Origin of the sequence: Paractinoplanes pyxinae (assembly GCF_026626335.1) — a bacterium.
In the GTDB taxonomy this organism is placed as follows: domain Bacteria; phylum Actinomycetota; class Actinomycetes; order Mycobacteriales; family Micromonosporaceae; genus Actinoplanes; species Actinoplanes pyxinae.
On sequence record NZ_JAPNTZ010000015.1, the window covers coordinates 54574 to 257150 of the forward strand.

The window sequence follows — 202577 nt, forward strand, 5'->3', positions numbered from 1 at the left end:
GCCTGCTGCCGATCTGCTCCCGGTTGCCGGTGTACCGGTCGTACGTAATGATTTCGGCCCCGTAACCGGCGACGGCGTCGAGCTTGGAGCGCGGCGTGTCCTCCGGCATCACGATGACGGCCGTCGTGCTCAGCTCTTTCGCGGACAGCGCCACGGCCTGGGCGTGATTGCCCGACGAGTACGCGGCGATCCCGCGCGCCAGCTGCTCGGGGCTCAGCTTGCGGATGGCGTTGTAGGCGCCACGGAACTTGAACGCGCCGATGCGCTGCAGGTTCTCGCACTTCAGGAACACCTCGCAGCCGGCCCGCTCGTCCAGCGTCCGCGAGCGGATCACCGGCGTGCGGTGGGCGACCCCCTCGATGCGCTTGGCCGCCTCCCGGACGTCCTGCAAGGTGACCACCATAAGTCGTTTCCCTCCTGAGCGCGGTGCCGCTAGCCTCCGCTTCGATGACGCTATCCCATGATTCCGACGGTTCCGGCTCACCCGTTCTGCTGCTGCACTCGACGGTCTGCGACCGCCGCATGTGGGACCCGCAGATGGTGGCCCTGGCTTCGGCCGGCTTCCGGGCCGTGCGTTGCGACCTTCCCGGGTACGGCGACTCGCCCGTCCCGGTCGAGCGGTTCAACACGGCTGACCAGGTGATGGAGCTGCTGGACGGCGTGGACCAGTTCGCCGTCGTCGGCTCGTCGGGCGGTGGCCTGGTGGCGCTGGAGATCGCCGCCCGCTGGCCGGCACGGGTGACCGCCCTGGCACTCCTGTGCACGGCCGCTCCCGGGATGAACCCGTCGCCCCAGCTGCAGGAAGTGTGGTCCCAGGAGAACGCCTTCATCGACGCAGGCGACGTGGCCGGCGCGACCGAGCTCATGGTGAACACGTGGGTCGGCCCGCTCGCCGACGACGCGACCCGTTCCCTGGTCCGGGACATGCAGCGCCGCGCCTACGAAGTGCAGCTGGCCGCGCCCGACACCGAAGAGTTCGAAGTCCCGTACGGGCTGGAAGCCATCACCGCCCCGGCGCTCCTGGTGTCGGGGGCGCACGACCTGCCCGACTTCCGCGGCATCGCCGAAGGCCTGGCCACGCGCCTGCACCACGCCGTGCACGTCCCGCTCGACTGGGCCGGCCACCTGCCCAGCCTGGAGGACCCGGCGGCGCTCAACGACCTGCTCCTGCCGTTCCTGTCCGAGCGGTGACCAGCCCTCTCTGAGCTCGGGGAGCACCGATGCCGCACGTGACGCTGTACGCCCTCGAACCCCAACTAGCGGGCAGTGAAACGATGCTGATCGGCGCGCTGACCGACGCCGTCGTTTCCGTGTACGGCGAATGGGCGCGCGCCTCGGTCGACGTCCGCCTCATCGGCATCCCGCCCGGCCGGTGGGCCCGCGGCGGCACAGCGGTCGACACCGCGGCGCCCGTGGTCAGCTTCGGCATGCGCGAGGAAGTGTTCGCCCGCCCCGACGCCGCCGAGGTCGTCGCCCGCCTGGTGTCCGCCTTCACCGACGCCGTCACAGCAGTGTTCGGCGACGAGCACCGCGACGACATCCTCGTCGAACTGGTCGGCCAGCCGACTTCCCGCTCGGGCCTAGGCGGCCGAGTGATCAGCGCCCAGCAGTAGAGAGCGCCGGCCGGTTGGTGCACAACTGGATGGCGTAAATATTGACGTCAATATTGATTCAGTCAACATGAGCGCTGACCGGGATGCCGCCCGACAGTGAGCGGTGCTCGGCTCCAGGGACGCTTGAGGCCCGCTCCGCAGGCGCGGATGCTCGTCGGCGGCGGACGCCACTGGCACACGCGTGCCACCGGCCGCCGCCCTCTTCCCTGAGGGGGCACCGGCGTCTTGTCAGGCGTGGCTGGCTGACCGCTGACCGAGATGCCGGTGACAGCGAGCGTTGCTCAGACGTGTGTGTTGCGATCCGCTCGGGCAGGTGCGGGTGCTTGTCGGCGGCGGACGCACCTGGCACACGCGTGCATCGGCGGCCGCCTGAATGCGGAGCCGGCACCGGCGTCTCGTCAGGCGTGGCTGGTGACGGCCTCGGTGGGCTCGGTTGTGGTGGGGGTGGCGTTGCGGGTGCGGAGCATGGCCCAGGTGACCAGGGCGGCGGCCAGCACGGTTAGCAGGAGGCCGGCCAGGGTTACGGCCTGGTGGAACTCGGTGTGCTGGTGGGTGGTCCAGGTGGTGGTGGCGATCGAGCCGGTGAACAGGGCGGCCAGCATGGTGCCGGCGATGGCGATGCCGGCGCCCGAGGTTACTTCGCTGGCGGTGTCGACCAGGGCGGCGCCGATCGAGGTGCGGTTCTTGGGGAGGCCGCGCAAGACGTTGACGCCGGCCACGGCGCCTACCACTCGGATGGCGGCGGCTACCAAGGAGAGGGACAGGGCTACCCAGACGTAGTTGAAGCGGCCGAGCAGGGCGTAGACGGCCAGGCCGGCGACCACGGCGGCGGAGCTGAGCCAGGCGGCGCGGTCCAGGCCCACGCGTTCGACGAAGCGGTTGACGAACGGGCCGGCGAAGACGAGGACGACCACCTGGGGCAGCATGCCGGCGGCGGCCAGCGCTGGCGGCCAGCCCCAGTCGAGCTGGAACTGCAGGGTTACCAGGTAGCCCATGCCGGCCACGGCCAAGCCGGTCGCGGCCTTGTAGGCGAGGCCGGCCGACACGAGCGGGCGGGCCACCAAGCGCAGGTCTAGCAGCGGGTGCCGGGCTGAGCGCTCGCGCACCACGAACAAGACGGCGGCGACTACGGCGGCGCCGGTGGCTGTCCAGGGCGCCCAGGAGTGGGTGCCCTCCTCGACGAACAGGGTGGGAGCGACCAGAGCCAGGACGATCGTTGCCGTGCCGAGGACGGCGCCGGGGATGTCGATGGGGTCGCGGTGCAGGTCGGCCGGGTCGTCGGCGTCGATGCCGGAGCGGATGCCGGCTATGGCCAGGGCGGCGATCGGCACGTTGACCAGCAGCAGGGCCTGCCAGGGGGCGACGGCCAGGACGAAGCCGCCGGCGGTCGGGCCGACGGCCAGGCCGACCAGGCCGACGGTCGAGATGAGCGTCATCGCGCGTACGCGCAAGGTGTCGTCGTCGAACAGGCGGAACGCGAGCGCGATGGAGCCGGGCGTGGTCATCGCGGCGGCGACGCCCATGACCGCGCGGACGGCGATCAGCTGCTCGGCTGTGGTGACAGAAGCCGTGGCCAAGGAGGCCAGGCCCAGCAGGGTGAGGCCGACGAGCATGACGCGGCGGCGGCCGGCCCGGTCGGCGACGGCGCCGAACACCAGCATCAGGCCGCCGAACACGACCGAATAGGCGCCGGTCACCCACTGCAGCGCGGTGGTGGAGGCGTGCAGCTCGCGGCCGATGGTGGGGAGGGCGACGTTCAGGATCGAGTTGTCGAGCATCTCGAACAGGAACACCGCCGACAGGCCGGCCAGGGCTACCCAGGCCGAGCGCAGGGAGGTCTTCATGCCTCCGACGATAACGCTAACGGTTAGGAATTTGCAACGGATATGAGTTCGATACTGATAGGGTGAACGGGTGAGCGAGCAGCAGACGAGCCGCCGGGAACGGAAGAAGGCGGCCACCCGCCAGGCCATCGCCAACACGGCGCTGAGCATGTTTCTCGAGCGCGGCTACGACGCAGTCGGCATCCGCGAGGTGGCCCAAGCAGCCGACGTCGCTGTCACGACTGTGTTCGCGCATTTCCCGTCGAAAGAAGCGCTCGTCTTCGACCGTGACCAGGGCCTGCAGGACAGGCTGGTGCAAGCCGTCACCGGCCGCGGCGCCCGATGGAGTGCCGCGGAGGCTCTGCGCGACGAGCTGCACGCGATGGTCCATGACCTCACCGGCGAACAGTCCGTCGCGTTCTGGCGCCTGGTCGACAGCTCGGAAGACCTGCGGGAGTACGAGACGAGGATGTGGCAGCGCCACGCCGACGCTTTGGCCGTGGCCATCGCCGCCGACCGCGGCCACACCGAGCCCGTCACCACCGACAAGGCCCTGGCCCGCTACGCGCTCGGCGTGTTCCCCCTGGCCCGCGACGCCCCCGACCCCGCGGCCGCGGTCGACGAGATCATGGACCTGGTCGCCGCCGCCTGGGCCGCCGCCCGATAAGCCGACGCCCGTGGCCGCGCGACGGTAAAAAGGCCCGGTCACTGCCACCCGATATCGCCCGTGGCGCACGGCGACGCAGGAACTTGGTCACCGCCGCCTGAGCCGGCGCCCGATAAAGCGCGACGCCCTTGGCCGCGCGGCAGCGAAGGGGCCGGATCACCGGGGCCCGGCAGGGCGCGACAACTATGGGCGTGCGGCGGCGACCAGAAGCGGGCGCGCTCAGTTCGCCGATGGCCTGAGGCGGCCGGCGTGTGTCAGGCGGCTACGGCGAGGCCCTGGACGTCGGTGGCGCCGAGGCGGGACGCCATCGTGGTGCGGGCGGCGATCTTGGCGGTGTAGAGGGCGCGGCGGCGGGCCACGCAGCCGTCCTTCGCCGGGGCGGACTGCTGCTGGTCCAGGTGGGTGGTCAGGCCGTCCTTGAGCAGGGCCAGGGCCTCGGTGCGCAGCTGCGACACGCGGGACTCGGTCACCTCCAGGGCGGCGGCCACCTCGGCCAGGGGACGCTCGCGCAGGTAGGACTCCTCGACCACGAACCGCAGGCGCTCGGGCAGCACGGCCACGGCGTCGTGCAGGTAGCCGATGCGCTCGCGGTGCAGCAGCATCTCCTCCGGGTTGAGGGCGGGCTCGGCCACCATCTCCTCGGCCGCGCCGGCCTGGAAGCCCTGCAGCGACAGCACGGCCGCGCGCTGCACGTCGTCCTGCACCGAGGCCAGCTCGCCGACGGCCACGCCCAGCAGCTCGGCCAGTTCGGTGTCGGTGGGGGTGCGGCCCAGCTGGGCGGTCAGCTCCTGGCGGGCCTGCTCGGCGCGGCGGGCGCGGGCCCGCACCGACCGGCTGGCCCAGTCGAGGCCGCGCAGCTCGTCGAGCAGGGCGCCGCGCACCCGCATGGCGGCGAACTTGCCGAACGGGATGCCCCGGGTCGGGTCGAACGCCTTCGCGGCGGTGACCAGCGCGGCGTAGCCGGCCGAGGCCAGGTCGTCGCGGTGCACGTGCGGCGGAACCTTGAACAGCATCTCGCGCACCATGTGGCCGACCAGCGCCATGTTCTCGCGGACCAGAGTCTCGATCATGGTGGTTCCCCCTCCGTCGTTGCTGACAGGAGGGAACTTTTCTGGGCGCCGGGTGCAGGATCCGGTTACACAGGGTTGCCGCTCGGTTGCACTGTCAGGGGAATTCTCAAGTGAGCAGCCAGCCGTTCTCCACGGCCAGCCGTACGGCCTCCGCGCGCGTCCGAGCCCCGGTCTTCCCGATCGCCGACGACAGATGGTTGCGCACAGTGCCTTCCGACAGGTGCAGCTTCCGGGCGATGTCCGCGACCGTCCCGCCGTCCCGGGCCGCCCGCAGCACGTCGGTCTCGCGCTCGGTCAATGGCGAATCCCCCTGCGCCAGAGACTGCGCCGCCAGTCCGGGGTCCACCACTCGAAGGCCTTCATGCACCCTTCGTACGGCGTCCGCGAGCTGCCGGGCCGGGGTGTCCTTGACGATGAAGCCACCGGCCCCCGCCGCCATCGCCTGCCGCAAATAGCCGGCCCGCCCGAACGTCGTCACCATCAGCACCCGTACGCCGGGCATGGCCTGCTGCAGCGCCCGGGCCGCAGCCACGCCGTCGAGCCCGGGCATCTCCACGTCGAGCAGCGCCACGTCGGGCTCGGTGGCTTGCGCGGCCGCGACCACCTCGTCGCCCCGCCCGACCTCGGCCACCACCTTCAGGTCAGGCTCCATGTCGAGCAACGCGGCCATCGCCCCGCGCACCAGCGCCTGGTCATCCGCGAGCAACAACTTGATCATCTCAGCCCCTCCCAGCCGCGCCGGAAGGCGGGCAACGACCAGCCGCGCCGGAAGGCGGGCAACGACCAGCCGCGCCGGAAGGCGAGCAGCGACCAGGCGCGCCGGAAGGCGAGCAGCAACTCGATCACGCCCGCACCCAAGGCCATCTGCTTCCTCACGCCGGCACCTCCACTCGTACCCGGAAACCCGGCGCATCCTCACGGGCGCCCGCGATCAGGCGGCCACCCAGCCCCTCGGCCCGCCGCCGCAGACCCGGCAACCCCTGCCCGCCGCTGCACGAACCACCGACGCCGTCGTCGACGATCTCGACGCAGTCCGGCGTCAGCTGCACCCGCACATGCCGCGCCCCGCTGTGCCGGACCACGTTGGTCACCGCCTCCCGGATCGTCCAGGCGAACAGCTCCCGGTTACGGGTAGGCACCTCGTCGGCCGCCCCCGGCAGCTCGGCCTCGATGTTGGCCGCCGTCAGCGCTTCGCGGGCGACCGCGATCTCACCCGGCAGCGAGATCCCGCGTACGCCCATGGCCGTCGTCCGTACGTCGCTGAGGGCGTCGCGGGCCAGGGCCTCCAGATCCGACAGTTCCTTGCGGGCCTTCTCGATGTCGAAGTCGAGCAGCCGCTGCGCCAGCTCGGCCTTCACGGTGACCACGGTCAGCGAGTGCCCGAGGATGTCGTGCAGGTCGGCCGCGATCCGGGCCCGTTCGTCGGCCACCGCCCGGTCGGAGAGCTCCTGCTGCGCGGCCATCAGACGCCTCTGCCTTTCCCCGGCCATCCGGATCCCGTACGTCGCCAGCGACCCCAGCAGCACGGCCAGCCCGTACCCGCCGTCGGCCCAGCCGTCGACCACCCGCGGCGCGATCTCGGCCCCCGCGAACAGCACCACGGCCAGCGGCGCGGCCTGGGCCAGGGGCAGGTTCACCATGGCCAGCGCGGCGATGTAGACCAGGCAGGTCAGCGAGTGGTCGCCCGCCCCGGGCACCTGCAACGCGAACAGGGCCAGCAGCAGCGCGATGCCGAGCCAGGTGCGCACGACGTGCCGGGGCGGGCGCACACCGCGGCGGATGTGCCGGACCCGGGCCACCAGGAACAGGTAGCCGGCGGCGAACGCGGCCACCGAGGTCAGCCCGGCCACCCGCCAGTACATGTCGGGCTGATCCAGCAACGCCTGCACGTTGCCGCCGAGGTAGAACAGCCAGACGGCGGCGAACACCCACCCGTAGCGCGGTGGCCTGCCCGTCGCCGTCTGCGTCATACCGAGCAACTTACGGTTCATACGCGCGCGGTGTCCCGCCGGAACCGCCACATCGCGCCCCACGCGAACAGGGCCGTCCACACCACCACGTTCAGCACGGCCAGCCACAGGTTGCCGTCGTGGGTCAGCGGATACCGCGCGATCTCACCCACCCCGTACACCGGAGTGAATTTCGCGATCGTGGCGAACGGCTCGCCGAACTGGTCGAGCGGCACGAACAACCCGCCGGCGAACGAGAGCACGGCCAGCACCGGCCCGAGGATCTGCATCACGTTCTCGCTCGGCAGCAGGTAGCCCATGAACAGCCCGAACGCGGCGAACACGAGCGCGCAGACCCAGGCCAGCAGCCCGCAGAACACCCACGCCGTGGCCGGCAGCTCCGCCCCCGCGACCGCGCCGACCACGAACGCGACCGCCACCGACACGGCGCCGATGATCATGGCCAGGACCAGTTTCACGGCGACGTAGGCGGCCGGGCGCAGCGGGGTCAGCCGCAGCTGCCGGCTCCACCCGGCGGCCCGCTCGACGGACACCATGGCGCCGCCGGACGTGGTGGCCAGCATCGCCCCGTACACGGCCATGCTGATCAGGATGTAGCCGGTGAGATTGCCCCCGCCGATGCGCTCGGTCTTGTACGAGCTGCTGGTGCCGAACAGCAGGAAGAACACCGCCGGCATGATGAAGGTGAACACCACCGTGCGGCGGTTGCGCAGCATGCGGCGCAGCTCGAGCGCGATCATCCCGGGGTTGAACCCGCCGAACTTCGGCAGGCTTCTCGATTCCAGTGCGACGGTCATCGGTCAGTTCTCCTCGTCGGCCGTCAGGGCCAGGAACGCGTCCTCCAGGTTCCGGGAGGTGATCTCCAGGTCCCGGGCCGCGGTGCGGGTGAGCAGGTAGCGGGCGATCTCGTCGGAGTCGTTGCCGTGCACGAACACGGTGTCGCCGCGCACTTCGACCCGGTCGGCGCCCGGGACATCACGAAGCGAGGTCTCGGAGGCGCCGGGCAGGGTGGCCCGGACCGTACGCCCCGAAGCCAGGGCCTTGACCTCGGCCGACGTGCCGTCGGCGACGATGCGCCCCCGGCGGACGAACACGACCCGGTCGGCGTACGCGTCGGCCTCTTCCAGGTAGTGGGTGGCGAAGATGACCGTACGGCCGCGGCGCGCGTCGTCGCGGATGGCCGACCAGAACTCGTGGCGCCCGGCCACGTCCATGCCGGTCGTGGGTTCGTCCAGGATCAGCAGTTCGGGGTCGGGCAGCAGGGCCATCGCGAACCGCAGGCGCTGCTGCTGCCCGCCCGAGCACTTGCCGACCAGCCGGCCCGCCACGTCGGCGAGCCCGGCCCGGTCGATGGCCTCGCCGACGGCCGAGCGCGGCTTGCCGAACAGCACCGCGGTCAGCCGGACGGTCTCCTCGACGGTGTAGTCCTTGAGCAGCCCGCCGGTCTGCATGACGGCCGAGACGAGGCCGAGCGCGACCGCGTCGTGCGGCGCCTGCCCGTACACCTCGACCCGGCCTTCGTCGGGTTTCTGCAGTCCCAGCAGCATGTCGACGGTGGTGGTCTTGCCGGCCCCGTTGGGGCCGAGCAGCGCGACCACCTCGCCCGGGCGGATGTTCAGCGTGATCCCGTCGACGGCGGTCACCGCGCCGTAGCGCTTGACGACGCCGGACAGGTCGACCGCGGCGGTTTCGAGTGCGGTGGTGAGGGTCATGCGTTCATCGTGGGCCGCCGCCCGGCGGGGTGAGGCTGCTACGCGTCACGGCCCGGGCATGACATTCGTCAGTGTCAGGCTCTGGCGCCGGGCGGCCCGGGCCACCACAATGCGGCGATGGAACCCACGCACAGCGCGCTGATCGTCGCCGTCGCCGAGGCCGAGCCGGCCGTGGCCGCCCACCGCGACCGCCTCGATCAGGCCGCCGCGTGGGGAGTGCCCGCGCACATCACCGTCTGCTACCCGTTCCTGCCGCCGCAGCAGATCGACGAGCACGTCCTGGCCGGGCTGCGGCAGGCCGCCGCCGGCGTGCCCGCGTTCTTCTGCGCCCTGAACGAGGTCGGCTGGTTCGGTGAGCGGGTGGTGTGGCTGGCCCCCGACCCGGCGCACCCGTTCCAGGCGCTGACCGCGGCGGTCACCACCCGCTTCCCGGCCGCCCGGCCCTACGACGGCCTGTACGACGAGGTCGTGCCCCACCTGACGATCGGGCACGACCATTCCCCGGCCGACCTGAAGGCGGCCGCGGGCGCGGTGGCCGAACATCTGCCCATCCACGCCCGCGTCACCTCGATGCGCCTGGCCGTCGGATGCCCCCAACCGGGAGCGACCTGGTCGACGCTGGAGGAGTTCGCCCTCGGTTAGGCCGCGATGGCCGGTTCCTTCTCCACGGGAGCGTCGTCGAGGCGCCGGGAGAGCGAAGCTCCTTCGATGTCGACGTCGGGCAGCACCCGGTCGAGCCAGCGCGGCAGCCACCACGCCGACCGGCCGAGCAGCACCATCACCGCCGGCACCAGGATCATCCGCACCACCACGGCGTCGAACAGGATGGCCATGCCCAAGCCGAACCCGACCGACTTGATGATCGCCTCGGGGCCGAGCATGAACCCGAAGAACACGCTCATCATGATCAGCGCGGCCGCGGTGACGACCCGGGCGCCGTGGCCGAAGCCGCTGATCACCGCGTCGCGCGGGCTCGCGCCGTGCACGAAGTCCTCGCGCATGCGGGTCACCAGGAACACCTGGTAGTCCATGGCCAGACCGAACACGATGCCGATGAGCAGGATCGGCAGGAAGCTGATGATCGGCCCGGTCTGGTTGATCCCGAACATGGCGGCCAGCCAGCCCCACTGGAACACCGCGACCAGCGCGCCGAACGTGGCCGCCACCGACAGCAGGAACCCGAGCGTGGCCTTGAGCGGCACCAGCAGCGACCGGAACACCAGCGCCAGCAGCACGAACGCCAGCCCGACGACCAGGGCCAGGTAGGGCAGCAGCGCGTCGGCCAGCTTCTCGCTGATGTCCGAGTTGAGCGCGGTGGTTCCGGTGACACCGAGGACGCCGGCCGTGGCGCGCAGCCGGTGTACCAGGTCTTCGGTGGCCGCGTCCTCGGGGCCGGTCGTCGGGATGATGGTCATGATCGCCGTGTCGCCGCGCTCGTTGGTGACGGTGTTGGCGACCATGGCCACCCCCTCGATCGCGTCCAGCGACGTGCCGGGATCGGCGACGACGGTCAACGGCCCGTTGAAGCCCGGCCCGAACCCGTCGGAGAGCAGGTCGTACGCGTGCCGCTGGGTGGTGTCGGAGGCGGCGCTGCCGTCGGTCGGCAGTCCGAGCCGCAGATCGGTGGCCGGCAGGGCGATCACGCCGAGACCGAGGACGGCGGCCACCAGCGCCACGACCGGACGGCGGGCGATGGCCCGGACCCAGCGGTCACCGAGCGCGGGCTTGTCCTGCTCATCGCGTACGCGGGAAGCAGTAATCCTTTGACCGGCGAACCCGAGCAGCGCCGGCAGCAGGGTCAGCGCGATCACCACGGCCACCGCGACCGTGCCCGCGGCGGCCACGCCCATCTGGGTCAGGAACGGGATCCCGACCACCGACAGACCGGCCAGCGCGATGATCACAGTGAGACCGGCGAACACGACGGCGTTGCCCGCGGTGCCCACCGCACGCCCGGCCGCCTCCTGCCGGTCGTGGCCGGCGGCCAGCTCACCGCGGTAGCGCGACACGATGAACAGCGCGTAGTCGATGGCCACGGCCAGGCCCAGCATCATGGCCAGCGTCGAGGTGGTGCCGGACAGCTCGGTGAAGTGGGTGGCGATGCCGATCCCGGCGAAGCCCAGCGCCACCCCGATGATCGCGGTCAGCAGCGGCAACCCGGCCGCCACCAGCGACCCGAACGTCACGATCAGGACCAGCGCGGCGACGATCAGGCCGATCACCTCGCCGACCGGGGCGTGCCCGGAGGCCTGCACGGCGTCGCCGCCCGCCTCCACGGTCAGCCCCTCGGACCGGGCCTGCTGGATGATGTCGTACAGGCTCTCGCGGGCGTCGTCCGACAGGTCGGTCGCCGGGACGGTGAAGGTGACCTGCGCGTACGCGACCGTGCCGTCAGCGTTGGGGCTGGGATCGGTGACGGCGGCGACCTGCGGCGCGTTCTTGAGCGCGAGCATCGTCTTGTCCATCGAGGCCTTGTTCAGCTTCTGCGCGCCCGGGTCGGCGAACACGATCCGGGCCGTGGCCGCCGACGTCTGCCCCGCGGCCTGCGGGAACCGCTCGGCCAGCAGGTCGATGGTCTGCTGGGCGGGGGTGCCCGGGATGCTGAATGACGTCGTCGTGGGCTTCTGCAGCAGCGCCATGCCCGCCACGGCGGCGACCAGCACGGCCACCCAGGCGAGCAGCACCGTCCAGCGGCGTCGGAACGAGAACCGGCCGAGCCGGTAGAGGAACGTAGCCATGCCCTTCACGGTCCTCGCGATCACGGCTGCCCACGTCGTCTTTGCGCAGACCGGGCGTACCGCGGACGCGGTAACCGGCCCTACTGCGCCCGGATGACGTGGCCGGCCCGCGCGGCCGCATACGGTCGTGGTGTGCGCGTGAAGAGGTGGCTGAGCGATCTGGTGCCGGTCGGGCTGGTCGTGGCCGTCGCGGCCTCGGCCGAGTTCCCGTACGGCTGGGTCCGGTTCGTCGCCGTCGTCGCGTCCGGCATCGTGGCCGTGCTGGTCCGCCACCGCTGGCCGGTGCCGGCGCTGGCCGTCGTCACGGCCGGGTTCATGGTGACCGTCGTGCTCAAGGCCCCGTCGCAGGTGCTGCTGTTGCTGACGGGCTTCCTGATGTACGAGGTCACGCTGCGCACCACCCATAAAAGGCCCTGGCTGTACGGGCTGGGCTGCGCCACGCTCCTGTTCGCCGTGGGCATGATCGCCGACCCGGCCGAGTGGTGGTCGCTCAACTCGCTCGGCCTGTACGCGTGGACGTGCGGTGGCGGCGCGGTCGGCGAGGCAGTGCGCAACCGCCGCGCGTACGACGCCGAGATGAAGCAACGGCTGCGCATGGCCGAGCAGACCCGCGAGGAGGAGGCCCGCCGCCGCGTCATGGACGAACGGCTGCGCATCGCCCGCGAGCTGCACGACGTCGTGGCCCACCACATCGCCGTCATCACCGTGCAGGCCGGCGCGGCCGCGCACGTCATCGAGCAGCGCCCCGAGCAGGCCGGCCCGGTGCTGGAGGTGATCCGGCAGGCCTCCGACAACGTGCTCCGCGAAATCAAGTCGGTGATCGGGGTGCTGCGCGAACCCGGCGACACCGGCCGCACCACGCCCAGCCCGGGCCTGTCGCGGCTGCCCGAGCTGCTCGACGGCCTCACCGGCTTCCAGGTGCGGCACACTCAGACCGACGACGCGCGCGAGCTGCCGGCCATCGCCGACCTGGCCGCCTACCGGATCGCGCAGGAAGCCCTGACCAACGCCCACCGCTACGGCGACGGCCACGCCGACCTGGCCGTCACCTACGAACCCGGCGCCGTCACCATCGAGGTGGTCAACCGCATCGCCGGCCGCGGCGGCGACGGCGGGTTCGGCCTGCTCGGCATGCGCGAACGCGCCGCCGCGGCCGGCGGCGCCGTCACCGCCGGGCCCACCGCCGACGGCCGGTTCCGCCTGCTCGCCACCCTGCCCACCGCCACCCACGACGCCCTGGAGCCCACGCCGTGACCATCCGGGTCCTGCTCGCCGACGACCAGGCGCTCATCCGCGCCGGCTTCAAGATGATCATCGACGCCGAGCCGGGCATGCAGGTGGTGGCCGAGGCCGCCGACGGCCGCGAGGCGATCGAGCAGGCCCGGGCGCTGCGGGCCGACGTCGTGCTCATGGACATCCGCATGCCGGTGCTGGACGGCCTGGAGGCCACCCGCCGGATCAGCGCCGACGACGCCCTGGCCGGCGTGCGCGTCCTGGTCGTCACCACCTTCGAGGACGACGACAACGTGGTGCTGGCCCTGCAGGCCGGGGCCAGCGGCTTCGTCGGCAAGAACGTCGCCCCGGCCGACCTGCTGGCCGCCATCCGGGTCGTCGCCGCCGGCGAGGCGCTGCTCTCCCCGGCGGCCACCCGGGCCCTGGTCGGCCGGTTCCTGACCAGCCTGCCCGCCCAGCCCGCGGCCACCTCGGCCGCTCTGGACGTGCTGACCGACCGCGAACGCGAGATCTTCGTGCTGGTCGCGCACGGCCTGTCGAACGAGGAGATCGCGGCCCGGCTGTTCCTGTCCCCGCTGACCGCCAAGACCCACGTCAACCGGGCCATGGCCAAGCTGCGGGTGCGCGACCGGGCCCAGCTGGTGGTGCTGGCCTACCAGAGCGGCCTGGTCAGTCCGGGTGACCGGTTGAGCGCCGGATAGGGTCGGGGGCATGACCGAGTGGCTGACCGAACGTGTCGCGGCGGCCGAGCGGGAAGCCGGCACCACCTTCGACCTGACGGCCTGCGTCCGTGAGCCCATTCACCGGCTGGGCGGGATCCAGTCGTACGGGGCCCTGCTGGCCGTCGCCGAAGGCCGGGTGGCGGTGGTCAGCGAGAACGCGGAGGACGTGCTCGGCCTGGACGACCTGGACGGCGCGCCGATCGAGCGGGTGATCGGGGCCCAGCACCGCGACTCGCTGTGGTCGCTGGCGGACACCGACGCCGGGCAGACCGCGATGATGCCGCTCGAGCTCGGCCCGCGCCGCTTCGACGTCACCGTGCACCGCTCCGGCGACCACGTCGTGCTCGAATTCGAACCGGCCCCGGACACCCCCGACTTCGGCACCCTGTACGCGCCGGTGCGCCAAGCCCTGGCCCGGCTGCAGCGGGCGGGCACGGTCGTCGAGGCATGCCAGGCCGCCGTCCGCGAGATCCGCGAGCTGACCGGCTACGACCGGGTCGTCGCGTACCGGTTCGAAGAGACCGACGGCCCCGGCGAGGTCATCGCCGAACAGGTCGCCGACGACCGCGAACCGTGGCTGGGGCTGTGGTTCCCCGCCACCGACATCCCGCCGCAGGCCCGCCGGCTGTACGAGCGCAACTGGATCCGGGTCATCGCCGACGTCGACGACGCCACGGCTCGTCTGCACCCCGACGGCGAAGCGCTCGACCTGTCGCTGTCGGTGCTGCGCACGGTGTCGCCGTTCCACCTGGAATACCTGCGCAACATCGGGGTCACCTCGTCGATGTCGGTGTCGCTGCTCGACGAGGGCCGGCTGTGGGGGCTGATCGCCTGCCACGGCCGCGAGGCCAAGGTGCTCAGTCCGCAGACCCGCGCCGCCTGCGAGTTCTTCGGTGTGGCGCTGTCGCTGCACCTGGCCGCGCTGCGGGAACGCGACGAGGCGGCGGCCCGCGAGAGCTCCCGCACGGTGATAGCGCGACTGCTCGAGCGGTACTCGCTCGACGTGCCGGTGCGCTGGTCGCTCGACCCGGCCGGGCTCGAGCAGGTCATCGACTGCGACGCCGTCCTGGTGCGCACCGGCGACGCGGTCATCTCCTCGGCCGGCGACACCGCTGAGGTGCCCGCCCAGGTGACCGTCCCGCCGGCCGGGGAGATCTGGTACACCGAGAAGATGTCCGGGCTGTACCCGGGCGCGCTGGTGCTGCCCTTCGGCACGGGCGGCGACTGCATCGTGTGGCTGCGCCGCGAGCGCACCGTGCCGCGGCGGTGGGCGGCCGACCCCCGGACGCCGGTGATGCTGGGACCGCACGGCGAACGCCTGACCCCGCGCGGCTCCACCGCCGTCTACCTGGCCTCCGTCCGCGGCCGCGGCATGCCCTGGTCGACCACCGACCTGGCGATGGCGGTCGAACTCGGCCGCGCGGTCACCGGCGTGGCGGTGGTCCACGCCCGGCAGCTGGCCGAGCTCAACGTCGACCTGGACGCGTTCGCCCACGCCGCCGCCCACGACCTCAAGGAACCGCTGCGGGGCATCGCCAACACCTCGACCTTCATCGCCGAGGACGCCGCCGGGCGGCTCGACGACGTGACGCTGCGCCGGCTGAAATCCATCCAGCGGCTCGCCACACGGATGGATTCCCTGCTCAACGCCCTGCTGTCCTACGCCCGGCTGGGGCGGGCGGCGCTCAGCGCGACGTCGGTTCCGGTGGCCGAGGCGGTGGAGCGGGCGCTGGACGTGGCCGGCCCCCGCCTGGCCGAGGCGTCGGTGACCGTCACCGCCAAGCCGGACTTCCTGCACGCCGACCCGCTGCTGCTCGATCAGGTGCTGGTCAATCTGCTGGTCAACGCGGCCAAGTACTCCCGGCCCGAAGGCGGGCAGGTCGAGGTGGGGGTGGCCGACGGCGGCCTGTACGTGCGTGACGACGGCATCGGCATGCCGGCCCACCTGCGCGAGCAGGCGTTCCAGCTGTTCCGGCGGCTGCACCCCGACGCGGCGCGGGACGGCTCCGGGGCCGGGCTGGCGATCGTGCGGCGGATCGCGGAGCGCCACGGCGGTCAGGCCTGGGCCGAGGACTCCCCCGGCGGCGGCACCACGATCTGGGTCACGTTCGGTTCCCGGGAGCGCCAGTAGTCCAGAGTCTGTGCGAGCACGCTCTGGAACAACGCGAAGTTGATCGGCTTGTAGATGTAGCTGTCGGCGCCGGCCGCGTAGCAGGCCTCCGCCTCGGCCTGATTCTCCGAGGAAGTGAACACCACCAGACGCAGACCGTCGTACTCGCCGCGCGCCCGGACCTGCCGGACCACGTCGAGGCCGCCCTCGCCGGGCATGTTGAGATCGAGCAGCACCAGGCCGGGCGGTTCGTGACCGCCCGCGGTCAGCCGGGGCAGCACCCCGGAACCGGAGCGCAGGAACTCCAGCCGCACGTCGGGGTGCGAGCGGCCGATCGCCCGGGCGATGGCCTCGATGTCCTCGTCGGAGTCCTCCACGACCAGCACCAGGTCAGTCTCCACTGCTCTCCTTCACCCTCATCGCCAGCAGGGCGATGTCGTCGGATGCAGCGGCGCTGCTGCTCAGGTCGTCCACCAGCGTCTGCACCGGCGCGTCGCGCAGCCGGTCGAGGGCCCGGGCCAGCCCGTCCTGCTCGAACATGAGCCCGTCGCCGTCGCGGCTCTCGGTCAGCCCGTCGGTGAACATCACCAGCGTGTCGCCTTGTTCCATGCGAAGGGTCGAGGAGCCCAGCTGCGGAAGATCGAGAATTCCCAGGGGTACGCCGCCCCCGGCGCCCCTTGCGGCGTCCGACCCGCCTCGCATGATCACCGGGGCCGGATGGCCGGCCGACGTCCACTCCACGGCCCAGCCGTTGTCGTGCGGTGTCAGCAGGGCCACCGCGGCGGTGATGAACCGCCACGAGCCGTTCAGCCGCAGCCGCGAGTTGAGCCGGGTCAGGGCCCGCCGCGGCGACGACCCCTCCTGCAGCAGCGCGGCCAGGGTGTGCCGGGCCATGCCGGTCAGCGCGGCCGCGTCAACGCCACGCCCGCACACATCACCGATCAGCGCGGCCACCGTGCCGTCGTCGCGCACCACCACGTCGTAGAAGTCGCCGCCGACTTCGAGCACCCGGTCGCCGACGGTGTACGAGGCGGCCAGTTCGAGGCCGGCGGGGCGGGGCAGCCGGGTCGGCAGCAGGTGCTGCTGCATCCGCATGACCTCCTGCCGGCGCTGCTCGTACTGGGTGCTGTTGTCGATGGCCAGGGCGGCCCGGGCGGCCAGGTCGCGCAGGAACGACAGCGGGGGGATCCGCTCGGCGGGCCGGTCGAACAGGAACACCAGCCGCCCGATGACCCGGCCCCGGGCGCGCAGCTCCAGGGCGTACTCGGCCGGCTCGGCCAGCTGCCGCACCGCGTCCGGGTCGCGCAGCAGCGCGCCCAGCCGCCGCATGTCGACGTGCACGGCGCCGCGCAGCACCGGCTTGCCGTCCTCGTACACGAAAACCAGACAGCCCTCGGCGATCGCGGGCACGGCCATGCGCGGCACCCGGTACATCGTCTGCTCGGTGTCCAGGACGGCGTCCATCTGCAGCGACGCCTCGGCCAGCAGCGCGTCGCGCACCTGCTGCTCCTGGTCGCCGCGCACCTCGGACAGCCGCCGCACGGCCTCGTGCGTGACCTCGACGACCTGGGCCAGGCACTGGCCGACGAACGTGACATCGGCCGTGTCGTCCACCGCGACCAGGATGGTTCCGCCGGCCTCGCCCGGCTGCTCGAACCGGGCCGCCACGACCCGTGTGGCGCCGCACTCGCGCAGTTCGCCGGTCGCGTCGATCACCTGCACCGGGCCGGCCTGGCCGGGCGCCAGCCGCTCGGCCAGCTCCTGCAGGTCACTCGTGAGGGGCAGACCCTTCCACCGGTACGCGAGGACACCGTCACCGCGTGGGGCGTGGCGCAGCCCCCATACCGCCCGGACGCCCGGCAACTCCTGCAACGGGGGCAGCACCAGCTCGGCCAGCTGCTCGCGCGAGCCGATCGTCACGGCCGCGCCCCAGAGACGGTGCAGCGCCGCCGCCCACTCCACCGCCCCACCCCCATCGCTTGCCTGCCTGCAACTATCGCTCGCCGGGGATGATCCTGTCAGCCAGCCAATGGGCCACTTCGGCGGGGTACGGGGCGGGCGGGCTGAGCACGAAATGGCGGAACCCGGCGTCCAGCGAGCGGGCGATCGCGTCCCGGGTCGCCTGCGGGCGCTCGTAGTCGACACCGAAGTGCACCGAGCGCACGATCTGCGCCGGGTCGCGGCCGATCTCGGCGCAGTAGCGGTCGAGCAGCGCGCTGCGGCTCACCACGTCGTCGTGGTCGCCGCCCGGGATGTTCCAGATGTCGGCGTGCCGGGCCGCCACGCGCAGGGTGGCGGCGGAACGCCCGCCGATCAGCACGGGCGGCACGCGTACGGGCTTGGGGTTGCCGAACGCCCCGGTGAGCCCCTTGTAGTCGAACGGCGCCGGCTCGGTCCAGAGCTTTCTGATGACCGTGCACGCCTCGTCCAGGGCGGCCACGGCGTCGGCGGTGGCCACGAACGGCAGGCCGTGCGCGTCGTACTCGCGCCGCCCGAGCGGATGGTCCGGCCGCGATCCGACGCCGATGCCGAACTGCAGCCGCCCACCCGCGATCACGTCGACGGTGGTGGCGATCTTGGCGAGCATCGCCGGTGGCCGGAACCGGTTGCTGGTCACCAGCACGCCCAGCTCGAGCCGCGTCGTCTGCGCGGCCAGGGCGGCCAGCAGGGTCCAGCCCTCCAGGACCGGCCCGTCGAGGTCCCCGCCGATGGGCATGAGGTGGTCGAACACCCAGGCGTGGTCGATCGCCTCCACCGCATCGGCCTCCCGCCACACCCGCAGAACGTCGTCGTAGCTGACGTTCATGGGCGCCGTCATGATCCCGAAGGTGGGTTTCACTTCGATTCCCCCGGTACGGGCTTCCCGTTCAGGAAGTCGACGGTGATCCGCTGGATGAGCGCGACCCGCTCCGGGTCCTCGTCGGTGGTCTCGGCGACACCGGCGCCGACGATGCCCCCGAGGGAGTGCTCGGCGCCGGGCAGGGTGACCAGCGTCTTCGGGCCTGGGCTGTCGTGGAAGGCGTCGGTGAACCAGTCCGGTCCCCGCGTGGTGAGCAGCGACTGGTCGCGGTCGCCGGCGACGATCAGGGCCGGGGTGGTCATGGTGCTGAAGTCGGGGTTCATGAAGTCGAAGTGCTCGACGGCGAACGGGCTGAGGTCGGCCCCGCCCCGGCCCGGGACGGCCAGCAGGACGCCGGCGGTGACGCGAGGGTCGGGCTTCCCGGGGCCGTTGACGCCGGCGCCGAGCAGCATGCTGGCCGTCTGGGCGCCCCACGAGTGCCCGGCGACGGCGATGCGGGTGTGGTCGAGCGGGCGGTCGGTGAGCTCGTCGAGGCGGTCGAGGATCCGGGTCAGGTCCTCGGCGCGGCTGCGCCAGATGAGCGGCGTACGCGGGTCGTCCGGCGCGAGGCCGACGGTGCGCGAGTCGAGGTGGGTCGGCTGCACGACGAGGAAGCCGGCGGACGCCCAGTGGTCGGCGAGCGGCGCGTAGCCGTCCATCGACCAGCCGAAGCCGTGCGAGAACACGACGACGGGCAGGGCGGTGGCGCTCTGAGCCGGCGCCGTGACGCGCACCTGCAGCTCACCGAGGCGAAGGGGTTTGACGGAGACAATCGTATTCACTTGCTGCTCCCGCACTTAATCGGAACGTTGCTCCGCAAACATACGGAGCACTGTTCCGATTGACAAGGTTTTCCGCTGTGAGGCAGACGACCATGACGTACGCGCCGGCGTCGCCGCTTCAGCGCTCGCGTCCGCACTCGAAGCCGGCGCCGCCTGCAGGGCGGACGCGCTGACGATGGGCTGCGGCGCTCGCCAGTTCCGGGGCGCGTTCGTCGGGCGATGCGAACTGGGCGTCGATCTGCCGCAGCCGGGCGATGTTCAGGTCGAGCACGGTGACGTCGGCCCCCAGCCCGATGGGGCGCTGGATCCCCCTAGTTGCACCCCTACCGGGTGCGATGCGCTCGGCTCATTTCTGACGCAGTGTCGGCGCCGACCCAGGCGAAGGGGCCCGCGACGCGTCGCCTTGCGCATGGCATGCTGGTAAGCGGAGCGTCGTTCTAAGACCTGGCGGTGGTCTTTCATGAGGAGGAGCGCAGGTGGCGGGCAAGCGGGCGGATGCCCGGCGCAACGAGGAGTCGCTGCTGGACGCGGCGGCGGCCGTGTTCGTGGCGGCCGGGGTCGAGGCGCCGGTGCGCGACATCGCGGCCAAAGCGGGCGTCGGCATGGGCACGATCTACCGGCACTTCCCCACCCGGGCCGACCTGATCATCGCCGTGTACCGGCATCAGGTGGAAGCCTGCGCGGCGGCCGGCCCCGCTCTGCTCGAGTCGAGCTCCACCCCGTACGCCGCCCTGGGCCGGTGGATCGGCCTGTTCGTCGACTTCCTGGTCACCAAGCACGGCCTGGCCGCCGTCCTGCAGTCCGACCAGGCCGGCTTCGAGGCCCTTCATAGCTACTTCATCGACCGCCTGGTGCCGGTGTGCGCCCAGCTGATCGACGCCGCCGCCACAGCCGGCCAGATCCGTACCGACGTCGAAGCGCTCACCCTGATGCGCGGTGTCGGCAACTTGTGCATCGGCGCCGAACACGACGTGCGCTACGACGCCCGCAAGATGGTCGAGGTGCTGATCGCCGGCCTGCGCGTCCAGCCGTGACGGCCGTTGCGCGCACGATCGCGGACGTTCGCGAATCCGGGGCTCCGGGGCTCCGCGGGAATCGAGTCATGGCCGTCAAGCAATGGCTCGGCCGGCGTCAGCGGCCAACTGCTCACCGGAGTCGGCCCGGTGAGGATGCTCAGGCGGCGGCGGTGATCAGGCGCAAAGCGCCCTCGCGTTCGGCCTGCCGGCGCAGGTACCCGTACGCCCGATCCCAGGCCCCGCTGCTCAGGTCCCGCTCGAGACGGGCAAGGCCCCGCTGAACCGCGCCCGGGTCGGTCAGAACCAGACCGGACGTGGCGGCGCGTACCTCCGGGCGCAGGAAAGCTTCGGGGCGGGCGTAGAACGCTTCACCGAACCCGTCGGTGCAGTCGCGGGGCACGGGCACCACGTCGACGCGGACCTCGGCGCTGCCGTCGGCGAGGGCGCCTGTCACCTGATCCAGCGTCGGGAACCGCGCCTGCTCAACGGCGACGATTTCGGGGATGTAGTCGGCCAGCCAGAATTGCCGCAATGCCGGGGCGTCGAGGGTAAGCACGATGACCGGCCCGCGGCTCACCCGCCGCATCTCGCGCAGCCCTCGATCCACGTCACCCCACTGGTGCACGGTCAGCACTGCCATGGCTGCGTCGAAGCTGTCGTCGTCGAACGGCAGGTGCTCCGCCGCAGCGTCAATCGCCGGCGCCGCTGCGGCCGGACGCTGAGCACGCATGGCCGCCGACGGTTCGACGGCCGACACGTAACGGTCAGCCGGCTCGTACGACCCGGTGCCCGCCCCGACGTTGAGCACAGTTCGGCTGACACCGAGCGCCCCATGCACCTGAGCCGCGATCCGCCGGTCCGGCCGGCGTACGGATGCGTAGCGCGCGCCGTGCCGCTCGTAGTCGAAATCGCCGGCCGGGCGTTCTCGAGCTGTCACGAACCAATTGAATCCGCTGCGCTTCGACCTACCGGACGGCCACCCCAGGAGCCCTCAGCGTCGCCGATCGACTGGCCGGACGCATCGCCGCCACCGTCGCTCCAGGAGGAACGGCTACCGAAGCTGATCACATAGTCCGCGTCAGAATCGATTTCGGGGGGCCGGATGCTCGCGATTCCGGGCCCCACGCTGCCGGGGCCGCAATGGTGTGAGCAGCGGTGGCGCGAGTGGGTTGACCACCCGCTGGTACCGGCGGCTGTTCGCGCGTCGCCCTGCTTGAGGGAACCGGGCGAGTAGCCGCCCGGTGTCCGGGGTAACGATGACTCGTGCCTTTGGACAGATTCCCGCTGAGAGCGTCGATCGCCGTCTCCGACATCGCGACGGCAGTCGAGTTCTACGAAGGGAAGCTGGGGTTGCGGGCGCTGCAGTCCGGCCCGAGCGCCACCATCCCCGACGGCGGCCGCGTCTACGGCTCGGCCGGCCGGCCGGCTCTGAACGTCTACCAGTCGGCGACGGCGGGCAGATCTCCGGCAACCCTCGTCACTTGGTACGTCGACGACCTGGATCAGCTGGTCGACGAGCTCACCGCAGCGGGCGTCGAGATCGTCCGTTACGACGGGCTCGAGCACGACGCGAGGGGCATCACCCCACGCGCCGGCGGCGGCCGCCTCGCGTGGTTGCGGGACCCGGACGGCAACATCCTGGCCCTGGAATCCGACGTCTGAGCCGAACTCGACCGCTGGTCCGCACGCCGACGATCGCATAAGACGGTCGTTCGACGAGAACGTCCGACGCGCTCGAGTGGCGCCTTCGGGCATCAAGGTGGCGCGTTCCTGCTCCTCGGTGCTGAGGCGCCAGGGTGTGCACGTTCGCTCCTGCTGTAAATGCACGGTTCTGCTCGCGGTTGCGCGATCGCTCAATCGGCCGGGCGCGAAGGTGCGCGAACTTCAACTGCTCGGGGTTGCGCGATCGCTCGATCGGCCGGGCGCGAAGGTGCGCGAACTTGAACTGCGCGGTTCTGTTCGGGGTTGCGCGATCGCTCAATCGGCCGGGCGCGAAGGTGCGCGAATCGGCATCGCGGGGGGTGTGCGATCAGTCAAGATGTGCCACGTTGACGATCAGGGCGGCCACCACGGTCGCGAAGAAGACGACGGGGCCGATCAGGTTGCGGGAGCCGACGCGCAGGTGAGCGATCAGGGCGCCGATGAAGTACAGGACCACGCCGGCGGCGGCCAGCACGCCGAGCAGGGGCACGGCGAAACCGGCCAGGAGGCCGATTGTGCCGGCGGCCAGCAGCAGGCCCAGCACCGGAACCCACGTGCGCGGGATGCGTTTGATGTCGGCCTGTTTCTTCGGGTACTCGTGGCCGATCAGGTAGGTGACGGCGGCGCTGCCGGTGAAGACCGCGGCGATGATCGTGATGGCGGCGTACATGCCGTCTGGACGAGACGGCGCTCGTTTATGTGACGGCCAGCTGGAACTGTTCGAAGCGGGTCAGCTCTTGCTCGATGGCGTCTTTGTGCTGAGCGCCGTCGTCCACCCACGTCCATTGCTGCACGAGCAGCCGGCCGGCGGCGCGGTCGGTCTTGAGGTCGATCACGGCGGCGATCCGGTCACCCACGAGCACCGGCAGCGCGAAGTAGCCGTACTGGCGCTTGGCCTTCGGCAGGTACGCCTCGAACACGTGCTTGTAGCCGAACAGCAGCTCGAGCCGGTCCCGCTGGATGATCAACGGGTCGAACGGCGACAACACATGCACGTTTTCCGTCGCTTGATGCGCGTTGTCGAGCGTTTCCGGCGTCGCCCAGTGCTCGACCCCGGCCACCGTCAGAGGCTTCAACTGCCGACGCCGTACGCGCTGGCTGACCAGCGCCAGGACGGCGGGCTTCAGCTTCGGCGCGTGGAAACACACCGACGCCAGGCTGACCACCCCCTGCGCGCGTAGCGCCCGGTCGAGCCGGTACGCGAGTGCCTGCCGCGCGGTGGCCGGCCGCGGCGGTGTGGCCCAGCCGAAGTGCCGCTCCATCAGCTCGTACGTCTTGAGCATGCCGGCCCGTTCGCTGACGGTGAGCAACCCCCACTCGAAGGCGATCTCCAGGGCCAGCTTGGACGGTTTCCGGCTGGCCCACAGCCAGTCCTTGTCGACCAGCACGTCGTCGGTGATGTCGCGGATCGTCAGCGGCCCCGACTCGCGCACCCGGGCCACCACCCGCCGCACGTCCTGCGGCGTGGCACTGCGGTGCCAGCTGCGCCACGGCCCGGTCCGCAACTCCTTCATGCGTGGCAGGAAAAACCGCATATCCTCCGACGGCGCGTACGACAGGGCATGGGTCCACACCTCGAAGACGCTCTTGTCCACGCTCTGCGCCTGCCGCAGGTCGGCCCGGCGATACCCCGGGATCCGGCTGAACAGGATGTGGTGGTGCGCGCGTTCGATCACGTGAATGGTGTCGATCTGCACGTACCCCAGATGCCGCACGGCCGCCGCCACCGCCTGCGGTCCCGCCCCGAACGGCTCCGACGTGTCGAGCCGCTGCGCGCGCAGCCAGATCCGTCTCGCGTCCTCGATCGATAGATGCACGCCACGAACATAGGCGCTCAGATCTGCCGCGAAGCGCGCGACGCGACGGGCGGTTGCTGGAACGCCACGAACATGAGCGCTCAGAACTGCCCGGTGGGCGATCAATGGATGCACGCCACGCATGTGCGCGGCCAGGCTGTGCCGGGAAACGGCCCGCGCGACTGGCGGTTGATGCACGCCACGAACATGAGCGCTCAGTTCTGCTGAGGAGCCCGCGGCGTAACTGGCGGCGGTGCACGCCTCGGACGTGAGCGGCCAAGTTCTGCCGGGAAACGCGCGGCGCGACTGGCGGTTGATGCGCGCCGCGAATAGGAGCGGTCAAAGTCCGCTGGGGAGCGGGCGACGGATCCGGCGGTTGGTGCACGCCTCAGACGTGAGCGGCCACGTTACGCCGGGAAACGCGCGGTGCGACTGGCGGTTTATGCACGCCGCGAACATGAGCGCTCAGTTCTGCCACAGAGCGCGCGGCGCGGCTGGCGGTTGGTGCGCGTCGCGAACATGAGCGCTCAGTTTCTGTCGCTCGGCGCGTGAGGGAATCCGGCGATTGCTGCACGCCGGGGACATGAGCGGTCAATTGCTGCGGGAAACTGCGCGGCGTAGGCGTCCACTGGGCGGCGCTAGGGCGGGGATCTCTAAGATGGCGCGCTGTGGACCAGCCTGTCGTCTCGCCTCGCCGCCGTCGTGCTCTGATCGCCCTGATGGCCGTGGTGGGTGTGGTGGCCGTCGTCTTCAGCGCCTACCTGCTGGGCTTGTTTGACGACGAGGGGCGCTTCCGTACGGAACCTGAGGCCTGCGCCAGTGTCACGCCCAGCCTGCCCCGGCTGGGCGCCGCCTATGTGGCCAAGCCGGACGGCGAGAGCAGCTGCGGCCTGTACCTCCCGGAGGCCGGCCAACCCGAGATCACCATCTCGTACGCCGTAGTGACCCCCAGCCGCGGCGATGCGCCCACTGCCGCGAGCACCAAGCTGCGTGAGTTCGCGCCGCTCGGGTTCACCGAACTGCCCAACCTGGCCGACGAGGCGTACATCCGCGACACCAGCCTCTACTTCCGAGTGAGCAACCTGCTGGTCGGCATCACCCTGCAGCCGGGCGCGACCGCCACCCAGGCCGCCGTGCACACCTTCGCCCGTGAGTTGGCCGCGCATTTGCAGGCCTGACTGCGTTCTGTAACCGGGCGCGACCGCCACTCAGGCCGCCGTGCACACCTTCGCCCGTGAGTTGGCCGCGCATTTGCAGGCCTGACTGCGGTCTGCAGCCGGGCGCGACCGCCACTCAGGCCGCCGTGCACACCTTCGCCCGGGATATGGCCGCGCATTTGCAGGCCTGACTGCGGTAGCACTCCCCCAGTAGCGTGGGGCGCATGCCTATTGTGGACTCGGCCAGTGGACTTTCGCTGCAGGCGGCCGGCCTGGGTCAGGTGGTCCGCGGCGGCCGGCGCACGCTGGACGGCGTCTCGCTCAGCGTGCGGGCCGGCGAGCTGGTGGCGATCATCGGGGCCAGCGGAGCGGGAAAGACCACGCTGCTCGACGCGTTGTCCGGCGTACGGCCGGCGGCCGAGGGCCAGGTGCGGTTCGGCGGGGGCGGCGGTCCCGTCGGCTATGTGCCGCAGGACGACATCATCCACCAGCAGTTGCCGCTGCAGCGGACGCTTCAGTACGCGGCCCGGCTGCGCCTGCCCGCCGCCGAGGCGGATCGCCGGGTCGCCGAAGTGCTGGACGTGCTGGGTTTGGCCGGGCGGGCCGACACTCGGGTCGGTGATCTCAGCGGCGGCGAGCGCAAGCGGGCCAGCGTGGCCGTGGAGCTGCTGGCCCGGCCAGGGGCGTTGTTCCTGGACGAGCCGACGTCGGGGCTGGATCCGGCGGCGGCCACCGAACTGCTCGCTGTGCTGCGCCGGCTGGCCTCCGACGGGGTGCCCGTCGTGCTGACCACGCACAACCCGGCCGACGTGGACCGCTGCGACACCGTGGTCGTGCTGGCACCGGGTGGGCGGCTGGTGTTCGCGGGGCGGCCGGCCGACGCGCCCGGCCACTTCGGCGCGGACGACGTGGCAGGCATCTACGGGCGGCTGGCCGACGCGCCCGCGTGGGTGGACCCGCCCGAGGCTGTTCCTGTCACGCGTACACGGGAAACAGCGACGCACGCACCCGGCGTACTCCATCAGATCTTGCTTTTGACTTCGAGGAATCTCGCTCTGTTGCGGGCCAACCCGCTGACGCTGGCGATTCTCGTCGGGTCGCCGCTGGTCATCCTGGCCATGTTCCTGATGCTGTTCAAGGCCGGCTCGTTCGACCCGGCCCGGCCCGAACCCGCCACCACCGTGATGATCCTGTTCTGGATCGCGTTCGGCGTGTTCTTCTTCGGGCTCAGCTACGGGCTGCTGCAGATCTGCACGGAGATGGCGATCCTGCGCCGGGAAGTGTTCGCCGGCCTGCGCCGCGGGCCGTACCTGACCGCGAAGTTTCTGCTGCTCATGCCGATGCTGGCCGTGGTCGACCTGCTGCTGCTCGGCGTGCTGCGCTGGCTCGACCGGCTCCCCGCGTTCGACGCCGGCCTCTACCTGACCACCCTGCTGGCGTCGGCGTGCGCGCTCACCCTGGGACTTCTGTGCTCGGCCGCCGTGTCGGACGTGGCCCAGGTCGGCCTGCTGCTGCCCATGCTGTGTTTTCCGCAGGTGCTGTTCGTCGGGGCGATCCTGCCGGTGCCGGTGATGGCGCCGGTCGGCCGGTGGATCAGCTACGCGATGTCGAACCGGTGGTCGTTCGAAGCGCTCGGGCACTCCGCCGGCGTCGAACAGCTGTGGGGATCCGGCGCGTCCCCACTCGGGCCACCGCTGCTCGCCACCTACGGCGACACGTTCAGCCGGGCGCTGTGGGTCGACTGGACCATCCTGGCCGGCATGACGCTGGTGTTCGCCGCCACGACCTGGGGAGTGCTGCGCCGCCGTGTCTGACCAGTTCGAGCAGCTCCGCGCGGGCGAGTACGCCCACCTGGACGCCGGCGGTGAGGTGTACCTCGACTACACCGGGGCCGGGGTCTACTCCCAGTCGCAGCTGCGGCACCACCACGAACGGCTGACTGCCCGCGCGTACGGGAATCCGCACTCGGAGAATCCGGCCTCAGCCGCCTCCACCGACCTGGTCGAGCAGGCCCGCCGCGACGTGCTGCGGTTCCTCAACGCCGACCCGGCCGAGTACGCGGCGATCTTCACCGCCAACGCGTCAGGCGCCTGCCGGCTCGTGGGTGAGGCGTACCCGTTCGGACGCGGCCGCGACCTGGTCATGACTTTCGACAACCACAACTCGGTGAACGGGATCCGCGAGTTCGCCCGCCGCGCCGGGGCCCGCCGCCGCTATGTGCCGCTGACCCCGCCGTCATTGCGGATCGCCGACGACGACGTACGCAAGGCACTCCGGCGGCGGCGCGGGCTGTTCGCCTTTCCGGCGCAGAGCAACTTCACCGGGGTGCAGCATCCCCTCGACTGGGTCGGGCTGGCCCACGACGCCGGCTACGACGTGCTGCTCGACGTGGCCGCGTACCTGCCGACCAACCCGCTCGACCTGAGCGTCGTGAAGCCCGACTTCGTGCCGATCAGCTGGTACAAGGTAATGGGCTTCCCCACCGGCGTCGGCTGCCTGGTCGCCCGGCGCGACGCCCTGGCCCGGCTGCGGCGCCCCTGGTTCGCCGGCGGCACGATCGCCGCGGTCAGCGTCGGCGCGGAATGGCACCAACTGGCGCCCGACGAGACCGCCTTCGAGGACGGCACCCTCAACTTCCTCGACATCCCCGACGTCTCATACGGCCTGCAATGGCTCACCGGCATCGGGCGCGAAGCGGTCCGTACGCAGGTGGCGTCCCTGACCGGCGAGGTGCTGACCGGTCTGTCGTCGCTGACCCACGCCAACGGGCGGCCATTAATTCGCCTGTACGGACCACCCGACACAGCCGGCCGCGGCGGAACCGTGGCGTTCAACCTGCTCGACCCGTCCGGCGTGGTGGTCGACGAACGCCTGGTCGCCGCCGAAGCCCTGACCGCGGGCCTGTCCCTGCGCACCGGCTGCTTCTGCAACCCGGGCGCCGGCGAGGGCGCGTTCGACATCCGCCAGCGAGTGCTACGGGGAATGCGCGGCTGGGGCGTGCGCACAGTGGACGACTACCTGAAGGTGATGGGAGTCCCCACCGGCGGCGCGATCCGCGTGTCCTTCGGGGTGGCCTCCACCAGCAGCGACGTGACCCGGCTGCTCGAGTTCGTCGCCAAGACCTACCTCGACCGCACAGCATCGTCGGACGGGCTCGCCCCACGCCTGCGCTGCTGAGTCGAGGCTGAGATCTCCTCCAGGACACCTCGTTGGAACGTTCTCGCCTGCGGCCCTGACGGAGACGGCTTTCCGGACCGTGCGGCAATCGACTGCTCGATCACGTCGGTCGGCTTGTAGCCGGTCGAGATGAGGTGGCGGCCGTCCTCGATCTTGGACAGCCAGATCCCGTCGCGACAGCGGACCAGCGCTCGGCAGGCCCGTTGTGTCGAAGTCGAGCGATCAACTCCCGCTTGAGGGCATCGCTCAACGGATCACGGCACAACAGGGCGATGTCAACGTCGCTCCGGTCCGCTTGGAAGGCGTCCAGGGCCAGCGAGCCGGCTGCGTACGCCCCGACGAAGTTCGTGGCGAGCACCGACCGCGCAGTCCCGGCAACCGCGGCGAGATACCTCTCGACCTCTTCAGACATCACCACATTCTCCCTGAGCCCGCGGCCTCATAAGTTACCTACCAGTAGCACATAAGAGTCATTATGGTGCGTCTGGTATACACCTGTTTTTGGATTAATGGATTGCCGGTATTGGTAATCCGATAAACATCCCAGTGGGCGGCGACGCACGGTTCCCACGAAGGATCGGCAGGCCTCCTCGCGAAACCGTGAGAGAAGGCTTCCTGGAGAACCTGGTTCAGGGCTGGCGCTGCGCGCTGGTCCGGTTGAGGCGTTGCCGCAGGTGCTGGCGTTCCGGGTCGGTGCCGGCCAGGTCCAAGGCTTTCGCGTACGCCGTGGCGGCCTCCGGCAGTCGGCCGAGGCGCTCGAGTACATCGCCCCGGGCGACGTGGAACGGCGCATAGTCCTGTAAGCGCTCCTCGCCGCTCAGGGCGTCCAGCACCACTAGGCCGGCCGCCGGGCCGTCTCGCATCGCGACGGCGGCGGCTCGGTTGAGGGCGACCACGGGTGACGGCGTCAGGGACAGCAGCACGTCGTACAGCGCCACCACCTGCGGCCAGTCGGTGGTCGAGACCGACGCCGCCTCGTCGTGCAGCGCTGCGATGGCTGCCTGTACCGCGTACGGGCCCGCAGGACCGCCGGTCAGTGCCAGCCGGACCAGCGTCAGCCCCTCGGTGATCATCGGCGCGTCCCAGCGAGCCCGGTCCTGGTCCTCCAGCAGCACCAGGGAACCGTCGGGGGCCGTACGCGCGTCGCGGCGGGCGTGTATGAGGAGCATCAGCGCGAGGAGCCCGGTCACCTCGCGCTCCGACGGCAGCAGCGCGCGCAGGATCCGTACGAGCCGAATTGCCTCCGCCGCCAGGTCGGTTCGCTGCAGGCTCGGGCCGGAGCTGGCCACATACCCCTCGGTGAAGATCGAGTACAGCACCTGCAGCACGCCGGGCAGACGCTCCGGCAGTTCGTCGCCGCCGGGCACGCGGAACGGGATCCGCGCCTCACGGATCTTCTTCTTCGCCCGGACGATCCGCTTCGCCATCGTCGCCGGCGGCACCAGATACGCCCGCGCCACCTCCGGCGTGGTCAACCCGGCCAGGCAGCGCAACGTCAGCGCGCCACGAGCGTCCTCCGGCAACGCCGGGTGCGCACATGTGAAGAACAACTGCAGCCGGTCGTCCGGGAACTCGGGCCCCTCCGGCATCTCGGTGACCGTGTCCACCTGCATCAAGGCCAACTTCGCCGCGTACGTCTGATCCCGGCGCAGCCGGTCCACGGCCTTACGCCGCGCGGTCGCCAGGAGCCACGCCCCGGGCCTGGCCGGCACACCCTGCACCGGCCAGTGCACCAGAGCCGCTTCGAGCGCCGCCGAGGTGGCTTCCTCGGCCAGATCCAGATCCCCGAAACCGCGTACGAGGGTCGCCAGCAGCCGCCCGTGCTCCTCCCGGAAGACAGCCTCGACGGCCCCGCCGGCCGAAGCCGCGGACGGCGAAGCCATCAGGCGCCGAAGTCGGCGACCGGGCGCACCACGACCGAACCGCCACCCAGCGCGCCCGGGCAACGAGCCGCCCACTCCAGCGCCGCGTCAAGGTCGGGCACGTCGATGACGTAGAAACCGCCCAGCACCTCCCGCGTCTCGGCGAAGGGGCCGTCCACCACCGTGCGAGTTCCGTCCGCCGCCACCCGCACCGTCGTCGCCGTCACCAGGTCGGCCAGCGACTCACCCGAGACGTAGATGCCCGCATCCTGCACGGCCTTGTCGTAGTTCACCCAGTCCTGCACGTCGCAGCCTTCGGCCGCACCATCCTCGGTCACCGATCCGGCGTTGATGAGCAGCATGTACTTCACGGTCGTCCTCCTTCGTCGCCGAGCGGCCACTCCGGCCGCTCACCATCACGACGTTCGGGATCCGCAGCTGTGGACAACACCCCACCAGAAATCTTTCCGGACGTCACTCTTCGGGGCCGGCGCCCCGCACGTACGCGTCGACGGCCGGCTTCGTGACGCCGAGGCGCACCAACAGGCCGGTCTCGGGGTGCTCTTCCTCCAGCAGGGCCAGCAGGATGTGCCCGGTGCTGACGGAGTTCTGCTGCAGACGCAACGCCTCACGGAACGTCAGGTCCAGGGCTTTGCGGGAGCGCGCGTCGAACGGGATCAGCACCGGTTCGGGCGTGTCCGCACCGGCCGCCGGAGGCAGCGACGCGACCGCGGCCGCACGTAGAGCGTCATCCGACACCCCGGCTTCAGCTAGGGCCCGCGCGCCGATCGCGTCGGAGACGTTCACCAAACCGATGAGCAGATGCTCGGGCCGGATCTCGTGATGCCCCAGCTCCTTGGCGGCGGCCATCGACCCGACGACCACCTTGCGCGCCGTGGAGGTGTAGCGGCCGAAACCCTGGGACGGGTCGTCCGGCACGAAGCGCTTCTGGGCTGCCTGCTTCGACACGCCCATGCTGCGGCCGATGTCCGTCCAGGACGCGCCCGAGCGGCGCGCCTGGTCGACGAAGTGGCCGATCAGATGGTCGGCCACTTCGCCCAGATGGTCGGCGAGAACCACCGCGTCGGTCAGGCGGTCCAGCGGGTCGTCGGGGCGGTTCTTCGTGATGGCGGTGATCAGGTCGTCGAGTCGCACGGATTGCGTCATGCCGTCAACCCTAGGTTGACGGCACGACTATCGTCAACCGTGAGTTGACGCTACGCGTGGCGTTCAGCCTCCCGGCGGCCGCGCTTGCCCAGCGGCACCTCGGCCATGTCCACCGTCTGCGTCGTCACGTTCTTGATCGGATAGCCGTGCTCGGCCATCCACGCCTCGGCCTTCGCCTGCGAGCGCACAGCCACACCGGGCACATCCTCGGCGGACTCGACCTCCTCGGCGAAGCGGAAGGTGAAGAACGGCCGCGGCAGGTCGTACGCCAGATAACCCTCAGCCGTGTACTGGGTGTTCATGAAGTCATGCGCGGCCGACTCCGCCCGCAACTCCCCCAGCTGCGCCTCGCTCAAACCGTCGAAACTGCCACGCACGGTCACCCGCACCGTCCGGCCCATGACCCCACACCCTCCGCGCAAAAAGGCCAGTATCAGCCGATCCCCCGGCGCGGCGAAACCGGATTACGTCACGGCCACCCGATGTCGTCCAGGAACTCCTCCACCGCCACGACGATGCGCGCCAGCACCGCGATCGTGTCGGTCAACGGCCCCGGCACATACATCCCGTGGTTGGCTGCCGGCACCTCCACCACGTACGGCGACAACCGCCGCGCCGCGGCCCGATCCCACACCGGGTCGGCCGAGCCACCCACCAGCAGAAACGGCGCCGTCGCCCGCTCCAACGCGGCCGTCAACCAGGGCGCCGTCAACACCGGCGTCAACCACACCGCCGGCAAACTACGGTCCGCGGCCAGCCCGGCCGAGAAACACCCCAGCGACTTCCCGATCAGCAACGGCTGCCCCGGCAAACCGTCGAGCACCGGCGCAACCTGGCCCTGCACCCAGGCCTCACGCCCCGGCCCGGGCGCCGGCGGGTCCTCAGTCCACATGTGCCGATGCACCATGGCACCACGCTGCCCAGCCACGTCACCGGCATACATCGGCAGCGGCGCACCGGGCCCGAACTTAGCTCCAGGGATCACCACCGCATCGGCCATGCCGTGACGCTAGCCGGGCTGGAACCGGAACGCGATGCCCCGCGGATCATCAACCGCCACCAAACCCGCCGTAGCGGTGAAACCGGCCAGCCGCTCCAGCGCTTCAGCCGCCGACGACACCTCACTGAGCTGCACCGTCACACCCTGGAAAGCCAGCCACGTGTCCACACCGATCTCATCCGGACCGAGCTTGTCGATGTCACCGGCCACCGAAGCCACCACCCGGATCCGCTCACCCTGCTGCTCGGCCACCCGCGCCGCCACTCGGTCGTACCGGTGATGACCCCGGAAGAAAACACTCGCCTCAGCCGGCTCCGCGAACGAATCACACGAAATCTCGACCCCGGCCATCGCCCGCCAATCAGCCACCACCCACGGCAACCAATCCAGATCGAGCCCGGCCCGCTCACCCTCCACCGGCGCCAACGGAACCGAACACGTCCACGTCAACGCCGGCGGCAACCCGATCACCGCATTGTCGAACAACAACCCGCCCCAGCTGCCACCCTCGGCGGCGATCAGCGCGCGAGCCTCCAGCCCGCCCTTGTCGTCGTCAGCCACGAGCCGGAGTTTGTCACAACCCCCCGACACTTTCTCGCGCTGCCACCGTCAACAGGTGACTGCTCGCACCCAGCAGACTTGGCTCCTCCTCGACCTCACGCAGCACATCCAGCAACAACGCCGGATCATCGAGAAAGTCGGCCAGCGCCGCCGGACTCATCCACAACGGACTCTCCACCGACACCAGGCGCCGCAACACCAGGCCGGCGTCGGCCACCTCACCCGGCAACTCCTCCGGCCGATGGAAATAGGCACTCGTGAACCAGCGCGGCACATCATCCGGATTGCCGTGCCGGCCGTGCGCCAGATCCTGCTCGACCAACGGCCGGAACGCCGGATCCCGGAAGAAACCCTTCACGAACCCGTCGAACAGAGACGCGAACCGGCTGATCGTCGCCGCCACCACCAAACCACCCGGCCGTACGACTCGAGCCGCCTCCCGCCAAGCCGCCACCCGATCCGGCCGCTCCTGCAAGTGATAGAGCGGACCCAACAGCAGTACGGCGTCGACGCTCGCATCCTCGGCCGGCAGCTCACGAGCGTCGCCCACCACGGCCTCGACGCCGGGCAGGCCGGCCGCCGCTGACACGTGTTCGGGCACCGGGTCGACGACGGTCACCCGATATCCCGCCTCGGCCAGCGGTCCGGCGTACACACCGGTCGCGCCACCCACATCGAGCACGTCCGCCGGCGCCGCCGGCAGCGTGCGGGTCAACACATCCCACGTACGCAGGAACTCGAGCCGCCCAGCCCCGGCCCGCAGCCGATCCCGTTCGCCCCCGCGCAGGTAATAGTCCAGAACTTCGGGTCGCAGCATGCCCTCGATCGTCCGACCAACGACGGCCCGAGCCAAATGGTTTTGGTCGGAGTGCGGGCGGCCCGAAGGGTCGCTCGTCCTTTGTGTTGTTGATCTCTGCGCGTAAGCCATCCTAGGATGGAAGGGCAGCCACCGTACGGACGGGATGCAGGCCCTCGGGCAGAGCTCGGCCGGTCCGGTTGACGAACACCGACGGAATGCCGAGTGCCGCCGCGCCCACCAGATCGGAGGCCGGCGAGTCCCCGATGTGGATAACTTCGGCCGCAGGGAGCCCCAACAGGCGCAAAGCCATCTTGAAAGGCTCAGGGCGAGGCTTGTACGCCCGCGCGTCCTCACTAGTGACGACATGCTCGACCCTGATGTCGTGCAGGTGCAGCACGGCGTCGAGGTGCGCCGTGTCCGCATCCGAGACCAGGCAGACCGGCACCCGCACCGACTCCAGAAACGGCAAAGCATCCGGAAACAGCGCCGGCGCCGGGTCCACAGCCTCCCGGCAGAGGCCAACTGCATCAACCTGTACGCCGAAGTGGCCCGCCGTGGCGGCCAGGCTGGCCGCGTTAAGGTCGGCCAAATTCAGAAAGTTCTCTCCGTACGCCCCATCAGCCATGGCCCACAGCCGGCGGTCCCACTCCGCAGCGACGTCGGCCGCAGGCACACCCGCCAGCCCCGCGACCTCAGCAGCGATCCGAGCCTCACCCGCACCGTCGTCCCGAACGAGCGTGCCGAACACATCCAATAGAATCGCCTCAGCCACGCCCCACCGTAGCGGCAGCGGGTCGCGGAGCACTCAAGCGCGCGTTCGGGCTCGTACGGCCACGACGCTGGGCCCTCCCCGCAGCCTCATGTTGACTGAATCAATATTGACGTCAACATGTACGCCATCCAGTCGAGCAACACGTCAACACGTGCCTTCGCGGCGTCGACAAGAGGGACGTGCACGCCTGGCCGCGCAGCGTCACCCCCGAGGACGCCCGCAACTCGCCTCGACGTCCTGGCCGCCCACGACATGGGCTGAGCGCGCGCGCAGGCCGAACTGCGCGGGCAGGCCCGAATCCAGCCGCCGTCCGCGCCGCTGTCCACGCCCCTGGCCCGCAGAGGCATCAGATCGCCCAGATGGCTGCCGACAAGCTGGCGGGAGTGGCTGCCTCCGAGGACGCATGACTCGCTTCGGCGTCCTGGCCGCCACCCCCAAGCTGGAGACGATGGGCAGCACCGACTCGGCACCCAGGAGCGTTCACGGATTGCGCTGGACGATGGCCAGTACCGACTCCGACACATGGCGACGTCGCGGACTGCAGTGGGCGATGGCCAGAACCGGCTCGGACACGTGGCGACGTCGCGGACTGCAGTGGGCGATGGCCAGAACCGGCTCGGACACGTGGCGACGTCGCGGACTGCAGTGGGCGATGAGCAGCACCGACTCGGACACGCAGGGACAGTCACGGGCGGGCCGGCGACGGACTAGCGGCCGTGATCGCCTCCGAGTACGCCACGACTCGCCTCGACGCCCTTGCCGCCGTGCCCGAGCGGCGATCGACGGGCAGCACCGACCCGCACACGTAGGAACGGTCGCGGGCTGCGGCGATCGGCAGCGCCATCTCGAGCACGTGGGGACTGTCACGGGCGGGCCAGCGGCGGGCTGGCGGGCGTGGTCGCCTGTGAGGACACCAGGATCCGCCTTGGCGTCCTGGCCGCAACGTCCGAGCTGCGGGCCACGGGCAGCACCGACCCGCGCATGTGGGAACGGTCGCGGGCTGCGGGCGACGGGCAGCGCCATCTCGGGCGCGCGGCGACGTCGCGGACTGCGGTGGGCGATCGGCAGCGCCATCTCGGGCGCGCGGGGACGGTCACGGGCGGGCCGGCGGCCGTGGTCGCCTCCGAGGACACCAGGACCCGCCTCAACGTTCTGGCCGCCACGCCCGAGCTGCGGGCGATGAGCAGCGCCGACTCGGTCGGATGGGGACGTTGGCAGGCTGCGGCAGGCGATTGGCAGCTCCCGACTCGGTCACGAGGGAACGCTCGCGGATTGCGGCGGGCGACCGGCGGCACCGACTCGCGCACATGGCGACGGTCGCTGCGGCGGGTGTTGGGCGGCACCGGCTCGCGCACGTCAGAGCGTCCGTCGGCGGGTGTTGGGCGGCACCGGCTCGCGCACGTCAGAGCGTTCGTCGGCGGCTGTCGGTAGCGCCGGGTTGGCCAAGTGGGGGCGGCTGGGCTGTGGGGGGTGGGTGGATCTTGGTGGTCGTTGGGCGATCGTAGAGTGGCGGGATGAAGAGCTTTCGTGAGGCCAGCGCTGTTGATGAGGAGTTGCGGGGTGAGTTGGACCCGCAGTGGACTATCGGGGACAAGCTGCACGGGGGTTACCTCATGGCGGTCATCGGGCGGGCGGTGGCGGCTCGGGCTCCGCTCCCCCACCTCGTGGCTATGACCACTACGTTTCTGCGGCCGCCGGTTCCGGGGGCGGTTCAGGTGGAAGTGGAGACGCTTCGGGCTGGGCGTACGGCGGGGCAGTATCGGGCTCGGCTGATGCAGGACGGGGAGTCTTGCGCGGAGGCGCTGGTCACGCAGGGGACACTGGAGAATGCTGCGCCCTGGTGGAGTCGGGCCAAGGCGCCTCAGTTGCCGGCTGAGGAGGACTGCTTTCGGTTGCCGTCGGAAGCGCCGGGGTCGCCGTTTCCGGTGGCGTTGCTCGACGTGGTGGAACATCGGCTTGACCCGGCCGGTCTGGGGTTCGCCATGGGGCAGCCGTCGCCGGAGGGGCGGGTCGCGGGGTGGCTGCGGCTGGCCGACGGGGACGACTGGGATCCGCTGAGTCTGCTGCTCGCCACGGATCCGGCGCCGCCGGTGTCGCTCACGCTGGGGGTGACGGGCTGGGCGCCGACGCTGAGCCTGACCGCGTACGTGCGTCGGCTGCCCGCGCCGGGGCCGGTGCGCGTGGTCATGCACTCCAGCGAGATCACGTCGGGGCGGATGGACGAGATCGTCGAGGTGTGGGACTCCGGCGACAACCTGGTGGCCCAGGCGACCCAGCTGGCGGCGGTCCGGGTGTGAGGTCGGACCGTGATCTGACAGCCTGAGCGTTCGGCCGGGCGTAACTTCCATCCATGGCAGCGCCAGCGAAAACCGGCGGCGAGGACACGACCCGGCACTCGAACGACGATCGGCCGGGCTACATGGGCCGGGCGGAACGCCTGCTCGGCGCCACGGCTATTTTGGGTGCGGCGATCTACGCCCTGCTCAACGTCCTGTACGTCGAGTTCTACGACGATTTCGGCGTCCGGCCGGAAGAGGTCGGCTGGGACAGGCTGACCATGCTGAGCCGTACTGCCTGGGTCGCCCTCTCCGTGCTCATCGCCACCGCGGTCTTCCTGCTCGGCAAGGCTGTTCTGGGGCGCTTCCTCGAAGGTCGGGTCGGCAAGTGGCGGGTGTTCGAGGGACAACCGATCTTCGCCTGGTTCGCGCCCGCGCTTCTCGCCGTGCTCGGCGGCTACTGGTACCTCACTTTCATCATGGAGGCCGAAGCGGACCGCGTCGCCCGCGGCGAAACGGTCAACGGCATGGGTCTGTTCGTTCCGTTCATCGACGTCCGGGCGCATCGGGCCGAGGTGACCTGGCTCGGCGAGACGGCGATCCCGCCCGGGCTCCAGTCGCCGCACCTCAGCTATCTCGGACGCAGCCGCGACGCCACCGTGCTCGTCGCGTGCGGCACGACGACCATCGTCGTCCCGTCCGACCAGGTGATCATCAACATCAAGAACCAGGGGCATTCCTTCGTCGACCGGCGGACGCAGCGTGCGGAGTTCGCCCGGCTGTGCCGATGACGGCCCCGGCCCGGCAGCGGCGCGGGTCTTAGACGCTCGTGCGGGCTCCGACGATCAGCTCGGGTGTGTTCACCGACGGAGGCCGGCGGTCCCAATCTCCGTACAGGAAAAGGAGCTGGAAGCCGGCCGCCTGCAGTGACCGGCTCAGGGTTTCGGCGTCGCGGAACGCGAGGACGTCGCGCGTCGATGTGCGTTCGCCGGTGCGTGGGTCGAGCGTGAACGTGTCGTAGGTGACCAGCGGCAGCTGCACGTCGACGGTTTCGTGCCAGAACTCGAAGGGGCCGGTTGTGCGCAGGGTGTCGGCTCGGGTCCAGCGGTCCCAGGCTCGGGCGGCGGGGTCGCGGGATTCGAAGGCGAGCGTGCCGCCGGGGACGAGCGCGCGGTGCACGTCGTGCAGGGCGCGCTCCCAGGCGGCGTCGTCGAGGAACACCTGGGCGACGTGGCCGGACATCACGGCCAGGCCGGCGGATGCGGTGCCGGCGACGTCGCTGTAACCGAGCCGCCAGTCCACACGGTCGGCGCCCGGGCCGCGGCTGGCCACCCGCAACATCTCGGGATCGGGATCGATGCCAACGACAGAAATGCCGCGAGCGGCCAGGGCCCGGGCGAGAACGCCGGTGCCGCAGCCCAGATCGAGGGCGCTGGTGACGCCCAGTTCGGCGGCGAGTTCGAGGTAGAAGCGGTGGTCGCGGTGGTCGGGGTTGAGTTCGTCGTACGCGGCGGCGAAGTCCAGGGCCATCCGGTCAGTCAGCCCGTCCCGACCCGGACACGCAACGCGATTACGCCGGATAGGCTGCGATCCTGTGATCACTGTTGCCGAGCCGGGCGACCGCCAGGGCGTCGTCGAAGCGCTCGTGGCCGCGTTCGTCAAAGACCCCGTGCTGCGGCACCTGTTTCCCGATGACGAGACATACGCGCGGTATGCGGAGGCGTTCTTCGGCGCGTGCTTCGACAAGCGGGTCGACCGGCGGTCCATCTGGACGATCCAGGGCGGCGCGGCCACCGCCATCTGGGAGCCGCCGGGCGTCGTGCACAGCGGCGACCCGCTCGCCGCGGTGCTGCCGGGTGACGTGCTCGAGCGGGTCCAGGCGTACGACCATGCTGTTCACAACGCCCTGCCGCAGGAGCCCTTCTGGTATCTCGGTGTGCTCGGCACCCACCCCGACCACACGGGACGCCGCTGGGCGCAGGCGGTGATGCACGCGGGGCTCGACCGGGCGGCCGCGGACGGGCTGCCGGCCGTGCTCGAGACCAGCAACCCGGCCAACGTCGGGTTCTACCAGCGCGCGGGCTGGCAAGTGATCGGCGAGGTCGAAGCCCCGCTCCCCATCTGGATCATGCAGCGCTGAGCACGTACGCGCGCGGCTTCAGCCAGCCGAGCATGCGGTAGACGTGCCACAGGCTGTCGCCCAGAGCTATTTCGTACGTCGCCCGGCCGAAGCGCTCCACATAGCGCTCCGGTTCGCGGAGCAGGCGGGCCGCGTGCAGCAGATGCCGGCTCGGGGCGCGCTCCTCGGCGTGCTCGCCCCACTCGCTGCCCAGGTCGATGCGCTGGTCGACGCGCAGCCCGGCCGCGGCGATCGATTCCTCGGTCAGCGCCGGATCGGCGTTGGCGGGCACCACACCCATCGTCGCGAACAGCCAGTCGGGGTCGGGCGGCGCGCCGAACATCTGGTAGACGACGGCCCGGCCGCCCGGGCGCAGGACGCGGCGGAACTCGGCGTACGCGCGCGGCAGCGGCGTCACGTGGACGAGCACGTCCCGGCACCAGATCAGATCGACCGACCCGGTGGCGATCGGCAGCTCGGTCGCCCGGGCCGCCACGTGCACGCCGGGCGCGTCGACCGGGTCGAGCCCGAGCACGTCGAAGCCGAAGCGGGCGGCCAGCCGGGCCGTGTGCCGCCCTTCGCCGCAGCCCACGTCGAGCATCCGCGCTCCCGGTGGCAGTCCGAGCTCGGCCACCAGGTCGTACAGCAGCTCGGGGCCGCGCGGCGACAGGCTCTCGTCGAGGGCTTCCTGCACCTCCGACTCGACCGACGGGTAGTGGCGGTAGAAGATGTCGAGGTCCATGCCGGGTCACGTTGCCAGGAGGCCGCCGATCTCCGCCACGACAAATCGCGTCGCCGGGCTCGTCCCGCCGGGGGCGGCCCGCGTGGCCGTCGACGGGGTGGACGGCGTCGGCAAGACGACGTTCGCGGCCGAACTGGCCCAAGCGCTGCGGGAGCGCGGGCGCGACGTGGTACAGGTGTCGGCCGACGACTTCCACCAGCCGCGGGCGGTTCGCCACCGCCGGGGCCGGGATTCGCCCGAGGGGTTCTGGCTCGACAGCTACGACTATCCGGCCCTGCTGCGCGACGTGTTGCGGCCGTTGGGTCCGGGCGGTGATCGCCGCTTCCGGCGCGCCGCGCACGACCTTCGTACGGACGCAATTCTGGATCTTGACTGGGAGATCGCGCCGCCGGAGGCCGTGCTGATCGTGGACGGGCTCTTCCTGCACCGCGACGAGCTGCGCGGATGCTGGGAGCTCACGATCTTCCTGGACGCGCCGTTCGAGCTGACCGTGGCCCGCATGGCCGAGCGCGACGGCTCGCACCCGGACCCCGAGCACCCGAGCCTGGCCCGCTACGTCGGCGGGCAGCGGTTGTACTTCGCGGCCTGCCACCCGCAAGATCGGGCGGACGTGCTGATCGACCACTCGGATCCAACTGCTCCGAAAATTGTTCGGCCTTGAGGTAGAAATCCGGGCGACGGCTCCGTTCCAAAGGCAACAGATGGGAGACAGCAATGCCGAAGTACCTGCTGATCGTGGACTACCGGCCGGGCGCGGAGCCGACGCCGATGGACGAGTGGAAGCCGGACGACGTCAAGGCGCACATGGACTACTACGGGGCGCTGCGCCAGGAGCTGCTGGACAGCGGCGAACTGGTCGACCAGCACGCGCTGACCGGGCCCGAGTTCGCCAAGGAGGTGACCAGCGACGGCGGCCCGCCCGTGGTCACCGACGGCGTCTTCCCGGAGTCGAAAGAGATGCTGGCCGGCTTCCAGGTCGTCGAGGTGGCCGACGAGCAGCGCGCCTTCGAGATCGCCGCGCGCGTCTCGGCCGTGCCCGGGCCGGGTGGGGTGCCTCTGCAACAACCCATCGGCGTACGCCGGGTGATGGAGGCCGCCGACTTCGAAGCGCTCACCTCCGAGCGGTGATCGACACCCTGCGCGAGCTGACGCCCCAGGTTGTCGGCGTGCTCACCCACCGGTACGGGGACTTCGAGGCGGCCGAGGACGCGGTCCAGGAGGCACTGCTGATCGCGGCCAGCCGCTGGCCGGTGGACGGGACGCCGGAGCATCCGCGCGGCTGGCTGATCCAGACCGCGCAGCGCAAACTGCTCGACCAGGTGCGCGGCGACCAGGCCCGGCGCCGCCGTGAGGTGCTGGCCGCCGCGCACGAGCCGGGCGGGGCGGCCGTCGACCGCGACGACACGCTCGACGTGCTGTTCCTGTGCTGCCATCCGGCGCTCAGCGACACGTCGGCGGTCGCGCTCACGTTGCGGGCGGTCGGCGGGCTGAGCACCGGGGAGATCGCGCGGGCGTTCCTCGTACCGGAGAAGACCATGGGCCAGCGGATCAGCCGGGCCAAGCAGCAGATCCGAGCTTCGGGTACGCCGTTCGGGGGCGAGCCGCGGCTGGGCGCGGCGCTGCGGGTGCTCTACCTGATCTTCAACGAGGGGTACACGACCGTGCACCGGGTCGATCTGGCGGCGGAGGCGATCCGGCTGACCCGCATGGTGCACGAGCGGCGGCCGGACGACGCCGAGGTGGCCGGCCTGCTGGCGTTGATGCTGCTCACCGACGCCCGCCGGCCCGCCCGTACGGCGTCCGGGGGCGACCTGGTTCCGCTGGCCGAGCAGGACCGGTCGCTCTGGGACCCGTACGCGATCAAGGAAGGCACGGCCATCCTGGACGCGGCGTTCCGGCGGGGCCAGGTCGGCGAGTACCAGCTGCTGGCGGCGATCGCGGCGCTGCACGACCGGGCCGCCTCGGTCGCCGAGACCGACTGGCCGCAGATCGCCGCCCTGTACGGGGTCCTCGAACGCGTCACCGGAAGTCCGATCGTGACCCTCAACCGGGCCATAGCGGTGGCCATGGTCGACGGTCCGGAGGCGGGTTTAGCGCTTGTCGCCGCCCTTTCCCTGGAGGGTCACCGGGTCGCCGCAACCCGCGGCCACCTGCTCGAGCTAGCCGGTGACCATGCCGGGGCGGTGGCGCAGTACCGGCTCGCCGCCTCGGCCACGGCCAGCGAACCCGAGAAGCGATACCTGCTGGTCCGCGCGGCCACCTTGACCTTGACCCTTGGGGAAGGCCGAGGGTGAGTCGTGCCGGTCGCGGTGACCGGCACGAGGAGGATGTCGCTGTGGGTCTGCTGACGATCGGGGCGTTCGCGCGGGCGGTGGGGCTGACGCCGAAGGCGCTGCGGCTCTACGACGAGCTGGGCGTGCTGACGCCGGCCGCCGTCGATGCGGAGTCGGGCTACCGGTTCTACGAGCCGTCGCAGGTGGCGCACGCCCGGCTGGTCTCCCGGCTGCGGGAGATCGGGATGCCGCTGGCCGAGATCCGCGACGTGTGCGCGCTGCCGCCTGCGGAGGCGGCAGCGGCCGTCGAAGGGTTCTGGCAGCGGGTCAGCGCGGACACGGCGGCCCGGGCCCAGCTGACGTCCGACCTCGTCACGCATCTGTCGGGGAAGGACCACAAGATGAGCGAGTTCCGTTTCGCGGCGGGCATCGACCCGGGCACCACGCGCGAGGAGAACGAGGACCAGGCGTACGCGGACGAGAACCTGATCGCCGTGGCCGACGGCGTCCGCGGGCCGTTCGGGGCGGCGGCCGCGGCGGCGGCGATCGAGGCGCTGAAGGCGGGGCCGGGCGCGGATCCGCTGACTGCGCTGGCCACGTCGGTGGCCGAGGCCGACCGGGCGATCCGGGCGCTGAGCCCGGACGAGGAGCCGGTGACGACGCTGACCGCACTGTTGCGGCGCGGCTCGAAGCTGGCCCTCGTACACATCGGCGACACGCGGGCCTACCTGCTGCGCAATGGCGAGTTGTCGCTGCTGACCCAGGACCACACGTGGGTGCAGGGGCAGGTCGATCAGGGCAAACTGGCCGCGTCCGAGGTGGCCGGGCATCCGCAGCGGGCGCTGCTGGTGCGGGCCCTGGGCTGGGGCGACGGCGTCGAGGCCGACCTTGCGCTGCGTACGGTGGCGCCGGGCGACCGCTACCTGCTGTGTTCGGACGGGCTGCACACTGTGGTGCCTCGCGAGACGCTGCAGTCGGTGCTCACGTCGGCCTCCGCTCCAGACGAGGCCGTGGAGCAGCTGATCGCCGCCGCTCGCGAGGCCGGCGCGCCGGACAACATCGCGTGCGCCGCATACTTCAGCGCTGCTTAAGTGTCGCCGAGAAGAATTAAATAGACCTTACGCGTACGCGTTGACAGCGTGGCGGCATGACTTTGAGTGGCCTCTACGTCCCGTTGATCACCCCGTTCGCCGCCGACGGTTCCGTCGACCTGCCCGCTCTGGAACGCCTGGCGGCCGACGTGCTCGCCGCCGGGGCGACCGGGGTGGTCGCGCTCGGCACCACCGGCGAGCCGTCGTCGCTGACCCCGGCCGAGCGCGCGTCCATCCTCGACCTGCTCACCGGCGTGTGCCGCGGCCACCAGCTGATCGTCGGCGCTCCGGCTCCGCCGACGGCCACGGCCGCGCTCACACTGGTCCCGCCGTTCGTGCGACCGGGCGAGGACGGCGTGATCGCCCACCTGACCGCCGCGGCCGCCGCCAGCCCCGTGCCGCTGGTGATCTACCACGTGCCGTACCGCACCGCCCAGCCGTTGTCGGCCCGGGCCATTCGCCGCCTGGCGGCCATCCCGAACGTGGCCGGCATGAAGCTGGCCGTCGGCGGCATCGACGCCGATACCATCGAGCTGATGGCCGACCCACCCTTCGCCGTCCTCGGCGGCGACGACGTCTTCATCTCGCCGCTGCTGGCGCTCGGCGCCGCCGGCGGCATCCTGGCCTCGGCCCACATCGCCACCGCCGAGTACGCCTCGCTGGTCACCTCGTGGCAGCCCGCCCTCGGCCACCGCCTGGCCCGGTTGTCGGCCGCGCTGTTCGCCGAACCCAACCCGACCGTCACGAAGGCCGTCCTGCACGCGCAGGGCCGCATCGCCACTCCTGACGTCCGCCTGCCCCTGCTTCCCGCATCGCCGGAGTCCGTCCGAGCCGCTCTGCAGCTCATCACCCCGGCACCAGTGGCGTGACGTTCACTCCCCGGACGGCCTGGGCCGACACGCCGGAACCGGTGCGGACGGCGGTCGCCGAGGCACTCGGCACGACGATCGTCGCTCACTCGGATCTGCACGGCGGCATGTCGCCCGGGCCCGCGGTGGCCCTGCGGCTGGCCGACGGCCGGAAGGTGTTCGTCAAGGCCGTGTCGGCCGAGGTCCGGGCGCACAACCACCGCATGATCACGCAGGAGGCGGCGATTCTGGACGTTCTGCCGGCATCGGTGCGGGCGCCGCGTCGCCTGGCCACCGTGGAGCACGGGCCTTGGGTTGCCCTGGCCACCACGTGGGCCGCCGGCGCAACGACCAAGACGTGGACCGGTACGTCGATCGCCGCGGTCGCCGAGGCTTGCCGGCGCACGAGCGGGCATCGGGCGCCGGCCTCCCTGCCGCCCGTCGCCGAGCGCATCTTCCACTTCGACGGCTGGGCGCGGCTGCTCGAGATCGGCGCCGGCGACGACTGGGAGGCGGCTCACGCCGGGCCGGCCGCCGAGGTGGTGGCCGGGTGGGAACGCTGGACCGCCGGCGACGCCCTGGTCCACCGGGACCTCCGCCTCGACAACACGACGGTCGGCGCCGAGCGGGATTCGGCGGTGCTGCTCGACTGGGCGTACGCGGCGGCCGGCGCCCCGTGGATCGACCTCGCCCAGATGGCGGCGGACGTGGTCGCCACCGGACACGTCGACGGCGAGCCGGCGGCGACGGAAAGCGCGTACGAGCTGTTGCGGACGCTGCCGCCCGAGGCGTCGCGCTTCGTCGTGGGCCTGGCCGGCATGTGGTCCATCCGCGCCGCCACGGTCCCGGACACCTTTCATCCGGGCCTGTCCGCGTGGCGGCGCGCCCGGTCGGTCGCGTTGCGCCCGCTGGTGACCCGCCTGATCGCGGACCTGCGCGCTGGATGACGCCGCGGCGGTCAGCGGCGGACGCGGTACCAGATCGTCGGGGTCGGGCCGGCGGTTGAGGAGATCTCTTCGAGGGCCGCGGCGTGGTGGCGGAACAGCGGGGTGCCGTCGCCCAGCAGCACAGGGGCGATGAAGACCAAGATCTCGTCCAGCAGGCCGGCGGCCAGGCACTGGCCGGCCACGTCAGCGCCAAGGACGTTGACGTACCGGTCGCCCGCGGCGGCCAGGGCAGCCGTCACCGCCGAAGGCAGGTCCGCCAGGAAGGTGGTGTCGGAGACCTGGTGAGCGGGCGGGTTGTGGGTCAGCACGAACTGCGGGCCCGACCACAGACCGCCGAAGGCCCCCTCCTGCTCGGTGCCCGCGTTGGGATCGTCGCCGAAGAAGGTGCGGGCGCCGGTGAGCAGAGCGCCGACCTGCGGCCACAGGTTATCGGCGACCTCGTGCGGGCCTGTGTCAGGCAGATCGGCCATCCAGCTCATGTCGCCGCCCGGCCCGGCGATGAAGCCGTCCAGCGACATCGTCGCCGAGTACAGAAGCTTGGCCATGAGGTCAGGCTCGGCGGCGGCGGGCCACGAGCACGGCGGCCGCGCCGGCCAGCAGCAGACCCAGACCGGTGACAGCAACCGGAAGCGTGGCGGAACCGGTGATCGGCAGGCCGCCGCCACCGCCCTCGCCGGGGGCCGGGGCCGCGGTGCCGCCCGGGGAGGACGGCGATACGGACGGCGTAGGCGACGGAGTCGTGGGCGGGGCCAGAGCCGTCAGGTCGGCCACGTAGCTGGTCTTGTCGTTGTCCGGATTGATGGTGTTCACGAACCACTCGCTGCCGGCGAAGTTGGCCGGCGAGTCGTAGACGTACACCTCGACCGGGACCTTCGTGCCGCGCCACTTGGAGTTGGCCGGGATGGGCACGGTGCGCTTGATCTCGGACTCCTGGCCGGGCGCGAGCGCCTGGCGGACCGTGCACTGGTTCTTGCCGGCGGTGAAGCGGCAGGTGGCGCCCGGGCCCACCCCGGTGCCGTGCCAGTTCGTGACCGAGTACGTCTCGTGGTACGTGTACTTGGTGGTCGTCTGCGGGCCGTAGTTGTGCAATACCACGGTGTACGTGACAGCGTCCTCGGCCACGACCAGGTCTTTCACCGCCACGCCCATGTCCGCCGAGCCGGCCACGGTGCTGGTCCACGTACGGGTGTTGTCGTTCGGGAACGTGTCCTGGCCGTCCTCGACGTCGAGGTTCAGGCGGAACGGCAGCCTCGTGCCGAGAGGCGTGTCCTCGCCGACCCGCAGCTCGACCGGGAAGATGTACCAGCCGAACTGGTCGACCGGGCCGTCCTCTGACGGGCGGCACGTCAGCAGGCCGTCGGCGAGGTCGCACGGCCCGGAGGTCGTGCCCTCGCCGGGCGCGTAGGTGACGCCGTCCGGGATCGTGAGCGTGATGCTGACCCGCGACCGGTCGACCGGCTGCGGATCGGCGCCCGTGCCCCCGGCGCCGCCGCGCAGGTTGATCTTCCACAGGTAGCCCTGCGGGAACTCGGCCGGGGCGATGATCTCACCCAGGCCGGAGTGGACGGGCTCGGCGTGGGCGGGCGTGGCGGCGACACCGGCCAGGACGAGCGAGAGGCCGAGCACGCTGGCAAAACGGCGGAGGATCACCGCGGGAGAGTAACAAGCGTTTCCCGCGTACGCTGCACCTGCTCAGATCTTGCGACGGCGAGCGGCCAGCAAGGCCCCCGCCCCGGCCACCAGCAGGCCCAATCCGGTGAGTGCCACAGCCACGGTCGGCGCACCCGTGATCGGCAACCCGCCGCCCTCACCCGGCGCAGGCGCGGCAGTGCCGCCGCCGGTCGGTGTGGGCGCGGCTGTGCCGCCGGTCGGTGTGGGCGACGCGCTCGGTGCGGGCGTGGCCGGGCCGCCGGTGAAGTCGATCTCGAAGGCGACCTCGTCGTTGTCCGCTTCGCCGCCACCGCGGGGCTGGTCGAACACGCGCGCCTGAACCTTCACCACGTGACCCCAGACCGGGCTGTCGGCCGGCACCGCGGCTTTGCGAGTAACCCGGAACTCCCGCCCGGGAGCCAGCTTCACGTCCACGGCGCACTCGATCAGCGGCGACACCTCGGAGATGCAGCCGGCGCTGGGCGGCTCGAAGTCACCCGTGCCGAACGCCCGTGGCTCGGACAGCTCGTTGAACTGGATGACGCCGGTTGGGAACCGCCCGTTGTTCCTGATCACGTAGGTGTAGGTGACGACGTTGGCCGGGCCGGTCGGACCGGAGATCTTCTCGACCTTGAGGCCCAGGTCGAGGCCGTCGACCACCTTCGTCGTGGCCGTTGACGTGTTGTCGGCCGGGGTCTGCTCCTCGCCGTCCGAGGTGATGGTGGCGCTGATCGGCAGGCTGGTCCCGGTCGGCGCGTCGAACTGCAGCCGCAGCTGATATCCGTACTGCCGCCGCTCGATGGCCCCCGGATCGGTCACGTCGCAGGTGACTATGGCGCCGTCGGCCTCGCAGGCTCCCGCCGACGGCTGCCCCGCCGACAAGAAGGTGACGCCCTCGGGCAGGGTGACCGCGATGCGCACCGAGGCAGGGTCGACAGAGGAGTTGGCAAACGCGGTGACGCCGACGAACGCGACCTGACCCTCGACGACCTCGGCCGGGGCGTCGACCGAGATGTTCAGTTCAACGGGCGCCGCGAGAGCCGCCGCAGCGAGAGCGGGCGCTGAGAGGGCGGGGGCGGCCAAAGCACCCAGCGAGAGCGCAGCGGCCAGGGTGGTGAGTCGCCTGAGGACCATGACGCCGGAGGCTAGCAGCGTCACCCGGCGAGGGCGGCCCCCATCCGATTTGACGCTAATTCCGGATCGTGAATCGGCTTCGCTCCCAAGTTTCGGCCTTGTTTCCTCAGCGATACGTTCCGGCAATGGCGATGAAAGCGCTTTCAAAGGCGACGATCTATCAGGTCGCTCAGCTCGCGGGCGTCTCCATCGCCACCGTCTCGCGGGCCCTGCGCGACTCCGACCTAGTCACCCGCGAGACGCGGGAACGGGTTCAGGCGGCCGCGCAAGAGCTGCAGTTCACCCCGAGCCGGCCGGCCCGGTCGCTGGCCGAGGGGCGGCACGCGGCCAACGGCATCGTCTTCCCCGACCTGGTCGGGCCCTACTACGCCGAGGTGGTGCTGGGCTACGAGGCGGCCGCGGCCGCGCTGGGCAGCAGCGTGCTGATCCTGGCCACCAACGGGCGCCGCGACCCGGCGGCCGCCGTGCGGGAGCTGGCCGGACGGGTCGACGGGCTCACCGTCATGGGCCGCACGATCGGTGACGACGTGGTGGCCGGGATCGCGAGCACCGGCCTGCCGGTCGTGCTGCTGGCCCGAGACCCGGTCGAGGGCGTCGACACCGTACGGGCGGGGAACTCCAACACCGCGCGGGCGCTCGCCGAGCATCTGGTCGGGCACGGGCACCGCACGATCACTTTCCTGGGCGATCCCGACGGCTCCCCCGACGTGGCCGGACGCTACGCCGGTGTGCGGGCCGGGTCGAAGGGCGCGCACCTGACCCTCGTACGCGGGAAGGGTCTTGACCTGGAATCGGGGCGCCGGGCCGCGAAGTCCCTGCTGAAGGACAAGCCCGACGCCGTTGTCTGCGCGAACGACGAGGTGGCGCTGGGCGTGTTGCTGGCCGCCCAGGAGGCCGGCCTGCGCGTGCCCGAGGACCTGGCCGTGACCGGCTGGGACGACCTGCTCGCGGCCCGGTTCGCCGGACTGACCACCGTGCGGCAGCCCATGCGCGAACTCGGCGCGACGGCCGCCCGCTGGCTCAACAAACGCATCAACGAGAGCGCGACGGCCACCCGCCGCGCGGACAAACGCATCAACGAAGGCCCGCCGGTCGCGCGCCGCCCGGACGAGCGAGACGAAAGCCATGAAGAGAACAGGACAGCCGCCCGCCGCCGGATCCTCGCCACCGAGGTGGTGATCCGGGGCAGCTGCGGCGCGCACGAGGAGGTGCATCCATGAGGAAACGATGGCTGGCCGTGGCGACCTGCACGGCCTTGATGGCAGTGACCGCGGGCTGCGGCCGCGACGACAGCGGCGGCGGCGAGACCGCCCAGGCCGTGGGGGAAGGCAAGGCGACCGGCGAGATCACGGTGTGGGCGATGGGCACCGAGGGCGAGAAGCTGGCCGCGTTCGCGAAAGCCTTCACCGCCGAGAACCCGGACGCCAAGGTCAGCGTGACCGCGGTGCCGTGGGACTCGGCCCAGCAGAAGATCTCGAGCGCGATCGCGGCCAAGCAGACCCCGGACGTCTCGATGATCGGCACGACCATGCAGGGCGAGTTCGCCAAGACCGGCGCGCTCGACCCGACGCCGACCGACCTGTTCCAGAAGGACTCGTTCTTCCCGGGCGCCTGGGACACTACGGTCGTCGACGACACGGCGTACGGTATTCCCTGGTACGTCGAGACGCGCGGCCTGTTCTACCGGACCGACCTCGCCCAGAAGGCCGGCTTCCCGGACGGCCCCAAGACGTGGGACGACCTGACCGCGTTCGCCCAGGCCATGAAGGACAAGGCCGGCGCCAAGTGGGGCATCAACCTGCAGCCCGGCAAGACCGGCAGCTGGCAGACGATCCTGCCGTTCGGCTGGTCCAACGGCGCCGAGATCGAGGCCGACGGCAAGTGGACGTTCGACACGCCGCAGATGACCGAGGCGCTCACCTACTACCAGTCGTTCTTCAAGAACAAGCTGTCCCCGGACGACCTGCCGCAGGGCGCGCTCGAGCCCGCCTTCGCCAAGGGTGAGATCGCCTCGTTCATCTCCGGCCCGTGGCACGTGGGCATCCTCAACGAGCAGGGCGCCAAGGGGAAGTTCGCCGTGGCCCCGCTGCCCACCAAGCAGTCGTCGACCTCGTTCATCGGCGGCAGCAACATGGCCGTGTTCAAGGACGCCAAGAACCGCGACGCCGCCTGGAAGTTCCTGGCCTGGTTGAGCAAGCCCGACGTGCAGGCCAAGTGGTACCAGACGGTCAACGACCTGCCGGCCGTGCAGTCGGCCTGGGACGACCCGGCGCTGAGCAGCGACCCGATGCTGAAGGTGTTCGGCACGGCGCTCGAGTCGGCCCAGGCGCCGCCGTCGTTCCCGACCTGGACCCAGCTGGCCGCGACCTTCGACGTCGAGGCCGAGAAGGTGTGCGTCGGCGGGGCCGATCCGGCGGCCGCGCTCAAGGCGGTGCAGAGCCAGGCCGAATCCATCGGCACCGGCTCGTGACCGCGGTTGTCTCCGCGCCGCCTTCCGCCGAGCCGGCGGTCGCCGGGCCTCGCCGTCGCCGCCGCCGCTACACCGGCTGGGCCTTCGCGGCGCCGTTCACCGTGCTGTTCCTCGTGTTCGCGCTGCTGCCGGTGGTCGCCTCGCTGGTGATGAGCGTGACCGACATGCGGGCGACGGACCTGCGGACGCCGTTCGCGGTGAACTTCGTCGGGCTGGACAACTACACCCGACTGTTCTCCGACGACCTGTTCGTGCGCTCGGCCGTCAACACGCTCGTGTTCGTGGTCGTCGGTGTGCCGCTGACCATCGTGGCGGCGATGGCGGCGGCCAACGGGCTCAACTCGGGGCTGATCCGGTTCCGCACGATGTTCCGGGTCGGGTTCTATCTGCCGGTGGTCACCAGCATCGTGGCCATCGCGGTGATCTGGCGGTTCCTGCTCGATCCGGAGGCCGGCCTCGTCAACAACCTGCTCGCGCAGATCGGGATCACCGGCCCGAACTGGCTGGGTGACACCCGTACGTCGCTGGCCTCGATCATCGTGATGGCGGCTTGGCGCAACTTCGGCTCGCTGATGGTCATCTTCCTGGCCGCTCTGCAGGGCATTCCCAACGACCTGTACGAGGCGGCGCGGCTCGACGGGGCCGGTCGGTGGGCGCAGTTCCGGCGGATCACGCTGCCGCTGATGCGCCCGGCCCTGCTGTTCGGCGCGGTCATCACCGGCATCGGCTACCTGCAGCTGTTCGAGGAGCCGCTGGTCATGACCCAGGGCGGGCCGCTCAGCTCGACCCTGTCGGTCAGCTACCACATCTACAACCAGTTCGGATTCGGCAACTACGGCTACGCCGCGGCCGCCTCGTACGTGCTGTTCGTGGCCATCGTCGCCCTGTCCGTGCTGCAGTTCCGGCTGCTGGGGAACCGAGATGACTAGAGACCGCATAGCTCGTACGTCGTTGTACGTGATCCTGGTGGCCGGGCTGCTGGTCGTGGTCGGGCCGTTCCTGTGGATGCTGCTGTCGTCGTTCAAGACCGAGGCCGAGATCCGCTCGGTCCCGCCGACCTGGTGGCCGTCCACGTGGTCGCTCGCCAACTACCGCGACCTGTTCGACCGGCTCGACTTCCCGCAGTACTTCGCCAACTCGGCCATCGTGGCCGTGCTGGTGACCCTGGGGAACCTGCTGTTCTGCTCGCTGCTCGGCTATGCGCTGGCCAAGCTGGACTTCCCGGGGCGGCGGGCGCTGTTCCTCACGGTGCTGGGCATGCTCATGGTGCCGGGCATGGTGACGTTCGTGCCGCAGTTCGTGCTCGTGTCGAACATGGGACTGGCCAACTCGTACGCGGGACTGGTTCTGCCCTTCCTGGCCGGCCCGTTCGGGGTGTTCCTGATGCGGCAGTTCCTGCTGGCCATCCCGGACGACCTGATCGAGGCGGCCCGCGTCGACGGGGCCGGCGAGTGGCGCATCTTCTGGCGGGTCGTGCTGCCGCTGTGCAAGCCGGCCCTGGCCACGCTGGGCATCCTGACGTTCCTGAGCTCGTGGAACAACTTCCTGTGGCCGCTCGTCGTGGCCACCACCGACGACAAGTACACGCTGCCGGTGGCGCTGGCTCTCTACGCCATCGGGCAGAACCGCATCTACTACGGGCTGCTGCTCGCGGGGGCGGTCGTGGTCGTCGTGCCCGTCCTGATCGTGTTCCTGGCGCTGCAGCGGCACTTCATGCGCGGCATCGCCACCACCGGACTCAAGTGACTCCCTCCGTCTCCCCCTGAGGTGATCTTGATGAGACGTCTGATCGCACCGCTGGCAGCGCTGATCCTCGTCCTCGGCGGCGCTTCCGTCGCGCACGCCGCGCCGGACCCGCTGCGCACCTACGCCAAGGACACCTGGAAGTCGCTGGTCGCCATGACCGACCCGGCGACCGGGCTCGTCGCCGATAACATTCCGGGCGATCTGTCGGCTCCGGACGCGTACACCTCGCCCACCAACATCGGCGGCTACATGTGGTCGGCCGTGGCCGCGCGCGAGCTTGGCCTGATCTCGTCGCGCGAAGCCACCGCACGCGTTTCGAGAACGCTGGAGACCCTGGCCACGCTGAAGCACCACGACAAATCGGGCATGTTCTACAACTGGTACAACCCGCACACCGGCGCAGTGCTGACGGTCCTGCCCGACGGCACTGCGGTCACGCCGTTCCTGTCCAGCGTCGACAACGGCTGGCTGGCCGCCGCGCTGCACGTCGTCCAGGGCGCCTTCCCGTCGCTGCGGGCCAAGGCGGCGAAGGTGCTCGACCGGATGGACTTCGGCTTCTACTTCAACCCGGCCGCCGTCTCCCCCATCGGCACGCGCGGGCTGATCCGCGGCGGCTTCTGGGACACCCAGCCAACCGGTTGTTCCGTCGCCGCCCCGGATGACGGCGTCTGGTTCACCTGCAACCACTACGACATCACGGTGACCGAGCCCCGCATGGCCACCTACCTGGGCATCGGCTCCGGGCAGATCCCGGCCACGGCGTACTTCGACACCATGCGCACCCTGCCCGACAACTGCGACTACTCGTGGCAGGAGATGCAGCCGCACGGCTTCACCACCACCCACCTCGGCCGCACGGTCTACGAGGGCTCGTACCGCTACCGGGGCATCACCTTCGTGCCGTCGTGGGGCGGCGACATGTTCGAGGCGCTGATGCCCGACCTGTTCGTGCCCGAGGCCAAGTGGGGTCCGCGCAGCTGGGGCCGCAACCACCCGGCCACCGTGGCCGCGCAGATCGAGCACGGGCTGAACGACGCGCGCTACGGCTACTGGGGCTTCTCGCCGGCGTCGAACCCGTTCGGCGGGTACGGGGTGTACGGCGTGGACGCCATGGGCATGGACACCGACGGCTATCCGTCCGACGTGCAGGGCGGCAAGTACGACGCCGGCTTCGGTGACTGCCGTCCGGCCGGGCCGCCTGCCGTCTACGGCGATGGCGTGGTCACCCCGCATGCGGCTTTCCTCGCATTGCCGTACGCGCCCAAGCCCGTGACGAAGAACCTCGCGAAGATCAAGAGCGACTTCGACGCGTACGGGCCGGGTGGGTTCTACGACGCGGTCGCGGTGCGCTCGGGCACGGTGGCCAAGCGGTATCTGTCCCTCGACCAGTCAATGATCATGGGCGCGCTGGGTAACTACCTGGGCCACGACGTGATCAAGAAGGCGTTCGTGACGCCGCGGTTCGAGCGGGCGGTCCGGCCGCTGCTCGCCCGCGAGACGTTCAACGTGCCGGCCGGGCAGAGGCTGCCGCAACTGGGAGGTCGATGAATGACGATCGAGGACCAGGCCCGCTCCAACTGGGCGTCGCTCATGGGCGGCGGCGGGGCCCAGGACCGTACGACGGGAAAGCCGCAGCCGTCGTCGCTGCCCGCACCGACCGGGGTTTTCGCGGTCAGCGGCCGCGGCCAGGTGACCGTGTCCTGGGATCCGGTTCCGGGGGCGATCGGGTACGCGGTGCACCGCGCCGACTCGGCCGACGGACCGTTCGAGGTGGTCGACCACGGCGGCGGTGACGTGCTCGCCGTGCCGCACGGACCCTACGCGGACACCACCTCGGGGCGTGGCGGCTGGTACGCGGTGGCCGCGCTCGAGACGGTGACGTCGATCGGTCCGGTGTCGACGCCGGTGCCAGCCGTGGACATCTCCATGCCCGAGACGGTGACGGTGAACGTGGGCTCGGATCCGACGCCGCTGCCCCGGATCTGGGAGGCCATGGTCGGCTCGGAGCATTTGTCGCACCTGCTGTCGACCGAGGTCACGGGCGGGCGGCTGATCGGCGAGGAACTGACCGAGGCGCTGCGCCGGGTCCACGACGAATTGGGCGTGCGGTCGGTGCGCGCCCACCACATCCTGGGCGACGACGTCGGCGTGTACCGGGAGGTCGACGGCGATCCGGTGTACGACTTCAGCCGGGTCGACCGGATCTACGACGCCGTCCGGGCGGCCGGGATGACGCCGGTCGTCGAGTTCGGCTACATGCCGCGTGACCTGGCCCGCGACCCGTCCCGCACGGTGTTCGCCTACCGCGGCGGCATCTCGCCGCCGCGCGACTGGGACCGGTGGGCCGACCTGGTCCGGGCGTTCACGGCCCACGTGGCCGACCGCTACGGGCTCGACGAGGTGCGTACGACGTGGTGGTTCGAGGCGTGGAACGAGCCCAACCTGTCGGTGTTCTGGTCGGGTACGCCCGAGGAGTACTGGAAGCTGTACGAGCTCACGGCGCGGGCGGTCCGCGATGTGGATCCTGACCTGCGGGTCGGCGGGCCGGCCACCGCGGCTGTGGGCTGGATCGAGGACACACCGCAGACGGCCGACTTCGTGTCGACCCACGTGTACGGGACGGTGCCGCTCGACCTGCGCCCGCTGACCGGCGACCGCCCGCTGCTGTGGACCGAGTGGGGGGTCACGGCGACCCACGGCCACCCGATCAACGACTCCGTGTTCGCGGCCGGGTTCCTGCTCAAGGGCATGCACTCGGCCGCCGGGCGGATCGACGCGCTGGCGCCGTGGGTGGTCAGCGACCACTTCGAGGAGCTGGGCCGGCCGCAGCGGCTGCTGCACGGCGGGTTCGGGCTGCTCACCGTGGGCAACCTGGCCAAGCCGAAGTTCTGGGCCCTGGCCCTGGCGGCCAAGCTGGGGCCAGAGGAGCTGCCGGTGTCGCTGTCCGGGGACGGAGCGAACAGCCTGATCTCGGCGTGGGCGTCGCGCTACGACGACGGCGGTCTGGGCGTGCTGCTGTGGAACAGCACCCTCGATCAGAGCCGGGCCGCCGGTGAACCCCATTTGTTCCGTACGGTGATCTTGCGGCCGGGTCTGGCCGGGCCGCACCGGCTGCGGGTGTGGCGCGTCGACAAGCACCACGGCAACATCGCCGCCCGCTTCGACGGCGAATGGCCGTCGCCCGCGCAGTGGGAGGAGCTGGCCGAGGCGGATCGGCTGGACGAATCGGAGCCGCCGCGCCGGATAGCGCCCGGTCAGGACGTGACGCTGGAGCTGCCCAACCCGGGCATCGCGTTCCTGGAGTTCCGCCCTATTCCGTCCACGAAAGCGTGATCGACAGGTTCTCCTGCCACCGGCGGCGGGCGGCGGCCGGCCCGGATCGGAAGCGCTCCACGAAGCTTTCGCACCGGGCGGCTGCGGCCTGCTGCCGGCGCGCCCACGACGGCCGTACGCCATAACCGGAGAACAAATCGTCAAGGTCCTCGACCGCGCGGGGATGGTGCCGCCGGACGATCCACTCGCACCAGGCCAGGTCCTCGATGCGGTCGCCCGGGTGCGCCCATTCCCAGTCGACCAGCCCGGTCACCTTGAACGTGTCCTGGTCGAACAGCATGTTGTTGGGCCCGAAGTCGCCGTGCACCACAACCCACCCGGTGCCGGCCGCCGTGTCCGGAAAGACCCGGCTCACATCCACCTGCTGCAGGCGCCGCAACAACTCGCCGCAGGAGCGGAGGACGGGCCGCCCCAGCCCCTCGTCGATCAGATCTTGCCCGTGCATGCCCGGCAACTGCTGCAGCTTCAGCGCCCCCTCGGGCGCACCGAGCACCTTCGGCACTGGCAGCCCAGGCGGGAGGCGTTCCAGCACACCAAGCTCGGTGCCGCGCCGCAAGACTTCGTCAATGCCGCCCTGGTACCGCTTGACCACGACAACCCCGTCCCCCTGGGTGTCGTTCGTGTACCCGTGCCGCAGCGGCCGCATGCCCGCCTCACCTCCCCTGGCTCACCGCGCACTCTCTCACACGCCCACGCAGCCCATAATGATCGTCATGACGACCGTCGACGGGTGGATCTTCGAGGAGAACGTAGTCCGCTTCCTGGAGCACCTGAGCGGTCAGATCGGCTACCGCTACGACGCTGCGGACGAGGACGCCCTGACCGGCGCCCTGGAAGCCACCGACGACGAGACCGCCGCCGCCTGGTTCCGCTACCCCCTGGAGGGAACGCCACCGATCCTGGTGTCACTGGCCCGTGCAGTAGGCGGCAGCGTCATCACCGTCCACGTCGAAGGCGAGATCGACCCCATCCTGAGCGCAAGAATCGAGACCATGCTCGACCTGCTGTGACTCAACTACCCGAATCCACCGGCCCGTGGCTGATCCGCTTCCCGGCAAAGGCCACACCGCCACGCCAGTAGCCGAGCGCCTCGATCCACCAGGTCAGCCCAGCCGCCGAATATGCAGCAGTCTGATCCGCAGCGGTGGCCGCCTCGGTGGCCCCTTCAAGCACAAAGTCGAACATGTTCGGCTGGGAGCTGCCGCGCCCGGTCCCAGCGCTTCCTAGGCCAGCCATCTCGCCGCGCCATTCCGCGGTCGCGTCGGCGCCTCCCCTTTCGGCGATTCGGCCGCGGCTCAGTGCGGTTGCCTCGGTGCCGCGTTCGCCGGCCATCTCGCCGCGTCCTTCCGCGGCCGAGGCGGTGCCGCCTTGGCTGGCCATCTCGCCGCGTCCCTTCGCGGTCGGATCGGCGCCGCCTTGGCTAGCGATCTCGCCGCGTCCCTCCACGGTTGCGTCGGCGCTGCCTCGGCCGGCCATCTCGCCGCGGACGAAGGCCACGGTCGCGCGGAACTCGTCGATGGAAACGTTGCGCTCGCGTTGGTGCTGGTAGATGGGCATCGCACCATCGAATCGGGCCGCCCGCCGCAGCCCCGCCCGGTTCGGCCAGAGCCCACCGCACCAGATCGGAATCTGCCGCCCGCCCCAAGCCGCCCACAGTTCTTTCAGCCCAGCCAGCCGCTCATCCAGAGCGCGCCCCCGCGCCCGCATGTCAGCGTCGAGCCCGAAGTCGCTGAACTCCCGATCAACCGACCCGATGATCGGCACCACGGTGAGCCGCCCACCCGACAGCTCATCCAACGCCAACGTCTCCTGCGCCACGTCCTGCACCTGCCGCCGCGGCAACACGATCGTCAGAATGATCCGCACCCGCTCAGTAGCCGCAGCGATAGCCGAGGCAGCCACCACCGAGTTAGTGACCGGCCAACTCGGATCGTGATAGAGCAGGTGATCCCACAGATGCACCCCGTCCCACCCGCTCCGCTCGGCCGCCACCCCCATCCCCACCAACCGTCGAACGTCCCCGAACTCCCCGACGGTCGGCAGCCCGACGGCATAGTTCAATCCCATCCCCGCACCCTACTGACCCCTCCAAGACCTCCCCAACGCCACGACGACCCGCCGCCGGAAGAACCCCATCGCGTTCAGAGGCGCTGAACCAGCCCGGCGCGGCCAACCGCACAACCGAGCCGTGAGCGATACCGATCGGCCAACCCCGGCCGGCGCGCCACTGCTTACATGCGCTCGACGGCACCCAGGCGCGATCAAGCGCGCAGCCATCCAGTCGACGAGACCGATCAGCCCAACTTCACCCGCACTCCATGGACCCGTGCGCCCAGCAAGCAGCGACCATTGCGACGGGCGATCGGCCAACCCCTAGCCGGCACGCCACGGCGCTCGACTGCGCCCTCGCCGCCGCCAAACGCACAGTTGGCCGGTCGGGAACCCCGCATGGCGAACCCGTCACCGGAACGCCAAGAGCCGCGGGCACCCCATTGCGACTGACCACCGCCAAACGCGGGCCCCGCTGGCCGGCGAACCGGTCGGCCGAACGAGCTACGCCCGCCACGACCACACGCTCTCGACGTTCCCCGGCACCGCCGAGCACATCATCGGTCAGCCGCCCAGACCGAGCCGAGCTAAAGCTGGCGCGCCACTGCCCACAGGCGCTCGACATCGCCCTGGCACTGACAAGCGCGCACCCGCACGTTCGGCGTTGCTCCGATGCGGCCGAGCGCCAAGGCCGCAGGGCGTCGACGCTGCTCGGGTGTAGCCAAGCGCGAAGCCGCATGGTCGACATCGCCCGGGCGCGGCCAAGCGCGAAGCCGCCCGGTCGACGCAGCTCGGGTGCGGCCAAGCGCGAATCCACCCGATCGACGCAGCTCGGGTGCGGCCAAGCGCGAAGCCGCCCGGTCGACCCAGCTCCGGGTATGGCCAAGCGCGCAGCCGCATGGTCGACATCGCACGGAGCGGCCAACCGCGAAGCCGGTCGACCCAGCTCGGGTTTAGTCAAGCGCAGCCATCCAGTAGGCAGACTGATCGGCCGAACCAGGCCCCGAGGGACGTTTGCTCGGGTGCGGCCGAGCACAAAGCCGCCCAGTCGAAGTTGGCCGGGCGGCCGTAGCGCTCAGCCGGTCAGTCGGCCGTGCCCGGTCCCGCCGGGTGCCAGTCGCGGCGGCGGCCGGAGCGGACGACAAGGGCGACGATGCCCAGCAGCAGCACCAACCCGGCGCCGATGGCGGCGAACAGCAAAGCGTTGCGCTGTGACTGGTCGCGCCGGGCGGCCAGGGCGATCGCCGCCGGGTCGTTGGCGTTCATCATCTCGGGTGCGGGCTCGGCGCGGCCCTGGGTGTTCAGCGTCGCGGTGAGCGCCCGGTAGGGGTTGAGCGCTCCCAGCCCGTACTCGGAACTGGCGGCGCCACCCGGCGCCGGATCGGCCGTCGCGACCAGACGCTGCCGTACCTGGGCCGGTGTGATCGCCGGGAAGCGCTGTTTGAGCAGGGCCGCCGTGGCCGACACGAACGGCGTGGCGAAGCTGGTGCCGCTGACCGACGCGTGCCCGGCGACCCGGCTGGCCGCGGTCACCGGCTCGCCGATCGCCACCAGGTCGACGTAGTCGCCGCGCTGGGAGAACGACGCCCGTACCCCGTTGACGTTGATCGCCCCGACGCCGATCACGCCCGGATACTTCGCCGGGAACGGGTCGGGGTTGCCGTCGTCGGGCCCGCCCTTGTTGCCGACGGCGGCAACCACCACGACACCTGCCGCGATCGCCCTAGCCACGGCCGCCCGCACCGCGCCGTCGTTCACGGTCATCACGAGCGAGAGGTTGATCACGTCGGCGTCGCCCTCGTCGACCGCCCAGTCGATCGCGTCGGCGAACTGGGCCGGGGAGCCGCGGTCGCCCACCACGTCGTCGCCGATCTCGAGCTGCTCGCTGATGCGCACCGGGACGATCACCGCATCCGGCGCGAGGCCCTGGAAGCCCGTGTCCCGCGCCGGCGCCCCCGCGATGATGCTCGCCACCGCCGTGCCGTGACCGGCACAGTCCTGCCGGCCCGACCGCTCGCCGTGCAGGAAGTCGGCACCCTGGTCGACGCGTCCGCGCAGCTGGGGATGCTCCGCGTCGACCCCGGAGTCGATGACGGCGACCCGCACGCCGGCGCCCGTGGCGAACCCGGCCAGCCGCTTCGGGTCGTACACCTGATCCTCGACCGGCACGTCCGCCTTGACCGCCGCGGCGACCCCCGGCTGCTCGCAGACGACCGCCGCGCGGGCCGGCGCGGGGACCGTCAGCACCGCGGCGAGCACCGCCACGGCGGCGACCAGCCGACGCCAACCCATCGAGCACCTCCGAAGCCTTGGGCAACGATTCGCATGGATGGTATCGAGGGGGTGCGACAGTTCCGGTTGTGCGCCCAGGGATCTCCCAGTTAGGTTGTGGGAACCATCTGCGGCGTCGTGAGGGAAACCGGTGAGAGTCCGGTGCGGTCGCGCCACTGTGAACGGGGATTCCGGTCCTCGTGAGTCAGGACGCTCACACGTCGCAGCCTGTCGAACGGGACGCGTCATCCCGCAAGGAGGTTTCTCCGCCATGCCCAAGGCCACCACCGCCGGTCAGCTGAGCACGCCCGCCGTCTCCCCGCGGCTGCTCTGGACGGCTCTCGCCGTCGTCGCCTTCATGCTGCTCATCACCTACCTGGTCGTCTTCGACCAGGGCGCCGTGTCGCGCAGCGGCATGTACCTGCACGAGCTCATGCACGACGGTCGCCACCTGCTCGGCGTCCCGTGCCACTGAGCGACGGTTCGAAAGCGCTGACATTCGGCGCCCTTCTGCTCCGGGGCCTGCTTGCGGGTCTCATCGCCGGTTTGCTCGCCGGCTTTTTCGCGTACGGGTTCGGTGAGCCCAAGGTCGACGCGGCGATCGCGATCGAAGAGGCGGCCGCCCCCGCGCCCGCACCCGACGCTCCCCACGAGGAAGAGCTGGTCAGCCGCAACGGCCAGAAGGGCGGCCTGTTCCTGGCCACCGGCCTGTACGGCGCGGCCATGGGCGGCCTGCTGGCCGTGGCGTTCACGCTGCTCCGCCGTCGACTGCGCACCCCCAGCGACACTCGGGCCGCATTAGGACTGGCCGGCGCCGCCTTGCTGGGTCTGGTCCTGGTCCCGTACGTGAAATATCCGCCTAACCCACCGGCGGTCGGCGACCCCGGCACGATCAATCAACGCACGATCAGCTACCTGGCGATCGTCGTGATCGGCCTGGTCGCGGTCTGGGCCGCCGTGGTCGCCAAGCGCACGCAACCCACCGAGTGGCGTCAGGCGATCGCTGCCGTGATCGGCTTCCTGGTCGTCGTGGTGGTCGGCTACGCCCTGCTGCCGAACATCAACGAGGTGCCGGCGACGTTCCCGCCCGACCTGCTGTGGTCCTTCCGCCTGACGTCCCTGGGCACCCAGGCCGTCCTGTGGACCACCCTGGGTCTCGCGTTCGCCGCGCTGCTCTCCCTGGGCCGCCGCGCAGCCGCCCAGCCCGAGCGGGAGCCGGCCACCGCCGCGTAGTTCGCCGTCGGGCCGACGTCACAGCACGGCGTCGGCCCAGCGGGCAACTACCCTGAGCACCGGAGCCCGACCGGCCAGCATGGCTTCGATGCCCCGCTTGTCGTAGCCCGCCTTGCGACCACCACCGTTCATCGCGGCCGTCACCATGCGCGGCGCCAGCCAGCAGTACTTGGCCGCCCCGCACGTCATGACCGCGCGGCGCACCGTCTCGTCGTCGACCGCTCCGTCCAGCCCACGCCGGTACTGTTCGGCCACCACCGCCAGCACGTCGTCCAGCAGGGCGATGTCGATGAGGCCGTCGAAGAACGTGTCCAGGGCCAGGTTCGCCGGGTCCTCGCCGATCGCGCCCGTTCCCGCGTACGCCCAATCGAGCAGCACGGGGCCCTTCGGCGCGAACACCAGGTTCATCGGCCAGACGTCGTGGTGGCACAACGTACGCGGAAGCTCGTCGGTCAGCGCGAGAACCTCGACCCGCCGTTCCCACAGCCGGCGCAGCCCCGCCCGCAGAGACGGTTCCCACGCCTCCGCCAGCACCGGATGATCCCAGTCCAGGTCACCCGACAAGGCGTTCGCCATCGTGTAGTCGCGCAGCCAATCCCGCGCCAGCCACGGTTCCACCGGCGGCCGCCCGAGCCAGTGCGCGTGCGCACCACCCAGCCGAAACGCCACCTCGCCCAGCTGGCCCACGCCGGCCGACGTCCCGGCCGTGCCGGTCACGTCCTCCAGCCACATCGCCACCGATCCGTCTGGGCCTTCCACCTCCTCGTACAACTCGGGCCCGGGCAACCCGGGCAGACCCGTAGCGACCAGCCCGGAGGCATACGCCTCGGGCTCACGCCGCCAATAGTTGAAGTGACCCGGGTCGTCACTGGCCGCCAGGTGCTCGGCGGCCCCCTCTCTCCTCGGCGTCGCGACCTTGAGGATCGCGGTGCCTTCGTCACGGTAGACCCGCCAGACGCCGCCGGTAACCTCGTTCGCCGTGCTGTGGATAAGTTCTTCGACAGTCCAACCGGGACGGAGCAGGTTTTCCACAGGCCGACTTTAACGGCGCGAACTTGTCGGAGGCGCCCGCTAGGTTCCACGCCATGACCGCATTCCTGCCCGGCGTCGAACTCGCCCGCCTCTTCTACACCGAAGCCGTCCGCCCCCTGCTCGGCGATCTGCCCCATGCCGCCGCCCGTCTCGGCCCCGGCTCAGACGTGCTCGGTTTCGACACGCCGCGCTCGACCGACCACGACTGGGGTCCCCGCCTCGAGCTGTTCGTCGACGACGACATCGGCGGGCTCGGCGCCATGCTCAGCGAGCAGCTGCCGAAACGCTTCCGCGGCTGGTCCACCCACTTCGAGCCCCCGGGCGCGCGCGTCCGCTCGATGGCCGACACCGACGGCCCGGTCGACCACTACGTGACGATCACGCCCTTCCCGAGTTTCTGCCGCAGCCTGCTCGGCTTCGACCCGGCAGAGGGCATCGACACGCTCGACTGGCTGGGCACGCCGTGGCAGCGCCTCGCCGAGCTCACCGGCGGCGCCGTCTTCCACGATCCGAGCGGTGCGATTTCCCGCGTACGCGAGAGCCTGCGCGGGTATCCGGCCGATGTCTGGCGGTACGTGCTGGCCGCGCAGTGGCAGCGCATCGCCGAGGAAGAGGCGTTCCCGGCCCGTGCCTCCGAGGCCGGCGACGAGCGAGGCGCCCGCGTGATCACCGCCCGGCTCTGCCGTGAGGTGGCCCGCCTGTCCCTGCTGCAGTCCCGGCGCTGGCCGCCCTACTCGAAGTGGCTGATGGCGGCCATACCGCCCGACAATGTCGCCTGGCACCTCACGGCGGCGCTCCGGGCGGATGACGCCCGCTCCCGAGAGGAATCGCTGTGCGCCGCTCTGGAAGCCGTGGCCGAGAAACAGAACGAGCTCGGCCTGGCCGCGGAGCTCCCACCGACACGACGAGAGTTCCACGACCGCGGGTACGAGGTGATCGGCGGCGACCGCTTCGCCGAGGCGCTACGCGACGCCGTCACGGACCCCGCCTTGCGTTCCCGCCCGCTCACCGGCTCGATCGACCAGATCTCCGACAACACCGCACTGCTGACCAGCCCACCCACCTGCCGAGCCGTAATCACAGCCGCCGGCGGCCCGTGACGCCTTCTCACGGCCCGGATAGGTTCCGTTGGTGATGACTTTCGCGGCGCTGTGGTCTTTCGTTCTGGTGGTCGGACTGCTCACGCTGACGCCCGGACTTGATACGGCACTCATCCTGCGCACGGCCACGGTCCGGTCGGAGCGGCAGGCCTGGGGCGTGGTGCTGGGCATCCAGACCGGCACGCTCGTGTGGGGCGTACTGGCCTCGGCCGGCATCACGGCGGTGCTGACCGCGTCGCACGTCGCCTACGAGGTGGTGCGCTGGGCCGGCGCCGTCTACCTGGTCTGGATGGGCGCACGCATGCTCTGGGCCACGTGGCGCCGCGAACCGGCGAGCGACCACGAGCCGAGCATCGCCGCTTCGGCCGGCTTCTTCGCCGGCTGGCGGCGCGGCCTGCTCACCAACCTGCTCAATCCGAAGGTCGGCGCGTTCTACATGGCGCTGCTCCCCCAGTTCATTCCGGCCGGCGCGACACCCCTGCTCTACGGCGTCCTGCTGGCCGGCGTGCACGTCGCCCTCGGCCTCCTGTGGTCCACCGTCCTGGTCGCAACCGCCCGCCGCCTCCGCGGCCTCCTCAGCCGTCCCCGAGCACGTCGCCTCCTCGACCGCATCACCGGCGTCGTCATCGTCGGCTTCGGCCTCCGCCTGGCCACCGAGGCCCGCTGACGCCCGGAGCGGCCCACGCCGCCACCTCGTCCGACGCTGCGCCGCGAGACACGCGATGTGATAGCGCCCAAATCCTCGCTCCCGGCTGGAGACACCCCAGACGATCCGATGGCTCCCGCCCGACGCAGCGGTAGCACGTCTGGCCAGTGATCGCGCCGAATCCTCACCCGGCCAGGCGGGCCGACCTCGGCCAGGCGGCCGACCTCGACCAGGCGGCCGACCTCGACCAGGCGGGCTGACCTCGACCAGGCGGGCTGAGGCCGCCGAAACGTCGGGCTACCAGACGTCGCCTTTCCGCCGCCGCAGCGGACAGCGAGCTTGGCCAAGTAAGCGCGCCGACTTGCCGTTCCGGGCCGTGCGTGCCGATACCCGCCGACTTCCGTGCGCCCGGCGCCTTCGACAGCGAAGGTCACCGCATGACCGGGCGCTCCCCAACAAGCCAAGGTCGCTGGCACCGCCGGGCGGACCACGGCGCCCGTCGGAGGGACGGGCGGCAGTGAGGCGCATCGGGTGATCGTCTCCGCTACGCACGCCAGAGTTCGCTGACTACCGCTGGGTGGGTCCACGCGTCCGTTCCACCTGTCGCCGCGGACCGCGACGCCCGCGAATCGTCGTGTCGGGGCGGCGCTCGGCGCGAAGCGACCGAACGTAAATGCGGTCTGGACAACTTTTCTTTTCGGTGCGAGAGTGGGCGGCGTGGAGGATGTCGCTGTTATCGAGGACCCGGCTGCGGCTGAGGTCTCGCTTGATCCGATCCGTAATCGGTTGCTGGCTGAGCTGGCCGTTCCTGGGTCGGCCGCGATGCTTGCCGGCAAGGTGGGGCTGCCTCGGCAGAAGGTGAACTACCACCTGCGGGCGCTCGAGCAGCACGGGCTGGTCCGGCTGGTCGAGGAGCGGCGCAAGGGAAACGTGACCGAGCGGATGATGCAGGCCACCGCCGCCTCGTATGTGATCTCGCCCAGTGCCATGGCGGCCGTCGCGCCTGATCCGGAACGGGCGCCGGACCGGCTCTCGGCTCGCTGGCTGCTCGCCCTCGCGGCCCGCCTGGTGCGCGAGGTCGGAACGCTGATCAGTGGTGGGGCCAAAGCCCAGCAGCGGGTGGCCACATTCGCCATCGACGGAGAAGTGCGATTCGCCTCGCCGGGCGACCGGGCCGCCTTCGCCGAAGAGCTCACCACGGCCGTCACCGACCTGCTCGGCCGGTACCACAGCGAGACCGGGCGCAAGCACCGCATCGTCGTCGCCGTTCACCCGGCCCTCGACTCCGCCGCTGCGCCGCAACCGGAAACACCAGGTCGTGACGGAGAGGAACGCTGACCATGGGCAAGGAGTACGAGGCCCACATCGAAGTCACCGTGCCGGCGGCGCCCGAGCAGGTGTGGGAAGCGATCGCCACCGGGCCCGGCGTGTCGTCCTGGTACATCGGACGCACCGAGATCGACGAGTCGACCGTGCGCACCGTCTTCGGCGGCGGCGCCATGCCCGCGTCCGATATCACCGCCGCCGACGAGCCCGAGCACTTCGCCTTTCGGACCCCCACTGCAGACGACGGCCGCTTCCAGGCCTTCGAGTTCCTCGTCGAGGGGCGCGAGCAGTCCGGCGCCGTGCTGCGCGTCGTTGCCGGTGGCTTCCTGCCGGGTGATGACTGGGCCGACGAGTACGAGGCTATGTCGTACGGGCTCGAGCTGTTCTTCGCCACGCTCGCCGAATACCTCAACCACTTCGCCGGGCGCGCGGGGACACCGGTCACGGTCTTCGGGCCGCCGGTCGACGACTGGACAGCCGCCTGGGACACCCTGCACGACACGCTCGGCCTGAGCCCGTCACCGAAAGCCGGCGACATCGCCACCGACGGAAGCGAAGTGTTCTTCGCCAATCCACACACGCTTGCCCTGCGTACGAGGGAAGGCCTCTTTCGCTACATCCGGGGCCTCAACGGAACCATGATCGCCGCACACGTGATCTTCCCGCCCGCCGACGCCGCCGCCGGTCGCTGGCAGGCCGTCCTCGACTCCCTCCCCGCCCGCTGAGGAGCACCCATGCCCACCGTCACCTCCGCCGACGGCACCGTCATCGCCTACGAGACCACCGGTCGCGGACCGGCCCTCGTGCTCGTCGACGGCAGCCTGTGCCACCGCGACTTCGGACCCGCCCGAAGCCTGGCCGCCGCCCTCGCCGACACGTTCACCGTCCACATCTACGACCGTCGCGGCCGCGGCGCCAGTGGCAACACTCAGCCCTGGTCACCCGACCGCGAGATCGAAGATCTGGCCGCCGTCCTCGAGGCCGCGGGCAATGACGCGTACGTTTTCGGAGCGTCATCCGGTGCGGTGCTCGCCGCCGACGCCCTCAACCGCCTGCCCGGGTTCAGCCGCGCCGTCCTCTACGAACCGCCGTTCATCGTCGACGACACCCGGCCCGCCCGCCCGGCCGGCTTCACCACCGGCATCGAGGCGATGATCGCCCGCGGCGACGAGTCGGCCGCCCTCAAGACCTTCTTCCGCGACGTCGGCGTCCCCGCCCCGATCATCCAGATCATGAAGCTCACCCCGAACTGGAAGAAGCTCAAGGCGCTGGCCGGCACCCTCCCCTACGACCTGCACATCCTCGGCGACACCAGCCGCGGCGTCCCGCTCGACAGCGCCCGATGGGCCTCGGCCACCGCCCCCACCCTGGTCCTCGACGGCGGCAAGAGCCCGCAGTACATGCGCAACGCCGCCCGAGCCCTCAGCGAGGCCCTGCCCAAGGCCGAGTACCGCACGATCCCCGGCCAGACCCACATCATCAAGGCCACCGCCCTGGCCCCGTCGATCAAGGACTTCCTCACCGCCTGACCACGACCCCATCCCGCCGAGCTGCAGTGTCTCGGCGGGAGGCGATCACGTCATGCCCAGGGGATCGCCCCGGCCCAGCGTGCACCGAACCGCCTTTGCGCCTCGAACTCGCGCCGGCGAAGGCGGCCGGACGGTTCACGTGGGGCAGGCCGTCGGCGAGGTGGCGCTGGCGGGGCTGGGTGGGGGGTGACCGCCTTGGCGACGCTCACTGCCATGGCCCAGCCCCGTCTTCCGAGCACGCGGCACACACCCGCGCGACGGGTGCAGAGCCTCCACGCCCCGCCCGGCACGACTTCGGCCTCGCCACGGCGGCCCAGCCTCGGACTCGCTGCCTGGAGCATTACGTCATCGTCCGTGTAGCCGTTCGTCCTGAGCCGGGAGCCTCAGCCGCCAAACGTTGCCACGATCCTCTGGCCAGGTCGGATTCGTGGGGTCCGTGGCAGACGATTTTCAGTATGCCGTTGATTCCTTTTGGTTTGGCTCTGACGTGATCGGCGACGCAGCGCACAAGCGCTAAGGCATCCTAGGAAGATAGGATGTGATTGATCAAGGATGGCTGTCGTTGGAGGTGCTGGTAACTCTGCCGCCGGGTTGCCATGCGCCAAAGGCAACCGCGACGCTTTGTCGACGCGATGAAGGCGTTCCTCGGGACTACACCGACACAATTGTGATCATCGGTGGCGACCACGTCGGCGCCGCTTCCCGCGGCTTGCGCACCGCCGTTCGGGCGGCCGCATCGGCCCACGCCGGGCTCCGCGAGGGGCGGCCCGCCGCACCATCGTTCGGGCCGGCCGCGTTGGCTTACGCCGAGCTCCGCGAGGGGCGGCCCGCCGCGCCGCGGTCTGGGCTGGCGCGTTGGCACGCGGCGTCTGCGTCGGCATGCGAGCTGGCGCGTTGGCACTGGGGCCGCCGCGTTGACATGCGCGCTGGCGCGTTGCGGTCCGGGCTGCCGCGTCGACACGCGGCCCGCGGGCCGGAGCGTTGGCTTACGCCGTGCTCCGCGAGAGGCGGGCCGCCGCGCCGAGGTTTGGGCTTGGCGCGTTGGCCCGGGGGCCGCCGCGTTGACATGCGGGCCGGCGCAGCGCCGTTCGGGCCGACCACGTGGGCTTGCACCGGGCTCCGCGAGGGACGGTCCGCCGCGCCGCGGTTCGAGCTGCCCGTTGGCACGCGGGCCGGCGCGGCGGTATGCGGGCCGACGGAGCGACGAGCCGAACGGTCCCAGCGGCACCCCGCCCAGCGAGTCATGAGCGATTTACCGAGGCGCGTCCGATTCCGCGGGTCGCTTGGGTGTGGGGTTCGTGGTCGTCGTCGTGTCGTGGTGGGGTTGTGGGGGTGGCGCGCCTAGGGTGACCTTGCGATGAACGAGAACGACGAAGTCGAGACCAAGCCCTGCGCGCACTGTGGACGGCCGGTGCCGCAGCGGGCCTCTGCCGGGCGGCCCTTCCGGTACTGCCGGGACAACGACGGGGAATGTCAGCGCGCCTCGCGGAACGTTCGCATGCGGCACCGCTCCTCCCCCGGGCTGGCCGGACAGGTGGCCCGCACGTGGGAGGTTGTCGATCGGCTCGATCAGCTGGCCACGTCGCTGACCGAGGCGTTGCACTCGGAGTTGTCGCCGGCGGGGGTCGAGCGGCAGGTGGCCGAGATCCGGGCCGAGACGTCGGGGCAGATCGCGGCGGCGCACACCGAACGTGATGACGCACGCCGTGACGCGGAGCGGGCGGCGGGTGAGACGGCTACGGCGCAGCAGCTCGCGTCGGCGGCGGTGGCCGAGCGGGACGAGGCCTTGCGCCGGGCCGAGGAGTCGGAGCGCGGGGCCCGTACGGCGGGCGAGCGGGCCGACGAGGCGCGGGCCGGACGTGAGGAAGCGCAGCGTGCGGCTACTGCAGCCGCGGCTCTGCGGGAGCGGGCCGAGGCGGACCGGGACGCGGCCCGCGATGAGCTCGGCACTGCCCGGGCAGAGATTCTCGACGTACGGCGGGAAAGGGAAACCGCCGAGCGTGAGCTGGCCTCCGCCCTGCGCGACGCTGAGGCGGCAGCGACTCGCGGCGAAGAGCTGCGTAAGGAACGTGACGCCGCCCGGCAGGAGGTTGCTGAGCAGCGCGACGCAGTCAGCAAGGCCCGGCGTGAGATCGCCGAGCAACGTGACGCAATCGACAAAGCCCGGCAGGAGGCCGCCGAGCAGCGGGACGCGGCCGACCGAGCTCAGCAAGCGGCGGACGCAACCCTGGCTCAGGTGCGCGAGGACCTGGCGAGCGCCGTCGCCGAGCGGGACGCCCTCCTGCGTACGCGGGAAGAGCTGGACCGCGCCGCCCGCGACCGAGCCGATCTGGAACGCCGCCTGGCCGCCGCTCAAGCCGAGGCCGAGGCCGCCCAGACCCGCGCCGCCCAGCTTTCCTCCCAGGTCAGCGACCTCGCCTCGGCTCTCGCCAGGCTCGGCTCGGCCCGCCCGGCCACTCCGCCGTCCCAGCCCGCCCCGGCCGACAGCCGCTCCTGACGCGGGCATCGGTGGGCATGCATGAACCGCCGGAGACGGGGCAGACAGCAGGGGTGTAAGAGTCGGATCGGCGACTCAGGGCTGGGTTAACGGAAGTCTCAGCTTCTGGGGACGGCGGACGAATGATGGGCAGCGCCGTACGGAACCAGGGTTGCGGATTGGACTATTACCCGACCGGGTGACCAATATCGCATCACCTGGAGAACACCCATAGGCCGTAAAGTGGACCAAGGTCCACTTCGGTGGGGGTGCGCGGTGCCGGGTAAGGGCCGCGGGCGGTTACGCTCGTAGCGTTAACACCGCCGTCACAACGGTGGTCCAGTGTCTCGGCGACCGTAGGAATCCGACGGCCGCCCCTTTCGTTACACCAACGAGAGCAGCACCACGAGCGAGGGGAAGCCACCATGGGCGAACGCATGCTGCGCGGCAGCCGTCTTGGCGCAGTCAGCTACGAGTCCGACCGCAACACCGAGCTGGCGCCCCGGCAGACCCGAGAGTACCTGTGCGTCAAGGGTCACCAGTTCGAGGTGCCGTTCGCCGTCGACGCCGAGGTGCCCACCACCTGGGAGTGCAAGTTCGACGGCAGCGTCGCCCGACTGGTCGACGGCAGCGAGCCGGAGCAGAAGAAGGCCAAGCCGCCGCGCACCCACTGGGACATGCTCCTCGAGCGGCGTTCCATCTCGGAGCTGGAGGACATCCTCAACGAGCGGCTCCAGGAAGTTCGCACCCGCCGAGGCCGCTGACCCGGCCGGAAGCACCATCACAAAAGCCGCCCCGGAACACCGGGGCGGCTTTTTCGCGCGCTGACCAGACGAGAACGGGCCCCCGCCAAGATCAGCGGGAGCCCGGAGAGTGCGTGGCGACTTCTAACGCAGGACTTCGCCCTCGATGACCTCACCCTCGATGGCGGCGGCCGGCGTGCGCTGGGCGGGGGCGGGCTCGTCGACGATCACGTCGATCGGGTCGCCGGGGTGCACGCGGACGTGGCGGGCCCCGAACAGGTCGGACGCGGCGGCGCCACCGACGCGGCGTTCGGCGTAGCGCTCCATCTGGTGCCGGGCCAGCTGGCGCCCCGGCGGCAGCAGCAGAAGCAGGCCGGCCACCGACGACACGAAGCCCGGGATCGCCAGCAGCAGCGCCCCGAGCAGCCCCACGAGGCTGTTGGAGACCTCACGCCCCGGCGGGCGCCCTTCGGCGGCGGCCGCCTGGAAACGGCGCCAGCCCTTCATGCCCTCGCGGCGCAGCAGCGCCATGCCGGTGAGGCTGGCCGCGACGCCCAGCAGGACGGCCCAGAGACCGCCGATGGCGTGCACGACGGCGATGAAGACAACGATCTCGACTATGGCCAGCGCCGGCAGCACCAGCGGTAGCAGGGCAAGGCCTCGACGACGCATGCGGTCCCTCCGTGTCAATCGACCTCAAGCATGACACGCAGCGGCCCGCTCACGGCCAGGTGGAACCCTCGGCGGCCCGCTTGCCGAACCGCTTGCGGATCACCTCGCGCCGGGCCTGCAGGCCCCACAGCGTGACCCTGAGCAGCTGTTCCTTGAAAATATTGCCGCTCATCTTGCTGACGCCGTGTTCGCGCTCGGTGAACGTGATCGGCACCTCGGCGATGCGGAACCCGGCCTGGTAGGTGCGCCAGGCCAGCTCGACCTGGAAGCTGTAACCGGTCGAAGCCACCGTCTCGACGTTGATCTCGTCCAGAACGGGCATCCGGTACGCGCGGTAGCCACCGGTCGCGTCCTTGAACGGCATGCGCAGCGCCATCCGGATGTAGATGTTGCCGCCGCGGGAGAGCAGCAGGCGGCGCATCGGCCAGTTCCGGACGCTGCCGCCGGGGATGTAGCGGGTGCCGAGCACCGCGTCGGTGTCCTTGAGCGCGTCGAGCAGCTTGGGCAGCTCCTCCGGGGCGTGGGAGCCGTCGGCGTCCATCTCGACGACCGCGTCGTACCCCTTGTTCTTGGCCCAGGCGAAGCCGGCCTTGTACGCCGCGCCCAGCCCCTCTTTGCCCGCCCGGTGCAGCACGAAGATGTGGTCGTCGGCCTCGGACAGCTCGTCGGCGATGGCGCCGGTGCCGTCGGGCGAGTTGTCGTCGGCGACGAGGATGTCGGCCTCGGGAACAGCGCGGCGCACCCGCTCGGTGATCAGGCGGATGTTGTCCGCCTCGTTGTAGGTCGGGATCACCACCAGGACCCGCCCCACCCCGGGGTAGCCTTCCGCGTCGCTCACCGTGCCTCCGCATCGTCGTTCGTCGTACGCCGGCGGCGGCGCATCGGCAGCGCGCCGGCCAGGGCGACGATCGTCAATGCGACCATCGCCATCTCGGGCCAGTGGCCCAAACGAGTCGCTAGCGTAGTCGTACCGCCCAGCCTCATGTCACGCACCATCACCGACGGCTCGTTGAACCCGCTCGAGTCGTACACCTGACCGGCCGTGCCGGTGAAGGCGGACACCCCGACCGTGGACACCATCAGCGCTTCCCGGCCGTGCTCGACGGCGCGCAGCCGCACCATCGCGAGCTGCTGACGGGCCTCGGCCTCGTTGAAGGTGGCGTTGTTGGTCTGGACGGCGAAGACCTGCGCCCCTCCGGTGACAGTGTCGCGGACGATGTCGTCGTACGCCACTTCGAAGCAGATCACGTCGCCGACGGTCACGGCGCCGCTGTCGATGACGCCGGGGTGGTCGCCCTTCAGCATGTTGCGCACCAGGTCGACCTTGTCGGTGACCATCCGGGCGATCGTGCGCAGCGGCACGTACTCGGCGAACGGGACCGGGTGGCGTTTCACGTACGTCTGATCGAGGTCGGGGCCGGTGCCGGGGTTCCACAGGATGCCGGCGTTCTTGATGTCGCCCGGGTTGTCGGTGCGCAGCACGGTGCCGACCAGGATGGGCGCCTTGATCAGGTCGGCCGCCCGGGAGATCTCGGCCGCGGCGTCGGAGTTGCGCAGCGGGTCGATGTCGCTGGAGTTCTCGGGCCAGACGACCAGGGCGGGCTGCTTCTGCCGCCCGGCGGCGACCTCGCCCGCCAGCTTGAGAGTGGCGGTGACGTGGTTGTCGAGCACGGCCCGGCGCTGGGCGTTGAAGTCGAGGCCGAGGCGCGGCACGTTGCCCTGCACGATCGCCACGGTGGCGACCTCGCCGCCGGGCCGGGCCACCGGGACCAGCAGCGGGCCGGCGATCAGGGCGGCCGCCGCCAGCGCGTAGCCCACGGTCGGGAGCAGGGGCCGCCGCGAGCGCCAGACCAGCGCGAGCAGGGCGCCCCCGGCGGCGGCGACGGCGAACGTGACCAGCGGGGCGCCGCCCCAGGCGGCCAGGCGCAGGGCGGGGCCTTCGTCCTGGCTGAAGGCGAGCCGGCCCCACGGGAAGCCGCCGAACGGGGCGCGGTCGCGGGCGGCCTCTTGCGCCACCCACAGCAGCCCGGTCACGAGCGGCCACAGGGCGCGCCACCGGTCGAGCAGCGGCGACAGCCAGGCCGTGGCCAGCCCCAGCAGCCCGAGATAGGCGGCCTGGGCCAGCGACAGCAGCAGCCACGGCAGCCAACCGGCGGCGAACGTCGTCCACCACAGCAGCGGCAGGAACAGCACGAGCCCGGCAATGAAGCCGAGCCCGAACGCCCGGCGCAGGCGCCGGCGATGGGTGGCCCCCGCGAGCAGGGCCACACCGACCGGGGAGAGCCACCACAGACCGTACGGCGGGAGGGCGAGCAGCAGGGCCAGGCCGGCCAGCACGGCCATCGGCAGCGCGAACCGGCGGCGGACCGGCCGGTGCCCCGAGGCGTGCGCCGTGACCTGCGGCGCAGCGGGGGGCTGCAACGTCATCTCCACCCGCGAGAGGCTACTCCGCGCCGCCTGAGCGGAAACGGACAGTCGGGGCGGGCGCGAGCATCGATAAGGGAACAATAGAAGGAAGAAGCGCGGCCCCGCCCCGGGACCGCGCCTCATGTGCACCAAAACCCCGGGCACGGCCGATGGACCGCCGGAGGTTCGCGAACGCCTTCGGACCGGCATGCTCCGCGCCGGCTGCGCGGGTCAGGCCGTTGTCTACTGGCGCCCTTTCCCCCCTGCGGACCACCACGGATGTGATCTCTCCGCGTCGCCCCGCCGACCCCCGCCCCCTGGACCTGGCTGAACGCGCGACCCCTGCGAGGACTGCGGCCAGTGGGCGTGGGAACGAAGCGAACAGCATCGCTCCCGTGCTCAGGATTCGACGACGGTACGTCCGTCCCCCGCGGTCCTGTCAACCGCCGTCCCCGCACTCGGGCGTGTCGCGTTCCTCGGCGTGTCATGTCGCGTACCCGTTCGGGCTACAGGCTGTTCACCAGGGCCACCGCGGCGTCACGGTGATCGATCGACAACAGGCCGGCGGCGGCCAGGACGTACTGCTCGTCGACGACTGTCCGGGCGCGGGCCGGCGCGGCCCAGCCGCCTGACTGGTCAGACAGCACCGCGTCCAGCACAAACGCGCCGCCGCCGTGCCGCAGCACGCCACCCGAACCGACCACCAGACGGACGTCGCGCAGGTCCCGCCCGCCCGCCCGGGGCTGACCAGGACCGGACGAGTGGCCGCGCGCGTGCCGCCGCAGCGCCACCGTGGCGGCCGCCGCAGCTAACTCATTGTCACTCGATAGGAGTCCGGATTCCGGCAGTGCCAACTTCTCGGCGACCGCGGCCGCGCGCGTGCCGTCGGCACTCACCGCGACGCCGAGATCACCCTCCACAGTTCTCGACCGCCACAGCGTGCCGGCGACGTCGCGCCGCGGCCCGGATTCGCTCTCGGCATCGGGCACCAGAGCCGAGTAGACGTCAGTGGTGGCCCCGCCCACGTCGACCACCAGGACACCCGTTCCCGTGCTGTCAGCGAGCAGTTCAACGCCCGCCAGCACGGCATCGGGAGTGGCCGCGCGGACCAGCGACGCGAACCGCGGGCCCTTCGACAGCCGCTTGCCGCCGATCACGTGCCGCAGGAACACCTCGCGGATGGCCGCCCGGGCCGGGGCCGGATCAAGCACGCCGATCTTCGGAAGAACGTTGCCCGTCACGGTCACCGGAACCCGGCGTTCGGTCAAGATCTCTTCAGCGACCGAACGTACGTCGGCATTGCCGGCCACCACGACCGGGACCCGCATCCGTGAGGTGCCGAGCCGCCGCGCGTTGTGCAGCAGCACCTCGCCGTCCCCGCCGTCCGTGCCGCCGACGAGCAGGATCACATCCGGCCGGGACTCCCGCAGCGCCGTCACCGCCCGCCCGTCGAGCGGCCCGGCCGCCACGTGCACGACGCGGGCGCCCGCCGACAGCCCGACCCGGTGCCCGGCCTCGGCGGTGACCAGCGACTCGTACCCCACGACGGCGAGCCGCAGCCCACCGCCGGCCGACGAGCAGACGTACAGCGAGTCGCCCCCGCCGACGGCCGCGACCGCCTGATCCAGCCCGGTCAGCACGTCACCGCCGCTGGTGGTCGGCACCTCCGCCCGCCGCACCAGGCTCCCCGCCTCCAGGTCGACCAGGGCGGCTTTCGTGTACGTGGACCCGACGTCGACGCAGACGGCAGTGCTCACGCCTTAGGCGGCACGACGACCGTGCCCGTTGCGGTCACCGCGACAATCGGCTCGTCCAATACGGAAGCGGCCGACCCGCCCGTCCCCCGGCACACGACCCGCGACTCGAAGGCGATCGTCCGCGACCGGGTGCCCATCCGGGTCACCGTGCCCACGATCTCGAGCACGTCCCCGGCCTGGATCGGGGCCTTGAACTGCACGTCGTCGTACGAGGCGAACAGCCCCTCGTCCCCGTCGAGCCGGATGCAGACCTCGGTGGCCACATCCCCGAACAACCCGAGCGAGTAGGCCCCGTCGACCAGGTTGCCCGCGTAGTGGGCGTGCGCGTACGGGACATAGCGGCGGTGAGTGACCGTGATCAAGAAGAGCTCCCTGTCAGGGCGTGGACGAGGTACGAGGCGACTTCGCGCGGGGTCGTGCCCCGGCTGAAGATCCGGTCGACGCCGAGCTCGCCGGCCATCAGCTCGTCGAACCGCGGGCCCCCGACGATCAGAAGCGGTCGCTTGCCCGTCGGCAGCGCCTCGCGGAAGGCGGCCGACATGGCCCGCGTGTTCTGCAGGTGGGCGTCGCGCTGGGTGACGACCTGCGACACGAGCACGGCGTCGGCCTTGCGTTCGCGGGCCGTCTCGACCAGATCCGGCACCGACACCTGGGCGCCCATGTTCGTCACCGACAGCTCGCTGTAGTACTCGAGTCCCTTCTCCCCCGCGATGCCCTTGAGGTTGAGGATGGCGTCGATGCCGACCGTGTGGGCGTCGGTGCCGATGCAGGCGCCGACCACGTTGAGCCGCCGCCGCAGCCGGCGCTTGATGGTCGCGTTGACCTCTTTGGCGCTCAGCAGCGGGTAGTCGCGCTCGACCACCTGCACCTTGTCCGTGTCCACGAGATGGCTGACCTTGCCGTAGACCACGAAGAAGGTGAACCCGTCCCCCATCGGCTTGGCGTGCACGAGCAGCGCCGGGTCCATGCCCATCTTGTTGGCCAGCTGGATCGCCGCGCCCTCGGCGCGCTTGTCGTGCGGGATCGGCAGCGTGAACGACAACTGCACCATCCCGTCCCCGGTGGTGTCCCCGTAGGGCCGGACGATGGTCATGCTTCGCCCTCCAGCGCGAGAGTGACGGGGTTGTAGTAGTCGTCCTCGTGGCGGGCGACGCCGTCGAGGCCCTTGCCCCGGTCGGCCGGCCGTTTCATGATCCCGAACGTGCCTTCGGCGATCGCATCCAGAAGAGACTGATCAACGATCTTGCCGAGAAGAGAAACGGCCTCGTCCAGCACGGAGTGAGCGCGCTGCTGGATGAAACCGCCGGGCGCCGGTACGAAGTCCTCGTGCAGCTTGCCGGCGCCGGTGAGCACATAGCGCACGTTCTGCAGGGCGATGTCGCGGTCGGACAGCCACGGCGTCACCACCGCTTCGGTCATCATGCCGACGAGCAGGATCCCCTGGCCGGTCAGCGCGCCGACCAGGTTGAAGAAGCCGTCGAGCAGGTTGCCGCGGAAGACGTCGCCGGTCATGTGCTTGGTCGGCGGCATCCACTTGAGCGGCGCGTCCGGGAAGAGCTCGCGGGCCAGCAGGGCGTGGGCCAGCTCGAGGCGGAACGACTCCGGCAGCTCGGGGTTGATCTCGAAGGCGTGGCCGAGGCCGAGCTGCCAGTCCTCGAGGCCGGCCTCGTGGGCGAAGAACTCGTTGAGCAGCTGCGAGACCGTCACCGTGTGGGCCGCTTCGACGGCGTCGGCCGTGGTCAGGTAGTTGTCCTCGCCGGTGTTGATGATGATGCCGGCGCGGGCGTGGACCTGGCGGCTGAAGCGCTGGTCGACGAAGGTGCGGATGGGGTTGATGTCGCGGAACAGGATGCCGTACATGCTGTCGTTGAGCATCATGTCGAGGCGTTCCATCCCGGCCAGCGCCGCGATCTCGGGCATGCAGAGCCCGGACGCGTAGTTGGTCAGACGTACGTACCGGCCCAGCTCTTTCGACGTCTCGTCCAGCGCGGCCCGCATCAGGCGGAAGTTCTCCTGCGTGGCGTACGTGCCGGCGAAGCCCTCGCGGGTGGCGCCCTCGGGCACGTAGTCGAGCAGGGACTGGCCGGTGGAGCGGATCACCGCGATCACGTCGGCGCCGGCCCGCGCGGCCGCCTGCGCCTGCGGGATGTCCTCGTAGATGTCGCCGGTGGCCACGATCAGATAGATCCAGGGCCGCTGCTTCGGGTCGCCGAGCCGCTTGATCAGCCGGTCGCGTTCCCGGCGCCGCTGGTCGACGATCTTGAGGCCGCCGTTGGTCCGGGCCCGCGCGGCGCGACGAGCAGCCGACAATTCGGACTTCGACGTGGGTACGTCGAACCGGACCGCGCCGGCGGCGGCCTTCTGGGCCAGGACGGTGATGTCGTCGACCCCGGTGCTCCGCATGGCGTGGAACACCGGGACCGCGACGCCGTGCCCCAGCCCCACGTCGGCCCGCACGGCGTCGACGAGCCGGTTCACCCAGGGGATGCCGTCCGAGTCGGCGCCGTGCACGCCGGCCAGCCGCAGCACCGCCCGCTCCACCGACACGGTGGTGTGCGAGCGGGCCAGGTCGACCACGGGCTGCCCCGCCTTCGCGGCGAGCCGGCGCGCCGTGCGCACCACCCGCGGGTCCAGATCAAGCTTGGACGCCACCCCTGCTCCTGTTCGTCAGACTTCGTGGATCGTGTCGCCGTGCAAGACGGTGCGACGGCACACCGGGGCGCCGCCTTCCAGGTCGGGCAGGCCCTCGCGTACGCCGGAAGTCGTCTCCCAGACGGCGAAGGTGGCCGACTGACCGGGCGCCAGCACGCCCGCGTCGCCGACCCCGGCCGCCCGCCAGCCGCCCCGGGTCGAGGCCGCGAAGGCCGCCCGTACGCTCATCCGGTACACCGGGTTGCGCGGGGTCGCGGCCGCCAGCACCACCGCCCACGGGTCGAGCGCGGTCACCGGCGAGTCCGACCCGAAGGCCAGCTGCACACCGGTCGCGTGCATCGCCCCGATCGGGTTGGACGCCATCGCCCGCTCGACCCCGAGCCGCTGCGCGTACATGCGGTCGGGCCCGCCCCACAAAGCGTCGAAGACCGGCTGCACCGAGGCGATCACGCCGAACTCGACCATCCGGGCGATCATCGGCTTGTCGATCAGCTCGACGTGCTCGACCCGATGGTGCCCCTCGCGGACGGCGTCGACCCCGACCGAGCGGGCGGCCAGCGCGAACCCCTCGAGGACGGTCTCGATCGCGGCGTCGCCGATGGCGTGGAAGCCGCCCTGCACGCCGACCGTGATGCAGTCGAGCAGGTGTTCGGCGGCCTGCTCGGCGGTCACGAAGGCCTCCCCGCAGCCGCCGTGCCCGTCCAGGAAGGGCTGCCGGACGGAAGCCGTGCGCGAGCCGAGGGCACCGTCCGCGTACAGGTCGCCCGCCGCGCCGACCGCGCCCAGTTCCTTGGCCTTCAGCGCGCCGCCCAGCTCGCCCCAGTAGCCGAACACCTGCGGCAGTCCCTGGCCGCTGAGCGCGAGCACCGAGGTGAAGTCGGCCTCGCTCGACGTGCCGGGGCCACCGCACTCGTGCACGGCGGCGATGCCGAGCGAGGCGGCCTTGGCCAGGGCGGCCCGCTGCGCCGTGGTCCGCTGCGCGCTGGTCAGGTGGTTGAGGGCGATTGCCCGTACGGCGTGATGCTCGCCCTCTTTGACCAGGGCTTCACCCATGGGCAGCTCCGCGGCGGCCAGCAGGGCGGTCGACGCCAGGGCCGAGTGCACCGAGGCCTGGGAGAGGTAGACCCGGCGCCCGCCGGCGGCCCGGTCGAGTTCGGCCGCGGTGGGCACAGCCTGGTCGGCCCAGGTCGACTCGTCCCAGCCGTGGCCGTGCACGACGCCGTCGGCCGGGCGGGTGGCGGCGAACTTCTCGACCGCGGTCAGCAGCTCGCCCGACGACCGTACGGAGGAAAGATCGAGACCGTCGACGGCCAGGCCGGTGTCGGTGGCGTGCAGGTGGGCGTCGACGAAGGCCGGGGTGACCAGGCCGTTCTCGAGGTCGACGGTGCGGTCGGCGCTGGGCGCGCCGGACGCGTCGCCGAGCCAGGCGATCTTGCCGTCGCGGACCAGCATGGCGGTGGCCCGCGGGTCGGCGGCGGAGTAGAAGCGGCCTCGGGTGTACAGGACCTCAGTCATGAACGTCAGTCTCTCGCGAGTCGCGCCTCGAAGAGAGACCGGACCGTCGGCACGCGGCGCAGCAGGTCGACGGCGAACTCGGCGTGACCGGGCACGTAGCCGTTGCCGATGAGCATCGTCACGTCGGCGGCCAGGCCCTCGGCTCCCAGCGCGGCGGCCGGGAAGCTGGTGGCCATCGAGAAGAAGATCACCGTGCCGCCGGGGGCGGTGGCCAGGATCGCGCCGTGCTCGCAGCCGGGAACGTCGACGCAGACGACCGTGATGGTGGCCGGCTCCCCCACCGCCGCCGCGACCTCCACCGGGTTGCGCGCGTCGGCGATCGCCACCTCATCGGCTACCCCGGCGCCGCGCAGAGCGGTCGCCTCGTCCTCATTTCGGACAATTCCGATTGTTCGCGCGCCGGCCAGGCGCGCAGCGGCGAGAGCCAACGACCCGCTCTTTCCCGCTCCGCCGAGCACGGCTACCACCGGGCCCTGATATTTCCGGACAATCCGATCGGTGAGCGCGGGCGCGCCACACACGTCGTAGACGGCGAGCGCCAGCGCAGGGGCAAGATCGTCGGGCAGCACACCGACGATCGAGCGGCCGAACAGGATCGCGGTGCCGTCGGCCGGCACCTGCTCGCTGCGACCGTCCCACTTCGTCAGGCCGTCGGTGATTTTCAGCGGGGTCAGCGTCAGGGAGACGAGGGTGGCCACGCGGTCCCCCATCTTGACGCCGAGCGGCGACGACGGGCCGACCTCGTCGACCACGCCGATCAGCATGCCGCCCGAGCCGGTGACCGGGTTGTGCATCTTGCCGCGCGTGCGCACGATCTCGAGCACCTCGGCCCGGATCGCCTCGCCGTCGCCGCCGTGCTTCTCGGACAACTGCCGGTAGCTCGCCGCATCGAGGTTGAGGCGTTCCACCCGTACGCGAACTTCGTCTTCCCGAATCTCGGGGCTCGCATCGAGGCGCCAGGCAGCCTGCGGGAGCACACCGACCGGCTCGAGAACCCGCTCAAGACCGACAGAAGACGTCATTCGCCCCACCCTTCACAACAATTCATAGATCCGAGAGTGTATCCATACCGTAAATCCTACGGGCAGATGGTTTCTAGACCGGAAATCCTCCAGTAGCGTGATGCTGTCCGAACGATCGATCAGGGAGGCACCGTTGACCCAGCCCGCCGGTCAGCCGTACGAATACCACCGCCGCACCCTGGTCGAGCCGGACTGGACCAGGTTCCCGGGCTGGCGCGACGTCACCGAGGCCCAGTGGCAGTCCGCCCAGTGGCAGCGGGTCAACTGCGTCAAGAACGTCAAGCAGCTGCGCAAGGTCATGGGCGACCTGCTCGACGAGAGCTTCTACACCGACCTCGAGACCGACCAGCAGCGCCTGGCCACGATGTCGATGCTGATCCCGCCGCAGATGCTCAACACCATGGTCCCGGACAAGACCCCCGACACGGAGTCGTTCTACGCGGATCCGATCCGCCGCTACATGCTGCCGGTGGCCACCGACCGTCACCTCGACTGGCCGTCCCACCCGCACGCCACCCGCGACTCGCTGCACGAGCACGACATGTGGGTGGCCGAGGGCCTGACCCACCGCTACCCGACCAAGGTGCTGGCCGAGCTGCTGTCGACCTGCCCCCAGTACTGCGGGCACTGCACCCGCATGGACCTCGTGGGCAACAGCACGCCCACGGTCGACAAGCTGAAGCTGTCGCTCAAGCCGGTCGACCGCTACGACGCCCACCTGGCCTACCTGAAGGCCCACCCCGGCGTCCGCGACGTGGTGGTCAGCGGCGGCGACGTGGCCAACGTGCCGTGGAAGCAGCTCGAGGCCTACCTGATGGGCCTGCTCTCGGTGCCCACCGTGCGCGACATCCGGCTGGCCACCAAGGCGCTCATGGGCCTGCCCCAGCACTGGCTGCAGCCCGACGTCGTCGAGGGCCTGCACCGGGTGGCCATCACCGCCCAGCGCCGCGGCGTCAACCTGGCCGTGCACACCCACGTCAACCACGTGAACTCGCTGACCCCGACGGTCGCGCGGGCCGCACAGATGCTGCTCGAGGTGGGCGTACGCGATGTCCGCAACCAGGGCGTGCTGATGCGCGGAGTCAACGCCACCACGGCCGACCTGCTCGACCTGTGCTTCGGGCTGCAGGGCGAGGCCGGCATCCTGCCGTACTACTTCTACATGTGCGACATGATCCCCAACGCCGAGCACTGGCGGGTGCCGGTGTGGCACGCCCAGCAGCTGCAGCACGACATGATGGGCTACCTGCCCGGCTACGCGACTCCGCGGATCGTCTGCGACGTGCCGTTCGTGGGCAAGCGCTGGGTGCACATGGTGGCCGAGTACGACCGCGAGCACGGCATCTCGTACTGGACCAAGAACTACCGCACCTCCATCGAGCAGAACGACGACGAGGCGCTGTCCAAACTGCACGCCTACTACGACCCGATCGACACGCTGCCCGAGTCCGGCCAGGACTGGTGGCGCAAGCAGGAAGCCTCCGCATAGCGAAAGCGCCCCCGGATCACCGGGGGCGCTTTCGTCAAGAAAAGGTCAGCTGAAGGCGTCGCGGACGTCCTTGCCGGCGTCCTTCACGTGCTCGCCGGCCTTCTTCGCGTGGGCGGCGGTCTCTTGCGCCTGACCCTCGGCGACCAGCGACTCGTTGTCGGTGGCCCGTCCCACGGCCTGCTTCGCCTTGCCGGTGAGCTCTTCGGCCTCGTTCTTGACCTTGTCGGTGAAGCTCATTGCTCTCGAACCTCCGTGGTTTCGGCTTGCGGATGGTTTTCCCGTTCCGCTCAATCACCAAACACACCGCGTAAGGCATCCTAGGAACCTAGCTCGAGACGATATAGATAAGATCGTGATTGTGAATGATCGCGCCGCACACGCGAACTCCTTCGGCCCGGCCGCCGAGACCTACGAGCGCGGGCGGCCCTCGTACCCGTCGGCCGCGCTCGACTGGCTGCTCCCGGCGGGGCGGCCCCGAGTGGTCGACCTGGGCGCCGGCACGGGCAAGCTGACCCGTCAGATCCGCGACCGCGAGCTGGCGGTCACCGCGGTCGAGCCGTCGGACGGCATGCTCGAGCAACTACGGGCCTCGGTGCCCGGCGTGCCCGCCGTGCTCGGCAGCGCCGAAGACATCCCCCTGCCCGACGACTCGGCCGACGTGGTGCTGGTCGCGCAGGCCTGGCACTGGGTCGACCCGGCCCGGGCGGCGCCCGAGATCGCCCGCGTCCTCTCCCCCGGCGGCCGCCTCGGCCTGCTGTGGAACGTGCGCGACGAGCGGGCCGGTTGGGTCCGCCGGCTGGGCGAGATCATCGGCAGCCCCGAGCAGGACCGCGACCCTGTCGTCGGCGCCCCGTTCGGCCCGGTCGAGACCACGACCTTCGAGTGGACCGACCTGATCGGCCCCGAGCGCCTGATCGACATGGTGGCGTCCCGCAGCTACGTCATCCTGCTGCCCCCGGCCGATCGGGCCGCCCTGCTGGGCGAGGTCCGCCGGCTCATGGCCACCCATCCCGACCTGGTCGGCCGCACAGAGTTCCAGTTGCCCTACGTGACCGAGTGCGCCCGCGCCTCGGTCGGCTGACCACCGATGCGGGGCGGGCGGTTCTCGTACGGGGTGGAGAGCACGACCGTCGTCCGGGTGGTGACATTGGCCGCGGTGCGGATCTCTTGCAGCAGGCGCTCGAGGTCGGCCGGGCTTCCCACGCGTACGAGGAGCATGTAGAAGTCCTCGCCGGCCACCGAGTAGCACGAGTCGATCTCGGAGAGGTGGGCCAGCCGTTCGGGCGCGTCGTCGGGCTGCGACGGGTCGAACGGGCGGATCGCCACGAACGCCGTCAGCGGCAGCTCGAGCGCCTCGAACGAGACCTTGGCGCTGTACCCGGCGATCACCCCGCGCTGCTCGAGGCGGCGGACGCGCTGGTGGACGGCCGACACGCTCAGCCCGACCCGCTCGGCGAGGTCGGTGTAGGACAGGCGGCCGTCAGCGGTGAGGGCGCCCACGATCGCCCGGTCGATCTCTTCCACGGGCGCCACCCTACCGAACCGTACGACCGTTAATTCGCGTCCTTCTCGACCTCGGCCAGCAGGGCCCGGGCGGCCGCCTCGTCCTCGGGGTTGACCTGGATCTGCACGCCGTCGGTGATGCTGAGGGCCGGGTCGAGGCCGCCGGCGTCGTCGGCGATGGCCACCGCCCGCAGGCCGTTGCTGCGCAGCAGGCCCACGGCGAGGTCGGCCTCGATCTGCGAGCCGACCATCGCGACCGTCACACCTTCGATGCTCTCGTTGTCCATGCGTGACAGCATCGCGGAAGATCAGCCCGGACGCACGCCTGGAGCGAGGCGTGTCACCCCTTGACGAGAGCGCGGCTGATCACCATCCGCTGGATCTGGTTGGTGCCCTCGACGATCTGCAGCACTTTGGCCTCGCGGAACCAGCGCTCGACCGGGTGGTCGCTGACGTAGCCGGCCCCGCCCAGCACCTGCACGGCGTCAGTGGTGACGCGCATGGCCACGTCGGTGGCGAACAGCTTGGCCTTGGCCGCCTCGGTCGAGAAGGGACGGCCGGCGTCCTTGAGCCGGGCCGCCGACAGCAGCAGCGCGCGGGCCGCCGAGACCTGGGTCGCCATGTCGGCCAGCATGAACCCGAGGCCCTGGAACTCGGCGATGGGCCGGCCGAACTGCTCGCGCTCCTTCGCGTACGCCACGGCGTAGTCGACCGCGGCCTGGGCCAGCCCGACCGCGCAGGCGGCGATGCCGAGCCGCCCGGCGTCCAGCGCCTCCATGGCGATCGTGAAGCCGGCGCCCTCGGCCCCGACGAGCCGATCGGACGGCAGGCGGCAGTTGTCGAACACGATCTGGGCCGGGGCGGACGAGCGCAGCCCCATCACGTTCTCGGCCTTCTGCGGTTCGAGGCCCGGCGTGCCCGCGTCGGCGATGAGGCACGAGATGCCGCGCGGGCCCGGCTCGCCCGTACGGCAGAAGATGTTGTAGAAATCGGCGTCGCGCCCGTGCGTGATCCACGCCTTGGTGCCGGTCACCACCCACTCGTCGCCGTCGCGCACGGCCTTCGTGGTCAGCGCGGCCGCGTCACTGCCACCCTGCGGCTCCGAGAGGCAGTACGCGCCGAGCAGTTCGCCGCCCAGCATGTCAGGCAGGGACTTGCGCTGCCGCTCGCTGCCGTGGGCGAACACCGGATAGCAGGCCAGCGTGTGCACACTGACCGCCTCGGCCATGGCCAGCCAACTGCCCGCGAGCGTCTCGAGCACCTGCAGATAGACCTCGTAGGGCTGACCGGCGCCGCCCACCTCTTCCGGGTAGGGCAGGCCCAGCAGACCCGAGCGGCCCAGCGTGCGAATGACCTCACGGGGGAACTCGGCCCGCGCCTCGTAGGCGGCGGCTTTGCCCGTGAGCTCGCGGTCGCAGAGCTCCTGGGTCAGGGCGAGCAGGTCGTGTGCTTCTTCGGTGGGGAGCATGCGATCTACCGTCACGCCAGTTAGCTTAACGGTCGTTAGGGCAGCGGTGCGACCACCGGCCGCTAAGGTGGCACGGTGACTGCTCAGCCGCTGCTCGCCGTCGACGCCCCCAGTCTGTACTTCCGCGCCTTCCACGGCATCCCGGAAAAGGCCGCACAGACCAGCGCCGGGGAACCGGTCAACGCGATCCGCGGCTTCATGGACATGCTGGCGCAACTGATCCGCACACGTCACCCGGACAGGATCGTCTGCGCGCTCGACAACAGCTGGCGGCCGGCCTGGCGCGTCGAGCTCGTGCCCTCGTACAAGAAGCACCGGGTCGCCCACGGCGACGTCGAGGTCGTCCCGCCCGCGCTCGAGAAGCAGATCCCCGTCCTGCTGGAGGTTCTGAAGGCGGTGGGGATCCCGGCCTTCGGCGTCGACGGGTACGAGGCCGACGACGTTCTCGGCACGCTCGCGGCCACCCAGCCGGCGCCGGTCGAGGTGGTCTCGGGCGACCGCGACCTGTTCCAGCTGGTCGACGACGAGCGCGGCACCCGCCTGCTGTACTGCGGGCGCGGCGTGGCCAAGCTCGAGGACGCCGACAACGCTCTGGTCGAGGCCAAGTACGGCGTCCCCGCCAAGTGGTACGCCGACTTCGCGGCCATGCGCGGCGACGCCAGCGACGGCCTGCCCGGCGTGGCCGGCGTCGGCGAGAAGACGGCGGCCCGCCTGGTCATGCGGTACGGCGGAGTCGAAGAGATCCTGGCCGCGCTGGACGACCCCGACGCCGGCTTCGCCCCCGGCCTGCGCACGAAGCTCGACGACGCCCGCGACTACCTGGCCCGGGCCCTGCCCGTGTGCAAGGTCGCCCTCGACGTGAAGCTGCCGGAGTTCGACGCCGAGCTGCCCCGCTCCCCCAAAGACCCGGATGCGCTGCTCAAGCTGGCCGACCGATGGAACCTGGCCTCGTCGGCCAAGCGCCTGGTCGACGCGCTGGCCGGCTAAAACGTCAACGCGTACGTCTCGCCGCTGACTTCACCGGCGCCGAAGCCCGGGTGTCGTTCGGATTTCACCAGGCCGAAGCCGCGCGCGACATAGATCTTGCGCGCGGCCCCTTGCTGGTCGGTCGTCCACAGCCGCATTCCGGCATATCCCCGGGTACGCGCGAAGCCGACGCACGTGTCGACCAGGGCGCCGCCGACGCCGCGGCCCCGCCCGTCCGGGTGCACGAGCAGTACGCGCAGCACCGCCGTGCCGTCCCCGCCGTCCACGCAGAACACACATCCGACCCGCCGGCCGCCGGCCTCGGCGATCCAGGCGTTCTCCCGCCCAGGGTCACGATCGGCGGCGTATCCGGCCACGATCCCGGCGACGAGCGCCTCGAACGACGTGTCCCAGCCGCTCTCCGCGGCGTACAGCTCGCCGTGCGCCATGACCACCCAGCCGAGATCCCCCGGCCGCCCGAGTTCCCGAATCACCGCCCGCACCTCCCGCTGAAACGACTGTTTCAGTGGATACTAAGCCTCGTGGCGAGCGGGCGGCGGGACGAGCTTCTCGAGAAGGCGTACGCCCATGTCCGCTCGACCGGCATCTCCGACATGTCGCTCCGGCCGCTCGCGGCGGCCGTCGGTTCCAGCCCCCGGGTGCTGCTGTTCCTCTTCGGCAGCAAGGAAGGCCTGATCAGAGCGTTGCTGGCCCGCGCCCGGGCCGACGAGCTGGCCTCGGTCGACGGCCGCCTGCCGGCGGGCGCGGCCGCGTCCGGGCTGGCGGTGTGGGAGTGGCTGGCCGACCCGGCCAACGCGTCAGTGCTGCGATTGTGGGTGGAGGCCTACGCCCGCTCACTGGGGGTCACGGAAGGCCCGTGGGCCGGGTTCGCCGCCGAAACCGTGGCCGACTGGCTCGACGTACTGAAAAAGGCCCAGCCGGCCGAGGAGCGTGACACCCCGGCCGGGCTGGCCCACCGCACGGCCGTCCTGGCCGTCCTGCGCGGCGCCGCCCTCGACCTGCTCGCCACGGGCGACACCGAGCGGGTCACCGCCGCCGTCCGGCGGACGCTCAGCCCTTGACGATGTTCTCCAGGTCGTCGAGCAGGCTCGGGTGTACGGGCTTCCAGCCGAGCGTGTCGCGGGTGTAGGCGCTGGAAGCGGGCTGGTCGGTGGCGAAGATGACCCCCAGCGGGCCGAACGTCTCCTCCGGAACCGCCTCGACCGGCACGTCAAGGCGGCGGCCGATGACCGTGGCGATGTCGCGCACCGCGTCGCCCTCGTCGGCGACGGCATGCCAGGCGGTTCCGGCCGGCGCCTGCTCCAGCGCGAGGCGGAAGAGGACGGCCGCGTCGAGCGCGTGCACGGCCGGCCAGCGCTGGGTGCCGTCGCCCGGGTAGCCGGAGACCCCGCGCTGCCGCGCGATGCCGGTGAGCAGACCCGCGAAGCCGCCGTCGCCGTTGTTGTGGACCGTGCGGGGCATGCGAACCGATGCGCTCCGCACCCCGCGCGACGCCAGGGCCAGGACGGCGTTGACCGCGCGGCCGCGACCGCCGACCGGCCCTTCGAGCGGGAGCGGGTCGGTCTCGGTGGCGACCCAGCCCGGCACCCACGGCGTTCCCGACACCGTGACGTACGGGCGGTCGCTGCCCACCAGCTCCTCGCCCATCGCGGCGAGGGCGGCGCTCTCGTCGGCGACGGCCCGGGCGACCGCGTCGGCCGTGCTGAAGTCGTTGCCGAAGGCCAGATGGATCACCCCGTCGGCCCGGGCCACGCCGGCCCGCAGGACGTCGAGGTCGGCCAGGCCGCCTCGGAGCGGTTCGGCCCCGGCCGCCTCGACAGCCTGGGCCGAGGCCTCGGACCGGGCGAGGGCGAGCACTGTGTGGCCGTGGCCGAGAAGTTCGGCGACGACGGCGGAACCGATCAGGCCGGTGCCGCCGGTGACGAAGACATGCATGGAACACTCCCGCAGTGATGGGACTCTTGTCCCGTCACGCTAGCACGGTGATGGGACCAAAGTCCCGTCACCTATGATGGGTGCCATGGCGCGATGGGAACCGGGGGCGCGGGAGCGGCTGGTCGTGGCCGCGGTCGACTTGTTCGCCGAGCAGGGGTACGACGCCACCACCGTGGCGCAGATCGCCGAGCGGGCCGGCGTCACGAAGAGCACCTTCTTCCGGCACTTCCCCGACAAGCGCGAGCTGCTGGTGGCCGGGCAGGAGACGCTGCGCACCCTGCTGGCCGGGGGCATCGCCGACGCCCCGGCCGGAGCGAGCCCGCTCGAGGCGGTCGCGGCCGGCCTGCAGCGGGCGTCGGACACGATGGGCCCGATGAACCGCGAGCTCGGCCCCCGGCTCAAGGCGGCCGTCGCCACCAGCGCCGAACTGCAGGAGCGGGACGCCCTGAAGAGCGTGAGCCTGGCCGAGGCCATGACCACGGCGCTGACCGCCCGCGGCGTGCCCGGCCCGACCGCGGCTCTGGCCGGTGAGCTGGGCGTGCTGGCGTTCAAGCGGGGCTACGCCGCCTGGTCCGAGAGCGACGCCCCGGGCGGCCTCGCCCCCTACACGTCCGCGGCCCTGGACGAGCTGCGGGCGGCGAGCGCCTCGCTGGGCTGACGGCGGGCCGTCAGGACGTCGGCCAGGGCGGCGACCAGGGCCACGACGACGAAGCCGATCGTCAGCCACAGGGCGCCGCGGAAGGCCGGCCCCCAGTCGCCCTGGCTCGAGGCCAGGCGGCTGAAGAAGAACGAGCCGACGGCGGCGATGCCCATGGCCGTGCCGATGCGCTGGCCGGTCTGCAGGACGGCTCCGGCGCTGCCCGCGCGGGCCACCGGCACCTCGGCCAGGGTCAGGGTCTGGTTGGGGCTGATCACGAAGCCGCTGCCCGCGCCGGCCACCAGCAGCGGGATCGCCGCCGCCCAGCCGCCGCCGGAACCGGGCACCACCTTGAGCATGATGTCCGTGGCGACCAGGCCGGCGATGACCGCGACCAGGCCGCCGACCACCATGTGGCGGCCGAACCGCTGCACGAAGCGGCCGCCGATCGCCGCCGTGACGGCCGAGCCGACCGCGAACGGCGTGATGGCCAGGCCGGCCTCGAGCGCGCTGTAGCCGAGCCCGCTCTGCAGGTACAGCGTGTAGATGAAGAAGATCGTCGTGAAGCCCGCGAAGTACAGCAGCCCGATGAGCGCGCCCAACGCGTACGACCGGACCTTGAACAGCCCCAGCTCGACCAGAGCCGTCTGATTCCGCCCGTAGTAGCGCTCCCACGCCACGAACCCGGCCAGCACCAGCGCTCCCGCCACCGCCAGCAGCCACTTGCCGTTGCCCGACCACTCGCGCTCCTGCACCAGCGGCAGCAGCACCAGCACCACGCCGAGACCGAGCAGGCCCACGCCCACCGGGTCCAGGCTCTCGCGACGGCGCTCGGACGTGGCGACGGGGATCCACCGGCGGCCCAGCCAGACCGCGGCGATGCCGATCGGGATGTTGAGGTAGAAGATCCAGCGCCACCCCTCGGCCGGGCCGATGGTGGCGATGAGCACGCCGCCCAGCAGCGGGCCGACCGCGGTCGAGACGCCGATGGTGGCGCCCAGCAGGCCGAACGGCTTGCCGCGCTCCTTGGGCTCGAACATCTGCTGGATCAGGCCGGAGACCTGCGGGTTGACGATGCCCGCGGCCGCGCCCTGCACGAGCCGGGCCACCACCAGCCACAACGCCGACTGGGCGAGGCCGGCCGCGGCGCTGGCCAGCGTGAACAGGATCAGCCCGGCCACGAAGACGTCGCGCCGGCCGCGGGCGTCGCCGAACCGGCCGGCCGGCACCAGCAGCAGGCCGAAGGTGAGCGCGTAGCCGGAGAGCACCCATTGCAGCTCGGCCGGGCTCAGCTGGAGATCGTCGCGGATGGAGGGCAGCGCGACGTTGACGATGCTCACATCGAGCAAGGTCATGAAGCCCGCTACCAGGGCTACGGTGAGCGCCTTCCAGCGCGTCGACTCATCGGTTGTCACGATCGGTCCCGTTCCCCGGTCGATACGGGACTAACCCGCGTTCTAGTGTGTGCCGCACGACGACGCCGTATCCTTCGGCCGACGGCGCGCACGACCGCTCGGTCGGGTCAGCCTGAGTGAATCCGACAAAGACCGCCGTACGGTGACGATCCCCGCTCACCGGCGGCGGTAGCTCGGACCATTCGCTCAGACCAGGGCCCGCGCGCCCGATCAAACACGGGACGGCTGGTGACGGAAGGCGAGGAGGGCCGATGACGACGCGAGCAGCTCGCGCCGCTTTCGGCGCGTGGATCGTGGTGATCACCGCGTTCTACTACGCCTTTCCGAACGCCCACCTGCTGACGTGGGCGCTGCTGGGGTACTCCAGCGTCGCCGTGATCCTGCTCGGCGTCCGGCTCAACAAGCCGGAGCGCCGCCTGCCCTGGTACCTGCTGGCGGCCGGCCTGGCCTGCTTCGTCACCGGCGACTCGCTCTACAACTTCATCGTCTGGACGGGGCACGAGCCCCGCTTCCCGGGTCCCGCCGACGTGCTCTACCTGCTGGTGTACCCGCTGGTCACCGGGGCATTCCTGCTTTTCGTACGGGCTCGCGGCGGTGCCAACCGGGCCGCGCTGCTCGACGCGCTCGTCCCGACGGTCGGCCTCGGCCTGCTCTCCTGGGTCTACTGGATCGCGCCGTTCACCCGCTCGCACGAGCTGAGCTTTCTCGAGAAGGCGGTGTCGATCGGCTACCCGCTGGGCGACGTCCTGGCCCTGGCCATGACCCTGCGCATGCTGACCAGCCCGGGCCGGCGGCCGCGGGCGCTCACCGCGGTCACCATCGCCATGGTCGGCCTGCTGATCAGCGACATCTTCTACGGCCAGTCGCAGCTCAACAGCGCCTGGTCGCTGGGCGGGCCGGTCGACCTGGGCTGGATCGTCTTCTACGCCGTCATGGGCTGGACGGCGCTGATGCCGTCGATGCGCGACCTGACCGCGAAGCTTCCCCAGCAACTCGGCGCCGAGCTGGGCACCAGCCGCATCGTCTGGATGGCCACGGCCGCGCTGGTCGCGCCGGCCATCCTGTACGTCGAGTGGATGAACGGCCACCAGGTCGAGGAGCTGCGCGGCGGGGTCGTCGACGCGCCCGTCATCGCGGCCGCCGCGGCCCTGATGTTCCTGCTGGTGCTGGCCCGGGTCAACGGCCTGGCCGACTCGCAGCGCCGGGCCCGGGCCCGCGAGCGGGCGCTGCACCAGGCGGCGGCCGAACTGTTCGCCGCGACGACGGTGGAGCAGGCGGCCACGGCCGTCCGCGACGGGATCACCACGATGATGCCGGCCGACTCGTCGTTCAAGTTCACCCTCAGCTGCGACGCCGACGTGCCCCACCAGCCCGGCCTGCGGCTGGTCACGGCGGCCGAGGTCCCGCCCGGGCTGGTCACCGGCGACTTCCAGCATTTCCTGTACGCCACCATGCCGCTGCCCGGTGACGGCCGGGTCGCCGCCGGGCTGCTGGCCGGCTCCGGTCCGGTCCTGCGCGAGCTGATGCCCTCGGTCGAGGCCTTCCTGGGCCAGATCGAGGTGGTCATGCAGCGCATCGGCCTGTCCCGCGAGGTCAGCCGCCGCGACAGCGAGGCCTATTTCCGTACGCTGATCCAGAACGCGTCCGACGTGATCCTCATCGTCGACGGCGACGACCGGATCACGTACGCCAGCCCGTCGGCCGACACCGTGCTCGGCCACCCCGACCTGACCGGCGCGTCCCTCGAGTCGCTGATCGCCCTCAGCCACCACAGCGCCCTGCACGACGCGCTGGCCGCCATCCGGGCCGGGCGCGACCAGGCCGAGGCGGCCGACCTGGCCCTGCTGTGCGCCGACGGGCGCCTGCTGCAGGTCGAGTGCACCGGCCGCGACCTGCGGGAGGACCCGACCGTACGCGGCCTGGTGCTGACCATCCGCGACGTGACCGACCAGCGCCGCCTCGAGGACGACCTGTCCCACCTGGCGTTCCACGACGGCCTGACCGGCCTGGCCAACCGGGTGCTGTTCCGCAACCGGCTCGAGCAGTCGTTCGCGGTGGCCGGCCGGGACGACGCCACCATCGCCGTGCTCTTCGTCGACCTCGACGACTTCAAGGACGTCAACGACACCCTCGGCCACGCCGTCGGCGACCAGCTGCTGGTCAGCGTGGGCGAGCGGATCGCCTCGATCATCGGCGTGGCCGACACGGCGGCGCGGATGGGCGGCGACGAGTTCGCCATCCTGATCGAGCAGAGCCAGGACGCGAGCCGGGCCGAGCTGATGGCGGCCGAGATCGTGCGCGCCCTCGCCGTACCGGTGGAGGTCTCGGACGGCATCGGCGGCACCCACAACGTCAGCGGCGCGGCCAGCGTCGGCGTCGCCACCAACCGCGACGCCGAGTCGGCGACCGAGCTGCTGCGCCATGCCGACCTCGCCCTCTACCAGGCCAAGGGCGACGACAAGGGCACCTGGCAGCGGTACCGCAGCGAACTGCACACCGCCATGGTGCAGCGGCTCGAGACCCGTACGGCGTTGCACGAGGCCATCGACGGCGAGCAGTTCGCCGTCATGTACCAGCCCATCGTCGACCTCACGACCCGCGAGACGGCCGGCGTCGAGGCGCTGGTGCGCTGGCAGCACCCGGTCCGCGGACTGCTCGGCCCGTACCACTTCATCGAGGTGGCCGAAGAAAGCGGGGCGATCGTCGAAATCGGCCGCTGGGTGCTGCGGGCGGCGCTGACCGAGTTCACCCGGATGCGGGCCGGCACCACGCTCAAGTACGTCAGCGTCAACGTCTCGGCCCGCCAGTTCCGCACGCCCGGCTTCGTCGACCAGGTGCGCGACGCGCTGGAGGACAGCGGGGCGCGGCCCGAGTGGCTGCTGCTCGAGATCACCGAGAGCCTGCTGCTGCGCGACGCCGACCAGGTGTGGCAAGACCTCGGCGAGCTGCGCGCCCTGGGCGTGCGGATCGCGATCGACGACTTCGGCACGGGGTACTCGTCGCTGAGCTACCTGCGCCAGATGCCGGTCGACGTGCTCAAGGTCGACAAGTCGTTCATCGACGACATCCTCGGCAGCGAGCAGCAGCGGGCGCTGGTCGACGCGATCGTCACCCTGGCCCGCAACTTCGACCTGGCCGTGGTGGCCGAGGGCATCGAGGACGAGGGCCAGCGCGCCGAGCTGGCCGCCATGGGCTGCCCGTACGGCCAGGGCTTCCTCTTCTCCAAGCCGGTCTGGCCGCACGAGATCAGCGCCCGGCCCCAGCCCGGCGTCATGTCGCCTGCCGCCTGAATTTCGGTTCATTCACTGGCGATCCCCGTCAGTAGACGGCAGGGTTTCGGGTGTGCTGGAGAATCCCGTGTGGGCCGCCCTCTCGGGGCCGCAGGCCTGTTTCGCCGAGGCGTCCGGTGACGCCGCCCGCTTCCTGACCGACGTCGCGCCCTGGTGCGCGGTGGCCGACCCGGCCGACCCGGCCGGCTGGGCCGACCTGGCCCAGCTGACCGAGTACGCGCTGCTGACCGCGCCCGAGATCGAGGCGCCGCCGGGCTGGGAGGCGGTCGCCCGCACCCCCGGCGTGCAGATGGCCGGCCACACCATGACCGGCGTGCCCGACCCGGACGCGGTGGTGCTGACCGAGACCGACGTGCCCGAGATGCTGGAGCTCGTCTCCCGCGCCAAGCCGGGCCCGTTCGGCAAGCGCACGGTCGAGCTCGGCCGTTACCTGGGCATCCGCCACGAGGGCAAGCTGGTCGCGATGGCCGGCGAGCGGTTCCGGCTGCCGGGGTGGACGGAGGTCAGCGCGGTCTGCACCGACCCCGAGTTCCGCGGCCAGGGCCTCGGGGCCCGGCTGACCATGGCCGTGGCGGCCGGCATCCTCGAGCACGGCGATCTGCCGTTCCTGCACGTCACGGCGGACAACGCGGCGGCCATCCGGCTCTACGAGCGGCTCGGCTTCCAGGTGAGTCACCCGGTGGTGTTCGCGGCCTACCGGCTACTCCCCTAGCGCGCCGTCCGGGTTCGGCCGGGCGTTGCCCGCGTCGGCCCAGCGGTCCTGCAGGTCGCCGATCTGCTGCAGCACGTCGGCGATCTCGCCGCGCACCCGCTCGAGGCGGTTCTGCTCGTCGTGGGGCAGGCCGCCGCCGTGCTCGTGCGAGGTCAGCGTGCTTTCCGACTCCTCCAGCTCCTCTCGCCGCTCGTGCAGCCGGTTGAGCTGGGACTCGTACTCTGCCTGGGTGATCGGTTCGGGTTGCATGGCCGTGCCCTTTCCCGCGCGCCGCCGGCGGCGAACCTTTTCTGTCGTACGGTGATGGAAAGCTCAGCTCCATGGTGAGCTTCGACCCCAAGACCGATCTTGTCCACTACCTGCAGCAGGCGCGCGAGGCGCTGCTGTGGAAGCTCGACGGGCTGTCCGACTACGACGTCCGCCGCCCGCTGGTGCCCACCGGCACCAATCTGCTCGGGCTGGTCAAACACGTCGCGAGCGTCGAGGCGGGCTACTTCGGCGAGACCTTCGGCCGCCCCTTCCCCGAGCCGATGCCGTGGATCGCCGACGACGCCGAGGACAACGCCGACATGTGGGCCACCGAGTCCGAGTCGCGCGAGCAGATCGTCGACCTCTACCGGCGCGTCTGGGCCCACAGCGACAAAACCATCGCCGAACTGCCGCTCGACGCGCCCGGGCGGGTCCCGTGGTGGCCGGCCGAGCGGGCCGCGGTGACGCTGCACCAGATCCTGGCCCACATGATCGCCGAGGCGGCCCGGCACGCGGGGCACGCCGACATCGTGCGCGAGCTGATCGACGAATCGGTGGGGGTGCGGGCGTCCCACAGCAACCTGCCGCCGGGCGACAAGCAGTGGTGGTCCGCCTATCGCGAGCGGCTCGAGCGGGTGGCCCGCTTGTCGCTGCGCGAATGAGGGCGGCGGGCCCGGCGGGGCAGTTGCACGCCGGTGAGGGTGCGCAGGGCGGCCGGGCCGCGCTTGCGGGGCGCCTTCCGCGGCGGGCGCGGCGAGTGCGCGAGCAGGTCGATGGTGTCGTGCGTGCGTACGGGGTCCGGCTCCTCGGTCTCCTCGGGGCGCGCGTAGGCCGCCTCGTCCACCGTTTCGACCGGCGCGGCCGGGGTGAAGCGCGGGAAGCGGTCGGCCGCCGCAGTCGCCCGCTCGGGCCCGGCGAAGACGAGGGCGGCGGCCAGGTTGGCCACGGCGAAGGGCAGGCCGAGCAGCAGCCAGCCCGGGTTCGAGCCGATCGAGCCGGCGGCCAGCACGGCGGCGGTAACCGCCACGGCGACGGCCGCGCCGGTGCTGATCCGCCGCACCGAGAAAGAGCCCCATCCGGCGAGCCGGGCCACCGCCGTCGCGCAGAGCGCGGCGAGCACCACTGCGACGACCCACGAGACGATGAGCGGCCACAGCCGTCCCCAGGTGCCGTTCTCGTCGCCGAAGAAGAGCATCAGCAGGGGCACGCCGATCACGGCCACCGCCAGCAGCACCACCGCGTCGACGGTGAGCACGATCGCCGCCGCCATCACCGTGTCGACCCGGGAGACCCGCACCGACTCCCTCGCCTCGATGTCGACCATCGCCCCGCCGCCCTCCGCCCGATCCTGACGGAGGAACTTAACGTATCGACGCCGGTGGTGTCTCGTCGGCTACAGCTGGCCGTGGTTCGGGGGTTGAGTGTCGCTCAGTTCCCAGGCGGCCAGGTGGTGGTACTTCCAGTCGACCGGGTCGTGCACGCTGTGGGTGCGGGCATTGCGCCAGTGGCGGTCCAGGTCGTACTTGCTCGCGGCCGAACTAGTGCCGCACAACGCGAAGAGCTCCGAGCCCGCCTCCACCGCCACCTCGCTGCCGAAGGCCTTGGCCGCGGCCACCGCCAGCGAACCGCGGGCGGCAGCCTCGGCGTCGGCCGGCACCCGCCCGATCTCGTCCAGAGTGCGGGCGGCGTCGGCCAGCAGGGCTTCGGCCGCACGCACCCGGGTGGCCAGCCGGCCGTAGCGGTACATGACGTGCGGATCCCCGACGGCGGCGGTGGCCCCGGCCCGTACGGCCTCGGTCGAGGGTCGGGCCTTCTCGCGCAGATAGGCGCGGGCGTCGGCCAGGGCGCCACCGGCGATGCCGACCTCGATGGCAGCGTGCACCAGTTGGGCGCGCGCCCCAAGCTGCTGCGGCACCTCGTAGGCGCGGCTGTAGTCGAGGGCGAACTCGACCGGCACGTCGGTGAAGGTGGCGGTGCCGCTGATCGTGGCCCGCTGCCCGATCACGTCCCAGTCGGTGCCGACCTCCACGCCCGGCGCGTCGCGCGGCACAAAGGCGAGCACGAGCCGCCCGTCCTCGCCGATCGCGCTCACCGCGATCCAGGCGCTGGTCAGGGCGCCCGTGGTGTAGTACTTGACGCCGTTCAGCCGGCCGCCGGCCACCCGGGTCTTCAGGTCTTGCGCGTGCTTGCCGCCCCGCTCGGCCAGCGCGTTGCCGATCCGGCGCCCGGCCAGCACCTCGGCGTAGAGCCGCTTGCGCAGATTGTCGTCGCCGTGCACGGCCAGCACGTCGACCAGCAGGAAGTGGGCCTGCGGCACCTGGGCGATCGCGGGATCGGCGGCGGCGATCAGCCGGGTCACCTCGGCCAGTGTGGACGGACCCAGGCCGGGCCCGCCGTCCTCGGCCGGCACGGTGAGCGCCAGCAGACCGGAGCCGTCCAGCAGGCCGAGGGCTTCGTGCGGCACGACATCGGCGCCGTTGCGGTCACGGTCGATCGCGCCCGGGGCCAGGGCGGCGGCGAGTTCGGTGGCGGCGGCGACGGCTTCCCCGTGGGTCTTCATCGGGGCACGGTATCAACGGTTCAGCAGCTCCAGCGTGCGCTGGTCGGGGCCGTCGTAGAAGTGGTCGATGACCTGCTGGAACGGCGCCGGGTCGTCCGCCGCCGCACGGAACAGAGTCATCGACGAGCGCAGCTTCAGGTCGTCGGGGTAGCCGAAGATCTTCTCGGCAGTCCCCTCGGTCTTCGCCAGTAAGGCGGCCAGCTCGAGCAGGCGCGGGCCGAGGACGGGGTGCGCGAGGTAGTCCCGGGCCTCGTCGAGGTCGCGGATGGCGTAGTGCTGCGCCGTCGGGCTCGAACCCAGGCCGCTGAGCTGCGGGAAGATGAACCACATCCAGTGCGTGCGCTTGCGGCCCGCCATCAGCTCGGCCCGGGCATCCTCGTACGTGCCGTTCTGGGCCTCAACGAAACGATCAAGACTCATTTCTTCAGGCTACGACGCGACTCCCGCGCGTTGGCCTTCTGGATGGCCTCGACCAGCTCCGCCTTGGTCATGCGGGAACGACCGGTGACGTCGAGCCGCTTGGCCACATCCATCAGGTGGGCCTTGCTGGCGTTGGCGTCCACCCCGCCGGCCGTCTCGGCCTTGGTGTCCCGGCCGCCGGCCGCCTTCTTGTCGCTCGGGCCCTTCTCTTCCTTGGGCTCCCAGTGGTCGCCGACCTTCTCGAACGAGTGCTTGACGGCCGAGAAGGCGGTGCGATGCGCGCGCTCGCCCTCGCCGTACTGCTCGACGGCCGAGTCGTGCGTCTTCGCGTACGTCTCCTGCGCCTTCTTCGGCGAACGCTTCAGGGTCGACGGCATGTCCTCACGTGCAGGCATGAGTTTGTCGTTCCCCGCTCGGGGCTGCGCAAACGCGCCTAGGGTGAATCGACCCCCCGCCGCATACAACAAAAGAAGGCTCTCATGCGCGCGGTTTCCAAGATCTTCGCGGCTGCCCTGGTGGCGTCGTCGCTGTTCGTGGCGGTCAGTCCGGCCCACGCCGCGACCGGCGTGTTCGTCAACCGGAACGACAACCGGTGCCTCGACGCCGACAACTCCCGCCCCGCCCACAACGGCACCACGGTGCAGATGTGGCAGTGCATCGCGGGCGGCAGCAACCAGAGCTGGACCTTCTACAAGGACGGCACCATCCGCAGCTCGTGGGACGGGCGCTGCCTCGACCTCGACATCGCCGCCGGCACCGGCAACGGCACCAAGGTGCAGCTGTGGAAGTGCAACGGCGGCCTCAACCAGAAGTGGAACGTCAACGGCGACGGCACGATAACTAGCCGGCACGACGACCGCTGCCTGGACGAGGACATCGCCGGCGGCACCCGGAACGGGACAAGGGTGCAGGTATGGGACTGCAACGGGTGGCTGAACCAGAAATGGCGCCGGTAACGCCCTAGTTTCCGGACAATGAGGGCATGTCGGACGGCGAGTTTCTCTGGTACGCCGGGGCGCTGGCCGCCGCGGGCCTGCTGTTCCTGATCCTGGCCGTGCTCGGGCTCGGCCAGGGCCTGGTGCTGCGCGTGCTCGACGTGCTGCTCGGCCTGGCGTTCCTGGGGTACGCCGGCTACCTGATGGTCGTCGCCCCCGAGTCGCCGTTCATGTCGTGGTTCGTCTTCGCGACGCCGGCGCTCGGGCTGGCGGTGGCCGTGGTCGCGCGCCGCCGCTCCCGGGTCAAAATGAAGCGCCTCGAAGAAGACCACAGTTCCCCGCCGTACGCGGGTCCGCCCCCCGCCTCGGCCGAACGCCAGCCGTTCCCAACCCCGCCGCCGCCACTCGACCCGTCGGCGCCCACCCCCGAGAAGAAGGCCGCCGGGAGTTCCGCCGGGGGTTCCGCCGCTAGTCCGATGCCGTCCGGCCTGCCGCCGTCAGGGCTGGGCGAGTACCCGGTGGAGGCCGAACCGCGGCCGCCCCGGCCGTCCGGCCTGCCCCAGCCCCCACCCGCCACCGATCTGCCCCTTCGCTCGGCGGGTCCTGGCTCCGCTCATGGTTTTGACGCACCGCGGCCGCACGCCGAGCCGGGGCCCGCTCATGCATTCGACGCCGCCCAGCCGCACGGTCTCGCTCGTGGTTCCGATGCCGCCCAGCCGCACGGTCTCGCTCGTGGTTCCGATGCCGCCCAGCCGCACGGTCTCGCTCGTGGTTCAGATGCCGCCCAGCCGCACGGTCTCACTCGTGGTTCCGATGCCGCCCAACCGCACGGTCTCACTCGTGGTTCCGATGCCGCCCAGCCGCACGGTTTCGCTCGCGGTTCCGATGCGGCGCGGCCGCACGCCGAGCCGGGCGCGCCCGGTTACCGGGCGCGGCACGGGGCGTCCGATGACGAGACGGCGGTGCACGACTACGCCCGCGGCCGCCACCGGGCCGACGGCGAGTGAGCCGGCCCTGACTACATTGGCGGCATGGACTACCGCCGGACGTACCGCTCCGCCGCCGTCACCTTTGTCGACCTCGTGAGCCGGGTGCCGGCCGAGCGGCTGGACGGTCCCGGCCTCGGCGAGTGGACGCTGCGCGAGCTGATCGGCCACACGGTCAGCTCGGGGCTGGAGCAGGTGCCCGGCGTGCTGGCCACCGCTGCGTCCTCGGCTCCGCGCTCGCCGTCCCTGCCCGGCGCCACCGGCGGCGGGTCCCGGGCCGTCAACATCGAGGCGCCGGAGGGCTACTTCGCCTTCGTCCGCGACGTGCCCGCCGAGCTGTACGCGGCCGCCGTGGCTGCCTCCGGCGACGACGCCCGCCGGGCCGCCGCCGACCTGCTTGGCTCGGTAGGCGAACTGGCCGGCCGAGCCACCCAGGCGTTGGCCGCGGTCGGCGACGACGACGTGGTGACCACCCCGGTCGGCGGCATGCGCGTTCGCGACTGGCTTCCCACCCGGACGTTCGAGCTGGTCGTGCACGGCTCCGACGTGGCCGCGGCAGCCGGTGTGCTCGCCGGTTTCGACCCGGCGGCCGTCTCGGAGGCCACTCTGCTCGCCACGCGCATCGCCGTCGCGCTGGGCGAGGGTTCCGCTGTGCTGAGCGCCCTGACCGGCCGTACGCCGCTGCCCGACAAGTTCTCGGTCGTCTGACCAGCCGACCCGGCCCGCCGCCGCCCTGACCGGCCACCGATGACGCCGGCCAAGCGCCCTCGTCTTGACCCGCCCGGGCTTGCCGATCAGGCCGCCCGCCCCCAATCGCGGGGCGCGAGCGTCGACCCATCTTTCGTCCCGGTTCGAGCAGGTCGCGACGTACGGTCGGGCCGGGCGGACCTGAGCGTTCCGGCCCGAGTCTCACCGAACTGCAACCGGTCTGCTCTCCAACGTGCGCCGAAACGCCCGAACAGAGGGATATGACCGACACAATGATCATCGAACTGGGCCTGGGCGCCATGACCATCGCCGCCAAGATGTGCGCGCCGGTCCTGCTGACCGCCCTGGCGGTCGGCTTCGCCATCTCCCTGTTCCAGTCGGTGACCCAGATCCAGGAAGCAACCTTGTCCTTCGTCCCCAAGGCCGCCGCAGTCTGCGCAGCCCTCCTCTTCTCGGGCAACTGGATGCTCCACGAGATGATCACCTACACCACGCAACTCTTCGGCCGCATCCCCCAGCTAATCGGCTCCTAGCCGCACCGCCCGTCCCGCAAGCGCGCCCTTCCAAGCCGGGCGCCGACCGACTGTGGAACGCCCACAACGAGACGTCGGCCTTGCGCTACGTCGAAGAGAGCGTGCCGCACGCCGCGGCCGGCCAGGGCCGTTCCGACATCGCGTCCGCCCCAACGGCCACCTTTCAGCTCGAGTGCGCCGCACGCCGCGGTCAGACACGGCCGATTCCACGTCGCGTCCGCCCCAACGGCCACCTTTCAGCTCGAGCGCGCCGCACACCACGGTCAACCAGGGCCGATTCAACTTCGTGTCCGCCCCAACGGCCACCTTTCAGCTCGAGCGCGCTGCACACCGCGGTCGGCTGATTCTGCCGAAGTTGCCCATATCTAACGGGCGACGATCAGCTCGCGCAGACGGTGGAGGGCATCGGCGCGCGCGCCGGCCAGCGAAGGCTCGAACTCCACGGCCGCCGCCCGCACCCGCACCGGCCGAGGCGAGCGTGACACCTCCCCGGCGATCGCTTCGACCAGATGCGTCCCCCACCGCCCGCCGACGACCACCACCTCAGGGTCGATGAGCGTAGCCAGCGCCGCGATCAGTCCACCGACCGCAACTACGACCTCGGCCGGCCGCTTCTCGAGCAGCAAATCCACGTCGATAGCCGTGGAGTTCCGGCGCCGCAGACCAAGTTCACCGAACACTTCGATCAACGGCATCGCCCATCCCCCGGGCCCCACGGTGATCAGATGAGCCACCTCGCCGGCCACCCCGCGCCGTCCTCGCCGGACTTCCCCGTCACTGACGATGGCGCAGCCAAGCCCCTCATCCAGATACACATAGGCGAAGTCGTCCACCGGCATAGCCGCCCGCTCCGCCTCGGCCGCCCAGTTGACGTCGTTGTCCACATGAACGACCCCACTGACGCGCCCCGCCAGCACCCCCACCGGGTCGATCTCGCCCAGCAGAAACGGCGCATCCGGCAACTGCAACAGCCGCCCCGTCCCCCGATCCACCGGATCCGCGGCACTGACCACCGCCACCCGGGGCCGGATGCCGCTCGCGCGGAATTCGGCCTCCTGACTCGCCTCGACGAGATCGCGCACTTGGTCGACGGCTCGGACCAAGGCGGCGGTCACGTCGTCGGGACGGGCGGGACGGCCGATCGGCTCCTCAGCGCGGGCGACCAGATCGCCGTACGCGTTGATGCTTTCGGCCACCACGCCCTCGGGCGCGATGCTGACGGCCAGCGCGGCGCCCACGTCCGGGGCCAGCGAGTAATACGAGCCGACCCGCCCTCGCCCGCGACCGCCCGGAGTGCGTTGGCCCGTGTCGACCACAAGACCCGCCTCGACCAGGCGGCGCACGCTCTCGCCGGCGGTGGGCTTCGAGATGCCGGTTTCGGCGGCCAACTCCGCACGCGTCAGACGGCGATATCGCATCAGCGCGCGCAGCACGTGCTCGTCTGTCAGCGAGCGCAACAACTCCTGGGAGGGCTTGGCCGGATCCACAGCGCCATTCTAGTCAGGGCTCTTGCCTAGAAAGGGCGAGGGGCATTACGGTGCTTTCTAGTTAGGGGCCATGACTAGAAGGAGACCCGCCATGCCGCTTCCCCACTGGGAGGAGACGCCCGCCGACCTGCCCGCCGCCATCCGCCAGATCAAGGCTGCGCTCCGACAGCAGATCGCTGCCTCCGGCCGTACGGCGGAAGAGGTTTTCGCCGTCGTCGAGCGCTCCATCGCCGCGGAGGTTGCCGAGATCAGCGCCGCCCGCTCGCGTGGCGAGACCATCTGGCCGGTCATCGACTACAAGGACATCGAGTCCGGTGCCGTGAGCCCGGCCGACGTCGCCTTGCTGCGCAAGCGCGGGTGCCTGGTCGTGCGCGGTCACTTCGAGCGGTCGCAGGCCCTGGATTGGGACGCCGGCATCGTGCGGTACGTCGAGGACAACAACTTCTTCGAGGACTACCGCGGCCCCGGCGACGACTTCTTCGGCAGCGTCGGCTCGAAGCCCGAGATCTACCCGATCTACTGGTCGCACGCGCAGATGGAGGCCCGGCAGAGCGACCGCATGGCCCGCGTGCAGGCGTTCCTCAACAGCCAGTGGAAGCACACCTCGGAGGGTGTGCAGTGGTTCGACCCGTCCCGCGACTCGCTCTACCCCGACCGCATCCGCCGCCGTCCCGAGGGCGCCGACTCGGCCGGCCTGGGGACGCATCTCGACCCCGGCACGCTCGATCTGTGGATGACCGAGGCTTATCAACAGGCCTTCCGTCACCTGTTCAACGGGGATGTGGAGAAGTACGACCCGTGGGACGCGGCCTACCGCACGTCCGGTCCGCAGTACCCGGGCTCGACCATGTGCTCGGCGTTCCGCACGTTCCAAGGTTGGACGGCGTTGTCCGACATGGCGCACGACCAAGGCGTGCTGCACACCGTGCCGATCCCGGGCGCGATGGCCTACCTGATGCTGCGCCCGCTGCTGAGCGACGTGCCCGAGGACGACATGTGCGGCGTCACCGTCAACCAAGTTTTCCCGGCCAGCGACAAATGGCACGGCCTGCTCATGGAGGCCCTGGCCGGCATCCCCGACGTCCAGGCGGGCGACTCCGTCTGGTGGCACTGCGACATGATCCACAGCGTCGCCCCCGTCCAGGACCAGAAGGGCTGGGGCAACGTCATGTACATCCCGGCCGCCCCGTGGTGCCCGCGCAACGAGGTCTACGCCGCGAACGTCCGCGAGGCCTTTCTGACCGGCTCCAGCCCCTCCGACTTCCCGGCCGAGCACTACGAGCGTGCCTGGTCGAACCGCTTCACCGAGGCCGACCTGAACGAGACCGGCCGCCGAGGCCTGGGCCTGGCCTGACCCACGCTTCCGATCGCCGCGGCCGCCGAGCCGCGGCGATCATGCGTCGCCGACGCCCGCGTGCTGCCGGACCGGCCTAGTCGCACCCGCACGCAACGCTGCACCAGCGGTCGCGCACATATGGACGCTTTCGAGCAACGCGCGAAGCGAACGAACGCACGAACGCTCGAGGCGCACGAACGCGCGACGGCGCTCGCGCCTCGCCGGCCGGCCGGCCATTCCCGGACGTCTTGGGCGGCGCTTAATCGGTGTCCCGCCCGAAGGACGCTCACTACGCTCGAGTCATGATCAACGCGCGGCGGGCCACGGTGGACGATGCGGAAGAGCTGGTACGGCTGCGGGGCGTGCTGTTCGGCGTCGACGACGACTCCGACGACAACGGCTGGCGCGATGCGGCTCGCGGCATCTTGCTGCGGCGGCTGGCCGAGGAGAAGCCGTCGATGGCCGGCTTCGTCGTCGACCAGCCCGACGCCGGCGGCCGGCTTGCGGCGTGCGCTGTCGGCATCGTCGAGGAGCGACTGGGCGGTCCCCGCAATCCCCACGGCCTGGTCGGTTACATGTTCAACGTCGCGACCGACCCCGCGCATCGCCGCCGTGGCTATGCGCGCGCCTGCACCTTCGCGCTGATCGAATGGTTCCGCGCTCAGGGCGCCGGAATGGTCGACCTGCGCGCGAGCGCAGACGGCTTACCGCTCTACACCTCACAGGGCTTCGTCCTCACCGCCGACCCCGCGATGCGGCTGAAGCTTTCGAACACCTGATGCCGACAGCGGCGAAGACAGTCGGCGCGTCGAAGCGCCATCGCCGGGGGCCGAGCGACCTCCGATCGGCAAGTGAACACGACGAGCCTCGGAGGTGGTCGTCCGTGTCGGGTAACCGCTAAGTCAGGCGATCAGGGCCAGCAAAGCCGAGTGAGTGTCACGGTCCGCCGCCACGATCAGGCCTTGCCGTCCGGTGTGCGGCGGCCTGCCGTCGAGGCTGGTCACTACGCAGCCGGCGCTCTCGCATATTGCGATACCGGCGGCGAAGTGGACGCTGTCGGACAAGTGGCCGTCGGTGACGTAGGCGGCTCGGCGGCCGGCGGCGACCCAGGCCACGGCCAGGGTGCTCGAGATGACGCGCGGGCGGAACCGGACGGTGAAACGGTCGTCCATCAGCAGGCGGGCCGCCCGGAACCCGGGGGCGTTCGGGAACGGCGGGTCAAGGTTGAGGTCGACGAGATCGGTGGAGCCGTCGGGCATCAGGCGTTCGTCGTGCCCGCCGCGCCGGGCGTAGGCGTGCTCCCCGTCCGTCCAGAACACCTCGCCCGCGAACGGGTCCGCACTGGCGGCCGCCACCGCTCGGCCGGCGCTGCGCAGCGCGACATTGACGGATACGAGCATGGTGCGGGCTGCGTAGTTGAGCGTTCCGCACAGCGGGTCGACCAGCCACTCCCGGCCTGCCCCGGTCTTGGGCCCCACCTCGGTCGCGCCTTCGGTGCGTCCGCTCTCCTCGCCGACGATCACATCCGCGGGCCGAGCCGCGCGCAGCACCTCGAGGATCGCCTCCTCCGCGTGGACGTCGGCCTCGGTCGCGAAGTCACCCCGGCCCTTGTCGAAACGCGCCAGCTCAGTGCCGTACCGCTCGAGAACGACCGCCGCACCCGCTTCGGCCGCCGCCAGGGCCAGTTCCGCATCGCTGTTCATCATCGGGTCGATCTTAGGCAGAGCGCGCACATCAGTGATCAAAAGAGGAGCCTGCCGGATCGTGCGGAGGCGCGAGGCGGTAGGCATGGATGGTGACTCTTGAGGAACAGCGGGCGCACATTCTGACCGGCGCGATGTATGACGATCTGACACCCGAGCTGGTGGAGGCGCGGCAGCGGACCGTGTTGCTGACCGGCGAGTACAACGACAGCTTCGGACAGCCTCAGGCGGCACGCGAGGCGATTCTGCGGCGTTTGTTGCGCAGTGTGGGCGAGGGTTGTCATTTGGAGCCGACGTTCCGGTGCGAGTTCGGGTTCAACATCAGTGTCGGGGACCGGTTCTACGCCAACTTCGACTGCGTACTGCTCGACGGTGGTGGGATCACCATCGGTGACGACGTTCTGTTCGGGCCGCGGGTCGGCATCTACACGAGCAATCACGCCATCGACCCGTTCGAGCGGGCGGCCGGTGGCTGCTATGCGAAGCCGGTGACCATCGGTGACCGGGTCTGGGTCGGTGGTGACGTCACGATCAATCCGGGTGTGATGATCGGTGACGGCTCGGTCGTGGGGTCGGGCAGTGTGGTCACACGGCCGATCCCGGCCGGAGTGATCGCCGCGGGAAATCCGGCGCGGGTCCTTCGTAAGATCAACGACGCGGACAAGACCGGATTCAAGGGGGGCTCGTCGTGACACGTGCCGGTGTGATGCTGCCGCGGGATCTACCTGTGGACGAAGTGCTCGACTATGCGCGACGTGCCGACGAACTCGGCTTCGACGAGTTGTGGGTGGTGGAGGACCTCGGCTTCCGGGGCGGCATCGCACAGGCGGGCGCCGTGCTCGCGGCGACCTCACGCATCGTCGTCGGCATCGGGATCCTGCCGGCCGGCGCACGAAACGCGGCCTTCGCGGCGATGGAGCTGGGCACGCTGGCGCAGTTGTTCCCGGGCCGCCTGATCGCCGGGATCGGCCACGGCATGCCCGACTGGATGCGGCAGGTCGGCGCCTGGCCGGCCAGCCCGCTGACGCTGCTCGAGGAGTACACGGTCGCCCTGCGGACGCTGCTGCGCGGCGAGCCGGGACCGAAGGCGGGCCGGTACGTCCGTGTCGAGGGCGTTGTCATCGGTGAGAAGCCGGAGGTCGTCCCGCCGGTCGTTCTCGGGGTGCGCGGGCCCAAGTCGATCGCGCTGGCGGGCCAGGTCTCTGACGGCGTGCTGCTGGCCGAGCCGGCCGCGCCGCCCTACGTCGAGGCGTCCATCGGTCACTTGGGCTCCAGGGAACTCGAGGTCATCACGTACGACGCGGCCGTGGTCGGCGCGGACGGCCGGGGGGCTCGCGACCTGGTGCGACCGGGCCTGGCCGCGATCGGCGAACCGGACTGGGCGCCGCACCTGGCGCCGCTGCCCTTCGCCGAGCAGCTCGCCCGCCACCGCCAGGCCTCAGCGGGCCCGGAGGAATTCGCGGCGACTCTGCCGGACGAGTGGGTCGGCGAGTTGGCCCTGGCCGGTACGCCCGACGAGGTGCGGGCCCGGATCGCCGCCCGCCACGACGCCGGAGCGACCAGCGTCGTCATGATCCCGGCCGAACCGGACCGCCTGGCCGCCCTCGACCGCCTCGCCCAGGTCCTGCCGCGATAGCCCGCGCGACCGCGGTCCCCGGCGCGGAATATCCGCGCCGGAACAGCGAACCGCCGGGACCGCCGCGCGCATAGCGGGATCGCACGGATGCCGACGCCACGAACATGGCACGGCTATCAAGATGGCGGAACCACGCGTATGACGGGATCGCCAGGATGCCGACGCTACGAACATGGCGCGGCCGTCGGGATGGCCGAGCCGTGCGCATGGCGTGACCATCCGGATGGTCAAGGTATCTGAAACGCACGTCACGGTGTGATCTGTGGACCAGGGTGCCCGGGCGCCTCCGGCCAGTGGTTTCTCCTGGGTCCAAGACGCCGGCGCGATGTGAGCGTGGGAAGCGAAAACCCGTTATCCACAGCGGAGGCTTCCCATGCACACGAACTCGAATCGTCGCCAGTTCCTGCAAGCCACCGGAACAGCCGCGCTCGCCGCGGGCATCGCCCCGCTCGTCGCGAGCAACGCCGCGTCGGCCGGCCCAAACGCCCACGCCCGGTTCGGCCCGGTCAAACAGATCAACGCCGGCGTTCTGAACGTGGGTTACGTCGAACTCGGCCGGCCCACCGGCCGCCCGGTCATCCTGTTGCACGGCTTCCCGTACGACATCCACAGCTTCGAAGAAGTCGCGCCGCTGCTCGCCGCGCGCGGCTACCGCGTGATCGTCCCGTACTTCCGCGGACACGGATCGACCACGTTCCGGTCGCCGTCCACCCCGCGCAACGTCGATCAGGCGGCGTTCGCCCTGGACATCCTCGCACTGATGGACGCACTCAAGATCAAACGAGCGGTTCTGGCCGGCTACGACTGGGGCTCACGCACGGCCGACATCATCGCGGCGCTGTGGCCCGAGCGGGTCAAGGCGCTCGTCTCGGTCACCGGGTACCTCATCACCAACCTGGCCGCCAACCGCAATCCACTGCCGCCGGCCGCCGAGAACGCCTGGTGGTACCAGTACTACTTCGCCACCGAGCGTGGCCGGCTCGGGCTCGAGCAGTACTCGTACGAGCTGGGTGAATTCATCTGGCGCTTCAACTCGCCGACGTGGAACTTCGACGAGCGCACGTACGCCCGCACGGCCGCCGCCTTCAAGAACCCGGACTACGTGCCGATCGTGCTCGGTAACTACCGCTGGCGGCTCAGCCTCGCGCCCGCCGAGCCCGAGTACGCCGAGATCGAGGCCCGGCTGCAGCAGGCGCCCCCGATCGGCGTCCCCACCATCACCATTGACGGCAAGCACGACCCGTTCACCCCGGCCGGCGACGGCAGCTCCTACCGGAACCACTTCACCGGCAAGTACCGCCACCGCACGTTCGACGTCGGCCACAACGTGCCGCAGGAAGCGCCGCGCGAGTTCACGCAGGCCGTGATCGACGCCGACCGGCTCTGACAGCCGCGCCGGGAGCAGCGCTTACCGGCTGATCTTCTGCATCGCCTTGACGTAGCGGTCCGTGGCGAAGCGCTGAGCCAGCTTCGCCACCGGGCTCCCCAGCCGTACGAGCAAATTGGCGGGACGGCTGAACGCGCGCAGCTCGAAGCGGACCTCGCCGTCGTCCTTCAGCACCACGAAGAAGGCTTCCTCGCCGCTCTCGGGATGCCCCGGCAGCGTGCCGTAACCGAAACCGCGCCGGTTCGGCTCGTCGACCGTGTAGACGACGCGGCACGGGATGCTCAGAACCAGCAGGCGCAGCGTCACGTCCACACCGACCGCGGCCGGCCCGTTCACGCCGTGAACTTTCAGGCCGGCCGCGCGGTGCATGCGCCAGTGGAAAAGTCCGTTCGCCGCCTTCTCGTACGTCGCCCGGCCCTGACCGAGGCGGGCATCACGGAAGACGTGCTCGTAGCCGGCGGGCAGCTGGCCTTCGCGGGTCGCACCGACCTCGGCGTACGTCAGGGACTTGTCCATTCGTGCAACTTAACCGCTCAGTTTCCGCGCAAACGGAGCACCTCCGCACGCGCGTGCGCAACTCTCGGCGTCTCGTGCCCACCGGCGGCGGCGATCTCTTGCGCGAGGTCACCGGCGCTTTCGATCAGGTGACGGGCACGGTGCCGGCTGTGCACAAGCTTGCGGAAGTGGCGACGGTCTTTGTGCAAACCGCTGACCGCGTCGAGCAGCGGTTGATCGATGACGCCCGTTTCGACCTCCGGCGCGAGCAGTTCGCGCATCCACGCGCGTTCCTTGGCCGACGCCAGCCGCCGCACGACGAGCAGCGTCGCGATGGCCAGCGGCATCAGGATCAGATATGGCGCGAACAGAACGAGGAAGTTGCTCCAGCCGAACAGGCCGGACGCGTCGTCCCACGCGAAGTGCAGGAACATGGCAGCCAGACAGGCCGCGATGCCCCGGCCGATGCGCCTCTCCCCCGGCGCGCGCCCGAGGATCCACATGACGCCGGCGCAGAAGATGGCGCTGAACAGGGCGTGCGACGTGATGCCGGCGAAGCCGCGCAACGCCAGGATGAACAGCGACGACTCCAACTGGCCGACCCCGAAGCTGGCCGTCGCGTTGTTGTAGGCGTACAGGACGTCTTCGGACACCTGGAAGCCGAGCCCGATGAACGCGCCGATGATGAACCCGTCGTACGCGCTGCGAACGAGCCGCGGCGCGAGCGCGATGAGCAGGATGAGCCCGAGCCCCTTGCTCCACTCCTCGTCGATCGGCGCGCTCAGTCCGGCGGCCCAAGTGTTCGCACCTGTCGGTCCGAGCAGCTTCGTCCATATTTCGAGCAGCGCGGTGTTCGCCGGCAGCGCGATCCAGAACGTCGCGGCCACGGCGCCCCACACGAAGCCGGTGGCCAGCAGCTTCCCCGGCTGCGCGGTGTACCGGTTCTGCCGCCGCAGGAAGATCAGCCACGGGATGAGGTAGATCCCGAAGAACACGATGCCGCTGGTCACGGCCAGGCGGTAGGTGCCGCCGAGGGCCGGGCCGAAGTACTTGATCATGCCGAGCGCACCGGCGCCGACGCCGATCACGTAGACCCAGAACGCCGGGTTGTGCGGCTGGAAGAACTTGAAACGCGCGCCCCAGCCCGACTCGTCGATGGCCTCGAGTTGCGCGTTCTTGGCCGTTGATGCAGCAATCGTCATTCGTCGGCTCCCGGGGTGATGCTGCGCAGGAACGTGTCGATCTCACTCGAGACCTGCTGGAATTCCCCGGGTACGGCGGACACGTTCACGAGGAGGGCGGGCGCCCGCACCGGGTCGGTGCTCGACATCTTGAACGCAGCGAGCAGTTCGTCGCCGCCCGTGCCGCTGGCGCTGCGCACCACGCCGACCAGGCCGGACGTGGTGGTGAAGGTGGCCGGCGAGCCGGAGATGTCGGCTTCCGGATTCTCGGAGGTGATGACCTGGTCGAGGAACTGGGCGGCGGTGCCGTCGAACGATGCGCCCGACATCTGAATGGTGGTGCCCGCCTTGACCAGTTTGACGTTGTCGCTGGTGGCGCTCACGCCCGTACGGTCGCTGACCAGCGCGCCGTCCTCGAGCTGCCAGCCCACCGGGGGCACAGCGGTCGCGCCGTCGCCCAGGTCGAGCACGTCGCCCGCCTTCGTCGGGTTGTCCCACGGAACGACCGCGTTCAGCGCCGGCCAGCCGTAGATGAGCAGCAGAGCGACGACAAGAACGAACAACGCGGGGCGCATCTGCCGCCGATCGAGACCGAACCACCGATGTTCGACGGGCACCCAGCCCGATATGCCTGTACTCATGTGAACCCCCTGCGCATCAACCTAGTGCCGACGACCATCGAACGCTCGGATTGACGACAGTGATGGGAGGGAAGCAACATCCGCATGCACATCTGGCCAGGAAACCCGTACCCGCTGGGCGCGACCTACGACGGTGGCGGGACGAATTTCGCTCTCTTCTCCGAACTCGCCGAACGGGTCGAACTGTGTCTCTTCGACGAAGAGGGCAACGAGACGCGTATCGACCTGCCGGAACGGGAAGCGCTCGTCTGGCACGGCTATCTGCCGCGGGTCGGGCCGGGGCAGCGGTACGGGTATCGGGTGCACGGTCCCTACGACCCGCACAGCGGGCTGCGCTGCAATCCCAGCAAGCTTCTGCTCGATCCGTACGCCAAGGCCATCGACGGGCGTAACGACTGGAACGAGGCATTGTTCTCGTACCGGTTCGGCGATCCGTCGTCGCGCAACGACGAGGATTCGGCCCCGTACGCCCAGAAATCCGTCGTCATCAACCCGTTCTTCGACTGGGGCAACGACCGGCCGCTGCGCATCCCGTTCCATCAGACGGTGATCTACGAGGCGCACGTCAAGGGCATGACCGAACGCCACCCCGGCATTCCCGAGGACGTCCGCGGCACGTATTCCGGGCTGGCCCATCCTGAGATGATCAAGCATTTCCAGGAACTGGGCGTCACCGCCGTCGAACTGATGCCGGTGCACCAGTTCGTGCACGACAGCACCCTGATCGACCGCGGGCTCACGAATTACTGGGGCTACAACACCATCGGCTTCTTCGCGCCCCACAACGGGTACGCGTCGTTCGGCGGGCACGGCGGCCAGGTGCAAGAGTTCAAGTCGATGGTGAAGGCGCTGCACCAGGCCGGCATCGAGGTGATTCTGGACGTCGTCTACAACCACACCGCCGAGGGCAACCACCTGGGCCCGACGCTGTCTTTCCGGGGCATCGACAATCCTGCGTACTACCGCCTGGTCGAAGAGGACAAACAGTTCTACTACGACACCACGGGCACCGGGAACAGCCTCAACGTCCGCCACCACGAGTCGCTGCGGCTCATCATGGATTCGCTGCGCTACTGGGTGACCGAGATGCACGTCGACGGTTTCCGGTTCGACCTGGCGGCCGCGCTGGCCCGCGAGTTCCACGCCGTCGACCGGCTGGCCGCCTTCTTCGACCTGGTCAATCAAGACCCGATCGTTTCGCAGGTGAAACTGATCGCCGAGCCGTGGGACGTGGGCGACGGCGGCTATCAGGTCGGCGGCTTCCCGCCGTTATGGACGGAATGGAACGGACGCTACCGCGATTCGGTACGCGATTTCTGGCGCGGCGAGCCGTCGTCGCTGGGCGAGTTCGCCTCCCGTTTCACGGGCAGTTCCGACCTGTACGAGATCGACGGGCGGAGGCCGATAGCGTCCATCAACTTCGTGACGGCGCACGACGGCTTCACGCTGGACGACCTGGTCTCGTACAACGAGAAGCACAACGACGCCAACGGCGAGGACAACCGCGACGGCGAAAGCCACAACCGCTCGTGGAACTGCGGCGTGGAAGGCCCGACCGACGACCCCGAGATCGTGGCGCTGCGCGAGCGGCAGAAGCGCAATTTTCTGGCCACGATGCTGCTGTCGCAGGGCGTGCCGATGATTGCCCACGGCGACGAGCTGGGCCGCACTCAAGGCGGTAACAACAACGTCTACTGCCAGGACAACGAGATCAGCTGGGTTAACTGGGAAGAGGCGCGCAACCAGGATGTGCTGACCGGCTTCACCCGGCGGCTGACCGCGCTGCGGGCCAAGCACCCGATTTTCCGGCGCCGCCGCTTCTTCACCGGCGAGTCGTTCGGCGACGACAAGGTACCCGACATCGCCTGGCTGCGCCGCGACGGCCAGCCGATGACGGAGGCCGACTGGAATACCCGCAGCGGCATGACGATGACCGTTTTCCTGAACGGCAAGGGCATTCCGGAAAGGGACGCCCTGGGCGAGGCGATCACCGACGACTCGTTCCTGCTGCTGTTCAACCCGCTCGGCGATCCGGTCGAGTTCACGCTGCCCGACCGCACCTTCGGCCGCACGTGGGAAATCGTCGTGAACACCGCCGACCCGCTGCTGGCGATCCGCCGCAAGACAGCGAAGGCCGCCTCCCAGCACGAGGTCATGGGCCACACGCTCGTCGTGCTGCGCTGCCGCTATTAGATGATTGTCGCGCCGTCGCCGCCCCCAGCGGGCGCGCGGCGGCGCGCCGAGCATCGGCGCAGCGAACATGGCGCCGTTCCGACTTGCGCGGACATAGCGGCCGGCGCCCGTCGCGAGCGCCTCGGCCCTGCACACACATAGCGGCCGGCCCCTTCGCGAGCGCCCGGACTTGCGTGCGCATCGGCGTCGGTGGATGGTGGGCGCATGTGGCCGGCGCCGGAACCTGACTGCTGGTTGCACCCCGCGGTCGAGGTGAAGCCATCCCTGATAGCCGGTGAGGGCTTGTTCGCCCGAGCGCCTATCTCGGCCGGCGCCACCGTCTCCCGCCTGGGCGGACGACTCGTCTCCGACCGCGAGCTGACCGGTCTGCTGGCCGACTCGAGTGCCTACGTCGACACGATCAATGTCGACGAGGACGTGCACCTGGTGCTGCCGCCCGGCCGCCCCAACGGCAAGGGCAACCACGGCTGCGACCCGAACCTGTGGTGGGGCGCGCCCTACACGCTGCTGGCCCGGCGCGACATAGAGGCCGGCGAGGAGCTGACCAACGACTACGCCACCAGCACCGCCGCCGACGACTTCACGATGCCCTGCCGCTGCGGCGCCACCCGCTGCCGCGGCCTGGTCACCGGCCACGACTGGACCCGCCTCGACCTGCGCCAACGCTACGGCGACCACTGGACGCCGGCCCTGCTGAACCGCATTCACCGCCGCAGCTAGCGGCCGCGGTTTGCGGCTGCGGCTGCGGCTGCGGCTGCGGCTGCGGCTGCGGCTGCGGCTGCGGCTAGCGTCGCGGTTACGCCTGGCGTCCGCGGTTGCGTGGATGGTTTCGGGCGACCCGCTCGTTGCCGTGCCGGTAGTTGCCGGTCAGCCGGGCCATGAGCTCCTGCGGATCATCCTGTTCGACGTCGGCCAGGAAGCGCGCGGCCGCCCGCCCCCGAAGCACACCGGCCGGCCGCCCGTGATGCAGCAGTTCGATGTCACCGTTCTTGCGGACGCGATACGTGAAGCCTTCCGGCGCACCTGTCATCCCGGCATCGTGCGCGCGCCCACGCCACCCGCGCGACCGGATTTCGCACCGCCGACCCCTGCACGAGCGGAGTTCGGTCGGCGTCGCTCAGGAAACAGTGGCGTGGCGCTTCACGGCGGCGTCCCAGCCGGGCAGGTCGGCTGCGGCGCGTTCCGGCGGGCCGACGTAGTCGGCCGAGGGGCGGATGATCTTCGCGAGGCGCTTCTGCTCCAGGATGTGCGCGCTCCAGCCGGCCGTCCGCGCACAGGTGAACATCGCCGCCAGCATCTCCACCGGCACCTCGGCGAAGTCGAGCACGATTGCCGCCCAGAACTCCACATTGGTCTCGAGCACCCGATCCGGCTTGCGTTCGCGCAGCTCGGCCAGCGCGGCCTTCTCGAGCTCCGCCGCCACTTCGAAGCGCGGCGCCCCGAGCTCACGCGCCGCCTCCCGCAGGATCCGGGCTCGCGGATCCTCGGCGCGGTAAATGGCGTGCCCGAAGCCCATCAGCCGCTGCCCGCTGTCCAGCACCTTCTTCACGTACGCGCGGGCGTCCCCGCTTTTCTCGACCGCCTCCACCATGCCGAGCGCACGAGCGGGCGCCCCACCGTGCAGCGGACCCGAGAGCGCACCGACCGCAGCCGACAGACACGCCCCCACATCCGCGCCAGTGCTAGCCACTACGCGCGCCGTGAAGGTCGACGCGTTCATGCCGTGCTCGGCCGCGCAGACCCAGTAACGGTCGATCGCCGCCACGTGCCGCGGGTCCGGCTCGCCCCGCCACCGGATCATGAACCGCGACGTGACATCCGGCCCCTCGGCGACGCGACGCTCCGGCACCGCTGGCCGATCGCCTCCACGAGCGGACGCCGCCACGACGTCGAGCAGCGCCGCCGAAGCCCGCGCCAGGTCGGCCCGCGCCTCGGCGTCCGTGATGTCGATGAGCGGCCGCATCCCGAGCGTCGCCGCCGCGGCCTGCGCGTCCACCCGCGCATCGCCGCTTCGCACCGCGAGGCCAACCGCCTCCCCCGCAAGCAGCGGCGATTCGAAGGAGCCGTCCGCCAGCAGTCCCCACACATCACCGAACGACACAGCGCCGGCCAGCGAGCGGATGTCGACACCGCGGTAGCGGAGCGCTCCCCCGTCCCGGTCCGGCTCGGCGATCTCGGTGTCGAACGCGACGACACCGGCCAACCCAGGTTCAACGTTCATCATGTTGACAGAGTCGATTCTGTACATGTTGACGTCAATATTGATCCAGTCAACATGAGAGGATGTCCACATGCCTCCCACGCCGCCGCTGCTGACCACCCTCGAAGTCGCCCGCATCCTCGGGGTGCGGCCTGCTACGGTCTACGCCTACGTCAGCCGCGGCCTGCTGAGCAGCCACCGCAACGCCTCCGGCAAGGGCAGCCTGTTCGACCGGGCCGAGGTCGACATGTTCCTGGCCGCTCGCAAGCAGCCGACCGTCCCCGGCATCCAGACCGGCATCACCCTGATCCGGGGCGGCAAGCTGCTGTATCGCGGCCACGACGCCATCCAGCTCGCGAGCGTAGCCAGTTTCGAAGAGATCGTGTCCCTGCTGTGGACAGGCGAGCGCGCCTACGTCGACCTGCCCTCCGACGACACCCAGCGCCGCCTGGCCGAGGCCGTGGCCGCCCCGCTCCCGGCGATCGCCCGCCACACCGACCGGCTGCGCGTCGCGGTCGCCGCCCTCGCCGCGAGCGACCCGCTGCGCTTCGACACGACCCCGGCCGCCGTGACGTCCACCGCTCGCGCCCTGATCGGCACGATGGTGGACGCCCTCCCTCGCGCGACCCGGCGGGCGGGCCGAGCCACCGGCCCGAAGAGCCGCAAAGCGGTGCCGACCGCACCCGTCGCCCAACGCCTCTGGCCTCGCTTGACGACCCGCGACGCCACTCCGGGCGACCACAACGTGCTGAACGCCGCGCTGGTCCTGCTGGCCGACCACGACATCGCGGCCTCCACTCTGGCCGCCCGGGTGGCGGCGTCGACCCGCGCCCACCCGTACTCGGTTGTCGGGGCCGGCTTGGCCGCGCTCGACGGTCCGCTGCACGGGGCGGCCAGTGGCCTCGCATACCCGCTGCTCGCCGAGTCGATGTCGCGGCCCGACCCGATCGGCACGATCGCCGACAAGCTGCGGTCCGGTGAGCCGATCCCCGGCTTCGGCCACCGCCTCTACCCGGACGGCGACCCACGTGCGACAGCCCTGCTCGACATCATGGGCGACACCCGCGCACGGTCAGCCGCCGAACGCCTCGCGGAAATCATGCGTACGCGATCGGGCCTGCGACCGAATATCGACATCGCCCTCGCCGCGCTGACCCTCGAATACGACATGCCCGCGGAAGCGGGCGAGACCGTCTTCGCCATCGCCCGCACGGCCGGCTGGATCGCGCACGCCCTCGAGGAGTACAACGACCGGCCGTTGCGCTTCCGGCCCTCGGGCGAGTACGTCACGCCGGCCCCGGCCGAGTCCGGGAACGGCAAGGAGCGCTGACGAGCGGCGCAGCCGGTCCACCCAGCAGGATCGCGCGTCACGGTAGGGTCCGGACATGTCGTCCGATGATCCGAACAGCTTGTCCCTGCTCGAAGGGCTGCATTCCACGCCCGCTCGCCGCTACCTCTCCCCCGACCCGATCAGCGATGACATCGTGCGCGCGATCCTCGACGCCGCGATCCGCGGTCCCAGCGGCGGCAACAGCCAGCGGTGGGCGTGGATCGTCGTGCGCGACCCGGAGGTCAAGCGGCAGATCGCCGACTGGTACCGGGAGGGCTGGGAGAAAAGTTACGGTTCACGGCGTGAACAGATTCTGAGTGCCGACGATCCCGAGGGCATGAGCGCGGCGAGCTTCCGGGCGGCCGACCATCTGGCCGCTCACCTCGAGGAGGCGCCGGTCTGGGTCTTCCCCGTGCTGCTCGGCGCCGCGCGTTCGAGCAATCCACGGCTCGGATCGTCCATCTACGGTGCGGTGCAGCAGCTGATGCTGGCCGCTCGTGCCCACGGGATCGGGTCGACGTTGACGACGCTCTACGCGGGCCACGAGGACGACGTACGCAAGCTTCTCAATCTGCCCGACGATGCACTGACCATGGCCCTCATCCCGCTCGGCTACCCGGCGCGCGGACGGTGGGCCCAGCCGAAGCGGCGGCCGCTCGACGAGGTGGTCTTCGCGGAGAGGTATCAGGCGTGAACCCGTACGTGAAAAGCGTGACCTTCGACTGCCAGGACGCACTGGTGGTGGGGCGGTTCTGGGCGGCCGCCCTCGGTGGCGAGCTCGACGAGGACGCGACCTCGGCCAAGGCGATGGTGGAGGCGCCGGGCTGGGGCGGGCCGAACCTGTGGTTCCAGCGCGTTCCCGAACCCAAGCAGGGCAAGCTGCGCATGCACTTCGACCTGCGGGCCCCCGGCGGCGACATCCCGGCCGAGGTTCGGCGGCTGACCGGCCTGGGCGCGACGTTCGCCTGGGAGGTGGACGGGTTGATCGTGCTCCGCGACCCGGAGGGCAACGAGTTCTGCGTCGAGGAGTAGCCGCCGCCGAGTCGTAAAGTGCGGCGGGGGCCGACCGATATCCGGGTATCGCTCGACGAACTCCCGAGGAAGGACCCCCGCCCATGACTCAGCGGACTCTGCCCGTCCGCGACGACCGGTGGCAGCCGACGGACCGGATCTACGAAGGCCTGATCGCTCGCGCGGTCGACCATTCCGAGGATTCCGAGGCCCGGGACGGCACCGCCGAGATGATGGCGGGCGCCCTGATCCTCGTCGTGCTGTTCATCGTCGTGCTCAAGGGCGCGGGATCGGTCACCGCGGCGCTCGTCGTGACCGGCCTGCTCGCCGCCGTCGGCTTCTTCTACATGGTGAACAGCGCCAAGCCGGCCAAGAGCGACCGTTCCCGGCTGCTGGCCGAGCTCGGTGGTCCCGGAATGCTCCCGGCCGGCTACCTGGTGCACGCCAAGGCGTGGCAGGCGGGCATGGCCGAGTACGTCGCCGTGGTGCCCGAGTCGCAGCTGCTGGCCGCGGCCGAGTTGTGCAACATCTTTCCCGGTACGGTGAACGACCTCCTCCGGTTCGTCGGCAACGTCGCCATCCACGTGCCGACGGGCCGCCACACCAGCGCCGAGGATGTCCGGCGCCGGGCCCGCGAGCTGGTGCACGTGGCCAAGCCGGTCGTCGTCGACTACGCGAAGAGCGCGCCGAAGCTGCCCACCCCGCCCCCGGAAGGCAAGAAGGGCAAGTGAAACAGCGAAAAGCCCCGGGCCGTAAGGCTCGGGGCTTTTTCGTGCGCGGGGATCAGGCGGCGAGTGTCGCGTAGCGTCCGCCCACCTCGACCAGGTCGTCGTGCGTGCCGGACTCGAGGATGCGGCCGTGATCGACCACGGCGATCTGGTCGGCGTCGCGCACCGTCGACAGGCGGTGGGCGATCGTCACCGTCGTGCGGCCGCGGGACAGCTCGTCGAACGCCTTCTGCACGGCCCGCTCGGTCTCGTTGTCGAGCGCGCTCGTGGCCTCGTCGAGCACCAGGATGCGCGGGTCGCGCAGCAGCGTGCGGGCGATGGCGATCCGCTGCTTCTCGCCGCCGGAGAACCGGTGGCCGCGCGAGCCGACCATCGTGTCGTACCCGTCGGGCAGGCCGGCGATCAGGTCGTGGATCTGCGCGGCCCGTGCCGCCGTTTCGATCTCGGCGTCGGTGGCGTCCGGCTTGGCGTACCGCAGGTTCTCGCGAACCGTCGTGTGCAGCAGGTACGTCTCTTGCGAGACCACACCGACGATCGAGGCGAGCGTTTCCAGGGACATGTCGCGCAGGTCGACGCCGTCGATCGTGATGCGCCCGGCGTTCGGGTCGTACAGACGCGCGATGAGGGCCGCGATCGTGCTCTTGCCCGAGCCGGTCTCGCCGACCAGGGCCAGCGACGACCCGGCGGGCACGTCCAGGGTCACTCCGGCCACGGCGGCCGACGGGCTTCCCGCGTACGAGAAAGTGACGTCCTCGAAGCGCAAGTGGCCGCTCGCAGCCGGAACCGGCACCGGGCGGGCCGGCTCCTCGATGTCGATCGGCAGGTCGAGGTATTCGAAGATGCGCGCGAACAGGGCCAGCGAAGTGGTGACCGTGACGCCCACGTTGAGCAGGCCCATGAGCGGGCGGAACAGGCCGGACTGCAGGGCGGTGAACGCGACGAGCGTGCCGATGCTCATGCCGCCCGAGGTGACCGGCAGGCCGGCCGCCAGGTAGATGACGGCCGGGATGGCCGCGAAGACGATGCTCATCGAGGCCATCCGCCAGCGGCCGGCCAGCTCGGAGCGCAGCTCGAGATCGATGAGCCGGCTCGACGAACTGGTGAAACGGTCGACCTGGGCCGGGCCGGTGCCCATCGTCTTGCTCAGCTGCACGCCGCCGATGGACAGGCCCTCCTCGATGATGACGTTGAGGTCGGCCAGCTCACGCTGACGCTGGGCGGTGATGGCCCGGCGCATGCTCGCGACCCGGCGGGTGAGCCAGATCGCCGGCGGCAGCACGAGCAGCGACACCAGGGACAGCCGCCACGAGAGGGCGGCCATGGCCACCGCGGTGGCGACGACCGTGGTGAGGTTCGAGGCGATCGAGGTGGCGGTGGAGGTGACGACCGATTCCATGCCGCCGATGTCGTTGGTGATGCGCGACTGCACCTCGCCGGTGCGCGTTCGTGTGAAGAAGGCGATCGACTGGCGCTGCAGGTGACGAAAGACGTCCGTGCGCAGCCGATGCATGACGCGCTGGCCGATCGTGGTGGAGATCCACGTCTGCACGACGCCGAGCGCGGAGGTGACGGCGGCGACGGCGACCATGCCGACGACCAGCCAGACGAGCAGCTGCACGTTCTTGTCCGGCAGCGCCGAGTCGATGACCTCGCGCAGCAGGAACGGGCTGGCCATGCCGACGATCGACGAGGCCACGATGGTGAGGACGACGACGGCCAGCGGGCCGCGGTGGTCGGTGAACAGGGAGCCGATGCGGCGCAGGGAGACGTTCTTCGCCTGCGCGATCTCGTCGGCGGTGGGCTTCTTCTTGCCGCGGGAGCGGCCTTCGACGGGGCTTTCCAAGAGCGGACCTTCTTCCGTACGGGGACATTGCTGAGGTTACCTCAACATGAGGGAACAACAGAAGTCACTGGTACGGTATTCCCGTGGACGACGAGGGCCTGCTCGAAGCCTTCTTCGCGGTGTCGCGCCGGCTCCGGCATCGCACCCGCGAGGCGCTGGAGCCCTGGGAGCTGTCGCCCTCGCTGGCCCGGGCGATCAGCGTCCTGTCCTGGCACGGCGACATGCGGCCGGGCGCCCTGGCCGAGCATCTGCGAATTGCTCCCCGGTCGGCCACCGAGCTGGTGGACGACCTGCAGCGGGCCGGCCTGGCCGAACGTCATCCCGACCCGGCCGACCGCCGGGCCGTGCTGGTGGTGCTCACCGACGAGGGCGTCCGCGTCGGCCGCGACATCCGGGCCGCCCGCCAGGAGGCCGGCGAACGCTTCTTCGCCACCCTCTCCCCCGGCGACCGGGAAGAGCTCGGCCGCCTGCTACGCCAACTGAGCGACGACGGCGACTGACACCCACTCAGTTCGTCACAAGCGGCGCCGGGTGTACGCGGTGAAGCAGGCGGCCGATCCGGTAGCGCAGAAGACGGCGACCAGCAGCGGCATCGGCACCTCGACGCCCGCCAGCCGGATCAGGACGGCCAGGACCGCCAGGGCGACCAGGCAGACGCCGAGGGCGACCGCCGCCACGTGCCCGAGCACCGACCCCGCCGGGTTCGAGCGGCTTAGACCGCCGGCCGGCACGCGCAGCGATTCCGCGTACGCGTCAGCCACCCGCACCAGCGAGTCGGCATCACGAATCTGCTGCTCAGCGGCGGTGAGGCGGCGCAGCTCGGCCAGGGCACGCGGGTGCCCCGGCGTAATGCGCAGGGCCCGGGCGTACATCTCGCGAGCGCTCAACGGACGGCCGGCGGCGAACAACGCCATGCCGTACGCGACCTGCACGTCGGCGTCGTAGTGGGCGATCTCGGCCGCAGCAGCCAGCACGCTTTCCGCCTCGGCGGTGCGGCCGGCCGCGAGCAGGGCACGGCCGTGGCGCTCGGCCGGGCGCGGGTTGCCCGGGTCCTCGTCGCTCGCGGCAGCCGCGGCGGTGATGGCCAGGTCGTGCCGGCCGAGCGCGGTGTACGCGGCGCTCACCCAGAACAACTCCTCGACGCCGCGCGGGTTGAGCGTCAGCGCCGTCCGGGCGGCAAAGAGCGCGTCGGTGTACGAGCCGAGCGCCATCCGGGCCCGGGCCAGCAGCAGCCAGGCGACGGCGTTGCCGGGCTCGGCCCCGACGACGGGCGTCAGCAGCGTCGCGGCTTGTCCGGCGCGCCCACTGGTCAGCAGGTCACCGGCACGGTCGAGGAGGTTTTCGGTCTGCACGGTGTGGTGATCGGTCCGCACCGGCGCGGATCGCGGTACCGCCCGGGTGCGTCTCGGTTGTGGAAAACGTGACGCAGCTCATCCCGGCCGGCCTTCAAGCCCGACGGTGGCGATGCCGATCGAGAACGGTTGCGAACGCGGAGCAACACCGCGCGGAGCACGAAGCTCCGACCCCGGCTTCGAAGTGTCACGAAGGGAAGACAGCCATGAGCCTGACCATCGTCGAGACCCGCTGGGCCGCCCACACCAGCCTCGTCCACCTGAACGCGGACGTGCAGCGCCTGCGCAGTGACTTCGTCATGGGCGCCGACAAGGAGGTCCTGGCCGCGGACCGCGCCGCCGTCCACGAGAGCCGCCGGGTGCTCAACACCCACCGCGCCGCCCTGGTCGACGTCACCGTCTAGTTATTCAGGCTGGCGGATCTTGTGCACGAGTGCGCAGTTCTTGATGGCGTTCTGTGATCGCTTCGAGCATTCCGCTCATGAAACGACGCACAGTGTCCAGTTCGTCGGCGCTGAACTCGTCCATCACTGCTTGACTCCGGACACCCAGGGGCCGGAAGAAGGCGGTCGCCAGCTCCATGCCCGGCTCGCCGTAGCGCAGGTGCACCACTCGACGGTCGGAGCTTTCCCGCGTACGGCGTAAATGCCCGGCCCGCTCCAAGCGGTCGATCACCGCCGTGGTCGCCCCTGATGACAGCCCCAACGTCTCGCCCAGCCGGCCCGGAGTCAGCGGCGTGCCGCGCCGCTCGGCGTGCATGACCGCGATGAGCGCCTGCAGGTCGGTGAAGTGCAGACCCTGCTGGCCGGCGAAGTCGTGGGCGACCCGTTGCGCCTCGATGCTGTAGAGCCGCAGCAGGTCCACGACGTCACGGCGCACATCACTCACCGCGCCAGTGTTGCAGATCAGCTCACCACGAGTAAGAATCTCGATTGTCGAGATACTTCATCGTGGAGGCTTTCATGCGACGCGCCTGGTTGACGCTCGTGATCGCGGTCCTGCTCGGAGGCGGCGTTCTCGCCTTCGCCGGCCCGCTCGAGACGACGAACGATCCCACCGCCTCGCTGCCGAGCGACGCCGAATCGACACAAGTGGCCAACCTTGAGCGTCGTTTACCGTCGGGGCAGGTCAACCCGGCGCTGATCGTGTTCGCGAAGGACGACGGCACGCCGCTGACGCCGGCCGAGCTCAAGACGATCGAGACCTTCGGCACGCCGATCGTCGCCCCCGGCAAGGACGCCGCGATCGTCTCCAAGCCGTACCCCGCCGGCTACTCGGCCGAGCAGATCGTCGACGCGGTCGGTCAACTGCGCGAACAGGTACGCGCGGAAGTGCCCCCAGGCGTCACAGCTCAAGTCACCGGTGGCGCCGGCTTCACCGCCGACCTCGCGGACAGCTTCTCCGGCGCGAACACCCGGCTGCTGATCGTCACGGTTGTCGTGGTCGCCCTGCTTCTGCTCGTCACCTACCGCAGCCCGATCCTGTGGCTGGTTCCGCTGGCCGTCGTCGGTCTGGCCGACCGTCTGAGCGGTTCCGTCGTCGCGATCCTGTCCCGCCACACCGATCTGGCCATCGACGCGTCCACCAACGGCATCATCACCGTTCTCGTGTTCGGCGCCGGCACCAACTACGCGCTGCTGATCATCTCGCGCTATCGCGAAGAGCTGCACCGGTACGAGGACAGGTTCGAGGCGATGCGGCAGGCGCTCAAGGGCGCCGGCCCCGCCGTCCTGGCCAGCTCCGGAACGGTTGTGCTCAGCCTCCTGACGCTGCTGCTGGCCAGCCTCGGCAAAAATCTCGCACTCGGCGTCGCCGGTGCTGCCGGCATTGCCATCGCCGCGGTGTTCGCGTTGTTCGTTTTGCCGCCGGCATTGCTCGTTTGTGGTCGTAAGTTGTTCTGGCCGTTCATTCCGCGTGTCGGACAGGCCGGGGCGGAGGCCGAGAAGGGGCTGTGGGCGCGCATCGGTCGCGGGGTGTCGCGGCGGCCGGCCATCGTGACCGTCGCCGCCGTGCTCGTGCTGGCCGCGCTGGGCAGCGGGCTGGCCGGCACCAAGCTGGGGCTCTCGCAGGCCGACCAGTTCCGCGTCGAGGCCGAGGCGGTCGACGGCCTCGAGACGGTCAGCCGTTACTTCCCGGCCGGCGCCACCGATCCGGCCACGATCATGACGACACCGGACCGGGCGGAAGAGGTGCTCGCGCTCGTTACCAAGACGCCTGGTGTCGCTTCGGCGCGCATCGGTGAGCGTACGGACGATCTGGCGAGCATCAGCGCGGTGCTCACGGCCGCGCCGGACACCCCCGAGGCGTACGACACTGTGCGCGCATTGCGCGACAGTGTGCACAGCGAGGACGCGCTCGTCGGCGGCAGCGTGGCGGCCAGCCTCGACGACCGCGACGCCGCCCGGCGCGACCTCACGGTCATCGTGCCCGCCGTGCTGATCGTCGTGCTGCTCGTGTTGATCGGGCTGCTGCGGGCCGTGGTGGCGCCGGTTCTGCTGCTGCTCACCGTGATCGCCAGCTTCGGGGCGGCGCTGGGCGCGGGCTCGTGGCTGTTCCGGCACGTCCTGGACTACCCGGCGCTCGACACCGGCGTGCCGCTGCTGGCGTTCCTGTTCCTGGTGGCACTTGGCGTCGACTACAACATTTTCCTGGTCACCCGAGCCAAGGAGGAGACACCGAAGCGCGGCACCCGCGACGGGATGGTCCACGCCCTGGCCGTCACCGGCGGCGTCATCACGAGCGCGGGCATCCTGCTGGCGGCCGTGTTCGGGGTGCTCGGCGTCCTGCCGGTGATCACGCTGACCCAGATCGGCGTCATCGTCGGCATCGGCGTCCTGCTGGACACCCTGCTCGTCCGCACCGTGCTGGTCCCGGCCCTAGCCACCATGTGCGGCGACCGCTTCTGGTGGCCGGGCCGCCCGGCCGCGCAGTCCGTTCCCGAGCAACCAGCCCCCGCCGCCCACTAGCGGAGCGGAGACGGTGTCCGCGGGAGCGCGAGGTCTCTCGGGCAGCGCACTCGCAGGGAGCTGGCCGGCCGGACGACGGGAGGCTGCCCCACCCGCCGAGCGACGCCAACGCGGGCGCCCGGCCGGCCGGGCGACGCAAGCGCGGGCGCCTCGGGAGCCCGGCCAACCAATGCGGCCGACGCCCCGTCAACGGGGGACGCGGCCGCGGGTGCCTCGCCAGCCAGGCGACGCGAGGCGTGGGCACCCCGGTCAGCTGGGCGAGGCGGGCGCGGGCTCCTTGTCCAGCGGCACGCCGGCGAACGGGATGGCGGACGTCGCCGAGGTGCCGGCCCCCGCGGGGTGTTGCCACACTCCGCGGCGGGCCAGCTCGGGCAGCACGCCCTCGCCGAACCAGTACGCCTCCTCCAGGTGCGGGTAGCCGCTGAGAATGAACTCGTCGATGCCGAGCGCCGCGTACTCCTGGATCCGGTCGGCCACCTCCTGGTGGCTGCCGACCAGCGCGGTGCCGGCGCCGCCGCGGACCAGCCCGACGCCCGCCCACAGGTTGGGGGAGACGACCAGGCCGTCGCGGGTGCCGCCGTGCAGTTCGAGCATCCGCCGCTGCCCCTCGGACTCGCTGCGGTTGAGCCCGGCCTGCACGGCGGCGATGTCCGCCTCGCTCACTCCGCGCAACAAACGCTCAGCTTCGGCCCATGCGGCGTCGGCCGTGTCGCGCGCGATGACGTGCAGCCGGATGCCGAACCGCATGTCCGGCTTGAGCGACCGGATCCAGTCGAGCTTCTGCGCGACCTTGGCCGGCGGCTCACCCCAGGTCAGGTAGACGTCCGCGTGCTCCGCGGCCACCGGCCCGGCCGCCTTCGACGAGCCGCCGAAGTAAATAGCCGGCACGGGGTCGGGCAGCTTGGCCAGCCGCGCGCCTTCGACCTGCACGTGCTCGCCGTCGAGAGTGACCGTTTCGCCGCGGAACAGTGAGCGAACGACACCCAGGAATTCGGCCGTACGCGCATAACGCGCATCCTTGTCCAGAAAATCGCCGTACTGGCGTTGCTCGTGCGACTCCCCGCCGGTGACGACGTTGAGCAGCAGCCGCCCGCGCGAAAGCCGCTGGAACGTCGACGCCATCTGGGCCGCCAACGTCGGCGACAGCACACCCGGCCGGAACGCGACCAGGAACTTCAGCCGCTCGGTGACCTCGGTCAGCATCGCCGTGGTGATCCACGCGTCCTCGCACCACGCGCCGGTCGGGGTGAGCGCGCCGACGAACCCGAGTTGTTCGGCGCTGCGCGCGATCTGGCCGAGGTATCCGATGGTCAGGGGGCGCACGCCGCCGGCCGCGCCGACCGGCACGCCGTGGCCGCCACCCACGATGTCGCGGCTGTCGCCGTTGGTGGGCAGAAACCAGTGAAAGTCCATGCCGTCACCCTATCTACTTCTCCTATCAATTGAATAGGGTGCAGGACATGGATGAGTTTGCATACGACAAGCTGCGGTTGCGACAGTGGCTGGACGGCCGGGCAAGCGGGTTCTCCCGGCGTGACCTGCTCAAACTGACCGCGGCGGCGGGCGTCGCGGGGGCCCTCGGTCCGGCCGCGCCGGCGGCGGCCGCCGACGGCCCCATCGTCAAGCCCCTGCCGCCCGAGCTGTTCAAGGTGCTCGGCACGAACGCCGAGACGTTGTGGTCGTCGCTGGCCGGCGTCGGCTATCACGTGCCGATCGACCGTTTCTTCGTACGCAATCACACCAGCACCCCGGTGCTGGACGCCGCGGCCTGGCGGCTCGAGGTGTTCGGCGCCGGCCTGCGAGGCGGCCCGGTGTCGTTCTCATTGCGCGACCTTGCGCGTTTGCCGTCGGTTTCGCGCTCGGTGACCGTCGAATGCGCGGGCAACGGCCGCAGTTACTTCACCTCCCAGCAGGGCCAGACCGTTTCCGGTACGGCGTGGGGGCTGGGCGCGGTCGGCGTGGCGCGCTGGCGCGGCGTACGGCTGTCGACCGTCCTGCGTCTGGCCGGGCTCACCTCACGGGCGGTGGACGTGCAGGCGTCCGGCCTCGACCCGAACTACGTGACCGGCGGCGTCGACCTCGGCCCGGTCCGCCGCCCGATGCCCGTGCGCAAGGCCTTGGACGACGTCATTCTCGCGTACGAAATGAACGGCGAACCGCTGCCGCCGGACCATGGCGCCCCCGTGCGCCTGATCGTCCCGTCCTGGATCGGCATCGCCTCGATCAAGTGGGTCGGCCGCATCGAGGTCTCCGACGCGCCGCTGTTCTCGCCCTGGAACACGCAGTTCTACCGCTTCTTCGGCCCGGAGTTCCCGGCCGAGGGGCAGCCGTTCGACCGCCAGTCCATCAAGAGCGCCTTCGAACTTGACCCGGGCGTCACTTTCCCAGTCGGCGACCGGGTGCGCCTGACCGGCCGCTCATGGTCGGCGGCCGGCCGCATCAAGCACGTCGAGGTGAGCACCGACGGTGGCACCCGCTGGCGCCGCGCTCGGCTGGTCGGCCCGTCCGTCGACCACGCCTGGCAGCGCTGGGAACTCGACTGGCGTCCCACCGCGGGCGCGCACACTCTTCAAGCCAGGGCGTCCGACGTACGAGGTAACACCCAGCCCGACGTGGCCAGGTTCAACACTTTGGGCTACTTGTTCGACGCCGTCGTCAAAGTGCCGGTTACCGCCGCTTAGCCGCCGTGGGTGGTCAGGGGAACGGGCAGCCCCTGCTGAACTTCCAGCACAGCTCGTTCCCCCAGCGGCGCGGCCAGTTCGACGGTCGCCGTTCGCGCAGCGCCGAGCAAGTCGCACATATCGCTCGCATTGTTCGGGTGTTCGTGCACGATGACGACGACGGCGTTCGCCGACTCGACGGCCTCGGCGGTGTAGTCCACTCCGCACGGCACGTCGCCCGCTTCCGGCGCGCCGGTGAACTCCACGGTCAGCCGGTTTCCGGTCGCCACCGCGGCCGAACTGATCGCCAGACCGCCGGGCGGGTTGTTGGGATCCCACGACGGCGGCGTGACCGCGACCGCGCCCCGGCCGTCCACAGCCACCCGGGTGATTCGCAGCTTCGTCCCCGCCAGGCTGAACTCCCAAGCGGGAACGGTGGCCTGACCTCGCGTGGTCGGGATGTCCACCGACCCCAGCCGAGCCCCGGTCACCTTCAACGTTTCGCATTCGCCACAGTCGGGGGTGCCGCCGGCCACGATGTCGGCCAGCGCCCGCTCGGCCGGCAACAAGGGAAGAACCAGCCGGGACTTGTCGGCCCAGACGACTTCACCGGTGGCCTGGGGCGCATCAGGCAGCTCGCCGCCGGCCACGAGGCGACCGGCCCCGATCGAGAGTTTGTAGTCGCCGTTTTGCGGCTCGAGCTCGCCGATGATACCGGTGAGCTCGCCGACCGGGACGAATTTCTGCCGGCCGCCCGCGGCCGCCACCGCCTCGTCGTACCGCTTGAGCGCCGCCACCGCCTGCTCCCGCAGCCGATCCCCGCCCCCACCGGCCCCGCCGTCATTTCCGCCGCCGGCGCCGCAGCCCGCCAGCGTCACGACAACCGACACCACGCACGCCGCCCGGCGCATCCGTCCCATGCCGCTTACGACTCCCCCGTTCACCCAACGGTTCCGCGCCAGCAGTTCCGCGCCAGCAGTTCCGCGCCCAGCGGCTCCGCGCCCAGCGGCTCCGCGCCCAGCGGCTCCGCGCCCAGCGGCTCCGCGCCCAGCGTTTGCGATCAGCGGAACGTCGCAGCCGAGTCTGCCGGATCGTTCATCGGATGAGCGAATCCGGCACTCATGAGCGGCAGACGACGGTGAATGAACATAAACGTGCAACATGGCTGCGCGTTTGATGATTCTCCAGCCCGGACGGGCCTGCCTCGCGCCTTTGCGGCAGCGAGACAGGCATCGGCGTGGTCGGTCAGGACGCGGGAACACCCACGGGGACGTCCCCGCGCAAAGTGATGCGGTGCATCACCCTGCGGTCGGTGCCGTAGTCACGGTTGGCGTAGTGGGCGGTGCTGCGGTTGTCCCACATGGCGACGTCGCCCGGGCGCCAGCGGTGGCGGACGATGTGCTCGGGCTTGGTCAGGTGGGCGTAGAGCAGGTCGAGGATGGCCCGGCTCTCGAACTCCGAGACGCCGACGATGTGCGACGTGAAGCCCGGGTTGACGAAGATGCCGCGCCGGCCGGTCTCGGGGTGCACGCGGATGACCGGGTGCTCGATCGGCTCGAGCTTGGTGACGACCTCGCCGTCCCACTCGTTGCCCCGGCCGCCGCGGCGCTGGGCCAGGTAGTAGCCGAACTCGCGGTTGCCGTCGTGCACGGCGACCAGCTTGTCGGCCAGTTCCCGGACGGGCGCCGAGAGCGAGTCGTACGCCAGTTGCGCATCCGCCCAGTTCGTGTCGCCGCCGGTGGGCGGCAGGGTCACGGCGCGCAGGATCGAGCCGAGCGGCGGGCGCCGCATGAACGTCACGTCGGTGTGCCAGACGTCGGCGAACCCATTATCGGTGCTGTCCAGCGCGTACACCTCGGGGTGTTCGCTGTCCACACCCCCGACCACCGGATGCGAGGCGGTCAGCTCGCCGATGCGCCGGCCGAGGGCGACCTGGCCGTCGTCGTCGAGCGTCTGGTCGCGGAAGAACAGCACCTTACGCTCGACGAGCGCGGCCCGGATGTCGGCGACGTCCGAGTCCGACACCTTGGACAGGTCGATTCCGTGCACGATCGCGCCGAAGTGCGGCGACAACTGATCGAAAATCATGCGGATACCTCCGGCGAGTAGCGGTCACGGACGGCGGCGCCGATCTCGGCACGCAGGGCGGCGAACTCCGGCGAGCCGCGCAGCTCGTCCGGGGCGACCCCGGCGCGCGGCAGACCGATCGGCAGATCCAGGGCGATCCGGCCGGGGCGCGGCGTCAGCACGACGACCCGGCTGCCGAGGAAAACCGCCTCGTCGACGCTGTGCGTCACGAACACGCACGTGCGGTTGGACGCGGCGCTCACCTGGCGCAGGTCTTCCTGCAGACGTTCGCGGGTGAGCGCGTCGAGTGCGGCGAACGGCTCGTCGAGCAGCAGCAGAGGGTTGTCGACAGCCAATGCGCGCGCGATGGCGACACGTTGCTGTTGTCCACCGCTGATCTGCCATGTGCGCCGGCGTGCAACATCGTGCAAACCGACACGTTCGAGCAGTTCGTCGACGCGCTGCGGAGTGGCGGGCAGGCCGGCGTACTTGAGCGCGAGCGCCACATTGCCGCCGACGCTGCGCCAGGGAAACAGGCGGGGCTGCTGGAAGACCAATCCGGCGCCGACCCCCGGCACGGGTGGCTCGCCTGCCGTGCGTACGGTGCCGAAGGTTGGCTCTTCGAAGCCCGCAATCAGGCGCAGCAGCGTGCTCTTGCCGCACCCGGACGCGCCCACCAGAACCAGGAACTCGCCCTCGGGCACGGTCAGGTCGATCGGCCCGACCGCGGTGACGTCGCCGTAGCGGTGCTCGACATCCTCCAGCCGGATGGCCGCGCCATCCCCACCCAAGCCGCCGGACGACTGGGTGCCGCCGGACGACCGCGCGCCGCTTTTCGACCGAACGCTCGACGATGAACGCCCGTCGGAGGAAGGCTGCGCGCCGGCCGTCGGAACCGCGTCAGCCGAGGACACTGGGCAGACCCTTCACGTAGACCGCGTTCTGCACGTCGGCCAGTGCCGGCACGGCGTCGATCTTCTGCTGGTTCTTCAGGAACTCGGCCGCGCTGACCAGGTTGTCGGCCAGCTTGCCGACCTTGCCCTCGGTGCCCAGCCACTCGTCGGAGGCCAGGTCGGCCGGCTTGAGGAAGACGCCCTGCGAAAGCTGCTCCTGCGCCTCGGCCGGGCTGAGGTTCAGCTCGGCGCCGACCGACTTGGCGGCGGCCGACGGGTCGGAGGCGATGATGTCGAGAGCCTGCGCCTCCACCTTGCGCCACGCGTCCACAGCCTCGGGGTGCGCGTCGATGAATGCGGAGGACACGACGCCCAGGTCGAGCGTCGGCTTGCCCGCCGTGGCCAGTTCCCGGCTCGAGATGAGCACCTTGCCGGTCTTCTTGATCTCGGCCAGCGACGGCAGCCACGTGTACGCCGCGTCCAGGTCGCCGCGCGTCCAGGCCGCCTGGATGTCCTGCGGCTCGAGGTCGACGATGTTGACCTCGTTCTCCTTGACGCCGGCCTTGTTGAGCGCGGCCAGCAGGCTGTAGTGCGCGGTCGAGGCGAACGGGGTGGCCACCTTTTTGCCGCGCAGCGACGCCACGTCGGTCACGCCGCTGCCGTTTCGCGCCACCAGCGCTTCGTTGTCGCCGGCAACGTCAAGAACGAACGCCACTTTGTACGGGATGTTGAGCGGAGCGGACAACCCGCGCGCAACCGGGCTGGATCCGATGGCCGCGATGTCCACACTCTTGGCCACGAACGCCGTGTTGATGCTCGCTCCGGAGTCGAACTTGGTCCACGTGATCTGGTAGTCGGGCAGCGCCTTCTCGAGCAAACCCTGGTTTTTGACGATCAGGTCGCCGCTCGGAAACGCCTGGTACGCGATGCGGATCGTCTTCTTCTCGGCGTCCGCGCCACCTCCCCCGCTCGCGGCGCCGTTGCCGCACGCGGCCGTGCCGGCGGCGAGGAAAAGTACGGCGAGGCCGGCAACTCCGGCACGAAGCATCTTCACGATCGGTCGCTCATTTCTGCAAAGTCGTTGCCGACATCAGCGGTTCTGCACACTCGTTGACTGTTTGACGGGACGTTCCTGCGCGCTTGCGTCGCTTCGCTCACAACCGCGCACCCATAAGCGGCATCCGACGCCCGGCATGCAAGCTCGCACCGGATCGCGCGCCATCGCGCACCGCCTGGACGACTCGCCAGCTGGCAGGCGCACACACCTGACCGCTCATGCAGGCACAACTCGCCGACGACCCGACAGTGGGGGCGAGTGCTCGCGCCCGAACGTTCACAAGCGCGCAACTCACGCACGGTCCGACTGCTCGCATGCGCGCACGCGCAGGTTCGCTCGCAATCGCGCAACTCATGCACGGTCCGACTGCTCGCATGCGCGCACGCGCAGGTTCGCTCACAAGCGCGCAACTCACGCACGGTCCGACTGCTCGCATGGGCGCACGCGTAGGTTCGCTCGCAATCGCGCAACGTGTGGACGATTCGGCTGCTCGCATCCGCGCACGCGCGGGTTCGCGCAAGAACGTGCAACTCGTGGACGGTCCGACTGCTCGCATGGGCGCACGCGCAGGTTCGCTCGCAATCGCGCAACGTGTGGACGATTCGGCTGCTCGCATGCGCGCACGCGCGGGTTCGTGCGACAACGTGCAACTCGTGCGCGGTTCGACTGGTCGCTGGCGGCGGAGCGCGCGGCGGCGTGCGGTGGGGCTGGGGATGGTCATGTTCGGCCGCGCCACGGGATGAGGCGGTTTTCGGCTGTTCGGAGCAGGGCGTCGATCAGGAGGCCGGACAGGCCGATGGCGAACAGGCCCAGGACGACCACGTCGGTTTGGGAGTAGCGCTGCGCGTCGCGGACCATGCCGCCGATGCCGGGGACGCCGTTGATGGTTTCGGCGGCGACCACCGAGCTGTAGGCGATGCCGACGGCCAGGCGGATGCCGGTGAAGATCTCGGGCAGCGCGTTGGGCAGCGTCACGTCGCGGATCACGGCCCAGCGGCCGGCGCCCAGCGCCCGGGCTGCCTCGACCAAGCCGGTCGGTGCGCCTTGGACGGCGGCGGCGGTGGCCACGGCTACCGGTGGCAGGGCGGCGATCGAGAGCAGCCACAGCTTCGGGGTCTCGTCGATGCCGAACCAGATGATGAACAGGCTGAAGTAGGCCAGCGGCGGCAGCGCTCGCACGAACGTCACCACCGGCTCGGTCACCACGCGCAGCCAGCCGACGACACCCATCAGGACGCCGAGCACCAGACCGCCGGCCACACCGATGGCCGAGCCGATGAGGATGCGGCGCAGGCTCACGCCCAGGTGCTCGATCAGCAGGTGGCCGCTGTAGCCGCGAACGCCGTCGTGCACGGTGGACGTTTCGATCAGCTGGTGCCAGACCGCGCCGGGCGAGGGGATGAACGTCGGGTTCTGTGTGGTGCGGGCGGCCAGCTCCCACAGTCCGTAGAGGACGACGAGGGCGACCGCGCGCAGCAGGAACCGGCGGCGGCGCCCGCCCGTGGGCGCCAGCGGGGAACGCCGGGGCAGCGCGGCTTCGGCCGGAACGACCGGCGGCGCGGACAACGAGGTGGTCACACGCCATTTCCTACCTTGCCTATCGGCTTTTAGGCAAGGGCGCATCCCGACTGCTGGACTTCCAGCCCTACCCACACCCGCGATCCCGCGCGAAGGGGCAACGCCTTCGGACAGGGAAGCAGGCCAGCTCTGGCCGGCGCGACGGCCAGCTCATGCTCAGGACGGTGAGCATGCCGTCGCGGCCGTCGGAGACATCGGTGAGGCGGCCGTCGGGGCCACCGCCCACTTGCGCGGGCCGCGGCCGGGACGGGGATCCGCTCAAGCGCAGGACCGGGAGCGTGTCGCCGCGACCGTTGGAGACGTCAGCGAAGCAGCCGTCGGAGGCCACGGCCCACCATCGCGGGCTGCGGCCGGGACTGGGGTCAGCTCACACGCCGGGCGGCGAGCGTGCCGTCGCCGCCGTTGGAGACATAAGTGGGGCGGCCGTCGGGGACCACGGCCCACCTGCGCAGGCAGCGGCCCGGGCGGGGATCAGCACACGCGCGGGACGGTGAGCATGCCGTCGCCGCCCTCGAAGACATAGGCGAAGCAGCCGTCCGGGATCGCGGCCCACCTGAACGGGCTGCGACCGGCGGTCAGCTCACTCGCAGGACGGTTAGCGTGTCGTCGCGGCCGTTGGAGACGTAAGCCAGGCGGCCGTCGGGGGCTACGGCCATGGTGCGGGGGCTGCTGCCTACCGGGATTGTGGCGGTGATGCGGCCGGTAGTTGGGTCGATGACCGAGATTGAATTGCTGCCCTCGTTCACTGCGTAGGCGTGGCCGCTGTCTATGGCGAACGCGGCGGCCTGCGGCTTGGTGCCTACCCGGATCGGGCCGCGGCGCTGGAGGGTGGCCGCGTCGATCAGCTCTACGGCGTTTGCGCCGAAGCAGGCGACTACTACCGTGCGGCCGTCGGGTGAGACGGCGAGGCTGTGCGGGGCCTGGCTGACCGGGATCGAGCGCAACCGCTTGGCGGTGCGTACGTCGATGACCGAGACCGTGCTCGACTCGTGGTCGGGGGTGAAGGCGCGCTGTCCGTCGTTGTCGAACGCTACGGCGTGGGGGTTCTCGGGCACGAACACCCGGCCTGCCAGCTGCAGGTCACCGGCGGTGTAGATCTCCACGTTGCGGCCGCCGTGGATCGGCACCCACAGGCGGCCGTCGGGGGCTACGGCCAGCGCATAGGGCTGCACGCCGGTCTTCAGATCGCCGATCACCTTGAGGGCGAAGGCATCGACTACGGCTACTCCGCTGCCGCTGAGGTCGTTCTCGTACATGGAGACGAAGACCCGCTTGCCGTCGGGGGCCACGGTGACAAAGCGCGGCGTGTTGCGCAGCGTCACCGAGCGCACGTTTCGCGAGGCCGCGTCGACCACGGACAGGATTCGCGAGTTCTGGTTGGCCACATAGACGGTCCGGCTGTCGGGGGCGACCGCCACGCCCTCCGGCTCGTCGCCTACGCGGATCGCGCCCAGGACAACCGGCCTGTCGCTACTGACCGGTGCACTCACCGGCGGCCGGGTGGAATCGGACGAGACGGGCGGGGTGACCCCGACCGGCGGGGCCGACGGGACGACCAGGGCCGGCCCCTCCGGTGCACCGAGGGTCACGGCCGCCGCGATGCCCGTACCTGCAAGAAGCGCGACCGCCGCCGCGGCCGCCACGACGACGCCCTTGCCGCGGCGGGCCTTGAGGAACGAGGGCGAGGAAGGCGGCGGCGGAACCGACAGCGGCGGCACCATCAGCGGCCCGGACCCGACGTGCCCGGTCACCGGCAGATCGGCCGCCCCGGCCGGCCCGTCGAGCGAAACCATCCCCGACAGCGGTCCCGCGTCCGGCGACCACGCCACCTGCAACTGGTCGCCGGCGATCCGGGCGCGCAGGCCCGGCCCGGTCACCTTGATGCTCGAGGCGAGCGCCATCGGTGGCCCCTGGATCGCCACGTTCGCGATGAGGCTCGGCGTGCCCGCCGTCACCGGTCCGAAGTCGACCCGCGGCGGTTCCAGCGCGATCGACGTCGCGTCCAGCGCCTCGGACGCCGCGACGGACACCTCGCGACTGTCGTCGCCGACCAGCTGCACGAGGGCCGCCCGGGCCGCGACAGCCGCCTCCACATCCGAACCGGCGGCCAGATCTCGCAACTCCCCCACCGCCGCGAGCCCGGACGAGCCGGCAGCCGGCAGCCCGGGCCGATCGGAGGGCGCGAACTCCGGCGAATCGGCGGCCGCCAAGCCGAACGAAGCGGCAGGCGGCACCTCAGGCACACCCGCGGCCACGAGCTCAGCCGAATCGGCGGCCGCAATCTCCGACGAAATGGGAAGCGCCACATCAGGCGCATCCGTGGTTTTGAACGACGGCGTACCCGCGGCCACGAGCTCGGACGGACCAGCAACTGCCGGCCCAAGAAGATCGGCGGGCGCCGGCTCGGGCGAATCACCCGCCGCGGGCTCGAACCACCCGACGGCCGCAACCTCCGCCGCATCGGCGGCCGCCGGCTCGAACGAGTCGACGGGAGGGAAGCCCTCGTCGGCCGCCGGCTCGAACGAGTCGAAGGGAGGGAAGCCGTCGTCGGCCGCCGAAGCCAAGTTGTCCGAAGTCATGTCGTCACCGCGCCCCATCGTCCGGCGGGCTGCGGATCGGCCAACCCCGTCCGGTCAGTCGACCGGGTGGGGCCGGAGCTTCACCACCGGGGCGATGTGCCCCGCCGGAAGCGCCGGAGCCCGCTCCGCGCCCAGTTCCTGGCGGAGGCGTCTCGCCGTACGCCGCCACTGCAGATCGTCGTCCCCGGCCGGGTCCTCGTCGAAAGACTCGGGTGGCAGCGCGGCGAGCGCGGCCAGCAATCGCCCGTCATCCCACATGTGGGGTGGTACGGACATCGGCACCTCCCGGTTCAAACCTCGCGCAGTCCACACGCCGCCCGCCGGCGACTGGTTCACGACGGGGCACCATTCATCGATCAAGTGCAATATGGTCAGCGACCATGGGCCTGACACGGAAACAACTGCTCTCTGCAATGGGCGCCGCGGCCGCCGCTCCCCTGGTCGCGGGCGCGGGTGAACCCCGGGTGATCCGGCGCGACGTGTGCGTCATCGGCGGCGGTTCGGCCGGCACCTACGCCGCGGTCCGCCTGGGCGACTTCGGCCGCAGCGTGGTCGTGGTCGAGGCGCAGGACCGGCTCGGCGGGCACACCGAGACCTACCACGACCCGGCCACCGGCGGCACCATCGACATCGGCGTCGTGGTCTTCGAGGACGAGCCGTTCGTCCGCTCCTACTTCGACCGGCTCGGCGTCGGCCTGGTCCGGATCGCCGACGGCGGCGGAGGCGGCGGCACGACGACGTACGTGGACTTCCGCACCGGCCGGCGCGTCGACTACACCCAGCCGGCCCCGGTCGCGCTGCCCGCGTACCTGCAGGACATCAGCCGTTTCGGCCCGATCGACACGATCCTCGACCTGCCCGAGGCGGCCCTGCCCGAGCTGGCCGCCCCGTTCCGGGACTACGTGGCCGCGCACGACTTCGGCTCGGTCGTCCCGTTCGTCTTCAACTACGGTCAGGGCATCGGCAACGTGCTCGACCTGCCCGCCCTCTATGCCATCAACACGTTCGGCCAAGGCGTGGCCGGCAACATCCTGCGCGGCAGCTTCCTCACCACCGCGGCCCGCAACAACAGCCTTCTCTACGAGCGCGCCACCGAGCATCTGGCCGGGAACGTGCTGCTCGGCAGCCGCGCGGTCAAGGTCGAGCGAACCCGTTCCGGCGTACGCGTGCTGGTCACCGGGCCGGGCGGCGCCCGCGTCATCGAGGCGAAGAAGCTGCTCGTCACCATTCCGCCGCTGACCCGCAACCTGACCGCGGTCGACCTCGACGGCACCGAACGCTCGCTCTTCGGCCGCTTCACCCCCGGTGCTTATTACACCAGCGTCGTACGCCTCTCCGGCCTGCCCGCCGGTGTCGGGCTCGACAACGTGGCCGCCGATACGCCGTACAACCTGCCGCCGTTGCCCGGCCTCTACATGGTCGGCCCGACCGCCGTGCCGGGGCTCTACAACGTCAAGTACGGCAGTCCGGCGCCGCTGCCGGACGCGGTGGTCCGCCACGAGATCCGCGCGGGCATCGAGCGGGTCGCCGCGGCCGGAACGTACCCGGTGAAGTTCGAGGGCTTCGCCACCTACGCCTCGCACGCCCCGTTCGAACTGCACGTCGGGCCGCGGGACATCGCCGGCGGCTTCTACCGCCGGCTCAACGCCCTGCAGGGCCGCAACCGCACCTACTGGTCGGGCGCCGCCTGGCACTCGCACAACTCGGCCCGCATCTGGGCCGGCCTGGAAACCCTGCTGCCCAAGATCGCAGCCGACTGAGCAAACGAAAGAGCGGCCGGAAGAGCGGCCGACTGAGCTGCCGCTGAGCGGTGGAGTAAATACAGGCGGCAGACTGGGCCGGTGGACGCGCGTGCGGCGGTGGACGAGACCTGGCGATCGGACGCCGCCGGCATGCTCGGCGTGCTGGCCCGCCGCCTGGGCGACCTCGACCGCGCCGAGGAGGCCCTGCAGGAGGCGGTGACCGAGGCCCTGCGCCGCTGGCCGTCGGACGGCGTGCCGGACAACCCGGCCGGCTGGCTGGTGACCACGGCCTGGCGCAAGGCGCTGGATGCGATCAAGCGGGAGGCGACGGGCCGCGAAAAGGTGGCGGCCCTGGCCCGTACGCCCCCGCCCGCGCCCGCCGACGACGACCGCCTGGCCCTGGTCTTCGCCTGCTGCCATCCCGCGCTGCCCGAGCCCGCCCGCATGGCCCTGACGTTGAACGCCGTGGCCGGCCTGCCCGCCGACGCGATCGCCGCCGCGTTCCTGCTCCCGCGGGCCACCATGGCCCAGCGTCTGGTGCGGGCCAAGAAAAACCTCAAGGCTTCCCGCGTACGGGTGGAAGTCCCGCCGGCCGAAGAGCTGGCTTCACGCCTGACCGCCGTCCTGACGGTCGTCTACCTCATCTACAACGAGGGTTACCTGGCCGCTTCGGGTGACGTCGCCGAGCGCCGCGACCTGGCCCGCGAGGGCCTTGACCTGGCCCGCCAGCTGGCCGCCCTGATGCCCCGCGAGCCCGAGACGGCCGGCCTGGCCGCTTTGCTCGAGCTGCACGAGGCCCGCTCGGCCGCCCGCTTCGACGCCGATGGCCGCCTCGTGCTGCTGGAGGATCAGGACCGCACCCGCTGGGACGCTGTCCTGATCCGCGCTGCTGTCGCCCGTCTCGCCCGGGCCGCCGCCCTCGACCGTCCCGGCCCGTACCAACTGCAGGCGGCCATTGCCGCCCAGCACGCCCTGGCTCCTTCGTGGACGGCGACCAACTGGCCCGCGATCCGCGGCCTCTACGACCTGCTGCCGCCGTCACCGGTGGCGACCCTCAGCCGGGCCGTCGCCACCAGCTTCGTGGACGGCCCGGCCGCCGCCCTCGGTGAGGTGGACGCCCTCGCCGAGCGGCTTTCCGGCTACCGTCTGTGGCACGCGACCCGGGCCGACCTGTTGCTCCGCCTCGACCGCCCAGCCGAGGCGGCCGACGCCCTGCACCGTGCCCTGGCCCTGGCCACCAATCCGGCCGAGCGCGATCTGCTGAACCGCCGCCTGGCCAACCTCAGCCCACCATGACCAGCGCAGCACCCGAAGGCGGCAGGGCTCAGCGTTCCATGACCGGGCGCACCTCGACCCGGTCGCCCACGGCGGCGATGCCGGGCCAGGTCGAGGCGACCGCCACCGCGTCGTCGATGTCGTCCGCGTTCAGGTAGATGAAGCCGCCCACGACCTCTTTGAGCTCGAGGAACGGCCCGTCGGTCACCACCGGCTCACCGCCGGGCCCGCGACCCACGGTCTTGGCCTGGGTGGACGGAGCCAGCTCGGCCCCGCCCTCCTCGACCTTGCCGGCCTCGGACCACTTTCCCCACCAGGTGATGATCTCTTCCATCAGCCCCTGGCTCGTCTGCTCGTCGAACCAGGGAGCCTCGTCGCCGGTGAGGATCATGACGTACCGCATGCTGGTTTCTCCTTCGCTGGATGCCTTTCCCCGTGGTGACGATCGAGGCGCCACCGGAATCGACACCTCCGGCGAAGTTTTTCAGGAAGAGGGCGTCTGCTGGCCGAACGCGGTGAAGAACTTGTCCCGGAAGTCGTTCATCGGCCACACCGGGGCGTCCGGGCGGGGGCGCAGGCCCTCGGTCCAGCCCCAGCTCGCGATCCGCCTCAGCGCCTTGGGGTCCTTGGCCAGCACCGTGATCGGCACGTCGTGGCTGGCCCCGGCCCCGGCCGCGATCGGCGAGGGCTGGTGGTCGCCCAGGAACACCATCACCAGGTTGTCGTCACCGTACAGCTTGACCCAGTTGATCAGCGCGGTCAGCGAGTACACGATGGACTTGCCGTACTCGGCCCGCACCTCGCGCGGCTCGGCCCACAGCGCGCTCGGCTTCTTGCCCGCGTCGACCATCTTGTTGTAGATCGAACCGTCGCCGACCTGCTCCCAGTCGGGCAGGTAGTCGGGGATGGGCGCCCACGGCGTGTGGCTCGAGACCAGCGGCATCTCGATCATCAGCGGGCCCCGGCCCGGCTTCTTGTACTCGATGGTGTTGAGCTGCTTCAGCGTGTACTGGTCGGGCATGGGCGACCAGCTGAACTTCGGGCCCTGGTAGCCCAGATTCCGGCTGTCCCACACCGTGTCGTACCCATAGAAGTTGCCTTCGGGCCAGGCCCGCGTGGCGCCGGGCATGACGCTCACCGTGCGGTAGTTCGCGTCGCGGAAGGCCCGGGTCAGCGTGAGGCGGTCGGTGGCCACGAGGTTGCGGTAGCGCTGCTCGTTGTTGATCCACAGGCCGGACTCGAACGTGGCGTGGGCCAGCCAGCTGCCGCCGCCGAACGTGGGCGAGGTGAGCCAGCCGCTGCGCGCGGTGAACCCGGCCCGGGCCAGTTCGGCCGTGCCGCGGTCGAGCACGGGCGTGACCGTCGGCGCGAGCGCGACACCCTCGACGGCGCTGCGGCCGTAGCTCTCGACGAAGGTGAAGATGACGTCCTTGCCCTTGAGCCCGGTCAGCATCTGCGCCGGCGGGACGGTCCTGAACGGGTCCTGCTGCACCTCTTTCGCGAACTCGGCCTCGTCCTTCAGGCCGGCTCGCGCCTGGTGGGCGCGGTCCCACGCGTACGTCGCAGTGCTGCGCGCCGCGACCGGCACGGCTCCCCACACGGAGATCCCGAGCGAGAAGGTGAGCGCCCAGGCCACGCCGACGCCCCCGGCGGTGATCGCCGACTTCTTCCGGTGGCGGCCCACCAGCGCCCCCACCCGCAGCACCGACCAGCAGCTCAGGGCCAGCACACCGACCACCAGCAGCACGATCACGGCGACCGCGGCGATGGCCGCGAACCGGCCGTACGAGTCGACGACGAAACTGAAGGCGTCGTCGAACAGCACCCAGTCCAGCACCGGGTCGAACGGCCGGTTCAGCTCCTCGAAGAAGCCCATGTCGAGGCATTTCTCGATGACCAGCAGGCCGACGAGCACCCCGGCCACGACCGCGAACACCCGGCGCGCCCGCGGCGGCAGCACCACCAGCAAACCCAGGATCACCGCCCCCTCGAGCGGGATGCGCAGAAAGCCCAGCGGCGTCAGGCGGGACAGGATGTTCGGGAAGATGAGGGCCGCGAACAGAAGCACGGCCGCCACGATCGTCAGCGTCAGCTGGACGCGGGGACGGCGGACGAGCGTCTTGAAGCGACCGACGGCTGGCGGGCCGTCCGGAGTCTCGGGCACGCCAGGGGGAACGGATGTACGGGGCCGACGGTTCAGTGACACGCAAAAGTCACTTCGACCCAGTACCAAAGACTCTGTTGGCCACCACCGGGTAGCCATAGCGTGACCGTCAACGACCGCGAAGTGAGAGGACGAGCCTGTGTCCACGGCTGTCTCCGACCTGTTGCCCACGCTCGACGATGCCGACCTCGCTCGCATCGACGCGTGGTGGCGGGCGAACAACTACCTGACCATCGGTCAGATCTATCTGCAGGCCAACCCGCTGCTGCGCGAGCCGTTGAAGGCCGAGCACATCAAGCCCCGGCTGCTCGGCCACTGGGGCACCAGCCCGGGGCTGTCGTTCGTCTACGCCCACGTCTCGCGGCTGATACGCCACACCGGGCAGGACGCGATCTATCTGACCGGCCCCGGCCACGGCGGCCCGGCGCTGGTCGCCGCCGGCTACCTCGAGGGCACGTATTCCGAGGTCTACCCCGACGTCACCCGTGACGAGCCGGGCCTGCGCAAGCTGTTCCGCCAGTTCTCCAGCCCCGGCGGCATCCCGAGCCACGTCTCGGTGACCACCCCGGGCTCGATCCACGAGGGCGGCGAGCTGGGCTACGTGCTGGTGCACGCGTTCGGCGCCGTCTTCGACAACCCCGACCTGCTGGCCGTGGCCGTGGTCGGCGACGGCGAGGCCGAGACCGGCCCGCTCGAGGGCTCGTGGAAGGGCGTCTCGTTCCTCAACCCGGCCCGCGACGGCGCCGTGCTGCCGATCCTGCACCTCAACGGGGCGAAGATCTCCGGCCCGACCGTGCTCGGCCGCAAAGACCCGGCCGAGGTGCGCGAGCTGCTCAGCGGCCACGGCTACGAGGTCATCGAGGTCGAGGGCGACGACATCCCCGGCATGCACCACCGGTTCGCGGCCGCGCTGGCCGAGGCGTGGGGCCGCATCCGCACCATCCAGCGCTCGGCCCGCGAGGGCGAGTGGGACGGCACCCGCCCCACCTGGCCGCTGATCGTGCTGCGCACCCCCAAGGGCTGGACGGGTCCGCAAGAGGTGGACGGGGTGAAGGTCACCGGCACGTTCCGGGCCCACCAGGTGCCGCTGTCCGGCGTGCGTGACAACCCTGAGCACCTGGCCCTGCTCGAGGCCTGGCTCAAGTCGTACAAGCCGGAAGAGCTTTTCGACGACGACGGCGCGCCCGTCGCCCTGCTGCGCGAGCAGGACCCCGAGGGCGATCAGCGGATGAGCGCCAACCCGCACGCCAACGGCGGGGTGCTGACCCGCGAGCTCGACCTGCCCGACTTCCGCGATTACGGCATCGACGTCACCTCGCCGGCCACGCTGCGCGCCGAGTCGACCCGCAAGCTGGGCGAGTTCATGCGCGACATCTACAGCAACAACCCCGACCGGTTCCGCCTGTTCTCGCCGGACGAGACCAACAGCAACCGGCTCGGCGCGGTGTTCGAGGTCTCCGACCGCGCCTTCATGGAAAAGGTGTACCCCGGCGACGTGGCGCTCGGCCCCGACGGCCGGGTGATGGAGGTGCTGAGCGAGCACAACTGCCACGGCTGGCTCGAGGGCTACACGCTTACCGGCCGGCACGGCCTGTTCGCCACGTACGAGGCGTTCGCCATGGTCAGCGCGTCGCAGACGATCCAGCACGGCAAGTGGCTGGAGGAGGCCGACCACCTGCCCTGGCGGGCCAAGGTGCCCAGCCTGAACGTGCTGCTCACCTCGACGGCGTGGCGCAACGACCACAACGGCTTCAGCCACCAGGGCCCCGGCCTGATCCAGAACGTGCTGACCCAGCGCGGCACGGTGAGCCGGGTCTACCTGCCGCCGGACGCGAACTGCCTGCTCTCGGTGGCCGACCACTGCTTCCGGTCGAAGTCGTACATCAACCTGATCGTCATCGACAAGCAGCCGCAGCTGCAGTGGCTGACCATGGACGAGGCGATCGAGCACTGCGCCCGCGGCGCCGGCATCTGGAACTGGGCCGGCACCGACGACGGCACCACCGACCCCGACATCATCATGGCCTGCGCCGGCGACGTCGTGACCATGGAGACGGTGGCCGCGGCCCAGATCCTCAAGCAGAAGCTGCCCGGCATGCGGGTGCGCGTGGTCAACGTGGTCGACCTGATGACGCTCGTCCGGCCCAAGGACCACCCGCACGGCATGAGCGACACCCTGTTCACCGAGCTGTTCACCGACACGGTCGACGTGGTGTTCTCGTTCCACGGCTACCCGGGCGCGGTCCACCAGCTGGTGCACGGCCGGCCCGACGCCGACCGGTTCCGGGTGCGCGGCTTCATCGAGCAGGGCACCACCACGACCCCGTTCGACATGACGGTGCGCAACAAGGCCTCGCGCTACCACCTGGTCATCGACGCCATCAACAACGCGCGCCGGCTGCCCCAGGGCGCGACCGAGCTCAAGGAGTGGTGCGAGGCCCAGCTGGCCCGTCACGAGCAGTACGTGGTGGAACACCTGGAGGACATGCCCGAGGTCCGCGACTGGTCCCTCGGCGACTGGGCCGCGTCCTAGGCGACGGCGACGACAGCGGTGGCCGGGGCGAACTCCGGCTCGGCCACCGGGCGACCGAAGTGGTAGCCCTGCAGGTAGCGGTAGCCGAGCCGGTGCAGAGCCTCGGCCTGGTCGGCCGTCTCGACGCCCTCGGCCACCGCGAGCAGGCCGAGCCCCGCGCTCACCTGGTAGAGAGCGTCGGCGATGACCGTGGGCCGGCCGGCCTCGGTGACGTTGTCGACGAACGACTTGTCGACCTTGAGGATGTCGACCGGCACGGTCTGCAGCAGGCCGAGCGACGAGTGGCCGGTGCCGAAGTCGTCGAGCGCGATCCGCACGCCCAGCGCGCGCAGCTCGTGCAGCGCGACCACGGCCTGGCCGCCCTCGAAGACGGCGGTCTCGGTCACCTCGACGGCCAGGCACGAGGCGGGCAGGCCGCTGTCGGCCAGCGCGGCCGCCACCGTCGCCGCGAAGTGCGGGCGGGCCAGCTGGCGGGCCGAGACGTTGACGCTGACCCGGTCGGGCGCGGCCGGGCCCAGCTCGACCCGCCAGCCCGCGAGGCGGTGGCAGGCCGTCCGCAGGATCCACTCGCCGAGCTCGACGATGAGGCCGTTGCGCTCGGCGACCGGGATGAAGGCGGCCGGGCTGACCAGTCCGCGCACCGGGTGCTCCCAGCGCACCAGGGCCTCGACGGCGGCCACCCGGGCCGACGGCAGCTCGACGATCGGCTGGTAGACGACGCGGAACTGGTCGTTGTCGAGGGCGGCGCGGATCTCGGCGCCCAGGCGCACGAACTCGCCCGCCCGCTCGTCCAGGGCGGGGGTCCAGCGGCGTACGGGCTCGCCGGTCTGCTTGGCCGCGTACATCGCCGACTCGGCCTGCCGCAGCATCTCGACCGGCGTGACCCCGGCCCCGCCGGCCAGGCCGATCGCCACACCGACGTACAGCTCGTGGCCGCCCTCGGCGACGGGCGCGCTCAGCGCGTGGGCCAGCGCGGCCGCCACCGTACGGGCCTGATCGGCGTCGGCCGAGGCCAGCAGCACGGCGAACTCGTCGCCGCCGATGCGCGCGGCCAGGGCGCCGGCCGGCACCGCCTCGGCCAGCCGGGCGGCCAGCGAGCTCAGAACCCGGTCGCCGACCGGCCGGCCCAGCTCGTCGTTGACGTTCTTGAAGCCGTTCAGCCCGAGCAGCGCGATCTGCGGCCGCCCGCCCGCGGTCAGGGCGTCGTCCAGCGTGCTCTCGAAGCAGCGGCGGCTGGCCAGCCCGGTCAGCGGGTCCTGCATGGCGGCCCGGGTCAGCTCGGCCGACTGCCGGCGCACCTCGAGAACGAACCCCGACATGCGGGCGATCACCAGCAGCACCAGCGCGCCCGCCCCGATCGCGACCGAGATCCGGCCGACCGGGTCGCCGCCGATCCGCGGGACCAGCAGCAGCGCCGGCGCCAGCAGCGAGCAGGCCCCGAACAGCAGCAGCCGGGACGGCCCGACGCGAGCCGCCGCCCGCACGTCGCCGCCGCGCTCGGCCGCCATCGACGGGTGCAGGGCGGCCACCGACCACAGGATGTAGGAAAGCAGGAAGATCGGGTCGGCCAGGTGGGTCGAGGCCGACGTGTAGAGCGGCAGCACGGAGAACGCGGAGTCGGCCACGAGCATGAACACGGCCCCGGCCACCAGCAGGCGGGCGCTCGCCGATCGCGCGCCGCCGCCGGTGAACAACCGCGCGAGCAGGGCCAGCAGCAGTGCGTCGGCGGCCGGGTAGGCGACGGTGGTGATGTGCTCGATCGTCGAGGTGCCGGACGTGGCGGCCACCGGGTAGAGCACGAACAACCAGAAGACGAGCCCGAGCCCGGTCGCCACGATCGCGGCGTCGATCAGGTCGCCCGTGCCGCCCTTGCGCCGCCGCACGAGCAGCAGCAGGCCCACCACGAGCATCGGGTACGAGCCGAGATAGAACACGTCGGCGACCGACGGGTACGGCGAGCGGTGCAGGATGTTCTCGTAGTACTCGTAGACCAGGTCGCCGATGACGAAGGTGATCTGCCCGGCGGCCATCCAGCGCCACATCGCCGGGCGCTCCGGCCGGTGCAGGCGCAGCGCGAGCAGGATGCCCACCGCCGTGGCCACGCCGATCACGTCGTACACGACGCTCGCGACCAGGCTGCCCTCGGGCAGTACGTAGTGAACGGCGGTCGCGGCCACGCCGGCCACCAGCCACCAGATCCAGAGTCGTCCGTGCCGCACGTCCGGTCATCGGGCCGCGGAGCCGCGACCTGAGCCCGAGCGACCGACTTCACACGTGTGCGAGCGCGTGAAGTTTCCGGGCAACGCTGGACGAGCCTTGCCCGCCCGGGAAGCATCGGGGTATGGGCTTCCAGGTCCAGCCGGACGAACTCGCCCGCGCGCAGGCCGGCCTGCGCTGGGCCGAGGCTGAGCGCAATCGGATCGGGCTGCAGGTCACCGAGATGCGGGCCCGGCTGCAGCAGCGCGCCATCGACGTCGAGGTGGCCGAGACCCGCCGCCGGCTCATCTCCCACCTGCGCCGCCGGGCCGGCCACGGCGGGCTGGCCTTCCTCGACCCCGACTTCCTGACCGTGGCCGACCGGCCCACCATCGCCGAGGCGGTGCTCGAGGCGGCCCTCACCGCGGGCGGCGCCGACTTCTGCGACCTGCAGAGCTACGAGCCGGCGACGGCCACCCTGCGGCTGGAGGCCCAGCGCGGCTTCGACGACGATTTCCTGGCCTTCTTCGGCATCGTCGGCAGCGACCGGGTCACCGCCTGCGCCGTCGCCGCCGCCACCCGCGAGGCCGTGCTGGTCGACGACGTACTGCGGAGCCCCATCTTCGTCGACCGCCCCACGCGCGCCGCGGTGCGGGCCGCCGGCACCCGGGCCGTCTACTCGTATCCGCTGCTCGACCCGTACGGAACCCTGCACGGCGTCCTCTCGCTGCACTACCGCCGGCCGTCGCCCCGCCATGGCATGCCCGAGCTCGTGGCGGCGGGCGCGGCCCGGGCGCTGTTCGCGGAATGACCTACGGATTCACTTGCCGGGGCTCGCGTGACAGATGGGAACGTTGGTAGCGTCTCGCCATGACGACGGAATCCGGAGTTGATCGCTCGCTGCTGGCGGGGCTGGCCCACCGTGAGCGCACTGTCTTCGCCGAGCGGCGGCCGCGGTCGGCGGCGGCCTACCAGCGCGCCGACCACTTGTTCGGCCGGGTGCCGATGACGTGGATGAACAAGACCGCGGCCGGCTTCCCGGTCTACTTCGAGCGGGCGGCGGGCAACCGGATCAGCGACGTCGACGGCCACGAATACCTGGACTTCTGCCTGGGCGACACGGGCGCCATGGCCGGGCACTCCCCCGCGCCGGTCGTCGAGGCGGTGAACCACCGGCTGGCCACGCTGGGCGGCGCCACCACGATGATGCCGACCGAGGACGCGGCGGCCGTGGGGGCCGAGCTGAGCCGGCGCTTCGGGCTGCCGTACTGGAGTTTCGCGCTGACCGCGACCGACGCCAACCGCTGGGCCATCCGCCTGCTGCGGGCGGTCAGCGGGCGGCCGAAGATCCTGGTCAACAGCTACTGCTACCACGGCTCGGTCGACGAGTCGCTGATCGTCGTCGGGCCGGACGGGCGCGGCGTGAGCCGGGAAGGCAACGTCGGCGCGCCGGTCGATGTGACCGAGACGAGCCGGGTCGCCGAGTTCAACGACCTCGCCGGCCTGGAGCTCGAGCTGGCCCACGGGGACGTGGCGGCGGTGCTCATGGAGCCGGCGCTGACCAACATCGGCATCGTGCTGCCCGAGCCGGGCTACCTGGCCGGCGTACGGGATTTGACCCGCAAGTACGGCACCTACCTGATCAACGACGAGACGCACACGTTCTCGGCCGGTCCGGGCGGGGCCACCGCGGCCTGGGACCTGGCGCCCGACGTGCTCACCATCGGCAAGGCGATCGCGGGCGGCATCCCGATCGGCGGGTACGGGCTGAGCGCCGAGCTGGCCGAGTCGATCCTCGGCCGTACGGACCTCGACCTGGTCGACATGGGCGGCGTCGGCGGCACCCTGGCCGGCAATCCCGTGTCGATGGCGGCCGCGCGGGCCTGCCTCGAGCAGGTGCTGACCGAGGCGGCCTTCGACGGCATGATCGCCACGGCCACGGCGTTCGCCACCGGGCTTCGCAAGATCATCGAGGGGTACGGGCTGCCGTGGTCCGTGAGTCAGCTGGGCGCCCGGGTCGAATACCGGTTCGCCGACCCGGCCCCGCGCAACGGCACCGAGTCGGCCGCCGCCGCGGACGCCGAGCTCGAGGACTTCCTGCACGTCTACCTGGCCAACCGCGGCGTGCTGCTCACCCCGTTCCACAACATGGCGCTGATGTCGCCGCAGACCACGACGGCCGACGTCGAACGCCACCATGCGATCTTCGCCGACGCGTTGAGCGAACTCACGGCCTGAGGTCGGGCATCTCGACCGTGCTGACGGCCACCGCGGTGCCGCTCGGCACGGTCGCGCCCGGCGGCACGGCCTGCCGGGTGACCAGCGCGTTGTCGGGCACGCCGTCGGGCACCAGCAGCGTCACGTTGCTGCGGCTGGCGGCCTGCCTGGCCTCGCCCAGCGTCTGGTTGCTGAGGTCGGGCACGGTCTGCTGGTTCTGCCGCTCGGCCTCCTCCAGCAGCTCGCGGACGCGGATGCTGGTCCACAGGTAGTTCAGGATGAACCCGGCGAGCAGGCCGATGATCAAGACCGAGATGCCGACTGCGCCCGCGTACGCCGTACTTCCGAGCGGCGCCTGCAGGGCTCCGGCCAGGCTGCGCAGGCTGGGCACCACCTTGCCCAGGTTGACCAGGCCGAGACCGATGACGATGGTGGTCAGCCAGTCCGACACCTTGATCAGGTTCGAGTTGGTCAGATAGAAGGTGGCCGCCCGCCCGTCGTTGGCGGCCGCCTCGCTGGCCTCGGCCGCCCGGGCCCGGGGCAGCCCGAACAGGAAGCCGAGCCCGGCCCCCACCGCCGCCGCGGCCACGAACAGCAGGAACGCGGTGACACCGGCCCCGCCGTCGCGGCTGGCCAGCGCCAGCAGCACCGAAACGAGGGTCATGGCGAGCAGCCCGCCCACGACGAACACCGATACCCCGCGCTGAATCTTGTCGCCCGCGCGCCGCGGCGAGCGGGTCGCCGAGAAGAAGTCACGAACACCCATGGGCACGCACCGTATTGGCCGTCGCCGATCTCCTCCCGGCCGGGGTCGATGTTTTGCGATAGTGCCGTAAAGTCCGCATAACACTCCGTAACCTGACATCATGGGTCTGTTCGGCAAGCGTGCGGTGGACGAGCCCGCACCGCAGCGCACTCCTCCGCGCGACATCGAGGCGCTCGAAGAACTGGTCAACAACCTCGAGTCGGCGACCGACGAGGCCAGCAGCTGGCGCATCTACGCCTCCACCTACCTCGAGTTCTACAACCTCGAGTACGTGGCGGTCTGGCTCATCGACAAGGGGCAGCCCCGGCTCGAGTTCGAGTGCGGCAAGCTGGCCGGCAAACTCAGCGTGCCCGGCCCGGCCAACATCGTGCAGCAGGCCGTCCGTAGCGGCAACGCCGTCTGGGTGAACGAGCGCGGCGCGGCCGGCGACCCCCGGCTGGCGTCGGCGCTGCGCGGCGGAGCGCGGGCCGGCGCGTCCGTCCCGATCGTCCAGCACGGCCGGGCCACGGCGGTGATGGAGTACTACACCGCCGCCGACGTTCAGCCGGACGCCGCCCTGATCAGCAAGTGGGGCGCCATCGGCCGGGTCGCCGAGCAGGCCCGGGTGGCCGCCCTGACCGCGTACTACACCCGCCAGGTGGCCGACGACCGGCTCGCCGTCACCAATGTGGTGGCCGCGCTCGGGCACACGTCGGACTCGTCGGTCGCTCTGCGGTCGGCCCTGGACGCGGTGCGCACGGCCTTCCACTGGGCCTACGGCTCGTACTGGCAGATCGACGAGCAGGACAACGTGCTGCGGTTCTGCGTGGAGTCGGGCGACGCCGGCGAGGAGTTCAAGAAGGTCACCCTGGCCGCCACGTTCGCCGAGGGCGTGGGCCTGTCCGGCCGGGCCTGGCGGGCTCGCGACCTCGTTTTCGTGCGCGACATCGGTCAGCTCACCGACTGCGTCCGGGCCCCCGCGGCGCAGCGGGCCGGCGTCCGGTCCGGGGTCTGCTTCCCGATCTCCAGCGGCGACCGCATCGTGGGCACGATGGACTTCTTCACCACCGAGTACGTCGAGCTCTCGGACTCCCGGATGGACGCGCTGCGCAACGTGCAGCAGCTCGTGTCGCAGCGGCTCGACGTGGTGCGGGGCGCCGAGACGGCCGCCAGCAACGCCCGGGCCCTGCTCGACACGGTGTCCCGGCTGCGTACGGCGACCTCGGACGCGAGCCGGGTGGCCGACGACGCGGTGAGCCGGGCCTCCGACATGACCGGCGACGTCGCCGCGCTCAACGACGCGTCGGCCGCGATCGGCGACGTCATCCAGATCATCTCGTCGATCGCCGACCAGACGAACCTGCTCGCCCTCAACGCGACCATCGAGGCGGCCCGGGCCGGCGAGATCGGCAAGGGCTTCGCCGTCGTGGCGGGCGAGGTCAAGGAACTGGCCCGCGAGACGGCCGAGGCCACCAAGAAGGTGTCCGAGCAGATCGCGGCCCTGCAGTCCAGCGCCGAGTCGGTGGCCTCGGGCATCCGGACCACCAGCGACACGATCGCGCAGCTGGACGCCGTGCAGGCCCGGATCAGCGAAGTGCTCGAGGAGCAGGCCTCCATGGCCCACGCCTTCGAGCACTAGCCCGTACGGACGTCCCGGTCCTAGTAGCGGAAGCGGGACACCAGCGACTGGAGCTGGCTCGCGGTCGTCGCCAGGTCGTCGGCCGCGTGCCGGGTCTCGCCGACCGAGGCCGTGGTGCGCTGGGTCGCCTCGGAGACGCCGCCGATGGTGGCGGCGATGTTGCCGGCGCCCGACGCGGCCTCGGACAGGGTGCGGTTCATCTCCTGCGTGGTGGCGGTCTGCTCCTCCACGGCCGAGGCGATGGTCATCTGGATGCCGTTGATCCGCTCGATGATCGCGGAGATCTCCCCGATCGCGGCCACGGCGCCGCCGGTGTCGCTCTGGATGGCCTGCACCCGGCGGGCGATGTCCTCGGTGGCCTTGGCCGTCTCCTGGGCCAGGTCCTTCACCTCGCCCGCGACCACCGCGAAGCCCTTGCCGGACTCGCCGGCCCGGGCCGCCTCGATGGTGGCGTTCAGGGCCAGCAGGTTGGTCTGCTCGGCGATCGCGGTGATGGTCTTGACGACCGAGGCGATCTCGCTCGACGACTCGCCCAGCCGGGCCACGATGGCGTTGGTGGCCGAGGCGACCTCGACCGCCTGCACGGCCACCTCGGACGCCTCGGTGGTCGAGACGCTGATGTCGCGGATGGCCGAGCCCATCTCCTGCGAGCCGGCCGAGACCACCTGCAGGTTGTTCGAGACGGCGTCGGCCGCGGCGGCCACGGAGCCGGCCTGCACCGACGCGTCGGAGGCGGCCGAGTCGACGGCGCCCGAGACCGAGGTCAGCTGACCGGCCGCGGCGTGCAGGGTGGAGGCGTTGCCGGCCAGGGTGACGACGTCCTCGCGCAGGCGGCCGATGGCCTGGTCGAGCGCGCCGGCCATGAGGCCGACCTCGTCGCGGACGGTCACGCCCGACGTTCGGGTCAGGTCGCCCTCGGCCAGCCCCTCGGCCACCCGGGCCACCTCGCGCACGGTGTTACGCACCCGGCCCGCGACCCGGAACCCAAGCAGCAGGCTGCCCAGCACGCCGAGCGCCAGCAGCACGGCGATCGTCCAGACGGCGGCCGACGTGTCCGACTCGGCGGTGTGGATGGCGGCCTCGGAGCGGTCCTGGGCCAGCTTGCCCAGCGCGGCCTGGTCGGCGCCGAGCGCGGCGTACAGCGTGTTGTACTGCTCCAGCACCTTCTGCAGCTGGGCGGCCGAGGCCCCGCTCGAGTCGGTCTGCAGGAAGTCGAGGAACGCCTCCCAGTCGGCGGACGCCTTGTCGACCACCGCGGTGGCCGGCGCGTCCCCCTCGAAGGCCTTGCGCAGGCGGTTCAGGCAGTCCTGGATGGCGGCCTTGTTGGTCTCCATGTTCTGCTCGATCACGGTCCGCAGCGCCGGGTAGAGCCGGGCCGCCGACGTGTTGCCGCCGAACGCCTCGATGTTCTTGGCGAACTCCCCGGTGGCCGTCGAGACGGCGATGGTCTCGCGCTGCGCGGCCGCCGCGTCGCTGTTCTGCCCGCGCAGCGTGACCAGCGCGACGACGCCGACCAGCACCCCGCTGAGCGTCCCGGCCAGCACTGCCGCCCCGATCTTCGTCCGCAGCGAGCGGTTGTCGAACGCCCCGACCAGTCCCATACCCCGTGCCTCTCCGGTTCTGCTCCGGCTTTGAACCGGCTTTGAACCGGTTCTGCTCCGCAAGAACTCAGATCGGCACGTACGGGGCATCTGCTGAGGATTTACCGGTATCCGGGAGAGGTGCTCAGATTCCGGCCAGGCGGCGGTACGCGTCGAGGACCAGGCCGTGGAAGTGGTGGACGCCGTGTTCGGAGAGGCCGGCGCCGTCGGGGTCGTACACGATGCGGCCCTGGTCGAAGGCGGGCGTGGCCATGCCGCGTTGCACGCTTTCGACGATGCGGATGTCCTGTTGCTGCAGCACCTCGTCGATGTACTTGACCGACTGCAGTTCGGCCTCGTCGAGCTCGGCCGTCTCGAAGTAGAAGTCCCACGTCTCGAGGGTGCGGTCGACGCCGGCCGGGATGATCTGCAGCACCATGAAGTTGCCGCGGCCCGGGTAGCGCAGCAGGCAGGTGTTCGGCCACAGCCACCAGACGGCGTGCTCGTTGACCGTCGCGCCCGAGACGTCGTACGCGTCGTTCTCGCCCTCGCTGCCCTGAGCGAAGTGGCTCGACCAGATGCCGTGCGTTTTGACCTCGTAGGTGGCCATGTCGATGAGGTCGACGAACTCGGGGTGGGCGATGTGGCAGTGGTAGCACTCGAGGAAGTTGTCGACGACGTTCTTCCAGTTCGACCTGATGTCGTAGGTCAGCCGCTTGGCGTGGGTGAGCCGGTCGACGTCGGGCGCCCACGTGCGGATCTCGGCCAGCAGGTCGCCCGCCTGCTCGGCCAGCGGCTGGGCGGCCGGATCGAGGTTGACGTAAACGAAACCGCCGAACTCCTCGACGCGTACGCCGTCCAGGCAGATCTGCGACTTGTCGAACGTCTCCATCCGGTCGGCCCGGCGGGCGCCGCTCAGTTTGCCGGTCAGGTCGTAGACCCAGGCGTGGTACGGGCACACGATGTTGGCCACCCGCCCGGCGCCGGACAGCAGCTCGTGCGCCCGGTGCCGGCACACGTTGTAGAAGGCGCGCAGCTGCCCCTGCCGGTCGCGGACGACCACGATCGGCATCCCCGCGATCTCGGCGGCGACATAGCTGCCGGGGGCGGCGAGCTGTTCGTGGTGGCCGACCCATTGCCACGTACGGCGGAAAATGCCCGCGAGGTCGGCGGTGAGCCATTCCGGTTCGGTGTACGCGCGGGAGCGCAAGGAGAAGGAGCGGGCCGGATCGGGGTCATAGCCGGCCGCAACAGCTCGGACGTCCTCGGCGGAAGCCATCAGTCACGCTAGCCCGGCCTCCGCCGATCGTTCAAGATGTCCCGGTGGCGGTCGATTTCACGGATCACGCGTTCATCCAGGACCCGTACCCGGGGCTGGCCCGGCTGCGGGAGCAGGGGGCGGTGACGTGGCACGAGCCGACCGGGCAGTTCCTGGCGGCCAGCCACGCGGCGGCGTCGGCGGTGCTGCGCGACCGGCGGCTGGGGCGGTTCTGGGTCGACCGGGAGCCGGCCGAGGTCTACGAGCCGTTCAACCTGCTGCATCGCAACCAGATGATGGAGAACGAGCCGCCGGTCCACACCCGGCTGAGGTCGATCGTGGCTGGGGCGTTCGGGCGCGGGCACGTCGCCCGGCTGCGGCCCGCCGTCGCGGAAACGGCCAGTCAACTCGTACGGGGAACTGGGAAGGAATTTGACCTGCTGGCCGAAGTGGCGGAGCCCCTGGCCGTCACGGTGATCGCGGAATTGCTGGGCGTCCCGTCGCCGGACCGGGCGAAGTTGCGGCCGTGGTCGGCGGCCATCGTGCGGATGTACGAGGTGTCGCGGACCGCCGAGGTCGAGGCGGCCGCGCTCGAAGCGTGCCGGGAATTCGCGGACTACCTGCGGTGGCTGGCTTCGCAGCGTGCCGCCTCGCCCCGCGACGACCTGATCAGCCACCTGGTTCCGGTGCTGTCGGGCGACGAACTGGTCGCCACGGCGATCCTGCTGCTCAACGCGGGGCACGAGGCGTCGGTCAACGCGCTCGGCGGCGGCATGGTGGCGCTGCTGCGGCATCCGGCCGAGCTGGCCCGGGTGCGCGCCGATCCGTCGCTCGTCGCGCCGGCGGGCGAAGAGATGATCCGGTACGACTCACCGCTGCACATGTTCGTCCGGACCGCCGCCGCTGACGTGACCATTGCCGGCGTACGGATCCCGGCCGGCGCGAAGATCGCGGCGCTCCTCGGGGCGGCGAACCGGGACCCGGCCGTGTTCGCGTCCCCGGACAGCTTCGACGTCGGCCGGGACCCGAACCCGCACCTCGGATTCGGTGCGGGGCTGCACTTCTGCCTCGGGGCGCCGCTCGCCCGGATCGAACTGCAGGCCGGGTTGCGGGCCCTTCTCGAGTACGAGGTGGAGCTCGCGGCCGAGCCGGTGAACCGGCCCACGTTCGTGCTGCGCGGCTACCGCGAGGTGCGGCTCAGCCGGTCGTCACCGGGAGCGTCGCGAAGCCGCGCAGGGTGAGGCGGTCGCGGTACTCGGCGTCGCCGGTCAGGGCCAGCCGGGGCAGCATGGTCAGCAGCAGCGGGAAGGCGACCTGGGCCTCCAGCCGGGCCAGCGGGGCGCCCAGGCAGTAGTGGGCGCCGCCGCCGAACGACACCGGCTGGACGTTCGGGCGGTCCGGGTCGAAGCGGTGCGGGTCGTCGTAGCGGGCCGGGTCCCGGTTGGCCGCGCCCAGCATCATGGTGAGGCCGGCGCCGGCGGGCACGATCACGCCGTCCAGGTCGAGCGTCTCGGTGGCGAACCGCGACGTCAGCTGCACCGGTGAGTCGTACCGCAAAATTTCTTCGACGTAGGCCGGCGCGAGCTCGGCGTCGGCGCGCAGCCGCTCGGCCTCGGCCGGGCGCCGCAGCAGCAGATGCAGGCCGATGCCGAGCAGGTTGGCCGTGGTCTCGAAGCCGGCCACCAGCAGCAGAACCAGGTTGGCCAGCAGCTCCTCGCCGGTGAGCGTGCCGCTCTCGCCCTGGGCGACCAGCGCGCTGGTCAGGTCGTCCTTCGGCTCCCGCCGGCGCTCGGCGATGAGGCCGATGAAGTAGTTCTCGAGGTCGCGACCGGCCGCATCGGCCTGATCCATCTCGTCGACCGTGCTGATCGGCTCGAGCACCACGGTCAGGTCGGCGGCGCGCTGCCGGAACCAGGCGCGGTCACTCTCCGGCACGCCGAGCAGCGCGGTGATGACGGCGATCGGCAGCGGGTAGGCGAACGCGGTCATGAAGTCGGCGTGGGCGGGCATGGCTTTGATCAGCTCTTCGGCCTGGCCGGCGATGACCTCGCGCATGGCGGCAATGCGGCGCGGGGTGAAGGTGGCCGCGGCGGCCCGGCGGACGCGGGTGTGGTCGGGCGGGTTGGACTGCAGCATCGACAGCACGACGGAGGCGACGCCCCGGTTCTGCCGCCAGTCGGGCCAGAACTGGTCGTAGTCGCGGGCGTCGGCCAGGCGCAGGCCGGGGTCGCGCAGCAGCCGGTTCACGAGGGCGTGGGAGGTGACGTACCAGCGCTCGTCCGGAGCCAGGAACGCGGGCGCGTGGGCGCGGAGGACGTCGTAGGCCGGATACGGGTCGTGGCGACCCTCCGGAGTGAACAGGGATCCGAGCGCGGTCGCGAAGTCCATGCCGACCATCATCCCCAGCGCGTGCCACTCGTGGGGGCCCGGAAGCCGGCCGTTGGTGGGCGGGCCGCCGCCCCGCTGCCCGCCCACCCCGGCACGTGACCGCCGCCGCGCGCCTGGACCGGCGTTCCCCCGGCGGCGATCACCCCGGCCGGCCGGTCGCGACCCCGGTTCCCGTGGTGCCGGCGACCGGCTCATCATGAAGCTCGATGTGCCGCATCCACGCTATGAAGAGGGGCGGCCGCGGCGGAATCGTCCGACCCACCCCGCGCACCCCCTCGCGTTGGGGGTGCCTTTCCAGCCGATCCGCCTACCCGGCCGCTGGCACGTGGGCCGAGATGAAGGCCCAGGCCGCACTGTCCCGGTCGACCCGGTTGTAGATGCCCACCCACGACTGCGGGCGCTTGGCCAGGTCGGGACCCTGGCAGCTCACCCGGTCGGCCGCGCCCGAGGTGACGGACTGCAGTTCCAGTGCGCCATTACGCCGTACGAACATCGGGCCCCCGCTGTCCCCCGGCGACGAGCCACCGTGGACGGACGTCACGAAGGCCAGCCCCCGGTCGGGGAACAGGCACGGCCCGTTGTTGACCGCGGCCAGGCTGGTGACCCGCACCCGGCCGGTGTGCTGGGCGGGCGTGCCGCCGAAGCCGTACACGTCGGCGCTCGTGTCCGTCGACGCCGGCCGGGCCGCGATGCGCGCCGGGCTCACCGTCGTGACCGGCTCGGCCAGTTCGAGCAGCGCGACGTCGTTGGCCAGGCTCTGCTCGTCGTAGCCGCCCATGCGCCAGACGGCGGCCACCGCCCAGCGTTCGTCACCGGACGGCCGGACCACCACGTCCCGAGCCCGGTAGGGCCGGCCCGGGCGGCGGTCCAGGTTCGTACAGTGCTGAGCCGTGATCACCCAGCGCGGGGCGATCAAGGTGCCTGTGCAGGCGAGCCCGTCGTCGAGAAACCCGCGATCCGCCTCGACCCGCACCACAGCCGCCTCGCCACCGTCACCCACGGCCTGCGCGGCCTGCGACTTCACCAGCGCCGAGGCCTGCCCGGTCATGGCCCAGGCGACGAAGGCAGCCAGGCTCACCGAGGCGATACGCCCCCATTTGAGCCGTCTCACCACCCAGTCACCTCCGTAGCGGTCCGCCGCGACCCCCTCACGCTACGAACAAGGCGCCACCCCGGGCTATCCCCCGACCCCACCGGGCCCGCTATCCGATCCGCCTACCTCAAAAGTGGAACCCAGTCCCGCACAGCCCGAAAGTCCGTCGCCTCCGCTGCAGCAACGTGGCCGGGTGCGCCTCGGCCACCCACCACCGACCGTCGTGGGTGATCTCCTCGTCGAGCCGGCCGACCGGGCGGCCGCCGGCCCGGCGCAGCGGTCTTCCACTGCGGATCCCGGACGGGTGAGTGGTCCTCGTCCGGCCAGGCGACCAGCGGGAGTTTCGCCAGGCCGAGCCGCGGGGCGATCACCTCGTTGGCCTCGCTCATCCAGGTGGTGGCCCGGACCAGGCGGCATCCCAGGCCGAGCAGCCGTTCACCGTCCGCCGGATCGAGCCGCCGCTGCGTCGTCGCTGCCGCCTCGCGTGCCACGGTCCCGGAACGGACGCAGCGTTCCGTCCACATCGAGGAACAGCCGTGGCTCTGGCATCAGACGAACGTCACCGTGTCGTATCCCGGACAGTTGCGTTCTTTGTGCTCGGGACGGTGGCGCATCCACAGCACCACGTCGAGCACCCGGATCAGGCTGATCTCGGCGGGCAGGGCCGCGCGGTCCCTCAGCTCGCCCAGTTCCTTCCGCAAGACGCCGCCGTCGACGCTCAATGCGTTCTGGAGCTGCTTCCAAACAGCCTCGGGGCGGCCGAACTGGCACCAGAGAACCTGATCCCACACCGGGAGCAGCCGGGGCCGCTTGCGAGCAAGGATCTTGCCGGCGATGACTGCACCGACGCCTTTCTGCTCTTTCAGACGACGCCAGGCCAGATTCGCGGGCGAGTCGTCCTCGACTTCCTCGGCGGCCCGGCCCTCGCCCAGATCAACACCGATCGGCACCTGCCTGAGGAGGTCGGAGAGCTCCCGGCCGAGCGGTCCCTCGAGGATGTTGATCGAGACCTCCGGCGGCACCTGCACTCCCAGCATCTCCACGGCCACCAGATCGGTGGCGGTGATGACGTCGCGGATGTCGCCGCGGTCACCGCCGCCGCCGAGTCGCTCGAAGCGCCGCCCGGTGTAGGTGGTTCCCGTCTCAGCGAAATAGGCCTTGAGGAGGTCGGCGGTGTCGGGGTCGCGAACAATGGTGATCAAGTTGGTGGGCATCCGCGCATGCTAGGGCCGGACAGCCACCACCGTCCTCCACCGATCGTCTCGGTCATCCAGAGACCGACCACCGACGACAGAACGTTACGGCCCCGCCGCTGGAGATCAACGCCTGAGCCAGCTTGCCCGGCACTCGAGGTCGACAGGTTGGGCGGGGCCATCGGGCCCTCTCAGCCGCGCAGCAGGTGATCCTCGAAGATCGACCGGCGGGCCAGCACGTAGTCGGCGTCGGAGAGGTAGAGGCGGTGGTGCCCGTCGGCCAGGTGGGAGGCGAAGGCCTGGTTGCCGGCCGCGGCCTCGGCGCGCATGAGGTCGACCAGCGCGTGCAGGCGGGCCGCCACGGCGTCGATGAGCTCGGCTCGGCCGGTTGCCTCCAGCCCGTACGTGTCGCAGAACAGGCGTAGACGGGCCGCCTGGTCCGACGTGGCGCCGAAGCCGTCGGCGTTGGCCGGCGCGGTCAGCGGAACCCAGCGGTAGACCGCGTAGGCCACATCCCACAGGCGAGGGCCGGGGTGCGCGAAGTCGAAGTCGATCAGGCCGGTCACCCGGTTGCCAGTCAGGACGCAGTTGTGCGGAGCGAAGTCGCCATGACAAATGACCTCGACCGGTTCGCGGGCCGGCACCTGCCACCCGTCGAGCGGTGCCCGAGCCGCGAAGGACGCGGTCGCGTCGTGATAGGCGCGGAGCAACCCGGCCGCCGAGGTCAACGCTTCCAGCGACGCCGCCGCCGGCGTGGCGGGATAGTTCGACACGTCCCCGGCCAGGAACGACAAGTACTCGAACCCGTCGGCCGCCTCCGCCACAACACGAGGAACGCCGTCGAACCCGGCCTCCTCCAGATGCCGCAGAAGAGCATGCACGTTCCGCGACCACACCCCGGCCGGCCGCCGCACGACATCCCCGACGCGAACCACTTCGTTGATGCCGCCCGAAAGGATCTCCATCCACCCCACTCTATGAGTAGCCATCTCCCGGGACACATCGCGCCGGCAATGTCCGCAGCCGACCCGCCGCGGCGCGATCTGTCCCTCTGCGCCCTGCACCTCCGCGCCGTGCGCCTCTGCGCCTCGCCCCTCCGCGCCGTGCGCCTCTGCGTCTCGCCCCTCTGCGTCTCGCCCCTCCGCGTCTCGCCCCTCCGCGTCTCGCCCCTCCGCGTCTCGCCCCTCTGCGCCGTGCGCCTCGCCCTCTGCGCCTTGCCCCTCCGCGCCTCGCCCCTCCGCGCCGTGCGCCTCTGCGCCTCGCCCCTGTGCGCCTTGTCCTTCTGCGCGCCGCCGACGGCAACGCCCAGGCATCGTCCGCGTTACCGCGCAGCCAGCGGATGGCAGATCGCCGACAGTCCGGGCGACGGCCGCCGGACAGACTGGCGGGATGGGGCTGCCGCCGCTCGCGCTGGGGTTAGTGCTGTCGTCCGCGCTGTTGCACGCCTTGTGGAACGTTCTGCTCGCCGGTGCGCCCAAAGGGTTCGACGTGACCATCGCCAGCAACGCGCTCGGCTTCGTCGCGTGGACGCCGCTGGCCCTGTCGCGGTGGCAGGTGGACGACGCCGCCTGGGGCTACCTGGCGGTCTCGGCGTGCTTCTCGGTCACCTATTTCCTGCTGCTCAACGTCGCCTACGCCCGCGCCCCCGTGCACGCGGCCTACCCGATCGCCCGCGGCCTCGCCCCCGTGCTGGTGCTGCTCGTGACCCTGCCCGCCGTCGGCTTCCAGCCCTGGTCCGGGCTCGGCATCCTGATCATCAGCGGCGGCATCTTCCTGACCGCCTCGGGCGCAAACCGCCGCTCGATCCTGGCCGCAGCGCCGGTCGCGGTCTCACTAACCTGCTACACGTACGTGGCCTCGCTGGGCCTGCAGCACGCCGACCCGGCCACGTACTTCTGGCTGACGATGGCGCCCCTGGTGACCATCACGTCCTTGGCCCGCCCCCGCGCGATCAGGACCGAGTTCCGTCCCACGACCTTGATCATCGGCTTAGGTTCGTTCGCCGCCCACGGTCTCACCCTGGCCGCCCTGTCCCTGGTCACCACGGCCGACGTGCCGGCCGTCGCCGCCCTGCGCGAGACCGGCATCCTCTTCGTCATCGCGATGACCGCATTCTCCGCCCAGAAACCAACGAAAGCCGCCGCACTAGGCGCCACCCTGATCTTCACCGGCGTGACGGTCCTAGCCATCACCTGAACGTCGGGCAGTCAGGTCAGGACAGGGAAGACGGGATCCGTTGTGCGTCCCGTGGCGGCCTCGATGAAGGCGACGGGATCCGCGACCTCGGTCAGCACGGCCGTGGTCAAGGCCAGGCCGTCCGCCGGCACCGAGGGTGGGAGTTCCAGAGCGCGCTGCAGGTCGAGCATGTGGACGGTGGCCTCGAGGATGCCGATGCTCAAGGCCTCGTCGAGGTGCAGGTTCGCCATGCCCAAGTAGTTGACGACCACGTTTCCGAGGTCGTGGGCCGCGCTCAGCGCCCGCGGGCCCACCTCGGTGTACGACGCGATCATCTCCGCCGTCGTGTACTTGCCGGCGTCGGCCACCGCCTTGTCGGCGGTCGTCTGCCGTGAAAGGTTCGCGGCGCCGTCGGGCAAGTTGAAGTCCCGGAGCAGCGCCGCCGCGGACGCGTGCGTCGGCGGCGTGTCACGTTCCTGGGTGACGATGTAGCTCAGCCAGCGCGGCCAGGCCGAAGCATGAGCGAACAACGCCCGCACATCCCACGGCGCGAGCCTGGTCGAAGCCGCCCACTGCTCGGCGGTGAGCGCCTCACCTTGAGCCGCCCACGCCTGCCACAGCGACCCCAGCGTCTCAACCCGGCTCATGACGACCGACCTCCCCGAAATCGCCCCAACGCGAGCCCCGCACAAGGCCTCACGCCGACGACCCACCATACGATGAGATCAACCGACGCGATTCCCTCGGGAGACCGAGCCGACGCACGCCCACGCCAACCACCAAAACGGCGACACCGACACAATTCCGCCGCTAGGCCGGACCAACGACACCCCGACGCCAACTGCCGAGCGGCGACACCGACCGGCGCGATTGCGCCGGGAAGGCCGCGATTGCGCCGGGAAGACCCAGCCAACGCCCGCCCGCGCTAACCAACAAGCGGCGACACCGACCGGCGCGATCCCGCCCGGGAAGACCCAGCCAACGCCCGCCCGCGCTAACCACGAGCGGCGACGCCGACCGTTGCGATCCCGCCGGAAGTCCGTGCCGCCCACCGCATAGCCGGACCGGATCGCTCCGGGCTACTCGGTTCGGCAACGCGCCCGGGCAACCACGCTGGGCCAACCACTCCGAGCGGCCCGGGTCCGTCCCGCGCCCGGGCGACCACGACACGGCGGCGCTGGCCAAGTCGGCCGCGTCTGATAGCCGGGTGGTGGCGTGCCGGCCCGGGTCAGGATGCGTGGACGCCGGCCACGGCGATCAGGCCGTCGGCGAAGGTGCGGCGCCAGTTCACGTAGTCGTGGCCGCCCGAGTATTCGGCGTAGGCGACCGAGTAGCCCTTGTCGCGCAGGGCGTCGCGCATCGCTCGGTTGACGTCGATCTGGGTCGGGCCGTCGCCGTCGAGCGGCTTGGTTTCGAGGATGCCGACGTCCAAGTAGAAGCGGACGTCGGCCAAAGGCTGGCGCGCCACCTGCCGGGCCAGGCCGCCCGGGTTCTCGCTCGGCCACCAGAAGCTGCCGGACTGGCTGATCACCGCGCCGAAGCTGTCCGGGGAGCTCAGGGCAATGCCGGCCGCGGCCAGGCCGCCGCGGGAACAGCCGGCTATCACGTTGGCGCGGCCGTCGGCGCCCGCGCCCAGTTCGGTGCGGGCCCACGGCAGCAGTGTGTGGGTGATGAAGCGGGCGTGCTCGGAGCCGGGCGTCAGGTCGGCGTCGCGGGTGGCGCCGTAGTTGCTGACGAACAGCGCCACCACCGGCGCTATCTCGCCCGCCGCGATCAAGTTGTCGAGGATGGTCGGGATGCGCTGGGCGGTCCGCGAGATCCAGCCGTCGAAGACGACCAGCACCGGCAGCCCCTCGGTGGGGACGCCGGCCGGACGGTAAACAGCCACCGGCGGGGACAGCGGCGCGTCGACGATCGTGCCCGACGGCACGCCGGGGCGCGGCTCGACCCAGGGCTCGGCGGGGGCGTCGGGCAGCGTGAGCAGCGAGACCCAGGCATCGGGGTCGTCCGGGTCGCCGGGCTCGCCCGGGAAGAAGTAGCGGTCGGGGTTGGCGGCGTCGATGTGGCTCTTGCCCTGCCCGTCGTCGCGGGTGGGGAGGGCCTTCTCGTCGTCGTGCGCGATGCAGTAGACCGTGCGCAGGTCGGCGGGCAGCACTCGCGTCGCGTACCAGAGGTCGGTGCCGGCAATGCGCTCGAGCGGGACGTCGAGCCCCCACCACACCTTGGTGCTGCGCGCCTCGCCCCGCCACAGAAAAGTGACCAGGCGCGAGCCGTCACGCCACGGCTCGACCAGCGGGGTGCCCGACGCCGTGACCCTCGACCAGAAGTCGTCGAGCGCATCGAGATCTTCGAGCAACGCGGCGATCTGCGGACTCTGCACGGCGGCACTCCCGATAGGCGGAGGGTGAGCAATCCGCCACCGAGAGTTTCAATCGGATCTTTCGATGTCAAGGAAACGATCTATCTCGCGTACGCGGACAGGCCCGCCAGCAGCGCGCCGAGCCCGGCCTTGGCGTCGGCGAACAACATCGCCGTACGCGGGTCGGCGTACAGCTCGTTGTCGATGCCCGCGTACCCGTGCCCGAGCGACCGCTTGATCACGATGACGCTCTTGGCCCGGTCGACGTCGAGGATCGGCATGCCCGACACCGGGTTGCCCGGTCGCCGCGCTGCCGGGTTGGTCACGTCGTTCGCCCCGATGACCAGCGCCACGTCCGTGCGCGGGAAACCGGGGTTGCTCTCTTCGAGGTCGGCCAGCTGCTCGTAGGGCGCGTTGGCCTCGGCGAGCAGCACGTTCATGTGCCCCGGCATGCGGCCGGCCACCGGATGGATCGCGTAGGACACCTCGACGCCCCGCTCGGTCAGCGCCTGCGCCAGCGCCACGGCCTCGTGCTGAGCCTGCGCGGCGGCGAGGCCGTAGCCGGGAACGATGACAACCCTTCCCGCGTACGCCAGTTGGATCGCGGCGTCGTCGGCGGTGATCTCGCGGACGGACGACGAGCCCGCCCCGGCCGCTACCGCGATCGCGTCGCCCGTGCCGTAGCCACCCGCGATGATCGCACCGATCGGCCGGTTCATGGCGTCGGCCATCAGCTTGGTCAGGATCGCCCCGGCCGCGCCGACCAGCGCCCCCGCGATGATCAGCGGCGTGCTCTCGAGCACGAAACCGGCCATCGCCACCGCCGTGCCGGTGCACGCGTTGAGCAGCGAGATCACGACCGGCATGTCGGCCCCGCCGATCGGCAGCGTGAGCAGCACCCCGGCCGCCAGCGCGGCCGCGGCCGCACCCCACAGCGCGGGCGCTCCGCCGTCGAAGCCGACGACCAGCACCGCCGTCACCACCGCCACGACGGCCAGCCCGATCGAGATCAGCCGCCCGTACGGCACGATGATCGGCCGACCCGGCACCCGCCCGGCCAGCTTGCCCGAGGCGATCAGCGACCCACTGAACGTGAGCGCGCCGATCAGCACGTCGAGCACGCCGGTCACCTCGGCCTGGGTCGTGGCCGGGTGCTCGCCGAGCGCGATCAGCGCCGCCGCACCGCCGCCGACCGCGTTGAACAGCGACACCAGTTGGGGCATGGCCGTCATCCGGACCACCCGCGCGGCGACCAGGCCGGCCACCGCCCCGGCGGCCGAGCCCAGCCCGAGCGCCCAGGCCGCGTACGCGTTGATCCGCCCGCCGTCGATCAGCACGGCCACCGTCGTCAGGATCGCCACGCCCATGCCGGCCGCCGAGACCTGGTTGCCCCGCCGGGCCGTGGCGGGAGCATTCATCAGGTGCAGCCCGACAACGAACGCCGTGGCGCAGGCTAGATAGATCAGGTGGACAATCGTGTCGAAGGCGCTCACGACCGGCTCCGGAACATGGCCAGCATGCGGTCGGTGACCACGTAGCCGCCGGCCACGTTCATGGCGGCGAAGAAGGCGGCCACGGCCAGCAGCGCATAGCCGGCCGGGGTGGAGATGGTGGCGGCCAGCAGCATGACGCCGACCAGCACGACGCCGTGGATGGCGTTGGCCCCCGACATCAGCGGCGTGTGCAGGGTGGCCGGCACCTTGCTGATCACCTCGAAGCCGACGAGCAGGCCGAGCGTGAAGACGGTCAGGTCGGCCAGCAGCAGCGGGCTCATCGGCTCTCCTTCGCTTTCGGACGGTCACGCAGCCGGGGGTGCACGACGTCGCCGCCGTGGGTCAGCAGCACCGCCGCCATCACCTCGTCGGCGCTGTCACTGATAAGACGCCCCTCGGGCATCAGGCTGCTTACGAGGGCGACGACGTTTCTCGCGTACGCCGTGGAAGCCGCCACGGGGACGGTCGAGGCCAGGTTCGGCGCCCCGATCACGGTGACGCCGTGCTCGGTCACCGCCCGCGTGTCGTCCGAGGCGCCGGCCACGTTGCCGCCCAGGTCGATCACCACCGAGCCCGGTTTCAGGGCGGCCAGGGCTTCCTCCGACACCAGAAGCGGCGAACGGCCGCCCGGCACCTTGGCCGTCGTGATGACCACGTCGAACCGGGGCACGGCAGAGGTCAGCGCCGCTAGTTGCCGAGCGGCCTCGTCCTCGGCGAGCTGCCGCGCGTACCCGTCCTCGGTGTTCTGGCCCTCCCCCAGCTCGAGCACCGCGGCCCCGGTCGACGCGATGTCGGCCCGGGCGGCCTCGCGGACGTCGTACCCGGTGACCAGCGCGCCCAGCCGCCGGGCGGTGGCGATCGCCTGCAGACCGGCGACACCGGCGCCCAGCACGAGCACTTGCGCGGGCCGCGACGTGCCGGCCGCCGTGACCAGCATGGGAAAGAACCCGCCGTACGCCTCGGCCGCCAGCAGCGCCGCCTTGTAGCCGGCCACATTGGCCTGCGAGGTGAGCGCGTCCATCGGCTGGGCCCGGCTCAGCGTGCGCGGCAGCAGGTCGAGGCTGATCGCCGTGACGCCCTGGCCGGCCAGCATCTCGGCCAGGGCCGGATCGCCGAGCGGGTCGAGCAGCCCGATCAGGATCCGCCCGGCCGGGAGCGCGGCCAGGTCGTCGGGCGGCCGCACGACCACGAGCACGTCGCTCTCGTCGTACACCTGCTGTCTCGGCCCGATCTCGGCGCCCGCCTCGGCGTACGCGTCGTCGCCGAACCAGGCCGTACGCCCCGCACCCGCCTCGACCAGCACCCGGAACTCACCGCCGCGGCGCAGGCGCCCCACGCCGTCCGGGGTCAGCGCCACGCGACGTTCGCGGCCGGCCGTCTCGCGCAGGACTCCCACTGTCGTCATCGACATATCGAAGCCCTATCACTTCGCGCTCGGCCGGGCCACCCGCCTACCGCTAGGGTCGTTCCATGGCTGAGCGGATCGGCGACCGTATGTGGTCGCTGCAGGGCGAGAAGGTCACCCTTCCGGTCGAGATCACGTCGGCCCGGTTGACCGCCGCGGTGTTCACGACGCGCACCAAGGACGCCGCTTCGGTGCTGGCCGGCACCCCGCTGCGGCCGTTCTCGCTGTTCGGCCGGGCCTTCAGCATGATCATGTGCATCCACTACGACGAGTTCGCCCTCAAGTCGTACGACGAGGTCGGGGTGGGCGTACTCGTGCGGGGACCCGCCGGCCCGCCCGGCCTGCATCTGGTCGACCTGCCGGTGACGGGCGCGTTCACCCGCGAGGCGGGCCAGGACTTCTGGGGCCTGCCCAAGTGGCTGATGGATGCCGAGCTGCGCTTCTCGAAGATGGAGACCGACGTCGTCGTCCGTGACCGGGCCACCGAGGTCATGCGGGCGTCGTTCCGGCACGGCCGTCTGCGGCTGCCGTTCGCCGTGCAGGCGGCGTTGCCGGCCCTGTCCTATCTCGACCACGGCGCCCAGGCGGGCAAGTTGCTGCGTGGCCAGGTGCCGATGCAGCTGTCGGGCGCGCGTCTGGGCCGCGGCGCTTTCCGCGTACGCCTGACCGGTGACCATCCGATGGCCGAGCGCATGCGGGCTTTGGGCATGACCCGCAAGCCTTTCCTGACCGTCCACGCCGATCGCCTCCACGGTCCGCTCGACGAGTTCACCGAGGTCGGCTCAGCCCGCCAGCGCGTCGAAGGCTGAGGTCGCCGCCTCGTCGAGCTCGATGCCGGCCACGGCGACGTTGTCGGCCAGATGCCCGAGGTCGCGGGTGCCCGGAATCAGCAGTGTGACCGGACTGTGCCCGAGCAGCCAGGCCAGCCCCGCCTGCGCCGCGGTGATGCCGAGGCGGCGGGCGTGCTCGATGACCACCGGATGATCGGTGACGCTGGGCAGGCCCTCGAAGGCCGACCCGAGCGGGAAGTACGGCACCCAGGCGATGCCCCGCGCGGCGCACTCGGCCAGCAGGTCTTCGTGGTCGCGGGTGAGCACGTTGTACAGGTTCTGCACGCAGACTATGCCGGCCGGGAGCGCCTGCCGCAGCTGATCGAGGCTGACGTGGCTGAGGCCGATACCGCCGATCTTGCCCTCGTCCCGCAGCGCGATCAGCTCGGCGAGCTGGCTGTCGAGGTCGACGATCTGATCACCGGCGGCAATGATGCCGGGCGGCTGGTCGGCCCGGCGCAGGTTCACCACAGCGAGGTGCTCGACGTCGAGCGTACGCAAATTGGCCTCGACCGACGCCCGGAGCTCGGCCGGCTTCTGGGCGGTGACCAGCCGCTCGACCGGATGCGTCACCGCGCCGACCTTGGTGGCGATGCGCAACCCCTCGCCGTACGGATGCAGAGCCTGCCGGATCAGGGTGTTCACCGTGCCCGGGCCGTAGAACTGGGCCGTGTCGAGATGGTCGACGCCGAGCTCGACCGCCCGCCGCAGGATCTTGACGGCGTCCCCCGGGTCGGCGTGTTCCAGCTGCATGGCGCCGAAGCCGACGCGCAGCACGTCGTGGTCGCCGAGCTTTCCGAACCTGGTCATGGCACCACCTATGATGGACGCAAGCGGAGCCGATTCCGCTTGGCACGATCCGACGTTAGCAGAAGCGGAATCGATTCCGCTTCCCCCTCAGGACGGTGATCCCGGTTCCCGGTCGACGCAGCGACGCCCAGCGCAACCGCCGCCGCATCCTCGAGGCGGCCGCCCAGGCCTTCACCACGGGCACCGAGCCGGTGAAGATGGAGATCATCGCCGTGCGGGCCGGCGTCGGGGTGGGCACGCTTTACCGCAACTTCCCGTCGCGCGAGGCCCTGGTCGAAGAGGTATACCGCAGCGAGCTGACCCGCCTGTCGGACCTGGCTCCGGAACTGCTGGCCGAGCTTTCCCCGCCCGAGGCGCTGCGCGAGTGGATGCGCCGCTACCAAGATTTCGTGGCGACCAAGCACGGCATGGCCGAGGCCCTTCGGGCCGCCATAGCCAGCGGCGCGATCACTTCCGGTCACACCCGCGAACAGCTGAACGAGGCGATCGCCGCTTTCCTGGCGGCCGGCCGCGCCGACGGCACCCTGCGCGCCGACGTCGAGCCGGCCGACGTCTCGGCGACCATGGCCGGCATCATGCTTGCCGCCACCGACGTCGACCAGGCCACCCGCATGCTCCAGCTCCTCGTCGACGCCCTGCTCCCCCGCGTCCACGCCTGACGCGGGCTCAGCGCAGGTTGCCCACCATGTCGCGGAGGACCGCCGCCAGCGCGTCAGCATGCTGGTCGATATCGGCTTCGGACTGCACCGGGACACCGAGATCGACGATTGCGAAGAGCCGGGCGCTCTTGCTGAAGGTCATCGCCTCCACCACCGCGGAGCCGTCGGCCGTGACCGTCGCCGGCCCATCGAGGCCGGTCAGGTCGGCGACCGTCAGGCCCTTCGCCTCTTTGTCGGCCCGGTTGGACGCGAAGACCTCAGCCGACTGACGGGCCTGGGCCGGATCACGGTCGATCTGCAGTCGAGTGCTGACCACGAGAGCATCGTCGAGCCGATAGCTGCACATCACCCCGAGTAGCGCCGCGTCGTCCATCCTCCGGGCCGGCCGGTCCACCGGTTCGGTCGCTGCGAACTCCGCGGCCGTCAACGGCGGGCAGTCCACCGCCAGGTCTTTCCACGCGGCCGGCTCGGTGACGGCAGCCGCGGGGCTGGCAGCCGTCGCGGTCGGCTCGATGACGGCCGGGGCGGCGGTAGCCTTCGCCCGGTCCTCACCGGCGCAGCCGCCGGCCACGGTGAGAGCGAGCGCCGCGACAGCGATCGGACCGGAACGCACTCTCATCGACATCCTCCGCTCGCTACGAGATGCCGACGAGGATCGCACAATCGGCGCTTTCGGGTGGGACGGCGATCTACCGTCGACCGGGTGACCGTTTTCAGTCGCCGGTGGTGGATTCCGGGTGTCGTAGCCGTGCTAGTTGCGGGAGCGGCGCTCATGGTGCTGATCAACAGGTCCGGGATCGCCCGGGAGGATCAGCTGCGCGAGCGCGTACTGGCAAGGTCTTGACGCGTACGGTGAAACGGTGATGGCCATTTCGCTCATGCTCGGGGTGCCGGACGCGGCGGCGGCCTCGGAATGGTATCGGCGCGCGCTGGGCGCGGTCGAGTTGTGGAACCTCGGTTCGGTGATCGGGCTGGAGATCGAGGGGGCACCCTTCTTTCTGGCCGAGCCGGCCAACAACGGGTGGGCGGCGCCGGTAGCGCTGGGCAGCACGACGGTCCGGGTCGAGGTGTTCGTCGACGACCCGGACGGCTTCGTCGCGCGGGCCGCGGCGGCGGGCGCGGACAACCATGATCCGGTGCGAGACCACGCCATGCCTTGGGGTCCGCATCGGCAGGGCGGATTCTTCGATCCGTTCGGGCACCTGTGGCTCGTCGGGGACGCGTCGCCGCTGCAGCGTCACTCGTAGGCGGTGTGACGGCGCGACCGGTCAGGCGATCCGGCCGGCTGGGGGCATGATCCGGTTGTGGATCTGCTGGAGCACTTGGACCGGGCGGTGGGCGACGATGCCGCTGTGGCGCGGAAGACAACCGCGCGCGGCCGACAGATCGCGGGAGCTGCCGGTGGCGTGCTCGCGGTGCTGGGCTTGGTGGCAGGGCTGAAGCTGCCGTCACAAACAGGTCCGCCGGCCGCGATGCGGCCGATCACGGCGCCGTCGTGCTCACTCGATCCGGCGGCAGGCGACGGCATCGAGGTGGTCATTTCCCTGTACGCCGATACGACCGAACGGCAGCGGTCGGCGCTCACGTCGGCGCTCGCCGCCGATACACGTGTGGACTCCGTGATGGTCGAGAGCGGCACTTACGCGTACGAGGAAGGTCGCGAGCCGCGGGCGGAGAGCGCGGAGCTCGGGGCACTGCCGGACTCCTACCGGCTCCGGCTGATCGACGCGTCCGGGTTTCGCGCCTTCCGCTCGGAGTACGCCGCGATGGACGGCGTGCAGGAAGTCATCGGCCGCGGCTGTCCGTAGGGCACGGGAGGCGTGCACCCCCTCTGGAGAGGGAGGCGCATCCCCGCTTGGCGGGATCCGTCGCAGCGGTCCGGCGATGACGCTCAAGCAATGACCACTTCGAGCGGAACTCGCGCAACCTCGAGCAACATTCGCGCGTCGTCGAACGAAACTCGCGCGTCATCGACCAGCACTCGTTCAACAACGGGCGGAACTCGCGCAACCTCGAGCAACGTTCGCGCGTCGTCGAACGAAACTCGCGCGTCATCGACCAGCACACATTCATCGGTGGACGGAAAACGGACAACATCGAGCAGGACCCGCGCAACCTCGAGCAGGACTCCGCCGCCGGGGAGCGGCGCTGCGGCGGGAACCGGCCGCGTTCTTACGTACGCGTTGATTGCCTGGGCTCTGTGTTACGGCGGTCTGCGAGTGTTCTGGGCGGCTGGTGGAGCGCCGTCGTTCGAGCCGTTCGGCTGGGACCTCGTGGGCTTCACCGGCTGGTGGTCGGTTCCGTTGTGCGCTGCGGCGGGCGTGCTGGGCGTCGCGTTGCAGCGGATGCGGACCTGGCAGCCGGTGCTGGCCGTGGCCGCCTGGGGCGTGGCCGCGTCGCTCGTCGCCGCAGCGGCGATCCTGTTGCCGGAGCTGGTGGGGTTCCTGCTGTTCAGCTATGGGCCGTACTTCGAACCGCTCGCCTTCGCGAGCCGGCTGGCCTGTGCGAGCGGGGCGGTCCTGCTCGGACTGGCCACGGCCGCCTACCAGCGTCGAACCCGGGGCGACTGCCCGTCGTGCTGCCGGACCGGAGTGGCCGGGCGGCACCGTGACGCGCCGGCTCGGTGGGCGCGTTGGGCCGCGTACACGGCCGTGGCCGGACTGGTCGCGCGCTTCACCGCCCAGGTCGTCGTGGGGTTCGACGGGCTCGTTCAGGACCCGTCGATCGTCGGGCTGGAGGTCGGCATGGTGCTGGCCGGCGGGTTGTTGCCGCTGGCGCTGGTGCACGGCTGGGGGCGCGTTTGGCCGAAGTGGGTGCCTCTGCTCGCCGGCCGCACGATCCCCCGCCACCTGCTGCTGATTCCCGGCTTCGGGCTGGGCGCAGGGCTCGTCGCCTACTTCGGGATGGGGCTGCTGCAGGTGGCATCGGGCTCGGAAAGCGAGTTCTCCGACGCCTTCCTGATCTCGGCGATGTCCGCGTACGTCGTCTGGGGTCTGGGTTTGCTCGCCGCGTCCACCGACTATCACCTGCGGACGCGGCGAGTATGCGCTAACTGCGGACGGTCATGAGCGTTGCCCGAACCAGCGGGCGAGGTGGGCGTCCAGTTCTCGCTGGTCGTCGCCGATCCAGGCGATGTGGCCGTCGGGGCGCACCAGGACGGCCGATGCGTCCAGGGCTGCGGAGGGATCGCCGAGGTGGTCGACACGGTCGGCCCAGCCCTCGACGGTGAGGCGGCCGGTGCGATCGAGCAGCAGGCCGCGGCCACGGTGGAGCAGTTCGAACACACTGCCTTGCTTCACCCGCACGTCGGGCAGTCGCCGTCCGAGCAGGTCGGGGCCGTCGCCGAAGTCATAGCGAATGCCGGTGGCGGTGGTCTTCTCGATCAGACGGCGGTTGACGTCGTCGAAATCCATCAACTCGGTGACCAGCCGGCGCAAGGCTTGCGCGCCCGCTTCGGTGGACGACAACTCCATCTGCGCGCGGGTGTAGTCGAGCACGTCCTCGGCCACCGGGCGACGTTCGGCTTCGTACGTGTCGAGCAGTGTTTCCGGGGCCCGGCGTCTAACCGTCGCGGCCAGCTTCCAGCCCAGGTTGACCGCGTCCTGCAGGCCCAGGTTGAGCCCCTGGCCGCCGGTGGGCGGATGGATATGGGCGGCATCGCCGGCGAGCATCACCCGCCCGACCCGGTAGCGCTCAGCCACCCGCGTGGCGTCGCCGAAGCACGACATCCAGCGCGGCGAGTGCACGCCGAAGTCCGTTCCTGCACGAACGCGCAACTGCCGACGGAAGTCGTCGATGGTCGGCGCTTCCGTTCGCTCAGTGGCAGGAACGATGACGCGATAGACACCGGGACCGACCGGCCGGATGCTCAGGCGCTGGTCAGCCAGCTCGCCGGTGGGCGGCTCGCTCACTTCCATCTCACCCATGAGCGTCCAGTTGCGCGACGGCTCGCCGGAGAAGCCGATATTGAGCGTTTTCCGCACGATGCTGCGCGCTCCGTCACAACCGATCAGAAAACGCGCACGCAATCGCTCACCACCGACCAGTTCGACAGTCACCCCGCCGACGTCATGCTCGATGTCGAGCGATTCACCGGTCGCGCTGTCGTCGCGCTCGAAGCCAGCCGATTCGACAGTCGCACCTTCGCTGTAACCCTCGGACCCGAGCGATGCAACTGTCGCGCCGTCGCCGCAGCCCTCCGAGCCGGACGATGCAACCGACGCGCCGTCGCCGGAGCCTCCGGAGTTGCGCGGTTCAAGAGTCGCGCTGTTGTGTTGGTTAAAGGTGGCCACTGCGCTGCCGTGGCGGATTTCGGCGCCTAGTTTGGTCGCGTGTTGTTCCAGCAGTTGGACTAGGACTGGCTGCGGGATGCCGAGCAGGAACGCGTACGGGGAGTCCAGGTCCGCGAGTGCGGGTTTGGGGATGCCGGCGAAGTAGGCGCCGGCGGGACGCTTTCGGCCGTGGGTGAGCAGGCGGTCGAGCAGGCCGCGCATGGCCATCAGCTCGAGAGTGCGGGTGTGCAGGCCGACTATGCGCGCGTGGGAGACGGGCTCGGTTTCCTTCTCGAGCACCAGAACTCGTACGTCGTGCAGGCGCAACTCGGCCGCCAGCATCAAGCCGGTCGGGCCGCCGCCGGCGATGATCACGTCAAACAAAGGTGTTGCCTCTCGGGAGTGCCTCGGCGCTCCCGGCGACACCTACGTCAATCGCCGACCGTGACAAGAACAGGGAGCACCCACTTCGAAACTGCGTTCATGGGTCTCACCTCCTGGGTCGGTGTCGCGGTCAGCTGCAACGTACAAGACCGAGCCGTGCAGAGCAACGAACCCCCGACGCCGCTGGCTGGAACGTCGCTGCCGGGCTGACGATCGTCACCGCTGCGCTCCCGTCACGACAGCGTCAATGGCAACGGCAGCCGCAGCCGCAGCCGCAGCAACAGTCACAGCGGTGTGCCAGCGCCAACGCTGCGACAGCGCCAGCGACAGCGCCAGCGACAGCGCCAGCGACAGCGCCAGCGACAGCGCCAGCGACCGCGCCAGCGACCGCGCCAGCGGCCACGGCTGCGCCAGCGACCGCGCCAGCGGCCACGGCTGCGCCAGCAGCTGCGGCAGCGGCAGCGGCTGTGCCAGCGGCCACGGCAACGGCTGCGTCAGCAGCTGCGACGGCGGCAGCGGCTGTGCCAGCAGCACAGTGCGGCAGCGGCGGCTCCGCGGCAACGGCAACGGTTATGCCAGCGGCTGCGGCTGCGGCTGCGACAGCGGCTGTGCCAGCGGCCACGGCAACGGCTGCGCCAGCAGCTGCGACAGCGGCAGCGGCCTTGACTGCGGCAGCGGCTGCTGCTGCGGCGGCGGGCGATGGGGCAACGACAGGCGGAGGTAACAGGCAAGTTTCGGAACGGATAACAAGACTTTTCGATAATCGCGCCAAAGTTATGGACCTGCGTGCAGAAGTCCGCCTACCGTGCTGGCATCGATCCCTGTCGAAGCCTGGACGGTCCGATGAAGACACGAATCGCGCTGCTCGCCGTCACTACTCTTGCGGGACTTCTGCCCGCCTTCCCCGCCGCCGCGGCTGCTGCTCCTCCCCCGCAGGAGCCCGGCATCACCCTTCGCACGTACGACCTTCAGGTCTCGCGCGACTCGCTCTGCACGCTCAAGCCCGGTCAGACGCCTAACGTCGACAAGAAGCTCTCGACGATCAACTGGACTACCGCGGGCGACTTCGGCCTCGAGGACCGCTTCCAGTCCGAGGTGCTCGGCAACATCACCGTCACCACCGCCGGCACGTACGGCTTCCGGCTCACCAGCGACGACGGCTCCCGGCTGCGGATCGACAACGCGACCGTCATCGACCACGACGGAGCCCACGGCGCCACCGCCAAGGAAGGCTCGGTCAGCCTCACCACCGGCTACCACGCGCTGAACATCGACTACTTCGAACGCGACGGCGGTCAGCAGCTCACCCTCGAGTGGAAGCCGCCGGGTGCCACCGCGTTCACCGTGGTTCCGGCCAGCGCGCTCAGCACCGACGCCGGAGTCGTGCGGGTGACGGCGCCCGGCCGCAAGGAGTGCGAGACCGCCGGCGACAGCCCGGGCGACGGCCTGCCGCTGACCAGCGTGCACCCCGGCTACACGCTGACCAACCTGCGCCCGTCCGGGTTCAACCCGCAGGTCAGCGCCATGGACTGGTTCCCCGACGGCCGGCTCGCCATCGCCACCTGGGGTGGCAGCGACACGGTGGCCGGCGAGGTGTACGTGCTCAGCGGGGTCACCGGCAACACCTCGCCGAGCCAGGTCACGTACAAGAAAATCGCCACCGGCCTGCGCGAGCCGATGGGCCTCAAGATCGTCGACGGCAAGATCTACGTGTCGCAGAAGCACGAGCTGACCGAGCTCAACGACACCAACGGCGACGGCACCATCGACCAGTACCGGCGGGTCGCGACCTGGCCCTTCGACGGCAACTTTCACGAGTTCGCGTTCGGGCTGCTCTATCAGGACGGGTTCTTCTATCTGAACCTGTCCGTCTCGATCAACCTGGGCGGCGCGACCACCGACCCGCAGGGCTCACCCAACCGCGGCACCACGCTGAAGATCAACCGTACGACCGGGGCGGTGCAGTACGTCGCGGGCGGCCTGCGCACCCCGAACGGCCTCACGTTCGGGCCCGACGGTGACGTCTTCGTGTTGGACAACCAAGGTGGTTGGTTGCCGGCGTCGAAGTTGGTGCAGGTCAAGCAGGACCGTTTCTTCGGCCACTTCACCAACCCGGACGGCCCGTTCGACCAGCAGCCGGTCACCCAGCCCGTGCTGTGGCTGCCGCAGAACGAGATCGCCAACTCGCCGAGCACGCCGCTGATGCTCACCTCCGGCCCGTACTCCGGTCAGATGTTGTTCGGTGACGTCACTTACGGCGGTCTGCAACGCGCGTACCTGGAAAAGGTCAACGGCCAGTACCAGGGAGCGGTCTTCCGGCTCACGCAGGGCCTCGAGATGGGCGTGCTGCGACTGAACCAGGGGCCGGACGGGGCGCTCTACGTGGGCGGGCTCGGCGCGGGTGGCAACTGGGGGCAGGAAGGCAAATTGACGTACGGGCTGCAGAAGCTCACGCCGAACTCGGCGAGCGTCTTCGACATCAAGGCCATGCGGGCCATCGCCGGCGGGTTCGAATTTGAGTACACGCAGCCGGTCTCGGACGCGACCGCCGCTAACCTGGCCACCCGCTACAAGGCCAAGCAGTGGCGCTACGTCTCGACGCCCGACTACGGCGGCCCGAAGGTCGACGAGGAGACGCTGGCCGTGTCGTCGGCCACCCTGTCGGCCGACAAGCTCAAGGTCACGCTGAAGCTGGCCGGGCTCAAGCCGGGCCGGGTCGTGCACGTCCGCTCGCCGCGCCCGTTCACCTCGGCCTCGAACGCGTCGCTGTGGAGCACCGAGGCCTGGTACACGCTGAACAGCCTGGTCGACGGCACGATCCTGAAGTCCGACCGGGTCGAGGCGGAGTTCTCCGGGCTCAGCCCGGGCGCCTCGGTCGCCAACGACCACACCGGCTACACGGGCAACGGATTCTCGGCCGGGCACAGCGCGGTCGGTGCGGCCACCACCTTCACCGTCAACGTGCAGACAGCCGGCGCGTACCCGATCGCGTTGCGCTACAGCAACGGTCCGAACCCGTCGGCCGGCGCCAAAACCATCAGCCTGTACGTCAACGGGGTCAAGGTGAAACAGGTGAGCCTGGCCGACACCGGCAACTGGGACACCTGGGCCACGCTGAACGACACGGCGACCCTGCGAGCCGGCGGCAACACCGTCTCGTACCGCGTCGACACCGGCGACATCGGGCACGTCAACCTGGACAGCTTGACCGTAGGGTCAACTTCATCGTCCACAGGTAACAAGACAGGGACCCTTACTGGAATCGGCGGCAAGTGCCTGGATGTGGACAACGCGAATATCGCCGACAAGTCCAAGGTGCAGCTGCACACCTGCAACAACACCACCGCGCAGAGCTGGACGCGTGAGGGCGACACGCTGCGGGCGCTCGGCAAGTGCCTCGACATCGACAACGGCGGCACCGCCAACGGCACGAAGGTGCAGCTCTACACGTGCAACAACAGCGCCGCCCAGGTGTGGCAGCCGCAGGCCAACGGCTCGCTGCTGAACCCGGCGTCGGGCAAGGTGCTCGACGTGGCCGGCGGGGCGACGGCCGACGGCACCCAGGTGCAGATCTGGGAATGGGCGAACGTGGCCCAGCAGCGCTGGACGCACAACGGGACCAGCCGGGTGACGCTGTTCGACGGGGGCAGCCTGAACGCGTTCCGCAACGGTGACAACAGCGCGGTGACGTGGCCGATCTCCGGCGGGTCGGCCGAGGTGCTGGGCGGCGACATCCGGACCAAGCAGAACTACGGCGACTTCAAGCTGCACGTCGAGTTCTGGCTGCCCAATCTGCCGGCCGACGTGACCGGGCAGCAGCGCGGCAACAGCGGCATCTATCTGCAGGACCGGTACGAGCTGCAGGTGCTGGACTCGTACGGGAAAGCGAACCCGGCCCTGGACGACGCCGGAGCCATTTATCTGAAGCGGGCGCCCTCGTCCAACGCCGCCACCGCCCCGGAGACGTGGCAGACGTACGACATCACGTTCCGGGCGGCTCGCTGGAACGGCAGCACGAAGACCGAGAACGCCCGGGCCACCGTCGTCTGGAACGGCGTGACCGTGCACAACAACATCGAGATCGACGGCCCCACCGGCAACGGCGCCGCCGAGAGCCCGGCCGCCCTGCCGATCCGCCTGCAGGACCACGGCGACCCGGGCGCCAACGTCCGCTACCGCAACATCTGGATCGAACCGGCCTGATCCGGCGCGGCCCGCCGTTCACCGAACGGCGGGCCGCAAAGAAAGCGAACCGGCGGGCCGCAAGGAAGCCGAACCGGCGGGCCGCAAAGAAAGGGCCGCGTAGAAGACACCGTGCAGAATCAGCCGTCGAGCTTGGGGAACAGGTCGTCGAAGACCGCGGCACGATCGAACGTCATCGCCTTGGCCAGGGCCCGCGACGCCATCTCGGCCTTCTCGGCCTCGGGCATCTCCAGGACGGCGTGGTCCAGGGCCTCGGCCAGGGCGTTGATGTCACCCGGCTCGACGATGATCGCCGTATCGCCTACAGCCTCGCCGGTGCCGCCGGTGAGCGTGGTGATGACCGGGCCGCCGCCGGCCAGCATCTTCTCGGCCAGCGCGATGCCGAACGTCTCGACGAAGTCCGGCTCCGGCTTGGTGGGCAGGGCGTACGCCGCGCAGCCCCGCATGAGCAGCGGCTTCTCCTCGTCGTCGACGTCGGTCAGGAAGATGATGCGGTCGTCCTCCTTGGCCATCGCCTGCACGTGTTCCAGGGCGGGGCCGTTGCCCGCGACGACCAGCTTCACCTTGTCCCGGCTGCGCATCTGGCCGTACGCGATGACCAGGTCGTAGATGCCCTTGGCCCGGGCCACCCGGGACAGGAACAGGATGTAGCCGTCCCGCTCGAGCCCCCGCTTGGCCAGCGCCGCATCGACCTCGTCGTCGTCCAGGTCCACATAGGCCGACGAGTCGATCGGCGGGTAGCTCACCGTCACCCGCGAACGGCACTGCTCGGCGAAGGACGTGCCGCACGAGGCGTCGACCTCGAGCGCCGACGCGATGATCTCGTCCTTGGTGTACTCCGAGACCGCCACCACCTCGTCGTTGGCCAGGAACGTCGTGAACAGGACCGTCGCCGCGCCGAAGCGGCCCTCACGCAGGCACTGGCGGATGACGTTGGTGACGTCCGAGCCGACCGCCTTGGCGATGGTGTGCACCTGGGGATCCAGCCCGGCCGCCCGCGCCGCGGTCACTGCGTCCACCACGACCGTCTGGTGCGGCACCAGATACATCGACAGGCACACGGTCGGGATCGGATCGGCCAGCAGCTCGACCAGCCGGCCGGTGAGCCCGGCCAGGTGGCGGCCGTCGGGCACCCGGTAGTCGCCGACCGCCTCCGGGCGTTCGACGGTGATTCCTTCGCTGTACGGCAGGAGCCGGTCGAGCGGCTTGAGCGGCAGACCGGCCGCCTGCAGCACCGGGATGGGCCAGGTGAGCAGGCGGACATCCGTGAAGCCCCGGGTGAGCGCGACCTCGGCGAGGTTGCGGGCCTCACCGGAATGGCCGCAGATCACCGGGTCCGCGCGGACCACGATGACGAGACGACGGTCGGGCTTGTTCAACGCGTGTCCTCCGGAAACAGTGAGTCGGACAGGGAAGGCGGACGGATTCCGCTCCCCCAGCTCGACGGCTCCGGACCCAGCCGCAGGTGCAACCGGCCGCCGCGGTGCACATCGGCGGCGCTCAGGTGCGTGGCGTGCAGGGGTTTGCCGTTCAGGGACGCTTCTTGCACGTACAGGGGTGGCGGCTCGTGGTCGATGCCGTCCACGCCGATCGGGGTCTCGCGGTGGCCGCTGGTCTCGATGTGGAACTCGCCGCCGGGCACCTGGACGGTGGCGCTGCCGAAGGCGGGCGTGTTGACCAGGAACAGATGCTGGCCGGCCACCGGGAACAGGCCGAGCGAAGCCCACACGTACCAGGAACTGAGACCGCCCGAGTCGTCGTTGCCCGGCAACCCGCCCGGCCCGGTGCCGAACTGCCAGGTGAGCGCGGAATGCACGATCCTGGCCGTTCGATCAGGACGGCCGGCGTAGTGGTACGCCCACGGCGCTTCCATGTCGGGCTCGTTGTTCAGCCCCTCGAAGCGTTTGAGCGCGTAGCCGGCCGCCATCTCGGCCGCGGGCGGCCGCCGGCCGGGCTGCTTGACCGGGTCGGCGCCGAAGCCGAAGAACCGGTCGAGCTTCTTGATGAACCGGGTGTCGCCGCCGGCCACCTCGATGCGGGCGCGCATGTCGTGCAGCAGCCGGAACGAGTAGTTCCACTTGCCGCCTTCGTAGAACTCGGAGTTCCGAAGCAGGCCGCTGTCCGGGTCGAAGGCGTTGATCCAGCCCTTGCTGCGCTCCTCCAGGTCGGCCGCGAGCCGGTGGTCGTTGAGCGCGCGGGCCACCCGGGCCGTGCAGTGGTAGCCGATGGCCAGGTCGAGCGTGTGCGTGATCGGGTGCACCACGCCGTGCTCGTAGAAGTCCTCGCCGTACATGCGCCGCAGGTCGTCGACCATGTGGACGAGAGCCCAGGCCCAGTCGATGCGCGAAGTGCCCAAGGCGTGCGCGTCGGCCAGCGCTGTATGTGCGAGTGCGCTCGCCTGCCGGAAGAAACGGTCGGCGCCGCGGGCCATCCGGTAGCCGATCGGGAAGTTGCCCTCCTCCTCGCACACGCGGATGAGCGATTCGAGCAGATCCGCCGCGCGGTCCGGCACCAGCACCGAAAGCAGGGGAATCTGCGTCTTGTAGATGTCCCACATCGTGCAAACGTCGAACGCGTACGGGCCGGAATCGGGCCAGAACGGGCTCTCGTCGTCGGCGAAGCACGGCTTGATGAGCGCGTGGTAGAGGGCTGTGGACAACACCGTCCGGCGCGCGGTCGTGCCCCCTTCGACCTGCACCTTGTTCAGATGCTCACGCCATTTGGCCCGGGTTTTCGCTCGTACGGCGGTGAAGGCGGGGCGGTCGCTGCCGCACTCCCGCTCGAGGTTGGCCCGCGCCTGATCGTTGCCTCGCAGCGAGAAGCCGAGGCGCACCTCGATCGTCTGGCCGGGCCGCGTCGAGCCCATGAACAGCAACCCGAACGGGCGCAGGTTGGTGTGCCGGATGCTGTCGAAGTCGAGCCGCGTCCCGCCGTCGATGAGGCGCCGGTCGTACCAGAGCATCTGCCGCCAGCCCGGGCTGTCGACCTCGGCGTACACGGAGAGAGGGACGCCCTCCATGACGACGGTGCCCTGCGCCCGGCCGTAGCCCATGCTCTCGATCTGCGCGCGCAGCGGAACCGTGCGGCCGAGCTCGGTGGCCAGCCCGCCGCACGACAGGTCGATCACCACGCGGGCGCTGCTGTGCGCCGGGAACGTGTAGCGGTGGATCGCGACCTTCTCGCCGACGGTGATCTCGCTGCGGATGCCGGTGCCCAGGGTCGCCGCGTAGTAGCCGGGCGACGCCTCCTCGTCGCTGAGCGGCCACGACTGCCCGAGTGCGTCGAGCGGCTGCACCATCGGCGTGACGCGTACGTAGTTGTAGTACTTGCGGATCGCGCCCGTGCCTGACTGCTGGAAATGCGTGAAGCCGGACGCCTGCATCCGCTCGAACATCGTCTCGGGCACACCCTCGGTGTTCTTGGTGTAGAGCCCGTACCCCGTCGGATAGGCGCCCGAGTAGGCGCACGCCGACACCATGCCGAGCGGCGCCGTGGCCCCCGGATGCGTGTTGCCCACCTGCGGCTTCGGGAACCACCACGTGGAAGCGAGACCGCGGGCGGGAGGCAGATCCGTGGCCGCGGTGCCGATGAAGGGGTCAACGTTGTCGATGATGACGGGAACCTAACCCGCGCCGGACGGTCAGAGGTTTCGGCAAGATGAACTCCCCAGGTCAGAAGTGATCATGAACGGACTGCCTCCCTGTCGAGGATGACCCGGCCACCCGTTCGAGGGACAGATTTCGGCGACCTTGAATCCGAGCCGTCCGATTGATGGGCATACCCGTTCGGGCGGCGGTCCGGGTGGTGCGGTGATGGGACTATCTACGGCGTGAAGGGGACCTACGGGCTCGGCATCGACCTGGGCACTACTCAGACTGCGGCCGCTGTGCGGGACGACTCGGGGCGGGTGGAAGTCGTTCGGGTGGGGGGTCGCCGGGCTGAGATCCCGTCGCTGGTGTTCGTGAAGGACGACGGCGGGCTGCTGGTGGGGGAAGCGGCCGAGCGGCGGGGGCTGGCGGAGCCGGGGCGGTTGGCCCGGGAGTTCAAGCGGCGGATCGGGGATCCGGTGCCGATCCTGGTGGGCGGAACTCCGTTTTCGGCTCACGCGTTGACGGCCAAGCTGCTGCGGCACGTGCTCGATGAGGTGACCCGGCTGCGCGACGGCGCGCCGGCTTCGTTGACGCTGACGCACCCGGCCAACTGGGGGCCGTACAAGAGGGAGCAGTTCTCTCAAGCCGTGAGGTTGGCGGATGCGGGGCCGGTCAAGCTGATCACCGAGCCGGAGGCGGCGGCGCTGCAGCACGCCACGGCTCGGCGGATCGCGTTGGGTGAGACCGTCATGGTGTACGACCTGGGTGGCGGGACATTCGACGTGGCGTTGCTGCGGCGCGACTCGGACGGGTTCTCGCTGGTGGGTGAGCCCGAGGGCGTCGAGCAGCTGGGCGGGGCCGACTTCGACGAGGCCGTGTTCGCGCACGTCGTGGGGGCGCTGGGCAGCGCGGCTCAGGAGCTGGACCCGGATGACGACGACGTGACCGAGGCGCTGGCCCGGCTGCGGCGGGACTGCGTGGAGGCCAAGGAGGCGCTGTCCTTCGACACGGAGACGTCGATTCCGGTGGCCTTGCCGGGGTTGCATACGCGCGTACGGCTCAACCGGTCCGAACTGGAGTCGATGATCGCACCGGCCCTGGAGGACACGATCGCGGCCACGCGGCGGGCGTTGCGCGGGGCGGGGGTCGAGGCGGGACAGGTCAGCGCGGTGCTGCTGGCCGGCGGGTCGTCGCGGATCCCGCTGGTGGCGCAGATGCTCTCCGAGGAGTTCGGCCGGCCGGTCGTGGCCGACCCGCACCCGGAGCACAGCATCGCCCTGGGGGCGGCGTTCGCCACGGGGGCCATGCCGGCCGCGCTTCCCCCGGAGCCGCAGGACCCGTGGTCCGACCACCCGGAGTCGCTGGCCGCCGCCCCCAACGGCACCGCGCCCATGCCGCATCAAACAGGCCCGCACGACACCGCGCCCATGCCGCAGCAGCAGCCCGGCCCGCACGGCACAGCGCCGATGCCCCAGCAGCCGGCGGTTGCTCAGGCCGCGGGAGCACAGCCGAGGCAGACACAGCCCACGCCGACCCAGACCATGCCGACGCAGCCGGTGGCGGCCGAGCAGCGCAGCCCGGCCGGACCGGTCGCCTTCAGCCGTGGGGCCGCCGCGATCCCCGGCGCGACACCGGCACCGCCGACATGGAACTTGGAGCCGGCGAACTCGGCGTCGCTGCCGCCCACCGCTACCTTCCCCGCCGCTTCGGACGCGGGAGCACCGCCAGACTTGGGGGCACCGCCCCCGGCTGATGGCCCTCGACCGTACGTACCGGGTTTCGGAACGCCGTCGAATCCAGGCGTGGGTACCCCGATTCCGGCTGCGCCCCTACGCCCGTACGAGATCCAGAAGCGCAACCACCCACGCACCCGGCGCCGACTCGCTGTCGCAGGCGCAGCCGGCGCCGTCCTCATCGCCGCCACCGCCGCGACGATCATCGCCCTCAACAACCGCGATAAGGACGATCCGGCCGCCCAGGGCAACACCCCACCGTCATCCCCGGCCTCGGTGAGTCCGTCGGCAGAGGCCGGCGTCCCCATTCCGGGCGTGCCCACCAACTCCCGTCTGCTGGTTCGCACCGACACCGGCCCCATCTCGCAGACCGACCGCGTCTCGACCGTCTCGCTGTTCAAGCCCGGCCTCGGCACCCCTCGCGACCAGCTGGCCGGAACACTTCCCGGCGACACCCTGCCGCGGTGGTCGCACGACCGTAAGCAGATCGTCCTGACCCACCTCAACCCCGGCTCGACCAGCGACATCATCGTCATGAAGGCGGACGGCAGCGACCGCCGCAAGCTGGCCGGCGGCGCCACCAACGGGCGGGCCTCCTGGTCGGGTGACGACCAGCAGATCGTGTTCGTCCGGAAGGTCGGCCCGGTCAACCAGTTCTTCACGATCCCGGCCGCGGGCGGCGAGGCCAAGCAGCTCACGACCTCGCCCGACCCGAAGGACGACCCGGTCTGGACGTCGAACAACGACGCGATCGTGTTCTGGCAGGAGCGGGACGGCGTGCGCTACCTGTACGCGAGGCACGTCGTGCGGGGTGTCGAGCGGCGCATCACCGACGAGAGCATGGGCCCGGCCGTCGACCCGGCGCTCGACCCCGACGACCACTGGATTCTGTTCACCAAGCAGATCGGCAAGAACGACTCCGATATCTGGATCGTCCCCAAGGACAGTTCGGGACCGGCGCGCCGGCTCACCAAGTCGCCGGAGCGCGAGATGGACCCGACGTTCTCACCGGACGGCAAGTGGATCGCCTTTGTGCGGGGGCCCTACGAGAAGCCGACGGTCGTGATCATGAAGACGGACGGCACCCACGAGCACGTGCTCACCAAGCCGGGCGACCGGGAGGGTCACCCCTGCTGGTTCTGATCGGCGAGGATCCCCTCGCAGGTGCGGACGGCGGCTCGGGCGGCCGCCTTCAGCTCGCGGCCGGTGAGGGGATGCTCGGCGAGGCGCTGCCACCGCGTCCTTTGCGCCAGCGCCGCCTGCGCAACGTCGGATACGGGCACGCCCAGCCGCTCTTGGGCTGTGCCGCCCGAACCGCCGAGCAGCCGGTCGAGGCCAGCCCGGCGGTCGTCGGCCACGGCCAGCCGGCCCGAGCGCAGCTGGTGCAGCAGCCGCAGCTCGACGAACTCGTGGGCGCCGGCCCGGATCCGCTCGGCCTCGCCGGCCAGCGGTGACCCGGGCGGCAGGCAGTCGTCGAGCGCGGCCAGCGCGCTGCGGGCCTTGAGCACCTCGGCCCGGCCCTCCAGGTGGGTCCGCAGCACCTCCCGCAGCCGCGCGATGCCGCTGGCCTCGGTCAGGGCGGCAGCCAGACCGGCCGCGTCGGTCACATCACCCTCGCGGATGAGACGCGTTCCCAGCCGTACGCCGAACAGCCCCAGCCTCGTGACGAGCCGCCGCCGATCCTCGCCCCCGGCCGCGAACCGGTCGGCCGTCAGCAGCACCTCGACGATGTCGTCCATGGGCAGCGCCGCGACCTCGGCCAGCACCCGGAACTCGTTCTCGCGCAGGGTCGCGCCGGCCGCCCCGAGCAGCCCGGCCACCGGCACGACGACCGGGCACAGCTTGCGCAGGCGCTCGTCGGTGGCGTAGCGGGCGGCCACCCGCTCGGCGGCGGTCATCGCGTCGAGCCGGCAGCCGCCGATCTCGTCGGCCCGCGACAGCACGCCGATCGCGTTGACCGGAGTGCCCGCGCCGTCGTCGCCGTGGAACGCCTCCAGGAAGCGCACATCCCCGCCGTGCAGGTGCCGCAGCAGATAGATCACGGCGTCGGTCTGAGTGGCGTGCTCGCCCTCGGCTTCGAGAAACGCCGTCGTACGCGCGGAGATATCCGCCGACAGCGACTCGATGCCGGGCGTGTCGATCAGCGTGTGCCGGCGCAGCCGGGCGCTCGGCACCCGCACCTCCAGGCGTTCGACCTGGAAGGACGGCCGCCCGAGGTCGATGCGGACCGCGCCGTCGCGCCGGGTGAAGGGTCGCGCCTCGGCGTTCCCGTCCGTCAGGTACGAGGTGACGGCGTACGCGGGCCCGTCGGCGTACCAGGTGACGATCCGCGTGCACTCCCCCGCGTCGGTCGGGGCCAGCTCCTCCCCGATGAGCGCGTTGAGCAGCGTCGACTTGCCCGCCTTGAGCTTGCCGGCGATGGCCACCCGCAGCGGCTCGTCGAGGCGCCCGCGGGCCCGGGCCAGCCGGGGGTCGCCGGTCTCGGCCACCGCCCGGTCGAGCAGGGCCCGGGTGTCGTCGAGCAGGCTCACCCGGCCAGCCTTTCCAGACGGTCACGCTGCTCGGCGATCGTGGCGGCCCGCGCGCGGCGCTGCTCGCCGGTGAGCGAGGCGGCCTCGCGCACGGCGGCCTCGGCCGAGGCGGCGGACCGGCTCAGCTCGCGGGCCCGGGCGGCGAACTCGTCCCGCAGGTGGCGCTGGGTGCGGCGGACGGCCTCCCGGCTGTCGCGACCGACGTGGAAGCCGACTTCATCGACGTACCGCCGAAGCTCCTGACCGGCCTGATGGCGGCGCTGCTGCACCTGGCGTTCCTTCTCGGCCTTGACCAGCCGGCGGCCGAACGCGACCCCGGCCAGCAGCCCCAGCGGCGCCGCCCAGGCCACGCCGACGAGCGCGCCGACGCCACCGAGCAGGAAGAATCCGCCGTACGCGACCCGGGCTGCCGTGAAGGCGCCGAGGAACTGCTGGATGGTCGACTTCTGGAAGTTCAGCTCGAGGTCGCGCGCCTTGTGCACGGCCGGGCCGACGGCGGGCAGCGTGGCGCTGAGGTCGTGCGCCTCCAGGCCGAACCGCTCGGCGACGTCCCGGGCCAGTTGCTCTGCGCGGGAGACGAGCAGCATCAGGTTGTCGGCGGCGGCCCGGCTAGCCTCGCGGGCGGCCCAGGCTTGGAAATCTTGCCAGGTGTTGCGCGGATCGGACTCGGCCAGCAGCTGCTCGCCCCGGATGATGATCAGGCGCAGACGTTCGCGCAGGTCGTGGTCGACGTCGGCCGCCAGGTCCTGGATGCCGTCGCCGAGCACGGTCTGCCAGGTGCCGGTGACCAGCTGGGCGCTGCGGCGGGCCCGCTCGGCGTAACGCTCGACGTGCCGGGGATCGGCCGCGGCCTCCTCGGCGTCGAGGCGGTCGCGCAGCTGGGCGATCACGAAGGCGAGTTCGGCCTCGGCGGCTTGCGTGCGCTCGTCCTCGGCGGCGTCGATGATCTCGCGGCGCACCAGCTCGACCAGGCGCGGGAAGCCCGACTCGTCGTTGAGGGCGGTGTCGTCGCGGGCCCGGGCGCGCACCCGCAGGAACGACGACACCGGGATGACCGGCACGTCGAGGCCGGCCCGTTTGAGATGGCCCTCGTTGATCGCCGCGATGCGGCGCCACTCGACGTGCAGGTCGATCTTGGTGAGGACCAGCCAGGTGCGGGGGCAGCGTTCCCGCGTACGCCGTAGAAATTCGACCTCGGGCGCCGTGAGCTCTTGTGCCGCGTCGGTGACGAAAAGCGCGGCTCCCGCCATCGTCAGCGTGGCCAGGGTGAGGTTGCCCTGGGCCGAGTCGAGCCCACCCACGCCCGGCGTGTCCACGACGGCCAGGCCGGCGCCGAGCAGGCGGCTGTCGATCGCGGCCTCCACCGCCCGGGGCGCCGGGTCGGCCTCGGTGCCGGTGATGTGCTTGGGCAGGTCGGCGAACTCGATGGGCTCGCGCTGATCTGCTTCACCCAGCAGGTAGGCGGCCGGCGGGCGTCCGAACCGGAGGATCGTCGGCAGCGCGGTGACCACATCGGCGTCGACCGGACAGACGTCGGTGTGCAGCAGCGCGTTGACGAGACTGCTCTTGCCCTGCTTGAACTCGCCGACCACCGCGACGGCGGGGTCACTCCGGTTCGCGAGCGCTTTCTCGAGACGCTCGGCCAGATCGGGCCGCCCGGCGGCGACGGCGAACTGCCGGGCCTCGGCCAGCCGGGCCGCCGTCGTGCTCAACCGGTCCCCCTCCGTCCGCAACGCCCGACCATAACGCCTACCGGCGCCGTTGCCTCTCCCCCGGCCCGACGGATTTCCGACACGCCCGGAGGACTGCCCGTGTGCGATGGTGTGCGCGATCCTTCAGACCCTTCGCACGCGCCGCGCGGAACGGCACCCCACGCGGCGCGTGCGAAGCCTTTATCGTGCGGTCCATGGCCGAGACCCAGCGCAAACCTGTCCCCCGCAACGACGACGGCGAACTCGACACCGCGCTCGCCTTCCTCGACTTCGCGCGCGAGTCGGTGCTCAAGAAGGCCGAGGGCCTGACCGACGAGCAGCTGCGCCGGGTGCTGGTCGACTCCGGAACCAACCTGATCGGCCTGATCGCCCACCTCACCGACGGCGAGCGCTACTGGTTCGGCTACCACGTCGCCGGCCAGGGCCACGACTCCTACGAATTCGGCATGACCGTCCCCGCCGCCGTCGAAACCGCGGACGTCATCGCCACCTACCGAGCCGCCATCGAGGACAGCAACCGCATCATCCGCGCCGCCGCCGACCCCGGCGCCCCGGTCGTCCACCCCATCGACGGCAAACACCTGAGCCTGCGCTGGGTGCTGGCCCACATGACCTCGGAGACCGCCCGCCACGCCGGCCACGCCGACATCCTGCGCGAACAACTCGACGGCACGACCGGCCGCTGATTTCCGCGACGACGGGCATTGCAACCGGCCCGCAACCGGCTCTGCAACCGGCGGGCGGGACGTTGTAACTCCCCCTAGTCGAAGGATTCCGTCGTGCGCATGCGTCGTTCTGTTTCTGCCGTCGCTCTGGTCGCTGCCGTGGCCGTGTCCGCCGTGCCGGTCACGGCCGGGGCGGCGTTCGCCAAGCCCGCGGCCTCGAAGCCCGCCCAGTCGAAGCCGGGCAAGCCCGCCAAGCCGGCCAAGGTGAGCTTCGCCGCCACCGGATCGGTAACCGCGGTCGACCTCGGCAGCTCGACGGTCACCGTCGCGGTCAAGAGCGGCACCAAGGACGTGAAGGGCCGGACGGTTTCGATCTCCGTGCCGGCGTCGGCCCGGATCGTCGTGAACGGCGGGGGCAGGACGCTCGGCGCCGTCTCGGCCGGGTTCCGCATCACCGTGACCGGCAGCCACGTCGGCTCGCTGTACACGGCCGCGAAGATCCAGGCTCACGGCGTCCGGGCCACGCCCGCGCCCGCTCCCAGCCCGAGTGTCACTCCTGCGCCCGCCCCGAGCACCGGCCCGGACGACTCGGCGACGCCGGACGACGACGTCGACCCCACCCTGGCCGCGCAGTAGGCAACGGGTCAGTCGCGTTTCAGGTAGGCCTTCATAAGCTCGATCGTTTCTTCGGGGGCGCTCAGGTTGGGGCAGTGGCCGGTCGCGTTCATGACGACCAGGGTGCTGTCTTGCAGGTGGTCGCTGACGTACTGGCCGACTGCGTTGGGGGCGATGATGTCGTCCGTGCACTGCATGATCAGGCTGGGGGTGCGGACGGACGGCAGGTCCTTGCGGTTGTCCGACAGGAAGGTCACGCGGGCGAACTTCTTCGCTATGGCCGGGTCGGTGGCGCAGAAGCTGTTCACCAGTTCCTGGCTCAGTTCCGGGCGCTGCGGGTTGGCCATGATCATGGGGGCGATGACGCTCGACCAGCCCAGGTAGTTGCTGTCCAGGGCCTGCATCATCTCGTCGATGTCGGCCCGGCTGAAGCCGCCGATGTAATCCCCCTCGTTGATGTAGGACGGCGAGGGGCCGATCAGGATGAGCTCGGAGAAGCGGGACGGCTCCTTGATCGCGGCCAGGATGCCGATCATGGCGCTGACCGAGTGGCCCACGAAGACGACGTCGTGCAGGTCGAGGTCGTGCACGATGTCGAGCACGTCGGCGGCGTACCCGTCGAGGCCGGAGTACTTCGTCTCGTCGTACGCGCCCAGGTCGGAGCGGCCGACGCCCACGTGGTCGAACAGCACGACGCGGTAGGCGTCCTCGAACGCGGGCGCGACCAGCCGCCACATGTTCTGGTCGCAGCCGTAGCCGTGCGCGAAGATCATCGGCCGGCCGTCGGGGACACCGCTTGTCTCGATGGCGTGCCGGCGTACGGTCGCTGCCGCTTGGTCATCCATCACAGTCATTCTTCAGTGAGCCGCGGTTTGCCGTAATCACTCGTCCAGGCGACGGCGGCGCGGCCTGGTGCCCGGAAGTTACCCGGCGGTAGATTGGCGGGATGACGCACGAGGTCTTCAACCAGCCGCCGCCGCTGGTCGACTACGACGTGGCGGCCGACGCGGGGCTGCTCGGGGCGGTCGAGCGGGAGGGCGCGAACTGGGCGGCCGGCGACCTGCACCGGCTGGGGAAGCTCGCGGGGACGGCCGAGCCGCAGCGCTGGGCCGACGAGGCCAACCGGCACGAGCCGCGGCTGCTCACCCACGACCGGTACGGCCACCGCGTCGACGAGGTCGATTTCCACCCCTCGTGGCACCGGCTCATGGAGGTCGCCGTCGGGGAAGGCCTGGCCGGGGCGCCCTGGGCCGACACGCGGAAGGGCGCGCACGTCGCCCGGGCGGCCGGCCTCTACGTCTGGTCCCAGGTCGAGGCCGGCCACTCGTGCCCGATCTCGATGACGTACGCCGTGGTTCCCGCTCTTCGGCACGCGCCCGAGCTGGCGAAGGCGTACGAACCTCTGCTCACCGCCAAGGCGTACGACTTCGGGCTGCGGACGCCTTCGACGAAAAAGGGCCTGCTCGCCGGCATGGGGATGACCGAGAAGCAGGGCGGTTCCGACGTACGCGCCAACACCACAGCCGCGACCGATGCGGGCGACGGCACCTGGCGGCTGCGCGGCCACAAGTGGTTCACCAGCGCACCGATGTGCGACCTGTTCCTCGTACTAGCGCAAGCGCCCCAAGGTCTTTCCTGTTTCCTCGTGCCTCGCGTGGTTCCCGACGGCACCCGCAACACCTTCCGCATCCAGCGCCTCAAGGACAAGCTGGGCAACCGCAGCAACGCCAGCAGCGAGCCCGAGTTCGACGACACCGTGGCCTGGCTGGTCGGCGCCGAGGGGCAGGGCGTGCGCACGATCATCGAGATGGTGGCGATGACCCGGCTCGACTGCGTGACCGGCTCGGCCTCGGGCATGCGGGCCGCGCTGACTCAGGCGATCCACCACACCCGGCACCGGCACGCGTTCGGCGGTGCCCTGGCCGACAAGCCGGTCATGAGAAACGTACTGGCGGACCTGGCTCTGGAAAGCGAAGCGGCGACCCTGCTCGCGATGCGGCTGGCCGGCGCGGTCGACCGGCGGGAGCAGGCCTTCTCGCGGCTGGCCATCGCGGTCGGCAAGTTCTGGGTGTGCAAGCGGCAGCCGGCCGTGGTCGGTGAGGCGCTGGAATGCCTGGGTGGCAACGGTTACGTGGAGGATTCGGGGCTGCCCCGGCTCTACCGCGACGCGCCGCTGAACTCGATCTGGGAGGGCTCCGGCAACGTCCAGGCGCTCGACATCCTCCGTACGCTGAAGAAGGAACCCGACAGCCTCGAGGCGTTCCTGGCCGAGGTGGCGCCGGCCGCTCAGGCGGACAGGCGGCTGGCCGAAGCGATCGACGCGCTCAAAGAGGCGCCGGTCGAGGACGACGCCCGTCGCACCGCCGAGCGCATGGCTCTCGTGCTGCAGGCTTCGCTTCTTGTCCGGTACGCCCCACCCGCCGTCGCCGATGCCTTCTGCGCCAGCCGGCTGGGCGGCGAGTGGGGCCACACGTTCGGCACGCTGCCGGCGCGGGTCGACACCGCGGCGATCGTGGAGCGCGCGGCACCCCGCTAGCAACCCGGCGACTGTTCAGACAACCGCGTCCGCCGCCGATCCGGCAGATGATGCGTGCGTGGTGGAGCTGGATGGTGACGGGGACCCTGGTCTGCGTCGCGTACCCGTTTCTGCCCAACGGCCACCTCAGCACCAGCCTGGCCTACAACGGCCTCGGCCTCGCCTCGTTCGTGATGATCGTCGCCGGCGTCCGCCGCCACCGCCCGGGCGCCGCCCGGGCCTGGTGGATCTTCACGACCGGTGTCCTCAGCTTCGTCATCGCCGACACCGTGTCGGAGATGACCGGGATCGTGCTCCACGACCGCCCGTTCCCGTTCTGGGACGACCTCCTGTACTTCCTGGCCTACCCGCTGCTGGTCGCCGGTCTGGTCATGATCGCGCGCGGCCGGGGGCGGCGGGAGCGCGCCGGACTCGTCGACGCCGCGATCATCGCGGCCGGGGTGGGTCTGGTCTACTGGGTGTTCGTCATCCAGCCCACCCTCGGCGACACCGGCAGTCCCCTGTTCGCGCGCCTGGTCAATGTCGGCTATCCCACGTACGACGTGGTGATGTGCGCGGTGGTGGTCCGGCTGATCGGGCGGCCGGGGGCGCGCGTGGCCAGCCTGTGGCTGCTGACCGCGGGCTGCGTCGTCAACTTCGGCACCGACGTGGTGTGGAGCCTGACCGAGGCGTACGACGGTGGGCCCATCAACGCGGGCTACATGCTCGCCTACGTGCTGTGGGCGGCCGCCGCCCTGCACCCGTCCATGGGAAGCATCGGGCAGGGGGCCGGCGACCGTCCCCGTTTCGGGCGTGGCCGCCTGCTGCTGCTGGGCGGTGTGACCATGACGGTGCCCGCAGTCCTGTTCCTGCAGGGCGCCCTCGGCCAGCACGTCAACTGGCCGGCCATCGGCGTCGGCGCGGTCGTGCTGTTCCTGCTCGTGCTGACGAGGCTCGGCGGGTTCGTCGGTCAGACCCAGCGGCAGGCGGCCGAGCTCGAGACCCTGGCCATGCGCGACGACCTCACCGGGCTGGCCAACCGCCGCCGCTTCGAGCTGCGCCTGCGGGCCGCCTCCTCGTCCCAGGTCTGCCTGCTCGACCTGAACGGGTTCAAGCAAGTGAACGACCGGCACGGGCACGCCGTGGGCGACCACCTGCTGATCGCGGTCGCCGCCCGGCTGGACGCGGAACTGGACGGCGAGGGGCTGCTGGCCCGGATGGGCGGCGACGAGTTCGCCCTGCTCCTGACGGACGCGACCGCGGCCGAGGGCGACGCGGTCGTCGACCGGCTGGCCCGGGTGCTGCGCGAGCCGTTCGCCGTGGACGGCCACGAGCTGCTGGTGGGGGCCGCGATCGGCATCGCCGACGGCGCCGACCCGGTCGAGGTGCTGCGCCGGGCCGACGTCGCGATGTACGCCGCCAAGACCACCAAGGCCCGATTCCGCCGGTACGCCGTGGAGCTCGACGATCGGGCCGATGAGGAGGCCCGGCTGGGCGCCGAGATGCGGGCCGCGCTCGACGCCGGCCGGTTCACCCTCGTCTACCAGCCGATCGTCTCGCTGCCGGACGGCGAGATCCGCTACGTCGAATCGCTGATCCGCTGGGACAAGCGCAGCCCGGCCGAGTTCATCCCGGTCGCCGAGCGCAACGGGCTGATCGTCGAGCTCGGCGAGTGGATCCTGCGGACGGCGTGCGCCCAGTTCGTGGCCTGGCAGGCGGCGTACGGCGAGGACGCACCCGAGCGGATCAGCGTCAACGTGTCGGCCCGGCAGCTCGCCGAGCCCGGTTTCGCCTGGGTCGTGGCGGACGCCCTGGCCGCCAACGGGATGGCCCCCGGCCACCTGATCGTGGAGGTGACCGAGACCGCTGTGTTCGGTGGCGGGGTCGCCGTGCGGGCCGTCAAGGAGCTGCACGAGCTGGGCGTCAAGATCGCGCTGGACGACTTCGGCACCGGGCACTCGTCGCTCGGCCTCCTGCAGACCGTGCCGGTGGACGTGCTCAAGGTCGACAAGTCGTTCGTCGACAACCTGGCCCTGGCCGGGCGACACGCCGTCATCGCCACCGCGCTGATTCAGGTGGCTGACGGCCTCGGCCTCACCGCCGTGGCCGAGGGCGTCGAAACGGCAGAACAAGCCCTTTCCCTGTACGAGTTGGGCTACCGCCTCGCCCAGGGCTACCACTTCGGCCGTCCCGTGCCGGAGCCCGCGTTCCGCGGGATCGGGGCCGCCGCCCGGTAGGGTGCCCGGGTGGCGCTCGGCTCCGACTTCCGCCGGCTGTGGTCGGCCTACGCGATCAGTGAGTTCGGCACGGGCGTCGGGTTCGGCGCGTTGCCCCTGGTCGCGGTGCTCGTGCTCGACGTGCCCGAGTTCCAGGTGTCGCTGCTGGCCGCGTTGGGCGGGCTGGCCGCGGCCGCGCTCGCGTTGCCGGCCGGCCCGTGGATCGAGTTCCGCCGCAAACGCCCGGTGATGATCGGGGCCGACCTGATCCGCTTCGCGGCGATCATCAGCATCCCGGTCGCGATGCTGGCCGGCGTGCTGACGTACGCCCAGCTCTGCCTGGTCGCGGTCGTGCAGGCCATCGGCACGATCCTGTTCGCGGCGGCCAGCGGCGTCCACCTCAAGGCCCTGGTCGGCCGGGAGGATCGCGACGCCGCCAACGGCCGCTTCGAGGCGACCTTCTGGACGGCGTACAGCTCGGGCCCGGCAATCGGCGGCGCCCTGACCTCCGCCCTCGGCGTGGCCTGGACGATCACGGTTGACGCGGTCAGCTTCATGCTCTCCGCCGTGGCCGTGCGTTCCCTGCGTACGCCCGAACCGCCCCCACCCGCCCGGCATCCCACCACGTCCCGTTGGAGCGACATCACCGCCGGTTGGCGCTACATCGCCGGCCACCGTGGATTGCGGGCCCTGTTCCTCAACGCCCAGCTGTTCGGCGGGGCCATGATGGCCGCCACCCCCCTGCTGAACGTGCTGATGCTGCGCGACCTGGGCCTTGCCCCCTGGCAGTACGGCCTGGCCTGGGGCGTCGCCTGCCTGGGCGGCGTGGCCGGCGCGCTCACCGTCGGCCGGCTCACCACCCGCTTCGGCCGCCGCCGAGTGCTGCTGGTGTCGGGCGTGAGCCGCGCCATGTGGCTCTGGGTGCTGGCGTTCCTGCCGGCCGGGGTGGCCGGCATGCTCCTGACCATGGTGGTCGAGTTCGTGGCCATCTTCGGCTCCGGCGTCTTCAATCCCGCCTTCGCCACCTACCGCATGACCGAGACCGAGGACGGCTACCTGTCCCGGGTGATCGCCTGCTGGTCCATCACGTCGCGAGCGGTGCAGCCCGCCTTCATCGCGGTGGGCGGCCTGCTGGCCGCGCTCACCAGCCTGCGCACGGCCCTGCTCATCTGCGGCCTCGGCGTCCTGGCCAGCTCGGCCCTGCTCCCCTGGCGCAAGTCCCATGTATCCAGCACGCCGGTCCCCGCCTCCTCCAGGTGAGGAGGTGGCACATGAACACTGTGCTCAAGGCGGTCTTCTCGGCCGCGACCAGCGGACTGATCGCTTTCCTGTCATCGTTGCTGACCGCCCTGCAGGGCGAGAACACCGGCTTCGCCACCATCACCGACGGCCAGTGGGTGACGGCGGCCCTGGCCTTCATAGTGGCCGTAGCCGGCACCGGAACCGTCACCTACCAGGTACGCAACCGAACCCCGCAACACGTCTGATCCCGCCCGGCCGACCGGCCGCCCCAAACGGCCGAGTCGGCCGACGGCATGCCTCACCCTCCTCGTGATCGACTTGCGGTCGCATCCGCACCACGAGGAGGAACCACCCATGCAGGACCCGTCGGGCTCAACGGAAATCGCCGAGTCGCAGGACGACGACCTGATCGATACCGGCGAGTCGACGGTGCTGGCCGAGGTGCTTCCCGGAATCGCCGTCGTCTTCGGCGACGTCCCGGCCGACCTGAAGCACGATCTGATCGACTTCGGGCTCGTTCCGGTCGCCGACCGCACGCGGATCTCCACCTTGCTCGCTTCCATCGGCAACACGGCGCACCTGGCCGGGACGGTGGGGACTGCATTCGCCGGCATGCAGGGGCTCTACCGGATCAGCGACGCGACCCGCGCGCTGCTGATGAGCGGCGCGGCGCTCGCCGTCAAAGACGGAGCAAACCTGGGAACGGTGATCGCTCAGGGCCGTTTCATCGCGCAGGCTCGCTTCATCCCTGTGCAAGGGATGAAGGCGGCCCAAGGCGGGGCGTCGATCGGGCCGGCACTGTCCATGCTCGCCCTGCAGATGATGCTGGAGGAGGTCACGGCACTCGTCCGCACCAATATCGCGCTGACCAGCCAAGTTCTGGCCGCCGTGCGGCACGAGCAGTGGGCCGAATTGACCGCCCTCGTCACCACCGTCGACGATGTCGTCGATCAGGCGCGGGCGATCGAGTCGGTGCCGTCCACATTGTGGGAGACAGTCGCGGGCAAGAAGGCGGACCTGCAGAAACAGCTCGAGCTGTACCGGCTCAACGTCGGCGCCCACGTCAGGCAGATCCAGCGGCTGGGCCTGCGCGGCCGTCGTGAATATCTCGAGATCAACGCCGAGGCCGTCCTCTTCGACGCCTTCGCCCTGCTGTCGTCGGTGAAGGCCTGGACCGCATATCAGTCGCTGCACGCCGTCCGGGCCAGAAGCGCCGCCTCCGACGACCCCGCGGAGGGCCGGCTCGTCGAGGACATCGCGCGCCGCACCGGGCAGGCGCTCAAGTCGGCCCTGGCCGAGACGACGAGCCTGGTCGACTCGCTGCGGCGTGAGCTGCGGATCATCGCCGAGCTGCCCGGGCGCGCCACCGTGCCGCTGCCCGGCAAACGCAAGGACTCCAACGCCGTACGACAGACCGCCGCCGCCCTGCTGGAAGCGCTCGAACCGCTGGCCGACGCCCTGCACCCGGCCGCCCCGCCGCTCGAGGCCCCGGCCGTCGTCTGCGCGCCCGCCACTTTCAAGCCCGAGCCCACCTTGCGTATTCTGCAGTGGCACCTGCGGGACGACGAGACGCTGTCCGTCCTCGCCCTCTCCGACCAGGGCGACTCCAACGCCGTGTCCTCGCTGTTCACCGGGGCGAAGGAAAAGCTCACCGGCGCAGTCAAGACGCTCGTGGCCGTCACCGACCGGCGCATCCTGACGGCCCGGACCAACTCGTTCCTCGAGCAGGGCGAGATCCGCCAGGACATCCCGCTCGACCAGGTGCGGTACGTCCGCTCCAAGGCAGCGGACGGCAAGGGCGACCGCCGAGTGGTCGACGTCATCACCCGCGACGAGAACCTGCAGTGGCTCTTTCCCGCCGAAATCGACCCGGCCCAGATCGACGGGCTGGCCGCGCTGCTCGCCGAGGCCATGAGCATTCCCGACGCCGAGCGGGAGGAGCTGCGGGATCGGGCTACTGCGGGCCGGCCGTCCCCAGCAGGTCTCTGACGCTGGCCAGCAGTTCGTCGGTGGTGATGGGGTCGACGCGGCCGCCGGTGCGGGCGTCCTGCATGGCCTTGGAGAGCTGGACCCGGCGCAGGATCTCTTTGATGTCGGCGCCGGTCATGCCGTGGCTGGCGGTGGCCAGGGCGGCCAGGTCGAGGTCGTCGGCGAACATCTGGAAGCCGGGGGCCTCGTGGGCCGCGATCAGGCCGTGGATCATCTTGCGGAAGATCTCGGCCCTCGACGCCTCGTCGGGCTTGGGGACGCTGATCTTGACGTCGAAGCGGCCGGAGCGGATCAGCGAGTCGTCGACGCGGTGCGGGAAGTTGGTCGTGGCCACCACGATGACGTTGGGGTTGGCCTCGATCAGGTCGTTCATCTCCTGCTTGAAGATGCCGGCCACGGCGTTGATGGCCTGGCTGGCCGCGTCGCCGCCGGAGCCGGCGTAGCTGATGATCGAGTCGAACTCGTCGAACAGCATGAGCGTGGGCACCCGGTAGCGGCGGGCGTCGCGGAAGATCTGCTTGATGTTGCGTTCCGAGCCGCCGAGCCACTTGTCGAGGATTTCCGGCGTACGGATCTCGCGGAAGTCGGCGCCGATCTCGTTGGCCAGCGCCCGTGACAGCATGGTCTTGCCGGTGCCGGGCGGCCCGTACATCAGAAGGCCCTGGGGACGGCGGGCGCCCCAGCGGGCCATGGCCTCGGGGTGGCGGAACGACACGGCGATCTGGCGCAGCTCGGAGACCACGTCGGCCAGGCCGCCCACCATGTCGAGCGTGACCGTCTGGGTCGTGGCGGGCACCTTCGGCGCCACCGCCTCACGGCTCACCACGTACCGCTTGCCGGCCAGCGACTCAGGCCCGGCCAGTTCGATCACCGCCTGCAGGGTGAGCCCGACGAAGGCCTGCAGGTGGGCGGGCGTCACGTCGTCGCGTCCGACCTCGGCGTGCAGGCGGACCACCGTACCGGTCTCGTCATAGGTCATCTCGGCCTGCAACCCGACCACGGCGTCGGCCAGCGTGCCCGGTTCGCGGTTGGTCGCCGGCGGGGTCTGACGGTCAAGACCCAATTTCTTGTACGCGGCGGCCGCGGCAGCCCCGATGTTGTCCACGATCCGGGTGGCGATCGGGTCGCCGGCCTCGATCCGCTTGGCCAGCAGCAGCCCGACCGGGTCGTTGCCCAGCACCAGCTTGCGGATCCGCTCCTTGGACAGCGGCTCCTCGGCGGTGCTGATCGCCGCGGCGAACGTGTGCACCGGACCGCCCGGGCGGTCGGCGCTCGAGACGGTCAGGTCGACGCGCTGGACCGGTGACGGCCATTCGGCCCGGCGGAGCAGTTCAACCGGGTTGACCCGGGCCGCGGCGAGCACGGTCGGCGCGTCGACCAGCTCGACTGTCGCCCCGGCGTATTCGAAGGTCTCACCTCGTGGCCGCGTTTCGGACATTTGTTCCTCCCAGCGGTGTCGACCTACCAAGAGTGACACGGGCGCACACGGGTTGCCGTTTGTTGCGACCCCGCGGGCGGCTGTTCGAACGGCCGATCGGGTCTGGCATGTCAGCCGAACCGATGCAGGACACGCGCCCCGTCGAGTACGTCGCCCGCGACCCGTGGTGGCGCGACGCCGTCGTCTACCAGGTGTATCTGCGCTCGTTCGCGGACGGCAACGGCGACGGCGTGGGCGACTTCGCCGGGCTGCGCGCGCGGCTGCCCTACCTGGCCGAGCTGGGCGTGGACGCGGTCTGGGTGACCCCGCACTACGTGTCGGGCGGGGCCGACGGCGGCTACGACGTCGTCGACTTCACGGCGGTCGACCCGGATTACGGCACGGTCGAGGACGTGCGCGGGCTGGTCGAGGACGCGCACGCGCTCGGCCTGCGGGTGCTGCTCGACATCGTCCCCAACCACACCAGCGACCAGCACCAGTGGTTCCAGACGGCGCTGAACGACCCGGACAGCCCGGAGGCGGCCCGCTACCACTTCCTGCCGGCTTCGGAGGAGCCCCCGAACAACTGGCAGAGCATGTTCGGCGGCCCGGCCTGGTCCCGTACGCCGGACGGACGCTGGTACCTGCACCTGTTCACCCCGCAGCAGCCCGACCTGAACTGGGACAACCCGCAGGTGGCGGAGGACTTCGACCGTACGCTGAAATTCTGGTTCGACCTGGGTGTCGACGGCTTCCGGGTGGACGTCGCCTACGGCCTGTTCAAGGACCCGGCCTACCGCGACAACGCCGGCATCTACTCGCCGACCTTGTTCGGGCACGGCCCCGAGCAGGCCATGACCACCAACCAGCCCCGCGTGCACCAGATCTGGCGCCGCTGGCGGGCGCTGTGCGACTCCTACGCCGAGCCGAAGATGCTGGTCGGCGAGGTGTCGCTGGCCGATCTGGACGAGGTGGGCCTGTACGCGCGCCCCGACGAGCTGCACCACGCCTTCCAGTTCCGGCTGCTCAAGAGCGACTGGGACGCCGAGTCGTTCGCCGGCACCATCGCCGAGGCGCTGACCGCTTTCGACCAGGTCGGCGCGCCCGCCCCGTGGGTGCTCGGCAACCACGACAAGGCCCGCCAGGTCACCCGCTACGGCAGCCTGCGCCGCGCCCGGGCCGCCGCCCTGCTCACGCTGTCGCTGCCTGGTTCGGCTTACCTGTACGCGGGTGAGGAGCTAGGCCTGCCCGAGGCGCACGTCCCGGACGCGGCCCGCCGCGACCCCATCTTCTTCCGCTCGAACGGCAAGCGCGCCGGCCGGGACGGTTGCCGCATCCCCATGCCGTGGGAGGCGAGCGACCCGAATGCGGGCTTCAGCACCGGCACCCCGTGGCTGCCGCAGCCCGCCGACTGGCCGGGCTACGCCGTCGACCAGCAGGAATCCGACCCAGACTCGACCTTCACCCTCTACCGCCAGGCGCTCATGCTGCGCCAGCTCTACACGGCGCTCGGCTCCGGCCGAGCCTCGGTGACCCGCGACGGCGACGTGATCCGCGTCGACCTGGAAGGCCGCTCCGACGCGGTCACCTGCTGGATCAACATGGGCTCGGAGCCGGTCACGATCCCGGCCGACCGCGTCCTGCTGGCGTCCATGCCGGACACGCCGGGCCCCGTGGCCGGCCGGCTCACCCTGCCGGGTGACACCGCGGTCTGGGTCATGGCGTGAGCGCCGCGTTCAGGCGTTCGAACGGGCTCGGGCCGTCGTAGGGCTTCGCCTCGGCGCCCAGGTGGTGCACCCGGAGCTCATCCATGAGCTCGTCCAGGAACTGGGGGCCGGCGGCGCGCAGGAACTGCTGCCGGCTCTCGTCGCCGCCCGGCCGCCAATCGAGGCCCCATTCCCCGTACGCGAAAATGATCGGAACCGTCCGGATGCCCGCCTCGGTCAGGCTGAAGCGCGCGCGCTGGCCTCTGGCCGCGGTGCCGCGAGTCAGGATCCCGGCGTCGATCAGCCGTTTGAGCCGGTCGGCCAGGATGTTGGAGGCGATGCCCTCGGCCGAGCCGGTCAGCAGTGCACGGAAGTAACGCCGGTCGCCGAAGATGACGTCGCGCAGCACGAGCAGCGTCCAGCGGTCGCCGAGCACCTCGACGGCGGCGGTCAACGGACCCTCCAAAGCTCCTCCTTGACAGGCGATCGGCCCCCAATATAGTAGTTGCAAATCGCAATCACTAGGGGAAGAGGCGCTGATGGGCCGCTTCGCGTACTGGATGAACGTGTCCCTCGACCTGCGGATCGAGCAGGTGCCCGGGGACGACGGGGCCGGCGAATGGCTGCGCATCGACGAGGGGCTGCACCGCGAGTTCAACGCTCGGGCGCGGGAGCTCGCCGTGATGGTCCAGGGCCGGGTCATGTACGAGACGATGGAGGAGTACTGGCCTCGGGCACGCACTGACGCGTCGCTGCCGGACTTCATGCAGGAGTACGGCCACATCTGGACCGACGTGCCCAAGGTGCTCGTGTCGCGTACCCGCACCGAGGCCGGCCACAACACCCGCATCTTCGGCGGCGACGACGCGATCGAGCAGCTGGCCGCCCTGCGCGCCGAGACCGGCGGCACCCTCGGCGTGGGCGGCGCGACGGTGGCCACGCAACTGCTGCGGGCGCGTCTGCTCGACGAGTTGCTGCTGTTCACGCACCCGTCGATCCTCGGCTTCGGGCGGCCGCTGTTCGACGACTACGACATGCCGGTCGACCTCGACCTGCTCGAGCACAAGTCGTTCACGAACGGCGTCACCATGCACCGCTACGCCGTCCAGGACGCGAAAGAGGCGAGCTGATGCTGACGCCGATCGCCGACGGTGTGTCGTACCACCAGAGCGAGTTCCTGCAGAGCAACGCCACCTTCGTACAAGGGCTGCTCATTGACCCGGGGCTGACCGAGGACGAGATGACCTGCCTGGCCGGCGACCTGGATCGACCGGTCGTGGCCGGCTTCTCGACGCATCCGGACTGGGACCACCTGCTCTGGCACCCTCGGTTCGGCGAGGCTCCGCGATACGCGACGGCCCGGTGCGCAGCCGCCGTCGACGAGCAGCAGTCCGATCCGGATCTGAAGGCCCGGGTGGCCGAGCACCTGGAGGAGACGGAGATCGCCGGTAAGGTCCCGCTTGACCTGTACGGCGTTCTGGCCGCACTGCCGTCCGGGGCGACCGAGGTGCCGTGGGACGGCCCCCGCGTACGCATCATCGAGCACCAGGCGCACGCCCCGGGCCACGCGGCGCTGTTCGTCGAGGACCTGGGCGTGCTGATCGCCGGCGACATGCTGTCCGACGTGCTGGTTCCCATGCTCGACCTGGACGCCGCCGACCCGATCGAGGACTACCTGGCCGCGCTGGAGCTGCTGGAGGGCGTGCCGGCCCACGTCGTCGTGCCCGGTCACGGGTCGGTCGGCGATGCCGGTGAGCTCCGCACGCGGATCGCGCGGGATCGGGCGTACGTGCTGGCCCTGCGCGACGGCCAGGAGCCGGACGACCCACGGATCGGCCCCTCGGCCCCGGCCGGCTGGGAGTGGGTCAGCGACATGCACGCCGGGCAGGCCCATCGCCTCGCCGCCCGCGCCTAGCCAGAGTCTTCGACGCCGACCCCTTCGCCGCCGGGAGCCTTCGCCGCCGGGAGCCTTCGCCGCCGGGAGCCTTCGCCGCCGGGAGCCTTCGCCGCCGGGAGTCGTCAGCGCGGGCCGAGTAGGCGGGCCGTGGCCTCGACGGCGGCGTCGGTGATCGTGGCGACGTCGCCGCCGTCCTCGACCGTGACGGCGATCAGCTCCCGCAGGCCGCCGAGCAGGATGGTCGCGGTCTGGTCGGAGGCCGGGCGTACGCCTTCGGCCGCGAGCCGGGGCGTGTCGGTGAGCCGCCGGATCAGGCCCACGAAGCCGCTCATCGTCTCGCGCTGGAACTGGCGGGCCCGGCCCTGACCGAGGGCGGGCACGTCGCGGATCCAGCTCAGCGTGATCGGCGGGTCGGCCTGCACGGCGGCGATCCAGCCCTCGATGGCCTGCCGGACCTGCCCCTCCCACGGCGCCGCCGGGTCGACCGCGGCCGAGATGCGCGCGATCGTGCGCTGGTTGGTCTCGTGCAGCAGGGCGACCAGGCACTCCTGGCGGTCGGTGAACTGGGCGTAGAACGTGCGCCTCGACGTGCGCGCGGCCCGCACGATGTCGGCCACCGTCGTCTCCGGGTAGCCGCGCTCGCGGATGCAGACGGCCAGCCCTTCCAGCAGGCGGCGCCGGTGCCCGGTAGCGGCGTCGGCGGGCGCGTCGAGGGTTGTCATCTGGCACACGGTACGCCTTGCCCGGCCGTGGTACGCCGACGTACCGTCAGCTGGTACGCCGACGTACCAGGGGGTTCCGATGACAGTGCATCTGCCCGACGGTCCTACCAGCCCGCGCGTCGTGCAGGCGCTCGGCTTCGCCTTGTCCCGGCGGCGAACGATGGAACGGATGCGCGACCGCTACGGATCCGCGTTCACCATGCAGTCGCTCAACCTGGGCCGGATGGTGATGCTGGCCGACCCGGGCGAGGTGCGCGAGATGTTCCAGGCGAGCCCGGAGGAGGCGGACACTCCCGACGCGAACCTGGGCTCGGTGCTCGGGCCGGGCTCGTTCTTCGCGATCAAGGGGGAAGTGCACCGGCGCCAACGCAAGCTGCTGACCCCGCCCTTCCACGGACGCCGGCTCCGCGCGTACGAGCAATTGATCGAACGCGAGACGCGGCGCGAGACAGCCACCTGGCCGCAGGGGACGCCGTTCCCCGTCATGCCGTCGACGATGCGCATCACGCTGAACGTGATCTTGGGAGCCGTTTTCGGCGCCGAGGGGGCCGAGCTCGATGAGTTGCGCGCGCTGCTGCCGCCGATGGTCAAGCTGGGTTCGATTCTTGCGGTGCTTCCCGTCGTACGCCGTGATCTGCGCGGGTATGGGCCGGGCGCCCGTTACGCTCGTTACCGCGCACAATACGACGCCATCGTGCACCGCCTGATCGACCGTGCGCAGGCCGACCCGGCGCTGGAAGAGCGCGAAGACGTTCTGGCCATGCTGGTGCAGTCCCGCTACGACGACGGCTCCCCCATGAGCCGCAGCGAGATGGCCGACCAGCTGCTGACTCTGCTCGCGGCCGGCCACGAGACCACGGCGACGACCCTGGCCTGGGCCGTCGAACGCCTGCGCCGGCATCCGGCAGCATTGGACAAGATGGATGACGACGCCTTCCGCGAGGCGACAGTCATCGAGGTGCAGCGCGTGCGCCCGGTCGTCGAGATCACCTCCCGGCAGGTGCGCAGCGACGAGCTGACCCTGGGCCGCTGGACGTTGCCGAGGGGCACAGTGGTCACGGCCTGCATTGCCCTGCTGCACGAAGACCCCAAGCTCTTCGAGAACCCGGACGTCTTCGACCCCACCCGCTTCGTAGGCACCCGCGCCGACACGGCCGCGTGGATCCCTTTCGGCGGCGGCATCCGCCGTTGCATAGGAGCAGCCTTCGCCACCCTGGAGATGAACGTCGTGCTACGAACAATCCTGAACGACTTCGCCCTGTCCCCCACCACCGAGCCGGCCGAACGCCCCCACAGCCGCGGCATAGCGGTCGCCCCTGCCAAGGGCGGCCTGGCCGTGGTGCATCGCCGCTGAGCGCGGCAAGACCAGGGTGGGCTCAGGGCATCACCTGATGTCTTCTCGGCGTACGCACTGTCGACGATGGACGGCATGATTCGCCGCCGCAGCATCGTCGCGTCCGTGACCGCCATCGTGACCGGGCTGGCCCTGGCGGCCACTCCGCCCGCGGCGGGCGCCGACCGGCCGCAGCCCCGGATCGTCTGGACACAGTGCGACGACGACATACCGAAACTGCCGATCGACCCGGCCGTGGAGTGCGGCAAGCTGCGCTTACCGGTCGACTGGGCGCGCCCGCACGGCGCCACCTTCGAGCTCGCGATAGCCAGACGGCCCGCCGCCAAGCAGGAGCAGCGGGTGGGGACGCTGGTGTTCGGCCCGGGCGGGCCAGGCGATTCCGGCGTCGAGCGGATCCGCCGCGGCGACCGGTTCAGCCGCGAGATCCTCGACAAGTTCGACACGGTCAGCTTCGACCCGCGCGGCGTCGCCCGCAGCGGCGGACCGTCCTGCTCCCTGGATCTGCCCGCGCCGGGCCTGCTGACCAGCCAGGCCGAGTTCGACCGCACGATCGCCGCCAACCGTGCCGCGTGGGCCGCCTGCCGACCGACCAGCCCGGTGTGGGACCACGCCGACACGCTGAGCGCCGTCCGCGACCTCGACGCGCTACGAGCCGCGCTCGGCGAACGGCAACTCACTTTCCACGGCAGCTCGTACGGCACGTTGCTCGGCCAGCAGTACGCCGCGCGCTACCCCCATCGAGTGCGCGCGATTGTGCTCGAAAGCGTCTTCGACCACAGCCTGAACGTGCGCGATTTCGTCCGTACGCAAGCGATCGCCCTGCAGGACGCGTTCGACGAGTTCGTCGCGTGGTGCTCCCCCACGCGCACCGAGTGCGCCCTGAGTGGTTCCGACGTACGGGCGGTCTGGCGCGACATCCTCGACCGGGCCGACCCGGCTACAGCCTTCGCCATCTCCCTGTTGCCCATCGCCCGCCTCGCCGCCCCCGACCGCGCGGCCCTGTCCCGCGACATCGCCGCCCTGCGCGACGGCCAAGCCCCGGCGGGCAAACTTCCACCCCTGGTTTCGTCCGTGTTCTGTGCCGACTGGCCGGCCGATGTGCGCAACTTCCGCGCGTACGAGGATCTGGTGCGCACCGCCCGGTCGGTGGCACCGGACGTCCGCTACGGCGGCGGCCTGCTGGCCGTACGGGCCTGCCTGGGCTGGCCTTCTCCCGTGGCCAACCCACCGGCCCGCCTGCACGTGGACACCGTCCGACCGTTGCTGCTGCTCAACTCCCGCCACGACGTCCGCACCGGCTACGCGTGGGCGACGAACGTGGCCCACCAGCTGGGCCGCCACGGCCGCCTGGTCACCTACGAGGGCTCAGGCCACGGCGCCTACGGCAACACCCCCTGCACCACCGCGATGGTCGACCGCTACCTGATCGACCTGACCATCCCCCCACGCGGCGCCACCTGCCCCGCAGCCTGACGGGTCGACCGCCACCCGCTCGACCAGCTGACAGCACCAAACGGCGCGTCCTACCCATGCCACCCGATGAGCCGACGAGCCGAGCGCGACCACACGCGCTCGGCTCGTCATCGCCAACGGCCCGTCAACTCGTGCAACAAGCGACAACAACGAGCAGAAACGGTCGTGCAGATCCGGCTCGGCACCGCATACGGCCGGGTCAATTCCGTGCGCTAAGCGACAACAACGAGCAGAAGCGGCCGTGCGCCTTCGGCTCGGCGTCGGCTATGGCCTGACCAACCCCGTGCGGTAGGCGACGACAACTAGCTGGGCGCGGTCGCGCGCGTTCAGCTTGGTCAGCAGGCGGCTGACATACGTGCGGACGGTCGCGGGGCTCAGGTGCAGCACGACGGCGATCTCGTCGTTGGCCCGGCCGCGCGCGACCTCGGTCAGCACGTCTCGTTCGCGGTCGGTGAGGGCGGCCAGCGCCGTGCCGTCGGCCGCGGGTGGCCCGGTGCCGACGGCGGCGTCCATGACTCGTCGCGTCACCGCCGGGGACAGCAACGCCTCGCCGTTCGCGACCAGCCGGACGGCGCGGCGCAGCTCATCGGGGCCGCAGTCCTTGAGCAGGAAGCCGGCCGCGCCGGCCCGGATCGCCGCGAACACGTGCTCGTCGGTGCCATACGTGGTCAGCGCAACCACGCGGACGGCCGCCAGCGTCGGATCGGCCACGATGCGCCGGGTCGCCTCGATGCCGTCGCGCCCCGGCATGCGCAGGTCCATGAGCACGACGTCCGGCCGTGTCTCAACCACGATCGCGTACGCCTCATCGCCGTCGGCGGCCTCGCCCACCACGGCCAGCTCGGAATCCCGCTCGATCAGCGCCCGCAGTCCGGCCCGCACCAACTCCTGATCATCGGCCAGCACCACCCGCACGCTCACCACACGGCCTCCACCCATACCGCGACCCGCCTACTCACCACACGGCCCCCGCCCACACCACGACCTGCGCACGGCCCGCCCACACACCGACCCGCCCGCTCACCACACGGCCCCCGTCCACACCCCGACCCGCCCGCTCACCACACGGCCCTGCCGACACCGCGACCCGCCC

General features: G+C 70.9%; 195 protein-coding genes and 1 riboswitch (1 of these 196 running past the window's edge). Of the genes, 92 read left to right on the forward strand and 103 right to left on the reverse strand.

Annotated features, from left to right (window positions below):
• On the reverse strand, positions 1-400 hold the 5' end (the start) of the coding sequence (locus OWR29_RS35655) for a pyridoxal-phosphate dependent enzyme (RefSeq protein WP_267568077.1). 551 nt of this gene lie to the left of the window's left edge; only the first 400 of its 951 coding nucleotides appear in the window; the start codon lies at positions 398-400; the stop codon falls past the left edge of the window.
• 47 nt (positions 401-447) lie between these two features.
• Here OWR29_RS35655 and OWR29_RS35660 point away from each other — a divergent pair, with 47 nt between their 5' ends.
• Positions 448-1191 (forward strand): alpha/beta fold hydrolase, encoded by a 744-nt coding sequence (locus OWR29_RS35660; protein ID WP_267567893.1) that lies wholly within the window; start codon positions 448-450, stop codon positions 1189-1191.
• A gap of 29 nt (positions 1192-1220) precedes the next feature.
• A complete protein-coding gene (locus tag OWR29_RS35665; protein WP_267567894.1) occupies positions 1221-1613 on the forward strand; it encodes a tautomerase family protein in 393 nt (130 codons plus the stop codon).
• 398 nt (positions 1614-2011) lie between these two features.
• Here OWR29_RS35665 and OWR29_RS35670 read toward each other — a convergent pair whose 3' ends face one another.
• Complete coding sequence (locus tag OWR29_RS35670; RefSeq protein WP_267567895.1) at positions 2012-3457, reverse strand: MFS transporter; 1446 nt, start codon at positions 3455-3457, stop codon at positions 2012-2014.
• A 70-nt stretch (positions 3458-3527) separates the two neighbouring features.
• Here OWR29_RS35670 and OWR29_RS35675 point away from each other — a divergent pair, with 70 nt between their 5' ends.
• Entirely contained in the window at positions 3528-4103 is a 576-nt protein-coding gene (locus tag OWR29_RS35675) for a TetR/AcrR family transcriptional regulator (protein WP_267567896.1), read from the forward strand.
• A gap of 254 nt (positions 4104-4357) precedes the next feature.
• Here OWR29_RS35675 and OWR29_RS35680 read toward each other — a convergent pair whose 3' ends face one another.
• From OWR29_RS35680 to OWR29_RS35705, 6 genes are all read right to left on the reverse strand, one after another.
• Positions 4358-5173, reverse strand: a complete 816-nt coding sequence (locus OWR29_RS35680) for a sigma-70 family RNA polymerase sigma factor (protein ID WP_267567897.1) — start codon at positions 5171-5173, stop codon at positions 4358-4360.
• A gap of 106 nt (positions 5174-5279) precedes the next feature.
• On the reverse strand, positions 5280-5891 hold the full coding sequence (locus OWR29_RS35685; protein ID WP_267567898.1) for a response regulator transcription factor: 612 nt from the start codon (positions 5889-5891) through the stop codon (positions 5280-5282).
• Positions 5888-6049, reverse strand: coding sequence for a hypothetical protein (locus OWR29_RS35690; RefSeq protein WP_267567899.1), 162 nt, complete (start codon positions 6047-6049; stop codon positions 5888-5890). The genes OWR29_RS35685 and OWR29_RS35690 overlap by 4 nt, the downstream gene beginning before the upstream one ends.
• Positions 6046-7143 (reverse strand): sensor histidine kinase, encoded by a 1098-nt coding sequence (locus OWR29_RS35695; RefSeq protein WP_267567900.1) that lies wholly within the window; start codon positions 7141-7143, stop codon positions 6046-6048. The genes OWR29_RS35690 and OWR29_RS35695 overlap by 4 nt, the downstream gene beginning before the upstream one ends.
• A gap of 17 nt (positions 7144-7160) precedes the next feature.
• Complete coding sequence (locus OWR29_RS35700; RefSeq protein WP_267567901.1) at positions 7161-7940, reverse strand: ABC transporter permease; 780 nt, start codon at positions 7938-7940, stop codon at positions 7161-7163.
• A 3-nt stretch (positions 7941-7943) separates the two neighbouring features.
• Positions 7944-8855: an ABC transporter ATP-binding protein gene (locus OWR29_RS35705; RefSeq protein WP_267567902.1), complete on the reverse strand. Its 912-nt coding sequence runs from the start codon at positions 8853-8855 to the stop codon at positions 7944-7946.
• Between the two features lie 117 nt (positions 8856-8972).
• Between OWR29_RS35705 and OWR29_RS35710 the strand changes: the two genes are divergently transcribed.
• Positions 8973-9497, forward strand: coding sequence for a 2'-5' RNA ligase family protein (locus OWR29_RS35710; RefSeq protein WP_267567903.1), 525 nt, complete (start codon positions 8973-8975; stop codon positions 9495-9497).
• Here OWR29_RS35710 and OWR29_RS35715 read toward each other — a convergent pair.
• Positions 9494-11593 (reverse strand): MMPL family transporter, encoded by a 2100-nt coding sequence (locus OWR29_RS35715; RefSeq protein ID WP_267567904.1) that lies wholly within the window; start codon positions 11591-11593, stop codon positions 9494-9496. The two genes, OWR29_RS35710 and OWR29_RS35715, sit on opposite strands and share 4 nt — an antisense overlap.
• A 132-nt stretch (positions 11594-11725) precedes the next feature.
• Here OWR29_RS35715 and OWR29_RS35720 point away from each other — a divergent pair, with 132 nt between their 5' ends.
• Genes OWR29_RS35720 through OWR29_RS35730 form a run of 3 tightly spaced genes read left to right on the forward strand, consistent with a single transcriptional unit; the run spans position 11726 to position 15679 of the window.
• Positions 11726-12847 (forward strand): sensor histidine kinase, encoded by a 1122-nt coding sequence (locus OWR29_RS35720; RefSeq protein ID WP_267567905.1) that lies wholly within the window; start codon positions 11726-11728, stop codon positions 12845-12847.
• Entirely contained in the window at positions 12844-13527 is a 684-nt protein-coding gene (locus OWR29_RS35725) for a response regulator (RefSeq protein WP_267567906.1), read from the forward strand. Before OWR29_RS35720 ends, OWR29_RS35725 begins: the two co-directional genes overlap by 4 nt.
• Before the next feature lie 10 nt (positions 13528-13537).
• A complete protein-coding gene (locus tag OWR29_RS35730) occupies positions 13538-15679 on the forward strand; it encodes an ATP-binding protein (protein WP_267567907.1) in 2142 nt (713 codons plus the stop codon).
• Here OWR29_RS35730 and OWR29_RS35735 read toward each other — a convergent pair.
• From OWR29_RS35735 to OWR29_RS35755, 5 genes are all read right to left on the reverse strand, one after another.
• The gene (locus OWR29_RS35735) at positions 15604-16059 is read right to left on the reverse strand and encodes a response regulator (RefSeq protein WP_267567908.1); all 456 of its coding nucleotides are present in this window, start codon (positions 16057-16059) and stop codon (positions 15604-15606) included. The genes OWR29_RS35730 and OWR29_RS35735 overlap by 76 nt on opposite strands.
• Positions 16049-17620 carry a PP2C family protein-serine/threonine phosphatase gene (locus OWR29_RS35740; protein WP_267567909.1) on the reverse strand — a complete coding sequence of 524 codons (1572 nt, stop codon included), beginning with the start codon at positions 17618-17620 and terminating at the stop codon, positions 16049-16051. Before OWR29_RS35740 ends, OWR29_RS35735 begins: the two co-directional genes overlap by 11 nt.
• Positions 17621-17651: 31 nt before the next feature.
• A complete protein-coding gene (locus OWR29_RS35745; RefSeq protein ID WP_267567910.1) occupies positions 17652-18476 on the reverse strand; it encodes an LLM class flavin-dependent oxidoreductase in 825 nt (274 codons plus the stop codon).
• Between the two features lie 17 nt (positions 18477-18493).
• Positions 18494-19279 carry an alpha/beta hydrolase family protein gene (locus OWR29_RS35750; RefSeq protein WP_267567911.1) on the reverse strand — a complete coding sequence of 262 codons (786 nt, stop codon included), beginning with the start codon at positions 19277-19279 and terminating at the stop codon, positions 18494-18496.
• A 118-nt stretch (positions 19280-19397) separates the two neighbouring features.
• Positions 19398-19550 carry a hypothetical protein gene (locus tag OWR29_RS35755; RefSeq protein WP_267567912.1) on the reverse strand — a complete coding sequence of 51 codons (153 nt, stop codon included), beginning with the start codon at positions 19548-19550 and terminating at the stop codon, positions 19398-19400.
• A 205-nt stretch (positions 19551-19755) separates the two neighbouring features.
• On the opposite strand from OWR29_RS35755, the gene OWR29_RS35760 reads away from it, so the two are divergent.
• A complete protein-coding gene (locus OWR29_RS35760) occupies positions 19756-20313 on the forward strand; it encodes a TetR/AcrR family transcriptional regulator (RefSeq protein ID WP_267567913.1) in 558 nt (185 codons plus the stop codon).
• Positions 20314-20452: 139 nt separating this feature from the next.
• Here OWR29_RS35760 and OWR29_RS35765 read toward each other — a convergent pair whose 3' ends face one another.
• Entirely contained in the window at positions 20453-21232 is a 780-nt protein-coding gene (locus OWR29_RS35765) for a class I SAM-dependent methyltransferase (RefSeq protein ID WP_267567914.1), read from the reverse strand.
• Between the two features lie 326 nt (positions 21233-21558).
• Here OWR29_RS35765 and OWR29_RS35770 point away from each other — a divergent pair, with 326 nt between their 5' ends.
• Positions 21559-21957: a VOC family protein gene (locus tag OWR29_RS35770; protein WP_267567915.1), complete on the forward strand. Its 399-nt coding sequence runs from the start codon at positions 21559-21561 to the stop codon at positions 21955-21957.
• 367 nt (positions 21958-22324) lie between these two features.
• Here the strand turns inward: OWR29_RS35770 and OWR29_RS35775 are convergent, their stop codons facing one another.
• Both OWR29_RS35775 and OWR29_RS35780 read right to left on the reverse strand, forming a co-directional pair.
• Positions 22325-22666, reverse strand: a complete 342-nt coding sequence (locus OWR29_RS35775) for a DoxX family protein (protein ID WP_267567916.1) — start codon at positions 22664-22666, stop codon at positions 22325-22327.
• Between the two features lie 25 nt (positions 22667-22691).
• Positions 22692-23813 carry a winged helix-turn-helix domain-containing protein gene (locus OWR29_RS35780; protein ID WP_267567917.1) on the reverse strand — a complete coding sequence of 374 codons (1122 nt, stop codon included), beginning with the start codon at positions 23811-23813 and terminating at the stop codon, positions 22692-22694.
• On the opposite strand from OWR29_RS35780, the gene OWR29_RS35785 reads away from it, so the two are divergent.
• The 4 genes from OWR29_RS35785 to OWR29_RS35800 all read left to right on the forward strand — a co-directional run bounded on the left by OWR29_RS35785 (position 23808) and on the right by OWR29_RS35800 (position 28126).
• The gene (locus OWR29_RS35785; RefSeq protein ID WP_267567918.1) at positions 23808-24020 is read left to right on the forward strand and encodes a hypothetical protein; all 213 of its coding nucleotides are present in this window, start codon (positions 23808-23810) and stop codon (positions 24018-24020) included. The two genes, OWR29_RS35780 and OWR29_RS35785, sit on opposite strands and share 6 nt — an antisense overlap.
• Positions 24021-24460: 440 nt before the next feature.
• On the forward strand, positions 24461-24970 hold the full coding sequence (locus OWR29_RS35790) for a hypothetical protein (RefSeq protein WP_267567919.1): 510 nt from the start codon (positions 24461-24463) through the stop codon (positions 24968-24970).
• A gap of 203 nt (positions 24971-25173) precedes the next feature.
• Entirely contained in the window at positions 25174-26763 is a 1590-nt protein-coding gene (locus OWR29_RS35795) for an ABC transporter ATP-binding protein/permease (protein ID WP_267567920.1), read from the forward strand.
• Positions 26756-28126, forward strand: a complete 1371-nt coding sequence (locus tag OWR29_RS35800) for an aminotransferase class V-fold PLP-dependent enzyme (protein WP_267567921.1) — start codon at positions 26756-26758, stop codon at positions 28124-28126. Before OWR29_RS35795 ends, OWR29_RS35800 begins: the two co-directional genes overlap by 8 nt.
• 629 nt (positions 28127-28755) lie before the next feature.
• On the opposite strand, the gene OWR29_RS35805 is transcribed toward OWR29_RS35800, so the two are convergent.
• From OWR29_RS35805 to OWR29_RS35845, 9 genes are all read right to left on the reverse strand, one after another.
• The gene (locus tag OWR29_RS35805; RefSeq protein WP_267567922.1) at positions 28756-30009 is read right to left on the reverse strand and encodes an RNA polymerase sigma factor; all 1254 of its coding nucleotides are present in this window, start codon (positions 30007-30009) and stop codon (positions 28756-28758) included.
• Positions 30009-30350, reverse strand: a complete 342-nt coding sequence (locus OWR29_RS35810; protein WP_267568078.1) for a YciI family protein — start codon at positions 30348-30350, stop codon at positions 30009-30011. The genes OWR29_RS35805 and OWR29_RS35810 overlap by 1 nt, the downstream gene beginning before the upstream one ends.
• Positions 30351-30462: 112 nt before the next feature.
• Positions 30463-31155 carry a Clp protease N-terminal domain-containing protein gene (locus tag OWR29_RS35815; protein ID WP_267567923.1) on the reverse strand — a complete coding sequence of 231 codons (693 nt, stop codon included), beginning with the start codon at positions 31153-31155 and terminating at the stop codon, positions 30463-30465.
• A 50-nt stretch (positions 31156-31205) separates the two neighbouring features.
• Entirely contained in the window at positions 31206-31556 is a 351-nt protein-coding gene (locus OWR29_RS35820) for a DUF6204 family protein (RefSeq protein ID WP_267567924.1), read from the reverse strand.
• Positions 31557-31624: 68 nt separating this feature from the next.
• Positions 31625-32155, reverse strand: coding sequence for an alpha/beta hydrolase (locus tag OWR29_RS35825; protein ID WP_267567925.1), 531 nt, complete (start codon positions 32153-32155; stop codon positions 31625-31627).
• A 9-nt stretch (positions 32156-32164) separates the two neighbouring features.
• Positions 32165-32716: a hypothetical protein gene (locus OWR29_RS35830; RefSeq protein ID WP_267567926.1), complete on the reverse strand. Its 552-nt coding sequence runs from the start codon at positions 32714-32716 to the stop codon at positions 32165-32167.
• Between the two features lie 13 nt (positions 32717-32729).
• On the reverse strand, positions 32730-33533 hold the full coding sequence (locus OWR29_RS35835) for a class I SAM-dependent methyltransferase (RefSeq protein ID WP_267567927.1): 804 nt from the start codon (positions 33531-33533) through the stop codon (positions 32730-32732).
• Positions 33534-33645: 112 nt separating this feature from the next.
• Positions 33646-34287: an HAD family hydrolase gene (locus tag OWR29_RS35840; protein ID WP_267567928.1), complete on the reverse strand. Its 642-nt coding sequence runs from the start codon at positions 34285-34287 to the stop codon at positions 33646-33648.
• A 685-nt stretch (positions 34288-34972) separates the two neighbouring features.
• On the reverse strand, positions 34973-35140 hold the full coding sequence (locus OWR29_RS35845) for a hypothetical protein (protein ID WP_267567929.1): 168 nt from the start codon (positions 35138-35140) through the stop codon (positions 34973-34975).
• 661 nt (positions 35141-35801) lie between these two features.
• Here OWR29_RS35845 and OWR29_RS35850 point away from each other — a divergent pair.
• Both OWR29_RS35850 and OWR29_RS35855 read left to right on the forward strand, forming a co-directional pair.
• On the forward strand, positions 35802-36584 hold the full coding sequence (locus OWR29_RS35850; protein ID WP_267567930.1) for a thioesterase family protein: 783 nt from the start codon (positions 35802-35804) through the stop codon (positions 36582-36584).
• A gap of 53 nt (positions 36585-36637) precedes the next feature.
• Positions 36638-37354, forward strand: a complete 717-nt coding sequence (locus tag OWR29_RS35855) for a hypothetical protein (protein WP_267567931.1) — start codon at positions 36638-36640, stop codon at positions 37352-37354.
• 28 nt (positions 37355-37382) lie between these two features.
• Here OWR29_RS35855 and OWR29_RS35860 read toward each other — a convergent pair whose 3' ends face one another.
• Positions 37383-38093, reverse strand: a complete 711-nt coding sequence (locus OWR29_RS35860) for a class I SAM-dependent DNA methyltransferase (RefSeq protein ID WP_267567932.1) — start codon at positions 38091-38093, stop codon at positions 37383-37385.
• Positions 38094-38157: 64 nt separating this feature from the next.
• On the opposite strand from OWR29_RS35860, the gene OWR29_RS35865 reads away from it, so the two are divergent.
• A complete protein-coding gene (locus OWR29_RS35865; protein WP_267567933.1) occupies positions 38158-38703 on the forward strand; it encodes a GNAT family N-acetyltransferase in 546 nt (181 codons plus the stop codon).
• On the opposite strand, the gene OWR29_RS35870 is transcribed toward OWR29_RS35865, so the two are convergent.
• Positions 38690-39424 carry a class I SAM-dependent methyltransferase gene (locus tag OWR29_RS35870; protein ID WP_267567934.1) on the reverse strand — a complete coding sequence of 245 codons (735 nt, stop codon included), beginning with the start codon at positions 39422-39424 and terminating at the stop codon, positions 38690-38692. The genes OWR29_RS35865 and OWR29_RS35870 overlap by 14 nt on opposite strands.
• On the opposite strand from OWR29_RS35870, the gene OWR29_RS35875 reads away from it, so the two are divergent.
• Genes OWR29_RS35875 through OWR29_RS35900 form a run of 6 tightly spaced genes read left to right on the forward strand, consistent with a single transcriptional unit; the run spans position 39423 to position 44583 of the window.
• Positions 39423-40085, forward strand: a complete 663-nt coding sequence (locus OWR29_RS35875) for a nucleoside/nucleotide kinase family protein (protein WP_267567935.1) — start codon at positions 39423-39425, stop codon at positions 40083-40085. The genes OWR29_RS35870 and OWR29_RS35875 overlap by 2 nt on opposite strands.
• A gap of 53 nt (positions 40086-40138) precedes the next feature.
• The gene (locus OWR29_RS35880; RefSeq protein ID WP_267567936.1) at positions 40139-40552 is read left to right on the forward strand and encodes a YciI family protein; all 414 of its coding nucleotides are present in this window, start codon (positions 40139-40141) and stop codon (positions 40550-40552) included.
• A complete protein-coding gene (locus OWR29_RS35885) occupies positions 40549-41718 on the forward strand; it encodes an RNA polymerase sigma factor (protein ID WP_267567937.1) in 1170 nt (389 codons plus the stop codon). Before OWR29_RS35880 ends, OWR29_RS35885 begins: the two co-directional genes overlap by 4 nt.
• A 41-nt stretch (positions 41719-41759) precedes the next feature.
• Positions 41760-42788, forward strand: coding sequence for a MerR family transcriptional regulator (locus tag OWR29_RS35890; protein WP_267567938.1), 1029 nt, complete (start codon positions 41760-41762; stop codon positions 42786-42788).
• Between the two features lie 56 nt (positions 42789-42844).
• Positions 42845-43657, forward strand: coding sequence for a dihydrodipicolinate synthase family protein (locus tag OWR29_RS35895; RefSeq protein WP_267567939.1), 813 nt, complete (start codon positions 42845-42847; stop codon positions 43655-43657).
• Complete coding sequence (locus OWR29_RS35900) at positions 43654-44583, forward strand: phosphotransferase (protein WP_267567940.1); 930 nt, start codon at positions 43654-43656, stop codon at positions 44581-44583. Before OWR29_RS35895 ends, OWR29_RS35900 begins: the two co-directional genes overlap by 4 nt.
• 11 nt (positions 44584-44594) lie before the next feature.
• On the opposite strand, the gene OWR29_RS35905 is transcribed toward OWR29_RS35900, so the two are convergent.
• The 3 genes from OWR29_RS35905 to OWR29_RS35915 are packed head-to-tail and all read right to left on the reverse strand — an operon-like array spanning position 44595 to position 47367.
• Positions 44595-45128, reverse strand: coding sequence for a dihydrofolate reductase family protein (locus tag OWR29_RS35905; RefSeq protein WP_267567941.1), 534 nt, complete (start codon positions 45126-45128; stop codon positions 44595-44597).
• Between the two features lie 4 nt (positions 45129-45132).
• A complete protein-coding gene (locus OWR29_RS35910; RefSeq protein ID WP_267567942.1) occupies positions 45133-46233 on the reverse strand; it encodes an LPXTG cell wall anchor domain-containing protein in 1101 nt (366 codons plus the stop codon).
• Between the two features lie 42 nt (positions 46234-46275).
• On the reverse strand, positions 46276-47367 hold the full coding sequence (locus OWR29_RS35915) for an LPXTG cell wall anchor domain-containing protein (protein ID WP_267567943.1): 1092 nt from the start codon (positions 47365-47367) through the stop codon (positions 46276-46278).
• A gap of 125 nt (positions 47368-47492) precedes the next feature.
• On the opposite strand from OWR29_RS35915, the gene OWR29_RS35920 reads away from it, so the two are divergent.
• From OWR29_RS35920 to OWR29_RS35945, 6 genes are read left to right on the forward strand one after another with little or no spacing between them, the layout of a single operon-like run.
• Positions 47493-48587, forward strand: a complete 1095-nt coding sequence (locus OWR29_RS35920) for a LacI family DNA-binding transcriptional regulator (protein WP_267567944.1) — start codon at positions 47493-47495, stop codon at positions 48585-48587.
• Positions 48584-49837 carry a sugar ABC transporter substrate-binding protein gene (locus OWR29_RS35925; RefSeq protein ID WP_267567945.1) on the forward strand — a complete coding sequence of 418 codons (1254 nt, stop codon included), beginning with the start codon at positions 48584-48586 and terminating at the stop codon, positions 49835-49837. The genes OWR29_RS35920 and OWR29_RS35925 overlap by 4 nt, the downstream gene beginning before the upstream one ends.
• On the forward strand, positions 49834-50766 hold the full coding sequence (locus OWR29_RS35930) for a carbohydrate ABC transporter permease (RefSeq protein ID WP_267567946.1): 933 nt from the start codon (positions 49834-49836) through the stop codon (positions 50764-50766). Before OWR29_RS35925 ends, OWR29_RS35930 begins: the two co-directional genes overlap by 4 nt.
• A complete protein-coding gene (locus OWR29_RS35935; RefSeq protein WP_267567947.1) occupies positions 50759-51583 on the forward strand; it encodes a carbohydrate ABC transporter permease in 825 nt (274 codons plus the stop codon). Before OWR29_RS35930 ends, OWR29_RS35935 begins: the two co-directional genes overlap by 8 nt.
• 30 nt (positions 51584-51613) lie before the next feature.
• Positions 51614-53131: a DUF3131 domain-containing protein gene (locus OWR29_RS35940; protein WP_267567948.1), complete on the forward strand. Its 1518-nt coding sequence runs from the start codon at positions 51614-51616 to the stop codon at positions 53129-53131.
• The gene (locus tag OWR29_RS35945) at positions 53132-54916 is read left to right on the forward strand and encodes a GH39 family glycosyl hydrolase (protein ID WP_267567949.1); all 1785 of its coding nucleotides are present in this window, start codon (positions 53132-53134) and stop codon (positions 54914-54916) included.
• On the opposite strand, the gene OWR29_RS35950 is transcribed toward OWR29_RS35945, so the two are convergent.
• On the reverse strand, positions 54894-55562 hold the full coding sequence (locus tag OWR29_RS35950) for a phosphotransferase family protein (RefSeq protein ID WP_267567950.1): 669 nt from the start codon (positions 55560-55562) through the stop codon (positions 54894-54896). The genes OWR29_RS35945 and OWR29_RS35950 overlap by 23 nt on opposite strands.
• Before the next feature lie 67 nt (positions 55563-55629).
• On the opposite strand from OWR29_RS35950, the gene OWR29_RS35955 reads away from it, so the two are divergent.
• The gene (locus tag OWR29_RS35955) at positions 55630-55926 is read left to right on the forward strand and encodes a hypothetical protein (RefSeq protein WP_267567951.1); all 297 of its coding nucleotides are present in this window, start codon (positions 55630-55632) and stop codon (positions 55924-55926) included.
• A 1-nt stretch (position 55927) separates the two neighbouring features.
• Here the strand turns inward: OWR29_RS35955 and OWR29_RS35960 are convergent, their stop codons facing one another.
• The gene (locus OWR29_RS35960; protein ID WP_267567952.1) at positions 55928-56983 is read right to left on the reverse strand and encodes an LLM class flavin-dependent oxidoreductase; all 1056 of its coding nucleotides are present in this window, start codon (positions 56981-56983) and stop codon (positions 55928-55930) included.
• A 1065-nt stretch (positions 56984-58048) separates the two neighbouring features.
• Positions 58049-59257: a type VII secretion-associated serine protease mycosin gene (mycP, locus tag OWR29_RS35965; protein ID WP_267567953.1), complete on the reverse strand. Its 1209-nt coding sequence runs from the start codon at positions 59255-59257 to the stop codon at positions 58049-58051.
• A 94-nt stretch (positions 59258-59351) separates the two neighbouring features.
• Positions 59352-59500, forward strand: a riboswitch (adenosylcobalamin (AdoCbl) riboswitch).
• Between the two features lie 7 nt (positions 59501-59507).
• Between mycP and OWR29_RS35970 the strand changes: the two genes are divergently transcribed.
• Together OWR29_RS35970 and OWR29_RS35975 are read left to right on the forward strand one after the other, a co-directional pair.
• Entirely contained in the window at positions 59508-59711 is a 204-nt protein-coding gene (locus OWR29_RS35970; RefSeq protein ID WP_267567954.1) for a CbtB domain-containing protein, read from the forward strand.
• Entirely contained in the window at positions 59702-60469 is a 768-nt protein-coding gene (locus tag OWR29_RS35975) for a CbtA family protein (RefSeq protein WP_267567955.1), read from the forward strand. Before OWR29_RS35970 ends, OWR29_RS35975 begins: the two co-directional genes overlap by 10 nt.
• Before the next feature lie 18 nt (positions 60470-60487).
• Here the strand turns inward: OWR29_RS35975 and OWR29_RS35980 are convergent, their stop codons facing one another.
• On the reverse strand, positions 60488-61501 hold the full coding sequence (locus OWR29_RS35980; RefSeq protein WP_267567956.1) for a phosphotransferase: 1014 nt from the start codon (positions 61499-61501) through the stop codon (positions 60488-60490).
• A gap of 53 nt (positions 61502-61554) precedes the next feature.
• On the opposite strand from OWR29_RS35980, the gene OWR29_RS35985 reads away from it, so the two are divergent.
• The 7 genes from OWR29_RS35985 (at position 61555) to OWR29_RS36015 (ending at position 69342) form a co-directional block, all read left to right on the forward strand.
• Positions 61555-62601, forward strand: a complete 1047-nt coding sequence (locus OWR29_RS35985; RefSeq protein WP_267567957.1) for a DUF4037 domain-containing protein — start codon at positions 61555-61557, stop codon at positions 62599-62601.
• A gap of 34 nt (positions 62602-62635) precedes the next feature.
• Positions 62636-63268 (forward strand): LysE family translocator, encoded by a 633-nt coding sequence (locus OWR29_RS35990; RefSeq protein WP_267568079.1) that lies wholly within the window; start codon positions 62636-62638, stop codon positions 63266-63268.
• Positions 63269-63964: 696 nt separating this feature from the next.
• Positions 63965-64585: a helix-turn-helix domain-containing protein gene (locus tag OWR29_RS35995; protein WP_267567958.1), complete on the forward strand. Its 621-nt coding sequence runs from the start codon at positions 63965-63967 to the stop codon at positions 64583-64585.
• A 2-nt stretch (positions 64586-64587) separates the two neighbouring features.
• Entirely contained in the window at positions 64588-65298 is a 711-nt protein-coding gene (locus OWR29_RS36000) for an SRPBCC family protein (protein WP_267567959.1), read from the forward strand.
• Between the two features lie 9 nt (positions 65299-65307).
• Positions 65308-66102, forward strand: coding sequence for an alpha/beta fold hydrolase (locus tag OWR29_RS36005; RefSeq protein WP_267567960.1), 795 nt, complete (start codon positions 65308-65310; stop codon positions 66100-66102).
• Between the two features lie 1357 nt (positions 66103-67459).
• Positions 67460-68599 carry a coiled-coil domain-containing protein gene (locus OWR29_RS36010; RefSeq protein WP_267567961.1) on the forward strand — a complete coding sequence of 380 codons (1140 nt, stop codon included), beginning with the start codon at positions 67460-67462 and terminating at the stop codon, positions 68597-68599.
• Positions 68600-69003: 404 nt separating this feature from the next.
• Positions 69004-69342 (forward strand): RNA polymerase-binding protein RbpA, encoded by a 339-nt coding sequence (locus OWR29_RS36015; RefSeq protein ID WP_020517072.1) that lies wholly within the window; start codon positions 69004-69006, stop codon positions 69340-69342.
• Between the two features lie 123 nt (positions 69343-69465).
• Here the strand turns inward: OWR29_RS36015 and OWR29_RS36020 are convergent, their stop codons facing one another.
• The 9 genes from OWR29_RS36020 to kdd form a co-directional block, all read right to left on the reverse strand.
• Positions 69466-69993, reverse strand: a complete 528-nt coding sequence (locus OWR29_RS36020) for an FxsA family protein (protein ID WP_267567962.1) — start codon at positions 69991-69993, stop codon at positions 69466-69468.
• Positions 69994-70042: 49 nt separating this feature from the next.
• A complete protein-coding gene (locus tag OWR29_RS36025) occupies positions 70043-70831 on the reverse strand; it encodes a polyprenol monophosphomannose synthase (RefSeq protein WP_267567963.1) in 789 nt (262 codons plus the stop codon).
• On the reverse strand, positions 70828-72420 hold the full coding sequence (gene lnt / locus OWR29_RS36030; RefSeq protein ID WP_267567964.1) for an apolipoprotein N-acyltransferase: 1593 nt from the start codon (positions 72418-72420) through the stop codon (positions 70828-70830). Before lnt ends, OWR29_RS36025 begins: the two co-directional genes overlap by 4 nt.
• 485 nt (positions 72421-72905) lie before the next feature.
• Complete coding sequence (locus tag OWR29_RS36035; RefSeq protein WP_267567965.1) at positions 72906-74156, reverse strand: glutamate mutase L; 1251 nt, start codon at positions 74154-74156, stop codon at positions 72906-72908.
• Entirely contained in the window at positions 74153-74518 is a 366-nt protein-coding gene (gene kal / locus OWR29_RS36040) for a 3-aminobutyryl-CoA ammonia lyase (RefSeq protein WP_267567966.1), read from the reverse strand. The genes OWR29_RS36035 and kal overlap by 4 nt, the downstream gene beginning before the upstream one ends.
• On the reverse strand, positions 74515-75249 hold the full coding sequence (gene kamE / locus OWR29_RS36045) for a lysine 5,6-aminomutase subunit beta (protein WP_267567967.1): 735 nt from the start codon (positions 75247-75249) through the stop codon (positions 74515-74517). The genes kal and kamE overlap by 4 nt, the downstream gene beginning before the upstream one ends.
• Positions 75246-76808 carry a lysine 5,6-aminomutase subunit alpha gene (gene kamD / locus OWR29_RS36050; RefSeq protein ID WP_267567968.1) on the reverse strand — a complete coding sequence of 521 codons (1563 nt, stop codon included), beginning with the start codon at positions 76806-76808 and terminating at the stop codon, positions 75246-75248. The genes kamE and kamD overlap by 4 nt, the downstream gene beginning before the upstream one ends.
• Before the next feature lie 15 nt (positions 76809-76823).
• Positions 76824-78323 carry an amidohydrolase gene (locus OWR29_RS36055; RefSeq protein WP_267567969.1) on the reverse strand — a complete coding sequence of 500 codons (1500 nt, stop codon included), beginning with the start codon at positions 78321-78323 and terminating at the stop codon, positions 76824-76826.
• Positions 78324-78328: 5 nt separating this feature from the next.
• Positions 78329-79345: an L-erythro-3,5-diaminohexanoate dehydrogenase gene (gene kdd / locus OWR29_RS36060; protein ID WP_267567970.1), complete on the reverse strand. Its 1017-nt coding sequence runs from the start codon at positions 79343-79345 to the stop codon at positions 78329-78331.
• Between the two features lie 100 nt (positions 79346-79445).
• Here kdd and OWR29_RS36065 point away from each other — a divergent pair, with 100 nt between their 5' ends.
• On the forward strand, positions 79446-80834 hold the full coding sequence (locus OWR29_RS36065; protein WP_267567971.1) for a KamA family radical SAM protein: 1389 nt from the start codon (positions 79446-79448) through the stop codon (positions 80832-80834).
• Positions 80835-80879: 45 nt separating this feature from the next.
• On the opposite strand, the gene OWR29_RS36070 is transcribed toward OWR29_RS36065, so the two are convergent.
• Complete coding sequence (locus OWR29_RS36070) at positions 80880-81071, reverse strand: CsbD family protein (protein ID WP_202994370.1); 192 nt, start codon at positions 81069-81071, stop codon at positions 80880-80882.
• A 121-nt stretch (positions 81072-81192) separates the two neighbouring features.
• Between OWR29_RS36070 and OWR29_RS36075 the strand changes: the two genes are divergently transcribed.
• On the forward strand, positions 81193-81915 hold the full coding sequence (locus OWR29_RS36075; RefSeq protein ID WP_267567972.1) for a class I SAM-dependent methyltransferase: 723 nt from the start codon (positions 81193-81195) through the stop codon (positions 81913-81915).
• Here the strand turns inward: OWR29_RS36075 and OWR29_RS36080 are convergent.
• The 3 genes from OWR29_RS36080 to OWR29_RS36090 are packed head-to-tail and all read right to left on the reverse strand — an operon-like array spanning position 81879 to position 83820.
• Positions 81879-82358, reverse strand: coding sequence for an Lrp/AsnC family transcriptional regulator (locus tag OWR29_RS36080; RefSeq protein WP_267567973.1), 480 nt, complete (start codon positions 82356-82358; stop codon positions 81879-81881). The two genes, OWR29_RS36075 and OWR29_RS36080, sit on opposite strands and share 37 nt — an antisense overlap.
• Positions 82359-82387: 29 nt before the next feature.
• Positions 82388-82624 carry a DUF2007 domain-containing protein gene (locus OWR29_RS36085; RefSeq protein ID WP_267567974.1) on the reverse strand — a complete coding sequence of 79 codons (237 nt, stop codon included), beginning with the start codon at positions 82622-82624 and terminating at the stop codon, positions 82388-82390.
• A gap of 53 nt (positions 82625-82677) precedes the next feature.
• Positions 82678-83820 carry an acyl-CoA dehydrogenase family protein gene (locus OWR29_RS36090; protein WP_267567975.1) on the reverse strand — a complete coding sequence of 381 codons (1143 nt, stop codon included), beginning with the start codon at positions 83818-83820 and terminating at the stop codon, positions 82678-82680.
• A 60-nt stretch (positions 83821-83880) separates the two neighbouring features.
• Between OWR29_RS36090 and OWR29_RS36095 the strand changes: the two genes are divergently transcribed.
• Positions 83881-84792 (forward strand): 5'-3' exonuclease, encoded by a 912-nt coding sequence (locus OWR29_RS36095; RefSeq protein ID WP_267567976.1) that lies wholly within the window; start codon positions 83881-83883, stop codon positions 84790-84792.
• On the opposite strand, the gene OWR29_RS36100 is transcribed toward OWR29_RS36095, so the two are convergent.
• Positions 84789-85265: a GNAT family N-acetyltransferase gene (locus tag OWR29_RS36100; protein WP_267567977.1), complete on the reverse strand. Its 477-nt coding sequence runs from the start codon at positions 85263-85265 to the stop codon at positions 84789-84791. The two genes, OWR29_RS36095 and OWR29_RS36100, sit on opposite strands and share 4 nt — an antisense overlap.
• A 48-nt stretch (positions 85266-85313) precedes the next feature.
• Between OWR29_RS36100 and OWR29_RS36105 the strand changes: the two genes are divergently transcribed.
• Positions 85314-85853 (forward strand): TetR/AcrR family transcriptional regulator, encoded by a 540-nt coding sequence (locus OWR29_RS36105; RefSeq protein WP_267567978.1) that lies wholly within the window; start codon positions 85314-85316, stop codon positions 85851-85853.
• Here OWR29_RS36105 and OWR29_RS36110 read toward each other — a convergent pair.
• On the reverse strand, positions 85843-86727 hold the full coding sequence (locus OWR29_RS36110) for an SDR family oxidoreductase (protein ID WP_267567979.1): 885 nt from the start codon (positions 86725-86727) through the stop codon (positions 85843-85845). The genes OWR29_RS36105 and OWR29_RS36110 overlap by 11 nt on opposite strands.
• Before the next feature lie 85 nt (positions 86728-86812).
• Here OWR29_RS36110 and OWR29_RS36115 point away from each other — a divergent pair, with 85 nt between their 5' ends.
• The gene (locus OWR29_RS36115) at positions 86813-87385 is read left to right on the forward strand and encodes a TetR/AcrR family transcriptional regulator (RefSeq protein ID WP_267567980.1); all 573 of its coding nucleotides are present in this window, start codon (positions 86813-86815) and stop codon (positions 87383-87385) included.
• On the opposite strand, the gene OWR29_RS36120 is transcribed toward OWR29_RS36115, so the two are convergent.
• Complete coding sequence (locus tag OWR29_RS36120) at positions 87331-88779, reverse strand: MFS transporter (RefSeq protein ID WP_267567981.1); 1449 nt, start codon at positions 88777-88779, stop codon at positions 87331-87333. The genes OWR29_RS36115 and OWR29_RS36120 overlap by 55 nt on opposite strands.
• Positions 88780-89030: 251 nt before the next feature.
• Here OWR29_RS36120 and OWR29_RS36125 point away from each other — a divergent pair, with 251 nt between their 5' ends.
• Both OWR29_RS36125 and OWR29_RS36130 read left to right on the forward strand, forming a co-directional pair.
• Positions 89031-92069, forward strand: coding sequence for a putative bifunctional diguanylate cyclase/phosphodiesterase (locus OWR29_RS36125; protein WP_267567982.1), 3039 nt, complete (start codon positions 89031-89033; stop codon positions 92067-92069).
• Between the two features lie 52 nt (positions 92070-92121).
• Positions 92122-92781: a GNAT family N-acetyltransferase gene (locus tag OWR29_RS36130; RefSeq protein WP_267567983.1), complete on the forward strand. Its 660-nt coding sequence runs from the start codon at positions 92122-92124 to the stop codon at positions 92779-92781.
• On the opposite strand, the gene OWR29_RS36135 is transcribed toward OWR29_RS36130, so the two are convergent.
• Entirely contained in the window at positions 92770-93030 is a 261-nt protein-coding gene (locus OWR29_RS36135; protein ID WP_267567984.1) for a hypothetical protein, read from the reverse strand. The two genes, OWR29_RS36130 and OWR29_RS36135, sit on opposite strands and share 12 nt — an antisense overlap.
• 71 nt (positions 93031-93101) lie before the next feature.
• Here OWR29_RS36135 and OWR29_RS36140 point away from each other — a divergent pair, with 71 nt between their 5' ends.
• Positions 93102-93692, forward strand: a complete 591-nt coding sequence (locus OWR29_RS36140) for a DinB family protein (RefSeq protein ID WP_267567985.1) — start codon at positions 93102-93104, stop codon at positions 93690-93692.
• Here the strand turns inward: OWR29_RS36140 and OWR29_RS36145 are convergent.
• From OWR29_RS36145 to OWR29_RS36160, 4 genes are all read right to left on the reverse strand, one after another.
• A complete protein-coding gene (locus OWR29_RS36145) occupies positions 93644-94354 on the reverse strand; it encodes a hypothetical protein (protein ID WP_267567986.1) in 711 nt (236 codons plus the stop codon). The genes OWR29_RS36140 and OWR29_RS36145 overlap by 49 nt on opposite strands.
• 69 nt (positions 94355-94423) lie before the next feature.
• Complete coding sequence (locus tag OWR29_RS36150) at positions 94424-95590, reverse strand: acyl-CoA dehydrogenase family protein (protein WP_267567987.1); 1167 nt, start codon at positions 95588-95590, stop codon at positions 94424-94426.
• Positions 95591-95602: 12 nt separating this feature from the next.
• Positions 95603-96010 carry a DUF1810 domain-containing protein gene (locus tag OWR29_RS36155; RefSeq protein WP_267567988.1) on the reverse strand — a complete coding sequence of 136 codons (408 nt, stop codon included), beginning with the start codon at positions 96008-96010 and terminating at the stop codon, positions 95603-95605.
• Positions 96007-96405 carry a ChaB family protein gene (locus OWR29_RS36160; protein WP_267567989.1) on the reverse strand — a complete coding sequence of 133 codons (399 nt, stop codon included), beginning with the start codon at positions 96403-96405 and terminating at the stop codon, positions 96007-96009. The genes OWR29_RS36155 and OWR29_RS36160 overlap by 4 nt, the downstream gene beginning before the upstream one ends.
• An 84-nt stretch (positions 96406-96489) precedes the next feature.
• Here OWR29_RS36160 and OWR29_RS36165 point away from each other — a divergent pair, with 84 nt between their 5' ends.
• The 4 genes from OWR29_RS36165 (at position 96490) to fliQ (ending at position 99172) form a co-directional block, all read left to right on the forward strand.
• On the forward strand, positions 96490-96966 hold the full coding sequence (locus OWR29_RS36165) for an RICIN domain-containing protein (RefSeq protein WP_267567990.1): 477 nt from the start codon (positions 96490-96492) through the stop codon (positions 96964-96966).
• A 26-nt stretch (positions 96967-96992) separates the two neighbouring features.
• A complete protein-coding gene (locus tag OWR29_RS36170; RefSeq protein WP_267567991.1) occupies positions 96993-97952 on the forward strand; it encodes a hypothetical protein in 960 nt (319 codons plus the stop codon).
• A gap of 24 nt (positions 97953-97976) precedes the next feature.
• Positions 97977-98639 carry a maleylpyruvate isomerase N-terminal domain-containing protein gene (locus OWR29_RS36175; protein WP_267567992.1) on the forward strand — a complete coding sequence of 221 codons (663 nt, stop codon included), beginning with the start codon at positions 97977-97979 and terminating at the stop codon, positions 98637-98639.
• Between the two features lie 260 nt (positions 98640-98899).
• Entirely contained in the window at positions 98900-99172 is a 273-nt protein-coding gene (fliQ, locus tag OWR29_RS36180; RefSeq protein ID WP_267567993.1) for a flagellar biosynthesis protein FliQ, read from the forward strand.
• Between the two features lie 365 nt (positions 99173-99537).
• Here the strand turns inward: fliQ and OWR29_RS36185 are convergent, their stop codons facing one another.
• Positions 99538-100659: an ROK family transcriptional regulator gene (locus tag OWR29_RS36185; RefSeq protein ID WP_267567994.1), complete on the reverse strand. Its 1122-nt coding sequence runs from the start codon at positions 100657-100659 to the stop codon at positions 99538-99540.
• A 91-nt stretch (positions 100660-100750) separates the two neighbouring features.
• On the opposite strand from OWR29_RS36185, the gene OWR29_RS36190 reads away from it, so the two are divergent.
• Positions 100751-102013, forward strand: a complete 1263-nt coding sequence (locus tag OWR29_RS36190) for a DUF1479 domain-containing protein (RefSeq protein WP_267567995.1) — start codon at positions 100751-100753, stop codon at positions 102011-102013.
• A 284-nt stretch (positions 102014-102297) separates the two neighbouring features.
• Positions 102298-102774, forward strand: a complete 477-nt coding sequence (locus tag OWR29_RS36195) for a GNAT family N-acetyltransferase (protein ID WP_267567996.1) — start codon at positions 102298-102300, stop codon at positions 102772-102774.
• 123 nt (positions 102775-102897) lie between these two features.
• On the opposite strand, the gene OWR29_RS36200 is transcribed toward OWR29_RS36195, so the two are convergent.
• The gene (locus OWR29_RS36200; RefSeq protein WP_267567997.1) at positions 102898-103701 is read right to left on the reverse strand and encodes an inositol monophosphatase family protein; all 804 of its coding nucleotides are present in this window, start codon (positions 103699-103701) and stop codon (positions 102898-102900) included.
• Between the two features lie 131 nt (positions 103702-103832).
• On the opposite strand from OWR29_RS36200, the gene OWR29_RS36205 reads away from it, so the two are divergent.
• From OWR29_RS36205 to OWR29_RS36215, 3 genes are all read left to right on the forward strand, one after another.
• On the forward strand, positions 103833-104390 hold the full coding sequence (locus OWR29_RS36205; protein ID WP_267568080.1) for a sugar O-acetyltransferase: 558 nt from the start codon (positions 103833-103835) through the stop codon (positions 104388-104390).
• Positions 104387-105334 carry an LLM class flavin-dependent oxidoreductase gene (locus tag OWR29_RS36210; protein WP_267567998.1) on the forward strand — a complete coding sequence of 316 codons (948 nt, stop codon included), beginning with the start codon at positions 104387-104389 and terminating at the stop codon, positions 105332-105334. Before OWR29_RS36205 ends, OWR29_RS36210 begins: the two co-directional genes overlap by 4 nt.
• A gap of 373 nt (positions 105335-105707) precedes the next feature.
• Positions 105708-106721, forward strand: coding sequence for an alpha/beta fold hydrolase (locus tag OWR29_RS36215; protein WP_267567999.1), 1014 nt, complete (start codon positions 105708-105710; stop codon positions 106719-106721).
• A gap of 21 nt (positions 106722-106742) precedes the next feature.
• Here OWR29_RS36215 and OWR29_RS36220 read toward each other — a convergent pair whose 3' ends face one another.
• From OWR29_RS36220 to OWR29_RS36230, 3 genes are read right to left on the reverse strand one after another with little or no spacing between them, the layout of a single operon-like run.
• On the reverse strand, positions 106743-107237 hold the full coding sequence (locus tag OWR29_RS36220) for a DUF1990 domain-containing protein (protein ID WP_267568000.1): 495 nt from the start codon (positions 107235-107237) through the stop codon (positions 106743-106745).
• A 17-nt stretch (positions 107238-107254) separates the two neighbouring features.
• The gene (locus OWR29_RS36225; RefSeq protein WP_267568001.1) at positions 107255-108418 is read right to left on the reverse strand and encodes a PrsW family intramembrane metalloprotease; all 1164 of its coding nucleotides are present in this window, start codon (positions 108416-108418) and stop codon (positions 107255-107257) included.
• The gene (locus OWR29_RS36230; protein ID WP_267568002.1) at positions 108415-109038 is read right to left on the reverse strand and encodes a hypothetical protein; all 624 of its coding nucleotides are present in this window, start codon (positions 109036-109038) and stop codon (positions 108415-108417) included. The genes OWR29_RS36225 and OWR29_RS36230 overlap by 4 nt, the downstream gene beginning before the upstream one ends.
• Positions 109039-109122: 84 nt before the next feature.
• Between OWR29_RS36230 and glgX the strand changes: the two genes are divergently transcribed.
• Positions 109123-111231: a glycogen debranching protein GlgX gene (glgX, locus tag OWR29_RS36235; protein WP_267568003.1), complete on the forward strand. Its 2109-nt coding sequence runs from the start codon at positions 109123-109125 to the stop codon at positions 111229-111231.
• Between the two features lie 204 nt (positions 111232-111435).
• The gene (locus tag OWR29_RS36240; protein WP_267568004.1) at positions 111436-111951 is read left to right on the forward strand and encodes an SET domain-containing protein; all 516 of its coding nucleotides are present in this window, start codon (positions 111436-111438) and stop codon (positions 111949-111951) included.
• A gap of 76 nt (positions 111952-112027) precedes the next feature.
• Here the strand turns inward: OWR29_RS36240 and OWR29_RS36245 are convergent, their stop codons facing one another.
• Together OWR29_RS36245 and OWR29_RS36250 are read right to left on the reverse strand one after the other, a co-directional pair.
• Positions 112028-112261, reverse strand: a complete 234-nt coding sequence (locus tag OWR29_RS36245) for a hypothetical protein (protein WP_267568005.1) — start codon at positions 112259-112261, stop codon at positions 112028-112030.
• A gap of 87 nt (positions 112262-112348) precedes the next feature.
• On the reverse strand, positions 112349-113455 hold the full coding sequence (locus OWR29_RS36250) for a citrate synthase 2 (RefSeq protein ID WP_267568081.1): 1107 nt from the start codon (positions 113453-113455) through the stop codon (positions 112349-112351).
• Positions 113456-113522: 67 nt separating this feature from the next.
• Between OWR29_RS36250 and OWR29_RS36255 the strand changes: the two genes are divergently transcribed.
• The 4 genes from OWR29_RS36255 (at position 113523) to OWR29_RS36270 (ending at position 116503) form a co-directional block, all read left to right on the forward strand.
• Positions 113523-114761, forward strand: coding sequence for a citrate synthase family protein (locus OWR29_RS36255; RefSeq protein ID WP_267568006.1), 1239 nt, complete (start codon positions 113523-113525; stop codon positions 114759-114761).
• A 55-nt stretch (positions 114762-114816) separates the two neighbouring features.
• The gene (locus OWR29_RS36260; RefSeq protein WP_267568007.1) at positions 114817-115455 is read left to right on the forward strand and encodes a nitroreductase family protein; all 639 of its coding nucleotides are present in this window, start codon (positions 114817-114819) and stop codon (positions 115453-115455) included.
• On the forward strand, positions 115452-115793 hold the full coding sequence (locus tag OWR29_RS36265) for a VOC family protein (protein ID WP_267568008.1): 342 nt from the start codon (positions 115452-115454) through the stop codon (positions 115791-115793). The genes OWR29_RS36260 and OWR29_RS36265 overlap by 4 nt, the downstream gene beginning before the upstream one ends.
• 83 nt (positions 115794-115876) lie before the next feature.
• Complete coding sequence (locus tag OWR29_RS36270) at positions 115877-116503, forward strand: hypothetical protein (RefSeq protein ID WP_267568009.1); 627 nt, start codon at positions 115877-115879, stop codon at positions 116501-116503.
• A gap of 52 nt (positions 116504-116555) precedes the next feature.
• On the opposite strand, the gene OWR29_RS36275 is transcribed toward OWR29_RS36270, so the two are convergent.
• Positions 116556-118343 (reverse strand): ABC transporter ATP-binding protein, encoded by a 1788-nt coding sequence (locus OWR29_RS36275; protein WP_324291290.1) that lies wholly within the window; start codon positions 118341-118343, stop codon positions 116556-116558.
• An 83-nt stretch (positions 118344-118426) separates the two neighbouring features.
• On the opposite strand from OWR29_RS36275, the gene OWR29_RS36280 reads away from it, so the two are divergent.
• Positions 118427-118843: a MarR family winged helix-turn-helix transcriptional regulator gene (locus tag OWR29_RS36280; protein WP_438872702.1), complete on the forward strand. Its 417-nt coding sequence runs from the start codon at positions 118427-118429 to the stop codon at positions 118841-118843.
• Between the two features lie 15 nt (positions 118844-118858).
• Here the strand turns inward: OWR29_RS36280 and OWR29_RS36285 are convergent, their stop codons facing one another.
• Positions 118859-119695 carry a tetratricopeptide repeat protein gene (locus tag OWR29_RS36285; RefSeq protein ID WP_267568010.1) on the reverse strand — a complete coding sequence of 279 codons (837 nt, stop codon included), beginning with the start codon at positions 119693-119695 and terminating at the stop codon, positions 118859-118861.
• Between the two features lie 206 nt (positions 119696-119901).
• On the opposite strand from OWR29_RS36285, the gene OWR29_RS36290 reads away from it, so the two are divergent.
• Positions 119902-120099: a hypothetical protein gene (locus tag OWR29_RS36290; RefSeq protein WP_267568011.1), complete on the forward strand. Its 198-nt coding sequence runs from the start codon at positions 119902-119904 to the stop codon at positions 120097-120099.
• Between the two features lie 4 nt (positions 120100-120103).
• Here OWR29_RS36290 and OWR29_RS36295 read toward each other — a convergent pair whose 3' ends face one another.
• Positions 120104-120583, reverse strand: coding sequence for a MarR family winged helix-turn-helix transcriptional regulator (locus OWR29_RS36295; protein ID WP_267568012.1), 480 nt, complete (start codon positions 120581-120583; stop codon positions 120104-120106).
• A 74-nt stretch (positions 120584-120657) separates the two neighbouring features.
• Between OWR29_RS36295 and OWR29_RS36300 the strand changes: the two genes are divergently transcribed.
• A complete protein-coding gene (locus OWR29_RS36300) occupies positions 120658-122661 on the forward strand; it encodes an MMPL family transporter (RefSeq protein ID WP_267568013.1) in 2004 nt (667 codons plus the stop codon).
• A gap of 249 nt (positions 122662-122910) precedes the next feature.
• Here OWR29_RS36300 and OWR29_RS36305 read toward each other — a convergent pair whose 3' ends face one another.
• Complete coding sequence (locus tag OWR29_RS36305) at positions 122911-124074, reverse strand: LLM class flavin-dependent oxidoreductase (protein ID WP_267568014.1); 1164 nt, start codon at positions 124072-124074, stop codon at positions 122911-122913.
• A gap of 47 nt (positions 124075-124121) precedes the next feature.
• On the opposite strand from OWR29_RS36305, the gene OWR29_RS36310 reads away from it, so the two are divergent.
• Positions 124122-125342, forward strand: a complete 1221-nt coding sequence (locus OWR29_RS36310) for a sulfite oxidase (RefSeq protein ID WP_267568015.1) — start codon at positions 124122-124124, stop codon at positions 125340-125342.
• Here the strand turns inward: OWR29_RS36310 and OWR29_RS36315 are convergent.
• The 7 genes from OWR29_RS36315 to OWR29_RS36345 form a co-directional block, all read right to left on the reverse strand.
• Positions 125339-126241, reverse strand: a complete 903-nt coding sequence (locus OWR29_RS36315) for a hypothetical protein (protein WP_267568016.1) — start codon at positions 126239-126241, stop codon at positions 125339-125341. The two genes, OWR29_RS36310 and OWR29_RS36315, sit on opposite strands and share 4 nt — an antisense overlap.
• 325 nt (positions 126242-126566) lie before the next feature.
• The gene (locus OWR29_RS36320; protein ID WP_267568017.1) at positions 126567-127409 is read right to left on the reverse strand and encodes a TauD/TfdA dioxygenase family protein; all 843 of its coding nucleotides are present in this window, start codon (positions 127407-127409) and stop codon (positions 126567-126569) included.
• Positions 127406-128302, reverse strand: coding sequence for an ABC transporter ATP-binding protein (locus OWR29_RS36325; protein ID WP_438872703.1), 897 nt, complete (start codon positions 128300-128302; stop codon positions 127406-127408). The genes OWR29_RS36320 and OWR29_RS36325 overlap by 4 nt, the downstream gene beginning before the upstream one ends.
• Positions 128289-129329, reverse strand: a complete 1041-nt coding sequence (locus OWR29_RS36330) for a taurine ABC transporter substrate-binding protein (protein WP_267568085.1) — start codon at positions 129327-129329, stop codon at positions 128289-128291. Before OWR29_RS36330 ends, OWR29_RS36325 begins: the two co-directional genes overlap by 14 nt.
• A gap of 726 nt (positions 129330-130055) precedes the next feature.
• A complete protein-coding gene (locus OWR29_RS36335; RefSeq protein ID WP_267568018.1) occupies positions 130056-130916 on the reverse strand; it encodes an ABC transporter permease in 861 nt (286 codons plus the stop codon).
• Between the two features lie 575 nt (positions 130917-131491).
• The gene (locus OWR29_RS36340) at positions 131492-133495 is read right to left on the reverse strand and encodes a beta-propeller fold lactonase family protein (protein ID WP_267568019.1); all 2004 of its coding nucleotides are present in this window, start codon (positions 133493-133495) and stop codon (positions 131492-131494) included.
• 54 nt (positions 133496-133549) lie between these two features.
• Positions 133550-133771, reverse strand: coding sequence for a hypothetical protein (locus OWR29_RS36345; RefSeq protein WP_267568020.1), 222 nt, complete (start codon positions 133769-133771; stop codon positions 133550-133552).
• 104 nt (positions 133772-133875) lie between these two features.
• Here OWR29_RS36345 and OWR29_RS36350 point away from each other — a divergent pair, with 104 nt between their 5' ends.
• Positions 133876-135255 carry an FAD-dependent oxidoreductase gene (locus tag OWR29_RS36350; RefSeq protein ID WP_267568021.1) on the forward strand — a complete coding sequence of 460 codons (1380 nt, stop codon included), beginning with the start codon at positions 133876-133878 and terminating at the stop codon, positions 135253-135255.
• A gap of 81 nt (positions 135256-135336) precedes the next feature.
• Positions 135337-136533 (forward strand): RNA polymerase sigma factor, encoded by a 1197-nt coding sequence (locus tag OWR29_RS36355; RefSeq protein ID WP_267568022.1) that lies wholly within the window; start codon positions 135337-135339, stop codon positions 136531-136533.
• 28 nt (positions 136534-136561) lie between these two features.
• Here the strand turns inward: OWR29_RS36355 and OWR29_RS36360 are convergent, their stop codons facing one another.
• Both OWR29_RS36360 and OWR29_RS36365 read right to left on the reverse strand, forming a co-directional pair.
• Positions 136562-136915 (reverse strand): YciI family protein, encoded by a 354-nt coding sequence (locus tag OWR29_RS36360; protein WP_267568023.1) that lies wholly within the window; start codon positions 136913-136915, stop codon positions 136562-136564.
• A gap of 81 nt (positions 136916-136996) precedes the next feature.
• Positions 136997-138676 (reverse strand): sulfatase-like hydrolase/transferase, encoded by a 1680-nt coding sequence (locus OWR29_RS36365; RefSeq protein ID WP_267568024.1) that lies wholly within the window; start codon positions 138674-138676, stop codon positions 136997-136999.
• Positions 138677-138815: 139 nt separating this feature from the next.
• Here OWR29_RS36365 and OWR29_RS36370 point away from each other — a divergent pair, with 139 nt between their 5' ends.
• The gene (locus OWR29_RS36370) at positions 138816-141209 is read left to right on the forward strand and encodes a phosphoketolase family protein (protein ID WP_267568025.1); all 2394 of its coding nucleotides are present in this window, start codon (positions 138816-138818) and stop codon (positions 141207-141209) included.
• On the opposite strand, the gene OWR29_RS36375 is transcribed toward OWR29_RS36370, so the two are convergent.
• Entirely contained in the window at positions 141206-143428 is a 2223-nt protein-coding gene (locus tag OWR29_RS36375) for a putative bifunctional diguanylate cyclase/phosphodiesterase (RefSeq protein WP_267568026.1), read from the reverse strand. The two genes, OWR29_RS36370 and OWR29_RS36375, sit on opposite strands and share 4 nt — an antisense overlap.
• A gap of 122 nt (positions 143429-143550) precedes the next feature.
• Between OWR29_RS36375 and OWR29_RS36380 the strand changes: the two genes are divergently transcribed.
• Both OWR29_RS36380 and OWR29_RS36385 read left to right on the forward strand, forming a co-directional pair.
• Positions 143551-144216, forward strand: a complete 666-nt coding sequence (locus OWR29_RS36380; RefSeq protein WP_267568027.1) for a GAF domain-containing protein — start codon at positions 143551-143553, stop codon at positions 144214-144216.
• Between the two features lie 59 nt (positions 144217-144275).
• The gene (locus OWR29_RS36385) at positions 144276-145643 is read left to right on the forward strand and encodes a transaminase (protein WP_267568028.1); all 1368 of its coding nucleotides are present in this window, start codon (positions 144276-144278) and stop codon (positions 145641-145643) included.
• On the opposite strand, the gene OWR29_RS36390 is transcribed toward OWR29_RS36385, so the two are convergent.
• On the reverse strand, positions 145633-146388 hold the full coding sequence (locus OWR29_RS36390) for a PASTA domain-containing protein (RefSeq protein ID WP_267568029.1): 756 nt from the start codon (positions 146386-146388) through the stop codon (positions 145633-145635). The genes OWR29_RS36385 and OWR29_RS36390 overlap by 11 nt on opposite strands.
• A gap of 100 nt (positions 146389-146488) precedes the next feature.
• Here OWR29_RS36390 and OWR29_RS36395 point away from each other — a divergent pair, with 100 nt between their 5' ends.
• Positions 146489-148006 carry a methyl-accepting chemotaxis protein gene (locus tag OWR29_RS36395; protein WP_267568030.1) on the forward strand — a complete coding sequence of 506 codons (1518 nt, stop codon included), beginning with the start codon at positions 146489-146491 and terminating at the stop codon, positions 148004-148006.
• 20 nt (positions 148007-148026) lie between these two features.
• Here the strand turns inward: OWR29_RS36395 and OWR29_RS36400 are convergent, their stop codons facing one another.
• Both OWR29_RS36400 and OWR29_RS36405 read right to left on the reverse strand, forming a co-directional pair.
• Entirely contained in the window at positions 148027-149607 is a 1581-nt protein-coding gene (locus OWR29_RS36400; protein ID WP_267568031.1) for a methyl-accepting chemotaxis protein, read from the reverse strand.
• 124 nt (positions 149608-149731) lie between these two features.
• The gene (locus tag OWR29_RS36405) at positions 149732-150865 is read right to left on the reverse strand and encodes an aromatic ring-hydroxylating oxygenase subunit alpha (RefSeq protein ID WP_267568032.1); all 1134 of its coding nucleotides are present in this window, start codon (positions 150863-150865) and stop codon (positions 149732-149734) included.
• Positions 150866-150909: 44 nt separating this feature from the next.
• Here OWR29_RS36405 and OWR29_RS36410 point away from each other — a divergent pair, with 44 nt between their 5' ends.
• Entirely contained in the window at positions 150910-152085 is a 1176-nt protein-coding gene (locus tag OWR29_RS36410; RefSeq protein ID WP_267568033.1) for a cytochrome P450, read from the forward strand.
• On the opposite strand, the gene OWR29_RS36415 is transcribed toward OWR29_RS36410, so the two are convergent.
• The 4 genes from OWR29_RS36415 to OWR29_RS36430 all read right to left on the reverse strand — a co-directional run bounded on the left by OWR29_RS36415 (position 152042) and on the right by OWR29_RS36430 (position 156483).
• A complete protein-coding gene (locus tag OWR29_RS36415) occupies positions 152042-153232 on the reverse strand; it encodes a cytochrome P450 (RefSeq protein ID WP_267568086.1) in 1191 nt (396 codons plus the stop codon). The two genes, OWR29_RS36410 and OWR29_RS36415, sit on opposite strands and share 44 nt — an antisense overlap.
• A 307-nt stretch (positions 153233-153539) precedes the next feature.
• Positions 153540-154346 (reverse strand): trypsin-like serine protease, encoded by an 807-nt coding sequence (locus OWR29_RS36420; protein WP_267568034.1) that lies wholly within the window; start codon positions 154344-154346, stop codon positions 153540-153542.
• 527 nt (positions 154347-154873) lie between these two features.
• Positions 154874-155539 (reverse strand): DUF6308 family protein, encoded by a 666-nt coding sequence (locus OWR29_RS36425; protein ID WP_267568035.1) that lies wholly within the window; start codon positions 155537-155539, stop codon positions 154874-154876.
• Positions 155540-155709: 170 nt separating this feature from the next.
• Positions 155710-156483 (reverse strand): phosphotransferase, encoded by a 774-nt coding sequence (locus tag OWR29_RS36430; protein WP_267568036.1) that lies wholly within the window; start codon positions 156481-156483, stop codon positions 155710-155712.
• A 424-nt stretch (positions 156484-156907) separates the two neighbouring features.
• Here OWR29_RS36430 and OWR29_RS36435 point away from each other — a divergent pair, with 424 nt between their 5' ends.
• On the forward strand, positions 156908-157714 hold the full coding sequence (locus OWR29_RS36435) for a hypothetical protein (protein ID WP_267568037.1): 807 nt from the start codon (positions 156908-156910) through the stop codon (positions 157712-157714).
• Positions 157715-157725: 11 nt separating this feature from the next.
• Here OWR29_RS36435 and OWR29_RS36440 read toward each other — a convergent pair whose 3' ends face one another.
• From OWR29_RS36440 to OWR29_RS36460, 5 genes are all read right to left on the reverse strand, one after another.
• Positions 157726-158340 carry a maleylpyruvate isomerase N-terminal domain-containing protein gene (locus OWR29_RS36440; RefSeq protein ID WP_267568038.1) on the reverse strand — a complete coding sequence of 205 codons (615 nt, stop codon included), beginning with the start codon at positions 158338-158340 and terminating at the stop codon, positions 157726-157728.
• 581 nt (positions 158341-158921) lie between these two features.
• On the reverse strand, positions 158922-160073 hold the full coding sequence (locus OWR29_RS36445; protein WP_267568039.1) for an alpha/beta hydrolase-fold protein: 1152 nt from the start codon (positions 160071-160073) through the stop codon (positions 158922-158924).
• Between the two features lie 80 nt (positions 160074-160153).
• Positions 160154-161545, reverse strand: a complete 1392-nt coding sequence (locus tag OWR29_RS36450) for an NAD(P)(+) transhydrogenase (Re/Si-specific) subunit beta (RefSeq protein ID WP_267568040.1) — start codon at positions 161543-161545, stop codon at positions 160154-160156.
• Positions 161542-161826, reverse strand: a complete 285-nt coding sequence (locus tag OWR29_RS36455) for an NAD(P) transhydrogenase subunit alpha part 2 (RefSeq protein ID WP_267568041.1) — start codon at positions 161824-161826, stop codon at positions 161542-161544. The genes OWR29_RS36450 and OWR29_RS36455 overlap by 4 nt, the downstream gene beginning before the upstream one ends.
• A complete protein-coding gene (locus tag OWR29_RS36460) occupies positions 161823-162950 on the reverse strand; it encodes an NAD(P) transhydrogenase subunit alpha (protein ID WP_267568042.1) in 1128 nt (375 codons plus the stop codon). The genes OWR29_RS36455 and OWR29_RS36460 overlap by 4 nt, the downstream gene beginning before the upstream one ends.
• Before the next feature lie 65 nt (positions 162951-163015).
• On the opposite strand from OWR29_RS36460, the gene OWR29_RS36465 reads away from it, so the two are divergent.
• A complete protein-coding gene (locus tag OWR29_RS36465) occupies positions 163016-163759 on the forward strand; it encodes an acetoacetate decarboxylase family protein (protein ID WP_267568043.1) in 744 nt (247 codons plus the stop codon).
• On the opposite strand, the gene OWR29_RS36470 is transcribed toward OWR29_RS36465, so the two are convergent.
• Positions 163733-164590, reverse strand: a complete 858-nt coding sequence (locus OWR29_RS36470; protein ID WP_267568044.1) for an aldo/keto reductase — start codon at positions 164588-164590, stop codon at positions 163733-163735. The two genes, OWR29_RS36465 and OWR29_RS36470, sit on opposite strands and share 27 nt — an antisense overlap.
• A 95-nt stretch (positions 164591-164685) precedes the next feature.
• Between OWR29_RS36470 and OWR29_RS36475 the strand changes: the two genes are divergently transcribed.
• Positions 164686-165249, forward strand: a complete 564-nt coding sequence (locus OWR29_RS36475) for a TetR/AcrR family transcriptional regulator (protein WP_267568045.1) — start codon at positions 164686-164688, stop codon at positions 165247-165249.
• A gap of 7 nt (positions 165250-165256) precedes the next feature.
• On the opposite strand, the gene OWR29_RS36480 is transcribed toward OWR29_RS36475, so the two are convergent.
• A complete protein-coding gene (locus OWR29_RS36480) occupies positions 165257-165868 on the reverse strand; it encodes a hypothetical protein (protein ID WP_267568046.1) in 612 nt (203 codons plus the stop codon).
• A 244-nt stretch (positions 165869-166112) separates the two neighbouring features.
• Here OWR29_RS36480 and OWR29_RS36485 point away from each other — a divergent pair, with 244 nt between their 5' ends.
• Both OWR29_RS36485 and OWR29_RS36490 read left to right on the forward strand, forming a co-directional pair.
• Entirely contained in the window at positions 166113-166496 is a 384-nt protein-coding gene (locus OWR29_RS36485) for a VOC family protein (protein ID WP_267568047.1), read from the forward strand.
• A 57-nt stretch (positions 166497-166553) separates the two neighbouring features.
• Positions 166554-167057 (forward strand): permease-like cell division protein FtsX, encoded by a 504-nt coding sequence (locus OWR29_RS36490; protein WP_267568048.1) that lies wholly within the window; start codon positions 166554-166556, stop codon positions 167055-167057.
• Positions 167058-167140: 83 nt separating this feature from the next.
• Here the strand turns inward: OWR29_RS36490 and OWR29_RS36495 are convergent, their stop codons facing one another.
• Complete coding sequence (locus OWR29_RS36495; RefSeq protein ID WP_267568049.1) at positions 167141-167314, reverse strand: hypothetical protein; 174 nt, start codon at positions 167312-167314, stop codon at positions 167141-167143.
• A 154-nt stretch (positions 167315-167468) separates the two neighbouring features.
• On the opposite strand from OWR29_RS36495, the gene OWR29_RS36500 reads away from it, so the two are divergent.
• Positions 167469-168317 (forward strand): hypothetical protein, encoded by an 849-nt coding sequence (locus OWR29_RS36500; RefSeq protein ID WP_267568051.1) that lies wholly within the window; start codon positions 167469-167471, stop codon positions 168315-168317.
• Here OWR29_RS36500 and OWR29_RS36505 read toward each other — a convergent pair.
• A complete protein-coding gene (locus tag OWR29_RS36505) occupies positions 168312-169904 on the reverse strand; it encodes an FAD-dependent monooxygenase (protein WP_267568052.1) in 1593 nt (530 codons plus the stop codon). The two genes, OWR29_RS36500 and OWR29_RS36505, sit on opposite strands and share 6 nt — an antisense overlap.
• A 216-nt stretch (positions 169905-170120) precedes the next feature.
• Positions 170121-170438 (reverse strand): hypothetical protein, encoded by a 318-nt coding sequence (locus OWR29_RS36510; RefSeq protein WP_267568053.1) that lies wholly within the window; start codon positions 170436-170438, stop codon positions 170121-170123.
• A gap of 309 nt (positions 170439-170747) precedes the next feature.
• On the opposite strand from OWR29_RS36510, the gene OWR29_RS36515 reads away from it, so the two are divergent.
• Positions 170748-174107 (forward strand): 3-keto-alpha-glucoside-1,2-lyase-like domain-containing protein, encoded by a 3360-nt coding sequence (locus tag OWR29_RS36515; protein ID WP_267568054.1) that lies wholly within the window; start codon positions 170748-170750, stop codon positions 174105-174107.
• Positions 174108-174226: 119 nt separating this feature from the next.
• On the opposite strand, the gene OWR29_RS36520 is transcribed toward OWR29_RS36515, so the two are convergent.
• Together OWR29_RS36520 and OWR29_RS36525 are read right to left on the reverse strand one after the other, a co-directional pair.
• Positions 174227-175486: a glycosyltransferase gene (locus OWR29_RS36520; protein WP_267568055.1), complete on the reverse strand. Its 1260-nt coding sequence runs from the start codon at positions 175484-175486 to the stop codon at positions 174227-174229.
• Positions 175483-177720 carry a GH92 family glycosyl hydrolase gene (locus tag OWR29_RS36525; protein WP_324291292.1) on the reverse strand — a complete coding sequence of 746 codons (2238 nt, stop codon included), beginning with the start codon at positions 177718-177720 and terminating at the stop codon, positions 175483-175485. Before OWR29_RS36525 ends, OWR29_RS36520 begins: the two co-directional genes overlap by 4 nt.
• Before the next feature lie 216 nt (positions 177721-177936).
• Here OWR29_RS36525 and OWR29_RS36530 point away from each other — a divergent pair, with 216 nt between their 5' ends.
• Positions 177937-180573 (forward strand): Hsp70 family protein, encoded by a 2637-nt coding sequence (locus tag OWR29_RS36530; RefSeq protein ID WP_267568056.1) that lies wholly within the window; start codon positions 177937-177939, stop codon positions 180571-180573.
• Here OWR29_RS36530 and OWR29_RS36535 read toward each other — a convergent pair.
• A complete protein-coding gene (locus OWR29_RS36535; RefSeq protein WP_267568057.1) occupies positions 180555-181961 on the reverse strand; it encodes a dynamin family protein in 1407 nt (468 codons plus the stop codon). The two genes, OWR29_RS36530 and OWR29_RS36535, sit on opposite strands and share 19 nt — an antisense overlap.
• Complete coding sequence (locus OWR29_RS36540; protein WP_267568058.1) at positions 181958-183694, reverse strand: dynamin family protein; 1737 nt, start codon at positions 183692-183694, stop codon at positions 181958-181960. Before OWR29_RS36540 ends, OWR29_RS36535 begins: the two co-directional genes overlap by 4 nt.
• Positions 183695-183867: 173 nt before the next feature.
• Here OWR29_RS36540 and OWR29_RS36545 point away from each other — a divergent pair, with 173 nt between their 5' ends.
• Positions 183868-184359 carry a DinB family protein gene (locus tag OWR29_RS36545; protein WP_267568059.1) on the forward strand — a complete coding sequence of 164 codons (492 nt, stop codon included), beginning with the start codon at positions 183868-183870 and terminating at the stop codon, positions 184357-184359.
• A gap of 93 nt (positions 184360-184452) precedes the next feature.
• Positions 184453-184974, forward strand: coding sequence for a hypothetical protein (locus OWR29_RS36550; protein ID WP_267568060.1), 522 nt, complete (start codon positions 184453-184455; stop codon positions 184972-184974).
• Between the two features lie 8 nt (positions 184975-184982).
• Here OWR29_RS36550 and OWR29_RS36555 read toward each other — a convergent pair whose 3' ends face one another.
• Complete coding sequence (locus OWR29_RS36555) at positions 184983-185798, reverse strand: alpha/beta fold hydrolase (protein ID WP_324291291.1); 816 nt, start codon at positions 185796-185798, stop codon at positions 184983-184985.
• A gap of 101 nt (positions 185799-185899) precedes the next feature.
• Here OWR29_RS36555 and OWR29_RS36560 point away from each other — a divergent pair, with 101 nt between their 5' ends.
• From OWR29_RS36560 to OWR29_RS36580, 5 genes are all read left to right on the forward strand, one after another.
• The gene (locus tag OWR29_RS36560; RefSeq protein ID WP_267568061.1) at positions 185900-187489 is read left to right on the forward strand and encodes an acyl-CoA dehydrogenase family protein; all 1590 of its coding nucleotides are present in this window, start codon (positions 185900-185902) and stop codon (positions 187487-187489) included.
• 71 nt (positions 187490-187560) lie between these two features.
• Positions 187561-189705 carry a putative bifunctional diguanylate cyclase/phosphodiesterase gene (locus OWR29_RS36565; RefSeq protein WP_267568062.1) on the forward strand — a complete coding sequence of 715 codons (2145 nt, stop codon included), beginning with the start codon at positions 187561-187563 and terminating at the stop codon, positions 189703-189705.
• A gap of 9 nt (positions 189706-189714) precedes the next feature.
• Positions 189715-190944 (forward strand): MFS transporter, encoded by a 1230-nt coding sequence (locus OWR29_RS36570; protein WP_267568063.1) that lies wholly within the window; start codon positions 189715-189717, stop codon positions 190942-190944.
• Positions 190945-190955: 11 nt separating this feature from the next.
• Positions 190956-191171, forward strand: coding sequence for a hypothetical protein (locus OWR29_RS36575; protein WP_267568064.1), 216 nt, complete (start codon positions 190956-190958; stop codon positions 191169-191171).
• 109 nt (positions 191172-191280) lie between these two features.
• A complete protein-coding gene (locus OWR29_RS36580) occupies positions 191281-192915 on the forward strand; it encodes a hypothetical protein (RefSeq protein ID WP_267568065.1) in 1635 nt (544 codons plus the stop codon).
• On the opposite strand, the gene OWR29_RS36585 is transcribed toward OWR29_RS36580, so the two are convergent.
• Positions 192881-194353 carry an ATP-binding protein gene (locus tag OWR29_RS36585; protein WP_267568066.1) on the reverse strand — a complete coding sequence of 491 codons (1473 nt, stop codon included), beginning with the start codon at positions 194351-194353 and terminating at the stop codon, positions 192881-192883. The two genes, OWR29_RS36580 and OWR29_RS36585, sit on opposite strands and share 35 nt — an antisense overlap.
• Positions 194354-194460: 107 nt before the next feature.
• On the opposite strand from OWR29_RS36585, the gene OWR29_RS36590 reads away from it, so the two are divergent.
• Positions 194461-196059 (forward strand): glycoside hydrolase family 13 protein, encoded by a 1599-nt coding sequence (locus OWR29_RS36590; RefSeq protein ID WP_267568067.1) that lies wholly within the window; start codon positions 194461-194463, stop codon positions 196057-196059.
• Here the strand turns inward: OWR29_RS36590 and OWR29_RS36595 are convergent.
• Positions 196049-196504 carry a winged helix-turn-helix transcriptional regulator gene (locus tag OWR29_RS36595; RefSeq protein WP_267568068.1) on the reverse strand — a complete coding sequence of 152 codons (456 nt, stop codon included), beginning with the start codon at positions 196502-196504 and terminating at the stop codon, positions 196049-196051. The two genes, OWR29_RS36590 and OWR29_RS36595, sit on opposite strands and share 11 nt — an antisense overlap.
• Before the next feature lie 73 nt (positions 196505-196577).
• Between OWR29_RS36595 and OWR29_RS36600 the strand changes: the two genes are divergently transcribed.
• Both OWR29_RS36600 and OWR29_RS36605 read left to right on the forward strand, forming a co-directional pair.
• Positions 196578-197168 (forward strand): dihydrofolate reductase family protein, encoded by a 591-nt coding sequence (locus OWR29_RS36600; protein ID WP_267568069.1) that lies wholly within the window; start codon positions 196578-196580, stop codon positions 197166-197168.
• Positions 197168-197953 (forward strand): MBL fold metallo-hydrolase, encoded by a 786-nt coding sequence (locus tag OWR29_RS36605; protein ID WP_267568070.1) that lies wholly within the window; start codon positions 197168-197170, stop codon positions 197951-197953. The genes OWR29_RS36600 and OWR29_RS36605 overlap by 1 nt, the downstream gene beginning before the upstream one ends.
• 104 nt (positions 197954-198057) lie before the next feature.
• Here OWR29_RS36605 and OWR29_RS36610 read toward each other — a convergent pair whose 3' ends face one another.
• A complete protein-coding gene (locus OWR29_RS36610) occupies positions 198058-198657 on the reverse strand; it encodes a TetR/AcrR family transcriptional regulator (protein ID WP_267568071.1) in 600 nt (199 codons plus the stop codon).
• A gap of 79 nt (positions 198658-198736) precedes the next feature.
• On the opposite strand from OWR29_RS36610, the gene OWR29_RS36615 reads away from it, so the two are divergent.
• Both OWR29_RS36615 and OWR29_RS36620 read left to right on the forward strand, forming a co-directional pair.
• Positions 198737-200011: a cytochrome P450 gene (locus tag OWR29_RS36615; protein WP_267568072.1), complete on the forward strand. Its 1275-nt coding sequence runs from the start codon at positions 198737-198739 to the stop codon at positions 200009-200011.
• Between the two features lie 75 nt (positions 200012-200086).
• Positions 200087-201484 (forward strand): alpha/beta hydrolase, encoded by a 1398-nt coding sequence (locus OWR29_RS36620; RefSeq protein WP_267568073.1) that lies wholly within the window; start codon positions 200087-200089, stop codon positions 201482-201484.
• A gap of 264 nt (positions 201485-201748) precedes the next feature.
• On the opposite strand, the gene OWR29_RS36625 is transcribed toward OWR29_RS36620, so the two are convergent.
• On the reverse strand, positions 201749-202423 hold the full coding sequence (locus OWR29_RS36625; RefSeq protein ID WP_267568074.1) for a response regulator transcription factor: 675 nt from the start codon (positions 202421-202423) through the stop codon (positions 201749-201751).
• Positions 202424-202577 lie beyond the last annotated feature (154 nt).

Coding starts and splice junctions, on each gene's coding strand:
- OWR29_RS36065 (WP_267567971.1), top strand. CDS start 79,446: ATGCTGTCCGAACGATCGATCAGGGAGGCACCGTTGACCCAGCCCGCC.
- OWR29_RS35820 (WP_267567924.1), bottom strand. CDS start 31,556: ATGGGCCGGACGGTGCGGGTGACCGTGCGTGGCAGTTTCGACGGTTTG.
- OWR29_RS35700 (WP_267567901.1), bottom strand. CDS start 7,940: ATGACCGTCGCACTGGAATCGAGAAGCCTGCCGAAGTTCGGCGGGTTC.
- OWR29_RS36470 (WP_267568044.1), bottom strand. CDS start 164,590: ATGACCAGGTTCGGAAAGCTCGGCGACCACGACGTGCTGCGCGTCGGC.
- OWR29_RS36015 (WP_020517072.1), top strand. CDS start 69,004: ATGGGCGAACGCATGCTGCGCGGCAGCCGTCTTGGCGCAGTCAGCTAC.
- OWR29_RS36110 (WP_267567979.1), bottom strand. CDS start 86,727: ATGCATGTCTTCGTCACCGGCGGCACCGGCCTGATCGGTTCCGCCGTC.
- OWR29_RS35970 (WP_267567954.1), top strand. CDS start 59,508: ATGCCCAAGGCCACCACCGCCGGTCAGCTGAGCACGCCCGCCGTCTCC.
- OWR29_RS36315 (WP_267568016.1), bottom strand. CDS start 126,241: ATGGGACGGATGCGCCGGGCGGCGTGCGTGGTGTCGGTTGTCGTGACG.
- OWR29_RS35745 (WP_267567910.1), bottom strand. CDS start 18,476: ATGACGGCGCCCATGAACGTCAGCTACGACGACGTTCTGCGGGTGTGG.
- OWR29_RS36340 (WP_267568019.1), bottom strand. CDS start 133,495: ATGACTTCGGACAACTTGGCTTCGGCGGCCGACGACGGCTTCCCTCCC.
- OWR29_RS35815 (WP_267567923.1), bottom strand. CDS start 31,155: ATGACGCAATCCGTGCGACTCGACGACCTGATCACCGCCATCACGAAG.
- OWR29_RS36545 (WP_267568059.1), top strand. CDS start 183,868: ATGGCCGAGACCCAGCGCAAACCTGTCCCCCGCAACGACGACGGCGAA.
- OWR29_RS35810 (WP_267568078.1), bottom strand. CDS start 30,350: ATGCTGCTCATCAACGCCGGATCGGTGACCGAGGATGGTGCGGCCGAA.
- OWR29_RS36310 (WP_267568015.1), top strand. CDS start 124,122: ATGGATGAGTTTGCATACGACAAGCTGCGGTTGCGACAGTGGCTGGAC.
- OWR29_RS35990 (WP_267568079.1), top strand. CDS start 62,636: ATGACTTTCGCGGCGCTGTGGTCTTTCGTTCTGGTGGTCGGACTGCTC.
- OWR29_RS35710 (WP_267567903.1), top strand. CDS start 8,973: ATGGAACCCACGCACAGCGCGCTGATCGTCGCCGTCGCCGAGGCCGAG.
- OWR29_RS36515 (WP_267568054.1), top strand. CDS start 170,748: ATGAAGACACGAATCGCGCTGCTCGCCGTCACTACTCTTGCGGGACTT.
- OWR29_RS36000 (WP_267567959.1), top strand. CDS start 64,588: ATGGGCAAGGAGTACGAGGCCCACATCGAAGTCACCGTGCCGGCGGCG.
- OWR29_RS36300 (WP_267568013.1), top strand. CDS start 120,658: ATGCGACGCGCCTGGTTGACGCTCGTGATCGCGGTCCTGCTCGGAGGC.
- OWR29_RS36415 (WP_267568086.1), bottom strand. CDS start 153,232: ATGGACTTCGCGACCGCGCTCGGATCCCTGTTCACTCCGGAGGGTCGC.
- OWR29_RS35905 (WP_267567941.1), bottom strand. CDS start 45,128: ATGGCCAAGCTTCTGTACTCGGCGACGATGTCGCTGGACGGCTTCATC.
- OWR29_RS36560 (WP_267568061.1), top strand. CDS start 185,900: ATGACGCACGAGGTCTTCAACCAGCCGCCGCCGCTGGTCGACTACGAC.
- OWR29_RS35925 (WP_267567945.1), top strand. CDS start 48,584: ATGAGGAAACGATGGCTGGCCGTGGCGACCTGCACGGCCTTGATGGCA.
- OWR29_RS36125 (WP_267567982.1), top strand. CDS start 89,031: ATGACGACGCGAGCAGCTCGCGCCGCTTTCGGCGCGTGGATCGTGGTG.
- OWR29_RS35955 (WP_267567951.1), top strand. CDS start 55,630: ATGACGACCGTCGACGGGTGGATCTTCGAGGAGAACGTAGTCCGCTTC.
- OWR29_RS36005 (WP_267567960.1), top strand. CDS start 65,308: ATGCCCACCGTCACCTCCGCCGACGGCACCGTCATCGCCTACGAGACC.
- OWR29_RS35870 (WP_267567934.1), bottom strand. CDS start 39,424: ATGGACCTCGACATCTTCTACCGCCACTACCCGTCGGTCGAGTCGGAG.
- OWR29_RS36395 (WP_267568030.1), top strand. CDS start 146,489: ATGGGTCTGTTCGGCAAGCGTGCGGTGGACGAGCCCGCACCGCAGCGC.
- OWR29_RS36115 (WP_267567980.1), top strand. CDS start 86,813: ATGGCGCGATGGGAACCGGGGGCGCGGGAGCGGCTGGTCGTGGCCGCG.
- OWR29_RS36245 (WP_267568005.1), bottom strand. CDS start 112,261: ATGACAGGTGCGCCGGAAGGCTTCACGTATCGCGTCCGCAAGAACGGT.
- OWR29_RS36430 (WP_267568036.1), bottom strand. CDS start 156,483: ATGGAGATCCTTTCGGGCGGCATCAACGAAGTGGTTCGCGTCGGGGAT.
- OWR29_RS36175 (WP_267567992.1), top strand. CDS start 97,977: ATGGACTACCGCCGGACGTACCGCTCCGCCGCCGTCACCTTTGTCGAC.
- OWR29_RS35775 (WP_267567916.1), bottom strand. CDS start 22,666: ATGTACGCCGCCATCACGATCATCGCCGCGGTCTTCACCGGCAGCGCC.
- OWR29_RS36590 (WP_267568067.1), top strand. CDS start 194,461: ATGTCAGCCGAACCGATGCAGGACACGCGCCCCGTCGAGTACGTCGCC.
- OWR29_RS35850 (WP_267567930.1), top strand. CDS start 35,802: ATGAAGAGCTTTCGTGAGGCCAGCGCTGTTGATGAGGAGTTGCGGGGT.
- OWR29_RS36260 (WP_267568007.1), top strand. CDS start 114,817: ATGTCGTCCGATGATCCGAACAGCTTGTCCCTGCTCGAAGGGCTGCAT.
- OWR29_RS35825 (WP_267567925.1), bottom strand. CDS start 32,155: ATGGCCGATGCGGTGGTGATCCCTGGAGCTAAGTTCGGGCCCGGTGCG.
- OWR29_RS36270 (WP_267568009.1), top strand. CDS start 115,877: ATGACTCAGCGGACTCTGCCCGTCCGCGACGACCGGTGGCAGCCGACG.
- OWR29_RS35855 (WP_267567931.1), top strand. CDS start 36,638: ATGGCAGCGCCAGCGAAAACCGGCGGCGAGGACACGACCCGGCACTCG.
- OWR29_RS35875 (WP_267567935.1), top strand. CDS start 39,423: ATGCCGGGTCACGTTGCCAGGAGGCCGCCGATCTCCGCCACGACAAAT.
- OWR29_RS35665 (WP_267567894.1), top strand. CDS start 1,221: ATGCCGCACGTGACGCTGTACGCCCTCGAACCCCAACTAGCGGGCAGT.
- OWR29_RS36460 (WP_267568042.1), bottom strand. CDS start 162,950: ATGACGACAGTGGGAGTCCTGCGCGAGACGGCCGGCCGCGAACGTCGC.
- OWR29_RS36320 (WP_267568017.1), bottom strand. CDS start 127,409: ATGATTTTCGATCAGTTGTCGCCGCACTTCGGCGCGATCGTGCACGGA.
- OWR29_RS35895 (WP_267567939.1), top strand. CDS start 42,845: ATGACTTTGAGTGGCCTCTACGTCCCGTTGATCACCCCGTTCGCCGCC.
- OWR29_RS36010 (WP_267567961.1), top strand. CDS start 67,460: ATGAACGAGAACGACGAAGTCGAGACCAAGCCCTGCGCGCACTGTGGA.
- OWR29_RS36435 (WP_267568037.1), top strand. CDS start 156,908: ATGGGGCTGCCGCCGCTCGCGCTGGGGTTAGTGCTGTCGTCCGCGCTG.
- OWR29_RS36200 (WP_267567997.1), bottom strand. CDS start 103,701: ATGATGAACAGCGATGCGGAACTGGCCCTGGCGGCGGCCGAAGCGGGT.
- OWR29_RS35835 (WP_267567927.1), bottom strand. CDS start 33,533: ATGCTGCGACCCGAAGTTCTGGACTATTACCTGCGCGGGGGCGAACGG.
- OWR29_RS35695 (WP_267567900.1), bottom strand. CDS start 7,143: ATGACGCAGACGGCGACGGGCAGGCCACCGCGCTACGGGTGGGTGTTC.
- OWR29_RS36215 (WP_267567999.1), top strand. CDS start 105,708: ATGCACACGAACTCGAATCGTCGCCAGTTCCTGCAAGCCACCGGAACA.
- OWR29_RS35915 (WP_267567943.1), bottom strand. CDS start 47,367: ATGGTCCTCAGGCGACTCACCACCCTGGCCGCTGCGCTCTCGCTGGGT.
- OWR29_RS36425 (WP_267568035.1), bottom strand. CDS start 155,539: ATGCCCACCAACTTGATCACCATTGTTCGCGACCCCGACACCGCCGAC.
- OWR29_RS36455 (WP_267568041.1), bottom strand. CDS start 161,826: ATGAGCCCGCTGCTGCTGGCCGACCTGACCGTCTTCACGCTCGGCCTG.
- OWR29_RS36190 (WP_267567995.1), top strand. CDS start 100,751: ATGCCGCTTCCCCACTGGGAGGAGACGCCCGCCGACCTGCCCGCCGCC.
- OWR29_RS36170 (WP_267567991.1), top strand. CDS start 96,993: ATGTCGGACGGCGAGTTTCTCTGGTACGCCGGGGCGCTGGCCGCCGCG.
- OWR29_RS36145 (WP_267567986.1), bottom strand. CDS start 94,354: ATGGTCGACATCGAGGCGAGGGAGTCGGTGCGGGTCTCCCGGGTCGAC.
- OWR29_RS35705 (WP_267567902.1), bottom strand. CDS start 8,855: ATGACCCTCACCACCGCACTCGAAACCGCCGCGGTCGACCTGTCCGGC.
- OWR29_RS35785 (WP_267567918.1), top strand. CDS start 23,808: ATGCACGCCACGAACATAGGCGCTCAGATCTGCCGCGAAGCGCGCGAC.
- OWR29_RS36155 (WP_267567988.1), bottom strand. CDS start 96,010: ATGAGTCTTGATCGTTTCGTTGAGGCCCAGAACGGCACGTACGAGGAT.
- OWR29_RS35670 (WP_267567895.1), bottom strand. CDS start 3,457: ATGAAGACCTCCCTGCGCTCGGCCTGGGTAGCCCTGGCCGGCCTGTCG.
- OWR29_RS36140 (WP_267567985.1), top strand. CDS start 93,102: ATGGTGAGCTTCGACCCCAAGACCGATCTTGTCCACTACCTGCAGCAG.
- OWR29_RS36625 (WP_267568074.1), bottom strand. CDS start 202,423: ATGGGTGGAGGCCGTGTGGTGAGCGTGCGGGTGGTGCTGGCCGATGAT.
- OWR29_RS35730 (WP_267567907.1), top strand. CDS start 13,538: ATGACCGAGTGGCTGACCGAACGTGTCGCGGCGGCCGAGCGGGAAGCC.
- OWR29_RS36345 (WP_267568020.1), bottom strand. CDS start 133,771: ATGTCCGTACCACCCCACATGTGGGATGACGGGCGATTGCTGGCCGCG.
- OWR29_RS35860 (WP_267567932.1), bottom strand. CDS start 38,093: ATGGCCCTGGACTTCGCCGCCGCGTACGACGAACTCAACCCCGACCAC.
- OWR29_RS35795 (WP_267567920.1), top strand. CDS start 25,174: ATGCCTATTGTGGACTCGGCCAGTGGACTTTCGCTGCAGGCGGCCGGC.
- OWR29_RS35935 (WP_267567947.1), top strand. CDS start 50,759: ATGACTAGAGACCGCATAGCTCGTACGTCGTTGTACGTGATCCTGGTG.
- OWR29_RS36240 (WP_267568004.1), top strand. CDS start 111,436: ATGTGGCCGGCGCCGGAACCTGACTGCTGGTTGCACCCCGCGGTCGAG.
- OWR29_RS36225 (WP_267568001.1), bottom strand. CDS start 108,418: ATGACGATTGCTGCATCAACGGCCAAGAACGCGCAACTCGAGGCCATC.
- OWR29_RS36230 (WP_267568002.1), bottom strand. CDS start 109,038: ATGAGTACAGGCATATCGGGCTGGGTGCCCGTCGAACATCGGTGGTTC.
- OWR29_RS35940 (WP_267567948.1), top strand. CDS start 51,614: ATGAGACGTCTGATCGCACCGCTGGCAGCGCTGATCCTCGTCCTCGGC.
- OWR29_RS36585 (WP_267568066.1), bottom strand. CDS start 194,353: ATGTCCGAAACGCGGCCACGAGGTGAGACCTTCGAATACGCCGGGGCG.
- OWR29_RS36465 (WP_267568043.1), top strand. CDS start 163,016: ATGGCTGAGCGGATCGGCGACCGTATGTGGTCGCTGCAGGGCGAGAAG.
- OWR29_RS36250 (WP_267568081.1), bottom strand. CDS start 113,455: ATGATGAACGTTGAACCTGGGTTGGCCGGTGTCGTCGCGTTCGACACC.
- OWR29_RS36085 (WP_267567974.1), bottom strand. CDS start 82,624: ATGGACAACGAGAGCATCGAAGGTGTGACGGTCGCGATGGTCGGCTCG.
- OWR29_RS36440 (WP_267568038.1), bottom strand. CDS start 158,340: ATGAGCCGGGTTGAGACGCTGGGGTCGCTGTGGCAGGCGTGGGCGGCT.
- OWR29_RS36615 (WP_267568072.1), top strand. CDS start 198,737: ATGACAGTGCATCTGCCCGACGGTCCTACCAGCCCGCGCGTCGTGCAG.
- OWR29_RS36400 (WP_267568031.1), bottom strand. CDS start 149,607: ATGGGACTGGTCGGGGCGTTCGACAACCGCTCGCTGCGGACGAAGATC.
- OWR29_RS36580 (WP_267568065.1), top strand. CDS start 191,281: ATGCAGGACCCGTCGGGCTCAACGGAAATCGCCGAGTCGCAGGACGAC.
- OWR29_RS35960 (WP_267567952.1), bottom strand. CDS start 56,983: ATGGGATTGAACTATGCCGTCGGGCTGCCGACCGTCGGGGAGTTCGGG.
- OWR29_RS36020 (WP_267567962.1), bottom strand. CDS start 69,993: ATGCGTCGTCGAGGCCTTGCCCTGCTACCGCTGGTGCTGCCGGCGCTG.
- OWR29_RS35685 (WP_267567898.1), bottom strand. CDS start 5,891: ATGATCAAGTTGTTGCTCGCGGATGACCAGGCGCTGGTGCGCGGGGCG.
- OWR29_RS36380 (WP_267568027.1), top strand. CDS start 143,551: ATGGGCTTCCAGGTCCAGCCGGACGAACTCGCCCGCGCGCAGGCCGGC.
- OWR29_RS36255 (WP_267568006.1), top strand. CDS start 113,523: ATGCCTCCCACGCCGCCGCTGCTGACCACCCTCGAAGTCGCCCGCATC.
- fliQ (WP_267567993.1), top strand. CDS start 98,900: ATGACCGACACAATGATCATCGAACTGGGCCTGGGCGCCATGACCATC.
- OWR29_RS35660 (WP_267567893.1), top strand. CDS start 448: ATGACGCTATCCCATGATTCCGACGGTTCCGGCTCACCCGTTCTGCTG.
- OWR29_RS36350 (WP_267568021.1), top strand. CDS start 133,876: ATGGGCCTGACACGGAAACAACTGCTCTCTGCAATGGGCGCCGCGGCC.
- OWR29_RS36390 (WP_267568029.1), bottom strand. CDS start 146,388: ATGGGTGTTCGTGACTTCTTCTCGGCGACCCGCTCGCCGCGGCGCGCG.
- OWR29_RS35880 (WP_267567936.1), top strand. CDS start 40,139: ATGCCGAAGTACCTGCTGATCGTGGACTACCGGCCGGGCGCGGAGCCG.
- OWR29_RS36575 (WP_267568064.1), top strand. CDS start 190,956: ATGAACACTGTGCTCAAGGCGGTCTTCTCGGCCGCGACCAGCGGACTG.
- OWR29_RS35950 (WP_267567950.1), bottom strand. CDS start 55,562: ATGCGGCCGCTGCGGCACGGGTACACGAACGACACCCAGGGGGACGGG.
- OWR29_RS35715 (WP_267567904.1), bottom strand. CDS start 11,593: ATGGCTACGTTCCTCTACCGGCTCGGCCGGTTCTCGTTCCGACGCCGC.
- OWR29_RS36290 (WP_267568011.1), top strand. CDS start 119,902: ATGAGCCTGACCATCGTCGAGACCCGCTGGGCCGCCCACACCAGCCTC.
- OWR29_RS36385 (WP_267568028.1), top strand. CDS start 144,276: ATGACGACGGAATCCGGAGTTGATCGCTCGCTGCTGGCGGGGCTGGCC.
- OWR29_RS36305 (WP_267568014.1), bottom strand. CDS start 124,074: ATGGACTTTCACTGGTTTCTGCCCACCAACGGCGACAGCCGCGACATC.
- OWR29_RS36220 (WP_267568000.1), bottom strand. CDS start 107,237: ATGGACAAGTCCCTGACGTACGCCGAGGTCGGTGCGACCCGCGAAGGC.
- OWR29_RS36070 (WP_202994370.1), bottom strand. CDS start 81,071: ATGAGCTTCACCGACAAGGTCAAGAACGAGGCCGAAGAGCTCACCGGC.
- OWR29_RS36480 (WP_267568046.1), bottom strand. CDS start 165,868: ATGAGAGTGCGTTCCGGTCCGATCGCTGTCGCGGCGCTCGCTCTCACC.
- OWR29_RS36485 (WP_267568047.1), top strand. CDS start 166,113: ATGGCCATTTCGCTCATGCTCGGGGTGCCGGACGCGGCGGCGGCCTCG.
- lnt (WP_267567964.1), bottom strand. CDS start 72,420: ATGACGTTGCAGCCCCCCGCTGCGCCGCAGGTCACGGCGCACGCCTCG.
- OWR29_RS36610 (WP_267568071.1), bottom strand. CDS start 198,657: ATGACAACCCTCGACGCGCCCGCCGACGCCGCTACCGGGCACCGGCGC.
- OWR29_RS36405 (WP_267568032.1), bottom strand. CDS start 150,865: ATGGCTTCCGCCGAGGACGTCCGAGCTGTTGCGGCCGGCTATGACCCC.
- OWR29_RS36605 (WP_267568070.1), top strand. CDS start 197,168: ATGCTGACGCCGATCGCCGACGGTGTGTCGTACCACCAGAGCGAGTTC.
- OWR29_RS35985 (WP_267567957.1), top strand. CDS start 61,555: ATGACCGCATTCCTGCCCGGCGTCGAACTCGCCCGCCTCTTCTACACC.
- kdd (WP_267567970.1), bottom strand. CDS start 79,345: ATGACGTCTTCTGTCGGTCTTGAGCGGGTTCTCGAGCCGGTCGGTGTG.
- OWR29_RS36165 (WP_267567990.1), top strand. CDS start 96,490: ATGCGCGCGGTTTCCAAGATCTTCGCGGCTGCCCTGGTGGCGTCGTCG.
- kamE (WP_267567967.1), bottom strand. CDS start 75,249: ATGACCATCGTCCGGCCCTACGGGGACACCACCGGGGACGGGATGGTG.
- OWR29_RS36205 (WP_267568080.1), top strand. CDS start 103,833: ATGTATGACGATCTGACACCCGAGCTGGTGGAGGCGCGGCAGCGGACC.
- OWR29_RS35680 (WP_267567897.1), bottom strand. CDS start 5,173: ATGATCGAGACTCTGGTCCGCGAGAACATGGCGCTGGTCGGCCACATG.
- OWR29_RS36160 (WP_267567989.1), bottom strand. CDS start 96,405: ATGCCTGCACGTGAGGACATGCCGTCGACCCTGAAGCGTTCGCCGAAG.
- OWR29_RS36150 (WP_267567987.1), bottom strand. CDS start 95,590: ATGAAGACCCACGGGGAAGCCGTCGCCGCCGCCACCGAACTCGCCGCC.
- OWR29_RS36135 (WP_267567984.1), bottom strand. CDS start 93,030: ATGCAACCCGAACCGATCACCCAGGCAGAGTACGAGTCCCAGCTCAAC.
- glgX (WP_267568003.1), top strand. CDS start 109,123: ATGCACATCTGGCCAGGAAACCCGTACCCGCTGGGCGCGACCTACGAC.
- OWR29_RS35805 (WP_267567922.1), bottom strand. CDS start 30,009: ATGGCTTCGCCGTCCGCGGCTTCGGCCGGCGGGGCCGTCGAGGCTGTC.
- OWR29_RS35920 (WP_267567944.1), top strand. CDS start 47,493: ATGGCGATGAAAGCGCTTTCAAAGGCGACGATCTATCAGGTCGCTCAG.
- OWR29_RS36360 (WP_267568023.1), bottom strand. CDS start 136,915: ATGCGGTACGTCATGATCCTCACCGGCGACGAGGCTCCCTGGTTCGAC.
- OWR29_RS35945 (WP_267567949.1), top strand. CDS start 53,132: ATGACGATCGAGGACCAGGCCCGCTCCAACTGGGCGTCGCTCATGGGC.
- OWR29_RS36330 (WP_267568085.1), bottom strand. CDS start 129,329: ATGCTTCGTGCCGGAGTTGCCGGCCTCGCCGTACTTTTCCTCGCCGCC.
- OWR29_RS36555 (WP_324291291.1), bottom strand. CDS start 185,798: ATGGATGACCAAGCGGCAGCGACCGTACGCCGGCACGCCATCGAGACA.
- OWR29_RS36600 (WP_267568069.1), top strand. CDS start 196,578: ATGGGCCGCTTCGCGTACTGGATGAACGTGTCCCTCGACCTGCGGATC.
- OWR29_RS36620 (WP_267568073.1), top strand. CDS start 200,087: ATGATTCGCCGCCGCAGCATCGTCGCGTCCGTGACCGCCATCGTGACC.
- mycP (WP_267567953.1), bottom strand. CDS start 59,257: ATGGGTTGGCGTCGGCTGGTCGCCGCCGTGGCGGTGCTCGCCGCGGTG.
- OWR29_RS36055 (WP_267567969.1), bottom strand. CDS start 78,323: ATGACTGAGGTCCTGTACACCCGAGGCCGCTTCTACTCCGCCGCCGAC.
- OWR29_RS36195 (WP_267567996.1), top strand. CDS start 102,298: ATGATCAACGCGCGGCGGGCCACGGTGGACGATGCGGAAGAGCTGGTA.
- OWR29_RS36565 (WP_267568062.1), top strand. CDS start 187,561: ATGGTGACGGGGACCCTGGTCTGCGTCGCGTACCCGTTTCTGCCCAAC.